The sequence below is a fragment of the Oryzisolibacter propanilivorax genome (assembly GCF_900103645.1).
GTDB lineage: Bacteria > Pseudomonadota > Gammaproteobacteria > Burkholderiales > Burkholderiaceae_C > Melaminivora > Melaminivora propanilivorax.
The window spans coordinates 1-225624 of sequence record NZ_FNHP01000002.1; the positions used below are offsets into that span (position 1 = coordinate 1).

Here is a 225624-nt window from a genome sequence, read left to right on the forward strand (position 1 = left end):
CTTGCCAGCACCTTTTAGCACCAGCGCTCCGTCAGAAGCGAAGCCTTGAACTATACAACAGAAATCTGCAGAAGATCAAGACAGAGAAGAAAAGTATTTAATTCAATCCACTTCACTTCCCGCTTGCTGCACCGTCCAGCCCCAAAGACTGTGTGATGCAGCAAGCCCGCTAGTATAGCTGGGAAATTAGAGTCTCAGCAAAGTTTTCAATTTTTTTAGTTCTTGCTCCAGCGCATCAACGAACAGTGTCGCCACGTCGCAGCCTGTCTGCTGCTGGATCTCCTGGAAGCAGGTGGGGCTGGTGACGTTGATTTCGGTGATGCATTCACCGATGACGTCGACCCCTGCCAGCAGCAGGCCGCGCTGCTGCAGGATGGGGCCTAGGGCCTCGCCGATTTCCTGATCTCGCGCGCTCAAGGGGCGCGCCACGCCCAGGCCACCGGCTGCCAAGTTGCCACGCACCTCGTTGCCCTGCGGGATGCGTGCCAGGCAGAACGGCACTGGCTTGCCGCCGATGATCAGCACGCGCTTGTCGCCTTCCGCAATCTGCGGCAGGAATTTCTGCACCATGACGCTTTGGTTGCCGCCCTGGTTCAGGGTTTCGATGATGCTGCCCAGGTTCATTCCATTCGGGCCGACACGGAAGATGCCCGTTCCGCCCATTCCGTCGAGCGGCTTGAGGATGATGTCCTGGTGCTCCTCGTGGAAACGGCGGATGTCCTGCGCCTCGCGCGTGATCAAAGTCGGGCCGATGAACTCGGGAAACTCCATGATGGCCAGTTTTTCCGGATGGTCACGCAGCGCCCGGGGCCGGTTGAACACGCGCCCACCTTCGCGCTCGGCCTGCTCCAGCAGATGCGTGGCGTAGAAGTATTCGCTGTCGAACGGCGGGTCCTTGCGCATCAGCACCGCATCGAAGTCGGCCAGCGCTGCATCGCGCGTGCCCCTCACAACGAACCAGTCCCGCTCGTTTCCGGTCAGGGCGATGTCCCGCACCTGCGCGGATACGCGGCCGCCGCGCTCCCAGCGCAGCTGGCGTGGCTCGCAGGCTGCCAAGTCATGGCCGCGGCGCGCGGCCTCGCGCATCATGGCGAAGGTGGTGTCCTTGTAGATCTTGAACTGTTCTAGGGGATCGGCGACGAAAAGCAGTTTCATGCGGCAGTGGGTCAGCAAAAGGTACGTGAATCACGCCAACGCATCAGCGCGGCGCGGCATTGGAAGAGGAAGGCGTGGAAGCCGAGGGGCCTGCAATCCGGCCCCGTCCCAGGTGCTGCACCAGCAGCGCCACGCTGCCGGCGACCACACCCCAGAAGGCTGAGCCGATGCCACCCAGGGTCACGCCGCTGAGCGTGACCAGAAAGGTGATCAATGCGGCCTCGCGATGCGCCTCGCCCTGCAATGCCGTGGCCAGTCCGCTGCCGATCGAGCCCAGCAGCGCCAGTCCGGCAATCGCCACCACCAGTTCGGGGGGGAATGCGGTCAGCAGCCCGGTAACGACAGCACCGAAGATGCCCACCAGCACATACAGCAGCCCGCAGGATGCGGCGGCGGTATAGCGGCGTTCGCGCTGCGGGTGCGCTTCGGGGCCCATGCAGATGGCGGCGGTGATGGCGCTGAAGTTCAGCGCATAGCCGCCAAACGGCGCCAGCACCAGGGTGGCCAGCCCGGTCATGGTGATCAGGCGCGACACCGGCAGCTGGTAGCCGGTGGCGCGCATGACCGCCACCCCGGGCAGGTTCTGCGACGCCATGGTGACAATGAACAGCGGCAGCGCCAGGCTCATGCAGGCCTGCCAGGTGAAGACCGGCGCGGTGAAGACCGGCCGCGCCAGCTCCAGCCGCACCGCCGACCAATGCATCTGCCCGCTGCCGGCCGCCCAGGCGACGCCGGCGGCCAGCGTCAAGACCACGGCATAGCGCGGCAGCAGGCGGCGCGCCAGCAGGTAGGCGCCCAGCATGACCAGCACCAGCGGCAGCGCCGTCTGCAGCGCCGAGAACGCCTGCATGCCGAAGCGCGCCAGCACGCCGGCCAGCAGCGCCGCGGCGATCTCCATGGGAATGCGGTTCATGGCGCGCTCGAACCAGCGCGTGGCCCCGGCCAGGGTGATGAGCAGCGCACAGGCCATGAACGCGCCCACCGCCTCGCCCATGCCAAAGGCGCCGCTGGCGCCCGCCGCTGCCAGCACCGCCGCGCCTGGCGTGGACCAAGCGACCATGACCGGCTGGCGCAGGATGAGCGAGGGCACCAGCGAGCACAGCCCCATGCCCAGTCCCAGTGCCCAGACCCACGACGTGACCTGCGCCGGCGTGGCGCCGAAGGCCTGCGCCGCCTGGAACACCAGCGCCACCGAGCTGGTGAAACCCACCAGCACAGCAACGAAGCCGGCGGTGGCGGCGGACAGACTCAGATCGCGGAAGAAGCGCATGGCGGGCCATTGTGGCACCAGCGGCCAATGCGCGCTGCCGCATTGGCTATCAAAAATGATAGCTACAGGCCCTTTGTCTATATAGGCTGGAGGCAAAAAATACTCAAATCTCGACCACGGAACCCAGTTCCACCACCGCATTGCTCGGCAGGTTCAGGAACTCGGCCGCCGCGGTAGCGCTGTGGTGCATGTGCGCGAACAGCTTTTCGCGCCACGGCGCCAAGCCCGAGCCCAGCGTGGGCGTGACGATGTCGCGCGACAGGAAATAGCTGGTGGTCATCCCGTCCAGCTCGACATTGCGTGCCTGCAGCAGCGACAGCGCTTTGGGCAGGTCCGGGTCATTCTTGAAGCCGTAGTGCACCACCACCTGCCAGCAGTCGCGACCCAGCGGTTCGATCTCCAGACGCCGGTCCATGCCGATCCACGGAACCTGGTGGTTGCGCACCGTGACGAACAGGTTTTGCTGGTGCAGCACCTTGTTGTGCTTGAGGTTGTGCATCAGCGCGTTGGGCACCAGGCCAGGCTGCGCGTTCAGAAACACCGCCGTGCCCTCGACGCGTGCCGGCGGGCTGACGAACACCCCGTCCAGGAACGACTTCAGGTCGATGGAGCCGTCGCGCAGGGACTGTGTGAGCAATTCACGCCCGTCCTTCCAAGTGATCATCAGCACGAACACCGCGCCGCCGATCAGCAGCGGGAACCAGCCGCCCTGGATCAGCTTGAGCAGGTTGGAACTGAAGAACGCCAGGTCGATGGCCAGGAAGAAGCCCGTGGCCGCCGCCGTCAGCGCCAGGGGGTAGCCCCAGCCGTAGCGCACCACGAAGAAAGTGAGCACGGTGGTGATGGTCATGTCCAGCGTCACCGCGATGCCGTAGGCTGCCGCCAGGTTGGACGAGGAGCGGAACAGCACCACCGCCAGCACGATCATGGCGAACAGGCTCCAGTTCACGAACGGCAGGTAGATCTGGCCGGTATCGCGCATGCTGGTGTGGCGGATCTGCAGGCGCGGCAGGTAGCCCAGCTGGATGACCTGCTTGGTCACGCTGAAGGCGCCGGAGATCAGCGCCTGCGAGGCGATCACCGCCGCCAGCGTGGCCATGCCGACCAGCGGCAGGGTCAACCACTCCGGCGCCATCATGAAGAACGGGTTCTTCACCGCCTCCGGGTTGGCCAGCAGCAGCGCGCCCTGGCCGAAGTAGTTCAGGGTGAGTGCCGGCATGACGATGGAGAACCAGGCGATGCGGATCGGCTGGCGCCCGAAGTGGCCCATGTCGGCGTACAGCGCCTCGCCGCCGGTCACGCACAGCACCACGGCCCCCAGGATGATGAAGGTGATGCCGGGGTGCTGCCAGATGAAGCGCAGCGCATGGTGCGGGCTTAAAGCGGCCAGGATCTCCGGGTGGCCGGCGATGTGGTGCACGCCCAGGGCGGCGATGGCGACGAACCACAGCACCATCGCCGGCCCGAAGAATTTGCCGATGCCCGCGGTGCCGTGCTTCTGCACCCAGAACAGTGTCAGCAGGATGAGCAGCGTCAACGGAATGACCGCGCGCCGGAAGCTGGGCGAGACCACGTCCAGCCCCTCCACCGCCGACAGCACCGTGATGGCCGGGGTGATGACGCCATCGCCATAGAACAGGCAGGTGCCGAAGATGCCGATCAGCAGCATCCACTTGCGCAGCTGGGGCGCCTTGTGCTTGACCGAGCGCGAGGCCAGCGCCAGCATCGCCACCAGCCCGCCCTCGCCCTCGTTGTCGGCGCGCAGCACCAGCGTGACGTACTTCAGCGAAACGATGATCGTGAGCGTCCAGAAGACGATGGACAGCACGCCATAGACATTGGCCGGCGTGAACGGCACGTGGCCCGAGCCGAAAACCTCTTTCAGCGTGTACAGCACGCTGGTGCCGATGTCGCCATAGACGACGCCGATGGCGCCCAGGGTCAGGGCCGGAAGGGACGATTTCTGGTGTTGCACGGTGCGTGCCGGTCATGCAGGGCGCGCCATTGTGCGCCGTATGCGCCGCATGTCCACGTCCCTGGGGACGGGGCTGTGGTTGCGGCGCCACCCGGCGGCATCAGTCGTAGACCTCGGCTTGTGGGTCGGTAGCCTCCAGCTCGTAGCTGGCAGCCAGCATCGCCAGGCGCGCCACCACGCCGTACATGTAGAAGCGGTTCGGCGCGCTGGCGCCGGGCCGCGCGCCTGGTTGCGGCAGGTGGTGGCTGCGCTCGAACGCCAGCGGCACGAAGGCGGCGCCGGGGGCGTTCAGGTTCTCGTCATCGCCGCGCTCGGCGTGCATGCGGTAGAAGCCCCCGACCACGTAGCGGTCCATCATATAGACCACCGGCTCGGCCACTGCCTGGTGCACGCGCTCGCGGGTCAGCACGCCTTCCTGCACGATCACGTCGTGGACCGCCTGCCCGTCCTGGGTCAGCGCCAGGCTGTGGCGCGCCTTGCGGCTCAGGCCATCCAGCTCCCTGACGTCGCGCACGGTCATGATGCCCAGGCCATGCGTGCCGTTGTCCGGCTTGACCAGCACGAACGGCTTTTCGTTGATGCCGTATTCCTTGTACTTGCGCCGCACCTTGGTCAGGGTGGCGTCCACCGCGGCGCGCAGGCCTTCCAGACCGGCGTCGGCCTCGAAGTCCACGCCCTCGGCGCGCGTGAACAGCGGGTTGATCAGCCAGGGATCGATGCCCAGCATCTTGCCGAAGCGCTTGGCCACGTCCTCGTAGCACTGGAAGTGGCGGCTCTTCCTGCGCACGCTCCAGCCGGCGTGCAGCGGCGGCAGCAGGTACTGCTCGTACAGCTCCTCCAGGATGCCCGGAGCGCCGGCCGACAGGTCGTTGTTCAGCAAGATGGTGCAGGGGTCGAAGTGCTTCAGCCCCAGACGATGGCGCGTGCGCACCACCGGCTCCAGCACCACCTTGTCGCCGCCGGGCAGCTCGGTGATGGTGGCCTTCTTCAGGTCCGGGCTGACCGAGCCCACCCGCACGTGCAGCCCGGCCATGTTGAAGATGCGCACCAGCTGCGCGATGTTGGCCAGGTGGAAGGTGTTGCCCGAGTGGTTCTCGGGAATGATCAGCAGGTTGCGCGCTTCGGGGCAGATCTTCTCGATGGCCGCCATCGCCGCCTGCACCGCCAGCGGCAGCATCTCGTCGGTCAGGTGATTCCAGCCGCCCGGGAACAGGTTGGTGTCTACCGGCGCCAGCTTGAAGCCGGCATTGCGGATGTCCACCGAGCTGTAGAACGGCGGAGTGTGCTCCATCCACTCCAGGCGGAACCAGCGCTCGATCGCCGGCATGGAGTCCAGGATGCGCTGCTCCAGTTCATTGATCGGCCCGGTGAGCGCGGTGATGAGATGCGGAACCATAAGAGCCCTGGGTTACGGTCGAGCGGGCCATTGTAGGGACGGGCTCCCGCCGCGCCTGTACGCACTATTCCTGTCCTGCGCGGTCTGGCAGCCGAGCCTGTCGGCCTTGTCAGCGACGCCAGAACGCCGGGGTCAGCAGCGCCATGAAGCTCAGGATCTCCAGCCGCCCCAGCAGCATGCCCAGGGTGCAGACCCACAGCTGGAAGTCGGTCAGCACGGCATAGTTGGAACTGGGGCCCAGCAGTCCCAGGCCCGGGCCCGTGCAGTGCACACTGGCCAGCACCGCCGAGAACGCCGTGACCATGTCCAGGTCGGTCAGCAGCAGCACCAGGCTCAGCACGATCACGGTGGCGCCGTATACCAGCATGAAGGCCAGCACCGAGAACACCATGCCGTCGGACACCACCCGCTCGCCCAGGCGCAGCGGCTGCATGGCGCGCGGATGCACGGTGCGCGTCAGCTCGCGCCGCGCCTGCTTGAACAGGATCAGCATGCGCACCATCTTGATGCCGCCGCCCGTGGAGCCGGCGCTGGTGGCGACTCCCGACATCAGCAGCATCAGCACCGGCGCCAGCACCGGCCAGGCCAGGTAATCGGTGGTAGCGAAACCGGTGGTGGTGGCCACCGACACCACGTGGAACAGCCCCATGCGCAATGCCTGCAGCGGCTCGTAGGTGCCCTTGGCCCACAGCAGCAGCGCCACCAACAGTCCGCCGCCGATCAGCGCCCCCAGCGTGGCGCGCATTTCCTCGTCGCGCCAGAAGCTGCGCCAGTGTCCCTTGCGCACCGCCACGAAATACAGCGCGAAGTTGCAGCTGGCCGCCAGCATGAAAACCAGACAGATACCCTCCAGCAACGGCGAGGCAAAGTAGCCGAAGCTGGCGTCGTGCGGCGACAGCCCGCCCAGGCTGACGGTGGCGAACATGTGCATGACCGCGTCCTCAGGCGTCATGCCGCCGGCCCAGAAGGCCAGCGCGCAGGCCAGCGAAAACACCACGTACACGCCCCACAGGCCCTTGGCGGTCTCGGTCATGCGCGGGGTCAGCTTGGTGTCCTTGACCGGGCCGGCGGCCTCGGCCTTGAACAGCTGCGCGCCGCCCATGCCCAGCACCGGCAGGATGGCCACCGCCAGGATCAGGATGCCCATGCCGCCCAGCCACTGCATGAAGGTGCGCCACATGTTCACCGACAGCGGCAGGCCGTCGAGCTGCGACAGCACTGTGGAGCCGGTGGTGGTCAGGCCCGACACCGCCTCGAAATACGCATGCGTGAACGACAGCGGCCGGCCGACGGCGTCCAGAACCAGCAGCAGCGGCAGAGCGGCGAAGAACGGCGTCACCGCCCACACCAGCGACACCAGCAGCACGCCGTGGCGCGGCAGCAGCTCGTCGCGGTGCTCGCGCAGGCCCCACCACAGCAACACGCCCGAGCCCAGGGTCAGGCACATGGCGAGGGCGTACTCGTGCCACAGCCCCTCTTCGGCCCACAGCGACGCGCCCAGCGGCACGCCCAGCGTCAGGGCGAACATCGCCAGCAGGGCACCCAGCACGCGCAGGACGGGCAGCAGGTCGGACATGGACGATCAGGCCGGCAAGGCGGTCAAAAGAAGGTGGCGCTGACGCGGAACAGCCGCTCGACATCGCGTACCAGGCGCTTGTGCGGCAGGAAGAAGACCACGTGGTCGTTGCTCTCGATGACGGTGTTGCTGCGCGGGATGATGACCTGCGGCTCGGCCACCGGCTCCGGCGCCTCGGCGGGCGTCTCGGCATTCGTTTCCGGCAGGCCGCGCACGATCAGGCCCATGTGCACCTCGGGCGGCAGGCGGATCTCCTCCACCCGCCGGCCCACCACGCGCGAGGTCTTGCGGTCGCCGCGCGCCACGATCTCCAGCGCCTCGGCCACGCCGCGGCGCAGGCTGTGCACCGCCTGCACGTCGCCGCGGCGCACGTAGGCCAGCAACTCGCCCAGCATGGCCTGCGCCGGCGACAGCGCGATATCGATCTGCGTGCCGTGCATCAGATCGGCGTAAGAGCGCCGGTTGATCAGCGCCAGCACCCGGCTAGCGCCCATCTTCTTGGCCAGCAGGCAGGCCATGATGTTGTCCTCGTCGTCGTCGGTGACGGCCAGGAACAGGTCCACCTCCTCGATGCCCTCGCCACTGAGCAGGTCCTCGTCGGTGGCGTCGCCCTGCAGCACCAGCACGTCGGGCGGCAGCTCGGCGGCCAGGTGCATGCAGCGCTCGACGTCACCCTCCAGCACCTTGACGTTGAAGCGCTCCTGCAGGCCCAGCTGGCGCGCCAGGCGCAGGCCCACGCGGCCGCCGCCGGCGATCATGATGCGCCGCACCGGCCGCGCCGGCTGCCCGCCGCGGCAGTGCAGCGCCGCCAGGATCTGTGCCACGCGCTCGCGCCCGGCCAGCACGAAGACCTCGTCCAGCGGCTCCACGCGCGTCGCGCCGTCGCAGGGCACGAAGCGGTCGGGCTCGTCCAGGAAGCGCCGGTAGATGGCGACGATGCGCATGGCCACGTCCGGCGCCTTCTCGCGGATGGCGGCGATCTGCAGCCCCACCAGCGGTGCGCCAGCGCGTGCGCGCACCGACACCAGGCAGGCCCGGCCGCCGGCGAACTCGCGCACCTGCAGTGCCTCCGGGTACTCGACCAGCTTGCCGATGTAGCGCGTCAGCGAGTCTTCGGGGCAGATGATGCGGTCCACGCCGAAGCCGTCCTTGCCCAGCAGCTCGGCCCCCTCGTGCTGCGCGAAGCCCGACGAGCGTACGCGCGCGATGCGCGTGGGGATGCTGAACACCACCTGCGCCACCTTGCAGCACACCAGGTTGGTCTCGTCCTGCGCGGCGCAGGCGATCAGCAGGTCGGTGTCGCGCGCGCCGGCCTCGGCCAGCACGGTCGGATCGATGCCGTTGCCGACCACGCCGCGCAGGTCCCAGCGGTCCTGCAGTTCGCGCAGCCGCCGCGCGTCGGTGTCGATGACGGTGATGTCGTTCTTCTCCGACACCAGGCTCTCGGCGACGCTCTGGCCGACACGGCCGGCGCCCAAAATGATGATCTTCATGGCCTGGCCGCGCGCGTCAGCCGCGCACGTCGCCCTCGCCCAGCACCACCCATTTGAGCGAGGTCAGCCCCTCGATGCCCACCGGTCCGCGCGCGTGGAACTTGTCCGTGCTGATGCCAATCTCCGCGCCCAGCCCATACTCGAAGCCGTCGGCGAAGCGCGTGCTGGCATTCACCATGCAGCTGGCCGAGTCCACATCGCGCAGGAACTGCTGCGCGTGCAGGTGGTCGCGCGTGACGATGGCGTCGGTGTGGTGGCTGCCCCAGCGGTTGATGTGCGCGATGGCTTCCTCCAGCCCCGCCACCACCTTCACGCTGATGATCGGCGCCAGGTATTCCTCGCCCCAGTCGGCCTCGGTGGCCTCGGCCAGGTCGGCCCCTGGCACGGCGCGCAGGATCGCCAGCGCCTGGGGGCAGGCGCGCATCTGCACGCCCTTGGCGGCGTAGACGGCGCCGATCTGCGGCAAAAAGGCCTGCGCCACGCCACGCGCCACCAGCAGGCTTTCGGTGGCGTTGCACGGGCTGTACTTGTGCGTCTTGGCGTTGTCGGCGATCTTCACCGCCATGGCGATGTCGCACGGGTCGTCCACATAGGTGTGGCAGTTGCCGTCCAGGTGCTTGATGACCGGCACCTTCGCCTCCACGCTGATGCGCTCGATCAGGCCCTTGCCGCCGCGCGGGATGATCACGTCCACGTACGCGGGCAGGGCGATCAGCTGGCCGACGGCGGCGCGGTCGGTGGTCTGCACCAACTGCACGGCATGTTCGGGCAGGCCGGCCTCGGCCAACGCCTGCGCCACCAGCAGCGCCAGCGCGCGGTTGGAGTCGATGGCCTCCGAGCCGCCGCGCAGGATGGCCGCGTTGCCGCTCTTGATCGACAGGCTGGCGGCCTCGATGGTCACGTTCGGCCGGCTCTCGTAAATCATGCAGAACACGCCGATGGGCACGCGCATGCGCCCGACGCGGATGCCGCTGGGTTGCTGCTGCATGCCCTGCAACTCGCCGATGATGTCCGGCATGGCCGCCAACTGCTCGCAACCCTGGGCGCAGGTCTCCAGCGCCTGGGGGCTGAGCTTCAGGCGATCGACCATCGGCTCGGGCAAACCGGCGGCGCGCGCGCGCTCCAGGTCCAGCGCATTGGCCGCAGCCAGCGCCGGACCGCTATCCCGCAGCAGCCGGGCCAGCGCCCGCAATGCTTTGTTTTTGATAGCTGCCGGCGTACGCGCCATCAGGGCTGAGGCCGCTTTTGCCTGCAATCCGAGGGTGTGGGTGTATTCGGCGATGTTCAGCGCATTCATGGGTGCGATTTTGACGCAATGGCCGGCCTCGCACACCTGTGCGGGCTTGCCGACAGCCATACCAGGGCATCCAGTCCCTGCACCAAGCCATCCACGCGGCGGTTGCGTACGTCCAGCCGCCCTCCGCAGGCGTGGGCCAGGTCGCGGCAGATGGCCAGCCCCAGCCCAGCGCCCCGGGTACGTGCGTCGCCGCTGACGAAGGGGACGAACAGGTCGCGTTCCATCTGTGGCGACAGCCCCGGACCGTCATCGTGCACGACGATGCAGACCTCCTGCACTCCCGGTACCAACCGCAGGCCCAGCGTACCGCCCTCGGCCGTGTAACGCAGGGCGTTGTGCAGCAGGTTCGTGGCGATCTCCCGCACCATCCAGGTGGGTCCCTCCCAGGGACAGGGCACAGCCTCGAATTGGAAGGCGTGGTGGCGCGCGGCCAGCAGGGGCGAGAGTTCCACCGCCACCTCTTCCAGCAGGTCGCGCAGGTCCACACGGTCGATCTGATCGCACGGTACGGCAGCGCGCGCGCGGCTCCAGGTCAGCAGTTGCTGCACCACGCGGCTGGTGCGCTCAATGGTGGCCGACACCTGCTCCAGCGCCTCTTGTTCTGGCACTTCGCGGGCGAGGCCGGCGTGGGCCTGCAGCTTCAGCACCGCCAATGGAGTGCGCAGCTGGTGCGAGGCATCGGCCACGAAACGCTGCTGCGCTGCCTGCGTCTCGCGCGCGCGCTCCAGCAGCCCGTTGAAGGCGCTCACCACGGGCAGCAGTTCCTGCGGCGTCTGCGGCTGCACGGCCACCGGCTCCAGGTCGGTTGCCGTCCGCGCCTCCAGCTGGCGCGCGAACCCGCGCAAGGGCCTCAGCGCCACGGTGGCCACGCACCAGATCAGCACCAACAGCACTGCCAGCAGCAGTGCCTGGCGCCCAAGCGTTTGCCACAGGATCCCACGCGCGATGCGATCGCGATAAGTCGAGGGTTCGCCCACCTGGACCACTACGTAGCGCAAGCCTTCGTGGGTTTCCACCGGCTGCCACAACGCAGCCATACGCACGGGCTCGTCGGCCAGCCGCGTGCCATACAGCGCCAGGCGCACGCCGTAGCGCGGATGCATCGGTGCCAGCCCTACGTAAGGCGCGACCGCGCGCTCGCCAGCGAGGTATTCGCCGTCCAGGTAGCTCACCCGGTAAATCATGCGGCTGCGGGTGTCAACATCGCCGCCGCGGCGTCCCGACAGGCCGGCTTCGTCGCCGTAGAGCTCCAGTGCAGCGTGAGGCAACGTGATCTGCAACGTGCCGCCCTCCAGCCGGATCAGATCGGCCAGCGCATGCGCCGAGGTGACCAGCAGCCGGTCGAAGGCGCGCTGTGCCGTGTCCAGTGCGGCACGGTATGAAGCCCAAGCGTCCACCAGAATGAACAGTGCCACCGGCAGCGCCAACCACAGCAGCAGCCGTTGGCGCACCGAGCGGCCACCGCACAGGTGCTCAGCCATCGCCGTCTGGGCGGGGCTGACGGCTTTCCTGGACCAGGTAGCCCAGGCCGCGCAGCGTGGTGATCTGCACTTGCGTATGCGCCAGCTTCTTGCGCAGGCGGTGGACCACTACCTCCACTGCGTCGGGTTGGCTTGGCGTGTCGGCGCCGAACGCCAGGGCCGTCAGCCGTGCCTTGGTGACGGCGCGCCCCGGCTGTTCCATCAGGCCAGCCAGCAAGGCGCTCTCGCGCGGTGTGAGCTCCAGCGCCTGCTCGCCCCAGTAGAACGCGCCCGCGCTGCGATCCAGCCGCAGCTTGCCGCAGCGCGGCTCGTCCTGCATGCCCGCACGGCGTGCCAGTGCGCGCAGACGTGCCTCCAGCTCGTCCGGATCGAAGGGCTTGGCCAAGTAGTCATCCGCGCCGGCATTGAGCCCGGCAACCCGGTCGCCGACGCCGCCGCGCGCCGTGAGCACCAGCACCGGCAGGGCGTGCCCACGCCCGCGCAAGCGCTGCAGCAGCTGCAATCCGTCCATACCGGGCAGACCCAGATCGAGCACTGCCATATCGAAAAGCTCGCGTTCGAGCAGCTGCAGAGCCGTGGCGCCATCGATGCAATGGGCCGCCTGGAAGCCCCGGCGCGTCAGCAGTCGGGTCAGCGCGCCGCCCAGGTCAAAGTCGTCTTCGACGACGAGCACCTTCATACGTGTGTTTGCGGATTGGGGTTTGTCCGGTCCATTTTTGCAAGGCGATTGAAAGGTGTCTGAAGGTCGCCCGAAAGGATAGCGCCACGGCACAGGTGCTGGCTTCCTATAGTCATCGCTATCTCTGCACCGCCCTCGAGGAACGCCATGCCCACCTTTTCGCTCACACATGCCACCCTGGCCTCGGCCTTGCTGCTGGCTGCTGCTGCCGTCCAGGCCCAGGACGCTTGCCCCCACCGCGGTGACCTGGACACGCAGTTCTGCGACGCCAACCGCGATCTGGTGGCCGACACGCCCACCGACCCCAAGCGCCTGAAGGACCCGGGCACGCTGGTCTTCGCCTTCACGCCGGTAGAAGACCCGGCCATCTACGAAAAGCTGTTCCGGCCGTTCATGGGCCACCTGTCGCAGTGCGTGGGCAAGAAGGTGGTGTTCTTCCCGGTGCAGTCCAACGCCGCGCAAATCGAGGCCATGCGCTCGGGCCGGCTGCACATCGCCGCGTTCTCGCCCGGACCGGTGAACTTCGCCGTGAACCTCTCGGGCGCCGTACCGTTCGCCATCCGCGGCAACGAGCAGGGCCCCGTGGGGATGCACCTGAAAATGATCGTGCGCAAGGACAGCGCCTACCAGAAGCTGGAAGACCTCAAGGGCAAGCGCGTCGCGCACACCTCGCCCTCGTCTAATTCCGGCAACCTGGCTCCGCGCGCCCTGTTCCCCAAGATCGGCCTGACGCCCGACACCGACTACAAGGTGGTCTATTCCGGCAAACACGACCAGTCCATACTGGGCGTGAAGACCGGCGACTACGACGCCGCGCCGGTGGCCAGCGATGTGCTGCAGCACATGACCGAGCGCGGCGTGGTCAAGCCCGATGACTTCCGCGTGCTCTACACCAGCGAGATGTTCCCGACGGACGCCTATGCGTACGCCTACAACCTGGTGCCCGAGCTGCAGTCCAAGATCAAGCAGTGCTTCTTTGACTACAAGGTGCCGCCGGAGATGGCCAAGGGCCTGGGCGGCGACCGCTTCCTGCCCATCACCTACCAGAAGGACTGGGAGCTGGTGCGCACGGTGGCCGCTTCAGCCGGCGAGCTGTTCACACGCGAGGCCTTCGACAAGGCCGCCGCTGGCAAGAAGTAAATTTTTTCCGTCACCGCTGCCACTGCCTGCGCGGGCCCGCGCCCTGGTGCGCTGGCCCGCGTGGCCTTTGGCGGGCACGATCAATTACAAGGAACGACCCCCGCATGCAAGCCACTGCTGCAACGCCGGGCGCGCTGCGCATCGAGCAACTGGTCAAGGAATACCGCCCCGGCGCGCCCGTGCTCCAGGGCATCGACCTGACCATCGACGGCACGGGGCTGACCGGCATCATCGGGCCCTCAGGCACCGGCAAGTCCACCCTGATCCGCTGTATCAACCGTCTGGTCACACCCAGTGCGGGTCGCATCCTGCTGCACCTGGCCGGCGAGGAGGTGGACATGGCGCAACTGCACGGCCGCGCGCTGCGGCGCGCGCGCCGGCATATCGGCATGGTGTTCCAGGAATACAACCTGGTGGAGCGCCTGACGGTGATGGAGAACGTGCTCACCGGCCGGCTGGGCTACCTGTCGGCCTGGCGCGCATGGCGCCGCCGGTTCGACGCGGCCGACATCGAGCGCGCCCTGGCGCTGCTGCAGACCGTGGGCCTGGCCGCCTTCGCCGGCCAGCGCGCCGACGCTCTGAGCGGTGGCCAGCGTCAGCGCGTGGGCATCGCCCGCGCGCTGATGCAGCAGCCCTCGGTGCTGCTGGCCGACGAGCCTACTTCTTCGCTGGATCCCAAGACCTCGGTAGAGATCGTCCAGCTGCTGCGCGAGCAAGGTGTGCAGCGCGGCATTCCGGTGATTGTGAATATCCATGACGTGGAGCTGGCACGGCGCTACTGCGACCGCATCATCGGCATGACTGGCGGCCGTGTGGTCTACGACGGCGCACCGGACGGACTGACCGACGGGCACTTGCAAACCATCTATGGCGGCCAGGGGTGGCTGCCATGAACCGGCAACCCACCCTTCGGCCGTTCGTCTGGAGCCCGGGGCACAAGGCGGTGCTCGCCGCCGCGCTGGCCTATGCCGCCTGGAGCTTGGCGAGCATGGACGTCTCGGCCGAGCGCCTAGCCGCTGGCTGGGAGCAGGGAGGCCGATTCCTGGCGAGCCTGTTCCCGCCCGAGCTGGGCAAGATGGACGAGTTGTGGCAGGGCATCAAGGAGACCCTGCAGATCGCCGTGCTGGCCACCGCGCTCGGCTTGGTGCTGAGCCTGCCCGTGGGCCTGCTGGCAGCAGCCAACCTGTCGCCCGCGCCGCTGCGCCTGGCCGGGCGCACGCTCATCGCCGCTTGCCGCGCTCTGCATCCGGTCATCAGCGCCATCCTGTTCGTGAAGGCCGTCGGCTTCGGTCCACTGGCGGGCGTCCTGGCACTGGTGGTGGCCACGGTGGGCTTCGTGGGCAAGCTGTTCGCCGACGCGATCGAGGAAATCTCGCCCAAGCCCATCGAGGCGATGCGTGCCACCGGTGCCTCGTTCGCCAATGTGGTGCTGTTCGGCGTGCTGCCACAGGTGAGCTCGCGCTTCGTAGGCTTTGCCACCTACCAGCTCGACTCAAACCTGCGCAACTCCACCATGGTCGGCATCGTGGGCGCGGGCGGTATCGGTGGTGCGCTGTTCGCCGCCTTCCTGCGCTACGAATACGGCTTCGTGTGCACGATCCTGGCCACCGTCATTGCCATCATCGTGGTGGGTGAACTAGCGGTGAACGCCATGCGAAAGGCCCTTGATGTCTGAGCAAGTTCTGCACTGGCAGCGCCATACTTCAGGCCAGCGCCTGCTGCGCTACGCGCTGTGGCTGTGCGCCGTGGCCGCCATCGTGCAGGCGGCGCGCACGGTGGAGGTCATCCCCGAGTTCCTGTACGACGCGCCCGAACAGATGGCCGACATGCTGGGCCGCATGTGGCCAGTGGACTGGGGCTACTACGCGGACTCCGTGCACACCGCGCTGCTGGAGACGCTGCACATGGCTACCCTGGGCACGCTGCTGGCCCTGGTGCTGGCGCTGCCGCTGGGGGTAATGGTGGCGCCCAACGTCACGCACAGCCGGTGGCTGAACTTCTCCGCGCGCGTGCTGCTGGTGGCCAGCCGCTCGGTCAATTCCCTGGTCTGGGCGCTGCTGTACGTCGCCATCTTCGGGCCCGGGCCGCTGGCGGGCATGCTGGCCATCGCGCTGCGCTCGGTGGGCTTCGTGGGCAAGCTCGTCGGCGAGGCGCTGGAGCAGTCGCCACGCGGCCCCATTGAGGCGCTGCAGGCCGCAGGCGCCTCGCGCTTCGCGCAGCTGTGGTACGGCCACTGGCCGCACATCAAGCCCGCGCTGTGGTCGGTGGCGCTGTTGCGCTGGGACATCAACGTACGCGAGTCGGGCGTGCTCGGTCTGGTGGGCGCAGGGGGCATCGGCGTGGTGCTGAACACAGCCATCGACCTGTTCTACTGGAACCGTGTGGCGCTGGTGCTGCTCACCATCTTCGCCGTGGTGGCGCTGGCCGAGGTGGTGGTGCTGCAAATCCGCAAGCGGGTGCTGTAGGCTGCAGTCCCATGACCGCCGCCCTTGCTTCGCACCAGCTTGATAACCTGCAGTCGGACCTGCACCAGCTGGCCGATCTGCGCATGACGAACCACGCTTTCAGCCAGGCCGCACGCGCCCACGGCGCGCTGCTCGCCGCCCTGCCCCCGCGCTACACCGAAGTGCTGCTGGGCCTGCTCGACCGGCTGGAAGCCGGCGCGCTGTTCACCGAGGAAAGCTGCTCGTTCAGCCACCAGGCGCTGGTGGACGCGCTGCGGCAGTGGGCCGACAAGGCCGGCGCGGTGCTGGATGCAGGGCCCGGGCCCGCCTGAGCCCAGGGGCGGCGGGCCAAGGCCGCGTGCAGCCCGCGCGCCGGCGGGTCAGCGCACCAGCAGCACCGGCACCTCGCACTTGGCCAGCACTTGCGTGCTGACCGAGCCCATGACCAGCTTGCCCAGGGCGCCGTGGCCGTGCGTGCCCATGACGACCAGGTCGAACTTGCCCGACTGCGCCACCTTGGCGATGACCTCGCCGGCGGCGCCGACCTTGACCATGGTGCGCGCATTCACGCCATGGCGCGTCAGGAACTTGCCCACCGAGGCCAGCACCTTCTCGCCTTCTTCCTGGTAGTACTGCTCGACCACGTCCTTGCCCAGCGCGGCCCGGGCGCGGGGCGGCAGCTGGGCCTGCACCGTCAGGGCGGTGTAGGTGTGGCTGGCGCCCAGCATCTCGTCGTGCGCGGCCAGGTAGGCCAGCATCTTCTTGGTGTAGGGGCTGCCGTCCACGGCGAGCAGGATGTTCATGGTGATCCTTTAAAAGGCACGGCAGCAACGCCGCCGCGCGGGGCCGAAAAAACGATCATACGGTGAGCACGCAGTGCGGCTGGAAGGTCCACTGCTCGTGCTTGGGGCCATAGCCCAGCGGATTCGCCACCACCCGGCAGCGCCCGGACGTGCCGTCCGGCCGCGGCCCGGTGGCGACGTAGTCGCTGGGTGCGTGCAAATGGCCGTGCAGCCACAGGTCGGCGGCGGGCAGCAGATCGTCGAGCGCGTTGCAAAAGCCCGCGGTGCCGGGCGTCAGGCCGTAGCGCGGGTCGGCGCTCCTCAGGCTGGGCGCGAAGTGGGTGACGGCCACGGTGGGGCCGGCGTGTGGCCGCGCCAGCGCGGCGCGCAGCCAGTCCTGGCAGGCCAGGGCCTGGGCGCGCACGGCCTCTGCCAGAAACGGCGCGCCGTGGCGCGTGCCGCCGGTCTTCTCCAGGTAGTAGTTGGCAGCGCGATACGCCTTGGCGCGCTGGCGCTTGCGCGCGTCGGCCAGTGCGTCGAAGTCGCTCCACAGCGTGGTGCCGACGAAGCGCACGCCGTCCAGCACCACGCTGTTCCGCTCCAGCCAGACGATGCCCAGCCGGTCGCAGGTGGCGCGCAGGCGCGCGTGCGCGGCGTCGAAGTCCAGCGCGTCGTACTCGTGGTTGCCGGGCACGTACAGCACCGGCACCGGCCAGCCGGCGTGCTGCGGCAGCGGCGAGAAACGCGCCAAGCCAAAGTTGCCATCCGCCAGCCGCGAGCCGCGCTGATACGAGCCGATGTCGCCGGCCAGCACCAGCACGTCGGCGTGCGCAGCCGGGCTGGCGGCGAATTGCGGCTGCGTTTCCAGGTGCAGGTCGGACAGGAGCTGGATGTTCATGCGGGACTCTGATGGATGGCGGCGGCCGTGGTGGCGCTGACGCGCGCGGCGCGCGCCAGGGTCTGCTGCAGCCAACGGTGGCCAGGCTCGGCCTGGCGCTGGCGCAGCCACAGCGCATCGACGTGGACGATGGGCACGGCCATCGGCAGCGGGCGCCAGACCAGCTCGCCGCCGAGGTTGGCCACGCCGACGAAATGCCGCGGCAGCACGGTGAGCAGGTCGCTGGCGGCGACCACGCGCCCGGCGGTGAAGAACTGGTTGACGGTGAGCACAATGCGCCGCTCGCGCCCGAGCGAGGCCAGCGCCTGGTCGATGAAGCCGAAAGGCTTGCCCGAGAAGCTGACCAGCAGGTGCCGCGCGGCGCAGTACGCATCCAGCGTCAGCGGCTGGCGCGCCAGCGGATGGCCGGCGCGCAGCACGCAGACGTATTCGCTGTCGTAGATGCGCATGCTCTGGAACGGCACCGGTTGGTCACCGTGCGCGCCGGCCGACAGGTCGGCCAGCGCCGCCGGAAAGTAACCCACCGCCATGTCGGCCTCGCCGGCCTCCAGCAGCCGGCGTGGGTCGCGCGTGGTCAGCGGCAGCACGCGCAGCGAGATGCCCGGCGCCTCGCGCTCCAGGATGTCCACCAGCGCCGGCATCAGCATGGTGCCGGTGGCGTCGGCCAGCGCCAGCACGAAGCTGGCGTGCGCGCTGGCCGGGTCGAACGCACCGGCCAGCGCGCCCTGCAGCTGCGCCAGCGCCTGGCGCACTGCCGGCCACAGGCTGAGCGCACGCGGCGTGGGTGCCACGCCAGCGCCACTGCGCACCACCAGCTCGTCGCCCAGCGCCTGGCGCAGGCGGCGCAGGGCGTTGCTCACCGCGGGCTGGGTCAATGCCAGCCGGTCGGCCGCGCGCGTCAGGTTGCGCTCGGACATGACCTCGTCGAAGACACGCAGCAGGTTCAGGTCGAGGGTGCGGAAGTTGACATCTGGCATGGCCAGTCATCATCGCTGTGAATGGTCGGGATTCAATCAATAAAGTAGACCATTTCTAGGGAAAACCCTAGGATAGCGCCAGGGTTCGAGATCACAAACGGAGTGATGAACCGGCCCTGATTGCTGGAGCAAGAAAATGACAAGCTTTGTACATGCCAATGATTCCACCGTGCACCTAGGCGTGCAGCGCGTGGAGCGCGCCGCGCAGGCAGCGCGCGAGCTGCAGGTAGGCGCCAAGGACATGCGCGGCGCTGCCTCTTTGTTGCTGGCCGCCGGCGTGGCGGCACTGGTGGTGGTGGCCAACCAGTTCGTCGACGCCTGGAGCGACGGCCACATGCTGGCCGGCTGGATGCTGCTGTGGGTGGTGGCCTTTGTTTCGCTGGCCTTGCTGGCACGCCCGGCCCGCCGCGTGGTGCAGCTGCTGCAGGCGTCCGGCGCTCGTGCCGACAGCCAGCTGCCCCTGTGGCACTCGGAGCTGCGCCGCTTGTATATCGACGGCGACCTGAGCCGCGCCGTGAATGGCATCGCCGTGGAGGACATCCGCCGCTATCGCCACTGGCCCGATACGGCCGGCCGCGTCTGAAAAACCATAGCTTCAGGCCCTTGCGATACAAGGGCCTGAAGGCTTTTTAGCCTGAAACCGGGCTGCGACACCAGTCGCCATCCACACCCGGCAGGCAGGCAACAAAAAACCGGCGCTCCTTTTCAGGAGCGCCGGTTTTTTTGCTGAGGGCCGGCACCGGGGGGCACCCGCCCCGCGTGCCGGCGCCGCTCAGGCGTGCTCGGCCAGGCGTTGCTGCAGGCGCTGCTGTGTCTGGCGCAGGGTTTCGGGCAGGCGCTCGCCCAGCTTATCGAAGTGCGCGGTGTGCGACTGCAGCTCGCCGTCCCAGGCGGCGCGGTCGATGCCGGTCACGCTGTCGAACTGGGCCGGCGTGAAGTCCAGGCCGCTCCAGTTGATCTCGGCGTATTGCGGCGCGATGCCGAACGGCGTCTCGCGGCCCGGCGCTTGGCCCTCGATGCGGTCGATCATCCACTTCAGCACGCGCATGTTCTCGCCGTAGCCGGGCCAGACAAACTTGCCGTCTTCACCCTTGCGGAACCAGTTGGTGGTGAAGATGCGCGGCAGCGTGGCGCCCTGCGCCTGCAGCTTGGCGCCCAGGTCCAGCCAGTGCTGGAAGTAGTCGCTCATGTGGTAGCCCATGAAGGGCAGCATGGCGAACGGGTCGCGGCGCACCACGCCCTGCTGGCCGAAGGCGGCCGCGGTGGTCTCGCTGCCCATGGTGGCGGCCATGTACACGCCCTCGGCCCAGTCGCGCGCCTCGGTCACCAGCGGCACGGTGGACGAGCGACGGCCACCGAAGATGAGGGCGTCGATCTTCACGCCGGCCGGGTCGTCCCAGGCCGGGTCCAGCGCCGGGTTGTGCGTGGCGGCCACCGTGAAGCGGGCATTCGGGTGCGCGGCCTTGGCGCCGGTCTCCTTGGCGATCTCGGGCGTCCAGTCGCGGCCCTGCCAGTCGATCAGGTGCGCGGGCAGCGCGCCGGTGTCAGCCTCCATGCCCTCCCACCACACGTCGCCGTCGTCGGTCAGCGCGACATTGGTGAAGATCACGTCGCGCTGCAGGCTGAGCATGCAGTTCGGGTTGGTCTTCAGGTTGGTGCCCGGGGCCACGCCGAAGTAGCCGGCTTCCGGGTTGATGGCGCGCAAGCTGCCGTCGGCCTGGGGCTTGATCCAGGCAATATCGTCGCCGATGGTGGTCACCTTCCAGCCGTCGAAGGCCGGCGGCGGCACCAGCATCGAGAAGTTGGTCTTGCCGCAGGCGCTGGGGAAGGCCGCGGCGACGTGGTACTTCTGGCCTTGCGGGTTCTGCACGCCCAGGATCAGCATGTGCTCGGCCAGCCAGCCTTGGTCGCGGCCCATGGTGGAGGCGATGCGCAGCGCCAGGCACTTCTTGCCCAGCAGCGCGTTGCCGCCGTAGCCCGAACCGTAGCTCCAGATCTCGCGCGTCTCGGGGTAGTGGACGATGTACTTGGTGGTCGGATTGCACGGCCAGCTGGTCTGGTCGGTCTGCCCTGCAGCCAGAGGCGCGCCGACGGTGTGCATGCAGGGCACGAACTCGCCCTCGGTGCCCAGCACGTCGTACACCGCGCGGCCCATGCGGGTCATGATCTTCATGTTCACCGCCACGTACGCGCTGTCGGACAGCTCGACGCCGATGTGCGCAATCGGGCTGCCCAGCGGACCCATCGAGAACGGCACCACGTACATGGTGCGCCCGCGCATGCAGCCGTCGAACAGCGGGCGCAGCGTGGCGCGCATCTCGCTCGGCTCCATCCAGTTGTTGGTCGGGCCGGCGTCATCCTTGTTTTTGGAGCAGATGAAGGTGCGGTCCTCGACACGCGCCACGTCGGACGGGTCGGACCAGGCCAGGTAGCTGTTCGGGCGCTTGGCCGGGTTCAGGCGCTTGAAGGTGCCCGCCTGCACCAATTGCTCGCACAGCTGGTCGTACTCCTGCTGGCTGCCGTCGCACCAGTGGATGCGCGCCGGCTTGCACAGCGCGGCCATCTCGGCCACCCAGGCGATGAGCCGGGCGTTCTTGACGTAGGAGGGGGCCTGGATGTCCAGGCCTTGCATGGTGGGTGCGTTCATGGAGCTACCTTGGAAGTGAAGAAACCGTCTTGTCCAAGGTGCCGGGGGATGCCGCCCGCGCGCGGCCTTGGAGAAAACGGCTTGCGGATTTCCGGGCCGCGGCAGCGTGCCGCACCAGGACCAAGCCTTCAACCGAACCGTCGATTCTAGGAAGGCACCTTGCACCTGTCTGTCGGACCAGGGACAAATCCATGCAAACAACGCATGGGTTTATGCGAACCACTGCCTTGAGTCGCCCATGAAAAAGCCCCGCAAACAGGCGGGGCCGAGGTGCTTGCAGGCCGGTTTTCAGGCCATGTACACGGCGATGAAGGCCAGCAGGAAGATCATCGCCGCACCCACCGCGGGCACGACGAACGGGATCACGTTCACCACCGCCTCGACCGGGTCGGTGGCCTGGGCCACCTCGACATCGGCGGCGTTGGGAGCGAGGGCGGGATCGTGCGTCATGGGGGTCTCCTGCTAGGTTGTCGGGTACCGGTCAGTGTACCCAGGCGCCGCGAGGCGTGCGCGGCCGCCGCCCGGGGCCGTCCGCCTTGCCGTACATCTTCGGCACAGCACTGGCCATCGCTGCGGCTTGCGACTTGCAGCCGACCCCGAGCCGTAGTGCGCTGGCCCCTTCGCGCCCGCATCGCCAATAGACCTCAGTGCTCCTCGGCCTGCATGTCGGCGGCGCGCAACGCGGCCAGCACCTGCTCGATGTGCGCACGCCCGCGCGTTTGCAGCACCAGCTCGATCTCCACGTTCTGCGCCGCCAGCATGGTGAAGGCGCGCTGGTGGTGCACCTCCTCGATGTTGGCACCGGCCTCGGCGACCGTGGCGGTGATGCGCGCCAGCGCCCCCGGCACGTCGCGCACGCTGACCAGCACGCGCGCCAGCCTCCCGGAGCGCACCATGCCGCGCTCGATGATGGCCGCCAGCAGCAGCGGGTCGATATTGCCGCCCGACAGCACCAGCCCCACTTTCTTGCCGGCAAAGCGCGCGCCGTGGCGGATCAGCGCCGCCAGACCGGCCGCGCCCGCGCCCTCGACCAGGGTTTTTTCGATTTCCAGCAGCATCAGCACCGCCTGTTCGATGTCACCCTCCTCGACCAGCAGCAGGTCGTCCACCAGCCGGCCGATTGTCTCGCGCGTGATCTCCCCCGGCTGCCCGACCGCGATGCCTTCGGCGATGGTGGACGCGCCCTGCGCGTGGTGCGTGCCCTGCACCGCGTTCACCATGGACGGAAAGCGCGCCGCCTGCACGCCGACGATCTCGATGCCGGGCTTGATGGCCCGCGCCGCCGTGGCCATGCCGGCCAGCAGCCCGCCGCCGCCCACCGAGACCACCAGCGCGTCCAGGTCCGGCTGCTGCGCCAGCATCTCCAGCGCCACCGTGCCCTGGCCGGCGGCGATCGCCGCGTCGTCGTACGGGTGGATGAAGGTCAGCTGCTGCTCGCGCGCCAGCCGGTCGGCGTGGGCACGGGCCTGCTCCAGGGTGTCGCCGTGCAGCACCACCTCGGCGCCGAAGCTGCGCGTGCGCTCGACTTTCACGCCGGGGGTGAAGCAGGGCATGACGATGACCGCGCGCAGCCCCAGGCGCTGCGCGTGGTAGGCCACGCCCTGGGCATGGTTGCCGGCGCTCATGGCCACCACGCCGCGCGTGCGCTCCTCGGGCGTGAGCTGGCTGAGCCGGTTGAACGCGCCACGCTCCTTGAACGAGGCGGTGAACTGCAGGTTCTCGAACTTCAGGAACACCTGCGCGCCGACGATCTGCGACAGCGTCTTCGATTCCACGCAGGGGGTTTCGAGCACCTGGCCGCGCAGGCGGTCGGCGGCGTCCTGGATGTCGTGCAGGGTCAGCATGCGGGGCATTGTCGCGCAGGCGCGAGGGCCCTCAGCGCGCTTCTTTTTCATAGCTAGAGGCGCTTTGTTCTTCAGGACATGGGCCGGTTTTGGCCCAAAACTCCGGTTTTTCCGGCGCATACATCCGGATCGGCCTTCACGTCGGCAGCGCACGTTGCAGGATGGCGTCCACGTCCAGCGCGCGCGTGTCGATGGCGCCCGCCACACGCGCGCCCATGCCGGCGTCCCCCAGGCGCGTGGCGATGAAAGCATCGGCCATGCACGCCGGCGCGTGCCGGCGCAGCAGGCAGGCCTGCGCCAGCAGCACCAGCTGCTGCACCAGCATCCGGCCCAGGGCTTCCAGGTCGCCCGGCGGCAGCGCCAGCAGCGCCTGCACCTGCGCCAGCGCGGTGGCCAGGCGCGGCTCCTGGCGCGCCACGGGGATCAGCTCCTCCAGCAGCGCCTGCGCGGCCTCGGGCTCGCGCGCGAAGGCGCGCAGCACGTCCAGGCACATGACGTTGCCCGAGCCTTCCCAGATGGAATTGACGGGCGACTCCAGGAACAGCCGCCCGACGTGCCCGTCCAGCACATAGCCGTTGCCGCCCAGCACCTCCATGGCCTCGCCGGTCAGCTCCACGCCGCGCTTGCAGACCCAGAACTTGGCGGCAGGCAGCATCAGCCGGCTCCAGGCGCGCGCGGCCGCGTCGCCGCCGGTCTCCGCCTCGAAGGCCTGCGCCAGGCGCACCAGCAGCGCCAGCGCGGCCTCGCTCTCCAGCGCCAAGTCGACCAGCACGGCGCGCATCAGGGGTTGATCGGCCAGCGCGCGGCCGAAGGCGTGGCGCCGGCGCGCGTAGTGGATCGCCTGCATGGTGGCCTGGCGCAGGATGGCGGCGCTGCCGGCGACGCAGTTGAGCCGCGTGTAGCCGGCCATCTCGATGATGGTCGGGATGCCGCGGCCCTCCTCACCGATCAGCAGGCCCCAGGCGTCCTGGAACTCGACCTCGCTGCTGGCGTTGCTGCGGTTGCCGACCTTGTCCTTCAGGCGCTGCACGTGCACCGCGTTGCGGCTGCCGTCCGGACGCCAGCGCGGCACGTAGAAGCACGCCAGCGGGCCGTCTGCGAAGCCAGTGCGCGCCACCACCAGGTGCGCGTCGCTGGTCGGCGCGGAGAAAAACCACTTGTGCCCGCGCAACAGGTATTCACCCCCGCGCCCGCCGCCGGCCAGCGGCGTGGCGACGGTGGTGTTGGCGCGCACGTCCGAGCCGCCCTGCTTTTCCGTCATGCCCATGCCGATCCAGACGCTAGTCTTCTGTAGCGCCGGCACGTCGCGCGGGTCGTAGGTGCGCGACAGCAGCCGCCCGCCCAGCTGCGCCCACAGCGCCGGTTCGCGGCGCAGCAGCGGAATGCTGGCCTGCGTCATGGTCGCCGGGCACAGCGTGCCCTGCTCGACCTGGCCGTGCAGATAGAAGCCCGCGGCCCAGGCCGTCCAGCGGCCGGCGCGCGCGTCCTCGAAGGGCAGCGCCACCAGGCCCTGGCGGCGGTACAGCGCCAGCAGTTCGTGCCACGCGGGGTGGAACTCGACTTGGTCGATGCGCCGCCCGCGGCTGTCGAAGCGGTGCAGCGCGGGCGTGTGGCGGTTGGCCTGCTGCGCCAGGGCGAAGGTGTCGGCGCGGCCCAGCTCGCGCGCGTAGGCGCCCAGGTCTTCGATCGCCCAGCCGGCGCTGACGCGCGCCAGCGCCTCGCGCAGCGCCGGGTCGGTGGCCAGCAGGTCGTAGTCGGTCAGCTCGGGGACCTGGTTGAAGACCTCGTGGGTGTGCCAGGACATAGCGTGTCTCCTGCGTGCATGCATGCGATGCGCCGCAGTCTAGACAGGCCGCAGCCGGCCGGGCGGCACGCGCGCGACAGGCCCGGCCGGCGCCAGCGGTTTCAGGTCAAAACCGGCTCTGGTCCTTTGGATACGTCGGCCTTCAGCTACATATTCAATAGCAACACAGGCAGGGCGCTGGGCTCACGCCACTTCCAGCTGGAACAGCTTGCGCGTGCCCACTGGCGCCACCGCGCGGGCGATCGCGCCGATGTGGTCCGGCGTGGTGCCGCAGCAGCCGCCGACAATGTTCACCAGCCCCTCGGCGGCGAACTCGTGCACCAGCCGGCTGGTGACCTCGGGCGTCTCGTCGAAACCGGTGTCGCTCATCGGGTTGGGCAGGCCGGCGTTGGGGTAGCAGCTGATGAAGGTGTCGGGCGCGGCGCGGTTCAGCTCCTGGATGTAGGGGCGCATCAGCGCCGCGCCCAGAGCGCAGTTCAGGCCGATGGACAGCGGCCGCGCGTGGCGCACGCTGTGCCAGAAGGCCGTCACCGTCTGGCCCGACAGGATGCGGCCCGAGGCGTCGGTCACCGTGCCGCTGATCATGATCGGCAGGCACTCGCCGGTTTCCTCGAACACCTCGTCGATGGCGAACAGCGCGGCCTTGGCGTTCAGCGTGTCGAAAATGGTCTCGACCAGGATCACGTCGGCGCCGCCCTCGATCAGCGCGCGCGTCTGCTCGTGGTAGGCGGCGCGCAGCTGTTCAAAGGTCACGTTACGCGCGCCGGGGTCGTTCACGTCGGGGCTGATGCTGGCGGTTTTCGGGGTCGGCCCGAGGGCGCCAGCGACGAAGCGCGGCTTGTCCGGCGTGGAGAATTTGTCGCACGCCGCGCGCGCCAGCCGCGCGCTCTCCAGATTCATCTCGTAGGCCAGCTGGCCCATGTGGTAGTCGTCCTGAGCGATGCTGGTGGCACCGAAGGTGTTGGTCTCGACCAGGTCGGCGCCGGCGGCGAGATACCCCTCGTGGATGTCGCGGATCACGTCCGGGCGGGTCAGCGACAGCAGCTCGTTGTTGCCCTTCACGTCGCGGGCGAAATCGGCGAAGCGCTCGCCGCGGTACTGCGCCTCGGTAAGCTTGAAGCGCTGGATCATGGTGCCCATGGCGCCATCGAGGATGGCGATGCGCTGCTCCAGGATGGCGGGCAGCTGCTGGGCACGGGTATAGGCGGGCAGGTTCATGGGCGCCGATTCTAGGAAGGCCGCCATGCCCGTGCCGGGCGCCGTGGTTACACCTGCGAACAGGCCTTACCCCATCCGCGCCGATAGAGTGGCCGCACCGGCCCGTCCGGGCCGGCCGCGGCTTCGCTTCTTCCCCACGACAAGGAGACAGCAATCATGGCGCATCCCATCCTCCCACTCTGGCCGGCGGCACCGCTGGCGGCCGCCCTGCTCGCCCTGGCGGGGTGCGGCAGCTCCGACAGCTCCGACGGCCCGCAGGCCGGCGCGGTGGTCGACACCAATCCCGACAGCTGCTCGGTGGTCTCCAGCAGCGGCCAGCCCATCGTCGTGGGCTCGGGCGTGGCTGGCGACCCGGCGGCGCCCGAGGCGGCCTCGGGCTACCGCCTGGGCTACAAGGCCAAGCATTCCAGCAAGTACATGGTGGTGGCCAACACCCCGCTGGCCACCAAGGCCGGCTGCGACGTCCTGCGCGCCGGCGGCAGCGCAGTGGACGCGGCGGTGGCCGTGCAGGCGGTGCTGGGGCTGGTGGAGCCGCAGTCCAGCACCATCGCCGGCAGCGCCTTCATGCTGCATTACGACGCGGCCAGCCGCAAGGTCGAGGCCTACGACGGGCGCGAGACGGCACCCGCCGCCGCCACCGGCTACTACCTGACGCGCCAGAACCAGGCCGATGCCGGCTCCCCCGCGCCGCTGCCCAGCGCACGGCGCAGCGGTCGCTCGATCGGCGTGCCGGGCGTGATGCGCATGCTGGAGCTGGCGCACCGCGAGCATGGCCGGCTGGCCTGGAGCCAGCTGTTCGGCGAGGGCATCCGCCTGTCCACCGATGGCTTTCGCGTGCCGCAGCGCCTGGCTGGGGCGATTGCCAGCAACGCCGCCAGCCTGGCGCTGGACGCCAACGCGGCGCAGACCTATTTCCTGCCCGACGGCACGCCGCGCCCGGCGCTGTCGACCATGACCAACGCACCCTACGCCGCCACGCTGCGCGCGCTGGCCGACCAAGGCGCCGGGGCGCTGTACAGCGGCCCGATCGCCGAGGCCATCGTCGCCAAGGCGCGCCAGTCGGTGGGCGACGACGACGCGCGCACGCCCATCACGCCCAGCCTGATGACGCTGCAGGACCTGGCCGCCTACCAGGCCAAGAAGCGCGAGCCGGTGTGCAGCAGCTACCGCGCCAGCTACTACGTGTGCTCGATGTCGCCGCCGTCCTCGGGCGGCATCGCCATCGTGCAGGCGCTGGGCATTCTGGAGAACTTCAACCTGGCGGCCTACCCGCCGTCGCCGCCGCTCGACGAAGGCGGCGTGCCCAGCGTCATGGGCGTGCACCTGGTGAGCGAGGCCGAGCGCCTGGCCTACGCCGACCGCGACAAGTACGTGGCCGACACCGACTTCGTGCCGCTGCCCGGGCGCGGCGTGGCCTCGCTGCTGGACAAAAACTACCTGAAGGCGCGCGCCGCGCTGATCGATCCCAACCGCAGCATGGGCACGGCGCAGGCTGGCGTGTTCGACGCCGCCAGCGCGCGCCAGGCGCTGGACCGCACGCTGGAATACGGCACCACGCACTTCTCCATCGTCGACGCCTACGGCAACGTGGTTTCCATGACCACCACGGTGGAGTCCAGCATGGGCTCGTTCCACATGGTCGGCGGCTTCTTGCTGACCAACCAGCTGACGGACTTTTCCGCCCAGCCGCAGGACAGTGCCGGCCAGCCGGTGGCCAACCGCGTCGAGGCCGGCAAGCGCCCGCGCAGCACCATGGCGCCGACGCTGGTGTTCCGCGGCACCGAACCCGGCGACTTCCTGATGGCCACCGGCTCGCCCGGCGGCGGCAACATCATCCAGTACGTGCTGAAAACCGTGGTCGGCGCGCTGGACTGGCGGCTGGACGCGCAGCAGGCCACATCGCTGGTCAACTTCGGCGCCAGCAACAGCCCGGTGACCAACGTCGATGGCTCCAACACCGCGCTGGACCTGACCGGGCTGGTCGAGGGCCTGAAGGCCAAGGGGCACCAGGTGTCCACGGCCGCGCAGTCCAGCGGCGTCTCGACCATCCTGCGCGTGCAGCGCGGCGGTCAGGCGCAGCTCGAAGGCGGCGTGGACCCGCGGCGCGAGGGCATCGTGCTGGGCGACGGCGCGCTGTAGCGCCCGGGCTGGCGGCAGCGGCGCAAGGCGCCGCCGCCAGCCTGTCACTCAGGCGCGCGCGGGGTCGTAGCGCGTGCGCGCCAAGCGGAAGGTGAGGTTCCAGCGCTCGGCGCCCAGCAGCGGGTGCCGGCCGTCGGCCAGCCGGTTCACGCCGTGGTAAGTCATGCGCGACGGGCCGCCCCAGACCAGCACGTCGCCGTGCTGCAGCAGCACGCGCCGCACCGGGTCCTGGCGGCGCAGGCCGCCCCACAGGAAGGTCGCCGGCAGGCCCAGCGAGACCGAGACGATGGGCGCGGACAGGTCTTGCTCGTCCTCGTCGCGGTGCAGCGTGAGCCGGTTGCCCGGCCGATAGCGGTTCATCAGGCAGGCGTCGGGCACGAAGCCGGGATGGCCCGCCGCGGCGGCTGCCGCGCTGGCCTGCGCGCGCAGCCATTCGGGCATCGCCGGCCAGGGCCGGCCCGAGGCCGGGTCCAGCGCGGCGTAGTGGTAGCGGCGCGCATCCGACACCCAGCCCCAGCCGCCGCAGTTGGTCATCTGCACCGACAGCGGCGCGCCGCCCGGGCGCACCATGGTGCGAAACGGCGCCTGCGCGGCGATGGCCGCCACCTGCGCCACCCACTCAGGCGCATGCGCGCGCGCCCAGCCGCGCAGCAGCACGGCGCCGTCGGCGAGGGGCTCGGCATGGGGCGCGGGCGGGTCGAACAGTTCAAGCGTCATGGCAGAGGGGGATTGTAGGAAGGGCCCGCGCCGGCCGGCCCCAGGCTCGCGGCACGGCAATGCCGCACCGCAGCGCGGCCTTACCGTGCAGCCGGGCGCCGCCGAGGCACGCCGGCGCGCACAATAAGCGGCTGCCGACCGCCTGCGCGCGTGCGGCGCGGCCGGCCCTGCGCCCGGCCGGATTTCAGCATTCAAATCGGCCTGCAGCCCTTATGTTTAAAGGGCCTGTAGCTATCAAAAAGAGAGTTTCTTCCTTTGTCCCCCGCGCTTTCCGTCCTACACGACGTTTTCGGCTACGAGCAATTCCGCGGCCCGCAGGAAGCCATCATCGAACACGTCTGTGACGGCGGCGACGCGCTGGTATTGATGCCCACCGGCGGCGGCAAGTCGCTGTGCTACCAGGTACCGGCGATCGTGCGGCGCGAAGCCGGCCACGGCGTGACGGTGGTGGTCTCGCCGCTGATCGCGCTGATGCACGACCAGGTCGGCGCGCTGCTGGAGGCGGGCGTCGAGGCGGCGTTTTTGAACTCCACGCTGGACTGGACGCAAACGCGCGAGGTCGAGCAGCGCCTGGCGCGCGGCGAGCTGACCCTGCTGTACGCCGCGCCCGAGCGCGTGACCACGGAGCGCTTCATCGCGCTGCTGGACGGCCTGCACGCGCGCGGCCAGCTGTCGCTGTTCGCCATCGACGAGGCGCACTGCGTGAGCCAGTGGGGACACGACTTCCGGCCCGACTACCGGCAGCTGGCGCTGCTGCACCAGCGCTTTCCCGGCGTGCCGCGCGTGGCGCTCACCGCCACCGCCGACGAGCTCACGCGCGCCGACATCCTGCAGGGGCTGGAGCTGGGCGACGCGCGCCTGTTCATCAGCAGCTTCGACCGGCCGAACATCCGCTACCGCATCGAGGAAAAGAAGGAGCCGCTGGCGCAGCTGATCCGCTTCATCGAGCGCGAGCACCTGGGCGAGGCTGGCGTGGTCTATTGCCAGAGCCGCAAGCGCGTCGAGGAGATGGCGCAGGCGCTGCAGGACGGCGGCATCAACGCCCTGCCCTACCACGCCGGGCTGCCGGCCGAGGTGCGCCAGCAGCACCAGGACCGCTTCCTGCGCGAGGACGGCATCGTCATGGTGGCCACCATCGCCTTTGGCATGGGCATCGACAAGCCGGACGTGCGCTTCGTGGCCCACGTGGACATGCCGAAGAACATCGAGGGCTACTACCAGGAGACCGGCCGCGCCGGGCGCGACGGCTTGGCCGCCGACGCCTGGATGGTCTATGGCCTGCAGGACGTGGTGAACCAGCGCCGCATGATCGACGACGGCGACGCGGGCGAGGAATTCAAGGCGGTATTGCGCGGCAAGCTGGACGCCCTGCTGGCGCTGGCCGAGGCGACCGACTGCCGGCGCGTGCGGCTGCTGCGCTATTTCGGCGAAGAATCACAGCCCTGCGGCAACTGCGACAACTGCCTGCAGCCGCCGGCCGTGTGGGACGGCACGGACGCGGCCAGGAAGCTGCTGTCCACCATCTACCGCGTGCACCAGGCCAGCGGCATCAGCTTCGGCACCGGGCACATCATGGACATCGTGCGCGGCAAGGACAGCGACAAGGTGCGCCAGTTCGGCCACGACCAGCTGTCCACCTTCGGCGTGGGCCGCGAGTATTCCGAGGCGCAGCTGCGCGGCGTGCTGCGCCAGCTGCTGGCCATCGGCGCGGTGGGCGTGCACCGCGTGCTGCTGGACAGCGGCCACAGCTTCGACACGCTGGTGCTGACCGAAGGCTCGCGCCCGGTGCTGCGCGGCGAGCAGCCGGTGGCGCTGCGCGAGGCCACCGCCCAGGCCGCCCCGCGGCGCACGCGCCGCGCCGCCGCGCCGCCGGTGGCCGCGGCCAACCTGGACCAGGAGGGGCAGGTGCGCTTCATCAACCTCAAAGCCTGGCGCGCCGAGGTGGCGCGCGAGCACAACCTGCCGGCCTACGTCATCTTCCAGGACAAGACCCTGGCGGCCATCGCCGAGCGCAACCCGACGAGCGTGCACGACCTGCAGGGCATCAACGGCATGGGCGCGACCAAGCTGGAGAAGTACGGCGCCGAAGTGCTGCGCGTGTGCCGCGCGGGCTGACGGCCGGCGCGGCGCCGCTGGCCGCTACAGCGCGAAGATCTTGCCGGGGTTCAGGATGCCCTGCGGGTCCAGCGCCTGCTTGATCGCGCGCATCATCGCCACCGCGGCCGCGCCGGCCTCGTCCAGCAGGAAGTCCATCTTGTGGATGCCCACGCCGTGCTCGCCGGTGCAGGTGCCACCCAGTGCCAGCGCGCGCGCCACCAGCTGGCGGTTCAGCTGCTCGGCGGTCTCGCGCTCGGCCGGCTGCCGCGGATCGATCAGGTAGCCGAAGTGGAAGTTGCCGTCGCCCACATGGCCGACCAGGAAGTACGGGATGCCGCTGGCGTCGGCCTCGGCCACCGAGTCCAGCAGACAGTCGGCCAGGCGCGAGATGGGCACGCAGGTGTCGGTGCTGATGGCCTTGCAGCCCGGGCGGCTTTGTACGGCGGCGAAATAGGCGTTGTGCCGCGCGGTCCACAGGCGCGTGCGCTCCTCTGGCGTGGTGGCCCATTCGAAGGCGTTGCCGCACCAGTCCTGGGCGATCTGCTGCACGGCTTCGGCCTGCTCCTGCACGCCGGCGGGCGAGCCGTGGAACTCCATCAGCAGCATGGGTTCTTCCCGCAGCGTCAGCTGCGAGTGCGCGTTCACCAGCCGCACGCTGTTGGCATCGATCAGCTCGACGCGGGCGATCGGCACGCCCAACTGGATGGTCTGGATCACCGTGCGCACCGCCGCCTCGATGCTGGGGAACGAGCACACCGCCGCGCTCACCGCCTCGGGCAGCGGGTACAGGCGCAACGTGACTTCGGTGAAGATGCCCAGCGTGCCCTCGCTGCCGACCATCAACCGCGTCAGGTCGTAGCCGGCGCTGCTTTTCCTGGCGCGGGTGCCGGTGCGGATAGTCTCGCCGCTGGCGGTGACGACCTGCAGCGCCAGCACGTTGTCGCGCATGGTGCCGTAGCGCACGGCGTTGGTGCCGCTGGCGCGCGTGGCGGCCATGCCGCCGATGCTGGCGTCGGCGCCGGGGTCGATGGGGAAAAACAGGCCGGTGTGCCGAACAGCCTCGTTGAGCTGCTTGCGCGTGATGCCCGGCTGCACCGTCACCGTCAGGTCGTCGGCGTCGATGGCCAACACCGCGTTCATGCGGCTCACGTCCAGACTGATGCCGCCGCGCACGGCCAGCAGGTGCCCTTCCAGCGACGAGCCGGCGCCGTAGGCGATGACTGGCACGCCGTGCCGCGCGGCCAGGCGCACCGTGTCCTGCACGTCCTGCGTGCTTTCGGCAAACACCACGGCCGCCGGCGGCGGCGCGCTGATCGAGCCCTCGTCACGGCCGTGCTGTTCGCGCACCGCCAGCGCGGTGCTGAGCTGGCGCGCATCGAAGCGCGCGGCCAGGGCGTCAAGCAGCGCCTGTGGTGCGCTGGCGAAGGAATAGGAGGACGGCAGGGCGTTCATGGCAATGGGCGGCAGGAAGGGAGCGGCCATTGTAGGAACCGCCTCCGAGCCATGAAAAAACCCGCCGGACCGGGGTCGGGCGGGTCTGCCGGCGGCGTCAAATGCCGCACAAGGCGCTCAGGCGCTCATCAACGGGCGCCGCTGGGCGACGGATCGGTCTTGGGAGCGCCCGGGGTGGAGTGCGGGGTGTTCGAGCGGTTCTGCACCTCGGCGCCCGGGGCGGCCTCGTGGTCACCCGTGTGCGCAGCGTTCTTCTTCATCTGCGCCTTGTGCGGCTTGTTCTTGCCGTCCTTGCCCGGCGTGGCGTGGGGCACGTTGGAGCGGTTCTGCACGTCGGCGGTCGCGCCGCCAGTGGCGGCAGCGGCATTGCCCATGCCGGCGAATGGCGACGAGCCCTTGGGAGCGTCCTGGCTCACGGCCGACTGGGTATTGGTGGTGTGCGGCGCGCTGGACTGGCTCATGCCGGCAAACGGGGACACGGGCTGGTTCTGCGCGTGCGCCAGGGTCGAGCCCAGGGCCACGGCGGCGAACAGCATCACGCTGCGAAACTCGAACGAGGAAGGGGACTGCATGGACATGATGGACTTTCGTTGTGAACGGAAAAGACCCGTGCATTGCACCCCAGGCCTGGCGTACAGGCCAGACTTTTTGCCACCTGTTGCCCGGCACGACAATTGACCGGGCATTTGTAACAAGCGCGCGCTTCCTGCCTGCGCATTCATCCGAAGGAAACCTACATGGGCAATCGACTCAGCCAGATCGCCACCCGCACCGGCGACGACGGCACCACCGGCCTGGGTGACAACACCCGCGTGTCCAAGGACAGCGCACGGCCGCACGCCATGGGCGACGTGGACGAGCTCAACAGCCATATCGGCCTGCTGCTGTGCGAGGACGTGCTGCCCGACGACGTGCGCGAGCTGCTGATCGACGTGCAGCACCAGCTGTTCAACCTGGGTGGCGAGCTGTCCATCCCCGGCTACGAACTACTCCAGGACGATGCGCTGCTGCAGCTGGACCAGGCGCTGGCGCACTACAACGCCACGCTGCCGCGCCTGCAAGAGTTCATCCTGCCGGCCGGCACACGCGCCGCATCGCAGGCGCATGTCTGCCGCACCGTGGCGCGCCGCGCCGAGCGCGCGGTGGTAGCGCTGCAGCGCAGCGAGGCCATGCGCCCCGCGCCGCGCCAGTACCTGAACCGGCTGTCGGACCTGCTGTTCGTGCTGGCGCGGGTGCTGAACCGGCACCGCGCCGACGGCAGCGAAGGCGCGGAGGTGTACTGGTCCAGCCAGCGGCTGGCGCGCGCGCAGGCGCCACAACCGCCCCAGGACGACTGAGCCGGGCCGGCCACCCTGCCGGCTCAGAGGCGGTTTACTACTTTTTTTATAGCTAACGCCCCTTGAAATAAAAGGGCCGAACGCCTTTTTGACCTGAAGCGGCCCGTCCGGCGCCGGGCGACCTTCAGCGCGGCGCCAGGATGGCCATGGTGATGCGCGAGACGCAGGTGGGTCGGCCCGCGTCGTCGGCCATCTCGATCTGCCAGACGTGGGTGGTGCTGCCGCCGTGCAGGCGCCGCGCGGTGCCGGTGACCCAGCCCGAGGTGGCAGCGCGCAGGTGGTTGGCGTTGATCTCCAGGCCCACGGCGCGGTGCCCTTCGGGGCACGAGCAGGCCGCGCCGACCGAGCCCAGGGTCTCGGCCAGCGCCACGCTGACGCCGCCGTGCAGCAGGCCGTAGGGCTGGCGCGTGCGCTCGTCCACCGGTACACGCGCGCGCAGCCAGTCGGGGCCGATCTCGGTGAATTCGATGCCCAGGTGCGACACGGCGGTGTTCGTGCCCAGCGCGTTCAGCGCCTCGAGGCTCATGGGGCGGGTCCAGAAGGTCATACGGGGCTTTCGGAAGGTTCAGGGAGACAAACGGCAGGCTCGGCGAAACCTTACCCGGACGGCACCGGCGCGCGCTGCTGCCTGGGCGACAGGCGCGGCACGGGCTGGGCGCCCCCTCACGGGCGCATGCTGCCGGTGTCCAGCCAGCGCTGGTGCCAGGTCAGCGCCTCGCCCAGCAGGTGCGGCGTGTGCTGCGCGCCGCCGCTGCGCCGGGCGCGGTCGAAGTAGTCCTGCAGCAGCGGGCGCCAGTCGGGGTGGGCGCAGCGGTCGATGACGACCTGTGCGCGCTGGCGCGGCGACAGGCCGCGCAGGTCGGCCAGGCCCTGCTCGGTGACGATGATCTGCGTGTCGTGCTCGGTGTGGTCCACGTGCGAGACCATGGGCACAATGCACGAGATGCTGCCGCCCTTGGCGGTGGACGGGGTGACGAAGAACGACAGGTAGCCGTTGCGCGCGAAGTCGCCCGAGCCGCCGATGCCGTTCATCATGGCGCTGCCCATCAGGTGGGTGGAATTCACGTTGCCGTAGATGTCGGCCTCGATCATGGCGTTCATGGCGATCACGCCCAGGCGCCGCACCAGCTCGGGGTGGTTGCTGATCTGCTGCGAGCGCAGCACGATGCGCTCGCGGTAGAAGTCGATGCGCTCGGTGAACTCGCGCATCGCCTCGGGACTGAGCGAGATCGCCGTGGCCGAGGCGGCGCGCATCTTGCCGGTGCGGATCAGCTCCAGCATGCCGTCCTGCAGCACCTCGGAAAACCCCAGCAGTTCCTCGAACGGCCCGTCCAGCAGCCCGGCCAGCACCGCGTTGGCCACATTGCCCACGCCGGACTGCAGCGGCAGCATGTTCTTCGGCAGGCGACCTTTTTGTACCTCGTGTGCCAGGAAGTCGATGATGTGCCCGGCGATGGCGCGCGAGTCGGCATCCGGTTTGGCGAACGCCGTGTGCCGGTCGGCATGGTGCGTGGGCACCACGGCGATGACCTTGGCCGGGTCCACGCGCAGGTAGGGCTCGCCGATGCGCTCGGTGGCGTGCTCCAGGTGGATCGGCTTGCGCCGCGGCGGGATGGCGGTGCCGTAGTAGATATCGTGCATGCCCTCCAGCTCGCGCGGCGGCAGGGTGTTGACTTCCAAGATCACGTGCTGGGCGATGTCCAGCCAAGTCTTGTTGTTGCCCACCGAGGCCGAGGGAATCAGGCGCCCGTCGGGCAGGATGCCCAGCACCTCGACCACCGCCACATCCAGCGGCCCCAGAAAGCCGAACCAGGCCTGCTGCGCGACGTGCGACAGGTGGATGTCCACGTAATCGATCTCGCCGGCATTGATGCGCTGGCGGCACAGCGGGTCCGACTGGAAGGGCAGGCGCTGGGCGATACCGCCCACCTTGGCCAGCGCGCCATCCAACTCGGGCGATGTAGAGGCGCCCGTCCAGACGTTGACCTTGAACGGCCGCCCGGCGGCGTGCTCGGCCTCGATGCGCGCGGCCAGTGCCTGCGGCACGGCCTTGGGGTGGCCGGAGCCGGTGAAGCCGCTCATGCCGACGGTGGCACCTGCGGGGATCAGCGCCGCCGCCTCGGCCGCGCCCATGACGCGGGCGGACAGCCCGGGGTGTTCGATGCGCGCGCGCGGGGCGCCGCTGGTGGGAGACGAAGTAGCAGCAGGGGAAACAGGGGACGAGGACAAGGCAGGCTCCGCAGGTCCGCTGGCGGACGCTGGCTCAGGAAAGAAAGGAAAAAACAAACCCGGCACCGCACACCGGCGCCTATGGCAGCAGCCGGGTCCAAGGCCGCCGGCCGCGCGTGGTGCCGATCTTATCCAGGGTTTACCCGAGTAGCCGCGCGCCTGCTTACGATCCGACACACGATGTCCAGCCACGCCCCCATCCCCTGCCCGTCCTGCCACGCCCCGATGGAACAGCATCGCCTGACGGCCAGCGACGGCGGCGCGCTGGTGCTGGATGCCTGCTTTGCCTGCCAGGGCCTGTGGTTCGACCCGTGGGAGAACACACGCCTGGCCCCGGCTGCCGTGCTGGGGCTGTTCGAGCTGCTGCACCAGCGCCGGCACGAGCAGCACCGGCCGGTCGGCCAGCGTCTGGACTGCCCGCGCTGCAGCGCTGCGCTGGAGCGCGGATATGACCTGGCGCAGAGCGGGCGCTACGTTGCCTGGCGCTGCCCGCAGCGCCACGGGCGCTTTTCCACCTTCGGCGCCTTCATGGTCGAGAAGGGCTTCGTGCGCCACCTGAGCCAGCTCGAAGTCGAGGCGCTGGCGCAGCGCGTCGGCACCATCGCCTGCACCGCCTGCGGCGGCAGCGTGGATCTGCGCCGCGACGCCGCCTGCCCGTGGTGCCGCTCGGCGCTGTCGCTGCTCGATCCGCAGGCCGTGGAGCGGGCGCTGCAGCGCTTCGGCGATGCGGCGCGGCATGCGCAGCAGCGCGGCGCTTCGCCCGATGCCCTGGCGGATGCGCTGATCGCGCTGGAGCGCCAGCGCGCCCGCGAGCAGCGCGAGGCCCAGCGCCAGCGCCTGAACGGCACGGACGAGCGCTTCGACCTGCTGGCTGCCGGCGTGGAGCTGGTCTGGTCGTGGTTCCGCCGTTGACTTGGCGCTCTTTATTCCATAGCTGCAGGCCCTTGCAACACATGGGCCTGCGGCCGATTTCCTTTCAAACCCGTGGGCGCGCGTCCAGCGCCCTGCCAGTCCGTCTGCCTACAGGCGCAGGGGAAGTTGCAGCACGCCGGCATGCCGGCCATCGGCGAACACTGCAGGCACTACTAGCGACAGCGTGAGGGGAAGATCCCGGAGCGCAGCCCGGCGCGGCAGGCAAGTCGTGCAGGGCGGCACCGGAGACAGCTCATCCACCATTCATTTGCAAGGAAGCCACTGCCATGTCGATCCACAACTCTCTGAAGACCATTTCGTTCGCCGCCGCTCTGGGCCTGGCTGCCGCCGGCGCCTGGGCACAGACTAGCGACACCACGCCGCCGGTCGCCCCTTCGCCCACCGGCAACTCGCCGGCCCCGCAGGTGAGCAACAGCCAGAATGCCCTGGGCAACACCGGCGGCACCACTACCGGCACCACCGGCACCATGTCCAACAACAATGCCGGCATGAACAACAACAACGCGGGCATGAACAACAACACCGGCATGACCGGCACTGACCGCAGCAACATGGGCACCAGGGCCAACAACCGCAGCACGCGCAACCGCGCGGCCCGTGCCGACCGCAACTGATGTCCTGCGCGGCGCGGGCGGTGGCGCGGGTAGCCCGGCCATTGCCAGCGTCCGGCGCTTGACGCTCGACGCAAGCCGGCACGCCATGGGGCGTGCCGGCTTTTTTATTTTCACGGGAGATTCCATGGCGCAACGTTCCCGGCGCACCCGATCCGGCCAGTCCGCGGCGTTGCTGGCGGCCCTGCTGGCTTGCTTGCCGGCCATGGCGATGGCCACGCAGGCCCGGCCATCTGCCGCCCAGACCGCTGACACGGCACAACGCCAGCCCCAGCCGCCCCGCCTGCCGCGCGAGGTGCAGGCAACGCTCGACTGGGTGCGCGCCAGCGGCAACAACGCCGGCCTGCCGTTCGCGCTGATCGACAAGCGCGGCGCGGCGGTGCATCTGTTCGACGCCGAGGGCAGTTGGCAGGCCTCGTCGCCGGTGCTGCTGGGCCTGGCCAAGGGCGATCACTCGGTGCCGGGCATTGGCGAGCGCCCCATCGCCCAGATCGCCCCGCACGAGCGCACCACCCCGGCCGGGCGCTTCGTCACCGAGCCGGGCGAGAACCTGCAGGGCACGGACATCGTGTGGGTGAGCTACGACGACGCGATCTCCATGCACCGCGTGCGCCCGACCAATCCGGCCGAGCGGCGGCTGCAGCGCTTGGCCAGCGCGACAGCGAAGGACAACCGCATCTCCTACGGCTGCATCAACGTGCCGGCGCGCTTTTACGACCGCTTCATTGCGCCGACGCTGGGGCGGGCGCCGGGCGTGGTCTATGTGCTGCCGGAGACGCAGTCGGCGGCAGCATTCTTCGGTTTCGACTGAGACGCTGTCAGTGCGCCGGCGTGGCCGGCGCGCCGTCCTGCTGGCCGCGCGACAGCAGCGCGTTCAGGATGATGGCGCCGAAGGTGGCGGTGCCGATGCCGCCCAGGGCGAAGTCGCCGAACTTCAGCGTGAACTCGCCCGTGCCCAGGATCAGCGTGATGGCGGCGACCAGCAGGTTGCTGCTGCGCGAGAAGTCCACCCGGTTGTCGACCCAGATCTTGGCGCCGGCAATCGCAATCAGGCCGAACACCACGATGGACACGCCGCCCATGACCGGCAGCGGAATTGCCTGGATCAGCGCCCCGAACTTCGGGGAAAAGCCCAGCAGCACGGCGATCAGCGCCGCCACCAGGAACACCGCCGTCGAGTAGATGCGCGTGGCAGCCATGACGCCGATGTTCTCGGCATAGGTCGTCACCCCCGTGCCGCCCACCGCGCCGCTGACCATGGTGGCCACGCCGTCGCCGATGAAGGCCCGGCCCATGTACTGGTCCAGATTGCGTCCGGTCATGGCCGTAACGGCCTTGATGTGGCCCAGGTTCTCGGCCACCAGGATGATGACCACCGGCACGATCAGCAGCATCGCCGGGCCGCTGAACACCGGCGCGTGGAACTGCGGCATGCCGACCCAGGCGGCAGCGGCCACGCCCGACAGGTCCACCGGCTTGCCCAGCCCCAGGCCGTTGGTCAGCAGCGCGTAGGCGATGCTGGCCACGATCAGCCCGACCAGGATCAGCAGGCGCTGCACCATGCCGCGCGTGAACACCGCCACCAGCGCCACGCAGACGAAAGTGAGCGCCTGCATCCAGGCCTCGAAGTTGTTCGCCGCCATGTTCTTGACCGGGACAGCCGCCAGGTTCAGCCCGATCACCGCCACCACCGCGCCGGTGACCACCGGCGGCATGAAGCGCTCGATCCAGCCGGTGCCGATCACGTGCACCAGCACGCCGACGAGCGCATACACCGCGCCGCAGGCGATGATGCCGCCCAGCGCCAGACCGATGGCCTCGTTCGGCCCCTTGCCGGCATAGCCGGTGGCGGCGATGACCACGCCGATGAAGGCGAACGACGAACCCAGATAGCTGGGCACCCGGCCGCCAGTGATCAAAAAGAAGATCAGCGTGCCGATGCCGCTCATGAACACCGCCAGGTTCGGGTCGAACCCCATCAGGATCGGTGCCAGCACCGTCGAGCCGAACATGGCGATGACGTGCTGCACGCCCATCAACCCGGTCTGCGGCCAGGGCAGGCGCTCCTCCGGGCCAATGACCCCGCCCGTGCGCAGCACGTCGGCGCTGCGCTCCCGCCATTGAAACCATCCTATTGCCATCGTGTGCTCCTGCGCGTCAGAAAAAAGGTGGCGCGATGGTAGAGACTTTGTGGAGCGCTGGCGCGTTTCACATGAAAAACGGCACCAGCCCTTTATTTGCAATGGCCTGCAGCTATCAAAACCAAAGCAAAACCGTCCATCAATGGCAGCGGCCCGCCTGCGCCGCGGCCTGGCCGGCGCCCGTCACCGCCTGGCTGGCCGTCAGCGCGCCCGCCAGCACGGCAGCGGCACCGCTGCTGGCGTCGGGACCGTCGAAGGTCGCCTCTCCGGCGGCGAACGGTCCGGTAGTGGCCTGTGGTGCTGCGCGCGGCAAAGGTCCAGGCGGCGCTGGCCGCCGCGTGTCACCGGCTACACGCCGGCTGCCGGCATGCGCGCCGGCCAGGCCGGGCGCCGCCCGGTCAGCTGGCTGACGATGGCCGCCTGCAGCGGCGGCAGGCGCAGCGCGCCGGCCAGCACCGCGCGACGCGCCAGGCGCGGCAGCGCGCGCGTGTCGGTGTACAGCCGCACGATGGCGTTGGTGCCCTGGAAGATCGGCCAGGCGTGCAGGTGCTGCTGGCGCGCATAGGGCTGCAGCACGCCGGGCGCGCCGATGTCCAGCCCGCGCGTGCGCGCATCGGCCAGCACCCGGCCCAGCGTCTCGACGCCGGCCAGCCCCAGGTTGTAGCCGTGCGCGGTGACCGGGTGCATGCCCACGGCGGCGTCGCCCAGCAGCGCGCAGCGCGGGCCGGTGAAGCGGTGCGCGTAAACGGCCACCAGCGGATAGGCGTGGCGCTCGCCCGTGAGTTGCATGGCGCCCAGGCGATGGTCGAACTGCTCGGCGACGCGGTCGGCGAAGTCCTGCGGCGCCAGCGCCAGCAGCGCCTGCGCCTGCGCGCTGTCGGCGGTGACCACGGCCGAGCACAGCGGCGCGCCGTCCACCACATCGTCCGGCAGCGGCAGTACCGCCAAGGTGCGGTCGTAGCCGAAGCATTCGTGCGCCACCTGGTCGTGCGGTCGCTCGCAGCGCATGCGGCAGACGATGACGGTGCGGCCGAAGTCGGTCATCGACGCGCCGATGCCCAGCTGGCGGCGCGTGGCCGAGTAGCGGCTGTCGGCGGCCACCACCAGCGGCGCGCGCAGGCGCTGCGTGGCGCCTTCGGGCGCGCCGGCCGGCAGGTACTCGACCTCGGCATGCGCGCTGGTGGTGCCCACGCGTTGCACGCGCGCGCCGGTCAGCAGGCGCACATCCGGCGCATGGCGAGCCACCTCCCAGGCGGTGCGCCGCAGCGCGTGGTTGGGCACGATCCAGCCCAGGTGCTCCACACCGCTGCCGCCGGCGTGCAGGTGCAGCGGTCGGCGCGCGCCGACCGGGCCGTCGTGCACCTCGGCGGCGCGCAGCAGGCCGACCTCGTGCGCGGCCAGGCGCTGCCAGCTGCCCAGGCGCTGCAGCAGTGCCACGCTGGGGTGCGTCAGCGCGATCTCGCGGCCGTCGGGCGCAGGGTCGGCCAGCCGCGCCTCATCCTGCAGCTCCAGCACCGTGGCGCTCAGGCCGGCTTGGCCCAGGCCGGCCGCCAGCGACAGCCCGGCCGGGCCGCCGCCGACGATGAGCACATCGCAATCGTGAGAGGAGGAAGGGCTTGGGTTCATGGCGATACGAAATAGGCGGGAAAACGGTCGCAGCCAGTATGGCAGGGCGAGGCCCTGACGAGCCGGGCGCGGGATTGTCGGCCGCCCGGCGCGGCCCACCTTGCCCTGCGTCAAGGACCGTCCAGCCATGCGGCGCGTTCCTACGGCGGCCGCCGAAGCGCCACCCTACAGTGACAGATCCCACCCACTCTCAGCAAAGGATCCGCCATGCGCGTGGACATCTACCGCCGCCCCGAAGCCCAAGGACGCTTTTCCCACCTGGTCGTGCCCGAGGGCAAGCCCATCCCGCAGGAGGCCATCAACACCGACTGGACCAGCGAGAAGCGCGGCGTGGAGATGGACGAGACGCAAGGCCACTGGGACGAGCTGGGCATCCCCGAGCCCGGCCGCCAGCTGCGCGACAAGGGCTATGCCATCACCAGCGTGAAAGAGCAGCCCCGGCAGTGACGCGGCGCGGCACTGTCGCCTGCGGCATCGCGCGCCGCCGGCGATGCCGCTAGGCTGCGCCGATGGAGACAACCCGCACCCCCGTCGCGGCGACCCTGCCGGTGCCGCGCATTCGCCGCTATCAGGAATGGCTGCAGGCCCGGCACGGGCTGGCATTCCAGGATTACGACGCGCTGTGGCGCTGGTCCACGACCGAGCTAGAGGCCTTCTGGCACAGCGTCTGGGAGTACTTTGCCATCCAGTCGCCCACGCCGTACACGGCGGTGCTGGAGCGCAACGTCATGCCGGGGGCGCGCTGGTTTCCCGGCGCGCAGGTCAATTACGCGCGCCAGGTGCTGCGCCATGTGGAGGCGGCGCACGCCGCCGGCCAGCCGGCGCTGATCGCCTGCAACGAACGCGGCCAGCGGCGCGACATCTCCTGGCCCGAACTGCGCCGCCAGTGCGCGGCCCTGGCGCTGCACCTGCGCGCGCAGGGCGTGCAGCCCGGCGACCGGGTTGCCGCCTACCTGCCCAACATCCCCGAGACCATCGTCGCCCTGCTGGCCTGCGCCAGCATCGGCGCCGTCTGGAGCGTGTGCGCCCCCGACATGGGCACGGCCGCGGTGCTGGACCGCTTCCGCCAGATCACGCCCAAGGTGCTGATCGCCATTGACGGCGTGACCTACGGCGGGCGCGAGCACGACCGCGGCGCCGTGCTGCAGGAGTTGCGCGCGCAGCTGCCCAGCGTGCAGCACGTGGTGCTGGTGAACGGCCTGGAGGCGCCGCGCGCCGCGCCGGACTGCCAGCCCTGGGCCGCTGCCGTCGCGCGCGACGACGCCGAGGTGGCGGCTTTCGAGCCGCTGTGGCTGGCCTTCGACCACCCGCTGTGGATCGTCTATTCCAGCGGCACCACCGGCCTGCCCAAGCCCATCGTGCACGGCCACGGCGGCATGCTGCTGGTCAAGCTGCAGCAGGCCACGCTGCACTGCGATATCGGCTGCAGCTACGCGCCCGAGACCCTGGGCGAGCGCTTCCACTGGTACAGCTCCACCGGCTGGGTGATGTGGAACGCCCAGGTCGGCGGGCTGCTGGGCGGCACCACCTGCGTGCTGTACGACGGCCACCCGGGCGGCAGCCGCGACAACCCTGACTGGAGCGTGCTGTGGCGCATGGCGGCCGAGACCGGCGTGACCTTCTTTGGCGCCGGCGCGGCCTTTTATGGCAGCTGCATGAAGGCCGGCCTGCAGCCGACGCAGTGCGGCGACCTGTCGGCCATCCGGGCGCTGGGCAGCACCGGCTCACCGCTGTCGGCCGAGGTGCAGCAGTGGGGCACCGACTTCTTCCGCCAGGCGCACGCCGCCGCGCCGGGCCACCCGGGTGCCGACATCTGGTGGTGCAACATCTCTGGCGGCACGGACTTCGCCGGCTCCTTCCTGGGCGGCAACCGCGAGCTGCCGCAGCACCTGGGCCGGCTGCAGTGCCGCATGCTGGGCGCGGCGGTGCAGGCCTGGGACGACGCCGCGCGCCCGGTGCTGGACGCGGTGGGGGAGCTGGTGTGCACCCAGCCCATCCCGTCCATGCCGTTGTACCTGTGGGGCGATGCGGACGGGGCGCGCCTGCACGCCAGCTACTTCGCCATGTACCCGCCGGGGCACGGGCGCCGGCCTGGCGGTGGCGACCTGGGGCCGGAAGCAGGAAGCGTCTGGCGCCATGGCGACTGGATCGAGATCGGCTCGGCCGCGCATCCGGGCTGCGTCATCTACGGGCGCAGCGACGCCACCATCAACCGCCACGGCCTGCGCATGGGCACCAGCGAGGTCTACGCCGCCGTCGAGGCCCTGCCCGAAGTGCTGGACAGCCTGGTGGTGGACCTGGAATACCTGGGCCGCGACAGCTTCATGCCGCTGTTCGTCGTGCTGCGCAGCGGCGCGGTGCTGGACGAGCCGCTGCGCGAGCGCGTCCGCGGCGCGATCCGCGCGGCGTTGAGCCCGCGCTTCGTGCCCGACGAGATCGTGCAGGTGGCCGAGGTGCCGCGCACCCTGAGCGGCAAGAAGCAGGAGCTGCCCATCAAGAAACTGCTGCTGGGCCAGCCCCTGGCGCAGGTGGTGAACCGCGACGCGATGGCCAATCCGGATTGCCTGGGCTGGTATGTGGCCTACGCCGAACAGCGCGGCCATGTTGCTGGCTCCTGATTGCGGGTCTCACGCCGCGCCACCCGCATCCCGGGGCGCCGCCGCGCCCCGTGCCCAGTGCAGCGCGTGCTCGGCGAAGCGCTCCACCACCCGGTTCGCGGTACCGGGCAACCGCGCCAGGGCGATGCCCAGGTGGAAGCCGGGCGGGTTGTCGGTGAGGGGCAGGCACTTCACGCCGGGCGGCGCCATGCGCCGCGCCACGCCGGCCACCAGCCCCACGCCCATGCCGGATGCCACCAGGCTCATGATGGTCTGCACCTGCATCGCCTCCTGCGCCACGCGCGGGGCGAAGCCTGAGAACTGGCAGCGCAGCATGGCCAGCGCGCACAGGCCGGGCACCTTGTCGCGCGGGTACATGATGAACGACTCGTGCGCGGCCTCGCACAGCGCCAGCGACTCGCACCGGGCCAGTGCGCTGCCCTGTGGCACGGCCAGCACGAAGTCGTCGCGGTCCAGCGGCAACAGGCTGAAGCCGCTGGGATCGAGCACCGGGTAGCGCAGCAGCCCGGCATCGAAGCGGCGCGACAGCAGTCCTTCCAGGATGTCGGAGGACGTGGCCTCGGTCAGCTCCAGCGCGATCTTGGGGTGGTGCTCGCGCAGCGAAGGGATCAGCTGCGGCAACAGCGCGTAGGTGGCCGAGCCGATGATGCCCAGGCGCACCCGCCCGCCTTCACCGCTGTGCGCGTCGGCCACTGCCTGGCGGCACTGCTCGGCATGCCGCAGCGCCAGTCGCGCGTCATGCAGCATGGCCTGACCGGCGTGGGTCAGCACCACGCCCGTGCTGGTGCGCTCGAAGAGCGCGCTGCCCAGCTCCTGCTCCAGCTTGCGGATCGAAACCGACAGCGGCGGCTGCGCCATGTGCAGCCGCTCGGCGGCACGGTGGAAATTGCCGGTGTCGGCCAGGGCGACGAACTGGCGCAGTTGTCTCAAGTTCATGCCGATATCCGAGAAGTATCGATTACGGTATTTTTAATATTAGACAGTAGTTTTCTTGCTGCTTAGAGTGTTTCCCAAGGCTGAAGCAGCCCGGCGACCCATCACCCGCATGCAGGAGACTTTCATGCAGCACCAGCGCAGAACCACCCTGGCCGCTTTCGCGGGCGCAGCCCTGTTGACCCTGGCCGGCAGCTTGGCGCCCGTGGCCGCGACGGCGCAGGACTTCCCTTCCCGGACCATCCGGTTCGTCGTGCCCTTCGGCCCGGGCAGCGGCACCGACACCTCGGCGCGCTACTTCGCCCGCAAGCTGCAGGACCTGACGGGCCAGCCGGTGGTGGTTGAGAACAAGCCCGGTGCCAATGGCTTCATCGCCGTCAAGCAGGTGCTGGCGGCTCCGGCCGACGGCTACACCGTCTTCATCGGCAGCAATTCGACGCTGGCGGTGAACGCCGCGCTGTTCCGCCAGCTGCCCTATGACCCGGTGCAGGACCTGGCGCCGCTGGCGATGATGATGCGCTCGCCCGCCATGCTGGCCGTGCGCCCGCAGGCGCCCTATGCCGATCTGCAGGGCCTGATCGCCTACGCCAAGGCACACCCTGGCGAGATCAACTTCGGCGCCGGCTCGGCCGGCTACCAGCTGATGGGCGAGCTGCTCAACGACAGCGCCGGCATCCGGACCGTACATGTGCCCTTCAAGGGCGCGGGCGAGGCCATGACGGCACTGGCCGCCGGCACGGTGGATTTCGGCTTTGCCGAAGTCACGGCGGTACAGGAGCTGGCCCGGGGCGGGCGCGTGAAGGTGCTGGCGGTGGCGGCGGACCGGCGCGTGCCGACGTCACCGGACATCCCCACGGCCAGCGAGGCCGGGCTGCCGGGCTTCGAGGCCTACACCTGGGTGGGCGCCATGGTCAGCGCCGCGACGCCCGCGGCGCTGACCACCAGGCTCGCCGAGCTGTTCACCGCCATCTCGCGCATGGACGAGACGCACGCGTTCTACGAGCGCCTGGGCGCTACGCCGATGACCGGCGGGCCGGCGCAGATGCATGCTTTCCAGAAACAGGAAATCGCCCTGTGGAAACGCATCGTCGTCCAGGCCAAGGTGCCGCTGCAATGACACCGGCAGTGGGGCAGGGCAGTGCACGCCCCGGACCGCTGGCAGGCGTGCGCGTGCTGGATTTGTCCAGCGTGGTGTTCGGCCCGCTCGCCAGCCAGGCACTGGCCGACTACGGCGCCGAGGTGGTGAAGATCGAACCGCCGGGCGGGGACTCGACGCGCCACACCGGCCCCGCGGTCGAGCCGGGTATGGCTGCCATGTTCATGGGCTGCAACCGCAGCAAGAAAAGCGTGGTGCTGGACCTGAAGCAACCCTTGGCACGGCAGGCGCTGCACGCACTGCTGGCTACGGCCGACGTGTTCATGCACAGCATGCGGCCCCAGAAGATTGCCCGGCTGGGGCTGGACGCGGACAGCCTGCGCGCCCGCTACCCCCACCTGGTCTATGCCGGGCTGCACGGCTTCGGCGAGGACGGTCCGTATGCCGGCCTGCCGGCCTACGACGACGTGATCCAGGGCATGAGCGGCCTGGCCGACCTGATGCAGCGCCAGACCGGCGAAGCACGCTACCTGCCGACCATCGCCGCCGACAAGACCTGCGCCTTGGTGGCGGCGCAGGCCATCCTGGCCGCGCTGTTCGCGCGCGAGCGCACCGGCCAGGGCAGTTTCGTCGAGATTCCCATGTTCGAGACCATGGTGGGTTTCAATCTGGTCGAGCACTTCTACGGCATGCACTTCACGCCGGCGCTGAGCGGCGCTGGCTACCCGCGGGTGATGGCGCCCTGGCGCAAACCGTATCGCACGCTGGATGGCCACGTCTGTCTGATGCCGTACACCGACGCCCACTGGCGCCGCTTCTTCGACGCCGTGGACCAGCCGCAGCTGGCGCAGGACGCACGCTTCGCCAGCCAGGACAGCCGCACCCAGCACATCGCCGCGCTGCTGGAGATCCTCAGCGCCCAAGTGGCGCAGCACGACACGCGGCACTGGCTGGATACCTGCCGGCGCCTGGAGATCCCCGCCGCGCCGGTGGCGCGCCTGGACGAGCTGCCGCAGGACCGGCACCTGCAGGCCACGGGCTTCTTCACCCACCTGCAGGACCGGGCCATGGGCGAAGTGCGCCTGGCCCGCTCGTCGGTGCGCTTCGACGGCGCGCCGCCGCCGGTGAGCATGCCCCCGCGCCTGGGTGAGCACACCCACGCGCTACTGCGCGACGCCGGCCTGGACGACGCCGACCTCGCCCAGCTGCAACCCCTGGAGCACTGCACATGACCGACAACATCCCGCGCATGGGCCAGGGCGCCTACTGGCAAGACCTGCAGGTGGGCCAGCGCTGGCGCACTTTCCGCCGCACCATCACCGAGGCCGACCTGGTGGCGTTTATCAACGCCACCGGCATGCTGGAGGCGATCTTCATCGAGGACGGCTACGCAGGCGGCGCGATCCGCGGCCGCCCGGTGCCAGGCGCATTGACCTACACCTTCATCGAAGGCTTCATCCTGCAAAGTCTGATCCAGGGTACGGGCCTGGCGATGCTGGAGCTGCACCAGAAGATCCTGGCGCCAGTGCTGGTGGGCGACAGCATCGACGCGGTGGTCGAGGTGACCGCGGTGCGCCCCACATCCAAGGGCAACCGCGCCGTCGTCAGCTCGCGCATCGAGGTCTTCAACCAGCGCGGCGAGGCGGTGATGGAGTACACCGCGACCCGCCTGCTGGCGGGCCGCAGCACTACATAAAAGATAGCTTCGGACCTTTTATCCATTAGGGTTTGAGGCACTTTTCACTACAAATCAAGGAGACACGACATGCATACACGACTCTCCCGGCGCCTGGCACTTCTGGCCGCCGCCGGCTGGCTGTCAGCCGCCACCCTGGCCCATGCCGCCTGGCCGGAGAAACCCATCACCCTGGTGGTGCCCTTCCCGCCCGGCGGCCCCACCGACATGGTGGCGCGCGTGCTGGCGCAGAACGTGGGAGAACAGCTGGGCCAGCCGGTGGTGGTGGACAACAAGCCCGGGGCCAACGGCAACATCGGCAACGCCTTCGTCGCCAAGGCCGCGCCCGACGGCCATACCGTGCTCTACAACACCTCGTCGGCCGCGCTCAGCCCGGCGCTGTACAAGAAGCTGAGCTACGACGTGCGCAAGGACCTGGCGCCGGTGGCGCTCACAGCGGTGGTGCCGCTGGGCCTGGTGGTGCACCCAGCGCTGCCCGTCAAGACCGTGGCCGAACTGGTGGCCTACGCCAAGAAGCATCCCGGAAAGCTGTCTTATGGTTCGGCCGGCAATGGCAACGTCACGCACTTGGCGGCGTTCCAGACGGTCCAGCACTACGGCATCGAGGCGGTGCACGTGCCCTACAAGGGCAGCGCGCCGGCCGACGTGGACCTGGTCGCCGGACAGATCCACTTCATGACCGACACCATCAACTCCGTGGCGCCGTTCATCCAGGACGGCAAGCTTCGGCTGCTGGCTGTCTCCACCGGCAAGCGCATCGCCAATTTTCCCGAAGCGCCCACGCTGGCCGAAAGCGGCATGGCCGGTTTCGAGGCCGGCGCTTGGCAGGGGGTGATGGTGCCGGCCGGCACGCCCCAGCCGGTGATCGCGCGGCTCAACCAGGCCTTCGTGCACGCGCTGCGCGACCCGGGCGTGCTGGAGAAGCTGCGCGTGCAGGGCACCGAGCCGCTGGGATCCACCCCCGAGGAATACGGCGCCTACCTGCACAAGGAGCTGGCGCGCTGGGCCTCGGTGGTCAAGAGCACCGGCATCTCGCTGGATTGACGGCGGCCTGCTGCCGAAGGAATGTCATGTCGGTTCTGGATTCACTCACCCTCACGCGCATCCCGCCCGAGGACGAAGCGCTGCGCGCCGAGGTGCGCGCCTTCCTCGCCGAGGCCGTGCGCGAGCTGCCGGCACACGTGCGCGCCCGCTCCTGGGGCGGCTACAGCACGCAGCTGAGCCGCCAGCTGGGCGCGCGCGGCTGGATCGGCGTGACGCTGCCGCGCGAATACGGCGGCGGCGGGCGCAGCGCCTTTGCGCGCTACGTGCTGGTGGAGGAGTTCCTGAACGCCGGCGCGCCCGTCGGTTCGCACTGGATCGCCGACCGCCAGAGCGCGCCGCTGATCCTCAAATACGGCACCGAGGCGCAAAAGCAGTTCTACCTCCCGCGCGTGTGCCGGGGCGAGGCGTTCTTCTGCATCGGCATGAGCGAGCCGGGCGCCGGCTCCGACCTGGCCAGCGTGCGCACGCGCGCCGTGCCAAGCGAACGCGGCTGGGTGCTCAACGGCCAGAAAATCTGGACCACCAACGCCCACCACTGCCAGTACATGATCGCGCTGGTGCGCACCTCGGGCAGCGCCGAGGACCGCCAGGGCGGGCTGTCGCAGCTCATCGTCGACCTGTCGCTGCCCGGCGTCACCGTGCGCCCGATCGAGGACCTGTCGGGCGACCGGCATTTCTGCGAAGTGTTCTTCGACGACGTGCAACTGGCGCCCGACGCGCTCATCGGCGCCGAGGGCCAGGGCTGGGGCCAGGTGACGGCCGAGCTGGCCTTCGAGCGCAGCGGGCCCGAGCGGTTGTTCTCCAGCATCGTGCTGTTCGACCAGTGGCTGGACTGGGTGCGCACGCCGGCAGGGCGCAGCGACGCGGCCACGCGCCTGGCCGGGCGCGTGCTGACCCAGCTGGCGCCGCTGCGCGCCATGTCGGTGGCGGTGCAGGAGCGGCTGGCGCGCGGTGACAGCCCCATCGTCGAGGCCGCGCTGGTCAAGGAGCTGGGCACAACGCTGGAGCAGCTGATCCCCGCGGCCATCGCCGACGACCTGTTCGCTCGCGCGGACGCGGGCACGGACGTGCCGGTGGAGCTGCTGCTGACGCTGAAGTACGTGACCGAGGCCGCGCCCTCGTTCTCGCTGCGCGGCGGCACGCGCGACATCCTGCGCGGCATGATCGCGCGCGGCCTGGGGCTGCGCTGAAAGGAGCGACCGACATGGACGACGACCTCTTCGCCGACGCCGCGCGCCAGGTGCTGGCGGATCACTGCACCCCGGCCGTGGTGCGCGCCATCGAATCCGGCGGGCGCGCCGCGCCGCCCGCCGCCGCGCTGTGGCGCCAGCTGCAGGCCAGCGGCCTGCCGGACGCGCTGGTGCCCGAGGCGCAGGGCGGCGCAGGCCTGGCACTGGCGCAGGCCTTCGGCGTGCTGGAGCAGTGCGGCGCGCATGCGCTGCCACTGCCACTGGCCGACACCCTGCTGGCGCGCGGGCTGCTGGCCGCCGCCGGCGCGCCCTGGCCCGATGGCGGCATCGCCCTGGCGCGCGCCGAGCCCCTGGCCGACGGCAGCCTGCGCTGCGCGCTGGTGCACGGCGGCGCGCTCGCCACGGCGGTGCTGGCGCAGACGCCGGACGGCTGGCGCCTGCTGGCCGTGGATGGCGCGCAACCCGGGCCGCAGGCGCTGGCGCTCGACGCCGCGCTCGCCTGGTCGCCGGCGCAGGCCCAGGCCGCGCCGCACATCGCGCTGCCGCCCGGCGCGCAGGCGCGCACGCTGCAGGCGGCAGTGCTGGCGGCGCAGATGGCGGGCGCGCTGCGCGCCGTGTTCCAGCGCACGCTGGACTACGCCAACGAACGCCGCCAGTTCGGCCGGCCCATCGGCAAGTTCCAGGCGATCCAGCACCAGCTGGCGGTGATGAGCGAGCAGGTGTTCGCGGCGCGCATGGCCGCGCAGATCGGTTGCGCCGGCGCGGCCGGCGGGCTGTGGCCGGACGCGCTGCGCGTGGCCACCGCCAAGGCGCGCTGCAGCGAGGCGGCGCTGGACGTGGCGCAGGCCGCGCACGCCATCCACGGCGCCATCGGCTTCACCGCCGAACACGACCTGCAGCTGTTCACCCGCCGGCTGCACGCCTGGCGCCAGGCGGGCGGCAGCGAGGGCTATTGGCACGCCGTCGCCGGGGCAGCGCTGCTGGCGGCCGAAGGCCCGACGCTGGACGTGGTGCGGCGCATCACGGACCTGGAAGAGCTATCCGATTGATAGCTGGCAGCCCTTTGTTCATAAGGGCTGGAGCCATTTTTCATTCAAAACCGCTTTTTTGACCGACTGGAAACCCGCCATGCCCTTCCTGACCCGCGAGCGCGACGGCGCCATCCTCACCGTGACCATGGACCAGCCCGCCACGCGCAACGCGCTGACCGGCAACACCGCAGTGGCGGAATTCGTGCAGCTGTGCGAGGACGTGCGCGCCGACGCCGGCGTCAAGGTGCTGATCCTGACCGGCGCCGGGCCGGTGTTCAGCTCGGGCGGCAACGTCAAGGACATGCGGCGCTTCTTCGACGAGGCGCTGACGCCCGAGCTGATCCGCGAGGAGTACCGCCAGGGCATCCAGCGCATTCCGCTGGCGCTGCAGCAGCTGGACGTGCCCGTCATCTGCGCGGTCAACGGCCCGGCCATTGGCGCCGGGCTGGACCTGGCGTGCATGTGCGACATCCGCATCGCCAGCGAGACCGCCACCTTCGCCGAGAGCTTCGTGCGCGTGGGCATCGTGCCGGGCGACGGCGGCGCCTGGCTGCTGCCGCGCGCTGTCGGCATGGCCCGCGCGGCGGAGATGGCCTTCACCGGCGAGGCCATCGACGCGCGCGAGGCGCTGGCGTGCGGGCTGGTCAGCCGCGTGGTCGCGCCGGACCAACTGCTGCCCACGGCGCGTGCGCTGGCCGGCAAGATCGCCGCCAACCCGGGCGCCGCCATGCGCATGACCAAGCGCCTGCTGCGCGAGGGCCAGCAGACCTCGCTGGCGACGCTGCTGGAGCTGTCGGCCGCCTGCCAGGCGGTGGCGCACAAGACCGCCGACCACCGCGAGGCGGTCACCGCCTTCATCGAAAAGCGCGCGCCGCGCTTCTCGTAAGCCGACGGCCGGGGGCGTTCAGAGCACCGGCGCCAGAAAGCTCGGCGCCAGCCCCGACAGCTGGCTGGCCGCCGCGCGCAGTGCCGGCAGCACCTCGCGTTCGGCGCGCGCCCGATCGTAGTCGGCCCCCAGCAGGCTGGCGCCCAGCGCCGCCACGACCTGGCGCTGCTCGTCGTGGATGGGCACCGACAGGCCGCTGACGTGCAGGTCGAACTCGCCCTCGACCCAGGCGTGGCCGCACGCCGCCACGGCCGCCAGCTCGCGCGCCAGCGCCTGGGGGTCGGTCAGCGTGCGCGGGGTGATGGCGCGCAGCGGCGTGTGCGCGAAGTACTGCGCCTGGAAGGCGGCGCTCTGGTAGGCCAGCAGCGCCCGCCCCGGCGCGGTGGCGTGCACCGGCAGGTGGCTGCCCATGCCCAGGCGCGACGACATGACCTTGGCCGACGGGATGCGCAGCACGAACACCACCTCGTTGCCCTGCAGCACCGCCACCGCGCACGACTCGCGCAGCTCCAGGCACACCGTCTCCAGGACGCGCTGGGCATGGCCCCAGAACGGCAGCGAGGTCAGGTAGGTGACGCCCAGGCCCAGCACCTTGGGCGTGAGCCGGAAGCCCCTGTCGCCGGCGGCGCTGGCGTAGCCCAGCTCGCCCAGGGTCAGCAGGATGCGCCGCGCCACGGTGCGCGGCAGGCCGGTGTGCTGGGCGATCGAGGCCACTGTGTGCGGGCCGGGCTGGCCCAGGGCCTCGATCACGCGCAGCCCGCGCGCGAATGACCGCACGAAGCCGTCGCTGTCCGGTTGCGCCATCTCGCCTCCTGTTCGCTGCCGCCTGCCGCAAGGGGGTTCACGAAAGCCGAACACCCCCTACCAATGAAACGAGGGAGCGCGTGTTGACACCCTCCACCGTTGGACTTGTAATGACCGTCAGGCGAACCAAGATGTCCGCCAGGCGGTCATTGTAATTCAACCAAGACCCCACACAGGAGACAAGCCATGTTCACTCGCATGCTGCACACCGGCGCCGCGGCTCTGGCCGCACTGGCCCTCGCGCTGCCCCTGGCGGCGCACAGCCAGGGCGCCGCACCCGCCGCACCCTTCAAAGCGTCCAAGCCGATGCACATCGTGGCGCCCAGCTCGCCTGGCGGCATCCTGGACCAGACCAGCCGGCTGGTGGCCAAGGCGCTCACGGACATCGTCGGGCAGCCGGTCATCGTGGACAACCACCCCGGCGCCGGCGGCACCATCGGCATCCAGACCATGCTGCGCGCCGATCCCGACGGGCACACGCTGGTCATGGGCAGCCTGGGGCCCAACGCCGCCAACTACACGCTACAGGACAAGCTGCCCTACGCCTATACGGATTTGACGCCGGTGATCAACGTGCTGGCCATGCCCGACGTGGTGGTGGTCAACCCGCAGCTGCCGGTGAAGAACGTGGCCGAGCTCAAGGCCTATGCCGACCGCAAGGAAGGCGGCGTGTCGATGGCGGTGTCCACCAGCGGCTCGTCCGGCCACCTGGCCGGCGCCATGCTGAACCAGCGCGCCGGCATCAAGGCGGTGGACGTGGTCTACCGCGGCGCGGCGCCGGCGCTGACCGACCTGATCGGCGGCCAGGTGGACTACATGGTGGACAACCTGATCACCGCGCTGCCGCAGATCCGCGCCGGCAAGCTGCGCGCCATCGCCGTCACCACCCGCGAGCGCAGCGCCGAGCTGCCGGACGTGCCCACGCTGATGGAGCTGGGCTACCGGGATTTCGACGTGTCGGTCTGGCTGGGCCTGTTCGTGTCCTCCAAGACCCCAGCGGCGACCGTGCAGGCGCTGAACGCGGCGCTGAACCAGGCCCTGGCCGACCCGCAGGTGCGCAAGACCATCGCCCAGCAGGGCGGCCGCGCCGTGGGCGGCTCGCAGCAGGACTTCGCCAGCTTCGTGCAGGCCGAGAAGACGCGCTGGGCCGAGGTGATCCGCGCCGGCAACATCAAGCCCTGACGGCCCCTCTTTCGCATTTCGCATCCACAGGAGACAACAACATGAGCGTGCAAACGCCTGCCATGCAGGACAAGGTCGTCGTCGTCACCGGCGCGGGCAACGGCATCGGACGCGCGGTGGCGCTGCTGCTGGGCCAGCAGGGGGCCCGCGTGGTGGTCAACGATCTGGGCTCCAGCGGCAGCGGCGAAGGCGCCGATGCCGGCCCGGCGCAGCGCGTGGCCGACGAGATCACCGCCGCCGGCGGCAGCGCCGTGGCCAACACCGACAGCGTGGCCACCCCGGAAGGCGCCAACGCCATCATCCAGACGGCCATCGAGCGCTTCGGGCGCATCGACGGCGTGGTGAACAACGCCGGCATCCTGCGCGACCGCATGTTCCACAAGATGAACCGCGAGGAGTGGCAGTCGGTCATCGACGTGCACCTGCACGGCAGCTACTTTGTCAGCCGCGCCGCCGCGCCCTATTTCAAGGACCAAGGCGGCGGCGCCTATGTGCACATGACCTCCACCTCGGGGCTGATCGGCAACTACGGCCAGGCCAACTACGCCGCCGCCAAACTGGGCATCGCCGCGCTGTCGCGCTCCATCGCGCTGGACATGTCGCGCTACCACGTGCGCTCCAACTGCATCGCGCCGTTCGCCTGGAGCCGCCTGATCGGGACGCTGCCCAGCGAGACCGAGGCGGAAAAGCAGCGCCTGGCGCGCATGCAGTCCATGAAGCCCGAGCAGGTGGCGCAGGTGGCGGCGTTCCTGCTGAGCGACGCCGCACGCGACGTGACCGGCCAGATCCTGGCGGTACGCGGCAACGAGGTCATGGTCATGAGCCAGCCGCGGCCTGTGGCCTCGGTGCACAGCGCCGGCGGCTGGGACGCGCAGTCGCTGTCCGAGCGCGCCCTGCCGGCGCTGCGGCGCGCCTTCACGCCGCTGGAGCGCTCGCCGGACGTGTTCAACTGGGACCCGGTCTGAAACGCCATGGCCATCGACTATGACCGCCTGCGCCGCTGGGCCATCCCCGACCAGCGCAACCGCTATGGCCAGGACGACTGCATCCGCTACGCCCTGAGCCTGGGCATGGGCGCCGACCCGCTGGACGCGCTCGACCTGCCCTTTGTGTACGAGGGCGCGCGCGCCGACGCCCCGATGCCGGTCATGCCGACGCTGCTCTCGGTGGTCGGCGCGCCGGGTGCCTGGGCCACCGACCCAGGCACCGGCATCGACTGGATGCAGATCCTGCACGGCGAGCACCGCATGCGCTTCCATGCGCCGCTGCCGCCCGCTGCCGAGGTGCTGAGCCGCACCCAGGTCTGCCGCGTGGTGGACAAGGGCGCCGGCCGCGGCGCGCTGGTGGTGACCGAGCGGCAGGTGAGCGACGCGGCCAGTGGCCGGCCGCTGGCGACCGTGGAGCATGTGTCGTTCTGCCGCGCTGACGGCGGCTTCGCCACCCCCGGCCAGCCCGGCGACGCGGCGCTGCCGGCGCTGCCGGCGCTGCCGCAGCGCCCAGCCGACCTGTCCTGGGACATGCCGACGCTGGCCAGCGCCGCGCTGCTGTACCGCCTGAACGGCGACCGCAACCCGATCCACGCCTCACCCGAGGCGGCGCGCAGCGCCGGCTTCGAGCGTCCCATCCTGCACGGCCTGTGCACCTTCGGCATGGCCGCACGCGCCCTGGTGCGGCTGGCCTGTGGCAACGACCCGGCGCGCCTGGCCAGCATCGCCGCGCGCTTTTCGGCGCCGGTGGTGCCGGGCGACACCCTGACCGCCCAGCTGTGGCACGAGGGCGGCGACGCCTGGCGCTTCGCCGTCTGGGCGCGCGAGCGCCAGTGCATGGTGCTCAGCCACGGCACGGCCGAGGTGCTGCCCGCCTGACCCGCGACCCCTACCCCAGACGCTTTCCCCCGATTCACCATGTCCACCCTGCCCGCCGATTCCCCTCCGCTGTCGCCGCTGGCGCGGCACGCCCGCCGCGACCCCGACGGCGTGGCCTACCGCCTGGAGCCTTCGGGCCGCTGCGTGACCTGGCGCGCACTGGAGCAGCGCTCGCGCCAGCTGGGCGCCGCCCTGCACGCCGCCGGCCTGCGTCCTGGCGACGGCATCGCGCTGATGCTGGAGAACCACCCGCGCTACTTCGAGATCCTGTGGGCGGCGCAGCGCAGCGGCTTGTACTACACCCCCGTCAGCCGGCACCTGAAGACGGACGAGCTGGCGCACATCGTGCGCGACTGCGGCGCGAAGATGCTGTTTTGCTCGGCGCAGACGCTGCATGACCTGGACGAGCCGGCCCTGCGCGCGCTGCCGGCGCAGTGCGTGCTGCTGGACGCGCCGCCACGCGCGGGCTTCCTCGACTACGAGTCGCTGCTGGCCGCGCAGGACGCCGACGTGGCGCTCGACGAGAGCATCGAGGGACTGGACTTTTGCTATTCCTCCGGGACCACCGGCCTGCCCAAGGGCATCAAGCGGCCGCTGGCCGAGGCCGGCAAGCATTTCGCCGGCAAGGGCGACGCGCGCACGCACTGGAAGGACTTCGACGAGCAGTCGGTCTACCTGTCCACCGCGCCCTTCTACCACACGGCCCCGGTGCGCTGGAACCTGGCGGTGATGCGCGCCGGCGGCCAGTGCGTGCTGCTGGAGAAATTCGACGCCGAGCTGGCGCTGCAGGCCATCGAGCGCTTTCGCGTCACGCATGGCCAATGGGTGCCGACCATGTTCATCCGCCTGCTGCGCCTGCCCGAAACGACGCGCGCGCGCTACGACCTGTCCAGCATGCGCTATGCCATCCACGCCGCCGCGCCCTGCCCCGCGGCCGTGAAGGAGCAGATGATCGACTGGTGGGGTCCGATCGTGTACGAGTACTACAGCGGCACCGAGCTGGTCGGGCGCACCTCGCTGGACTCGCACGAATGGCTGCGCCACCAGGGCTCGGTCGGGCGCGCCGAGATCGGGCAGGTGCACATCGTCGATGCCGACGGGCGCGAGCTGGGCCCGGGCGAGGACGGCGTGGTGTACTTTTCCGGCGGGCCGCGCTTCGCCTATCACCACGACCCGGAAAAGACCGCCCAGGCCTACAACGACCGCGGCTGGGCCACCTATGGCGACATCGGTCATCTGGACGCCGACGGCTACCTGTACCTGACCGACCGGCTGGCCAACACCATCGTCTCGGGCGGCGTGAACATCTACCCGCAGGAAGCCGAGAACGTGCTGCAGGGCCATCCGGCGGTGGCCGACGTGGCGGTGATCGGCGTGCCCAACGCCGAGTTCGGCGAGGAGGTCAAGGCGGTAGTGCAGCTGCAGCCCGGGCTCCATGGCGATGCGCAACTCGCCGCCGAACTGATCGCCTATTGCCGTGACCGCCTCTCAACCCTCAAGTGCCCGCGCAGCGTGGATTTTGTTGCGACGCTGCCGCGCGCCGAGTCCGGCAAGCTGCTCAAGCGCCTGGTCAAGGCGCAGTACTGGGATGGCGCCAGCCGCATCACGCACTGACATACAGGAACCGCCCATGACCACGACCACCCCTTCTCCGGCGCCCGCGCGCCCCCTGTTCGATGCCGACCACGAGCTGTACCGCTCCAGCGTCGCGCGCTTCATCGCCGAGCGCATCACGCCGTTCCATGCCGAGTGGGAGCGCGAAGGCCAGGTGCCGCGCCAGCTGTGGCGCGACGCCGGCAGCGCCGGACTGCTGCTGCCCGGCATTTCCGATGACTATGGCGGCGGTGGGGGCGACTTCCTGTTCAGCGCCATCGTGGTCGAGGAGATCGCCCGGGCGCTGGCCACCGGCGTCACCGGCTTCACCACCCATTCGGAGAATGTCGCGCCATATCTGGCGGAGTTCGGCACCGAGGCGCAAAAGCGCGAGTTCCTGCCCCTGATGGCCAGCGGCGAGGTGGTCGGTTCGCTGGGCATGACCGAGCCCGGCGCGGGCAGCGACCTGAAGGCCATCCGCACCAGCGCCAAGGCGGTGGACGGCGGCTTTGAGTTGAGCGGCCAGAAGACCTTCATCACCAACGGCCACCACGCCGACCGCGTGATCGTCTTTGCCAAGACCCGCCCCGAGGCCGGCGCGCGCGGCATCAGCCTGTTCTGGGTGGACACGCGCAGTCCGGGCTTCTCGCGCGGGCGCGTGCTGGACAAGATCGGCCAGCTGGCGCAGGACACGGCCGAACTGTTCCTGGACCGGGTCTTCGTGCCGGCCGACATGGTCATCGGCGAGCTCGACGCCGGCTTCGGTTACGCCATGAGCGGCCTGATCCGCGAGCGCCTGCTGATCGCGCTGCGCTGCGCCGTGGCGCTGGAGACGGCGCTGCAGTGGACGGTGGATTACGTCAAGCAGCGCCAGGCGTTCGGCAAGGCGCTAATCGACAACCAGTTCATCCGCTTCCGCCTAGCCGACATCAAGACCCAGGCCTGCGCCACGCGCGCCTTCGTCGATGCCTGCCTGGCGCAGTACCTGCAGGGCACGCTGACCGCAGACGGCGCCGCCATGGCCAAGCTGTGGGCCAGCGAGGCCACGCGCGCCATCGACGATCTGATGCAGTTCTTCGGCGGCTATGGCTACATGCGCGAATACCCCATCGCCCGCGCCTACGCCGATGTGCGGCCCAACCGCATCTACGGCGGCTCGTCGGAAATCATGCGCGAGGTCATCGCGCGCGGCCTGTGAGAGCCGGCACCCCTTCAGGAAAGGCAGTCCCATGAAATCTTCGCTTTCGCGCTCGGTGGCCATCGCCGGCGTGGCCGAGTCCGACCTGGGCAAGGTGCCCGGCCAGTCGGCGCTGGAGTTGCAGGCGCAGGCCGCCCGGCTGGCGCTGCACGACGCCGGCCTGGCGCTGCGCGACGTGGACGCGGTGTTCGCGCACACCGACGACCGCTTCGCCAGCCTGCAGCTCTCGGAGTTCCTGGGCATCCAGCCACGCTTCGTGGACTCGACCAACGTCGGCGGCATGTCCAACCTGCTGCACGTGCAGCGCGCCATGGCGGCGATCCACGCCGGCATGTGCGAGGTGGCGCTCATCACCTACGGCAGCACCCAGCTGTCCGATGGCTCGCGCAAGGGCGGGGCCATGGCCACCGAGGGCGCGCACACACCGCGCGGGCAGTTCATCCTGCCCTATGGACAGCTGAGCCCGATCGGCTACTACGCCATGGTGGCGCAGCTGCACATGCACCGCTATGGCACCACGCCGCGCGACCTGGCGGAGATCGCCGTCGCCGCCCGGCGCTGGGCACAGCTCAACCCCAAGGCCTACCGGCGCGAGGCCACCAGCATCGACGAGGTCATGGCCTCGCCGGTGATCGCCGCGCCGCTGCGCCAGCGCGACTGCTGCCTGGTCACCGACGGCGGCGGCGCGATGGTGGTGGTCGCGGCCGAGCGCGCGCGCGACCTGCGAGCCAAGCCGGTGTACGTGCTGGGCGCGGCCGAATCGCACGTGCACCACTACACGCCGTTCAACACCGACGACTGGCTGGACACCGGCGTGGCCGCGACCGCCGAGCAGGCGTTTCGCATGGCCGGCGTGCAGCGCCAGGACATCGACGTGGTGCAGATCTACGACCACTTCACCATCGGCGTGCTGCAGTCGCTGGAGGAGCTGGGCTTTTGCCAGCGCGGCGAGGGCGGCGCCTTTGTCGCCGACGGGGCGCTGGGCCCGAGCGGGCGCTTTCCCATCAACACCTCGGGCGGCGGCCTGTCGTACGGCCACCCGGGCATGTTCGGCATGTTCGTCGCCATCGAGGCGGTGCGCCAGCTGCGCGGCGAATGCGGCGAACGCCAGCTGCCGCGCGCCGAGCTGGCGCTGTGCCACGCGCCGGGCCTGGTCTTTTCCTGCAACACCACCATGATCCTGGGAGTCTGAGATGAGCGACGCCCCCCGCCCTCTGCCTCAACCCACCGACCTGACGCGGCCCTACTGGCAGGCCGCCGCGCGCGGCGAGCTGCTGCTGCAGCACTGTCCGGACTGCCAGCGCTGGCAGTTCTACCCGCGCCCTTTCTGCCTGCACTGCGAGTCTGGCGCGGTGCAGTGGCGCGCTGCCAGCGGCCTGGGGCGCATCTACACCTACACCGTTAACCACCGCGCGCCCAACGCCTTCATGAAGCAGCGCCTGCCCTATGTGGTGGCCATCGTCGAGCTGGACGAGGGCCCGCGCCTGATGGCCAACATCCAGGGCGACGCCGCGCTCGACGCGCGCATCGGCAGCCGCGTGCAGGTGCAGTTCGAGCCGGTATCCGAGGAGTTGGCCCTGCCGCAATTCACCTTGCTGGACTGAGCGCGCCGACGCTCACCTTTTCCTGCCCTGCGCTTACCCGCGGTTCATTCATGACAAAGGAGACGACGCTATGCCTGGAGCCTTGAAAACGATACTGCCGCGCCGCCGCGCCCTGCTGCTGGGAGCCGCCGCCGCGCTCGCGGCCAGCGCGCTGCCCGTGCCTGCCAGCGAAGTGGGCAAGCTGTATGTGGGATTCGCCGCCGGGGGAGCCACCGACACCCTGGCCCGCCTGATCGCCCCCGCACTGTCGAGCGAACTGGGGCAGACCTTCATCGTGGAAAACGTGCCCGGCGCTTCGGGCATGCTCGCCGCCAAGGCCGTGGAGCGCAGCACGCCCCGCCAGCCTGCCTATGTGCTGTACCCGACCATGACCATGCTGGGCAAAGTCCTGGCCGGGCAGCCCTCCGAGCTGGACAAGCTCACACCCATTTCGCTGCTCTACGAGCAGTTCACGCTGGTGGTGGTCAACCCGCAGGTGCCAGGGCTGGAGAACGTGCGCACGCTGCAGGACCTGCTGCAGGTCGCCAAGGCCAAGCCCGGCCTGACCTATGGCCCGATGGGCGTGGGCAGTACCGGGCACCTGACCATGGAATGGCTCAACAGCCTGGCTGGCGTGAAGATGCAAGCCGTGCCGTACAAGGGTGGCGCCCCGGCCATGGCGGACCTGCTGGGCGGCCACATCGGCGTGCTCATCGCCGACTCCACCGTGGTTGCCCCGCACCTGAACTCGGGCAAGGTGCGGGCCATCGCCGTGAACTACCCGCAGCGCATGGCCTCGCTGCCCGACGTGCCGACCATCCAGGAGCAGGGCTTCAAGGAGATTGCCGGCGTGCCCTGGGTGGTGCTGGCCGGCCCGCCCGGCATGCCGCAGCAGCAAGCCGCGGCGCTGGCCAAGGCCCTGGACAAGGTGCTGGCCCAGCCGGAACTGGTGCAGGCCATGCGCGCGCAGAACGTCGAGCCGCGCAGTTCCAGCCCCAAAGAGGCCACGCAGCTGATGCAGGGCGACCTGGCGCTGTGGTCGCGCATCATCAAGGACAACCACATCACCAACAACTGAGGCCGGGGCGCTGCACCGAAGGCGCAACGCGCCGGCGTCCGACACCGCCGCCGGCGCCGGCGCCTGGACAATCGCCGGCATGTCCAGCGCACCTCCACCCCGCCAACATTTCTCCATGATCCGCCAGTTCCACCTGGCGGACTGGTTCACCCTGGGCAACGCGGTGTGCGGCGTGGGCGCGCTGTTCTCCGCCATGACCTACCTGGAAACCGGCGATGAGCGCCATGTGCACTTCGCCGCCGCGCTGGTGCTGGCAGCGCTGGTGTTCGACGTGCTGGACGGGCGCGTGGCACGCTGGCGGCGCAAGTCCTCGGCCATGGGGCGCGAGCTGGATTCGCTGGCCGACGTGATCTCGTTCGGCGTGGCGCCCGCCGTGCTGGCGTACGCCTGCGGCATGCAGGGCCTGTACGACCGCATCGTGCTGGCCTACTTCGTGGCCTGCGGCGTTTCGCGCCTGGCGCGCTACAACGTCACCGCCGAGGCGCTGGCTGAAGGCTCGGCCTCCGGCAAAGTGAAGTATTTTGAGGGTACGCCCATCCCGACTTCCATCGTGCTGGTGGCGCTGCTGTCGCTGGCCGCTGCCCTGGGCGCGGTGCGCGATGGCCTGTGGCTGGGCAGCAGCGTGCTGGGCGGCTTCACGCTGCATCCGCTGGTGCTGCTGTTCGCGCTGTCAGGCTCGCTGATGATCAGCCGCATCCGCATCCCCAAGCTGTAGCTGGCGTTTCTGTTACCAAGAGGCGGCGCGCGTGCCGCGGCGCGGCCCTGGCTGGCAGGTACACTTTGCCGGTTTCAGCAGCAGCGCCCGCCCCGGGCCTTCCTCCCCCATGGCCGACGACCAGGCGGGCCGCGCCCGCAGCAGCATTGACTTCAAGAGCGCGCAGTTGCCGGTGGTGGCGGTGATGGTCAAGAGCACCGACACCGCCCGGCTCACCGCCGAGCTCGCCGAGCGACTGAACGACGCTCCCGACTTCTTCGACAACGACCCGGTCCTGCTCGACCTGAGCGCGGTGCAGCACGAAGAGTCGGCCATCGACTTCCCCGCCCTGGTGGCCGCACTGCGCCGCCACCATGCGCGCCCGGTGGCGGTGCGTGGCGGCAGCGAGGCGCAGATGCAGGCCGCGCACGAGCAGGGGCTGATCGCCGCGCCCGAGGCGGCGCCCGCCCGCCCGGCCACCGCCCCGGCACCCGAGCCCGAACCGGCTGCGCAACCTGAGCCCGACGCTGTCGCCCTGCCGCTGCCCGGCCCCGGCGCCATCGTGGTGGACAAGCCGCTGCGCTCGGGCCAGCAGGTCTATGCGCGCGGCGCCGACGTGGTGGTGCTGGCCATGGTCAGCTTCGGCGCCGAGGTCATCGCCGACGGCAACGTGCATGTCTATGCGCCGCTGCGCGGCCGGGCCATCGCCGGTGCGCGCGGTGACACCAGCGCGCGTATCTTCACCACCTGCCTGGAGGCACAGCTGGTCTCCATCGCCGGCATCTACCGCACCACCGAGACCGAGCTGCCCGAGACCGTGCGCGGCAAGGCCGCGCAGGTGCGGCTGGACGGCGAGAAGCTGCTGATCGACCCGTTGTGACGGCAACCCGCACTGCCCTGGTCCAACCGTTTTTTCACCATCCGCCCCAACGCACGTTTTCCAAGGAACCGCAATACACATGGCCAAGATCGTCGTCGTGACCTCCGGCAAGGGAGGAGTGGGCAAGACCACCACCAGCGCCGCCTTCGCCTCCGGCCTGGCGCTGGCCGGACACAAGACCGCCGTCATCGATTTCGACGTCGGGCTGCGCAACCTGGACCTGATCATGGGCTGCGAGCGCCGCGTGGTCTATGACTTCATCAACGTTATCCAGGGCGAGGCCAACCTGCACCAGGCGCTCATCAAGGACAAGCAGTGCGACAACCTGTTCATCCTGGCCGCCAGCCAGACGCGCGACAAGGATGCGCTGTCGCGCGAGGGCGTGCAGAAGGTGCTGGATGACCTGGCGGCGATGGACTTCGACTACATCGTCTGCGACTCGCCCGCCGGCATCGAGAGCGGCGCGCTGTACGCCATGCACTTCGCTGACGAGGCCATCCTGGTGACCAACCCGGAGGTGTCCTCGGTGCGCGACTCCGACCGCATCCTGGGCATGCTGGCCAGCAAGACGCGCCGCGCCATCGAGGGCAGCGAGCCGGTGCGCGAGCGCCTGCTCATCACGCGCTACAACCCGGCGCGCGTGCAGGATGGGCAGATGCTCAGCCTGGAGGACATCCAGGACATCCTGCGCATCCCGCTGATCGGCGTCATCCCCGAGTCCGAGTCGGTGCTGCAGGCGTCCAACCAGGGCCTGCCGGCGATCCACCTGGCGGGCAGCGACGCCGCCGAGGCCTACAAGGACGTGGTGGCGCGCTTTCTGGGCGAGGAGCGCCCGATGCGCTTCACCGAGGCGCAAAAGCCCGGTTTCTTCAAGCGCATCTTCGGCGGGAGGTAACCAGCATGTCGCTGCTATCGCTGTTTCTGGGCGAAAAGAAAAAGACCGCCAGCGTCGCCAAGGAGCGGCTGCAGATCATCCTGGCGCACGAGCGCAGCGGCCGCGGCGCCAGCCAGCCCGACTACCTGCCGGCGCTGCAGCGCGAGCTGCTGGCGGTGATTTCCAAGTACGTGCACATCGACTCCAGCGACCTGAAGGTGAACTTCGAACGCCAGGAAAACCTGGAGGTGCTGGAAGTCAAGATCGAGTTGCCCGAGCCGGGCAAGTAAGCCCGCGCATGGGGCGCCTCGCGCGGCTACTTGTGCAGTGGCCGCTCGGCCGTCGCCGCCAGGCTGCCCAGCGGGTGCTCGGTATAGAACATGCCGCCGTGGTAGAGCAGCGGCGAGGCGCCCGCCAGGTGCCGGCAGCGCTCGACCTGCCCGACCAGGATGGTGTGGTCGCCCTCGTCGTACTGGCTGCGGTTGAAGCACTCGAACACGGCGGCCGCTCCCTGCAGGATGGGCACGCCATCCGCACTCGGCTCCCAGGCCACGCCGGCGAAACGGTCGACGCCGCGCGTAGCGAAGCGCTCCGCCAGCTCGCGCTGTTCCACCGCCAGGATGTGGATGGCGTAGCGCGTGCCGCGCGCGAAGGCCGCGTGGGTGGTGGTGTGGTGCGCCACGCTCCACAGCACCAGCGGCGGCGTGAGCGCCACCGAGTTGAACGAGCTGGCCGTCAGCCCGACCGGCGTGCCGGCCGCGTCCAGCGCCGTCACGATGGTCACACCAGTGGCGAACATGCCCAGCGCGTCGCGGAACTGCAGGGCGGAGAAATCGGGCGGCCGCACGGCCGCTGCAGGGAAAGGGACTGGATTCACGGGGCGCGGCGCACGGCGCGGGCCGCGGCGGGCAGTACGGGAAAGCCCTGCATTATGGGCGCAGCGCCATTTGCATGCCGAGCATGGCCGGGTCCCATCAGCGCGCCAGCCGGCACAGCTGCAGCGCCAGCCGCTGCAGCGCCTGCCATGGGTCCTGCGGCCAGTCGGGCACTTTCAGCCCCTTGACGATGCCGTCCACCAGGTGCGCCGACTGCAGCAGCCGGGCCAGCTGCGCGCCGCTGGCGCGCTGCAGCAGCGGGCTGAACAGGCGCTCCTTCGGGCCCCAGACGCGGCTCTCGCGCAGCGCCATGGGCAGGGGCTTGCCGGCGTCCAGCGCGTCGCGGCAGCGTTTCAGGGCGCGGATGTCCTCGGCCAGCGTCCAGTGCACCAGCACCGCCGCCGCGCCCTCGGCCTGCAGGCCGTCGAGCATGCGCTGCACGCGCGCCACCTGGCCCGACAGCACCGCCTCCGACAGCTTGAACACGTCGTAGCGCGCCACGTTCAGCACCGCCGACTCGACAGCGCCTTCGGGCAGCTCGCCAGGCGGGTGCAGCAGCGCCAGCTTGGCGATCTCCTGGTGCGCGGCCAGCAGGTTGCCCTCGACCCGGTCGGCGAAGAACTGCAGCGTACGCTGGCCGGCCTCGCCCGGCGGCACGCGCTGGCCCTGCGCGGCCAGGCGCTGGGAGATCCAGGACGGCAGCTGGGCACGCTCGACCGGGTCGATCTGTACCGCTGCACCGGCGCCCTCCAAAGCCGTGAACCAGGCGCTGGTACGCGTGGCCTTGTCCAGGCGCGGCAGGCTGACGAGGGTCAGCACGCTGTCGTTGCCGCGCGCGCTGTCGGCGATCTGCTGCAGCGCCTGCGAGCCGTCCTTGCCGGGCTTGCCGGTGGGGATGCGGATCTCGACGATCTGCCGGTCGGCGAACAGCGACAGCGAGCCGCCCGCAGCCAGCACCGCGCTCCAGTCGAAGTGCGCGCCGGCCACCGTGAAGCTGCTGCGCTCGGTGTAGCCGGCGGCGCGCGCCGCCGCGCGGATGGCGTCCTGCGCCTCCTGCTGCAGCAGGGGCTCGTCGCCGTGCAGCACGTACAGCGGGCGCAGGCCTTTTTGCAGCTGGGCGCTCAGCTGGGACAGGGGCAGTTGCATGGCAGGACGCGCGGCCCCTGGCTATCGGTATTGGATGCCAAAACAGGCTCTATCCCTTGCAAAACAAGGGCATGCAGCTATCAAAAGCGTAGTCACATCGGACCCTTGGCGGCCGCCAGCCGGCGCATCAGCTGCTGCACCAGGTCGGTCTGCATGTTGCGAAACAGCAGCGCCTCCTCGCCTTCCTTGGACAGGGCGACGGTCTCGTTGTAGCTCACGTCGCGCTGCTGCACGAGTTCGGTCGGCGCGATCCATTCCTGCCCGTCCTGGCCGCGCAGGCGAAAGCGCAGGCGCAGGCGCAGCTGCAGCTCGCGCACCTGGCCGGCGGCGCTCTGGCCAACGACCACGCGCTCGGGCTGCTCGGCCAGGATCTCCAGCACCGCCTGCGCCTGCGGCAGCTGCGCCGGCTCGGTCAGCACCGCCACCGCGCCGCCGGCGCCCTGCAGCGTGCGGCGCAGCTCGCGTGCCAGGCCCGAGGTCTCGGGCGCTTGCACGTGCAGCGACGAAAAGGCGAACTTCGGCACGCCGCGCAGGCGGAAGCCGCAGGCGGCCAGGGGCAGCGTGGTGGCCGCGGCCAGCAGCAGGGTGCGTTTGCGCATGGGGCAATCTCCTTGCGGATTCAGACGACCACGTTGACCAGCCGGCCGGGCACGACGACGACCTTGCGCGCCGCGCGGCCTTCGGCGAACTTGTGGAACTCGTCGCTGGCCAGGGCCGCGGCCTCGATGGCGGCCTTGTCGGCGCTGGCCGGCACCCGGATGGCGCCGCGCAGCTTGCCGTTGATCTGCAGCACCAGTTCCAGCTCGTCCTGCACCAGCGCGGACGGGTCCACCTGCGGCCAGGGCGCATCCAGCAGGTCGCCCAGCACGCCGGCGTAGCCCAGCTGGCTCCACAGCGCGTGCGTGATGTGCGGCGTGGCCGGGTACAGCACGCGCAGCAGGATGCCAAAGCCCTCGATCAGCGCCACCTGCGCGCCGGGCTCGTCCAGCGCCTTGAAGTCCTCCAGCGCGTTGATCATCTTCATCGCGCCCGAGACCACGGTGTTGTACTGCATGCGCTGGTAGTCGTAGTGCACCTGCTTGAGCACCGTATGGATCTCCAGGCGCAGCGCGCGCGCGGCGCTGCCGAAGGCCACATCCTGCAGGCTGGCGGCGCCGGCGACGCTGGCCAGCGCGGTGCCGTGGTCCAGGGCCCCCAGGCGCACGCCGAAGTTCCACACCCGGCGCAGGAAGCGGTGGCTGCCCTCCACGCCCGCGTCGTTCCACTCCAGGGTCAGCTCGGGCGGCGAGGTGAACATGGTGTACAGGCGCGCGGTGTCAGCGCCGTACTTTTCGATCAGCTCCTGCGGGTCCACGCCGTTGTTCTTCGACTTGGACATGGTGCCCACGCCCTCGTAGTCGATCGGCGTGCCCACCGGCAGCAGGCCGTCGGCACTCTCCACCGCGTTCTTCAGGCGCGCGCCGGCGACCTTGCCGGCGTCATCCAGCACATGCTCGACGTCGTGCGGCCAGAAGTATTCCTTGCCGCCGCGCGCGGTGCGCCGGCTGTAGATGTGGTTCAGCACCATGCCCTGCGTCAGCAGGCGGGTGAAGGGCTCGTCCACCTGGACCAGCCCCAGGTCGCGCATGACCTTGGTCCAGAAGCGCGCGTACAGCAGGTGCAGGATGGCGTGCTCGATGCCGCCGATGTACTGGTCCATGCCGCTGCCGCCGCTGGCACGCTGCGCGTCGCGCATCCAGTAGTCGGTGCCGCCGTCGACCATGGCCTCGTGGTTGCCCGCGTCGCAGTAGCGCATGAAGTACCACGAGCTGTCCACGAAAGTGTCCATGGTGTCGGTCTCGCGCCGCGCCGCCTTGCCACAGCACGGGCAGGTCACGCCGGCGTGGAACTCCGCGCTCTTGACCAGCGGGTTCCCCGAACCGTCCGGCACCAGGCCCTCGGGCAGCACCACCGGCAGGTCTTTTTCGGGCACCGGCTGCGGGCCGCAGTCCACGCAGTGGATGATCGGGATCGGCGTGCCCCAGTAGCGCTGGCGCGAGATGCCCCAGTCGCGCAGGCGCCAGGTGGTCTTGAGTTCGCCCAGGCCCTTTTCCTGCAGCGCGTGCGCCACGGCGGCGACCGCCTCCTGGTGGCTCAGGCCGCTGAAGTTATCGGAGTTGATGGTGACGCCGCGCTCCTTGTCGCCGTACCAGTCCTGCCAGCGCTGGAAGTCGAACTCCTCGCCGTCGACCAGCACCACCTGCTCGATCGGCAGGCCGTACTTGAGCGCAAAGGCGAAGTCGCGCTCGTCGTGCCCCGGCACGCCCATGACGGCGCCGTCGCCGTAGCCCATCAGCACGTAGTTGCCGACCCACACCGGGATCTGCTCGTCGGTCAGCGGATGCGTGACGAACAGGCCGGTGGCCATGCCGACCTTTTCCTTGGCGGCCAGTTCGGCCTCGGTGGTGCCACCCTTCTTGCAGTCCTCGATGAACGCGGCCAGCAGCGGGTTGCCGGCGGCGGCATGCTGCGCCAGCGGATGCTCGGGCGCCACGGCGCAGAACGTCACGCCCATGATGGTGTCGGCGCGCGTGGTGAAGACGTACAGGCGCCCGTCCTGGATCAGCTGGCCGTCGGCGCCGCGGATGTCGTGCGGGAAGGCAAAGCGCACGCCGCTGGACTTGCCGATCCAGTTCTCCTGCATCAGCCGTACCTTGTCGGGCCAGCCGGTGAGCGTCGCCTTCTCGCCGCCCAGCTGCACGTGGTCGAGCAGCTCCTGCGCGTAGTCGGTGATCTTCAGGTAGTAGCCGGGGATCTCGCGCTTCTCGACCAAGGCGCCGGTGCGCCAGCCGCGCCCGTCGATGACCTGCTCGTTGGCCAGCACCGTCTGGTCCACCGGGTCCCAGTTCACCACCTGGGTCTTGCGGTAGGCGATGCCCTTTTCCAGCATCTTCAGGAACAGCCACTGGTTCCAGCGGTAGTACTGCGGGTCGCAGGTGGCGATCTCGCGGCTCCAGTCGATGGCCAGGCCCATGGCCTGCATCTGGCGCTTCATGTAGGCGATGTTGTCCCAGGTCCACTGCGCCGGCGGCACCTTGTTCTTCAGCGCCGCGTTCTCCGCCGGCAGGCCGAAGGCGTCCCAGCCCATGGGCATCAACACGTTGTAGCCCTGCATGCGCAGCTGGCGCGTGAGCATGTCGTTGATGGTGTAGTTGCGCACGTGCCCCATGTGCAGCTTGCCGCTGGGATACGGCAGCATGGAGCAGGCGTAGTACTTCGGGCGCGCGGCGTCCTCGGTCACACGGTAGGCGTCGCGGGCAGTCCAATGGGCGTGCGCGGCGCGCTCCACCTCGGCGGGGTTGTACTTGTCTTGCATGGCGGGAGGGAGGGAATAACGCGCGCCGGGCAGCGCCGGCGCGGGGTGGTTGGCGCCGATTCTAGGCGCTGGCCCGCCAGCGGTCCGGCGACGCCGGCGCAGGCCCGGTAGCAGCCGATGGCACGGAATATCGAGTCAAAACAGCCTCCAGCCCTTATATATCAAGGGCCGGCAGCTCCTGTTTTTGATGGCTCGGCAGCTGCCCTGACGGCCGGCTCGGTGACGAAGCCGATGCGTGTCAGGCCTGCGGCGTGCGCCGCGCCCATGACCTGCACCACCCGGCCGTAGGGCACGCCGGCGTCGGCGCGCAGGGCGATCTCGGCATCCGGCTGGCGCGCGGCCAGCTGGCGCAGGCGCTCGGCCAGGCCGGCCTCATCGGCGATCGGCTGGTCCTGCAGCCACACCTGGCCGGAGGCATCCAGCGCCAGCGCGATGCTGCCGGCCGCCGCGCCGGTCGCTGGCTGCGCACCCTCGGCGCGTGGCAGCTGCAGGCGGATGCTGCTGGCCAGCAGCGGCGCCGCCAGGATGAAAATCACCACCAGCACCAGCATCACGTCGACCAGCGGGGTGACGTTGATCTCGCCCATCGGCGCGCTGCGGCGTGTGCTGTCGAATCGCCCGAACGCCATGGCCGCCCGTCCCGTCAGCCGCGCGGGCCCGGCAGGGGGGCGTCGTCGCCCTCCAGCAGCAACGCGCGCAGGTCGTGCGCCAGGCCCTCCAGCTCGGCCTCGACGGCGCCGATGGCGCGCCCGAATCCGTTGTAGGCCAGCACCGCCGGCAGCGCCACCGCCAGGCCGGCGGCGGTCATGACCAGCGCCTCGCCCACCGGGCCGGCCAGGCGCTCGATGCTGATCTGCTGCGTGCCGGCCAGTGCCGCCAGCGCGTGGTGGATGCCCCAGACGGTGCCCAGCAGTCCGACGAAGGGCGCCGTGGCGCCGACGGTGGCCAGCAGCACCTGGCCCGCCTGCAGGCGGGCCAGCGCGCCGTGCAGCGCGCCGCGCAGCAGCCGCGTGGCGCGCAGTTCGCGCGCCGCGCCCTGCCCGTCCAGCGCCTCGCCCACTGCTGGCGTGCGCGCCTGCAGCGCCGCCTGCACCAGCGGCAGCACCAGCCGCGCATGGTCGAACGGGGCGACGCGCGCCGGCGCGTCCTGCAGCGCGCCGGCCTGCCACAGCGCGGCCGAGGCGCGCAGCACGCTGGTGCGCGCGCGCGCCAGCAGCGCCAGCTTGGCCAGGATGGCGACCCAACTGGCGACCGACATGGCCAGCAGCGCCAGCGCCGCGGCCTGCAACACCGCGTCGCTGGCACGCCACCACTGCAGGACGTCCGAGGCTTGCATTGCCGGCTGCGTGGGCGGGCCCGTCAGCCCTGCAGGCCGAGCACGTCGAACATGTCGAACAGGCCCGACGGCCGCCCGGCCAGGAAACGCACCGCGCGCAGGCTGCCCTCGGCGTAGCCGGCGCGGCTGCTGGACTTGTGCGTGATCTCCACGCGCTCGCCGGTGCCGGCGAACAGCACCGTGTGGTCGCCCACGATGTCGCCGCCGCGCACGGTGGCGAAACCGATGCTGTCCGCGCGGCGCTCGCCTGTGTGGCCGTAGCGCTCGTACACCGCGCGGTCGGCCAGGCGTGTGCCCTGGGCCTCGGCGATGACCTCGCCCATTTTCAGCGCCGTGCCCGAGGGCGCGTCCACCTTGTGCTTGTGGTGCGCCTCGACGATCTCGATGTCCCAGCCCTGCAGCGAGCGGGCGGCGAGTTGCAGCAGCTTCAGGGTGACGTTCACGCCCACGCCCATGTTGGGCGCCAGTACCATCGCCACGCGCTGCGACAGCGCTTGCAGCTGCGCCTTCTGCGCTTCGGAAAAGCCGGTGGTGCCGATGACCAGCTGCACGCCGGCGTCGGCGCAGACCGCGGCATGCGCCAGCGTGCCCTCCGGGCGGGTGAAGTCGATCAGCGCGTCGGCGCCCCCCAGGCCCGCGCGCAGGTCATCGGTGATGGCCACGCCGCTGGCGCGCCCCAGGAAGGCCATCGCGTCCTGGCCGAGGCCGGGGCTGCCGGGCAGGTCCAGCGCGCCGGCCAGTACCAGGTCGTCGCTGGCGGCGATGGCCTCGATCAGCATGCGGCCCATGCGGCCGGTGGCGCCGGCCACGGCGACGCGGCGGCGAGAAGTGGTCGAAGCGGGAGCGGCAGCAGCGGTCATGTCGGCGGAAATGAGGAACAGGCGTCGGGCAGAAAAAAGGCCGGGCCTTCGGGCGCCGGCCGGACAAAACGGGTGGGTTCAGCGCCGCGGGGATTCCAGCGGCGGGTAATGCGTCGCCGGCGGCGTGGCGGGCGGCTGCGCATCCAGCGGCGGCGCGGTATCAGGCTTGGCGGGAAAGCGCGCCAGCTGCGCCTCGGTGGCCTCCAGCGGAGGCACCTTGGGCTGGCTGACCTTGGAGCCCAGCGAGGCGACGAACTCGGCTTCGCTGGGCATCTCGTCGCCCTCGGTGTGGTCGAGCACGTTGTCCTTGAAGAACACCGTCAGGCGGCGCGACTGCACCTCCACGCCGGGGCGCTTCAGGGTGAAGACATATTCCCAGCGGTCGGCGTGGAACAGGCTGGTCACCAGGGGCGTGCCCAGGATCTCGCGCACCTGCTGGCGGCCCATGCCGGGCTTGAGCGCCGCGACCTGCTCGGCCGAGATGAAGTTGCCCTGCACCACCTCGATCTTGTAGGGCGTGACGGCATTCATCATGCGGCTGGTCGAGCCCGCGCAACCCGCCACCAGTGCGGCGGCGCCCAGCACGGCAGCGACTGCGCCACGGGGGGCGCTCCAGAGGGCGGCGAAGGTCATGGAATCAGGCATAGGGTCTATGATCCGGATCATTGTAGCGGGTGGATTTTGCTGCCCCGGGCGCAGGGCGCAGCCCGCATCGGCCAGGCTTTGGAAGGGGATTTTTGCCATGAAGAACATCGAGGAACTCAAGAGCACCGGCCTGAAGGCCACCCTGCCGCGCCTGAAAATTCTCGAGATCTTCCAGAGCGGCGCGCAGCGCCACATGACGGCCGAGGACGTGTTCCGCGTCCTGCTGGACGAGCGCTCGGACATCGGCCTGGCCACCGTCTACCGCGTGCTCACGCAGTTCGAGCAGGCCGGCATCCTGATCCGCAGCAACTTCGAGGGCGGCAAGGCGATCTACGAGCTCAACGAGGGCGAGCACCACGACCATTTCATCTGCACCGTGTGCGGCACCGTCGAGGAGTTCTACGACCCGGAGATCGAGAAGCGCCAGACGCTGATCGCCAAGCAAAAGGGTTGGGTGGTGCACGACCACGCGATGGCGCTGTACGGCCAGTGCGCGAAGTGCGCGGCCGGCAAGAACCGCGGCTGAGCTGCCTCCGGCCAGCCTATTCCCCGGCCTGCTCCATCGCCCGGCGGTGGCGCTGCACGAACTCCTGGTAGGTGTCGATGCCGCGCAGCTGCAGGATGGTGTTGCGCACGGCAGCCTCCACCAGCACGGCGATGTTGCGCCCGGCCACGACCTGGATGATGACTTTCAGCACCGGCACGCCCAGCACGCCCTGGGTCAGCGGCTCGTAGGGCAGGCGTTCGTACTCGCGCTCCATCGTCTCCTTGCGCACCAGGTGCACGATGAGCTTCAGGCGCATGCGCCGGCGCACCGCCGATTCGCCGAAGATGGCGCGGATGTCCAGCAGGCCGATGCCGCGCACCTCCAGCAGGTTCTGCAGCAGATCCGGGCACTTGCCCTCGATGGTGGTCTGGTTGATGCGGTACAGGTCGACCGCGTCGTCGGCCACCAGGCCGTTGCCGCGCGAGATCAGCTCCAGCCCCAGCTCGCTCTTGCCCAGGCCGGACTCGCCAGTGATCAGCACGCCCAGGCCCAGGATGTCCATGAACACGCCGTGCATGGTGGTGCGGTCGGCGAAGTGCTTGGACAGGTAGGTGCGCAGCACATCGATGACGAAGGCCGCCGAGTCGGGCGTGGAAAACAGGGGGATCTGCGCCCGCTCGCACATCGACAGCAGCTCCGGCAGCGGCGCCTGGCCGTCGGCCAGCACCAGCACCGGCGGCTCCAGCGTGACGATGCGGGCAATGCGCCGCTGGCAATCTTCCGGCGTCGAGTTGGACAGATAGGCGATCTCACGCTCGCCCAGGATCTGCGCGCGGTAGGGATGGATGTAGTTCAGGTAGCCGACCAGGTCGGCGCTGGAGCGCGCGGCGCGCACTGCCACCTCGGTGAAGCGCCGCTCGGAGGCACCCAGGCCGGCGATCCACTGCCACTTCAGCAGGCCGCGGAATTCCTCGAACAGGGCGTCGGCGCTGACGACGTTGGGTTTCACGGCGGCGCGGCCCGGCCGGGCATCAGGGCGTCACAGGTCCGGCGCCGGCTGCGGTGCCTGGGCCGAGCGCCAGCTGGAGATCATATGGTGCAGCTCGGCCGCGTCCTGGCAGGACTTCATGCGCTCGCGCAGCGCGCTGTCGCTGAGCAGCTCGGCGATCTCGGACAGGATCTCCAGGTGCTTTTGCGTCGCCGCCTCGGGCACCAGCAGGAAGATCAGCAGCGCCACGGGTTGCTCGTCGGGTGCATCGAAGCCGATCGGCTGGGCCAGCTGGAACACCGCCGCCATGGGCGACTTCAGGCCCTTGATGCGCCCGTGCGGAATGGCCACGCCATGGCCCAGGCCGGTCGAGCCCAGGCGTTCGCGCGCGAACAGGCTGTCGGTGATCAGAGCCCGGGACAGACCGTGCTGACTTTCAAACAGCAGCCCCGCCTCTTCGAACGCGCGTTTCTTGCTGGTGGCATCGACGCTCACGAGCACATGCGCGGCAGGCAATATGGAAGCAAGTCGGTTCATGGTGAATTGACGGGGATTATGCATCCCCTGGCGAAAACCCTTGGAGTGTATCCAGCAGCAACAAAAAACCGCCCGGGTGGGCGGTCTTCCGGCCTTGTGCGCCTGGATGGGCGCGGATCAGGCGATCAGGCGTTTCAGGCAGCGGCGTCGGCTGCCTGCTGCAAGGTGCTGCGCCGCACGTTGGCTTGGTGGTCCTGCACCTTGTCCTTGTAGCGCACCACCATGCGGTCCAGCTTGTCCATCAGCTCGTCGATGGCCGCGTACAGGTCGGCGTGCATGCTCTCGACGAACAGGTCGCTGCCCTTGACGCGCAACGTGCATTCGGCGCGCTGGCGCTTGTCCTTTTCCTTCTGGTTTTCCACCGAGAGCAGCACCTTGACATCAACCACCTGATCGAAATGGCGCAGGATGCGCTCCAGTTTCGAGGTCACGTAGTTGTGCAGCGCCGGGGTCACTTCGAGGTGATGTCCGCTGATCGTCAAGTTCATGAATGAAGCCTCCTGCGACTGAACTGAGGAAAGGGCCGTCCCGGCAAGACAACCAGCACCGGTGCGGCGGGGGAACTTGAATGCATCCAGATCTGGCAGCCACTATGCGCGCGGCACGCGGCCTTGGCAACGCGATTCCCAATGCCGCGCACGGGAAATGGCGCAAGGGCGCCAGAGCCGGCAGAATCGTCTGCTGGCGCTGCAACCGGCCTGCACCTGCCGCTCGCTAGAATCGCGCCGCCCCCAACGCCCTGCCGGCCACGGCGCGCGCCGCACCGCCGCCCTGCGGCAACATCCATCCCCTCTCCCTGCCCCTTGCGCCCGCCATGACCCAGCCCCGCCCCGCCGCCCTGCACACCTCGGCCCTGACCTCGCTGCCGCTGTTGGCGCGCGGCAAGGTGCGCGACAACTACGCCGTGGGCGAGGACCGCATCCTGATGGTGGCCAGCGACCGCCTGTCGGCCTTCGACGTGATCATGGGCGAGCCGATTCCCGGCAAGGGCGAGCTGCTGACGCAGATGGCGCTGTTCTGGTTCGACCGGCTCGGCCACATCGTGCCCAACCACCTGACCGGCGAGGCGCCCGAGAGCGCGGTCACCGCCGCGGAGGTCCCGCAGGTGCGGGGCCGCTCGATGCTGGTGCGCCGTCTGACGCCTCTGCCCGTGGAGGCGGTGGTGCGTGGCTACCTGGCCGGCAGCGGCTGGAAGGAGTATCAGGAATCGCGCTCGGTCTGCGGCGTGCCCCTGCCCGAAGGCCTCACCAACGCCGCGAAGTTGCCGCACCCCATCTACACCCCCGCGGCCAAGGCAGCGGTGGGCGAGCACGACGAGAACATCACTTTCGAGCGCACGGTGGAGATGATCGGGCTGGACCTGGCCACGCGCATCCGCGATATCTCCATCCAGCTGTACGAGGCAGCCGCCGCCATCGCGCTGGACAAGGGCCTGATCATCGCCGACACCAAGTTCGAGTTCGGCCTCGACGCGGCCGGCCAGCTGGTGCTGATGGACGAGGTGTTGACCCCCGACAGCTCGCGTTACTGGCCGCTGGAGGGCTACGCGGCCGCGCTGGCCGCCGGAGAGAATCCGCCCAGCTACGACAAGCAGTTCGTGCGCGACTGGCTGGAGCAGGCCCAGGTGGCCGGCAAGCCCTGGGACAAGACCGCGCCGGCGCCGCGCCTGCCGCAGGATGTGATCGAGCGCACTGCCGCCAAGTACCGCGAGGCACTGCAGCGCCTGACGGCCTGAGCCTGAACCAGTCGGCGGCGGTGGGCCTGGCCAGGCCTAAAGCGCAGGACTCAGGCCCGTTCAATTCAGCTCAGTACCACGCTGGACAGCCGGCGGCGGTAGCGTGCTACCACCGGGTCCTCGGGCGGCACCTGGCCTTCGGCGACCTTGGGCCGGGGCGGCTCGATGATCTCCAGCACCGCCACGTAGGCCTTGCGCGCGGCGCCATCGTTCCAGCCCTTGTCGCGCATCAGGATTTCCAGCAGCTCGTCCATGGCGTCGGTCCAGCGCTGGCGCGCGATCAGCCAGCGGGCGCGGCTGAAGCGCGCCTCGAAGTCGCGTGGGCTGGCGGCGATTTTTGTGTCAAATCCAGCCAGAGCCGAATCATCGCGCTGGCCTGCAGCTACGAAATCGAGAGCATCGAGCCAGACTTTCAGCGCGCCCAGGCGCTGCACGCCCTCGGCCTTGGCGATGACCGGCGCGAACGCCACCTTGGCGTCGTCCTCGCGGCCCAGCTGCAGCAGCAGGCGCACGTAGTCGTAGCGCGCCTCGTCGTTGGCCGGGTCGGTGGCCACGGCGTGCTGCAGCCGCTCCAGCGCGCCCTCGGTGTCGCCTTCGGCCAGCGCCTCGTGCGCGGCCTCCTCCTCGGCCTGGCCGGCCAGTTCCTCGACGCTGGGCAGGTGCTTGTCCAGGAAGGCGCGCAGCTGGCCCTCGGACTGCGCCCCCATGAAGCCGTCCACCGGCTGGCCGTTCATCAGCAGGATGCAGGTCGGGATGCTGCGGATGCCGAAGGCGGCGGCGAGTTGCTGCTCCTGGTCGGAGTCGATCTTGACCAGCTTAAAGCGGCCGTCGTACTCGGTCTCCAGTTTTTCCAGGATGGGGCCGAGCGTCTTGCACGGGCCGCACCACGGCGCCCAGAAATCGACCAGCACGGGCAGCTGCATCGACGCGGCGATGACCTCGGTTTCAAAATTCTCTACGGTGACGTCCATCATGTTCTTCAGGCCCTCGGGAAGTGAACGCGCGCGCGGCGCGCGGGTGGTCGGGGATCGTGGCGCCGATTGTCTGGCATCGCGGCTCGCCGCCTAAAATCGCGGGCTTCCCCCACACAACCCGGGACGCCGCCCGCGCGCCCCGCCCCACACATGAACCCCCTCCAGATCGGCGTGGTCATGGGCTCTTCCAGCGACTGGGAGACCATGCAGCACGCAGTCGCCATCCTCGAGCAGTTCGGCATTGCGCACGAGGCGCGCGTGGTCTCGGCGCACCGCATGCCCGACGACATGTTCGCCTACGCCGAAGGCGCGCAGGCGCGCGGCCTGAAGGCCATCATCGCCGGCGCCGGCGGTGCGGCGCACCTGCCCGGCATGCTGGCGGCCAAGACGCTGGTGCCGGTGCTGGGCGTGCCGGTGGCCAGCCGGCACCTGCAAGGCGTGGACTCGCTGCACTCCATCGTGCAGATGCCCAAGGGCGTGCCGGTGGCGACGTTCGCCATCGGCGCGGCCGGCGCGGCCAACGCGGCGCTGTTCGCCGTGGCGCTGCTGGCCGTGAATGACCCGGCGCTGCGCGCCCGGCTGCAGGACTTTCGCGACCAGCAGACCGCCGCCGCGCGCGCCATGGCGCTGCCACCGGTGCCGGCATGAGCGCGCACGCCATCCTGCCCGGCGCGACGCTGGGCGTGCTCGGCGGCGGGCAGCTGGGGCGCATGTTCGTGCACGCCGCGCAGGCCATGGGCTATGCCACTGCCGTGCTCGACCCGCAGGCGGTGAGCCCGGCCGGCCTGGCGAGCCACCGGCACATCCGCGCCGGCTACGAGGACCGCGAAGGCCTGGAGGCGCTGGCGCAGTCCTGCGCCGCCGTGACCACCGAGTTCGAGAACGTGCCCGCCGGTTCGCTGGCACAGCTGGCGCGCAGCGTGGTGGTGTCGCCGCCGGCGCAGGCGGTGGCCATCGCGCAGGACCGCGCGGCGGAAAAGGCCCACTTCGTGCGCTGCGGCGTGCCGGTGGCGCCGCACGCGCTGATCGACTCGCAGGCGGCGCTGGCCGCGCTGGACGCCGCGCCGCTGCTGCCCGGCATCCTGAAGACCGCACGGCTGGGCTACGACGGCAAGGGCCAGGTGCGGGTGACGACCAGCGCCGAGCTGGCCGACGCCTGGCAGCAGCTGGGCGGCGTGCCCTGCGTGCTGGAGAAGATGCTGCCGCTGGCGCAGGAGTGCTCGGTGATCGTCGCGCGCGGCGCCGACGGCGCCCTGGTGCACCTGCCGGTGCAGCGCAACCTGCACCGCGGCGGCATCCTGGCGGTGACCGAGGTTTTCGATGGGAATGTGCCTCCAGCCCTCGAAAATCAAGCGCTGGCAGCTGCGAAATCCATAGCAAACGGCCTGCAGTACGTGGGCGTGCTGTGCGTCGAGTTTTTCGTGCTGCAGGACGGCAGCCTGGTGGTCAACGAGATCGCCCCGCGCCCGCACAACAGCGGCCACTGGAGCCAGGACGGCGCCGATGTCTCGCAGTTCCAGCTACAGGTGCGCTGCATGGCCGGCCTGCCGCTCACCGCACCGCGCCAGCACAGCCCGACCATCATGCTGAACCTGCTGGGCGAGCTGTGGCGCACCGCCGTGGACGGCACCGCCCTGGCCCCGCCGTGGGCCGAGGTGCTACGCCTGCCCGGCTGCCACCTGCACCTGTACGGCAAGGACCAGCCGCAGCCAGGGCGCAAGATGGGCCATCTGAACATCACCGGCGCCGACGCGCGGACGGTGCGCGCCACCGCGCTGCGCGCCGCCGAGCTGCTGGGCATCGAAGCGTTCTGAAGGCATCCGCCATGATCCTGGACGCCAGCCTGCCCGCCTCGATCGACGCCGCCGCGCAGGCGCTGGCGCGCGGCGAACTGCTGGGCCTGCCCACCGAGACCGTCTACGGCCTGGCCGCCAACGCCGACGACGCGCAGGCCGTGGCGCGCATCTTCGCCGCCAAGGGCCGGCCGGCCGACCACCCGCTGATCGTGCACCTGGCCGACAGCACCCAGGTGCCGCACTACGCGCGCGAAGTGCCGCTGTTCGCCCAGCAGCTGATGGACGCCTTCTGGCCCGGCCCGCTCACCCTGATCCTGCCGCGCCTGCCGGCACGCGCCGCCGCCGCTGCCGCCGGCCAGGCCAGCGTCGGGCTGCGCTGCCCGGCGCACCCGGCGGCGCAGGCGGTGCTGGCGGCGTGTGCGCAGTTGTCCGCGCCGGTCCACGGCCTGGCCGCACCCAGCGCCAACCGCTTCGGCCGCGTCAGCCCGACCACGGCGGCGCACGTCGCGGCCGAGTTTGGGCCGGATCTGCTGGTGCTGGACGGCGGCGCCTGCCCGGTCGGCATCGAATCCACCATCGTCGACTGCACGCGCGGCGTGCCGGTGCTGCTGCGCCCGGGCGCGGTCTCGCGCGCCGACATCGAGCGCGCCTGCGGCCTGCGCCCGCTGTCGAAGGACGAGCTGCAGGCGGGCACCCCGCGCGCCTCGGGTACGCTGCTGGCCCACTATGCTCCGGCCGCGCGCGTGCGGCTGATGGACGCGCGCCAGCTGCAGGCCGGGCTGGAGCTGCTGGGCGCGGACGCCGCCCACCTGGCGGTGTATGCGCGCACGCCCCTGGCCAGCGCCGCGCGGCGGGTGTTGCTGCGCGCCATGCCGCAGGACGCCGCCGGTGCGGCGCGCGAGCTGTTCGCGGCGCTGCGCGACTTCGACGACGCCGGCGTGCGGCTGATCTGGATCGAGACGCCACCGGACACGCCCGACTGGGAAGGCGTGCGCGACCGGCTGGCGCGCGCCGCCGCGGCCGCCGACGCCTGAGCGCCCGGCGGCCAGACCGGCCTGCCTTACACTGCCAGCCACTTTTTCTTGGAGAAATTCATGGCAGCAAACTGGTTGCGCCGCACCTTCGTGGCCGCGGCATGCGCATCCGCCGCGCTCCTGGCCGCGTGCGGCTCCAGCTCCACCGAATCGGCGCTGACGCCCGATCGACTGATCGCCTTTGGCGACGGCTTCGCCGACGTTGGCCAGACCGGCTCGCGCTACACCATCAACGACGGCAGCGCGAACGTCTGGACGCTGCAGGTGGCTGAGCGCTACGAGCGCCCGCTGCAAAGCGCCTCTGCTGGCGGCCTGGGCTATGCCCAGGGCAACGCGCGTGTACAGGCCACGCCGGATGCCGCCGGCCAGGCCGCGACGCCGACCGTGACGGCGCAGATCGACCAATTCCTGGCCGGCCACGCCTTTGCTGCCAACGACCTGGTGATGCTGAGCGCCGGGGTTTCGGACATCATCGCCGGCATGGCCGCGGTGCGCGCCGGCACGCAGACCCCGGACCAGTACGTCGCCGGCGCGCGCCAGGCCGGCGAGGCGCTGGCCGCGCAGGTGCGCCGCCTGGTGGGCGCAGGGGCGCAGCACATCCTGCTGACCGGCACCTACGATCTGGGCCGCTCGCCCTGGGCCAAGGCCATCGGCCAGCAAGACCTGATCAGCCGCGCCAGCAGCGCCTTCAACCAGGGTCTGCTGGTGAGCATCGAGGACCTGGGCAAGAGCGTGCTGTACATCGACGCCGCCTACTACGTGAACGTGTTCGAGGGCTCGCCCGCCTCGTACGGTTTCGACAAGAGCGACACGCCGGTGTGCACCTCGGTCGATCCCGGCCCGGGCATCGGCATCGGCGCCGGCGAGGTCAACTCCGCGCTGTGCACCAGCGCCACGCTGCTGCCGGGCGCCAAGCCCGAGCGCTATGTCTTCGCCGACAAGGTCTACCTGACCCCTGCGGCGCAGCGCCAGTTCGGCGACTACGCCTACGACCGCCTGCGCACGCGCTGGTGACGCGGGCGCGGCGCCGGCAGTGGCGCCGCCCTGGTTTTTTATGAAATCGGCCTCTAGCCCATATAGAACAAGGACTGGTAGCTATCGAAACAGTAGCTTGAAGCCGTCTTGAAGAGCAAAAAAAGGCCGGCGCTCCTGACGGAGCGCCGGCCTTTTTCCTGGGCGCCGCACCAGTGGCGCCGCGCAGGTCAGAAGCGCCAGCCCACGCCGATCGCCACCACGTCCGGGTTCAGGCGCATGTCGATGCTCTGGCCGCTGGACAGGTGCGAGGTGGTCTTCAGGAAGCTTTTGTAATAGGCCACGTCCAGGAACATCCGCTCGGTGAAGTTCCAGACGAAGCCGACCTGCGGCGTCAGGCCGAACTTGTTGTCGATGCGCGCCGTGGTCGGGTTGGCGGGCGTGCCGCCGGTGACCGCGGTGAGCGCGGCGGTGCTGCGGTTCTTGAAGAACTTGCTGTAGGTCACGCCCAGGCCCACGTAGGGGCGGAAGGTGGCGTTGGCCTCGCCAAAGCGGTACTGGGCGAACAGCGTCGCCGGCACCACTTTGGTCTCGCCCAGCTTGCCCACGCCGTCGATGGCGCCGTCGCCATAGAAGGAATGCTTGAACGGCAGGCCGATGGGCAGGTCCAGCGCCCAGTGGTCGGTCAGCATGTAGGTGATGCCGCCGGTAAGCGCGGTGGCCGAGCCCACATCCACCTTGGTGTTGGGAAAGCTGGGCGCGGTCAGGTTGTCGCTCTTGGTCTGAGGCGCGATGTGGGTGGCGCCGGCGCGCAGGCTCCAGCTGCCCGCGGACTGGGCGTGGGCCAGCGCGCAGCCCGCCAGCAGCGCCAGGGCGCAGCCGGTGCGCAGAAGATGCTGTGTCATGGTGAAGGGTGTCCTCGTGGTTCGACGCAATGGGGGGCTCACAGCCAGCCGGCCTGCGACAGCGAGCGCGACACCAGCTGGCCCATCAGCTGGTGCGTGTAGGGCGTGGGATGGAAGCCGTCGGAGAACGAGTAGTGCTGCCACCAGTCGGGCCCGCTGGCCCCCGCCGGCGGGTGGGCCGACAGCGCCGCCGCGGTGCAGGTGGCGAAGGTGTAGGTCGGCAGGCCCTTGGCGTCCACGCCGGTGACCGGGCACACCGGGGTGGTCACGTTGGTATAGGCGAACTGGGCCGGGTCGTTGATCTGGTCGCGGAACGAGCCGTAGAAATCGGCGATCACCACCCGCGCGTCGCCGGCGAACTGCTCGTTCAGCTTGGCGTTGAAGGCGCGCACCCAGCCGTCGAACAGGCCTTCGGCCTGCGCCGCGGCAGCCGCGCCATTGGCCTGGGCGACGGCGCCCAGCACGGTGCGGAACTTCGGCGTCAGCGTCACCGGCGGCATGTTCAGGATGGCCACGCGCGGCGCGCCCTTGGCCAGCGCCTGAGTCTTGATGGTGGTGGCGAAGCGCACCGCCAGCGCCTGCATGTAGGCGCCGCCGGCCTGGGCCATGCCGGTGGGGCCGGCGGCCAGCAGCTGCTTCACGGTGGCTGCGTCCAGCACGCTGGACAGCAGCGCGGCGTAGCTGGCGCCGCCATCGCGTGGTGCGGCCAGGTAGGCGCTGATCAGGTCGGCGGCGTCGTTGCCGCCGCCATCGACCAGCAGCAGGTCGCCCGGCCCGTAGCCGGCAGCGCCGGCGTCGGCCAGTTGGCGCAGGATGGACTGCGGCCCGTTCGGGTTCTCGGTGAAATTGATCGCGCCCTTACCAACGGCATAGTTGGTGCAGTTGGCGCGCGTGGCCAGGGTGCCGCTGGTCAGGTCGTAGTGCGGGCACAGGCTCTGGCCGTAGCTGGTGGCCACGCGCTCGGGCCAGATGGGCGTGGAGCCGGCGCCAGTGGGTGCCGTGCCCTGCACGGTGAATTTCAGGCCAAAGGTGCCGCTGTCGGCCAGGCTGTCGCCGACCACCTTGACCGAGGTCACCGGCGCGGCCGGCGTGGTGTCGGCACCGCCGCCACCGCAGGCCGCAACCAGGCCCGCCGCCGCGGCCGCAGCCGCCCAATGCATGCGAAATTTCATCGAAGACTCCAGGGGGTTGGAAATAGTACGATCGTTCTTTTTTATATCCTAACCCTGGCGCAACGCCGGTTTCAGCGGGTAAACACCAGCAGACAAACCGGCGTCGGCCTATTCGCGCGGCACGCTGGCGCGCCGGTCGTCCTGCACCCAGTCCACCAGCGCATCCAGCGCCGGGCGCGCCGCCGGCGCCTGCGGGTGGTTGACGATGGCCACCACCACCCAGCGGCGCCCGCTGGCACCCAGCACATAGCCGGCCAGTGCCGTCACGTCGCGCAGTGTGCCGGTCTTCAGGTGCGCCGAGCCGGAGGCCTGGCCCGGGCGGCGGCGCAGCGTGCCGTCCACCCCGGTGATCGGCAGCGAGGACATCAGCTCGGGCATCACCGGCGAGGCCCAGGCGTGCTGCAGCATGCGCGCCAGGCCGCCCGCGCTCAGGCGCGCGTCGCGGCTCAGGCCGGCGCCGTTGTCCATCATCAGCGGACCGCCGGCTTTCACGCGCTCGTCCCACCAGCGCGTCAGCAGCGCGCGCGCGGCGTCGAAGCTGCCACGCCCCTGGCGCTGCAGCGCCAGCGTCAGGAACAGCTGCTGGGTCATGACGTTGTTGCTGTACTTGTTGATGTCGCGCACCACCTCGGCCAGCGGCGGCGAGGCCACGCTGAACGCCGGCACCAGCCCGGCCGGTACCTGTCCGTCGCGCACCCGCCCGGTCAGACTGCCGCCCAGCTCGCGCCACATGCCCTCGATGGCGCGCGCGGCAAAGCCTGGCGGGTCGGCCGGCGCGATCGGCCACTGGCGCTCGCCACAAGCCGCCGGGTAGCTTCCTTGCAGGGTGATGCGCGCCGCATCCTGCAGCTGCGCGCGCAGCCCGGCGCGCCAGTCGCCGCAGGCACTGCCGGCGGGCGCCAGCGGCACGCTGGCCGGCAGCTCGACGTGCGCCAGCGGCGGCTCGTGGCTGATGCGCGCCACGCCGGCGGTGGCATCCGGCAAGAAGGTCAGGGTCAGAGTCTTGTAGTTCACCAGCAACGCATCCGGCGCGGCGTTGTACGGGCGCCAGGGCTCGCCGTCGAACTGCGCGGCGTCGTGCGGCGCGCTGTCGAAGGCGCTGCGGTCCAGCACGATGTCGCCCAGGATCACCGACACCCCCTGTGCGCGCAGGCGGCGCAGCAGCAGCCACAGCCGCTCGACCACCAGCTGTGGGTCGCCCTGTCCCTGCACATAGACGTTGCCGCGCAGGGTGCCGCCCTGCGGCTGGGCGTCCAGGTAGACCGGCGTCTGCCAAGTGAAGGACGGGCCCAGCATGTCCAGCGCCGCGTAGGTGGTCACCAGCTTCATGACCGACGCCGGGTTCAGCGGCGCGTCCGGCTGCAGCGCCAGGCGCGGCGCGGCCCGGCCGTCGACCTCCATGACAACCGCCGACAGCGCCTCGCGCGGCACCTGGGCGCGGTTCAGCGCGGCCTCGACGGCTGGCGGCAGCAACGCCCCGGCGTGCGCCTTGTGCGGCACCGGCGCGGCAGCGCAGGCCGGCAGCACGGCACCTGTCGCCAGGCACAGCGCCAGCAGCGCCGGGCGCAGCCGGCGGATCGGGAAACGGACGGAGCAGGAAAAAACGGGCATGGAAGCGTCAGTCTAGGTGCGGAGCGCGGGCGCCGATAATCGCCGGTCCATGAATCTGCTTGCCTTCGACACCAGCACCGACACCCTGTCCATCGCCGTGCAGCACGGCGACCGGGTGCTGGAGCACAGCGGGCCGGGCGCGGCGCAGGCCTCGACCACGCTGCTGCCCGCCATCCGCGCGCTGCTGCGCGACGCCGGCCTGTCGCTGGCCGACCTGCAGGCGCTGGTCTTCGGGCGCGGCCCGGGCTCTTTCACCGGGCTGCGCACCGCCTGCGCGGTGGCCCAGGGGCTGGCGTTCGGCGCGCGCGCCGGGCAGGGCCTGCCGGTGCTGCCCGTGGACACCCTGCTGGCGGTGGCCGAGCAGGCGCGTGCGCAGCACGGCTGCACGCGCGTGCTGGCGACACTGGACGCGCGCATGGACGAGGTTTATTGGGCGCCGTTCGAGTGGCAGTCTGCCGAAGGCGGTGGGCGCTGGCAGGCGCCGCCGGATTTTTCGCTGACCGCGCCCGAGGCGGTGGCCGTGCCCGCCGGCTGGACCGTCGCCGGCAACGCCCGCGCCGCCTACGGCGAGCGCCTAGCGCCCGCCGCGCCGCAGGTGGCCGCGCTGCCCACCGGCGCGGCGCTGCTGCGCCTGGCGCCGCAGCTACTGGCGCAGGGCGCGGCGGTGCCGGCCGAGGCGGCGCTGCCGCGCTACGTGCGCGACAAGGTGGCGCAGACCACCGCCGAGCGCGCGGCGGCGCGCAGTGCGGCGCAGGCCGGCGGAACGCCATGAGCCCGGCGCAGCCCCTGGCCCCGCAGCCCGACGCGCCGGCGGTGACGCATGCGCGCTTCGCGCTGCTCGGCATGGGGCTGCTGGACGCGCTGATGCAGGTCGAGCAGGCCGCCTATGCCCATCCCTGGTCACGCGGCAATTTCGTCGACGCCATGGCCGCCGGCTACCAGTGCCAGCTGCTGCTGGCCGAGGGCGACGAAGTGCTGGGCTACTTCATCGCCATGCGCGGCGTGGACGAGGTGCATCTGCTCAACCTGACCGTCGCCCCCCGGCACCAGCGCCAGGGCTGGGCGCAGGTGCTGCTGGACGCGCTCGACCTGTGGGCGCGCAGCCAGGGCGCGCACTGGGTCTGGCTGGAGGTGCGCCAGAGCAACCAGCGCGCGCGCGCCATCTACGAGCGCCACGGCTACCGCTGCGTCGGCGAGCGCAAGCACTATTACCCGGCCGAGGACGGCCAGCGCGAGACCGCCATCGTGATGAGCCTGCCGCTATGACCCTGTCCCACCTGGACGCCCGCCAGCGCGCCATGCTGCAGGAAATGGGCATTGCCCTGCCGCTGCTGCAGCCGGCCCGCGCCGAGCGCGGCGCGCCGCCTGCAGCGGCCGGGCCGGCTGACGCCGCACCGGTTGCTGCCGCGCCACTGGCCGAAGAGGCCAGGGCCGGTGCGCGGCGCCCGGCCGGCACGCCGGTATCCGATGCACCGCCGCCCGCTCCGGCGCAGCAGCAGCCAGCCGCCCCTGCCGCGGCCCGCCCGGCAGACGCCGCCCCGGCGCCTGTCGGCGAAGTGCTGCTGGGCCCGCTGCTGGCGCCCTACGCGCAGCAGGACGTCCCGGCCCCGGCCACCGGCGGCTGGCTGGTGCTGCTGGAATGTGCCCAGCCGGGTGACCCGCTGGCGGGCGACGCCGGCCGGCTGTTGCACCACATGCTGCGCGCCATGGGCCTGCACCACCAGCCGTGCACGCAGCTGGCGGCCCTGCTGCCGTCGTCCGCCCCCGCCAGCGCGCCGGGCCGGCCGCTGGCGCAGGTGCTGGCCGAACGCCAGCCGTGCATGGTGCTGCTGCTGGGCCTGGGTGCGGCACGCGCGGTGCTGGGCAGCCCGCAACCCCTGGCGCGCCTGCGCGCACGGCCGCACCGGCTGGCGGACGGCACGCCGGCGGCGGTCAGCCACGACCCGGCCTACCTGCTGCTCGCGCCCCAGGCCAAGGCTGGCGCCTGGCTGGACCTGTGCCGCGCACTGGCGCGGGTGCGCCCCGACAGCACCGCCCCCGGCTGATCGCCCTTCGGCCCGCGCAGCCCGCCGCGCAGGCCGGCGGATGCCATAATTTCACGTTTGCCGCGCACGCCGTGCGCGGCACATTTTTTCGCACCCACACCTTCATCCGCCATGGAAAGCTGCCCGAGTCGGTAGCTTTCAGCCTCCCGAGCTGTCGCCGGTGCGGGCTGAAAGCGCCCCAGCCCCACCCGCACACGCCAAGAACACAGGGAGAGTGAGCCATGCTCAACATCTTTTCGCTCGCCAATGGGCGACTGGTCCAGGAAGAGATCGAATCGCTGGAGGAGCTCAAGCGCTTCCAGCCCATCTGGGTCGATCTGCAGTCGTCCACGCCCGAGGAAAAGCGCTGGGTCATGCAGCACTACGGCCTGTCCATCCCGGCCGACGTGATGGACGAGGACATCGAGGAATCGGCGCGTTTCTACGAAGAAGACAACGGCGAGCTGCATCTGCGCAGCGATTTCCTGGTCGATGACGACGAGGAGCCGCGCAGCGTGCGCGTAGCCTTCATCCTGAACCAGCACAACGCCGAGCTGGCCAGCTGCGGCGTGCTGTTCTCCATCCACGACGAGGACATTCCAGTGTTCCGCCTGCTGCGCATGCGCGCGCGCCGCGCCCCGGGCCTGATCGAGGACGCCAAGGACGTGCTGCTGGCGCTGTTCGACACCGACGTGGAATATTCCGCCGACACGCTGGAGGGCATCTATGACGACCTCAAACAGGTCAGCGAGCAGGTGCTGGAGGGCAGTGTCACCGACGACTACGCGCAGACCGTGCTGGCCGACATCGCCTGGCAGGAAGACCTGAACGGACGCATCCGGCGCAACATGCTGGACACGCGCCGCGCGGTGAGCTTCATGATGCGCAGCAAGATGCTCGGCGCCGAGCAGTTCGAGGACGCGCGCCAGATCCTGCGCGACATCGAGTCGCTGGACAGCCACACCCAGTTTCTGTTCGACAAGATCAACTTCCTGATGGACGCGCTGGTGGGTTTTTTGAACATCAACCAGAACAAGATCATCAAGATCTTCTCGGTGGCCAGCGTGGCGCTGCTGCCGCCCACCCTAATCGCCAGCGTCTACGGCATGAACTTCCGCGTCATGCCCGAGCTGGAGTGGAAGTACGGCTACGTCTACGTGCTGCTGCTGATGGTGGCCAGCGCCGTTGGGCCAATGCTGTATTTTCGCAAGCGCGGCTGGTTGAAGTAGAGAACAACCCCCTGCGCGGCTGCGCCGCTTTCCCCCTTCTCTGGCGCGCGCTGCGCGCGCTGGGAAAGGGGACGACGCTGGTGGACGGGCAAAGCCGGATCCACGGCGTCTGCTGGCATAGGACGGCACCTGAATTGGGGTCAGATTCCAATTAGCGCCTGAATGGGGCTCGGACTCCAATTGACTGCCTGTCTTGCCTGCAGCGGTCTGGCAGCCAAGATTTTGCTACTCAATCAATAGCTGGAAGCCGTTGAAAGGCAAGGGCTGGAGGCACTTTCATGCCTCACAGCCCTGGCTGCTCCACTCAGCGCTTGGTGCCCACGAACACCGTGTGCGCGCGCTGGCCCGAGACCTGCAGGCCGGCGGTCAGGATGCGCAGGCCCGACACGCGCCCTTCCTGGTCAAACAGCGCCGCCGCCGCGCCCGACTGCGACGGCCCGGTGGAGAGCTCGCAGCCGATGGTGTTGGACGGCACCAGGGTGCTGGCCAGGTAGCCAAAGGCTTCCACCCGGTACAGGTTCTGCGGCTTGCCGCTGTCGGTGGTGCCCAGCAGCGTGCCGACGATCTCGCAACCGTTGCTGGTGGTGCCGGTGATGGAGCCATCGGCCGCCACCGAGACGTTCACCGTATGCCCGCCGAAGCCGGTGCCGGCCATGGTGTAAGTGCCGACGATCATGTTGACGTTGGGCACCACCCCGGCAGGCAGGGCATACAGCGGGTCGGGCTGCATGATGAAGCCGGTCGGGTAGCCGCCCGGCTGGCTGACGTAGCTGTAGCTGCCGCTCATGCGCGTCGCGGCGCCGCTCTGGCCGGTGCTTTCCAGCACGGCATCGACCAGCACCCCGCCGACATAGCCGCCCTGGTAGTCGCCCGTGCCGCCGGCCAGGCGGTCGAAGAATACGCTGTCGTTGGCGCTGACGAAACGGTTCAGGCTGGCATCCTCATAGCGGATCAGCCGCCCATACAGCGCGTTGTGGTTGAAGCTGCTGTTGGTGTAGAAGAAGAAGCCCCCGTCGGGCAGCACCGAACCCCAGACGCTTTCGTCGCCGCGCACACCCGCGGGCAACTGCAGCGTGCCGGCCCAGTTGCCGGTGATGGACAGCGGCGTCGGCGACGGGATGACCGGCTGCTTGGGATCGGCCAGGCCGTTGAGCACATAGGTGTTGGGCGTACCGGTGGTGTTGCGCGTGAACATCCAGATGCCGTTCGGCGTCTGGCTGCCGGTGGCATAGCGCAGCACCGCGATGCCCGATTGCTGCGTGCCGGCGTAGGGCCCGCAGGTGGCCTCGTCGCCCACCAGGCTCATGCTGACCGAATACAGCGCCGAGTCGGGCGCGCGCGGCGTCGCCGTGCCCTGCACGCTGCAGTTGCCTACCCGGCCGGACACCGTTCCGCGCAGCGAGATGCTCAGCACCCACGATCCACCGAACAGGCCCGAGCCACGGTAGGTGCCGGCCAGCAGGTCGGCGCGCGCCGGGTAGTTGTTCAGCGCGCTGTAGCTCATCTTGAAGCTGGTCGGCGTGCCGGTGGCGGCCGCCGTCGCCGCCGGGCTGGTGTAGTTGCCGCTCAGAGTGGCGGGCTTGCCGGTGACCGGGTTGGACGAGGCCGTGCCGCGCAGCGTCAGGCCGTTGGCGAACTTGCCGTCCTGCACGGAGAAATAGGTGACGCCCGTGGCCTGCACGGTGGTCACGTCGGTGCGCAGCAGGCCGTACAGGCTGTCATAGCCGGCCGAACCGGCGGCGCCGCGCGCGAAATAGAACTCGCCGCCTTTGCCGTCCACGCCACCATCGACAAAACCGATCATGACGCGCTGCGCCGTGCCGGTGCCGGCCGTGCCCTCCCAGATGCCCGCCGGATATTGCTGCGTCCCGGGTGCCGGGCCGACTTCGGCGCCATCGTCCGAACCACCGCCACAGGCCGCCAGCGTGGCGACCATGGCGGTGCAAAGCAGTTGTCGGGCATGCAGGAGCAGGCGGGAAGAGCGCATGGGGAAAGGGCCTCGTGCAGGCAATCGAAGGGTGACGGAATGCGCGCCGCGAGCGGGCAGCGCTGGGGTTCGGCGCATTATGCGCGGCACCTGCACGCATGGCAGCGTCCGCCTGTGAACAATGCACAACCCGGACCGCGCCCGGCGGCGGCCCGAGAAAAAAGGCCCGGCCTCCCATGAAGGCCGGGCCTTGCAGCACGCAGGCGCGCCGCGCTCAGAACGGAATGTCGTCGTCCATGTCGTCGAACCCGGAAGCCGCACGCGGCGCCGGTGCCGGCGCCGGGCGCGCGACCGGCGCGGGCGCGGGCGCGGGCACGGGCGCGCGTGCCGGCGGCGCGGCGCGGCGCGGCGGCGCGTCGTAGCCGCCGCCGGCGTCGCCATAGCCGCCGTCGTCATACCCGGCACCGCCGCCCTGGCCGCCGCCCATGCCCTGGCGCCCGCCCAGCATCTGCATGGTGTCGGCGCGGATCTCGGTGGTGTAGCGCTCCTGGCCGCTCTGGTCGGTCCACTTGCGCGTGCGCAGCGCGCCCTCGACGTAGACCTGCGAGCCCTTCTTCAGGTACTGGCCGACGATCTCGGCCAGCCGGCCATTGAAGACCACGCTGTGCCACTCGGTGGCTTCCTTGTTCTCGCCGGTGTTCTTGTCGCGCCAGCGGTCGGTGGTGGCGATGCGCACGTTCGCCACCTGGTCGCCGCTGGGGAAGGTGCGCATTTCCGGGTCGCGGCCCAGGTTGCCGACGATGATGACTTTGTTCACGGATGCCATGGCTGTGATGTCCTGCTTGGGAGTTGATGACAGCCCGGATGACGAAAGGAAAAACCCGGGCCAGATAGGGAAACGGCGCCCCGCAGGTGGCAGCGCGGCGCCGGTGCGCAGCATAGCGGCGTGACGCCTCGCGTGCGCGCGCACCCGTGAAAAATGGGGTTCAGCAGCCGGAATACAAGGCCGCCGCGGGCCTCAATGCCCGGCGCCGCGTGCCACCGGCTTGAGTGGCCAGGTAATGGCCAGCCACAGCGCCGCCAGCAGCGCGGTGGCGGCGAACAGCCCCGGCGCGCCGGCCCACTTGACCAGCGCCCCGCCCAGCGCGCCGCCGGCGAACAGGCCCAGCGACTGCAGCGTGTTGTAGGCCCCCAGCGCCGCGCCGCGCAGGTTGTCCGGCGCCATGCGCGAGACCAGGCTGGGCTGCGTCGCCTCCAGCATGTTGAAGCCGCAGAAGAACAGGAACAGCAGCCCGCCCAGCAGCGCCACCGACGGCAGCGCGCCGCCGGCGGTCAGCAGCGCCAGGGCCAGCTGCACCAGCAGCACCAGCGCGATCGACAGCAGCAGCGCCGCGCGCAGGCGCCCGCGCCGCTCCATGGCGAACAGCCCGCCCATGGCGACGATGGACAGCACCAGCGCCGGCAGGTACAGCTGCCAGTGCGCGTCTTTTGGCAGCCCGGCGCGCACCAGCAGCGCCGGCACAGCCACCCACATCGCCATCTGCACCGTATGCAGCGCGAACACGCCGGCGTTCAGGCGCAGCAGGTCGGCATGGCGCCACACCGCCGACAGCGGCGCGCGCGGCGCGTCGTGGTGCCGCGCGGGCTCGGGCGGCACGCCCCAGACCACCAGCGCGATGCCGGCCAGCGCCAGCGCGCAGGTCAGGCCGAACAGCCCGGGCAGCCCGCCCCAGGCCGCCAGCGGTGGCGCCGCCACCAGCGCCACGGCGAACATCAGTCCGATGCTGATGCCCACCAGGGCCATGGCCTTGGTGCGCACCACCTCGCGCGTCTGGTCGGCCAGCAGCGCCGTCACCGCCGCCGACACCGCCCCCGCGCCCTGCAGCGCCCGGCCCACCAGCAGCCCGGTGATGCTGTCGGCCAGCGCCGCCACCAGGCTGCCGCCGGCGAACACCAGCAGGCCGATCACGATGACACGCTTGCGGCCCAGCCGGTCGGACGCCAGGCCCAGCGGCAGTTGCAGGAAGGCCTGCGTCAGCCCGTAGATGCCCATCGCCAGGCCGACCAGCGCCGGGTCATCGCCGCCCGGGTACTTGCGCGCCTCCAGCGCGAACACCGGCAGCACCAAGAACAGGCCCAGCATGCGCAGCGCGAAGATCAGCGCCAGGTTGATGCTGGCGCGGCGCTCGTGCGGCGTCATGGCGGTGGAGGGGCGGGATTCGGAGCGGCGTGGTGGCACGGGTGGGACAAACAGGTTCAGGGCCGAAGCAAGCCTGTGATTCTCGCGCATGAGGGCGCCCGACGCGGCGCCGGCGTGCGGCTGCAGGCCGTACCGCACCGCTACAGGGGTGCGCCCATCCCAGGGCGACGCAGCGCGCCGGCGGCCTTCATTTTCAGCAAAAAAGGCTTGCAGCCCTTATTACACAAGGGCCTGCAGCTATCAAATTCGATAGCGACGGTTCACAACCCCAGCATCAGCCGCAGGTTCTGCACCGCCGCGCCGCTGGCGCCCTTGCCCAGGTTGTCCAGGCGCGCCACCAGCACCGCGTGGCGGTGGTCCTCGTTCGGAAAGACGCGCAGCTCCAACTGGTTGGTGTCGTTCAGTGCCGTAGGCTCGAGCTTGCCGTCCTCGGTCGGCGGCAGCACGCGCACCCACTGCTCGGGGGTGTTGCTGGCCGCATAGTGCGCGGCCAGCGCATCGTGCAGGTCGGCCGCGCGCGGCTGGCCGGGCAGCAGGTCCAGGTGCAGCGCCAGCTGCACCAGCATGCCCTGGCGAAAGTTGCCCACGGAGGGCGTGAAAATCGGCCGGCGCACCATGCCGGTGTACTTCAGGATCTCGGGCAGGTGCTTGTGCGACAGGCCCAGCGCGTACAGCTCATAAGGCGCGGCGCTGCCGGCCTCGTAGGCCTCGATCATGGTGCGCCCGCCGCCCGAATAGCCGCTGACCGAGGGCAGCGCCAGCGGGTGGTCCGGCGGGATCAGCCCCGCATCCACCAGCGGGCGCAGCAGGGCAATGGCGCCGGTGGCGTAGCAGCCGGGGTTGGACACGCGCGCCGCCTGGCGCACCAACTGCGCCTGGCCGTGGCACAGCTCGGCGAAGCCATAGACCCAGCCGGCCGCCACGCGGTGCGCGGTCGAGGCGTCGATCACGCGGATGGTGCGCCCCACCTCGCGCTCCACGTCCTCGACCATGGCCACCGTCTCGCGCGCGGCGTCGTCGTGCAGGCACAGCACCACCAGGTCCACGCCGGCGATCAGCGCGCGCTTGGCGGCCGGGTCCTTGCGCTTGTCCGGGTCGATGCTCACCAGCTCCACCTGCGACAGCGTCTGCAGGCGCTCGCGGATCTGCAGGCCGGTGGTGCCGGCTTCGCCGTCGATGAAGACCTTGTGGGGCTGGGTCATGGGTGGTGCTCCTGTGCTGTGGGGGCGGGGCGTGGCGCCGCCCCGAAAGAGAAAGGCACTGCAATGGTGCAATGCAACATGATACAGTCGACCGCTGCCTGTCCCGAGTCTGCGGTTGGACTGCCTTCGGTTGTCGTCTTCTCATGCCGCGTGGCGCGCACGGGTGATAAAAAATCCCCTTCCCCTGAGAGACCCTACTCATGAAGATTCACGAATACCAAGGCAAGGAAATCTTGCGCAGCTTCGGTGTGCCCGTGCCCCGCGGCATTCCCGCATTCACCGTGCAGGAGGCGGTGGAAGCCGCCCAGAAGCTTGGCGGCCCGGTCTGGGTCGTCAAGGCCCAGATCCACGCGGGCGGCCGCGGCAAGGGCGGCGGCGTGAAGGTCGCCAAGACCATCGACGACGTCAAAGCGCGCGCCAGCGACATCCTGGGCATGCAGCTGGTCACGCACCAGACCGGTCCGGAAGGCCAGAAGGTGCGCCGCCTGTACATCGAGGACGGCGCCGACATCCAGAAGGAGTACTACCTGTCCGTCGTGACCGACCGCGGCACGCAGAAGGTGGCCTTCATCGCCTCCAGCGAAGGCGGCATGGACATCGAAGAAGTGGCGCACAGCACGCCCGAGAAGATCATCACCGTGTTCGTTGACCCGCTGAAGGGCCTGACTCAGGAACAGGGCGAAGAGCTGGCCCGCGGCGTCGGCATGCCCGATGACTCCAAGGCGCAGTTCATCGACGTCTGCCAGAAGCTCTACAAGTGCTACATGGAGACGGACGCCTCGCTGGTCGAGATCAACCCCCTGAACCGCGACAGCAAGGGCAACATCATCGCCCTGGACGCCAAGTTCAACTTCGACTCCAACGCCCTGTTCCGCCACCCCGACATCGTCGCGCTGCGCGACCTGGACGAAGAAGACCCGGCGGAAGTCGAGGCCAGCAAGTTCGACCTGGCCTACATCAGCCTGGACGGCAACATCGGCTGCCTGGTGAATGGCGCCGGCCTGGCCATGGCCACCATGGACACCATCAAGCTGTTCGGCGGCGAGCCGGCCAACTTCCTGGACGTGGGCGGCGGCGCCACCCCCGAAAAGGTGACCGAAGCCTTCAAGATCATGCTCCAGAACCCCAAGGTCAAGGGCATCCTTGTGAATATCTTCGGCGGCATCATGAAGTGCGACACCATCGCCACCGGCGTGATCACCGCCTGCAAGGCAGTGAACCTGCAGGTGCCGCTGGTCGTGCGCATGAAGGGCACGAACGAGGAACTGGGCAAGAAGATGCTGGCCGAATCCGGCCTGCCCATCATTAGCGCCGACACGATGGCCGAAGCCGCCACCAAGATCGTCGAAGCCGTCAAATAAGCCCAAGTCCTGGAAAGAAACCCCCATGTCGATCTACATCAACAAGGACACGCGCGTCATCACCCAGGGCATCACGGGCAAGACGGGCCAGTTCCACACCGAAAAGTGCATCGAGTACGCCAACGGCCGCAACTGCTTCGTCGCCGGCGTGAACCCCAAGAAGGCCGGCGAGAAGATCTTCGACGTGCCGATCTACGCCAGCGTGCGTGAGGCCGCGCAGGACACCGGTGCCACTGTCAGCGTGATCTACGTGCCGCCGGCCGGCGCCGCAGCCGCCATTTGGGAAGCGGTGGAGGCCGACCTGGACTTGGCCATCTGCATCACCGAAGGCATCCCCGTGCGCGACATGCTGGAAGTGCGCAACAAGATGCTGGCCAAGGAGGCCGCCGGCGGCAAGAAGACGCTGCTGCTCGGCCCCAACTGCCCGGGCCTGATCACGCCCGACGAGATCAAGATCGGCATCATGCCCGGCCACATCCACAAGAAGGGCCGCGTCGGCGTCGTCTCGCGCTCGGGCACGCTGACCTATGAGGCCGTGGCGCAGCTGACCGAGCTGGGCATCGGCCAGTCGTCTGCCGTCGGCATCGGCGGCGACCCGATCAACGGCCTGAAGCACATCGACGTGATGAAGGCCTTCAACGACGACCCCGACACCGACGCCGTCATCATGATCGGCGAGATCGGCGGCCCCGACGAGGCCGAGGCTGCCCGCTGGTGCAAGGACCACATGAAAAAACCCGTCGTCGGCTTCATCGCTGGCGTGACGGCCCCTCCGGGCAAGCGCATGGGCCACGCCGGCGCGCTGATCTCGGGCGGCGCCGACACGGCCGACGCCAAGCTGGCGATCATGGAAGAGTGCGGCTTCACCATCACGCGCAACCCCTCGGAGATGGGCCGCCTGCTCAAGGGCCTGCTCTGATCTGAGACCCGCGCCGCCTGACGCGCCCTGCGCGCCAGGCCCGCCCCTTCAGGCCAGCCGCCATCCGCGGCTGGCCTTTTTCTTGGCCCGGCGCGGCTGGGCGGCAACGTCCGGCGCACGGCCCTCCCCTATGATGCGCCATCCCGCCGCCGCGCGGCCCCATCGCCCGATCCGATGCGCCCCCCAACGCCCTATGCCTTCCATGCCCTGACCGACACCGGCCGGGTGCGCACCCAGAACGAGGACGCCTTCGCCGTGCACGCCGAGGCCGGGCTGGTGCTGCTGGCCGACGGCATGGGCGGCTACAACGCCGGCGAGGTGGCCGCGCATATGGCCGTCGAGCAGGTCGGCGCGCAGCTGCTGCCCTGGCTGGACAGCCCCGAAGGCCAGGGCGCCACCCCCGCCGCCATCGGCCAGGCGCTGGCCGACGCCATCCAGCAGGCCAACCACGCCATCCTGGGCACGGCCCTGTCCGACCGCGACTGCCACGGCATGGGCACCACCCTGGTCGCCGGGGTGTTCCGCGGTGCGCTGCTGGTGCTGGCGCATGTCGGCGACTCGCGCTGCTACCGCCTGCGCGCCGGGGTGCTGGAACAACTCACGCGCGACCATTCCTGGCTGCAGGAACAGCTGGACGCCGGCCTGATGAGCCCAGCCCAGGCCGCCGCCTCGGACCTGCGCAACCTGGTGACGCGCGCCCTGGGCGTCGAGGGCGTGGCCCAGCCCGACGTGGCCACGCACGCCGTGCGGCCCGGCGACCTGTATGTCTTCAGCTCCGACGGCCTGACCGACGTGATGCAGCCCGAGGAACTGGCCGCGCTGGCGCGCCAGGACGGCCTGCCACTGGCCGAGCGCGCCCAGCGCCTGGTGGCCCTGGCCAACGCCCTGGGCGGGCGCGACAACATCAGCGTGGTGCTGGCGCAGGCGCCGGCGGCGCTGCCGCCCGGCGCGCCGCCCGCCAGCCCGAAACGCCGCGCCGGCCTGGTGTCGCGCCTGCTGCGCGGCGGCGCCGGCGCCTGACGGCGGCGCGCCCGCGCCTCGCCGTGCCGGCCTCGGCCCCGGCCCCGGCTTTCGCTATCCTTGTCCACCACGCCTCTGCCGCGCCCGTTCTTGCCATGATGAACCACCCCCTGCCCCGACTGCTCGTCACGCTGGACGGCGCCATGCTCAAGGAAGTCCCGCTGGCCAAGGAGCGCACCACCATCGGCCGGCGCCCGTACAACGACATCGTCATCAACCACCTGGCAGTGAGCGGCGAGCATGCCGTGTTCACCCGCTCGCCCGAGGGCAGCGTCGAGGTCGAGGATGTGGGCAGCACCAACGGCACCTCGGTCAACGGCCAGCCCGTCAAGCGCCAGGCACTGCGCGTGGGCGATACGGTGGAGATCGGCAAGTACCAGCTACGCCTGCTGGCGCAAGGCGAAGTGCCCCCGCCGGCCGCGCCGGCGCCCACCCCGGCGGCGCCCACCCCGGTCGCCACCCCGGCGGCCGCAGCCAGCGCCCCGGGCGATTCACCCGCCACGCCTGCTCCGGGCGCCGCCATCCGCATCGTCTCCGGCACTGCCGCGGGGCGGCAGGCGGCGCTGACCAAGGTCGTCACCACCCTCGGCAAGCCCGGCGTGGCCGTCGCCTCCATCACCCGGCGCCCGCACGGCTTCGTGCTGGCGCACGTCGAGGGCGAGCAGGTGCCGCTGTTGAACGGCGCGCCGGTGGGCCCGGGCGCCCTGCCGCTCAAGGGTGGGGACCGGATCGTGCTGGCGGGGACGGAGATGGAGTTCGTGCAGGGCTGAGGCCCTGGCACGGCCCTGCGTGGCATGGGCAGGGCATGAGAATTTGATAGCTGCCAGCGCTTGCACTACAAGAGCTGGCAGCTGTTTTCATTAAAAACTGGCTCTGAAGCGGCTGTGCGCTACCCCCGCTGGGCCGTGGTGCCCCGGCTTCCCCAGCGGGGCCGGTCAGGCCACTGCGCCCTCGGTCGGCAGCGCGTGGAAAGTCTTGCTGGCGATCTTCCAGCCCTCGTCGGTCTGCACCAGCACGAAGTAATCCACGAAGGTCATCGCGCCGTGTACCAGCGTCACCTTGGCCATGGCGGCGGTGCCGGTCACGTCCAGCACGTCGATGGTGCGGCGGCGCTGGGCCTCGTCGGCAGCGGGCTGGTTCTGGAAGCGCTGGCAGTAGAAGTCCAGCGTCCACGAGGTCAGCGGGCCGTCGCGGCGCGAGTCCAGGCGCGCGGTGGGCAAAAAGGCGGCGCGCATGTGCTCGGCGTTGTCCTCGGCATGGCCGCGGATGTAGAGCTCCAGCGGCACGCGGGCGGCGGCAAGGACCTGCGGATCCTGGGTGGAGGGGACGGGGGAGGATGCGGGGGCGGTGTCGGTCATGGTGGTCTCGTGCATGCGCCTGGGGGCGGGTTGCGGGTGGATCGCAGGGGTGGCGAAGGGCCGCATGCTAGGGGCTGGCAGGACGCGGATTGGTGCGGTGCGGGTCAGGGGTGTTTCCGCAAGGCGGCGGACTGCGCAAGTTTTACTCCTGAATTGATAGCTGTAAGCCCTTTATTCTTATGGGTTTGAGACCGATTTTGCTGTGAATGGGCGTTGCGCTGCCTGCAGCACGGGGTACGAACGGGGACAGCCATGGTCACGCCCAAAAAGACAAAGTTGTCAGGGCCACCGACGGTCATCGTCAGGTGAGAAGAAGTTTCTGACGTAACCAAGAAGATGATGCCTAGGGACGAGTGGCACGGCGGGGCTGGCACGGAACCTGCAAGGCTGTGGGCAACCCGAGGCGCCTTTCTTCTGTTGCTTCTTGCGATGGCCACGGGGATTTTTGGATAGCCTTTCTTTTTGGTTTTCTTTCTTTTTCTCCGACGGAGGATTTATGAACATGAAACGTAGCGTTCAGCAAGGTTTTACCTTGATCGAACTGATGATCGTGGTGGCAATTATTGGTATTTTGGCGGCCGTGGCATTGCCAGCTTATCAGGACTATACAAAGAAAGCTAAAGTTTCTGAGCCAATTTTGGCTCTAAGTTCTTGCCGCACAACTATTACGGAAAAATATCAAACTGGCACTGAAGCGCCAGGAGCCGGAGGCTGGGGATGCGAGAGCAAGACAGATGCAAAACTTTCTAAATATGTCAAAAGCATTAAAACCAATGCAGATGGAGTTGTAGAGGTTATCGTACAAGGGATTGACAAAGACAATCTTGATGACAAAGCTATTTATCTAGAGCCGCGCGATGCAGATGGAAAGGCCATTGCTGTCGCAGATACTCTTAGTAAAGATCCTGCTGTAAACATTCAAGTGAACCAGTGGGCTTGTGGATACAGCGTTACCTCTGTAGCAAAATTTTTGCCTGGATCCTGCAACACCAAGTTCGCCACAGCACCTACTGGCTTCAAAGACGCAGATAACAAATAATTATCTTTAAAAATTAAAAAGGCGCTTTAAGCGCCTTTTTTTTGCGAAAAAATTGCGAAAATAAAGGACGCCCACTTATTTAACGGTACGCCCGCCGCCTCTTACCCTCCGCCACCATCACCCGCCCACGCTCCTGCCTCATCAGCCTGGCTGACACCCCCTGGTACCACTGCGTCTCACGCTGCGTGCGCCCGGCCTTTCTGTGCGGTCACGACCACCACAGCGGCCAAAACTTCGAGCACCGCCGCGCTTAGGAATCGCCACCCGCATCAAGGATGCTGGCGCACATCTTTGCCATCGACGTCGCCGCCTTCGCCGTCATGGGCAACCACTACCACGTCATGTTGCGCATCGACCACGAGCGCGCCGCGCGCTGGAGCGCTGACGAGGTGCTGCAACGCTGGACGCAGCTGTTCACCGGGCCGCTGCTGTGCTGGTGCAACGCCATCTGTCCGCAGCACGCGCGGCCATGGGCGAGAGCGAGCAGGACAAGGTGCGTGAGTTGGCAGAGATCTACCGCGCGCGGCTGTGTGACCTGTCGTGGCGTATAGCGCGTGCTCCATGAGTTGATAGCGCGCCAGGCCAATGCCGAGGACGGATGCATCGGGCGCTTCTGGGAGGGCCGCTTCAAGAGCCAGGCGCTGCTGGATGAGCGCGCCGTGCTGGCAGCGATGGTCTGTGTCGATCTGAATCCGGTACGCGCGGGCGTGGCGGACACGCCCGAGGAGTCGGATTACACCTCGATCCAGGAGCGGCTGCGGGGCGCGGCGACTGCCCCATGGGCGCCTGAGCCGCAGCCACGGCCGGCAGTGGCAACAGAGCCCCAACCAGCATCAGCGGAAGAAGCTGCCGTGCAGGCGTCCGAAACGGCGACTTCTCAGCCGCCCACCCACCTGCCGCAGGCGCCGCCCACGCGCGGGCGCTCTGCAGACTCTGGATCAGGCCACGTCCGCTTCGAGCAGCATCCGCACGTAACGGGTGTAGGGCACGCCCTTGGCGCGGGCTTTGGCCTTCAGCGCCTCCAGCAAGGAAGTGGGCAGCCGCATGTGCAAGGCGGAAGACTTGGGCTCGATCTCGAAGCGCATGGGTGCGAAGCCGGTCAGGTCGTATTGCGACAGATCCGCCTCGGCGACGAAGCGCTCCGCTGCCTCGTCATTGGGCAGGGGGGGCAGGGGTTGACGCTTGCTGTTCATAGTGTTCGATCTCCTTGCGATGCATGTAGCGCGCGCTGATGGGCCGCAGCAATGCTCTACCCGACAGCTGCCTTGGCATGAAGACCAAGAAAACATGGCGCCCCGCAGCCGTCGTGCCGATCGCCCGCATGCGCGGCTCATGGGGGTGGGGGTCCGGCAGGATGGCAGGCGTGCCCAACAGAACTTGCTCGATTTCCTCGCGTGATACGCCATGTTTGCCGCACTTGGGCCAATTGCCGTCGTCCCAGTCGAAACCGCTGATCTTCATGGCGAAATTCTACACGGATGTATATACAAACTTGGTTTTAAGTGAAGAGTGAAGGGGCAGATTCCAATGGATTAAGACACTGCAGGTGGTACGGGGTGGCATCCAACAAGAGGTGAATGCACTGCCGGTGAACGGCGTCCGCGGCGACCGGGCTCCCTACGGCAGCACCACCAGATGCCTCTGCTGTGCGCCCGGTACGGCGGACCGCTGCAACCGGGCTGTACCGCCGCCGAGCCTGCGTTGACGAAGGTGCAAGCGAGCCACGCAGAAGGCCCTGGGCAGCGGCGGTATCATCCACGGCCCTGCCGCTGCCCGTAGCTCAACCGGATAGAGCAATTGCCTTCTAAGCAATAGGTCGGGGGTTCGAGTCCCTCCGGGCAGGCCAGATCACCGCTTCACGTCGTCGCAAGACAGCGCAAAACCCGCGTGCTGCAAGGCATGGCGGGTTTTTCTTGGTCCTTGTCACAGGCGGCTTCGTGGTGCTCGGCACAGAATGCCAATTTGTTGGAGCAGAGAAATTGGGGGTCAGATTCCAATTTCAAGCCGAAAGGTGCAACGCTATGCCCGCCAAGCCTGAGACCATCCGCACACGTACTGGCCGCGAGGTCGAGTTGCCCGGCGTCGAGGAAGATGCACGCATCAATGCGGGCATCAATGCCGACGCGGACAACCCTGAACTGGATGCCGCCTGGTTCGCCCGGGCACGTCCGGCCCAGGATGTGCTGCCGCCCGAGACTTACGCCGGGCTGGTTGCCTTGCGGCGCAGCCGTGGTGAGCGTGGGCCGCAGAAAGCCCCGACCAAGGTGGCCACCACCATCCGCCTGTCGCCTGAGGTGTCAGCGGCTTTCCGTGCAACGGGGCCGGGCTGGCAGACACGGATCAATGAAGCACTGAAGGATTGGCTGCGCACGCACCGGCTGGTGTGATGGCCGCGTCTACGACCCCGCATCGATGCCAGATCCCCATGTCGATGTCCGGCTGACTGCCACCCGACTTTTCGCGCAGCGGCGCATCGTCATGGACTGACCGGCTGCGGCTGGCCTACTGCGCCGCCTTGTGCAGCGCCGGCAGCAACTCCATGTTCGTGCGCCGCACCAGCTCGGCATAGCTGATGGGCCGCCCCACCTGCGTCTGGGGCGCGTTTTCCTGCCAGTGCGCCCAGGCCCGGTTCCTGCGCGGGTCGTAGACCAGCTTGAACAAATGCGTCGGCACCGCCACCCGCCCGCCGATCAGGCGTTGCTGCCCCTGCACGAAGACCGCGCCGGTGATGACGTACACGTCGCCGGCGGCGCGCATGGCGTAGGCGCGGGTGTCGGCCTCGATGCTGGCCCAGGGGCCGGCGTTGTGCGTCTGGTCCTGCGGAACCATGTTGGCCAGCGAGAAGCTCTGCGCCATGGCCGCGGGGGTGGGCATGTCGCCGGCCGGCGCCAGGTGCCCGCGCGAGTAGCCCGAGCCGCGGTAGTCGTCCAGTTCGGCGCGCTCGAAGGACGGCACGCGCGCATCGGCGTAGAAGCGGTCGGAGCGCGCCAGCCCCTGGCCCTGCTGGAGCATGCGGCGGTTCAGGCGCTCGGCGACGATCAGCGGCGTGCGCGTCTGGCCCGAATGCAGCACGGCGAAGCTGTCGAAGCACAGCTCGCGCAGGCGTGGCGCGCTGGGCACGGCCGGCATGCCGCCCGGCGCGAAGAATTGCGGACAGTTGGCAAAGCGCGTCTGCACTTGCTGGCCGGTGGGCTTGAGCGCCGGCGCGGTGATGCTGAAGCCTTCCAGGTCCAGCCAGTCGGACAAAAAGTCCCAGCCGCCGCCCTGTAGCGCGGCGACAAGGGCGGCAAAGGCCAATACGACCAGGCGGCGCATGCCGGGGAGGCGGAACGAGGAGCGGGAGCGGGAACGGGCGGGCGCGCGGGGCTTTTTCTTCTGGGGCATGCGGCAGCGAAAACAGAATCCGGAAATGCAGGGAATCGCCTGGGATGGCGCCGATGCCGCGCTGCCCCGGCAGACCCGGAGGCATCAGGGTACGGGGGTGGTGGGTGGTCAGCGGCGCGAAGCTATGGGGCATGGCACGGGCAGCGCTGTCGAGCGCAAGGCGCGTGTCGGGACGGGCCGCTGGTGGAAAGCCGCGCACCTACTGCGACAGGCGACAGGAGGCAGGCGACAGGCGGCGCCCGCAACGCGGCACCAGCGGCGTCAGCCCGTTTCAGGCGACGAAGCTGCCCGACTTGCCGCCGTGCTTTTCCAGCACCCGCACCCCCGTCATGACCATGCGCTTGTCGGCCGCCTTGCACATGTCGTAGATGGTCAGCAGGCCGACCTGCACGGCCGTCAGCGCCTCCATCTCGACGCCGGTCTGGCCCAGAGTCTCGACGGTAGCGGTGCACTGCACGCCGCAGGCGCCGCCGTCGGGTGGCGCATCGAGCAGCTCGAACTCGACCGCCACGCGCGTCAGCGCCAGCGGGTGGCACAGCGGGATCAGCTCGCTGGTCTTCTTCGCGGCCATGATGGCGGCGATGCGCGCCACGCCCAGCACGTCGCCCTTCTTGGCGCTGCCCGAGGCGATGAGGGCCAGCGTGGCCGGCTGCATCTCGATGCGGCCTTGCGCGACGGCGGTGCGGTGCGTGGCGGCCTTGGCGCCCACGTCCACCATGTGGGCCTGGCCCTGGGTGTCGAAGTGGGTGAGCGGAGAGGAAGCAGAGTCGAAAGCAGGAGAGGCAGGCTGGGTCATGGAAGCGAAAACGAAAGCAAGGCGGCCGCAGGCGGCAAGGGGCAGGCAGGCAGGCAAAAACCGGGCGCGTGCAACCTTCACCCGGCTGCCCGCATCATACGGCCACGGTTTTGCACGCCCGGCCTGCGCCAGGCGCTTGAGGAGATGCGCGACTTGTTCAAGCCAAAATGGCGTTTTGCCCATATTCCATCACGACATGCAGCTATTTTTTCGATAGCGTCTGCAGTGCTGTTCACGGCCCTGCCCCCGGCCGTGCCGCCCGCGCACGCCCAGCCGCGCCTGCCCACGTTGGGCGACGGGCTGGAGTTGACGGCCGCCGCCGAGCGCAAGCTGGGCGACCGCATCATCCGCGAGCTGTACCGCGACCCGGACTACCTGGAAGACGCGGTGCTGCAGGAGTACGTGCAGGGCATTTTCCAGCCGCTTTTGTCGGCTGCGCGCGCGCGCGGCGAGGTGGCGCCGGACATCGACGAGCGCTTCGCCTGGGAGATCTTGCTCGGCCGCGACCGCTCGGTGAACGCCTTCGCCCTGCCCGGCGGCTATTTCGGCCTGCACCTGGGGCTGATCGGCGTGGTGGCCACGCCGGACGAGCTGGCCTCGGTGCTGGCGCACGAGCTCAGCCACGTCACGCAGCGGCACATCTCGCGCCTGATCGCGCAGCAGGGCAAGCAGACGCCGCTCATGATCGGCGCGCTGATCCTGGGCGCCCTGGCCGCCAGCAAGAGCCCGGACGCGGCGCAGGCGCTGATGGTCGGGGGGCAGGCGCTGGCGGTGCAGAACCAGCTGAACTTCTCGCGCGAGATGGAGCGTGAGGCCGACCGCGTCGGCTACGGCCTGATGCAGCCGGCGGGCTTCGCGCCGCAGGGCTTCGTGGCCATGTTCGACAAGCTGCAGCAGGCGAACCGCCTCAACGACAACGGCAGCTGGCCCTACCTGCGCAGCCACCCGCTGACCACCCAGCGCATCGCTGACATGCAAAGCCGCATCGCCCACGGCGCCGCCCCGGCCGCGCCGGCGCCGCTGCAGCACGCGCTGCTGGCCGCGCGCGCGCGGGTGCTGTCGCGCCCTGGAACCGATGCGCTGCGCCAGTGGCTGGCGCAGCCGCAGGACGCGGGCTTCGCCGCGCGTGGGCAGCGCGAACGCGCCGCCGCCTGGTACGCGGCGGCGCTGTCGGCCGTGCAGCTGTCGGACTGGCAGGCGGCGCGCGCGGCGGTGCGCGGGCTGCAGGATGCCGTGGCGGGCGACGCCAATGCCGCGCGCCAGGCGCGGCTGCTGGCCGCCGAGGTGGAACTGGCGGCCGGTGCGCCACAGGCGGCGTTGAAGCTGTTGCCTGAAAGTGCAGGCGGCGCGTCCACCCACCGGCCCGAACTGCTGCTGCGCGCGCAGGCGCTGGTGGCCGGCGCCGGCACGGCGGCGGATCGGCAGGCGCTGGCCGGCACGCTGCAGACCTGGGTCACGGCCCGCCCGCGCGACGCCGCCGCCTGGCAGGCGCTGGCGCAGCTGTGGCGCGCGCAGGGCCAGGGGCTGCGCGCCCTGCGCGCCGAGGCCGAGGCCCAGGTGGCGCGCCAGGACTACGCCGCCGCCGTGGACCGCTTCAAGGCCGGCCAGGACCTGGCGCGCAAAAGCGCCGGCGCGGCCGACTACATCGAGGCGTCGATCATCGACACGCGGCTGCGCGCGGTCGAATCACTGCTTCGCGAACAGGCCGCCGAGCGCTGACTCGATCAACAGCCCCAGCGCCGAATAGATCAGCGAGCCCAGCAGCGCCGCGCCGAAGCCGGCGACATGGAAGCCGCTGAGCAGCCCCGAGGCCGCCCAGAACATCAGCGCGTTGATGACGAACAGGAACAGGCCCAGGGTGAGGATGGTCACCGGCAGCGTCAGCAGCACCAGGATGGGCCGCAGGATGACGTTCAGCAGCCCGATGACGAAGGCCGCGCCCAGGGCAGCGCCGAAGCTGCGCACCTCGACGCCGCCGTACAGGTAGGCCACACACAGCAGCGCCACGGCGCTGAGGATCCATTTCAGGAGCAGTCGCATGATGGGCAGCTTAGCACCGGGCGCGCAGGCGCGTTGTCAGGCGTGCGGCTGCGCCGGCAGCGCCGCCTTGGCCTTCCCACGGCGCGCGGCCACCCACTTGCCCAGGGCCAGCACGACCAGGGCGCCGGCGATGTGCGCGGCCCAGTAGACGCTGGCCGGCAGCTCGGCATGGCCCGCGCCGTCCCAGGTGCCCCACTTGGGCGCCCACAGCCACTGCTCGTGGTTCACGAACAGCGGGTCGGTGGCCAGCATGCCGCCGGCGATCCAGCCCAGCAGCATGCCGCCCAGGGTGATGATCAGCGGGAAGCGCTCCATCAGGCGGATGACCAGCTGCGAGCCCCAGACGATGATCGGCACCGAGATCAGCAGGCCCAGGACGACCAGCAGCGTCTGGTGCGCGCCCGAACTCTGCGCCGCGCCGGCGATGGCGATCACGTTGTCCACGCTCATCACCAGGTCGGCGACGATGATGGTCTTGATGGCTGCCAGCAGCTTGTCGCTGCCCTGGATGTTGTCGTGGCCCTCTTCCTCCGGAGCGATCAGCTTCACTCCGATCCACACCAGCAGCAGCGCGCCGATCACTTTCAGCGCCGGCAGGTTCAGCAGCGTCATGGCGAAGACGATCAGCACCACGCGCAGCACGATGGCGCCAGCCGTGCCCCAGATGATCCCCTTGGTGCGCTGCGCCGGCGGCAGCTTGCGACAGGCCAGCGCGATGACCACTGCGTTGTCGCCGCCCAGCAGGATGTCGATGATGATGATCTGGCCGAGCGCGATCCAGAACGGGGTGTGGGTCAGAAAGTCCAAGTCCATGTGCGGGTACCTCGAAGGGCATTGTGGGTTTCACGATGCCTGGGCAGCACGGACAACGGCGTCAGCCTGGGAAGGACAGGAGCGACACCTTGGGCCGGCCGTGGCGACGCAATGCCGCCCAGGCGCCCAAAGGTCTTGCCCGGCGCCGGCAGCCCTGCACGGACCACCGGCCTGGCAGGCCGGAAGCGCCGCAGTTGCCTGCCACGCTTCGTCTTGACGACCTGCCATCCGCCGCCGGCCTGCGCGGAAGACGGCAGAACGGCGGCGGGGAGCTACTCCCCTTTGAAGGGCGCCATTGGAACACAACTCGCCCGCGCGCCCGGCGAAAAACCCGCCCGCCTATGATCGGTGGGTGCCTGCCGAAACCTTCCCCGCCGACGCCATCCACCTGACCGACCTCGAGGCCGCCCTCGACTTCTGGCGCGCGCGCGCGCCCTCGCCCGACGGCGTGCGACTGGCGCCCGAGGTGGCGGCGCTGGCCGAGGTCTACGCCCGCATGGCGCACGCGCGCCAGCGCCAGGTGCACGAAGCCGCGCTGCCGGCACCGACGCTGGCCGCGTGGCTCGCCTGGTACGACAGCACGCCCGACACGCCGTGCATCGCGATTTGCTCGACCAGCCAGGGCGATGCCATCTGCAAGGGCTGCGGGCGCAGCTTCGCCGAGGTGCAGCACTGGCTGGCCATGACGCCGGTGCACAAGCGCGCCGTCTGGCGGCGCATCACGCAAGAGGGCACGGCGCTGCGCTTCACTCGCTACGCCGAGCGCGCGGCGGCCACGACGGGCGTTTGACCGGCTTGCCGGCGCACGCCGTGCCGGCTACGCTGGCCCGCACCATGCTGCGCTTGATCCAGGCCCCGAACATCGCCATTGCCACGCTGTGGCGCGACCTGCTGTGCGAGGCCGGCCTGCCCGCCAGCGTGCAGCGCCAGCACTTGGGCGCGGCCGCCGGCCACCTGCCGCCGGGCGAGTGCCTGCCCGAGGTCTGGCTGACCCACCCCGAGCACCTGGAGCACGCCCGCGCCCTGCTGCAGGAACTGGAGCGCCTGCCGCAGCGCCAGTGGTTCTGCCGGGGCTGCAGCGAGCGCATCGAGGGCGGCTTCGAGCAGTGCTGGAACTGCGGCGCCTGGATGCCCGCCTAGTGTTCTGAGGACGCTGCCAGTATCTGGCGCCCTCACCCCCGCCCTCTCCCGCAAGCGGGAGAGGGGGCAAGAGAACGCGCGGCTGGCGATCTGCCTCCCGCCTTACCAGACCGGGCACGTCCCCGGACTTTGCGCCCTCTCCCCTCCAGGGAGAGGGCGAGGGGTGAGGGGCCAGCGCCCGCGCGGCGCGGTTTTCAAGCCACACATTCACCCTCCCCCGCCAGCGAAAGACGGAGCGTGTCAGCGCGTCATTTCCAGCGCAGCGGCTCCAGGTGCACGCTGCCCCGGTCGCTGCTGAGCGTGAGCGCGCCGTCCTGCACGGTGGCCTGCAGCTGCATGCTGCGCTCGGCCAATTGCGCCAGGGTCTGCGACTGTTCCGCCGGGATGCGCCAGGCCTGCAGCCGGTCCAGGCGCGAGAGCTTGTTCTCGATGCCCTTCCACCACACCTCGGCGGCGTGGGCGAAGGCATAGACCACCACCGCGTCGGCCTTGGAGCAGGCCTTGGCCAGCGGCTTGTCCTCGGGCTGGCCGACCTCGATCCACAGGCGCTTGCGGCCGGTGAAGTCGGTCAGCGAGACGTCCGGGTCGTCCGGGTCGGACAGGCCGGCGCCGAAGGCCAGCTGGCCGTCACCGCCGCAGGTGTCCTGCAGCTCGTGCGCCTGCAGCGCCAGGGCGGCCAGGCGCACCATCATGCGCTCGTCGGTCTCGCTGGGGTGGCGCGCCAGGGTCAACTGGTGGTCGGCGTAGTAGCCGTGGTCGATGTCGGCAATGGCCAAATGCGCCTTGAAGATGGTGGATTTGAGGGCCATGGGCGTGCTTTCAAAATGAGAGCTGCCCGCCCTTGTCCTGCAAGGGCAGGCAGCCGAAAAGAGGGAAAAAAGGAACCGGAACGGATCAGACGCGGCGCGCCAGCTCTGCGGCGCGGCCGATGTAGCTGGCGGGGGTCAGTGCCAGCAGGCGCTGGCGGTCGGCCTCGGGGATCTCCAGGCTCTGGATCAGCGCATGCAGCGCCTCGCGCGTCACCGCCTGACCGCGCGTGACTTCCTTGAGCTTTTCGTAGGCGCCCGGCACGCCGTGGCGGCGCATGACAGTCTGGATCGGCTCGGCCAGCACTTCCCAGCTGGCGTCCAGGTCGGCGTCCAGCTGTGCCTGGTTCAGCTCCAGCTTGTTCAGACCGGTCATCAGCGAGCTGCAGGCCAGCACGCTGTAGCCCAGCGCCACGCCGATGTTGCGCAGCACGGTGGAGTCCGTCAGGTCGCGCTGCCAGCGCGAGATCGGCAGCTTCTCGGCCAGGTGACGCAGCAGCGCGTTGGCCAGGCCCAGGTTGCCCTCGGCGTTCTCGAAGTCGATCGGGTTGACCTTGTGCGGCATGGTCGACGAGCCGATCTCGCCCGCTTTGAGCTTCTGCTTGAAGTAGCCCAGGCTGACGTAGCCCCAGATGTCACGCGACAGGTCGATCAGGATGGTATTGGCGCGCGCCACGGCGTCGAACAGCTCGGCCATGTAGTCGTGCGGCTCGATCTGGATGGAATATGGCTGGAAGGTGAGGCCCAGGCCCTCGGGCTCCGCGCTTTCCACCACGTGGCGCGCGAATGCCTCCCAGTCAAAGTCAGGCCAAGCCGCCAGGTGCGCGTTGTAATTGCCTACGGCGCCGTTCATCTTGGCCAGGATCTGCACGCCGGCAATCGCCCCGCGCGCACGCTCCAGGCGCGCCACCACGTTGGCCAGCTCCTTGCCGACGGTGGTCGGGCTGGCGGTCTGGCCGTGGGTGCGGCTGAGCATGGCCACGCCGGCGAACTGCTGCGCCATGGCGCGCAGCTTGTCCACCACGCCCCCCAGCACCGGCAGCAGCACCTGCGCGCGCGCGTCGCGCAGCTGCAGCGCGTGGCTGGTGTTGTTGATGTCCTCGCTGGTGCAGGCGAAGTGCACGAACTCGGTGGCGCGCTGCAGCGCCGCCCGGCCGTCGAACTTCGACTTGATCCAGTACTCCACCGCCTTCACGTCGTGGTTGGTGGTCTTCTCGATGTCCTTGATGGCCTGGGCGTCGGCCTCGCCGAACTGCTCGACCAGGCCGCGCAGGAAGGCACGGTCGGCCTCGGGCAGCGGCGGGAACTCGGCAAAACCCGCGTAGGACAGCGCGATGAACCAGGTCACCTCGACCTGCACGCGGCGGTGCATGTAGCCGTATTCGCTCAGCAGCGGGCGCAGGGGGGCAAGCTTGGCGGCGTAGCGGCCATCCAAGGGCGACAAGGCGGTGAGGGCAGACAGGCTCATGGGCGCGAATTGTAGGAGCAGGCCTACCACCGCCAGGATTTGCATCGGCGCAAAGACAGGCGCGTCGATAGAATCTCGCCGCCCTGCGCTGCCTGCGGCGCTTCCTCGCCTGATTACCCGCCTCGCCATGAAACTCATTGGTTCCCTGACCAGCCCCTACGTGCGCAAGGTGCGTGTGGTGCTGGCCGAGAAAAAGCTCGACTGCCCCCTGGTGCTGGAGGATGTGTGGTCGGCCGACACCAGCATCGCCCGCAGCAACCCGCTGGGCAAGGTGCCCTGCCTGGTGCTGGAGGGTGGCGAGGCGCTGTATGACTCGCGCGTCATCGTCGAATACCTGGACACTCTGTCGCCGGTGGGCCGCCTGATTCCGGTGCCGGGCCGCGAGCGCGCGCAGGTCAAGACCTGGGAGGCGCTGGCCGACGGCGCCATGGACGCCGGCGTGCTGGCGCGCCTGGAGGCCACCTGGCCGGGCCGCGCCGAGGGCGAGCGCAGCCCTGCCTGGGTGGAGCGCCAGCTCGGCAAGGCGCGCGCCGCGCTGGCCACCATGGAGCGCGGCCTGCAGCATGGCCAGCCGTGGCTGTGCGGCGCGCACCTGAGCCTGGCCGACATTGCCGCCGGCTGCGCCGTGGCCTGGCTGGAATTCCGCCTGCCCGAGCACGCCTGGCGCGACGGCCATCCGCACCTGGATGCGCTGATGCAGCGCCTGATGCAGCGCCCCGGCTTCGCCGAGACCCGCCCGCCGCAGTAGCTTCCGCTGCCCGCACACAGCAAAAAGCGCGCCGCCCGAATCGGGTGGCGCGCTTTTTTTCGCGGCATAAAAAAACGTTGCGAAGCGCCCTGAAACGAAGTCAGAGAGGGAGGGAGGAGAAGCGCCCCAGGGCTTTCAGTCGGCCAGTGGCCGCAGGCCTCGCAACGTGCAAATCAGGTGGCGATGGCGGAAAGAAGGGAAGCGAAGGCTTCTGATTCGTTTCCATCCACCAGCGTCTTCTTCAAGAGTGGGGATGCTGCAGCGAAGTTCCAGGGCGCGCTGGAAAAAATTTGTAGCCCGTACAGCGCGGCCGGCCTGGCGCGACCTAGACCAGCGCCAGCACCCGCGCCAGCGGCAGCTGCAGGCGCACCTGGTCGCGCGGCACGGCGGCGCTCACCTTCCACTGCGGCTGGGTGGTGTCGCGCGGGATCGGCTCGCCAGTGGGCATGCCCTCGCGGTTCAGCGTCACAGCGACGCGCGGCGTGGCGGCGCTGGCGCCGCGGCGCAGCACCAGCGCCACTTCCTGGCTGGCCAGGCGCACGAAGGTGCCGGGCGGGTACACGCCCAGGGTCTTGACCAGCGCCGCGCCGGCCTCGTCCACTTGGCGCTGCTCGTCGTAGTAGCTGGCCTGCATGGCGGCGGTGGCGCCCAGCGGGCTGCGCGTGGCGCGCGGCGCGATGCGCGCGCCGAACACGTCGGCACGCTGGATCAGCCGCGCCATCTGCTGGCCCTCGCTGCGGCTGGTCAGCGGGCCGGGCGTGCGCGCGTGGTGGTGGCGCACGGCCTCCAGCCACACCGGGTCGGACATGCCCATGCGGCGCAGCAGCGCCTCGGAATGCGCGGCATGGTCGGTGATGGCGTCGACCTGCGCGGCGCTCAAGGGGTCGGCCTGCTGCGCCAGTTGGTCCTGCAGCGCCGTCATGGCGATGTTCATGGACAGCGCCGCCTGGCCCAGCCGCGTCACCTGGCGCGGCTGCCAGCGCAGGGTCTCCCGCGCCACCAGCATGCACACGCAGGCCACCAGCATGGCGTGGGTGGCGCTGTACATGCCGGTTTCGTGCCCGGTCAGGTAGATCAGCGCCAGGAGCGTGGCGTCGGGCGCCTGCTCGCACAGCTGCTGCAGTTCCTCATGCAGGGCCAGCAGGCGCTGCGGGAAGTCGGGGCTGTCCGGCGTGCGCAGCAGCTGGGTGGCGCGCAGCTGCAGCGCCGCCCAGTCGGCGGCGCGGGCGTCGGGGCCGAGCGCGGTGTCCTGCGCTGCCGAGATCTTCATCGACGCGATCTGCCCCAGCGACGCCTGTGACAGCAGCATCTGCTGCATCTGCGCTAGGTAGGCGCGGTAGCTGTCGCCGGACTCGTCAGTGTCCACGCACAGGCGCAGGCCGCGCGCCAGCAGCACGTCCAGCTCCTGGCGGTTGCGGATGACGTAGCCCTTGTGCGCCAGCAGGGCGCCGCTGGCGCCGCGCAGCGCGAACGGCAGCGGCTGGCCCAGCTGAATCGAGTCGATGTCGAGGGAAACAAGCTTCATGGCGCCGCTGTAACAGAACGTGCTTCATGCCCGTCGCCCTTGCGGCGCAGCACCTTGCGCTTGACCCAGTGCTCAAAATCGTCGATCCAGGTGAACACCGCCGGCACCACCAGCAGGCTGAGCACGGTGGAGGTGATCAGCCCGCCGATCACCGCCACCGCCATCGGCGAGCGAAAGCTCATGTCCGCCTCGCCCAGCCCCAGGGCGATGGGCAGCATGCCCGCGCCCATGGCGAGGGTGGTCATGATGATGGGGCGGGCGCGCTTGTGGCAGGCGTCCAGCAGGGCTTCGAGCCGGCCCATGCCGCGCTCGCGCCGGGCAACGATGGCGTACTCGACCAGCAGAATCGAGTTCTTGGTGGCGATGCCCATGAGCATGATCAGCCCGATCAGCGACGGCATAGAAAAGCTCTGGCGCGCCAGCAGCAGCGCCACGAAGGCTCCGCCCAGCGACAGCGGCAGCGCCGCCAGGATGGTCACCGGCTGCAGGAAGTCCTTGAACAGCAGCACCAGCACGATGTAGATGCAGACCACGCCGGTCAGCATCGCCAAGCCGAAGCTGGCGAACAGCTCGCCCATCATCTCGGCGTCGCCCACGTCGATCAGGCGCACGCTGGCCGGCAGTGCCTTGACGGCCGGCAGCTGGTGCACCGCCTCGGTCACCTCGCCCAGGCCGCGCGCGCCCAGCTCGATCTCGAAGTTCACGTTGCGCGCGCGGTCGTAGCGGTTGATGACCGCCGGGCCGCCGGCCAGGGTCAGCTCGGCCACCTCGCCCAGGCGCACCGGGCCGCGGCTGCCGGGCACGGCCAGGTGCTCCAGCGTCTGCAGATCCTCGCGCGCGGCGTCCGCCAGGCGCACCACGATGGGCACCTGGCGCTGCGCCAGGTTGAGTTTCGGCAGGTACTGCTCGTAGTCGCCCACGGTGGCCACGCGCAGCGTCTCGGCGATGGCGCTGCTGGTGACGCCCAAGTCGGCGGCGCGGGCGAAGTCCGGGCGCACGGCGATCTCCGGGCGCACCAGGCTGGCGTTGGAACTCACCCCGCCGATGCCGGGAATGGCGCGCAGCTCGCGCTCCACGGCGCGGGCGCTGGCCAGCAGTGCCTGCGGGTCCTCGCTGGCCAGCGCCAGGATGTACTTGTCGTTGGAGCCGCCCAGGCCGATCTTCACGCGCACGCCGGGCAGGTCCTGCATGGCGTCGCGCAGGCGTTGCTCGATGACCTGCTTGCGCGGGCGCTCGCCGCGCGGGCTCATGCGCAGGGTGAGCGTGGCGCGGCGTGGGTCGGACGCGGCGGCGCTGCTCGAGGACGGGTCGGAGCCGGCCGAGCCGCCGCCGATGGTGGTGTAGATGCTCTCGATGTGCCCGACGCCCTTGGCGCGCTCGGCCGCCTGCAGCGCCAGCGCGCGCGTGTCGGCCAGCTTGGCTCCCGGCGGCAGCTCCAGTGTGACCTGCGTCTGCACGTTGTCGTCGGCCGGGATGAAGCCCGAGGGCAGCAGCGGGATCAGCGCGACCGAGCCGAAGAAGAACAGCGTAGCGCCCAGCAGCGTCAGGATGCGGTGGCGGATGCACCATGCCGACATGCGCATGTAGGCGGCCAGCCAGCGCGGCTCCTTTTCCTGGCCCACCAGGGGTTTCAGGATGTAGGCGGCCATCATCGGGGTGAGCAGCCGCGCCACGACCAGCGAGGCGAACACCGCCAGCGCCGCCGTCCAGCCGAACTGCTTGAAGAAGCGCCCGGCGATGCCGCTCATGAAGGCAGTGGGCAGGAACACCGCGATCAGCGTGAAGGTGGTGGCGATGACCGCCAGGCCGATCTCGTCGGCCGCCTCCATCGCCGCCTGGTACGGCGTCTTGCCCATGCGCAGGTGGCGCACGATGTTCTCCACCTCGACGATGGCGTCATCCACCAGGATGCCGATGACCAGCGACAGCGCCAGCAGCGTGATGATGTTGATGGAAAAGCCCAGCAGGTGCATGCCGATGAACGCCGGGATCACCGACAGCGGCAGCGCCACGGCCGAGACGATCGTGGCGCGCCAGTCGCGCAGGAACAGCCAGACCACCACCACCGCCAGGATCGCGCCCTCGTACAGCAGGCGCATCGAGCTGTCGTACTCCTCCTGCGCGATGTCCACGAAGTCCACCGTGCGCTCCAGGCGCAGGTCCGGGTGCTCGGCCTGCAGCGCATCCAGCGCCTTTTGGACGCCCGCGCCCACCTCGACCTCGCTGGCGCCGCGGCTTCGGCTGACCTCGAAGCCGATCACCGGCCGTCCGTCCAGCAGCGCCCCGGTGCGCGGCTCGGCCACGGTGTCGTCGATGCGGGCCACCTGGTCCAGGCGGATGTGCCGCCCGCCGGGCAGCGCGATGTCCAGCCGCGCCAGCTCGGCGGCGGTCTGCACCGTGGCCAGGGTGCGCAGCGGCTGCTCGGCGCCGCCGAGCTCGGCACGGCCGCCGGCGCTTTCCACCTGCACCTGGCGCAGCTGGCGCGAGACGTCGGCGGCGGTGGCGCCCAGCGCCTGCAGCTTGAGCGGGTCCAGCGCCACGCGCACCTCGCGCGTCGCGCCGCCCACGCGCGTGACCGCTCCCACGCCGGGCACGGCCAGCAGGCGCCGGCTCAAGGTGTCGTCGATGAACCACGACAGCGCCTCGTCGTCCATGCGGTCCGAGGCGATGGCGAACGCCAGGATGGGCTGGGCGGACAACTCCAGCTTGTTGATGATCGGGTCGCGCAGGTCCGCCGGCAGATCGGCGCGCACGCGCGAGACGGCCGAGCGCACGTCGTCCACCGCCTCCTGCACGGGTTTTTCCAGCTGGAACTCGGCGGCGATGCTGGCCGAGCCGTCCACCAGCGTGGTGGTGATGTGCTTCAGGCCCTGGGTGGTGGCGATGGCGTTCTCGATCTTGCGCGCCACGTCGGATTCGAGCTGCCCCGGCGCCGCGCCGGGCAGCGCCGCGGTGACGATGACGATGGGCAGGTCCATGTCGGGGAAGTTCTGCACCTTCATGGCGCGGAACGCCATCAGGCCGCCCAGGGTGAGCAGCACGAACAGCATCGCCGCCGGGATGGGGTTGCGGATCGACCAGGCCGAGAGGTTCATCACCGCTCCTTAATTCGTAGCTGCAGGCGCTTGTTTCGCCTGGGCTGGAGACGGATTCGACTCGGATTCAGCCGCCACCCGCACGACGTCGCCGTCGTTCAGGAAGGCACCGCCCGTGCGCACCACCTGCGCCGTCGGCGCCAGGCCGTCCAGGATCTCCACCTGCCCGTCCGTGCGCGCGCCGGTGCGCACCCGGCGCATGGCCACGCGCGTGCCCTCCAGCACCTCGAAGACGTGCGAGAAGCCGTCGCGCACCACGATGGCCGACTGCGGCAGCGTCAGGCCCTGGCGCTCGCCCAGCACGAAATCGCCCTGCGCGTACATGCCGGCGCGTATGTCCGGGTGTTGCGGCAGGTCGACATACACCAGCGCATTGCGCGTGGCCGGGTCCACCGTCGGCGCCAGCATGCGCACCGTGCCCTCGACCTGCGCGCCGCTGGCGGCGGTGACGTCGGCACGCATACCCGGACGCAGGCGCGGCAGGTCGGCGGCGCCGACCTCGGCGCGCCACTCCAGCCGGCCGCGGCGCACCAGGCGGAACAGCTCGGTGCCCGCGCCCACCACCGCGCCCACAGTGGCGCTGCGCGCCGAGATCACGCCGGCGTCGGGCGCCAGCACCTGGGTGTATTTGAGGCGCAGCTGCTGCGCGTTCAGCAGGGCCTGCGCCGCCTCGACGCGCGCCTGCGCGGTCTGCGCGCCGGTGGCGTACTGCTGGATCTGCTGCTGGCTCAAAGCGCCGGACTGGATCAGCGTCTGCGCACGCGCGGCGTTGGCCTGCGCGTCGGCGGCGGCAGCGCGCGCCTCGGCCAGGCTGGCGCGCGCCTGCGCGACCTCGGCCTGCAGCGTCTCGCTGGCAAACGTCGCCAGCACCTGGCCGGCGCGCACCCGGTCGCCGACGTTCACGCGCACCTCGGTCAGGCGCAGGCCGTTGGCCTCGGCGCCGACGCTGGCCTCCTGCCAGGCGGCGATGCTGCCGTTGGCCGACAGCCGCTCGGCCACGGCACGGCGCTGCGGCTGCACGGTGGCCACGGTGAGCGCCGGGCGCGGGGCGGCGGCGCTGGCGCTGGCGCCGGCCTGGCCGGCATCCGGCTGCGCCGGTGCCTCGGCGTCCTTGCGGCCGCAGGCGGGCAGCCACAGCGCGGTGGCGATCAGAAGGCAAAGAAGGCGAAGGCGCGGCATGGGCACAACCTGGGAAAGAGGGTTCGACAAACGTGGGGCGGTGGCGGCGAAGCGGCTCGGCCAAGTCAGCGCGGCACGGGCGTGGGCGGCAGCGCCGCGCGGCCAGCGGCTGACGCCGGAGCGGCAGCGGCGCCGGTCTGCAGGCCGACGACGGGCAGCGCATCACCCGGCACGCCGGGCGCGTCCAGCGCGCGGCTCCAGCCGCCGCCGGCGGCGCGATACAGCGCGATCCAGGCCAGCATGCGCTCCTGCTCCAGCGCCACCAGCGCGGTCTCGGAGGCCAGCTGCGTGCGCCGCGCGTCCTCCAGCTCGACCAGGCTGGCCAGGCCCGCCGACCAGCGCGCCTGCGTGGCCTCGAACGAGCGGCGGTAGCCGGCGGCGGCCCGCTCGGCGCTGGCGCGGCGCTCTTCGGTGCTGGCCAGGCGCGCCAGCGCCTGCTCGACCTCGGCCACCGCCTGGCGCGCCTGGGCGCGCAGGCGCAGCGCGGCGTCCTCGTAGCGCGCCTGCGCGGCATCCACCTGCGCGGCGCGGCGGCCGGCGTCGAACAGCGGCAGCGTCAGTGCCACCGGACCGATCGACCAGGTGTTGCTGGCCACGCTGCCGGCGTTGGACTTCACCCAGCCGCGCCCGATCGAGCCGGTGAGCTGCAGGCGCGGGTAGCGCTCGGCGCGCGCGGCGCCGACCTCGGCGCTGGCGGCGGCCACCTCCAGCTCGGCGGCGTAGATGTCCGGGCGCTGCGCCAGCAGCCGCGCCGGCAGGGTGTCGATGGCGAACAGCGTGGCGTCGGGGCGCAGCGCCGGCGCGGCGTCCAGCTGCGCGCGCAGCGCGGCCTCCTCGCGCCCGGTCAGCGCCACCAGGGTCTTCACGGCGATGTCGCATTGCAGGCGCTGCTGCGCGGCGCGTGCCTGCGCGTCGGCCTGGCTGGCGCTGGCCAGCGCGGCGGTGGCCGGCGCGGTGAAGCCGGCGCGCTCGCTCTCGGTCGACAGCCGCGCGGTCTCGCCGCGCGAGCGCGCATCGGATTCGGCCACCTGCAGCTGGCGCCGGCAGTAGTGCCAGCCGGCGTACTGCTGCGCCACCTCGGCGGCGACCGACACGCGTGCCTCGTGCCACTGCGCGCCGGCGGCCTGGGCGCGCGCGCGCGCGGCCTCCCACTGCGCGGCGTTGCCGCCGAACAGGTCGATCTCCCAGCCGGCCTGCAGGTTGGCCTGCGCGGTGCTGGCCACGCCGCCCACCTGCTGGTTGAAGCCGCGGCTGGCATTGCCCTGCCCGTCCAGCGCCGGCAGCAGCGTCGAGCGCGCCGCCACCTGCTGCGCGCGCGCCTGCGCCAGGCGCGACGCCGCTTGCGACACGTTCGGACTCATCGCCTGGGCGTCGGCGATCAGCCCGGCCAGCACCGGGTCGTGCAGGCTGCCCTGCCACCAGTCGTGCAGCTGCGCCAGGCTGCCGCCGTGCGGCAGCGGTGCCTGCCAGCCGGGCGGCAGCGGCGCGCTGACCTGCGCCGGCGGGCGCGGCACGGCGCAGGCGACCAGCAGCAGGGGCGCGAGGGCCGCCAGCGCGGCGGCGCGCAGCAGGCGGGACGGGGATGTGGGGACTGAGAAGGAAGGCAACACGGGCGGCGGCGAAGGGGGCGGCGCGCGGCGGCGCGGGGTGCCGCCCGGCAGCGCATGGCGGCCGGGCGCAGCCGCGCATTACAGCACGGCTGGATGAAAACCGTTCCCAATGCGCGCGGCGCGCGACACCGGTCAGGAAATATCAGTCAAAACCGGCTCAAACCCTTGTATTTCAACGGCAGATAGCTATGCAATCAGGAGCGATCAGGCGCCGAATACCGCGTGCCACAGCGCCAGCACGGCGGCGCGCTCCATGCCCAGCTGCGCCAATGGCACCCGCGTCGGCTCCTCGTTCAGCCGGGCGCGGTGCTGCACCTGGCGCAGCGTGCGGTAGGCATCGGCGGCGGCACGGCCGACGCCGGCGGGCAGCAGGCCGGCGTCCTCGGCACGCTGCAGCAGGGCGATGTTGCCCTTGTTCTCGCACAGGCCCGGGTGCTGGCCGGCATGCGCCAGCACCAAGTACTGCACGGCGAATTCCACGTCCAGCATGCCGCCGGCGCTGTGCTTGACCTCGAACCAGCCGGGCGCCACCGGGTGCGCGTCGCGCAGGCGCTGGCGCATGGCGGTGATCTCAGCGGCCAGGGCGGCGCAGTCGCGCGGCGCGGTGATGACCGCCTGGCGCACGGCGTCGAAGCGCGCGCGCAGGTCCTCGGCGCCCAGCACGAAGCGCGCGCGCGTCATGGCCTGGTGCTCCCAGGTCCAGGCGGTGTTGCTGCCGCGCCGTTCCTGGTAGTCGGCGTACGCGCGGAAGCTGGTCACCAGCAGGCCCGAGTTGCCGTTGGGCCGCAGCTCGGTGTCGATCTCGAACAGGTCGCCCTCGGCGGTCTTGACCGCCAGCCAGTTGATCAGCTTGCGCACGAAGGCCGTGTAGACCTCCAGGGCGTCGTCGTGCGCGTCGTCGAAGACAAAGACGATGTCCAGGTCGCTGCCGTAGCCCAGCTCCTTGCCGCCCAGCTTGCCGTAGCCAATGATGGCGAAGCGCGGCGCGTCCCGGTGGCGGCTCTTCAGACGCTGCCAGCACCACTGGCTGGTCACGCGCAGCACGCTGTCGGCCAGCAGCGACAGGTCGTCGGCCACCTGCTCGACGCTGATGCGCCCCTCCACGTCGCGCGCCAGGGTGCGGAAGACCTCGGCGTGGTGCGCGCGGCGCAGCAGGTCCAGCAGGGTCTCATCGTCGTCCTCGCCGGTCGACTGCAGGGCGGCCAGGCGCAGGCCCAGCTCGCGCTCGAAGTCCTCGGGCGAAAAGCGCTCGTTCAGGATGGCGCCGCCGGCCAGCTCGTCGATCACGCCGGGATGCTGCATCATGTAGCGCGCCGGCCAGCGCGCCGCGCCCAGGATGTGCAGCAGGTGTTCGTGCACCGCCGGGCGCTCCAGCAGCAGCGCCAGGTAGCTGTCGCGGCGCAAGAGCGGCTCCAGCCAGTCCAGCAGGCGCACGGCCGCCGGCTCGCCCACCCGGCCTTCGGCCAGCCACTGCGCGGTGCGCTGCACCACGCGCACCAGGCGCGTGCGCGGGCGCTCGGCCAGCGCCTGGATGCGCGCGTTGCGCTGCCAGTCGCGCACCCGCGCGGCCAGCGCCGCCGGCAGCTGCTCGGCCAGCGCCTCCAGGTCGGGCACCGGCGGTAGCGCGGCGCGCGGACCGGCGCAGGCGCCGCCGCTGCAGGTCTTCTTCTCAGGGCCGCCCAGCAGGCGGTCGAACTCCTGCGCCACCAGCTCGCGGTGGGTGTCCAGCGTGCACAGAAAGTCGCAGCAGGGCAGGCCCAGCGTGGCGGCGATCCAGGCCAGGTCGTCATCGCGCGTGGGCAGCACGTGCGTCTGCTGGTCGTCCAGGTACTGGATGCGGTGCTCGACGCGGCGCAGGAAGGTGTAGGCCGCGGCCAGCGCATCGCCGGTCTCCGGCGGCATCAGACCGGCACGCACCAGGCGCGCCAGCGCCTCCAGGGTCGGGCGGCAGCGCAGCTCGGGGAACTGCCCGCCGCGCACCACCTGCAGCAGCTGCACGATGAACTCGATCTCGCGGATGCCGCCGCGCGAGAGCTTGACGTCGTTGGCGCGCTCGGGCCGGCCGCTGGCGCGGCGCAGCGCGTGCTCGCGGATCTGGCGATGCAGCGCACGCAGCGCGTCGAACACGCCGTAGTCCAGGTAGCGGCGAAAGACGAAGGGCAGCACCACCTCGCGCAGGCCTTGCACCGCCGCGCTGGCCACCGCCGCGCGCGGTGCCACCACGCGGCTTTTCATCCAGGCCAGGCGCTCCCACTCGCGCCCGTGCACCAGCAGGTAGTCCTCCAGCGCGGACAGCGAGCACACCGGCGCGCCGGAGTTGCCGTTGGGCCGCAGCGCCAGGTCCATGCGGAAGACGAAGCCGTGCTCGGTGGTCTCGCCGATCAGCGCGTGCAGCGCGCGCGCCACGCGCGCGAAGTATTCATGGTGCGACAGCCGGCCGCGCCCGTCCGCACCGCCGGGGGTATCGCCGTCGCACGGGTAGACGTAGACCAGGTCGATGTCGCTGGAGACGTTCAGCTCGCGCGCGCCGAGCTTGCCCATGCCGACGATCCACAGCGGCACCGCCGCGCCGGTCTCGTCCCGCGGCGCGCCATGGCGCACATCCAGCTCGGCGCAGGCGTGCAGGCAGGCGCGCTCCAGCGCCATCTCGGCCAACTCGGTCATGGGCGTGGTGATGTCGGCCAGCGGCGCGCCCAGGTCGCAGTCCAGCACCAGCAGCCGCTGCAGCACCAGCTGGCGCAGGATGCGCAGCGCCGCGCCCAGCGCTTCGCCGCGCGCCAGCAGCGCGTCGCAGGCGGCCTGCATGGCCGCGCGCGTGGGCACGCCGGGCGCCAGCAGCGGCAGCTCGGCGGCGTAGCGCCGCTGCAGGCGCTGCGCCAGGCGGGAGTGTTGCGACAAGGGGGTGGGCAGCGCCACGGCGGTGGAGGACGGCATACGGGCACAAGGATGACGGGGCAGGGCCGCGCGCAGCCGGGATAATTCCTGCCACCCGTTGCGTCCCTCCATGCCCGAGCTGCCTCTGCATCCCTCCCGTCCCCTGAAGATCCTGTCGGTGTGCGCGCGCTGGGCGCTGGGCCTGACGGTGGCGGCCTGGCTCGTGCTGGCGGCCGCATGGGCGGTCCTGCATGGCTGGATTGTGCCGCGCGCCGACAGTCTGCGCCCGCACCTGGAGCGACAGGCCACACGCGCCCTGGGGGTGCCGGTGCGCATCGCCGCCATGACCGCGCACGGCGGCAGCGTGTTCCCGACCATCGAACTGACCGGCGTGGCGCTGCTGGACGCCGCGGGCCGCCCGGGGCTGCAGCTGCCGCGCGTGGTGGTGGCGCTGTCGCCGCGCTCGCTGCTGCGCTTCGGGTTCGAGCAGGTGTATATCGAGGCGCCCGAGCTGGACGTGCGCCGCGCGCGCGACGGGCGCGTGTTCGTCGCCGGCATGGCTTTCCGGAGCAGCGGCGAGGATGACAGCCGCGCCGCCGACTGGCTGTTTTCCCAGCCCGAGGTGGCGATCCGCGGCGGCACGCTGCGCTTTTCCGATGAGCTGCGCGACGCCCCACCGCTGGCGCTGACGCAAGTCGACCTGGTGCTGCGCAACCGCGGCTGGCGCCACGCCGTGCGCCTGGACGCCACGCCGCAACCCGAATGGGGCGAGCGCTTCACGCTGCGCGGGCAGTTCCGCCAGCCGCTGCTGAGCCGGCACGACGGGCGCTGGCAGCAGTGGAGCGGGCAGCTGTACGCGCATTTCCCGCGCGCCGATGTCTCGCGCCTGCACCGCCACGTCGACCTGGGCGCGTTGGCGGTGGCACGCGGCATGGGCGGCGTGCGCGCCTGGGGCGACGTGCGCCGCGGCCAGCTGATCGGCGGCACCGTCGACCTGGCGCTGGCCGAGGTCGATGCCACGCTGGGCGAAGGCCTGCAGCCGCTGGTGCTGCGCCAGGTGACCGGGCGCGCCGGCGGGCGCTGGCTGGAGGGCGGCTTCGAGTTCAGCGCCAACGACCTGCAGTTCACCGCCGCGGACGGCCTGCACTGGCCGGGTGGGCAGCTGCTGCTGCGGCTGGTGGACGGCGGCGCCCCGCAGGCCGAGGGCGAGCTGCGCGCCGACCGGCTGGACCTGGCGGCGCTGGCGCAGGTGGCCGCGCGCCTGCCGCTGGGGCCAGCGCTGCACCAGGCGCTGCACGACTACGCGCCGGCCGGGCGGGTCGAAGGCCTGGTGGCACAGTGGCGCGGCCCGCTGGCAGCGCCGCGCGAATACCAGGCGCGCGCCCGCGTGCACGGGCTGGAGCTGGCCGCGCGTGGCGCGGCCACGCGGATACCGGGCCTGGTAGGCGCCGACGTGCAGCTGGAGCTGACCCAGGTCGGAGGCCGCGCCGTGCTGGGCATGAAAAACGGCCAGCTGGTGCTGCCCGGGGTGTTCGAGGACCCGGTAGTGCCAGTGGCGCATTTGGCCACCACGGTGCACTGGCAGGTGGAGAAGAACGGGCGCATCGCCGTGCAGGCCCCCGAGGTGCGCTTCGGCAACGCCGACGCCGAAGGACAGGCGAAGATCGCCTGGAACACTGCCGATCCGGGCGCGGACGGCCAGGGCGCGCGCTTTCCCGGGGTGCTGGAGCTGTCGGGCAGCCTGGCGCGCGCCGACGGCACGCGCGTGCACCGCTACCTGCCCCTGGCCGTGCCCGAGAGCGCGCGCCACTACGTGCGCGATGCGGTCACCGCCGGCAGCGCCAGCGGTGTGAAATTCAGCGTCAAGGGCGACCTGCACCATTTCCCGTACGCGCACGGCGAGCCGGGCGAGTTCCGCATCACCGCGCCGGTCAAGGGGGTCGAGTACGCCTATGTGCCCCCTGCCCTGCTGCACCCCGGCGACAAGGCCTGGCCGGCGCTCTCCGGCCTGTCGGGCGAGCTGGTCTTCGACCGCGCCAGCATGACCGTGCGCAATGCCGCAGGCAGCCTGGCGGGCGCGCCACGCCTGCGCGTGCAGCGCACCGGCGCGCGCATCGCCGACCTGGAGCATCCGGTGGTCGAGGTGGACGGACAGATCGCCGGACCGCTGGCCGACATGCTGGCCGTGGTGCGTGACTCGCAGGTGGCGCAGCTGACGCATGGCGCGCTGGACGCCGCCAGCGCCAGCGGCGGCGCCGAGCTGCGCCTGGGCCTGAGACTGCCCATCGCCGATCTGGCGCACTCCGGCGTGCGCGGCAGCGTGCAGCTGGCGGGCAACGACGTGCGCTTCGTGCCCGAGGCGCCGCTGGTGGCCGGCGCGCGCGGTGCAGTGCAGTTCACCGAAGGCGGCTTCACCCTGGCCGGGGTGCAGGGCCGGGCGCTGGGCGGGCCGGTCAGCCTGGAGGGCGGCATGCGCAGCCTGCCCGGCGCCGAGCCGCAAGTGCGCGTGCAGGCGCGCGGCACGGCCAGTGCCGAGGGGCTGCGTGAGGCCGGCCCCTGGCAGGCGCTGACGCAACTGGCCGCGCATGCCAGCGGCAGCACGCCCTACGCCCTGGAGATCGGCGTGCGCCGCGGGCTGGCCGAGCTGCTGGTGACCAGCGACCTGGTCGGCCTGGCCCTGGCGGCGCCGCCACCGCTGGCCAAGGACGCGGCCACGCCGCTGCCGCTGCGTTTCGAGCGCCGGCTGACGGCGGCGTCGGCGGCCTCCGCCAGCGCCCCGCGCGAGGACGAGCTGCTGGTCGGCCTGGGCGAGCTGGCGCGGCTGCACTGGGTGCGTGCGCTGGACGAGGCCGGCCACGCGCGCGTGCTGCGCGGCGCCATCGGCGTGGGCGAGGCGGCGCGCGAGCCGCCCACATTGCCGGCCAGCGGCGTGGTGGCGAATGCGGTCTTCGGGCATTTCGACGCCGACGCCTGGCTGGCGCTGCTGGGCGGCGGCGACGCGCCGGCCTCCGGGGCCCCGGCGGGCGACGCCGTGCCGGCCTACCTGCCGGACAGCGTCGGCCTGCGCGCCGACACCCTGGAAGCCGGCGGGCGCGCCCTGCACCGTGTGGTCGCCGGTGCCTCGCGCCAGGGCCAGGTCTGGCGCGCCAACGTGGATGCGGCCGAGCTCAACGGCTATGTCGAGTACCGCCCCGGCGCAGGCAGCGACGCCGGCCTGGTGCACGCCCGGCTGGCACGCCTGACGCTGCCCGAGGCCGCGCAGGAGGAAGTGAACGAGTTGCTGCCCGAAAGCGCGCAGCCGCAGACCCTGCCGGCGCTGGACATCGCGGTGCAGGACTTCGTGCTGCGCGGGCGGCGCATGGGCCGGCTGGAGATCGAGGCGCGCAACCGCGTGGCCAGCGACGGCGAGCGCGAGTGGCAGCTGGCGCGCTTCAACCTGGCGGCGCCTGAGGCGCAACTGGCCTCCAGCGGCCGCTGGGCGCTGGCCGCCGGCGCGCGCGAGCGCCGCACGGCGCTGGACTTCCGGCTGGACGTGCGCGACTCGGGTGCGCTGCTGGCGCGCTTCGGCATGGACGGTGTGCTGCAGCGCGGCCAGGGCCGGCTGGACGGGCGGATCGGCTGGACCGGCTCGCCCATCGCGCCCGACTGGCGCAGCATGGACGGGCAGCTGCACCTGGACATGCAGTCCGGCCAGTTCCTCAAGGCCGACCCGGGGCTGGCCAAGCTGCTGTCGGTGCTCAGCCTGCAGTCGCTGCCGCGCCGGCTGACGCTGGATTTTCGCGATGTCTTCAGCCAGGGCTTCGCCTTCGACTTCGTGCGCGGCGATGTGCGCATCGAGCGCGGCATCGCCACCACCAACAACCTGCAGATGAAGGGCGTGAACGCCGCCGTGCTGATGGAGGGCAGCGCCGACATCGAGCGCGAGACGCAGGACCTGCGCGTGGTGGTGGTGCCCGAGATCAATGCCCTGACGGCCTCGCTGGTGGCCACCGCCATCAACCCGGTGATCGGCCTGAGCAGCTTTCTGGCGCAGGTCTTCCTGCGCGGGCCGCTGATGCAGGCGGCGACGCAGGAATTCCGCATCGACGGCACCTGGGCCGACCCGCAGGTGCAGCGCGTGGCGCGCCGGCGCAGCCCCGCCCCGGCCTCCACGGCCGACGCGGCCAAGCCCGCCACCGTTCCCCTTTCCAAGGAGCAACCATGAAAGTCGCCGCCCTGCAGATGGTTTCCGGCCCCGACATCGCCGCCAACCTGGCCTGCGCGCGCACGCTGCTGGAGCAGGCCGCGCAGGCCGGCGCCGAGCTGGCCGCGCTGCCCGAATACTTCAACGGCATGGGTCTGGACGAGCGGGACAAGCTGGCGCACGCCGAAGCCTTCGGCGACGGCCCGGTGCAGCAGTTCCTGGCGCGCGCGGCGCGCGAGCTCTCCCTGTGGATCGTCGGCGGCACGCTGCCGCTGGCCAGCCCCGAAGCGGACCGCGTGCACAACAGCTCGCTGGCCTTCGATCCCGACGGGCGCTGCGTGGCGCGCTACGACAAGATCCACCTGTTCCGCCTCGACAACGGCAGCGAGCAGTTCGACGAGGCGCGCACCGTGGCTGCCGGCCACCAGCCGGCGCACTTCGACCTGCGCGCGCGGGACGGCCACGCCTGGCGCGTCGGCCTGTCGGTGTGCTACGACCTGCGCTTTCCCGAGCTGTATCGGCAACACGCGCGCGCCGGCTGCGACCTGCTGCTGGTGCCCAGCGCCTTTACCCACACCACCGGCCAGGCGCACTGGGAGGTGCTGCTGCGCGCTCGTGCCATCGAGAACCTGGCCTGCGTGCTGGCACCGGCGCAGGGCGGGCTGCACGCCAACGGCCGGCGCACCTGGGGCCACAGCCTGGCCGTGGACGCCTGGGGCGAACTGCTGGCGCAGCGCGCCGAGGACGGGGCCGGCCTGGTGCTGGCGCAGCTGGACGCGGCGCGCGTGCAAAGCGCCCGCGCCCGGCTGCCGGCGCTGGCGCACCGCGTGCTGTGAGCCGCAGCGTTCTGCTCCTGCTGCCGCGCCTGCCGCCGCGCTGGGTCGGCCTGGCGCGGCGCGGCCTGGGCGCCTGGCGCCGCTGGTCGCTGTGGGTGCTGCTGGGGGCGCTGGTGGCCGGGGTGCTGGTCACGCTGGTGTGGCTGGCCGGGCGCTATGAGGCCAGCCAGGTGCAGGACCGGCTGGACCGCGACGCCGCCGAGGCCGTGGCCGACCTGCGCACCGCGCTGCTGCGCGACGTGCACGAGCTGCGCGCGCTGTCGTCTCCGACGGGCACACCGCTGGCCTGGGAGGGCGAGGCCAGCGAACTGCTCAGCCGGCGCCATGCGCTGGCGCGGCTGGAATGGCGCGACGCGCAGCTGCACGTCCGCCTGCAGGCGCTGTCGCCCTGGCATGGCATGCCGGCACGCGGCAAGGAGCGCGACGGCGCGCACTCCGAGACGGGGCTGGCGTGCAACAACGCGCGCCGGCTGATGGGCCCGTCGTACGCCAGCAGCTACTTCCAGCCGCTGCCGATCGGTGTCGGCGCCGAGATGATGGAGCTGTGCCTGCCGCTGATCGACGGCGGGCGCGTGCAGGGCTTCGTGGTGGCCACCTATGTGCTGCAGTCGCTGCTGACCGAGGTGGTGGCGCCGCAGCTGCGCCATGGCCAGGAGGTGTCGTTCACCGAGGCCGACGGCACGCGCCTCGCGCTGCTGGCCGGGCAGCGCCGCGGCTCGCGCGTGTTCACCGCGCGCCAGCTGTTCGATCTGCCAGGCAATGCCCTGGTGCTGCGCATGGACGGCTGGCACGCCGCGCCCAGTGTGTTCCCGAACGTGCTCACGGCGCTGGTCACCGCCATGTCGATCGCGCTGGTGTCGGTGGTGCTGGTGCTGGTGCGCGACATGCGCCGGCGCCTGCGCGCCGAGCGCGAGCTGGCCGAGGCGCTGGCGCTGCGCAAGGCGATGGAGAACTCGCTGGTCACCGGCCTGCGCGCGCGCGACCTGCAGGGCCAGGTGACCTATGTGAACCCGGCGTTCTGCGCCATGGTGGGCTTTGGCGCCGCCGAGCTGGTGGGCTGCAGCTTCCCGCCGCCCTACTGGCCCCCCGAGCGGCGCGAGGACTACAGCCGGCTGCAGCACGCGCGGCTGTCCCGCCAGGCCAGCCCGCCGGCACAGGGCTATGAGTCGCTGTTCATGCGCCGCGACGGCACGCGCTTTCCGGTCATGGTCTATGAGGCGCCGCTGATCGACGCCAAGGGCGCGCACACCGGCTGGATGGGCTCGATCCTGGACGTGAGCGAGCAGCGCCGCGCCGAGGAGCTGTCGCGTACCACGCACGAGCGGCTGCAGGCTACCGCGCGCCTGGCCACCGTGGGCGAGATGGCGTCGCTGCTGAGCCACGAGCTGAACCAGCCCCTGGCAGCCATCGCCAGCTACGCCAGCGGCTCGCTGAACCTGCTGCAAACACCGGACGGCGCGCCGCCCGCCGCGCAGGATCTGGCCGACGTGCAGGAGGCGCTGCAGCGCATTGCCGCCCAGGCCGGACGCGCCGGACGCGTCATCAAGAGCGTGCACGACTTCGTGCGCCGGCGCGCACGCACCCGCGAGGCGGTGGCGCCGCAGGAGCTGCTGGAGGCGGTGCTGCCCATCGTGCGCCTGCAGGCGCGCAAGCTGCAGGTCGAGGTCGAGGTCGAGGTCGAGGACGGCCTGCCGCCGGCGCTGTGCGACCGCACCATGGTCGAGCAGGTGCTGCTGAACCTGACGCGCAACGCCATGCAGGCCATGGAAGGCCAGGCGCAGGACGCCAGCGCTGCCTCGCCGCTGCTGCGCCTGCGCGTGCGCCGCGCTGCGGGCGGCGCGGCGCCGCGCTGGCTGGAGTTCGGCGTGGCGGACAACGGCAGCGGCATTCCCGCCGAAGTGGCGCAGCGGCTGTTCACGCCCTTCTTCACCACCCGCGCCGAGGGCATGGGGCTGGGCCTGAGCCTGTGCCGCACGGTGGTCGAGCAGCATGGGGGACATCTGGCCCACGCACCAGGCGCTGGCCGTGGTACGTTCTTCGTCTTCACGCTGCCGGCGGCGCCGGTGGCCGACGCCTCCTTTCCGACGACCTGACATGGACCCAGCCGCATCCGCCATTCCCGCCACGGTGTACATCGTGGACGACGACGCCGAGGTGCGCACCGCGCTGGCCTGGCTGCTGCGTTCGCGCCGCGTGCTCAGCGAGTCCTACGCCAGCGCCGAGGCCTTCGAGGCCATGCTGGCCGAACGCACCGCGCAGGGCCTGCAGCAGCGCCAGGCGGCGTGCCTGCTGCTGGATGTGCGCATGCCCGGCATGAGCGGCCTGGCGCTGTTCGAGCGCATGGCCGAGCGCGGCGAGATCGAGGCCATCCCCGTGATCTTCCTAACCGGCCATGCCGACGTGCCCACGGCGGTGGCCAGCGTCAAGAGCGGCGCCTTCGACTTTTGCGAGAAGCCGTTTTCCGACAACGCGCTGGTGGACCGCATCCAGGCGGCACTGCAGGCCTCCGGGCAGCACCTGCAGGCGCGCCACGCGCGCCGCCAACTGGGGCGCAGGCTCGACGAGCTGACCGAGCGCGAGCGCGAGGTGATGCGCCTGGTGGTGGACGGCATGCCCAACAAGCTCATCGCCGACCAGCTGAACATCAGCGTGCGCACGGTGGAGGTGCACCGTGCGCGCGTGTTCGAGAAGATGCAGGTCAAGTCGGCCGTGGAACTGGCCAACCTGCTGCGCCCGCCGTCATCGGCCTGATGGCCACGGGGCGGGCCGGGTGTTAGCCCTGGCCGCGCTCGCCCACGTAGATCTCGACGCGGCGGTTGCGCGCGCGGCCGTCGGCGGATTCGTTGCTGGCGATCGGCTCGCGCGAGCCGCGGCCCTCGACGTGGATGCGCGCGCCGTTCACGCCCAGGCTGGTCAGGTAGTTGCGCGTGCTGGTGGCGCGGTCCACCGACAGCGGGTTGTTGATGGCGTCGGTACCGGTGGAGTCGGTGTGGCCGACGATGCGCACCTCGGCCTGCGGGTTGTTGCGCAGGCCCTCGGCAAAGCGGTCCAGGATGGGCCGGAAGTTGGGCTGGATGTCGGCGCGGTTGGTGGCGAACGAGATGTCGCTGGGGATGTCCAGCTTCAGCTGGTTGTCGGCCGTCTGGCTGACCTGCACGCCCGTGCCCTGGGTGACGGCCTGCATGTCCTGGCGCTGGCGCTCCATGCGCTGCGACCAGATGTAGCTGCCCAGGGCTCCCACGCCAGCGCCGATCACCGCGCCCTTGCCGGCATGCCCGCCGGCCACGGCACCGATGGCGGCGCCGCCCAGGGCGCCCACGCCGGCGCCGGTGGCGGTGCGGCGCTGGGTGTCGGTCAGGTTCATGTCGGCGCAGCCGACGGCCAGCAGGGACAGCGAAAGGCCGGCGACGAGAAGGGGTTTACGCATGGTTCAGCTCCTGTGATGGTGGGATGAAACCGGCGGCGGCATGCCGCGGCCGGTGTGCCGGGCAGCGTAGCCGCGGCCCGGCGGGCGCCGCTGTAGGACCGCGGGCAGGCCGGCCGCAGGGCAGGTGCGTCAACAGGCTCTCAGTCGCTCCGCTGCGCGCCGGCGTCCTCCGGCCGCTTCTGCTGCGTCGGCAGCTCGCCGCGCTTCCTGCCGGAAAACATGGTCCACCAGACGATGGCCAGCAGCAGCACCAGCGCCATCAATGCTTCAAGCAAAATCAGCCCCATGGCCTGTCCCCTGCCCGCCCGGCGGGCACCGCGATCCCTGGCGCGGGCGCCCGCCGCCCGCCTTGTCGTCCCAGTCCCCGCGATTGTCCCTGCTCGGCGCGCCTTCCCTGCCTACCGGAGCTGCTCCTTGACCCTGTCCCGCCTGATGCCGCTGCTGGCCGCCACCGTGGCGGCCGTCTGGCTGGCCGCCTGTACCACGCGCGTACCGCTGCCCCCGACCGCCCCGCCCGGCCCCGTGGCCGTACCGGCGCCGCCCAGCGGCCCGCTGACCGGCCAGCCGCCGGTCAGCAAGAGCCGCTGGGTGCCGGTGCCGTGGAGCGAGCTGCCAGGCTTCGAGACCGACGCGCTGCACGAGGCCTGGAATGCCTGGCTGCGCAGCTGCGAGCGACCGGCGCCGGCCTTCGTGCCGCTGTGCGGCGATGTGCGCCGCCTGTCCATCGCCAGCGAGGCCGAGCAGCGCGCCTGGATGCTCGGGCGCCTGCAGCCCTACCGCATCGAGTCGCTGGACGGCGTGCCCGACGGCCTGCTGACCGCCTACTACGAGCCCTTCCTGGAGGCCTCGCGCACGCCCGGCAACGGTTTCGACGTGCCCCTGTACCGCCCCCCGGCCGACCTGGGCGCGCGCCGGCCCTGGTACACGCGCCAGCAGATCGACACCCTGCCCGAGGCGCGCATGCAGCTGGCCGACCGGGCCATCGCCTGGGTGCGCGACCCGGTGCAGGCATTGGTGCTGCACATCCAGGGCTCGGGCCGGCTGCAGCTGCGCGAGGCCGATGGCAGCACGCGCGTGGTGCGCGTGGCCTTCGCCGGCACCAACGACCACCCGTACAAGAGCGTCGGCCGCTGGCTGCTCGACCAGGGCCTGGTGCGCGACGCCACCTGGCCCGGCATCTGGGCCTGGGCGCAGGCCAACCCGCAGCGCGTGCAGGAGATGCTCTGGGCCAATCCGCGCTACGTGTTCTTCCGCGAAGAGCCCCTGTCCGGCCTGGACGCCGACTTCGGCCCGCGCGGCGCGCAGGGTGTGCCGCTGACGCCCGGGCGCTCCATCGCCGTGGACCGCGCCAGCATCCCCTACGGCACGCCGGTGTGGCTGGCCTCCAGCGGGCCGACGGCGCAGCTGTCGCGCCTGGTGCTGGCGCAGGACACCGGCAGCGCCATCGTCGGCGCGGTGCGCGCCGACTTCTTCACCGGCTGGGGCGAGCAGGCGGGCGAGCAGGCCGGCCGGCTGAAGCAGAACCTGCGCCTGTGGGCGTTGTGGCCCAAATAGCAGTCAAGATCGCCTCCAGCCCTTGATCCGCAAGCGCCTGCAGCTATGAAACCAAGAGCATCCGACGGCCGCCAGCTTCTTCTGCCCGAGGCCCAGGCGCGCAGCGTGCTGCTGGCCGAGGCGGTGCTGGAGGCTGACGCCGCGCACGAGCTGGTCGCCGGCGCCGAGCGCCAGGACGCGCTGCGCCAGGCCGTCGCCAGCGCCCGCGCGCGCGGCGTGGACTGGCCCGGCCCCGGCGACGTGCTGGTGCCGCGCGCCCAGGCCCTGCTGGCGCACGCCGGCGCGCGCGCACCGCGCATCGCCGCGCTGGACGCCGGCGACAACCGCTGGCGCTGGCTGGCGCGCGTGCTGCCGTTGGCGGTGCTGCTGGCCGGCGTGGCCGCCGACCGCATCGCCAACGCACACCGGGTGGACCTGCTGTCGCCGCCGCTGCTGGCGGTGCTGGGCTGGAACCTGCTGGCCTACCTGCTGCTGGCCGCGCGCGCGCTGCACCGCCGCCTGCGGCCACGGGCCACCGCGGACGGCACCACCGCCGCCGGCATCGGCCCTGCCCCCGGCAACGCCAGCGGCCCCGCCGCCGGCATCGCCAGCAGCCTGCTGGCCGCGCTGGCGCGCCTGGGGGCGCCGCGGCGCGGCCTGGCCGGGCGGGTGGCGGCGCAGTTCCACGCCCGCTGGCTGGCGCACACCGCGCCGCTGCAGGCCACGCGGCTGGCGCGCGTGCTGCACCTGTGCGCCGCCGCCGCCGGCGCCGGGCTGGCGCTGTCGCTGCTGCTGCGCGGACTGGTGGTGCGCTACCAGTTCGGCTGGGAGAGCACCTTCCTGAACGCCGAGCAGGTGCACGCCATCGCGCGCGTGCTGTTCCTGCCGCTGACCGCGCTGGCCGGGCTGGAGCCGTTCTCGCTGGCCGAGGTCGCCGCGGCGCAGGACTTCGCCGGCAGCGGCGCCGCCGGCGCGCGCTGGGTGTGGATGTACGTCGGCCTGCTGGCGCTGGTGGTGATGCTGCCGCGCCTGCTGCTGGCCGCCTGGTGCCGCTGGCGCGAGGCGCGGCTGGCCGCGCGCTGCGCCCTGAGCATGGGCGCAGCGGCGTGGACTGCACTGCGCGACACGCTGCCGGCGCGGGTGCGGCTGGGCGTGGTCGGCGCCGATGCGTCCGGGGCCGCAGGGCTGGCGCAGCTGCTGGCACTGCACGCCGACCCGGCCGCGTTCGACCAGCTGCATGCCGTGCCGGCAGCCGACGCCGGCGCGTCCGCGGAGCCGGTGGAAGCGGTGCTGCAGCCCTGGGAGCCGGTGCCCGAGGCGCAGTGGCCCGCCGCCTGGCGCGACGCGCCGCTGCTGACCCTGCCCTGGCGCGACTGGGGCGCCAGCTGGCCGCTGGAGCCGGCGTTGCCCGAGCGGCTGGCCCCCGTACTGCCCGAACGCGCGGCGGCACTGGCACGGCTGCGCGACGCCTGGCAGGCGGGCAACCAACAGCGCTTCGCCCATGCGCTGGAACTGCTGGCGCGGCACCTGCGCGCCTGCGCCGCGCCGCCGGTCGGCGCCGACGCGCAGGAATGGCGCCGGCGCCAACTGCTGCAGTTGGAGGCGGCGCTGCGCGCCCTGCACCGGCTGCCACGCGCGCATCCGGCGCCCGCTCCCGGGCGGGAGGAGGCGGGCCTGGACATGGCCGGCGGACCGGTCACGCCGACGCCCACGCCCGGGCCAGCCGCGGGCACGGCGCCGGCGCAGCCTCCGGCGTTGGCCGACGCACGCCCCGCCGCGCTGCCGCTGCGCTCGGTGCTCGGCACCTCGGCCGGCGCCGCCGCCGGCGCGGCCGCTGGCGCCAAGGCCGGCGCGCTGATCGACCTGGGCCTGGGCGGGCTGAGCCTGGGCGCCGGCACCGCCCTGGGCGCGCTGCTGGGCGGCGCCACCGCCTGGACGCTGCAGGGCCGCCAGCGGCGCGGCGCGGCGGCCGAGGCACCGCAGGAGGGCGCCGCGCCCGACCCGCTGCGTGCCAGCGTCCAAGCCGCGTGCCTGCTGTACCTGGTGCTGGCGCACCAGCTGCGCCTGCCGCCGGACGCCCTGCGCGAGCAGGCCGAGGGCTGGGCCGCGCAGCTGGCGCCCGGCATCGCCGCGCGCTGGCCGGTGCTGCAGGCCGGGCTGACACAGCCGGCACCGCCCGCCGACCCGCTGGCGGCGCTGCTGGGTGAGCTGCTGCAGCAGGTGCTGCCCGCCGGTACTACGGCCGCGCCGCCGGCGCCTGACGCTATGGCTTGAAGTCAAAACCGACCCCAGCCCTTATAGGCAAAGGGCATGTAGCTATTTTTTCAGGAGCAATTCAGCCCCCTGGTCGCGCTGCGCCCGCACGGCAGGGCATGCCGCTGGCGCAGCCCGGCACGGGCAGCCGCGCTGGCTGCGTGCACCGTCCACCAGTCGCAGCCATGCGGGACGACACCCTGGTTCCGGGGCTGCAACCTCCGCCTCCTCAGTCGCCCTCGACCACGTAGCGCGACACCACCGGCGGTGCCTCGCCGACGTGGAAGGCAAAGCGCCGGTCGCGCAGCGCGATATCCGAGGCGGTGATGCGCTCGAAGCGGCGCAGGTGCTCGGTCCAGGACTCGTCGACGATGCGCTCGACGTAGCGGCGTGGCTCCTCGATGTCGTGCTGCAGCTCCCACGACAGCGCGCCGGCGCGCAGCCGGGCGCGGCGGCTGTCGCGCATCACGGCGCGGAAGTCGGCGGCGCGCGCCGGCTGGATCAGGTATTCGATGCTGGTCACCAGCCGCAGCCCGGTGGCCGGCGGCACCTCGGCGTGCGGGCGGCGCAGGCTCGTCGCCAGCGCCGGGCTCAGGTCCTCGTCGCCGTGGCGCCCCGGCACCAGGCGCTGCACCAGCAGCATCAGCAGCACCCCCGAGAGCGCCGCCGCGCCCAGGCTGGCGCGCACGCTGGACCAGCCCGCCACTTGGCCCCACAGCGCCGCGCCGCTGGCGGTGGCGCCCATGATGGCCATCTGGTAGATGGACATGCCGCGCGCGCGCACCCAGTTGGGCAGCGCCAGCTGCGCCGAGACGGTGAGCGAGTTGGCGGTGGTCAGCCAGGCCGCGCCGCCCAGCACCATCGCCGCCGACGCCACGTAGACGTTGGGCGCAGCGGCGACCAGCGCCGTGGCCAGCGCCTGCACCGCCGTGCCGCGCGCCACCAGCGCGTCCATGGCCATCTTCTGGCGCAGCCGCGGCAGGAAGCCCGCCGAGGCGATGGCCCCCGCGCCCATGGACGCCAGCAGCAGCGTGAAGGTGCCCGCGCCGCCGCCCTGCAGCCCGCGCGCCACCAGCGGCAGCAGCGCCAGCAGCGCCGTGGCATGCAGGAAGAACACCGCGATGCGCGCCAGCACCGCGCGCATCGGTGGCGATTCGCGCACGAACGCGATGCCCACGCGCATGGCGCTGGCCAGGCGCTCACGCCCCAGCGGCTGCGGCGTGGGCGCGCGGCGCCAGCGCAGGATGGTCAGCCCGGCCACCACCGACAGCAGCGCGTTCAGCACGAACACCCAAGCGCTGCCGACGCTGGCGATGACGGCGCCGGCCACCAGCGGGCCGATGATGCGCGAGGCATTCATGGCCACGCCGTTGAGCGCCAGCGCCGCCGGCAGCTGCGCGCGCGGCACCAGCTCGGGCACGATGGCGGCGAACACCGGCCAGCGCATGGCCAGGCCGATGCCGTTGGCGAACGTCAGGGCCAGCAGCGTCCAGGCCGACAGCCCGCCGGCCAGGATGGCCACGCACAGCACCAGCGCCACCGCCGCCACCCAGAACTGCGTGGCCATGAAGTAGCGGCGCCGGTCCAGGATGTCGGCCAGCGCGCCGCTGGGCAGCCCGAGCAGGAACACCGGCAGCGTGGACGCGGTCTGCACTAGCGCCACCAGCACCGGCGAGCTGGTCAGCGTGGTCATCAGCCAGGCGCTGGCCACGTCGTTCATCCACATGCAGGTGTTGGCCGCCAGCCAGGTCAGCCAGAGCATGCGGAACACCGGCACCGACAGCGGCGCCAGCGCCGAGGGCGTGGCGGCGGGCGGCGCGTCGGCACGCTGGAACTCGGCGCGCGCCGCGGCTTCGGCGGCATCGGCCGTGGCGGAGATGGCGGCGGCGGGCGGCGTGGCCGGGGAAGTGTCGTGCGGGGGCTGGGGCGGCATGTGCCGGCATTGTGGCGAAGCGGGCGCGAACCTGCTGGCGGCCGCGCCTGCCCGCCCGGCGCGCGGTTTCAGGTCAATTCGCCCTCTGGCCCTTGTGTTTCAAAGACCTACAGCTATCAATCGAGGAGCAATCAGGCGCCGCCCAGGTGCGCCAGCGGCAGAGCGCCGCCGGCCTTGACCTCGCCCAGCGAGAAGCTGGTGTGCATGTCCTTCACGTTGGGCAGGTTCAGCAACACCGTGCGCGCGAACTGCGAAAAGCTATCCAGGTCGCGCGCCACCACTTGCAGCTCGAAGGTACCGGTGCCGCTGATGTAGTGGCACGACACCACCTCGGGAATCTGCGCAATGGCCTGCTCCATGGCGCGCGTCAGCTCGCCGGTGTTGCGCTCGGCGTCCAGGCGCACGAAGGCCAGCACGCCCAGGCCGATCCTGTGGCGGTCGATCTCGGCGTGGTAGCCACGGATGAATCCCGCTTCCTCCAGTGCCCGCACGCGGCGCCAGCACGGCGCGGCCGACAGGCCGACGCGCTGCGCCAGCTCGGCGTTGGTCAGGCGCGCTTCCTGCTGCAGCTGGCCCAGGATGGCGATATCGTAGCGATCCAATGTTTCCATTTTTCGATTGTTTCAAGAAAGGATCTTTCCTATATCAGGGTAAACACGGCAAAGAACGAAAAGACATACGCCCATCGCGCGCATACACTGCCCCGCATGGCCTACCGGCCGAGCAGACCTGTGCCCGCGCACCCTGCGGCACGCAGCAGCAGACCCACGGAGACACCACCATGAACGCCCCCCTGCCCGAGCACGTCCGCCGTGCGCTTGAAACGGTCACCCTGGAGGACAAATACACCCTGCAGGAGGGCCGCGCCTTCATGAGCGGCGTGCAGGCGCTGGTGCGCCTGCCGATGCTGCAGCGCCAGCGCGACGCCGCCGCCGGGCTGAACACCGCCGGCTTCATCAGCGGCTACCGCGGCTCGCCCCTGGGTGGCTACGACCAGGCGCTGTGGGCCGCGCGCAAGCACCTGGCGGCCGAGCACATCGTCTTCCAGCCGGGCGTGAACGAGGAGCTGGCCGCCACCGCCGTGTGGGGCACGCAGCAGCTGGATCTGTACCCCGAGTCGAAAAAGCACGACGGCGTGTTCGGCATCTGGTACGGCAAGGGCCCGGGCGTGGACCGCTGCTCGGACGTGTTCAAGCACGCCAACATGGCCGGCACCGCCCGGCATGGCGGCGTGATCGCCGTGGCCGGCGACGACCACATCAGCAAGAGCAGCACCGCCGCGCACCAGAGCGACCACATCTTCAAGGCCTGCGGCACGCCGGTGTTCTTCCCGAGCAGCGTGCAGGACATCCTGGACATGGGCCTGCACGCCTTCGCCATGAGCCGCTTCTCGGGCCTGTGGTCGGGGCTGAAGACGGTGCAGGAGGTGGTCGAGTCGTCGTCCAGCATCTCGGTCGACCCGGACCGGGTGCGCATCGTGCTGCCGGAGGACTTCGCCATGCCGCCCGGCGGCCTGCACATCCGCTGGCCCGACGCGCCCCTGGAGCAGGAGGCGCGGCTGATGGACTACAAGTGGTACGCCGCGCTGGCATACGTGCGCGCCAACAAGCTCAATTACAACGTGATCGACAGTGGTGCGCGCGACCGCTTCGGGCTGATCGCCAGCGGCAAGGCGTACAACGACATGCGCCAGGCGCTGGTCGACCTGGGGCTGGACGACGCCACCTGCCGCGAGCTGGGCATCCGCGTGCACAAGGTGAACGTGGTTTGGCCGCTGGAGGCGAACATCACGCGCCAGTTCGCCGAGGGCCTGCAGGAAATCCTGGTGGTCGAGGAAAAGCGCCAGGTCATCGAGTACCAGCTCAAGGAGCAGCTCTACAACTGGCGCGCCGACGTGCGCCCGGACGTGCTGGGCAAGTTCGACGAGGTCGAGGGCGACCACTCCGGCGGCGAGTGGGGCCTGCCCAACCCGAGCCAGAACTGGCTGCTGCGCCCGAAGGCCGACCTGACGCCGGCGCTCATCGCCCAAGCCATCGCCCGGCGGCTGAAAAAACTCGGCGTGCCGACACACATCGCCGCGCGCATGGACGAGCGCCTGGCGGTGGTGCGCGCACGCGAGCAGCAGCTGGCCGCGCAGACCCTGCAGACCGGCGAGCGCATGCCATGGTTCTGCAGCGGCTGCCCGCACAACACCAGCACCCGCGTGCCCGAGGGCAGCCGCGCCGTGGCCGGCATCGGCTGCCACTACATGGCCAACTGGATGCCCGACCGCGCCACCAGCACCTTCACACAGATGGGCGGCGAGGGCGTGACCTGGGTCGGCCAGGCGCCATTCACCCAGGACCGCCACGTCTTCGCCAACCTGGGCGACGGCACCTACTTCCACAGCGGGCTGCTGGCCATCCGCCAGGCGATTGCCTCGGGTGCCAACATCACCTACAAGATCCTCTACAACGACGCCGTGGCCATGACCGGCGGCCAGCAAGTGGGCGAGCGCCCGGAGGGCCACTCGGTGGCGCAGATCGCGCACAGCCTGCGCGCCGAGGGCATCGCCAAGTTGGTGGTGGTGACCGACGAGCCGGAGAAATACGCCGGCCGCACGCACCCGGCGAACGCCGCGCGCGACGGCCGGCCCGAGCTGCTAAACGACCTGCCGCCCGGCGTCGAGGTGTTCCACCGCGACGAGCTCGACCGCATCCAGCGCGAGCTGCGCGAGGTGCCCGGCTGCACGGCGCTGATCTACGACCAGACCTGCGCCACGGAAAAGCGCCGGCGCAGGAAGCGCGGCAAGCTGGCCACGCCTGCCAAGACGGTGCTCATCAACGAGCTGGTGTGCGAGGGCTGCGGCGACTGCTCGGTGCAGTCCAACTGCCTGTCGGTGGAGCCGGTGGAAACCGAGTTCGGCAGGAAGCGCCGCATCAACCAGAACACCTGCAACAAGGACTACTCCTGCGTCAAGGGCTTCTGCCCGAGCTTCGTCACTGTCGAGGGCGGCGAGCTGAAGAAGCCGAAGAAGGAAAAAAAGGGCGACCTGGCCAGCCTGCCGCCGATCCCTGAGCCGGTGCTGCCGGTGGCCCAGAGCGCCTGGGGCATCGTGGTCGCCGGCGTCGGCGGCACGGGCGTGATCACCATCGGCTCGCTGCTGGGCATGGCCGCGCATCTGGAGGGCAAGGGCGTCATCACCCAGGACGCGGCCGGCCTGGCGCAGAAGGGCGGCGCCACCTGGAGCCACGTGCAGATCGCCAACCGCCCCGAGGCCATCCACACCACCAAGGTGGACACGGCGCAGGCCGACCTGGTGATCGGCTGCGACCCCATCGTCGCCGCCAACAAGGCCACGCTGGCCGCCATGCGGCCCGGGCGCACCTTCGTCGCGCTGAACACCCACGGCACGCCGGCGGCGGCCTTCGTGCACGACCCCGACTGGCAGTTTCCGGCCGGCAGCTGCGAGGCCGCCATCGCCCAGACCGTGGGCAGCGAGCTGCTGGGCGTGCTGGACGCCAGCGACGCCGCCACCCAGCTGCTGGGCGACAGCATCTACACCAACCCGCTGATGCTGGGCTACGCCTGGCAGCAGGGCCGGGTGCCGCTGTCGCACGCCGCGCTGATGCGCGCCATGGAATTGAACGGCGTGCAGGTGGCGAACAACCAGGCGGCCTTCGAATGGGGCCGGCGCCTGGCGCACGACCCGGCCGGGGTGCGCGCGCTGCTGGCGATGGCGCAGGTCATCCAGTTCGTGAAAAAACCCGGCCTGGCCGAGATGCTGGAGCGGCGCGAACAATTCCTGACCGGCTACCAGAACGCTGCCTACGCCGCCGAGTACCGTACCTTCATCGAGCAGGTGCAGGCCGCCGAGGCGCGCGTGGCGCCGGGCAGCACGCGCTTGGCGCAGGCGGTGGCGCGCTACCTGTTCAAGCTGATGGCCTACAAGGACGAGTACGAGGTGGCGCGCCTGCACACCGATCCCGCCTTCACGGCGCGCATCGCGGGCATGTTCGAGGGCGATTACAAAATCGTGCACCACTTGGCGCCGCCAACGACCGCCGCCCGCAACGACCGGGGCGAGCTGGTCAAGAAAGCCTACGGGCCGTGGATGCGCCACGCCTTCACGCTGCTGGCGAAGATGAAAGGCCTGCGCGGCACGGCGCTGGATCCGTTCGGCCGCACCGAGGAGCGGCGCACCGAACGCGCGCTGATCCAGCAGTACCGCGCCTGCATCGAGGAGCTGCTGACCGGCTTGAGCCCGGAACGGCTGGCGCTGGCGGTGGAGATCGCCTCCATCCCCGAGGACATCCGCGGCTACGGCCACGTGAAGGAACGCCACCTGCAGGCGGCACGTGCCAGGTGGGATGCGCTGCTGGCGCGCTGGCGCGATCCGCAGCAGACCCGGCAGCCGGCATCGCGCCCGGCGCCCACCTCGGCCTGAGTCGCCTCCGTCTCCCTCTCCCGCACGGCGGAAGAGGGCAGGGTGAGGGACCATGCCAGAGGCGCCGCGCCCAAAACAGCCGCCCTCACCCTACCGTCTCCCAGAGGGAGAGGGAGCGAATACCGGCCTTACGCAGCAGGCAGTGCGCCGGTTTCGGCCTGGGCCGGCACGCCCTGCGCGTGGACGCCCGTCTGCCCGGAAGCCACCTGCACCCGGCTCACCGGCACCGCCAGCTGCACGTCCAGCACCTGCAGCCGCCCCAGCAGCTCCAGGTTGATGCGCTGCTGGATGTCCATGTACAGGTTGTAGCCCGGGTCCTCGACGATGTAGACCACCTCGTAGTCCAGCGAGCTGGCGCCGAAGCCCTTGAAGTGCGCGCGGTCGAAGCGCACCTGCGGCACGCCCTGGATGATCTCGGCCACGGCCTGCGACACGGCGGCGGCCTTCTCGGGCGGCGTGGACTGGGCGATGCTGAAGGCGAACACGATGCGCCGCTCGCGCATCACGCGGTAGTTGTTGATGGTCTGCTTGAGCAGGTCGGTGTTGCCCATGACCACCTGCTCGCCGCTCAGGGCCTTGATGCGCGTGGTCTTCACACCGACTTTTTGCACCGTGCCGGCGACACCGCCGACGACGATGAAGTCGCCCACCTCGAAGGGCTTGTCCACGGCAATCGCCATCGAGGCGAACAGGTCGGCCAGGATGTTCTGCACCGCCAGCGCCACCGCCACGCCGCCCACGCCCAGGCTGGCGATGAAGGCGGTGATGTTCACCCCCAGGTTGGCCAGGATGGACAGCAGCACCGTCACCCACAGCAGCGTGCGCAGCGCCCACGACATCAGCGTGCCCGAGGCGCTGACCTGGTTCGGCCCGGTGTTGCCGTGGTGCGCACGGTAGCGCTCGACCACCACCGCGATGGCGCGCGAGCCCCACAGCCCGATCTGCAGTGCCACGGCGATGAACCACAGCTGGCTGACGCGGTTGTGCCAGCGGTCCGGCAGGTCCAGGAAGCCGAGCCCGACCAGCAGCGCCGCCAGCAGGATCAGCAGCTGGCTGGTGCCGGCCAGCACCCGCGCCAGCAGCCGCGTCGCGCTGTGGCCGGGACGTTCCTGCAATTGGCGCGCGCGCCGCTGGCCCCAGCGCAGCGCCAGCGTCAGCAGCACATAGGTGACGAGCATGGCCGCCACGGCCACCAGAGCGCTGGCGGGCGAGATGCCCCACCAGCCCTCGGCATGCAACCAATCCCAATCCGGTAGCAACTCCATCACGCGCAAAATCCTTTCCTTTCTCTGCCGGCTGCCCACTGGCAGGCAGCCACAAAACCAAAAGCGCCACGGGAGTGAACCGGTGGCGCGAAAGTCGCATCCTAACGAGCGAGGCGGAACCGACGCGTAGGCCCAGGCCGACGATGGCTGGTGCGCCCGGCTGCCGGCCGGACATGACCCAACACCCGACCGGGGCTTTTGCTATTTTTTAATAGCTAAGAACCCTTTAAATACAAGGGCTGTAGCCTGTTTTTATTTGCAACACCTAGCCTGGGCGCGCGCGGGCGCTTGCCAGTACGGCGCAGGGGCCTTTCCCGGAGCGCCGCATACAATGCCCGGCTGTCCGCGCGCTGGCACAGCTGCTGGCGCGCCCCCCCGACTGTCCCGTCACCCTTCGCTTCCCGGAGCCAACCGCCGTGCTGATTTCCTCCGCTTTCGCCCAGACCGCCCCCGCAGCCGCCGCCGAGGGCGGCATCATGGGCTCGCTCACCGGCATGCTGCCGCTGGTGCTGATGTTCGTGGTGCTGTACTTCATCATGATCCGCCCGCAGATGAAGCGCCAGAAAGAGCACAAGGCCATGATCGAGGCGCTGGCCAAGGGCGACGAGGTGGCCACCGCCGGCGGCCTGCTGGGCCGCGTGACGCGCCTGTCCGAAGGCAGCATGTACATCGAGATCGCCAATGGCGTCGAGGTGCAGGTGCAGCGCAGCGCCGTCACCCAGGTGCTGCCCAAGGGCACGGTGCTGAAGTAAATTTTTTCCTGATGGTGTCCGCCATCGCGACGGGGCGCGCCGCACGGCTGCGCCCCGTCACCCGTTTGTGAGACGAAGAGCGCGATCATGAACCGTTACCCGGCCTGGAAGTACGCGATCCTTGTGATCGCCCTGCTCATCGGCTTTCTTTATACCCTGCCCAACTTCTTCGGCGAGGCGCCGGCGGTGCAGGTCTCCTCGGCCAAGGCCACCGTCAAGGTCGACTCCGGCGTGCTCGAGCGCGCCACCGAGGCGCTGCAGGCCGCCGGCCTGAAGCCCGACTCGGTGGCGCTGGAAGGCACCTCGGTGCGCGCGCGTTTCGACACGCCCGACGAGCAGCTGAAAGCCAAGGATGCGTTGGAGAAGGCGCTGATCCCTGACCCGGCCGACCCGATGTACATCGTGGCGCTGAACCTGGTCTCGCGCTCGCCCGACTGGCTGACCGCGCTGCACGCACGCCCGATGTACCTGGGCCTGGACCTGCGTGGCGGCGTGCACTTCATGCTGCAGGTGGACATGCAGGCGGCGCTGACCAAGAAGGCCGAGAGCTACGCCGGCGACATCCGCACCGCGCTGCGCGAGAAGAGCATCCGCCACGGCGGCGTGACCCGCGAGGGCCAGACGGTGCGCGTGCGCGTGCGCGACGAGGCCACGCTGACGGCCGCGCGCAACCTGATCGCCGACCAGTTCCAGGATTTGGTGACCACCAGCGCGCCGGACGGCGACGCTACCGTGCTCAGCGCCAGCATCAAGCCCGAGGCCCTGCGCCGCGTGCAGGAGCAGGCCATCAAGCAGAACATCACCACCCTGCACAACCGCATCAACGAGCTGGGCGTGGCCGAGCCGGTCATCCAGCAGCAGGGCCTGGACCGCATCGTCGTGCAGCTGCCCGGCGTGCAGGACACGGCCAAGGCCAAGGACATCCTGGGTCGCACCGCCACGCTGGAGGTGCGCATGGTCGACGAGGGCACCGAGGCGCGCGCGGCCGAGACGGGCAGCGGCCCGGTGCCGTTCGGCGACGAGAAATACCTGGACCGCAACGGCCAGCCGGTGATCGTCAAGAAGCAGGTGGTGCTCACCGGCGAGAACCTGACCGATGCCCAGCCCGGCTTCGACAGCCAGACGCAGGAGCCCACCGTCAACCTGACGCTGGATGCCAAGGGCGCGCGCATCTTCAAGGACATCACGCGCGAGAACGTCGGCAAGCGCATGGCCATCGTGCTGTTCGAGAAGGGCAAGGGCGAGGTCGTGACCGCGCCCGTGATCCGCAGCGAGATCGGCGGCGGCCGGGTGCAGATCTCCGGGCGCATGACGACCATGGAGGCCAACGACACGGCGCTGCTGCTGCGCGCCGGTTCGCTCGCCGCGCCCATGGAGATCATCGAGGAATACACCATCGGCCCGAGCCTGGGCGCGGACAACATCGCGCGCGGCGTGAACTCGGTGGTCTGGGGCATGCTGGCGATCGCCGCCTTCATGTGCGTGTACTACATGCTGTTCGGCGTGTTTTCCACCATCGCGCTGTCGGTGAACGTGCTGATGCTGATCGCCGTGCTGTCGATGCTGCAGGCGACGCTGACCCTGCCCGGCATCGCCGCCATGGCGCTGGCCCTGGGCGTGGCCATCGACTCCAACGTGCTGATCAACGAGCGCATCCGCGAGGAACTGCGCGCCGGCGTGGCGCCGCAGGCGGCGATCGCCACCGGCTACGACCGCGCCTGGGCGACCATCCTGGACTCCAACGTGACCACGCTGATCGCCGGCCTGGCGCTGCTGGCCTTTGGCACTGGCCCGGTGCGCGGCTTCGCCGTGGTGCACTGCATCGGCATCCTGACCAGCATGTTCTCGGCCGTGTTCTTCTCGCGCGGGCTGGTCAACCTCTGGTATGGCCGCAAAAAGAAGCTCAAGAGCGTGGCCATCGGCCAGGTCTGGAAGCCCGAGGACGCCTCGCAGCTGCGCTCCGTGGCGGGCCGCACTGGCACCGAATGAACGCGAAGGAATAAGTAGTCATGGAGTTCTTCCGGATCAAGCGGGACATCCCGTTCATGAAATACGCGTTGATCCTCAACGCGATTTCCTTCATCACGTTCGCGCTGGCGGTGTTCTTCCTGCTCACGCGCGGGCTGCACCTGTCGGTGGAGTTCACCGGCGGCACCGTCATGGAGGTCGCCTACACCCAGACCGCCGACATCGGCAAGGTGCGGGGCACGGTGGCCGGTCTGGGCTACCCGGATGTGGTGGTGCAGAACTTCGGCACCTCGCGCGACGTGATGATCCGCCTGCCGGTGCAAAAGGGCGTGACCTCGGCGCAGCAGAGCGAGCAGGTGCTGGCAGCGCTGAAAGCGCAGGACGCGGGCGTGGAGCTGCGCCGCACCGAATTCGTCGGCCCGCAGGTGGGCGAGGAATTGGTGCACGGCGGCCTGATGGCGCTGGGCATGGTGGTGCTGGGCATCGTGATCTACCTGGCGCTGCGCTTCGAGTGGAAGTTCGGCGTCGCGGCCATCATCGCCAACCTGCACGACGTGGTCATCATCCTGGGCTTCTTCGCCTTCTTCCAGTGGGAGTTCTCGCTGTCGGTGCTGGCCGGCGTGCTGGCGGTGCTGGGCTACTCGGTGAACGAGTCGGTGGTGATCTTCGACCGGATCCGCGAGACCTTCCGCAAATTCCGCAAGCTCAACACGCACGAGGTCATCGACCACGCCATCACCTCGACCATGAGCCGCACCATCATCACCCACGCCTCGACCGAGGCGATGGTGCTGTCCATGTTCTTCTTCGGCGGCCCCAGCCTGCACTACTTCGCGCTGGCGCTGACCATCGGCATCCTGTTCGGCATCTACTCGTCGGTGTTCGTGGCCGCGGCCATCGCCATGTGGCTCGGCGTCAAGCGCGAGGACCTGGTCAAGGCCGGCGCGAAGCGCGAGGGCGACCCGGACGATCCCAACGCCGGCGCCGTGGTCTGACGGCCCGCGCCGGCCGCACGGGCAGCGGCTAACATCGCATGCATGCACGCCCCGCCCCCCTTCACCGCGGCCCGCCGGATCGCCCAGCTGGCGCGCCAGCATTTCGTGGAGGGCATGGGCGCCGCCCTGCCGGCGCTGGCCGCGGCGCTGGACAAGTTCCTGACCGAGCTGATGGCCCAGACGGCCACGCAGCGCGACATGCAGCAGCGCCGTGACGCCTGGCTGGCCTTTCAGTCGCACCAGCGCAGCTGGACCGAGCGCACCGCGCAGTCCTGGCGGACGGCGCTCGGCACCCAGGGCAGTGCCGCGCCGAGCCGCCCCCTGCCACTGGCGCTGGACGGCCTGTCGCTGGTGGAAGACGACGTGGTCGAGAACCGCATCGCCGCATCGCGCATGGCGCTGCCGGTGCTGGAGCAGGCCGGCGCCAGCTTCGAGGCGGTGCGCCAGCGCACCCAGCGCCTGGATGGCATGGAGCTGGCGGCCAGTGACATCCTGCGCCCCGAATCCTGGTGCCTCGGGATCATCGACGCCTGGCTCGCGGCCGGCCTGGAGCGCGAGCATTTCGCGCTGGTGCTGGACCCGCTGCAGCGCGAGCTGGCCACCCTGGCATTGGCGCAGTACCAGGCGCTGGTGCAGTTCTACGATGCGCGCGGCGTGCCCAGTCCATCGGCCGACGACCTGCGCACCCGCGTGCGCCACCCCGCCGCGACGGCCGGCGCCGGGCGCATAGCGGCGGCCGCCGGCGCTGCGCCCAGCGGCCCCGGGTCACTGTCCGACCCGCTGTCGGGACCGATGTCGCGGCCCCTGCCGGCCAGCCCGCTGACGCAGCCGGCGGCCTACCCCCACCACCCTGGCCTGCGGCCGTCCACCGCGCACGGTGCCCTGGGCGCATGGCCGGGTGCGCTGCCGAGCCAGCCTGGCGCCTTCGTCGGCGCTGGCAGCTTCCTGCCGGCCACAGGGGCGCTGGCGGCGCCCCTGATGCGTGCGCGCCAGCGTGCGCAGGCAGTCGTCGCGCAGCTGCGGCGCATCCTGATGCAGCCGGCCACCGGCATGGTGCCGGGCCATGCCCCGCCGGCGTCGGCGGCGCTGGCGCAGGCCCTGGCCACCCAGTACCAGCTGGCCGAGAGCCACTACGGCGACCTGACGGTGCTGGCGCACCAGGCCCCGCCGGTGGCGCTGGTGCAGGTTGCGCAGGTGGCGCGCGAGCGCACCGAGGAGCTGAAGAAAAAGGCCGCGACGCCCGGCGAAAAGGCCATCATCGAGGTGGTGGCGCTGATGTTCCAGGCCATCTTGAGCGAGGAGCGCATCCCGCCGGCGGTGCGCGTGTGGTTCGCGCGGCTGCAGGTGCCGGTGCTGCGCGTGGCGCTGGCCGACCCGGATTTCTTCAGCAACCTGACGCATCCCGCGCGCCAGCTGATCGACCGCATGGGCGCCTGCGTGCTGGGCTTCGACGCCTCCAGCGTCGGCGCCGGCGCGCTGGAGGCCGAGATCCGGCGCATCGTGCAGGTCATCGAGCAGTACCCCGAGACCGGCCAGCGCGTGTTCGCCATCGCGCGCGACGAGTTCGAGGCATTCCTGGCGCGCTTCCTGACCGGGCGCCAGGACACCACCGCGCGCCTGGCCAGCGTCGCGCAGCAGGTCGAGCAGCGCGAGACCCTGGCCATCCAGTACACCATCGAGCTGCGCGCGCTGCTGCAGGACATGCCGGTGCGCGAGGAAATCCGCCAGTTCCTGTTCAAGACCTGGGCCGAGGTGCTGGCGGTCTCGGCCGTGCGCCACGGCGCGCAGCACGCCGTCACCGCCGAGTGCAAACGCGCCGCCGCCGACCTGGTCTGGGCCGCCAGTGCCAAACCGAACCGCGCCGACCGGGCGCTGGTCATCCAGAACCTGCCGGCGCTGCTGCAGTCGCTGCGCCGTGGGCTGGAGCTGCTGGGCGTGCTGGGGGCCGAGCAGGACGCGCAGATCAAGGCATTGACCGATACCTTGTCCGACGCCTTCCTGTCCAAGACCGCGGCCATCCCGCAGGCGCACATCGATGCCATGGCGCGGCGGCTGGCGAATCTGGAGGAGTATTTGAGCGACGAGGCGCTGGGCGAGATGCCGCTGTCGGCCGAGAACATCGAACTGCTGCTGGGCATCGACGCCTCGTCCATCCAGGTCGTCGCCGACAACGGCGCGCCGGTGGAGCCGGACATGCTGGCCTGGGCGCAGCAGCTGGCACCCGGCGCCTGGTTCACGCTGGAGCACAACGGCCGCCCGGCGCAGGTGCAGTACGTCTGGCACAGCCAGCGGCACCAGCTGCACCTGTTCGCCAGCGCCGGAGGCAGCAGCTACCTGCTGCAGCTGCGCCGGCTGGCGGCCTACCTGCAGGCACGGCTGCTGGTGCCGCAGGAGGAGGAGAGCCTGACCCTGCGCGCCACGCGCGAGGCGCTCACCAAGCTGGACGCCGACCCCGAGCGGCTGCTGGCTTGACAGCAATTTTGATAGCCAAAGGCCCATGATGGACATGGGCCTTTGGCTGTTTTGATGGAAATTACCGCTGTCAGCGGGCCATCACGCGCACCATTTCCAGGCACTTGTTGGAGTAGCCCCACTCGTTGTCATACCAGGACACCACCTTGACGAAGGTCTTGTCCAGGGCGATGCCGGCGTCGGCGTCGAACACCGAGGTGTGGGTCTCGCCGATGAAGTCGGTGGCCACCACCTTGTCCTCGGTATAGGCCAGCACGCCCTTGAGCGCGCCCTCGGATTGCGCCTTCATCTCGGCCTTGATCTCGTCGTACGAGGCTTCCTTTTCCAGCTCCACGGTCAGGTCGACCACCGACACGTCGGAGGTCGGCACGCGGAAGCTCATGCCTGTGAGCTTGCCCTTGAGCGCCGGCAGCACCACGCCCACCGCCTTGGCGGCGCCGGTGCTGCTGGGGATGATGTTCTCCAGGATGCCGCGGCCGCCGCGCCAGTCCTTGTTCGAAGGGCCGTCCACGGTCTTTTGCGTGGCGGTGGCAGCATGCACGGTGGTCATCAGGCCGCGCTTGATGCCCCACTTGTCGTGCAGCACCTTGGCCACCGGGGCGAGGCAGTTGGTGGTGCAGGATGCGTTGGAGATCACGGCCTGGCCGGCGTATTCCTGGTGGTTCACGCCGAAGACGAACATCGGCGTGTCGTCCTTGGAAGGGGCGGACAGCAGCACCTTCTTGGCGCCGGCGTCCAGGTGCTTTTGCGCGCTGGCCTTGTCCAGGAACAGGCCGGTGGACTCGATCACCACGTCGGCGCCGACCTCATTCCACTTCAGGTTGGCCGGATCGCGCTCCTGCGTCAGGCGGATCTTCTTGCCGTTGACGATGAGCGTGTGGCCCTCGACCGAGACCTCGCCCTGGAAGCGGCCGTGCACGCTGTCGTACTTCAGCATGTAGGCCAGGTAGTCCGGCTCCAGCAGGTCGTTGATGGCAACGATTTCGATGTCGGAGAAGTTCTGCACGGCAGAGCGCAGCACGTTGCGGCCGATGCGGCCGAAGCCGTTGATACCCACTTTGATCGTCATGGCGAAGAAGCTCCAGGAGGTTGCGAAAAAATCGAAGCGGGCGCGGACACCGGCGCCCGGGCGGTGTGGCTTCAGCGGCGGCGCAGCGCGGCGCGCACGGTGTCAGCGACGTTCTCGGGCGTGAAGCCGAAGTGCTGGAACAGCACCGGCGCCGGCGCCGATTCGCCGAAGGTGTCGATGCCGACCACGGCGGCACAGCCGTACTTCCACCAGAAGTCGGTCACGCCCATCTCGACGGCGATGCGCGGCAGGCCATCGGGCAGCACCAGGCGCTTGTAGCGCGCGTCCTCGCGGTCGAAGGTGGTGGTGCTGGGCATGGAGACCACGCGCACGGCGATTCTTTGCGCCGCCAGCAGCTTCTGCGCCTTGATGGCCAGGTGCACCTCGGAGCCGGTGGCGATGATCACCGCCTGGGGCTTTTTCTTCAGGCCGGCGTTCTCCGGCTCGGACAGGATGTAGGCGCCGCGCGAGATGTCGCCCAGGTCGCGCTTGGCCAAATGCGGCAGGTTCTGGCGCGAGAGCAGCAGCGCCGTGGGCCGGTCGCGGTTCGACAGCGCGACGCTCCAGGCCACCGCCGTCTCCACCGTGTCGGCCGGGCGCCAGACGTCCAGGCGCGGGATCAAGCGCAGGCTGGCGGCGTGCTCGATGCTCTGGTGCGTCGGGCCGTCCTCGCCCAGGCCGATCGAGTCGTGCGTGAAGACATGGACCACGCGCTGCTTCATCAGTGCGGCCATGCGGATGGCGTTGCGGCTGTAGTCGCTGAATGTCAGGAAAGTGCCGCCGTAAGGGATGAAGCCGCCGTGCAGCGCCAGGCCGTTCATCACCGCGGCCATGCCGAACTCGCGCACGCCGTAGTTGATGTGGCGCCCGCCGACGCACACCGTCCGGTCGCCCACCGCCACTTCGACCTGCAGCACCTCGCCGGTCTCCGGGTCCATGCGCAGCGCGGGCGTGCTCTTGGTGTTGGTCAGGTTGGAGCCCGTCAGGTCGGCGCTGCCGCCCAGCAGCTCGGGCAGCTGCGCGGTGAAGGCCTCCAGCGCCATCTGGCTGGCCTTGCGGCTGGCCACGGTCTGCGCGGCGGCCTGCGAGTTGACCACCAGGTCGACGGCCACCTGGGCGAAGTGCGCCGGCAGGTCGCCAGCCATGCGGCGGGTGAACTCGGCGGCCAGTTCCGGGTGGGCGGCGGCGTAGGCGTCGAAGCGCTGCTGCCAATCGGCCTCCAGCTGCGTGCCGGCGCGCTTGCCGTCCCAGTCGGCGTACACCTCGGCCGGGATTTCGAAGGGTGCGTGGTTCCAGCCGATGGCGTTGCGCGTCAGCGTGATCTCGTCCGCGCCCAGCGGCTCGCCGTGCGCCTTGGAAGTGTTGGCGCGGTTGGGCGAACCCTGGCCGATGGCGGTCTTGCAGACGATGAAGGTGGGCTTGTCGGTGCTGGCCTTGGCCAGCGCCACGGCGTCGGCCACGGCGTCGGCGTCATGCCCGTCCACCGGGCCGATGACGTTCCAGCCGCAGGCGCGCAGGCGTGCCGGGGTGTCGTCGATGAACCACGGCGCGACCTGGCCGTCGATGCTGATGCCGTTGTCGTCGTACAGCGCGATCAGCTTGTTCAGGCGCCAGGCGCCGGCCAGCGACAGCGCCTCCTGGCTGATGCCCTCCATCAGGCAGCCGTCGCCCAGAAAGACATAGGTGTGGTGGTCCACCACCGTGTGGCCATCGCGGTTGAACTCCTTGGCCAGCAGCTTTTCCGCCAGGGCGAAGCCCACGGCGTTGGTGATGCCCTGGCCTAGCGGGCCGGTGGTGGTCTCCACGCCCGGAGTGATGCCATGCTCGGGGTGGCCAGCAGTTTTGCTGTGCAGCTTGCGAAAGTTCTTCAGCTCCTCGATCGGCAGGTCGTAGCCGGTGAGGTGCAGCAGCGCGTACAGCAGCATCGAGGCGTGGCCGTTCGAGAGCACGAAACGGTCGCGGTCGGCCCACTGCGGGTTGGCCGGGTTGTGCCTGAGGTGCCGGCCCCACAGCGCGACGGCCATGTCGGCCATGCCCATGGGCGCGCCGGGATGGCCGGAGTTGGCCTGTTGAACGGCATCCATTGCGAGTGCGCGGATCGCATTCGCCATCTGTTGAGAATTGGCCATGTGGGCGGGCCCCGGACGGGCGTTGTGTTGGTGCAAACCCGCGATTTTACGGGGCGGTCGCCGCCGCCCCCATGGCAGGGCGGCGACTCTGCCTTGGCTACTTCAGGAAAACGGTCGTCGCCACGGCGCGCGAGGCAGCGTTGGTCTGCGTCACCGCCAGGCCGTCGCCCACGTCCGCCAGGAAGACATCGGCGCCTTCGGCAAACCCCGGGAAGGCGGGCGACAGGACCTTGCTGGTCCGGCCGTGATTGAACCCGGCCATGCCGGCCGTGTCGGCGTTCCAAGAGGCGCTGAACTTGTGCGCCGAGTCGTTCAGCGGCATCACGCTGCCTTCGTGGCCGTTGATGAACGAGACCTGGTAGGCATCGATGGCGAAGGTGCCGTAGGCGACGTTGCCGGAGTAGACGCCGCTGGCGCTGGCCGGGCAATTGGCGCGCGCCTGGGTCTGCGTCGCCGGGAAGCTGAAGGAGGCCTGTGCGCTGCCGCCCACCTGGCGCACCGTGAAGGCCCCGCCTGCCAGGTTGCCAACCACCTCCACCAGCATGCCGGTCTCGAAGCCGGGGTAGGCATCGGCCTGGACCGTGCCCATGACGCCATACGCCTTGACCGGGTCGAAATCAGGCACCAGCCGGTCCACCAGGTAAGGATTGGCCGCTGCGCTGGCCGTCTTGGCCCAGGTCACGGTGAATGCCGATGGGCCGTAGTGGGCCGCCGAGAGCGCGCCCACGGTCACGGCGCCGTCGGTGCGCTGGCGCAGCAGGTAGCCGTCCTTGTTGCGCTGGACATAGCCCACGTTGCCCGAGGCCCGGGCCCTCTCGCAGTACGAGCCGTTGCCCAGCAGCGAGGCCACGACCGGCACGAAGCTGATGCTGCCCGGGTCCCACTGGAAGTCCAGCCGGTAGCTGCCCAGGCCGGGCACTTGCAGGTTCTCCACGCGCAGGGTCTGGCTGCTTTCGAGGGTGAGCGTGGCCTGCGACAGATCGACCGGCACCTGGGCGCAGGCGAGCGAGGCGGTGAACGCGATGAGGGGGGCGACAAAGTGCTGCTTCATGGCAATCCTGATGGCAAAACGGAAGATGGGATGGGAATGGGACCGCAGAGCACAGACGCCGGGAGGCGGTGACTGCGGCGATAGGGCCCCGGTGTGCGCGGCGCGTTTCGGTGCCCCGACGCGGCCTCGGTGGGCCTGCGCCGATTGTTCGAAACGCGCGCGTCGCTGCCTATCGGCCACCTGACCGATGCAGGCGCCCGGAGCGCGCCGTCGCGCACGCCGGTATCCCGAGGGGGAATGGCCGGCGCCGCATCGTCCCGGAACAATCGCGTCCCTACCCACCAACGAGGAGCGGGCATTGCACCAGGCGCTGATGGAACTGTGGACCGCGGTGGCGGACGAGGCACGCTGGGCCGGCGCGCTGCACGCCTACGCCAACAGCCTGGGCGCCGACCAGGTGGGCTGGTTCGTGCTGGCCAACAGCCCGCAGCAGCTGGCGCAGCAGGCCGGCGAGTTCGCCACCCAGCCCGATCCGGGGTACTGGTTGCAGGTGCCGTCGGCCAGCGGCGCGCCGGCGCTGCTGGGCAGCGGCATCTCGGCCGAGGCCACGGCGCGCTACGCCGAGCACTTCCGCGCGCAGGATCCGCTGTGGGACGCTGCCATGGAGAGCTATGTCCAGGCCGGCCCGGACGGCACCTGGGTGGTGACGGATGCGGCCCTGGACCCGGCACGGCAGCGCCGCCGCGCCGCGCTCAGGAGCGATTTCCTGCAGCCGAACGGCATCGGCGCACGCATGTTCGGCGGCAGCCGGGGGGCGCACCACCCGGTGGGCAACCTGTTCGCCTCGGTCTACCGCGAGCGCGACGACGCGGGTTTTACCCCAGCGCAGGTGCAGCGCTTCCAGGCCGAGTTCGGCGCACTGCAGCAGGCCGCCTTCCTGCACCGCGAGACGCTGGCGCTGCGCGCGCGCACGCAAGGGCTGGAGGCGCTGATGGAGCGCCTGTCGGTGGGGCTGGTGTTCTTCGATACCGCCGGCAGGCTGCTACACGCCAACGCCAACGCCCACGCGCTGGCCGCGCGGCGCGAGCACGCGGACGTGCGCCGGCTGCTGGCCGGGCCGCTGCAGGCAGGCGCCGCGACGCAGGCGTTGTTCGCACAGTCACTGCGCGGCGCCAGCGGCTGCGTCCCGCTGGCCGGCGGCCTACTGCTGGTGGCGCTTTCGGCCGGCGACCTGGCCGGTCTGGGCATGCCCCACCATGCGCCCGGCGTGGCCTGGGCGCTGCTGGAGCGCACGCTGGATGCGGCCGGCGCCGTCGCGCTGGCGCGCCAGGCCTACCGGCTCAGCCCGGCCGAGGCGGCGCTGCTGCTGGCGCTGGCGCGCGGAAGCACGCCGCAGGCGTTCGCCGACGCGCGGGGCGTGCGCATCCGCACCGTGCGCACGCAGCTGAGCGCGCTGCTGCTCAAGACCAGCACCCAGCGCCAGCAGGAGCTGCAGGCACTGGTGGCGCGGCTGATGCTGCTCACGCCCGGCGACGCGCGCGCCGCGGCCGCCTGAGCCGCCCGCGCGTCCACGCCGGCCTCAGCGGCGCAGCTGGTCGGCCAGCGTTTCCCAGTCGTCGGCACCGGTGGCGGCGAAGATCGCCCGCAGGTGCTTCTTGAGCGCGGCCTCGCTCACGCCGGCCAGGCGGTGGCAGTCGGCGCGGGCGTGGCCCAAGCCGGCCAGCGCCGCGATGTCGCCCTGCAGCGGCGACAGTGGCAGCGCCAGCACCCGCCGCACCACCGCCACCTCCAGGGGGCGCTGCAGCTGCAGGGTCAGCAACTCCTGCACCGGCCCGCCCGACAGGGCCTGCAGATCGCGCCGATGCACCGCCAGCCAGCCCCCGGGCACAGCGCTGCGCGCCTGGCTGCCGGGCTGCGCCACGCCCAGGCGCCGGGCCAGGTCGGGCGGCGGCACGCTGGCTGCGCTTTGCAGCCCCAGGCCGGCCAGGTGCGCCTGGCGCAGCAGCTCGGTGGCCGCCTCGTCGGCATACAGCGGCCGGCCAGCGGCGTCCAGCACCACATGCCCCGGCGGGCCAGACGCCATGCCCGGCAGCTCGGCGGCGGCGCCCGGCGGCGGCCCGAACGCGCGCGCCAGCCAGCCGCCGGTGCGCTCCAGCGTAGCCTCGTCCGCCGCCGTGAAACCGGCGCCGGAGGCGCGAAACAGCATCGCCACGGCATGCGTGCGGCCGCTGCCCTCCACGCGCAGGTCGAGCGTGTGGCGGTGGCCGCTGGCACGCACCAGCAGGTTGTGGGAGTTCGAGCGCAGGTACGGCGTGCCCAGGCGCCTCAGCCGGCCGGCGCGCGGCCCATCGGCGCGTGCCAGGGTGTGCACGTTGGTCTCGCCGGGACCGCTGAACAGGCGCTCGAATTCGTTCAGGAACAGGTCCTGCACGGCCGCCGGCGAATCCTCGTGGAAGAAGCCGGCCGGCATGCCCTGCGCATCCAGCCAGAACAGCGCCGCCGCGTCGGCGCCCACCAGAGTGCGCAGCGCCGCGCAGACATCCGGCGCCACAGGCGCCAGGCCCAGTCCCAGGCCGCACAGCAGGCCCAGGGCACGCCACTGCTGCTGGCGCAGGGCGGCGGGCGGCGGCGAGGGTTCGGTCATGGCGGCGGGGCGGCGGGGCGGCCCGTCCATTATCGGGGCCCGCCCCTACACTGCGCGCCCATGCATCCGTCCCCGATTCCCGCCCTGCTGCTGGCCGCCGGCCGCGGCGAACGCATGCGGCCCCTGACCGACATCTGCCCGAAGCCGCTGCTGCCCGTGCGCGGGCAGCCGCTGCTGGCGTGGCACCTGCACGCGCTGGCGCGTGCGGGCGTGCGGCGCGCCGTCATCAATACGGCCTGGCTGGGCGCACGCATCCAGCAGCATTTTTCCGATAATTTCTTGTCCCAGCCTGCACCAAATAATGATCTTCAGCTATCGATTTCATACTCCGACGAGGCGCGCGACTTCGGCCATGCGCTGGAGACCGCGGGCGGCATCGCACGCGCGCTGCCGCTGCTGGACGCGCCCTTGTTTTGGCTGGCGGCAGGCGACGTGTTCGCGCCCTGTTTCGCCTTCGACAGGCAATGCGTGCAGCGCTTTGCCGCCAGCGACGCGCTGGCGCACCTGTGGCTGGTGCCCAATCCCGTGCAGCACCCGCGCGGCGACTTCGGGCTGACACCGGACGGGCGCGTGCTGAACCTGCCGGACGGCGATGCGCGCCCGCGCTTCACCTATAGCACCATCGCCCTGCTGCGCGCCGAGCTGTTCGCGCCGCCGTGGTGCGACATCGCACCCGGCAACCCGCAGGGGGTAGCCGCGCCGCTGGCGCCGCTGCTGCGCTGCGCCATGGACGCCGGGCGCGTGACGGGCACGCTGTACGACGGACTGTGGGTGGATGTGGGCACGCCCGAGCGGCTGGCAAGGCTGAACGGCACTTGAGCAGGCGGCGTGAAAACGCCGCGGCCCGCCAGCGCTGCCATCCGAAAGCGGGCAGACTGCCGTACTGGTCCCACAGCGCCGCCGTGCGCCGGCCTCCACCACAGGAAACGCGACGTGACCCCCCTGGACTACGCCCAGATGGCGATGCTGGCCGCCGTCGCCTCGTTCTGTCAGAACCTCACCGGCTTCGCCTTCGCGCTGATCTTCGTCGGCGCCGCCGGCGCGCTCTCGCTGCTGCCGATCCAGGACGCGGCCAACATCGCCAGCGTGCTGTCGGCCGTCAACGGCTTCATCTACCTGCGCAGCCACCCGTTCGAGCCGCGCTGGGAGCTACTGCGCCCGCTGTTGGCCAGCGGCGTGGCCGGCGTGGGCCTGGGCCTGGTGCTGCTGGCCTGGCTGAGCGGCAACACGCTGCACGGCCTGCGCCTGGTGCTGGGCGTGTCGGTGGTGGCCTGCGCGGTGCTGCTGCTGGCGCGCTCGGTGCCGCGCGCCACGCCGTCCAGCCCGCGCGTGCTGTGGGGCGTGGGGCTGGTCTCGGGCGTGCTGGGCGGGCTGTTTTCCACCGCTGGCCCGCCCATCGTCTACCACCTGTACCGCCAGCCGCTGCCGCCGTCGCTGATCCGCCAGTGCCTGGTGGCGCTGTTCCTGGCCTGCGCGCTGGTGCGGCTGGCCGCCGTGGGCATCGCCGGCGCCCTGCCCTGGCACACGCTGACCTCGGCCGCCGTGGCGCTGCCGGTGGTCACGGCGGTGACCTGGTGGCAGGCGCGCCATCCGCCCGACTGGCCACCGGCGCTGGTGCGCTGGATCGTCTGCACGCTGCTGCTGGCCGCCGGCGGCAGCCTGCTGGCCTCGGCGCTGTAGCGCAGTCCCGGCGCCGGACAGGGACGGGGCCGCCGCAGTACGATCCGCGCCCATGAGCAGCAGCATCCACGCAGACCGCCGCGCCCGCTTGGCCGCCCAGCTGGGCGCCGGCGGCATCGCCATTGTCCCGACCGCCCCGGAGCGCCCGCGCAACCGCGACAGCGACCACCTGTACCGGCACGACAGCTATTTCTACTACCTGACGGGCTTCACCGAGCCCGGCGCCTGCCTGGTGCTGGACGCCGAGGGCCGCAGCACGCTGCTGTGCCAGCCCAAGGACCTGGAGCGCGAGATCTGGGACGGCTACCGCCTCGGCCCCGAGGCCGCGGTGGCCGCGCTGGACATGAACGCCGCCCTGCCGATCGGGCAGCTGGATGCCGAGCTGCCGCGCCTGCTGGAAAACCGCCGGCGCGTGTGGTTCCCGTTCGCCACGCACGACGGCCTGGCCGCGCGCGTGGAAGGCTGGCTGAGCACCGTGCGCGCGCGCGCGCGCTTCGGCGTGCAATGCCCGGCCGAGCAGGCCGACCTGTGCCTGCTGCTCGACGAGATGCGCCTCATCAAGGACGCGCACGAGCAAGACGTGATGCGCCGCGCCGCGGCCATCAGCGCCGGCGCCCACATCCGCGCCATGCAGACCAGCGCCCGCATGCTGCGCGCCGGGCAGCAGGTGCGCGAGTACCACCTGGAGGCCGAGCTGCTGCACGAATTCCGCCGCCACGGCTCGCAGGCGCCGGCGTACGGCTCGATCGTCGCCGCCGGGGCCAACGCCTGCGTGCTGCACTATCGCGCCGACGCCGCGCCGGTGCGCGCCGGCGAGCTGGTGCTGATCGACGCCGGTTGCGAGCTGGACGGCTACGCCAGCGACATCACCCGCACCTTCCCGGCCGACGGGCGCTTCACCGGTCCGCAGCGCGCGCTGTACGAGCTGGTGCTGGACAGTCAGAAGGCGGCGATCGCCGCCACGCGCGCCGGTGCCCGCTTCAACGATCCGCACGACGCCACCGTGGCAGTGTTGGCGCAGGGCCTGCTGGACCTGAAACTGCTGGCTGCGGACAAGGTCGGAAACGCGCAGGACGTGATCGACAACCGGGCGTACTTCCCGTTCTACATGCACCGCACCGGCCATTGGCTGGGCATGGACGTGCACGATGTGGGCAGCTATGTCGAGCCGTCCGAGGTCGGCCAGACGAGCGAGCGACGCGACCCGCTGTCGGGCGAGACCATCACGAACCGCCCGAGCCGCATCCTGCGGCCCGGTATGGTGCTGACCATCGAGCCCGGCCTGTACGTGCGCCCGGCGCCGGGCGTGCCCGAGGCCTTCCACCACATCGGCATCCGCATCGAGGACGACGCCATCGTCACCGCGGACGGCTGCGAGCTGATCACGCGCGGCGTGCCGGTGGAGCCGGACGAGATTGAGGCGCTGATGCGCGCCGAGGCGTCCGCCGCTTGAGGTGGGTCAACCCTGCCGCCTGTCCGGTCGGCGGGCGGGGATGGCTTTTATTTTATAATCCTGATTGAGAATCCTTCTCATTAAATATCAGGAGAATACTGTGGTCCAGACTTGGAAATGGCAGGCCGCTGCGGGCGTGCTGCTGCTGGCGGGCGCCCTGGGCGGCGTGCAGGCGGCGGAAATCCCGATAGGCAAGCCGCACATCGCGGGCGGCATGGAAGTCGCCGCCGTGTACCTGCAGCCCATCGAGATGGAGCCGCCAGGCATGATGCGCGAAGCCAAGACCTCGGACATCCACCTGGAGGCCGACATCCGCGCCGTGCAGGGCAACACCAACGGCTTCGGCGAGGGCGATTGGGTACCGCACCTGGTGGTGCGCTACAAGCTGGCCAAGGCGGGCGATTCCAAGACACTGGAGGGCGAGCTGATGCCCATGGTGGCCAGCGACGGCCCTCACTATGGCGACAACGTCAAACTGATGGGCCCGGGCAAGTACACGCTGACCCTGTCAGTGCAGCCGCCGAGCGCCGCCAAGCACGGCCACTTCGGCCGCCACGTGGACAAGGAAACCGGCGTCGGCCCGTGGTTCAAGCCATTCGAGGCGAAGTACGAGTTCACCTACGCCGGCATCGGCAAGAAGGGCGGCTACTGACATGGCGGCGTCGGCACCGGGCTCTGGCAGCCGGCTGGCGAGTGCGCTGCAGCGACTGGGCGGGCGCGCCACGCCGCTGCTGGCGGCGCTGCTGCTAGCCGGCGGCGCCAGCGCGGCGCACGCGGCCGGTGATATCCCCACGTTCCGCGTGGTGCTGAACGACGGCCAGATCAGCACCCGGCGCATCGAGCTGCCGGCCAAGCAGCGCTTTCGCATCGAGGTAGTGAACGAGGGCAAGACCCCGGCCGAGTTCGAGAGCCTGCCGCTGGGCATCGAGCTGGTGGTGGCGCCGCACAGCACGCGCACCCGGGCGCTGCCGGGCAAGTCGCCGGGCACCTACCCGTTCTTCGACGAGTTCCACATGGACACGACGCGCGGCGAATTCGTCATCCAGTAACCGCGTCCGTCGAATTTCGCTTTTTTCTTTCCAAGCGCACAAGGACACGCCATGGGCCAGGTCGCCTTCATCATCTGGCGCGAAAGCGTCGAAGCCCTGCTGGTGGTGGGCATTCTGCACGCCTGGCTGGTGGCCACGCCGCAGGCCGCCGCCGGGCGGCGCTGGCTGTGGGGCGGCGTGGCGGCCGGCCTGGTGGCGGCAGGGCTGCTGGCGCTGAGCATCTACCGCGCGCAGGCGCTGCTGCTGGACTGGCAGGAGCAGTTCCAGGCGCTGATGGTGCTGGTGGCGGCGGTGCTGATCGTGCAGATGGTGATCTGGATGCGCGCGCACGGGCGCACCCTGAAGGCCGACCTGGAGCGCGGCCTGGCGCAGCAGGCGGCCAGGCGCAACTGGTGGGGCGTGGCGCTGTTGGCGGCGCTGGCGATCGCGCGCGAGGGCAGCGAGGCGGTGATCTTCCTGTACGGCACCCTGGCCGCCGCGCCGCGCGCCGAGCTGCCGCTGATGGGCCTGGCCGCGCTGGCCGGGCTGGCCGCGGCGCTGGCCACCTTCTGGCTGCTGCAGCTGGGCGGGCGGGTGCTGAACTGGCGCCAGTTCTTCCGCCTGACCGAAGTGCTGCTGCTGCTGCTGGCCGGCGCGCTGGTGGTGACCGGGCTGGAGAAGCTGCAGGCACTGGAGTGGCTGCCGCCGCTGGCCGACGGCCTGTGGGACAGCAGCTGGCTGCTGGACGACATGAGCCGTGTCGGCGGCGTGGTCGCGGCTTTGAGCGGCTACCGCGCCCAGCCGTCGCTGATGACGCTGCTCGGCCTGGCCGGCTACTGGGTGCTGGCGCTCGTGCTGCTGCGCGGCGCGAGCCGGCCGCGCAATTTGAATGAAATAGTCCCAAAGCCCTTGAATATCAAGGGCGAACAGCTAGCAAAAGAGTAGCAAGCATGCCCCCTTCCAGCCACGGACTGCCGCTGCAGGCCCAGCCACCGCACCCTGCCCCTGCCCGCCTGCCCGCCGCCGCAGGCCCGGGGCGGGCGCAGCGCGCGCTGGCGGCCGGGGGCGAATGGCTGCGCACCCACGCACGCCTGATCCGCGCGCTGCAGTGGGTGGTGGTGCTGGTGTATGCCGTGCTGCTCATCGTGCCGGCGGTGCTGCCGCTGCCTGACCGCACGGCGCACGTGTGGAACCACCTGACGGTAGCGGCCGAGTTCGCCTTCTGGGGCATCTGGTGGCCGTTCGTGCTCTTGAGCATGGTGCTGTTCGGCCGGCTGTGGTGCGGCGTGCTGTGCCCCGAGGGCACGCTGACCGAGTGGGCCGCCAAGCACGGCCGCGGCCTGGGCGTGCCGCGCTGGATGCGCTGGGGCGGCTGGCCGTTCGTGGCCTTCGTCTGCACCACGGTGTATGGGCAGATGGTCAGCGTCTACCAGTACCCGAAGGCGGCGCTGGTGGTGCTGGGCGGCAGCACCGTGGCGGCGCTGGTCGTGGGCTACTTCTACACGCGCGGCAAGCGCGCCTGGTGCCGCTACCTGTGCCCGGTCAACGGCGTGTTCGGCCTGCTGTCCAAGCTGGCGCCGATGCACTACCGCGTGGACGACGAGGCCTGGCGGCGCACGCTGGCGCGCGAACTGGACGCGGCGCCGGCGCGCGCAAGCGCAAGTGTTGGTGTGCCGACGGCGGCGCAGCCGGTGCGCATCGTGCGCCGCGCCGCGCCGGCGGTGGACTGCGCGCCCATGCAGCCGCTGCGCCACATGCAGGGCGGCAGCGGCTGCCACATGTGCGGGCGTTGCAGCGGGCACCAGGACGCCATCGCGCTGCAGTGGCGCTCGCCGGCGCACGAGGTGGTGCACGTCGCCGCCACCGAGGCCGACCACTGGCAGACCTGGCTGATCGTCTTCGGCCTGCTGGGCGTGGCCATCGGCGCCTTCCACTGGAGCGCCAGCCCGTGGTTCATCAGCGCCAGGCAGGCCATCGCCACCTGGCTGGTGGACCGCGACCTGTACTGGCCGCTGGCGGACAACGCGCCCTGGTGGCTGCTGACGCATTACCCGGACCAGAACGACGTCTTCACCTGGCTGGACGGCGCGCTGCTGCTGGGCTACATCGGCGCCACCGCACTGGTCTGGGGCGGGGTGGTGCTGGCGCTGCTGGCGCTGGCCGTGCGCCTGGCCGGGCCCTGGGCGCGCCAGCGGCTGCACCACCTGGCGCAGGCGCTGATCCCGCTGGCGGGTCTGGGCGTGTTCCTGGGCCTGAGCGCTATCACGCTGACGCTGCTGCGCGGCGAGGGCGTGTTCGTGCCCTGGGCCAACGCGGCGCGGCTGGGGCTGCTGGCGCTGGCCAATGCCTGGTCGCTGTGGCTGGGCTGGGCCATCGTGCGGCACTGGGGCGGGCTGGGGCTGGGGCTGGATGGCCGGCCGGCGAGGGCTGGGGCGGCCGCAGCGCCCACGGGCAGTGCGCGCACGCTGCTGGCGTTGGCCCCCTTCGTGCTGGCGCTGGCCTGGGTGGACAGCGCTTGGGGCTGGCTGTTCTGGTGGTGGTGAAGCGCCGGCTCGCCTGAAGGCGGTGCCGGCGCCCGGGCGCGCTGCGCGCATCCGCGCAGGCCCGACCGCCAGGGCAGCGCCGGGCCGGCGGCTTACCAGCGCACGGTGACGCCCGCGCCCACGGTGTGCGCCACCGGGCTGCCGCCGAAGCTGCGGCGCCAGCCGATGTCCAGGTCCAGGTCGTCGTTGACATGCCAGATCGCGCCCAGCAGGCCGTATTTCTCGTGCCGCTCGTCGGGTGCGGCGGCGCGGGCGATGCCCACGTCGGCGGCCAGGCTGAGCTGCGGTGTCACCGTGTACAGCACGGCGGTGGACAGCGCCCACAGATGCTTGCGGTCGCCCACGCGGTTGTCGTTGTACGCCAAGCCGGCGTTGCCCAGCCAGGTCCAGTCGCCCCATTGCTGGCTGGCGATCAGCGTCAACGCCGCGGTGGCGCGGCCGTTGCCCAGGCCCTTGGACTCGCTGCCGCTGGGCAGGGTGATCTCCGGGCGCAGCGCCAGGCTGAAGCCCTGCGCCTCGTTGTCATAGAAGCGCCACTTGGCCAGCACCGTGGTGTCGCCCACGCCGCTGACCTGCGGCTCGCCGGTGGCCGACTGGCGCGCCCAGGGCACGTTGACGGCGATGTCCAGGGTTTCGGTCAGGCCGTAGGTCAGCGCGGCGTTGACCTCGCGCTCCCAGGCGGTGAAGCCGGCGGCCCGGTCGCGCACGCGGGTGTGGTCGGTGTTGGCCTCGAACTGCCAGTGGCCGGTGCCCTAAGTGCCGCTGTCGTCTGTGACCAGCGGGTGAGCGGCATGGGCGGCGCTGGCAGCGGCGGCGGTCAGCAGGCCGGCGCCCAGCAGGCGGGCGGCAGAAAAGGAACGGGACAGCGTGGTGGCCATGGTGCGCAGGAAAGGAAAAAGAGAGAAAGGCAGCACCTGCGGCGGCAACGGCCGCCCGGTCAGGCCTGCGAGAACGCGTCGCAGGCACGGCGCGCTGGCGCCGCATTATTCTTGATAACGCGAATGATTGCCATTTGATACAACGCAAGAGTTCAGCCACGCCCATGCGTTCTTGTGGTCAAAATGGCCTCAAGTCCACACGAACAAATAGCCTGTAGCTGTTTTTTACGTAGCAAATAAAAAACTCGGTGCGCGGGCCGGCACAGGGTGGCTGACGCCTGCGCGACAGTCCAGCCAGCAATCGCGCCATATCACAAGGCACATGGTGGGCAAAGCATTCCGAACCGCGGCGTAACTGGTTCCATGCAAAAATCGAAACTCGATTACATCCACCATCGGAGACATTTCCATGCGAGTGCGCCGCGCCACCAAGATCGTTGCCACCCTCGGCCCATCCTCCAGCGACCCGCAGCTGCTCGAGCGCATGATCGCCGCCGGCGTGAACGTGGTCCGGCTGAACTTCAGCCACGGCAAGGCCGAGGACCACGTGCAGCGCGCCACCCTCGTGCGCGAGGCCGCCAAGCGCGCCGGCCGCGAGGTGGCCATCATGGCCGACCTGCAGGGCCCGAAGATCCGCGTGGGCAAGTTCGCCGAGGGCCGCGTGATGCTGGAGCCCGGCCAGTCCTTCGTGCTGGACGCCGAGCGCACCGAGCCGGGCGACGACTCCGGCGTGGGCCTGGACTACAAGGAGCTGCCGCGCGACGTCAAGCCCGGCGACGTGCTGCTGCTCAACGACGGCCTGATCGAGCTGACGGTGGATTCGGTGCGCGGCGAGCAGGTCTGCACCACGGTGCGCCTGGGTGGCGAGCTGTCCAACAACAAGGGCATCAACAAGCAGGGCGGCGGCTTGACGGCGCCGGCGCTGACCGCCAAGGACATGGAGGACATCCGCACCGCGATGAGCTTCCAGGCCGACTACGTGGCCGTGAGCTTCCCGAAGAACGCCACCGACATGGAGATGGCGCGCCAGCTGTGCAACGTGGCCGCCGCACCCTACCGCCACAAGCCGGGCCTGATCGCGAAGATCGAGCGCGCCGAGGCGGTGCCGCTGCTCGAAGAGATCCTGCGCGTGTCCGACGGCATCATGGTCGCGCGCGGTGACCTGGCCGTGGAGGTGGGCAACGCCGCCGTGCCGGCGCTGCAAAAGAAGATGATCAACATGGCGCGCGAGATGGACAAGGTCGTCATCACCGCCACGCAGATGATGGAGAGCATGATCACCAACCCGGTGCCCACCCGCGCCGAGGTCAGCGATGTGGCCAACGCGGTGCTGGACGGCACCGACGCGGTGATGCTGTCCGCCGAGACTGCCGCCGGCAAGTACCCGTTGGAGACGGTGCAGGAGATGGCCAAGATCTGCGCCGCGGCGGAAGCCGCCGAGGACCCGGTGCTGGACTCCGACCTCACCGGCCAGACCTTCGGGCGCATCGACCAGTCGATTGCCATGGGCGCGCTGTTCACCGCCCACCACCTGGGCGCCAAGGCCATCGTGGCCATGACCGACAGCGGCTCCACCGCCCTGTGGATGAGCCGCCACCGCACCCACATCCCGATCTACGCGCTGACCCCGAAGGTGGCCACGCAGCGCAAGATGGCGCTGTACCGCAACGTGCGCCCGCTGCTGATGGACACCAGCGCCGACCGCGACACGGCCCTGGAGCAGGCGGAAAACCACCTGAAGAACCGCGGCATCGTGCAGCAGGGCGACCTGTACGCCATCACCTGCGGCGAGCCGATGGGCCAGCCGGGCGGCACCAACATGCTGAAGATCTGCCGCGCGCACTGAGATCGTGAACCCGCGCCGAAGGCCTTGGCGGCGGGCCGGCGCGGCAGGTGAATTGCGGGGGGGCCGAGTAAACTCGGCGGTTACGACGCGGTTACCGCCGCTGCCTTTCCCCTTGCGATTCACTTGAACGGACTCGACCCATGCCCCTCGTCTCGATGCGCGAACTGCTCGACCACGCCGCCGACAACGGCTACGGCATCCCCGCCTTCAACGTCAACAACCTGGAGCAGGTGCAGGCCGTGATGAGCGCCGCCGACGAGGTCGGCGCGCCGGTCATCCTGCAGGCCAGCGCCGGCGCGCGCAAGTACGCGGGCGAGAGCTTCATCAAGCACCTGATCGCCGCCGCCGCCGAGGCCTATCCGCACATCCCGCTGGTCATGCACCAGGACCACGGCACGTCGCCAGCCATCTGCCAGGGCGCGCTGGAGCTGGGTTTCGGCTCGGTCATGATGGACGGCTCGCTGCGCGAGGATGGCAAGACCCCTTCGGACTTCGACTACAACGTGCGCGTCACCCAGGAAGTAGTGGCCATGGCGCACCGCATCGGCGCCACGGTCGAGGGCGAACTGGGCTGCCTGGGCTCGCTGGAGACGGGCGAGGCGGGCGAGGAGGACGGCGTGGGCGCCGTCGGCAAGCTCAGCCATGACCAGCTGCTGACCGACCCCGAGGAAGCCGCGCAGTTCGTGCGCGCCACGCAGCTGGACGCGCTGGCGATCGCCATCGGCACCAGCCATGGCGCCTACAAGTTCTCGCGCCCGCCCACGGGCGACGTGCTGTCGATCCAGCGCGTCAAGGAGATCCACGCGCGCATCCCCAACACGCACCTGGTCATGCACGGCAGCTCCAGCGTGCCGCAGGAGCTGCTGGCGCTCATCAACCAGTACGGCGGCAAGATGAAGGAAACCTACGGCGTGCCGGTCGCCGAGATCCAGGAGGCCATCAAGCACGGCGTGCGCAAGATCAACATCGACACCGACATCCGCCTGGCCATGACCGGCGCGGTGCGCAAGTTCCAGGCCGAGAACCCGGACAAGTTCGACATGCGCGAGTGGATGAAACCGGCGCGCGAGGCGGCCAAGGCCATCTGCCGCCAGCGCTATCTGGAGTTCGGCTGCGAGGGCCAGGCCGGCAAGATCAAGGGTGTCAGCCTGCAGCAGATGGCCGCGCGCTATGCTGCGGGCGAACTGGCCCAGGTGGTGCGCTGAGCCGCGTCGCCGCCCGCTTGGCCCGGCGGGCCCGGCCGGACTGCCACCCCTGACCTGCACGGGCGCTTGCCGGCCCTGGCAGGGTGACGACACACCAAGGCCAGGCCGCATGCGCGCGCCTGGCCTTTTCCATGGAACGCTGCCTTGACACATCCCGCTCTTTTCCGCCGTAGCGCCTTGAGAGCCACCGCCGTGCTGGCGGCGGCGCTGGCCACTACCGCCTGCGCGCCGCTGCCGCCCGGCGAGCCGCACGTGGGTCGCGCCCGGCTGCAGCTGTCGCCGGGCGAGTGGGTGCCGCTGGCGCAGGAGGACACGGTGTTCGACGTGCGGCCCGACGACCTGGCCCACGACCTGCCGATGCGCTCGCGCCTGCTGGGCCTGCGCGACGCCGACGGGCAGTTGGTGGCCAGCGTCTGGGTGCAGACCAACGCCACCAGCACCCCGCGCGATCCGGTCGTCCTGTGGCAGGAGGCCTGCCCGCCGCAGTCCGGCGTGCAGGTGCAGGACGCCGCCCAGGGCAGCCCGGTGCGCATCGACTGCCTGCGCTACCGGCGCCGCGCCGACGCCGACGGCTACCTGGCCGCCAGCCGGCCGCGGCTGGCGGTGCTGGCGGCCGAGCACCACGCGCTGCCGGCGCAGCCGTACTCGCACGTCAGCTACCGCTACTCCACGGCCGAGGGGGGCTTCATCTCCGTCGACGTGCTGGCCGACCGGCGCCTGCTGCGCGCGCCGCGCTACAACAACTTGGAGTTCCTGCGCGCGGCCCCGCCGGCGCAGGCCTGGATGGAGCAGCTGCGCACCGCCGCGCAGGCCAGCCCCGCCCTGCTGGACGGGCTGCTGGCGCTGCCGCCCTTCCCGTCCCAGCTGGTGCCCTAGCGCACGGGCACCGCGTGGCCGGCCCACGCGGGCGCTGCGGCCCGGGCGCGGCTCGCACGGTCCGTCATCTAGCCACTAGAACGGTAGCCAACGGAAAGCGAAATTTCTTCCTGTAAGCTTGCACTCAGTCAACCCGTGTAGTCGCGGAGCCTTCCCCCCTGGTGCCTGGATGCCTTGATGCCTTGCCAGCGCATGCAAGTCTTTGCGAGCCGGTCAAAGAATTTTCAACCTCCAGGAGCTAGTGCATGCAGACCCCTAACGCGCCCCAGGCGCAGCGCATCGGCGTGCCCAGGGAAATCTTCCCGGGCGAAAAACGCGTGGCCACCGTGCCCGACGTGGTCGAGAAACTCGCCAAGCTGGGTTTCACCGTCGCCATCGAGACGGGCGCCGGCGAGGCGGCGAACTTCGATGACGACAGCTACCGGGCCGCCGGCGCGCAGGTGCTGCCGGACGCCGACGCCCTCTGGGCCGCCTCAGACATCGTCCTCAAGGTGCGCCCGCCCACGCCCGAAGAAGTGGCGCGGCTGCGCCCGGGCAGCATTTTGATCGGCTTCGTCTGGCCGGCGCAGCACCCCGAGCTGATGCAGCAGCTCAGCCAGCGCGGCGCCACCGTGCTGGCCATCGACAGCCTGCCGCGCACCCTGTCGCGCGCGCAGAAGATGGATGCGCTGACCTCCACCGCCGGGGTCTCGGGCTACCGCGCGGTGATCGAGGCGGCGAACGCCTTCGGCCGTTACTTCAACGGCCAGATCACCGCCGCCGGCAAGGTGCCGCCGGCCAAGGTCTTCATCGCCGGCGCCGGCGTCGCCGGCTTGGCGGCCATCGGCACGGCGGCCAACCTGGGCGCCATCGTGCGCGCCAACGACACCCGCGCCGAGGTGGCGGACCAGGTCAAATCGCTCGGCGGCGAGTTCGTCAAGGTGGACTACGAGGAGGACGGCTCGGGCGGCGGCGGCTACGCGCGTGTCATGAGCGAGGGCTTCCAGGCTGCGCAGCGCCAGATGTACGCGCAGCAGGCCAGGGAAGCCGACATCATCATCACCACCGCGCTGATCCCAGGCAAGCCGGCCCCCAAACTCATCACCGCCGAGATGGTGCGCAGCATGAAGCCCGGCAGCGTGATCGTCGACATGGCCGCCGAGCAGGGCGGCAACTGCGAGCTCACCGTGCCCGGCGAGGCGGTGGTGCGCCACGGTGTGACGATCATCGGCTACACCGACCTGCCCTCGCGCCTGGCCAAGCAGTCCTCGACGCTGTACGCCACCAACCTGCTGCGCCTGGTCGAGGAGCTGTGCAAGGCCAAGGACGGCGTGGCCGTGGTGAACATGGAGGACGACGCCATCCGTGGCCTCACGGTGGTCAAGGACGGCGCCATCACCTGGCCCGCGCCGCCGCTGGCCGCCCCGCCCGCGCCGGCGCCCAAAGCCGCCGCCGCGCCGGTGGCCGAGAAAAAGTCCGCGCACGGCCCCGGCGCGCCGATGTCGGCGAAGACGCTGACCATCGTCTTCGCCGTGCTGGCGGTGCTGTTCTGGGCCATCGGCGCCTACGCGCCCGAGGCCTTCCTGGGGCACTTCACCGTGTTCGTGCTGGCCTGCTTCATCGGCTACATGGTGGTCTGGAACGTGACGCCAGCGCTGCACACGCCGCTCATGAGCGTGACCAACGCCATCTCCAGCATCATCGCCATCGGCGCGCTGGTGCAGATCGCGCCGCCCGAGGCGGGGCTGAACGGTCGCCCGGACGGGCTCATCACCTGGCTGGCGTTCGCCGCGCTGGTGCTCACCGCCGTCAACATGTTCGGCGGCTTCGCCGTCACGCGCCGCATGCTGGCCATGTTCCGCAAGTAAGCAAGCACCCATGCACCCGTACGCGGAACACGAAAGCCCACAGCCATGATGTCCCCAAGTCTCGCCACGGTGTCCTATCTGGGCGCCGCCATCCTCTTCATCCTCAGCCTGGGAGGATTGTCCAACCCTGAAACCTCGCGCCGGGGCAACCTGTTCGGCATCGTCGGCATGGCGCTGGCGGTGCTGGCCACAGTGCTGGGCCCGCGCGTGTCGCCCGCCGGCCTGGGCTGGATCGCCGGCGCGCTGGTCGTCGGCGGCGCCATCGGCCTGTACGCGGCACGCGTCGTCAAGATGACGCAGATGCCCGAACTGGTCGCGCTGATGCACAGCCTGGTCGGCCTGGCGGCCTGCCTGGTGGGTTTCGCCAGCTATGTCGATACGTCCATCGTGCTCACCGGGGCGGAGAAGACCATCCACGAGGTGGAGATCTACGTCGGCATCCTGATCGGCGCCATCACCTTCTCGGGCTCGCTCGTCGCCTTTGGCAAGCTCAACGGCAAGATCGGCGGCAAGCCGCTGCTGCTGCCCGCGCGCCACTGGCTGAACCTGGTAGCGCTGCTGGTGGTGATCTGGTTCGGCGGCCAGTTCCTGGCCGCGCCCACGGTGCAGGCCGGCATGCCGGCGCTGATCGTGATGACGGTGATCGCGCTGCTGTTCGGCGTGCACATGGTCATGGCGATCGGCGGCGCCGACATGCCGGTGGTGGTGTCCATGCTCAACAGCTATTCGGGCTGGGCGGCCGCGGCCACCGGCTTCATGCTGAGCAACGACCTGCTCATCGTCACCGGCGCGCTGGTCGGCTCCTCAGGTGCCATCCTGAGCTACATCATGTGCAACGCCATGAACCGCAACTTCATCAGCGTGATCGCCGGCGGCTTCGGCTCTGGCGCGCCAGCGAAGAAGGGCGACGCGGCCAGCGCCGAGCCCCAGGGCGAGGTGGTGCCGGTGAGCGCTGCCGAGACCGCCGAGCTGCTGCGCGAGGCCAAGAGCGTGGTCATCGTGCCCGGCTACGGCATGGCGGTGGCGCAGGCGCAGCACACGGTGAACGACATCGTGCGCACGCTGCGCGAGCGCGGTACAGAGGTGCGCTTCGCCATCCACCCGGTGGCCGGGCGCATGCCGGGCCACATGAACGTACTGCTGGCCGAGGCCAAGGTGCCGTACGACATCGTCATGGAGATGGACGAGATCAACGACGACTTCCCCAACACCGACGTGGCCATCGTCATCGGCGCCAACGACATCGTCAACCCGGCCGCGCAGGAAGACCCGACCAGCCCGATCGCCGGCATGCCGGTGCTGGAGGTCTGGAAGGCGCGCACCTCCATCGTCATGAAGCGCTCGATGGCGTCGGGCTACGCCGGCGTGGACAACCCGCTGTTCTACAAGGAGAACAACCGGATGCTGTTCGGCGACGCCAAGAAGATGCTCGACGAGGTATTGAGCGCACTCAAGGGCTGAAGCACCGCGACCCTGCCCGCCGCCCGTGTGACTGCCCCGGGCACGGACGGCGGGCATAATCGGAAAAAAGCACGATCGTGCACAAATAGTGGTGCGGCCCGCGCCCGCCGGGGTGGCAGGCGCCGCATCCGCCACCATCACCGCAGGAGACCCAGACCATGAACGACCGCCCGTGGCTGTCCGCCTATCCGCCGGCCGTGCCCGCCGACATCGACCCCGGCCAGTACCGCTCGCTGGTGCAGCTGATGGAGCAGGCCTTCCGGGACTACGCCGGTCGCACCGCCTACAGCTTCATGGGGCACGACACCAGCTACGGCGAGACGGACGCCTGCAGCCGGCAGTTCGCCGCCTACCTGCAGGGCCTGGGCCTGCAGCGCGGCGACCGGGTGGCGCTGATGATGCCCAACGTGCCGCAGTACCCGATCGCCGTCGCCGCCGTGCTGCGCGCCGGCTTCGTGGTGGTCAACGTCAATCCGCTCTACACCCCGCGCGAACTGGAGCACCAGCTGCAGGACTCGGGCGCCAAGGCGATCGTCATCATCGAGAACTTCGCCGCCACGCTGCAGGCGTGCATCGGCGCCACGCAGGTGCGGCATGTGGTGCTGTGCGCCATGGGCGACCGGCTGGGCTGGCTCAAGGGCACGCTGGTGAACTACGTGGTGCGCAACGTCAAGAAGCTGGTGCCGCCCTATGCGCTGCCGGGCGCGGTGCGCTTCAACGACGCGCTGGCCAAGGGCGCCAAGGCGCCGTTCGCCGCGCCCGAGCTGGGCCCGGACGACATCGCGCTGCTGCAGTACACCGGCGGCACCACCGGGGTGTCCAAGGGCGCCGTGCTGCTGCACCGCAACATCATCGCCAACGTGCTGCAGTCCGAGGCCTGGAACGCGCCGGTCATGAGCCAGGTGCCGGCCGGCGAGCAGCCTACCGCCGTGTGCGCGCTGCCGCTCTACCACATCTTCGCCTTCACGGTGAACATGATGCTGTCCATGCGCACCGGCGGCAACACCATCCTGATCCCCAACCCGCGCGATCTGGCTGGCACGCTCAAGGAGCTGTCCAAGCACACCTTCCACAGCTTCCCGGCCGTGAACACGCTGTTCAACGGCCTGGCCAACCACCCCGACTTCGGCACCGTCAACTGGAAGAACCTGAAAGTGTCGGTGGGCGGCGGCATGGCGGTGCAGGCCGCCGTAGCCAAGCTGTGGCTGGACAAGACCGGCTGCCCCATCGTCGAGGGCTACGGCCTGTCCGAGACCAGTCCCACGGTCAGCTGCAACCCGGTCACCTCGCGCGAGTTCACCGGCACCATCGGCGTGCCGCTGCCCAGCACGCGCATGCGCATCCTGGACGATGACGGCCAAGACATCACCGCCACCGGCCGGCCGGGCGAGATCGCCATCCAGGGCCCACAGGTCATGGCCAGCTACTGGCAGCGCCCAGACGAGACCGCCAAGGTCATGACCGAGGACGGCTACTTCAAGACCGGCGACATCGGCCTGGTCGACGAGCGCGGCTACTTCAAGATCGTGGACCGCAAGAAGGACATGGTGCTGGTCAGCGGCTTCAACGTCTATCCGAACGAGGTCGAAGACGTGGTGGCCCTGATGCCCGGCGTGCTGGAGTGCGCCGTGGTCGGCGTGCCCGACGAGAAGACCGGCGAGGCCGTCAAGCTGGTGATCGTCAAGAAGGACCCGCAGCTGACCGAGGCGCAGGTCAAGGAGTTCTGCCGCGCCAACCTCACCGGCTACAAGCAGCCGCGGGTGATCGAGTTCCGCACCGAGCTGCCCAAGACGCCGGTGGGCAAGATCCTGCGGCGCGAGTTGCGCCAGGCGCACACCGCCTGACGGCACGCCCGGCCCTGGGGCCGGGCCGCCCGCGCTGCACGGCCGGGATAATCCCGGCCTTGTCGTTGTTGCGTGCGCCGTGTGGCGCTTCTTTGCCGTCATGACCATTGCCATCCTGAGTGCCCTGCCCGAAGAGCAGGGCAGCCTTGTCTCCGCCCTGGAGTGCGCCGAGCGGGTGCGCCACGCCGGGCGCGACTTCTGGCGCGGGCGTCTGCACGGGCACGACCTGGTGCTGGTGCTGTCGGGCATCGGCAAGGTCGCCGCCGCCAGCACCGCCGCCAGCCTGGCCGAGCGTTTCGGCGCACGGCGCATGGTCTTCACCGGCGTCGCCGGTGGCCTGGGCGAGGGCGTGCGGGTGGGCGACGTGGTGGTCGCGCGGCACTACCTGCAGCACGACATGGACGCCTCACCCATCTTCCCGCGCTGGCAGGTGCCCGGGCACGATGCGGCCTGCATGGCCTGCGACGCGGCCTTGACCGCTACGCTTTTGGAAGCTGTTGGCCTATGTATCGAAAGGGCCGAGGGCGGATTTGGACCTGAAAGCGCCGCCACCGGCGCGGCGCGCCTGCACCACGGCCTGGTGGCCAGCGGCGACCGCTTCGTCAGCACCGCCGCCGAATCCTGCGCCCTGCGCGGCACGCTGCGCGCCGCCGGCCACGACGTGCTAGCGGTGGAGATGGAGGGCGCCGCCGTGGCCCAGGTGTGCCGCGAGCATGGGCTGCCATTCGCGGCCGTGCGCACCATCTCCGACCGCGCCGACGACGGCGCGCCGGGCGACTTCGCGCATTTCGTGCGCCATGTCGCCGGCCCGCGCGCCGACGCCCTCGTCCACCAGTTCCTGCGTCTGCTCTGAAAAAAAGAGCCTCCAGCCCTTGTTTTTCAAGGGCTGGAGGCTCTTTTCGTTACCAGGGCCGGACATGTTGCCGCCCGCCCGGGCGGCAGCCGTCAGAAGGCATAGGGCGACTTGAGCGGGCTGACCGGCAGCGCCTGGCGGCCGGTGTAGGGCTGCAGGGCATAGCGCACGTACAGGCCGCCGGTGAACTGGCGGTAGTTGCGCGCATTGTCCAGTGCCAGGTGGCTGCCGACGAACAGCTGCGGATGCAGCTGGTACTCCATGGCCACGCCCAGGCTGTAGCCCAGCCCGGTCTTGCTCTGGCCTGGATACACGGCCGTGGCGCTGGTGCCGACCTCGCCGAAGGCCTCGGCGTCGCTGGCGGCCTGGGCGGCGGCACTCTGGCGCGCGCGGCTGGTCGGAAAGTACGGCGCCGCGTCTTCCTTGAAGTACTGCACGCCCAGGGCGCCCTTGATCTGGTAGCTCAGGCGGCCGCTGCGCTGCGCCCAGTCGAAGGGCACGGCCATGGCCAAGAACTGCTGCGGGCTGAAGTAGCCGCCGTGGCCGTAGGTGAAGTAGCGCAGGTTCTTGTCGTAAGCCATGCCGGTCACGTTCAGGCCGGCGGTGAAGATGGAGTCGCTGGTGCGGTGCACGCGCCAGTACATGCCGCCGCCCAGCTCGACGCGCGAGTTGGACTGCACGTTCTGGCCCTCCAGCGCATGCAGGCTGCCCACGGCGTAGGCGCCGAAGTCGCCGTCGTCCCAGGTCAGGTCCAGGCGTGCGCCGTTGGAGGAGACCGCGCCCCACTTCTCGCCGGTGCGCGCATCGCGTGCGCCGGCGAACGACAGCACGCTGTCGGTGACCGGGCGGCGCGACAGGTCGCCGGTCAGGCTGATCTGCTCGGACAGGTCCATGCGGTAGCGTACGCCGCCCATGACGTCGTTCTGGCGAAAGCCCAGCGGCAGCGTGCCCACGTCCACCGCCAGCTTGGCGGTCTCGTAGGCGATGCCCACGCCCACGCCGCCGTCGTTCTGCGAGCCGGGCGAGCGCGTAGGCATGTCCAGCGCCGTCGCCGGGCCGGCGCCGAAACGGCTGAGCGTGCCGTAGTTGGTCTCGGGCGTGCCGGCGCCGACGCCGGTGGGGGTGACGCGCACGGCCATCATGCCGTCGCCGGCGGGAAACTTCATCTCCACCGGCGCCTGCAGGTCGGTCAGGCGACTCATGCCGCTCTCGCCCTGGCGCCCACGCCCGACCACCCCCACCGACAGCATGGAGGTGCGCCCTTCCTGCAGCTCGGCCAGGTCGTCCAGCGCGCTGCGCGGGCGTGCCGGCGTTCCTGGCGGCAGCAGCGGCGCACTGGCCCAGGGCGAGGCCGACGGCAGCGGCGCGGCGGTGCTGGTGACGGCGGCCAGCATCGGCGCCTGGCCGGCGGCGTAGGTCGACGGCATTGGCATGGCGCCGGCCGGCATCGGCACGTAGCCGGTGGCGACCGGGGCGACCGGCTGCGCCAGCGCGCGCGCGGCGTTCGGCGTCAGCAAGTTGCTGCTGGCTGCCGGCGCCACCGGCGCCGGGCTGGCCATCGCCGGGGCGGCGGTGCGCGCCGTGGCGCTGCGCCGGTTGCTGGCCGGATGGGCCGCGGTCGATGCACGCGCTGCCGCCCGCGCGGGCGCGGCGGCCGGCAGAGGCGCCGGCATCTCCGCGGCGCCGCTGCCGTAGTAGTTGCTGGGCGTGGGCGGCGGCGCCACCGGCGGCGCCGGAAAGCGCGCCACGCCGGCCGGCTGCGGGATGAAGGGCTGCGGCCCGGCGGGCAGGGCCACGGGTGTGGCGGCGGGCGCGCGCGCCTGCAGGTACGCCGGCACGGCCGCCACCGGCGCCTGGCTGGCGCCGCCCCACAGGGGCTGGGCGGTGGCCGTGCGGCGGAAGGGGTTGCCGCCCGGCGCGTTCGGGTTGGCGTAGGTGCCGCCGCCCTGGCCGGTGGCCGCCAACAGCTGCGCGCGCTGGCGGTTCTCCGCCTCGATCGCGGCCGCGAAGTACTGCCCGGCCTTGCTGGCCTGGCCCTTGGCGCGGTACACCCGGCCGGCGGTGGTCAGCACCTCCGGGTCCTGCGGCGCCAGCTGCAGCGCCACCTGCACGGCCGACTCGGCGTGGCCGAGCTCTTTGGCGCCGGTGGCGGTGTTGGCGGCGGCCAGCAACAGCTTGACGTTGCGCGGGTCGCGCTCGAGCAGGCGCTGGTACAGCGCCATGGCCTGGGCATGGTCGCCGTGGTCGGCGTACATGCGCGCCAGCGCGCCGATGACCTCGGTGTCCTGCGGCCGCTCGGCCAGCAGCGGGGCCAGCATGTCGTAGGCGCCGGCCAGGTCGCCGGCACTGCGCAGCGCGTCCGCCTGGCGCAGGATGTAGCCCACGCGGATGTCCTCGAAGCCCTTGCGGTCCTGCGCCGACATCGGCGTGTCCTGCAGCTGGCGCAGCACGCCGGCCAGCTCCACGTCCTGCTGCGTCTTGAGCAGCGCCGCGGCGTACTGCAGGCGCAGCCCGACGTCGGGCCGCGGGGTGCGCGCCAGCATGTCGCGCACCATGGCCAGGGCGCGGTTCGGGTCGCCCGCGTCGGCCCAGGCCAGTGCCACGGCGCCGAGCAGTTCCGGGTCCTGGCCGACGAAGGGCTCGGCCTGGGCCAGCATCTGCTGCGCCTGCACCAGCCGGCCCTCGCGCCCCAGCGCCGAGGCGGCCTGGGCCTGCACGTGCACCCACACGCGCTTTTGCAGCGCGGCGATGTCGCGCGTGCGGTTCTTCTCGGGGATGCGCTCGAGCGTGGCCAGCGCGCCGGCCCAGTCGCGCGACTCGGAGGCCAGCAGCGCCCTGGCGTACAGCGCCTCGGGCATGTTGGGATTGGATACCAGCAGGCCGTCCATCACGCCGCGCGCCTCGCTCATCGCGCCCATCTTCAGGTACAGCCGCGCCAGGTCCAGGCGCACCCAGGGGTTGGCCGGGTCGTTCAAGAGCGCGTCCTCGAGCGCCAGCCGGGCGCCGTTGTCGTCGCCGCGCGCCGCCGCCGCCTTGGCCAGGCCCATGGCCTGGGTGGCGCGCAGGCGGCCGAGCGCGCCCACCTTCTCCTGCTGGCTCGGCGTCAGGCGCTCGACCAGGGCCAGCGCCTCGCTGGCCTTGCCGGTCTGCGCCAGCACGCCGACCAGGCCGCGCAGCGCGTCCGGGTTGTCGGCCTGGCGCGCCAGCACGCGGCGGTAACCGGCCTCGGCCGCGTCCAGCTGGCCCAGCTCGGCCTGTACGTCGGCCAGGTCGTTCTGGGCAGTGATCTCCTGCGGGTCGGTGCGCACCGCCTGCTCCAGCAGCTGGCGCGCCGAGTCGGTCTGGCCGGCCTCGCGCGCGCGGCGCGCCTGTTCGACCAGTGTCCAGTAGGTGGCGCTGGCCAGGGCTTGCTTCCAGCGCGCGGCCGCGCCCTGGTGGCTGGCGCGCTCCAGGTAGTCGCGCGCCTGGGCGAACTCCTCCTGGCGCAGGCGCAGCACGCCCATGCCGCCGAGCGCGTCGCCGTCATTCGGGCGCGCCTGCAGCACGCTGCGGAACTCGGCCTCGGCGGCCTCCAGGTCGCCCTCGTCCAGGGCCTTGAAGCCCTCGCTGCTGCGCTCGCGCAGCGGATCGCGCGTAGCCACGGCCTGCGTGCGCACCGTACGCTGCGCGGCCTGCACCTCGCGCAGGCGCGCGGCCACCGCTTGGTCGTTCGGGTGCGCGCGCAGGAAGGCCTCGTACAGCGGGATGTCGGCGCTGCGCGTGCCGGTCCAGGCCAGGGCCTTGCGCCAGGCATCGGTGGCCGCCTTGCCCACTTCCGGGTCCTGGGAGAGGCGCGCCAGCTGGGCGATGCCCTCGCGCCGCGTGGCCTCGCGGTAGGTCAAGTGCTGGGCCAGGGCCAGCGAGATCTTGGCGTCGCCGGGCGACTCGCGCGCCAGCCGCTCCAGGCCGCGCCGCGCCGTGTCCCAGCCGCCGGAGGTGCCGCCCAGCGTCTGGTAATACTCCAGCGCCAGCGGCCCGGTCGGCTCGGCGTTGCCTAGCGCTTCGCGGTAGTTGCTCATGGCCTGCTCGGACTGGCCGGAGCTGGCCAGCGTGCGTGCCTGCTGCACCTGTGCGGCGTTGCGCTGCACGTTGATCTCCTGCTGCAGCCGGTCCACCAGGCGGTGGTCGGGGTGCGCCCGGCGCAGCTGCTCCAGGTAGCGCTGCGCCTCCTCGACGCGCTGCAGCTGCGCCAGGGCGCGCGCCATGCCATACAGCGCATCGGGCTGGTTCGGGCTGGCGCGCAGCAGCTTTTCCCAGGCGTCGATGGCGCGCGCCGAATCGCCGCGCGACTGCCAGTACTGGCCCTGCTCGATGAGCGCGCGCGTGGCGGCGTCGGTCTGTGCCAGCGCCAGGGGTGCGCCCAGGGCGGCCGCCAGGGCCAGGATCAGCGTGCGGTGGCGGGGGTGGCGCTTCGGCCTTGGTTCGGACATGCCTGTTCCCAACGAGGTTGCAGCCTGCCCAAGGGCAGGAATTGGTAGCGTTGTTCCAGGTATCCGGTGCCGAACAGCCCCAGAACCTGGTCGTAATAACGGGGCGGCGCATCCTGCGGCGCCTCCAGCAGCTCGCGGCGCACGCGCTCTTGCTGCGCTTTCAGCGCCGCCTGGGCGCCGCGCGCCTGCAGGTAGGGCAGCAGCGCCGCTGAAAAGCCCACCGGCCCCTGCCCTTCGGCATGGCCAATGGAAACATGCACGCGTTCGGGCGGCAGGGCAGCGCCGCCCTGCAACAGCGCCGCCATGCCGCCCAGGCGCTGCTGCTGCACGGCGGCCAGCGGGTCGGCGCGCGGCGTCATGCCGGCCCACAGGTAGGTGCGGATGGCGTCATAGCTGCCCACGTCGCCCTTTTGCGGATCGGTCAGGAAACTACCCTTGGTGCCGGACGGGGCATGCCAGGCCACCCAGTCGGCGATGAAACCCTTGGAGCTGGCCTCGCCCAGCAGCCGCGCATGGCTGGCCAGCACCGCCTTCCACGGCCCCTTCGGGTCGAGCTGCTGCAGCGCGCGCGCCAGGAACACGGGCAGATAGCTCGGATTGAGGCGCCAGGTGGCACTGCCCATGGTGAAGCCCTGCGCGGCCGGCAGCAGCGTCGGCCCCAGGCCGGGCAGGTCGGCCACTTCCTGCGCGGCCACCAGCGCCAGCAGACTGCGCGCCTGCTCGGTGTAGCGCGGCTCATTCCACAGCCGGCCAGCTTCGGCCAGCGCGTAGACGAACCACAAATTGCCGTCGGAGGCCGGATTGGGATCGACCACGCCCCAGCTGCCGTCCTCGCGTCGGCCCCACTGCCAGGCCGGCAGACGCTTGCCCATGTCGCCCTCGGCCAGGTTGGCGATGCTCCAGCTCCAGGCCTTGTCGAAGCGCTCGCGGTCGTTCGCCACCAGGGCGAAGAACATGGCGTAGGACTGGCCCTCGGAGGTCGAGTGCTGCTGCTTGACGCTGTGGTCGATGACGCGCCCGTCGGACTGCATGAAGCGCTGCGCGAACCGCTGCCACAGCGGCCAGTCGGCGGCGGCACAGCCCGCACCCTGGCCGTGCGCAGCGCCGCCAGCGGCCAACAATGCCGCCATCGCCAACGCCCTGCCGGGGCGCTTCCAGGCAGGGCGTGTTGCGTCGAAATGGCTGGCTGCGGTCATTCTTGTGCTACTGATTCAGGAGCTATATCCCGTTACGGCGCATGGGCCAGGGCCCGGAAACACCCAAAACCCATGCGCCGGGCGCTTGCAGCGCCCGTGTGCTCTTGATCCCCCTCGGCACACCCGGCTGCAGCCGGCTTACTGCTGGCGCAGGCGACTGCGGGCACGGGCGCGCAGCGCAATGTAAAGCATGAAACCGACGACCGCGGCCGCCAGCACACCCAGCAGCACCATCACCAGCGGGTGGCGCGACAGCCACCACTGCACGCGCGCCACCGGGCCCAGCTGGCCGACGTAGTAGCTCTGCTCGGCCACCAGGCTGTCCACCTGCTTGCCGCGGATCACGGCGGTGCTGCCCTGGATGCGCTTGAGCAGGTCCGGGTCGAGCAGCGCGTCCACGCCCTGCTGCAGGCCCGACGCCTGGTTGCTGATCAGGAGCACCACGCTGCGCCCGCTCTTGAGCGGCGACTCGAAGCCGGCATACACCGCGTCGCTGCTGGCACTGGTGTAGACGATCTCGCTGCGGCCCGGGCGGCTGCGGTCGCGCTGCTCGGGATCGAACCAGTTGAGCAGGTGCGAAGCGTAGTCGGACAGGCGGAAGCGCTTGGTGCCCTCCTTCAGGCTGAACGGCAGATGCTCGGCCCACTGGGCCACCAGCGGCGGGTTGTTGCCGCTGGCGATGACCAGCAGGTCCTTGTCGGCCACTTCCTCCATACGGTCGCCGCCCAGCACCACGGTGCTGGCGTGCGCCGGGTAGCCGGTGACCATGCCCATCAGGCCCATCAGCGACAGATAGGCGCTGTAGTCGCCGGCTTCGGGCCGGGCCGGCAGCACGATGGCGGTCTGCGACAGGTCGGCCATGCGCGTGAACGGGAAGCCGGTGTTGGCGAAGGCCGCCAGGTCCGGCATGGCGATGAAGTGCGAGAAGCCGCGGATGTCGATGGTCGAGTCCGGCTCGACGGTGCCGCGCACGTTGTCCAGCAGCACGTCCTTGCAGGCGCCTTCCTTCAGGATGTCGTGGTAGTAGTGGAACTGCAGCTGGCTGCGCGCGGGCAGCTTGAACAGCGGGATCTCGAACAGGTCTTCGGCCGGCAGCAGATCGCCCGCGGGCACGGCCTTGTTCAGCCAGCTCTCGATGCGGCTGGGCTTGTCGTGGTCCATGGCGCGCAGCGGCAGCGCGCGCAGGAACTGCTCGTTGACGCTCACGTTCAGCGTCGACTTGTCGGCCATCGGACGCGCCGTGTAGCGGTACTTCAGGTGCACCGGGATGTTCTGCTTGCGCCAGGCGAACAGGTCGGGCGGCACCTGGAAATTCACCCGGATCAGGTCAGGCGAATAGCCCGAGACCGTCAGCTGGCTCTGGTCGACCAGCTCGCCGAACTTCACAGGCCGGTCATTGGGCAGCCAGTTGGGCGCGTCGTAGGGCTTGCGCGGCGTGATTTCCTTGAGCTCGCCGATGGTGGCGGTGGCACCCGACAGCGAGGTGCCGCCCAGAGCCAGCGCGGTGGCCGCGCGCTTGAGCTCGGCCGCGTCGCGGCCGCTGACGATCAACAGCTTGGCCGTGGGGTCGCCGGGGTGCGTGGCGACCTGCAGTGTCGGCCCGGACGGCGCGGACAGACCCCCGCCGGCGATGGCATCGGCATTGTTGGCCAGGTTCAGCACCACTGCATTGCCGCGCGCCGGCAGCTGTCCGACCAGGGCCGGGAAGCTGGCGCCGCGGAAACCCGCCAGCCCACCGAACCACGAAGCGACGGTGCCGGCAGCCTCCAGCTGCCCCGGGTCCGGCGCACGGGCGAAGACGATGGGCAGGACCAGCTGGCGCGCGTCGCGCCGGTCGAAGAACGGCTCCGGCAGGAAGGCCAGGTCGTTGGGCGGGGTCAGCGGGTTGACCGACAGCTCCAGCGTGCTGTCATTGCCGACGTTGGCCCACAGGCTGGAGTGCGCAGGGTCTTCGCACTCCATGGTGTAGTGCCCGATCAGCTCCAGGTTCAGGCGGTTGAATTCGGTGATCAGCCGGGTCGGGATGTCGATGTCGCGCTGCAGGTTCACTCCGCCCTGCTCGCGCGGCACCGGGATGGTGGCCACCACCTGTTCGTTGACCAGCACGCGGATGTGCGAGATGTCGGGCAGCAGTGCTGGCGAATAGGCGTAGTTCAGGTGCAGCCGGGCGCCGGTCACGACCTCGTCGTTGCGGATGCCGAACTGCACGCCGCTGGAACCCTGCACGCCGCGCAGCTGCAACGGAAACACCGCCCCCAGCTCGCGCAGCGTGACCTTGTAGGTGCGCTTGCCGGCCAGCGGCGCCACCTCGGCCGGTGCAGTGGCCGTGGCGGGCGGCATGGCGGCCGGCGGCACCACCGCGGTGGCCGGGCGGGTGCTCTGCGCCGGCGCCAGGCTGGTACTTCCCAGTGCCGCCAGCAGTACCGCGACAGGCAGCAGCCGTGCCGCAGGGCCGCGACCGGGCAGGTGGCGGCTGGCCGCGGCAGGGCGGTTGCAGTGAGGGACTTCAGGAAACATGGGACAAGGCTCCGGCTGTGGTTGTTGTTCGTGGAAGGGGGGTCAGGCTGCAGGCCGCGGCGGCGGTCAGCTGGACGAGGAGCGTTCACCCAGCGCGACACGTCGCCCGCGCAGGATGTTCAGCAGGTTGCCCATGACCTGGCCGATGCCGCGCAGGCCGATGACCATCACGCTCTTGAGCGAGGTGAGCGGCCGGTCGTGCTGGCGATTGCCCCAGAACTCCAGCCATACGTCGGCGCGGGCAAAGGTCAGGCGCGACAGCGCCGCCTGCTGCTGCAGCGTCAGTTCCTCGAACTGCAAGCCCAGGCGCTCGGCGCCGCTGAAGGTGATGACCGCCGGGAAGGTGGCTTCCTCATCGGAGCGGAACAGCGCCACCTCGACCCGCGTGCCCGGCTCGACCGGCATCGGGGTCTGCACGCGCAGGCCGACGCCGTTCTGCGAGAAGTCGTCGGTCTCGCACATTAGCGTGCGGCCGTCGGCGAAGCGCAGCGCCGCCGGCAGGGCCACCGTCACCCGCGGCGTGCTGCGGATCTGGCGCGTCTCGCTGGCCACGGCCAGGCTGGCGCTGGTCAGGATGATGTTGTAGGCGGTCCAGACCATGTTGATGATGATGGTCGTGAGCACCACCGTGTCGACCGCCACCGTCAGGCGCCAGATGCCGACGAAGAAGCCCAGGGCGTTGACGATCAGCAGAATCAGGTAGGGCCGGGCGATGGACCAGTCGAAGTACGAATGCTCGACCACGCCGCCCTTGGCCGTCACGTTGAACTTGCCCAGCTTCGGGTTGATCACCGCCAGCAGCACCGGGCGCATGATGTACCAGGCCAGCACCGACTCGTAGACCTCGTTCCAGAACGAGTAGCGGAAACGCCCCTGGATGCGCGAGTTGGTGATGCTGGCGTGCGCCAGGTGGGGCAGCGCATAGGCGGTGATCATCGCCGCCGTTGCCTGGAACACATGCGCGCCGAAGAACAGGTAGGCCAGCGGCGCCGTCAGGAACACCAGCCGCGGCAATCCGTAGAAGAAGTGCAGCATGGCGTTGAAGTAGCACAGGCGCTGGCCCCACTTCAGCCCGGGCCCGAGAAGCGGGTTGTCGATGCGCATGATCTGCGCCATGCCGCGCGCCCAGCGGATGCGCTGGCCGACGTGTGCCGACAGGCTCTCGGTGGCCAGGCCGGCGGCCTGGGGCAGCTCCAGGTAGGCGGTGTTGTAGCCGCGCCGGCTGAGCTTGAGGGCGGTGTGCGCGTCCTCGGTCACGGTCTCGATGGCCACGCCGCCGATCTCCATCAGCGGCGCGCGCTTGATGACGGCGCATGAGCCGCAGAAGAAGGCCGCGTTCCACAGGTCGTTGCCGTCCTGCACGATGCCGTAGAACAGTTCGCCCTCGTTGGGCATGGCATGGAAGGTCTCCAGGTTCTTCTCGAACGGGTCGGGCGAGAAGAAGTGGTGCGGCGTCTGCAGCATCGCCAGCTTGTCGTCGCGCAGGAACCAGCCCATGCACACCTGCAGGAACGAGCGCGTCGGGATATGGTCGCAGTCGAAGATGGCGACGTAGTCAGAGTCGGTGACGGCCAGCGCGGCGTTGATGTTGCCGGCCTTGGCGTGCGCGTTGTCGCCCCGGCGCAGATAGCCCACCCCCAGCTCGGCGCAGAAGTCGCGGAAGTCGTCGCGCCGGCCATCGTCCAGCACGTAGACGTTCAGGCGGTCGGCCGGCCAGTCCATCTGCATGGCCGAGAACACCGTCTGCTTGACCACCTCCAGCGGCTCGTTGTAAGTGGGAATGAAGACATCCACGCTGGGCCAGACATCCAGATCGTCCGGCAGCGGCACCGGCCGGCGCTGCAGCGGCCAAGCGGTCTGGAAGTAGCCGATCAGCAGCACCAGGAAGGCGTACAGCTCCGCCAGCAGCAGCCCGAAGCCGAAGATGGCGTCCACCCAATTGTGGAAGTCCACGGTATCGGTCACGCGCCAGTACATATAGCGCGACGAGGCGGTGATCGACAGCACGATCATCGCCAGCGTGGTCAGCCGGCCGGGGGTGCGGTTCAGCAGCAAGGCTGCGGCAAAGCAGCCCGCGGCGAAGACCAGCTGGCCACCCAGGCTCAGCGGCACGCTGATGACCACCGCCAGCAGCAGCGCCGCGATGACCGTGGCCAGAACACGCGCTACCGGATGCCGCCACAGGGACAGATCGGCCAGGAAGCGCACCTGCTTGCGCCAGCGCGCCTCGAAGCTGCGGGGGTTCTGGTCGGCGATGGTGTCGGCAACGGTCCGGTGGTCGGTGGCCATCTGCGCTACTCCTGCCAGCGCGGCTGTGGCGCGGCCTGCATGCGCTGGGCGATGGCCGCGGCGCAGTTCATGATGTCGTTGCGCGCCAGGCTCTGCGGAGCATGGTCGAGCACGCTGGTGCCCAGTGCCAGGGCCTCGGCCACGGCTTCGTCGTTGTGCACCACGCCGATCAGGCTGTCACCCACGCCTTCGCGCAGCACGCGCAGGATGTCCTGCGACAGCTGGCGTGCCGAGTTGAACTGGTTGACCAGGTACAGCGCCTCGGCGAAGTCCGCCCGTGGCGTGCAATAGGTCTGTACCAGGCGCTGCATCAAGGGCAGCGTGGCATACGAGCCGGCGTCGGCCAGCATCACCACCAGCACCCAGTGCGCCACCTGCAGTGCCTGCTGACCATAGGCGGTCGGCCCGGGCGGCGTGTCCAGCAGCACCAGCGCATCCTCGGGCAGGTCCAGCGCGGCCAGGCGCTCGGCCAGCCAATGCGGCTGCTCGGTGATCTGCGCCTCCAGGGCGGTGCGGTCCTCTTCGGTGACAACGCCGAACGGCAGGACATACAGGCCCGGTCGGCACTCGAAGCACACATCGCGCCAATGGTTGCCGCCCAAGCTCGCGCGCGACAGTCCGCGCAGCTCCTGCGGGTCCAGTCCCAGGTGCAGCGCCAGGGCGTTCTGCGGGTCCAGATCGACGGCCAGCACCATCCTTCCAGTGTGCTGCGCCAGGGCCACGGCCAGGCTTTCGGTCACCGTGGTCTTGCCAACCCCTCCCTTGGCCGAGGCGATGGTCAGCACCCTCATGAATTTTCGCGCCCGAGGAAGCGGGCGAACAGGCTGTGCAGTCCGCCCTGGCGTGCGGCAGGGGCAGCCGCCGGGCGAGCCAGGCGCGACAGCGGCGACTCCGTGCCGGCGGCAACGGCCGGCTGCGCCGTGGGGCTGGCCGCGACAGGGCGATTCCAGGCAGGGGCGGCTGGTGCCGGTGCCGGTGCCGGTGCGGGGGCCGCAGCTGCGACCACTGCGGCCGCTGGCACTGGCGCGCTGGCCTGGCGGCCCAGGGAGGCGAACGCCTTCTGCAGCTCGTTGCCGGCAGCGGCTGGCACCGGCGCCAGCCACGCCGGGCCACCGGCAGCGGCGGGGCGCACGTTCGCTGGCGGCTCCGTGCGCGGGGACGCGGGCATGCCCGCCGCACCACCGCTCATGCCTCGCGTCTGCAGACCAGGCGCGTCGACTATCGGCCGGGCAGCAGGCTGCTGGCGCAGGCCGGCGAACAGCGGCGCCGTGGCAGGTGCCGCCGCCTGCTCCAGTGTTGGCTCGATCTGGGAGCCGGGGTATGCCTGCACCGGCACCCGCGCTGGCAACGACGCCTCGGGCTGGCGCAACCAGGGCAGCGGCATTGCGGCACGCGCGGCATCCGGGGCATGAGTGGCGGCTGGAGTGCTCGGCAATGGCTGCTGCTGAGGTGTGGCCGCCGCCGCAGGCGCGGCCACCACGCCCCAGCGCCGTGGCGCCTCATGCGAATCTTCACCGGCCTGCACCGGTGGCACCGCGGCGGCGGACGGCATGTCCTCCAGGCGCGAAATCAGCGGCCAGCGTTCGCGTGCCCGCTCGGCCTCGCGGGTGCGGTTGAGTTCACGGTAGCTCTGTGGCCTGCCGCCAAATTCGCGGTACAGCTGGGTGATGTCGTCTGGCGCCCTTGGCATGCCATGCTCCTTGCGTAGCGTTGGGTGGTGCTGCCGTCAGGCTGCTCCAAGTCGCAGCTGGGCACTGCCCAGGGAATCCAGCCCGGTGACGGGCTGCACCTTCAGGCCGCCTGCGCCGGCCGAATCGAACCATTGCTGGTAGGCTCCCTGCAGAAAACCCACGGCCCAATCCGCCTGCGACGTGCCGAAGGCCGCGGCCAGCGGGCAGAACCGGTGGCGGATATCCATGCCTGCCGGCGTCTGGGCAATGTCGACACGCCCCCAGTCCAGCGGACCCCAAACAGCATTCATGGCCGCCTGCAACCCTTCGATGGTGTCGGATGCCGCCAGCGGGTTCTGGCTGGCGAAACGCACACCGATGCGTGCCATCAACAGCGCCACGTCCTGCGCCGGCAGCGCTGCGGAGAATTCCTGGCCCAGCGCGTTGAGGAAACCACGCCACTGGCGCCCACACTGCAGCTGCTGCGCGTAGGCTGTATCCAGGACGGGAGCGGTGGGAGGATGGGCAGTGTTGGGCATGTCGATGCGGTTGTTGAGTGAGCGGCGTACGCTGCTTGTACCCAGTTGCAGTGCAAGATTGGCAATGACTTTAACTAAGGGAAACGCATTTTCAATCAATGCAATGCATTATTGACTTTTGTTGACAGGCTTTGCAAAGCACAACGGGCGCTCCAGGCGCCCGTTGTGCTTCAAGACTGAAGCGCCACGCTGCAATGGCGTGGCGCCGACGCGATGCTCAATGCACCACCATCAGGCTGAATGGCCAGACATAGGCCTGCAGCGTCACGTACAGGCCCACCAGGCAGGCCAGCGCGATCGAGTGGAAGAACACGTAGCGCAGGATGTCGCCTTCGTGGTCGAACCAGCGCGTGGCGGTCGATGCCACGACGATGGACTGGGCATCGATCATCTTGCCCATCACCCCGCCCGAGCTGTTGGCCGCGCCCATCAGGTTGGGCGACAGGCCGAGCTGCTCGGCCGCCACCTTCTGCATGCCACCGAACAACACGTTCGATGCCGTATCGGAGCCGGTCAGCGCCACGCCCAGCCAGCCCATCAGCGTACCGAAGAACGGGTACAGCACGCCGGTGTTGGCGAACGCCAGGCCGAGCGTGGTGTCGGTGCCCGAGTAGCGCGTCAGCGTACCCAGCGCCAGCATCAGCACGATGGTGAGCAGCGAATACTTCACCAGCCACAGCGTCTTGAAGAAGGTGCGCACGATGGCCACCACGTTGTACTTCATGACCAGCGCGCTGACGATGGCCGACAGCAGGATGCCGGTGCCGGTGGCCGACAGCAGGTTCAGCGTGTAAACCGCGCCCTCCTTGGTCGGCACGGGCACGACCGGCGGCACCTTCTCGATCATCTGGTGCAGGCCCTGCATCGGAAAGGCCGGCGCGAAGACGCCATTCAGCCAGGCCTTCACGGACGGCAGGCCCCAAATGAACACAAACACCGACAGGATGACCCAGGGTGTCCAGGCGGCGATCAATGCCTGCCTGCTGTGCTGGCGCACCGGCTGCGGTGGCTTGGCCTCGGCGGCGCTGGGGTCGTGCCCACGCAGCGAGGGCGACGTCCACACCGTCTTGGGCTGCCATACACGCAGGAAGGCCACCAGGCAGGCCATGGAGATGATGGCAGCGATGATGTCCACCAGTTCCGGCCCAATGAAGTTGGACACCAGGTACTGCGGAATGGCGAACGAAACACCCGTCACCAGGACGGCCGGCCAGATTTCCATCATTCCCTTGCGACCGGCGAAGGCCCAGATCAGCCAGAACGGCACCAGCAGCGAGAAAAATGGCAGTTGGCGGCCGATCATCGCGGTGACTTCCATCAGGTCATAGCCATGCACCTTGGCCAGCGTGATCACCGGCGTGCCCAGCGCACCGAAGGCCACCGGCGCGGTGTTGGCGATCAGCGACAGGCCCGAGGCGGCCAGCGGCGAGAAGCCCAGGCCGATCAGGATCGCCGCCGTCACCGCCACCGGCGTGCCGAAGCCGGCCGCTCCTTCGAAGAACGCGCCGAAGCAGAAGGCGATCAAGAGCAGCTGGATGCGCCGGTCCTCGGTGATGCCCGACAGTGAATCCTGCAGCACGGCGAAGCTGCCGTTCTGCTCGGTCAACTGGTGCAGGAAGATGATGTTCAGCACGATCCAGCCGATGGGCAACAGGCCCGTGAAGCCGCCGAACAGCGCCGCACGCCCGGCCATGTCGGCCGGCATCCCGTAGACCAGGATGGCCACGAGCAGCGCCGTCACCAGGCCCATGCCGGCGGCGATGTGCGCCTTGATGTGAAAGAAGCCCAGCGCCGCGAGCATCACCACCACTGGCAGCGACGCCAGAGCAGTGGAGATGACCATGTTGCCGAGCGGATCGTAGATTTGCTGCCAAACCATGAGCTTGTCCCCGTCGATGTAGAGATTGAGGGGACAGGGGCACATGCCCGCATCCCGCCGGTGCTGCAGACCCCTGCCTGCGCGCGGCTGAGACTGTAGAGGAGCCTCATGCGGGCACCATGTGAAAAAAACGATGCCGCGCGGTGAAGCATTTTCACGAACCGGAGCCCGGCGCAGCCTGCGGTTTCCACTAGCGCGGCGCGCCTCGGCTGTCGCTGCGGCGACAGCCGTTTCCCTCAGCGGCGAAAGTCAGGCCTGGGGATCGACCGCGGCGATGACGCCGCCGCCCAGGCAGATTTCACCGTCGTACAGCACCGCCGACTGCCCGGGCGTCACGGCCCATTGCGGCTCGGGAAAGCGCAGGCGGAAATCCGCGCCCGCGGCGCTCTCGACCTCGCATGCCGCGTCCTGCTGGCGGTAGCGCGTCTTGGCGGCGCAGCTGCCCGGTGCCGGCGGGCGGCCCGCCACCCAGCTGGCGTCCTGCGCCACCAGGCGCTGCGACAGCAGCCAGGGATGGTCGTGGCCCTGCACCACGCGCAGGATGTTGGTGTCGAGCTCCTTGCGCGCCACGAACCAGGGCGCATGCTCGCCGCCGCCGCGCGCCGCGCCCTTGTCCTTGACCCCGCCGATGCCCAGGCCCTGGCGCTGGCCCAGCGTATAGAAGCTCAGCCCCACATGCCGGCCCAGCCGGCGCCCGCGCTCGTCCAGGATGGGCCCCGGCGCATGCTGGATGTAACGGTTCAGGAACTCGCGGAAAGGCCGCTCGCCGATGAAGCAGATGCCGGTGGAGTCCTTCTTCTTCGCGTTCGGCAGGCCGATCTCGTCCGCGATGCGACGCACCTCGGTCTTCTTCAGCTCGCCCACCGGGAACAAGGTGCGCGCCAGCTGGGCCTGGTTCAGCCGGTGCAGGAAGTAGCTCTGGTCCTTGGCCGGGTCCAGCCCCTTGAGCAGTTCGTGCAGCCCGGTGGCGGCGTTGAAGCGCACGCGCGCGTAGTGCCCGGTGGCGATCTTCTCGGCGCCCAGGCGCATGGCATGGTCCAGAAACGCCTTGAATTTGATCTCGGCATTGCACAGGACATCCGGGTTGGGCGTGCGCCCGGCCTGGTACTCGCGCAGGAACTCGGCGAACACCCGGTCCTTGTACTCGGCGGCGAAGTTCACGTGCTCGATCTCGATGCCCAGCACGTCCGCCACGCTGGCGGCGTCCAGAAAGTCCTGGCGCGACGAGCAGTGCTCGCTGTCGTCGTCGTCCTCCCAGTTCTTCATGAAGATGCCGACCACTTCGTGGCCCTGCTGCTTCAGCAGATGGGCGGTGACGGCCGAATCCACACCGCCGGACAGGCCGACCACGACACGTTGCTTGGCTCTGGACATAGGCGCGCGATTATCCGGCGGCGCCAAAGCCCCCGCGCTCAAGGGGCGGCAGCAGCGATGCCCACGTTCTGCACCGACACATCGGTATGCACCAGCGACAAAGGGTGCCGCTGCCCCGCCAGGTAATCCTCCAGCGTGCGCAGCAGCAGCGGACTGCGATGGCGCTCGGGGCAGGCGCGGATCTCGTCGGCGGTCAGCCAGACAGTGCGCACGATGCCCGCGTCCAGCGCGCGCCAGGCATGGTGCGCACCCAGCCGGCCAGCGAAGGCAAAGCGCATGTAGGTCAGGTCGTCGCCGGTGCGCGTCTTGATGAAGCGGTTCAGGTACACGCCGATCAGCGCCTCGGGCACGAAGTCGTGCGCGGTTTCTTCCAGCACCTCGCGCGCGCAAGCATCCTGCGGCGACTCGCCCGGGTCGAGGTGCCCGGCCGGGTTGTTCAGCTTCAGGCCGTCGGTGGTGTTTTCCTCGACCAGCAGGAAGCGGCCTTCGCGTTCGATCACGGCGGCCACGGTGACGTTGGGTTTCCAGCGGTGGGGCATGGCGGCCGATTATCACCATCACGTGCCGCCACCTGCGCTGCATCAGGGGCGCCGGCGCTGGGCGGCCAGATAATGCACGCGACTTTTTTGTAATTCCATGCTGCAACGCCTTCGCCAACACCGCCCACTGCGCACCCTGGTGCCCGGTCTGGTGGCGCTGGCTTGGCTGGTGGCGCTGCTGGCCGGGGTGCCGACACGCCAGGCAGTGCAGCCACTGGCCGACAGCAGTACCGCGGCGCTGCACGAGGTCTGCCTGGGCGCCGTGCCGGGTGCCGACGCACCCGCCGCAGCACCCGACCATTCCGCAGGCCACCAGCACCATGCCGATCCGGGCTGTGTGCTGTGCCTAGCGCTGGGCGACGCGCCCGGCCTGGCGCTGGCGCCGCAGCGCCCGCCCGCGCCCGATACACAGCGGCCGGCGCAGGGGCGCAGCGCGGCCCATACCGCGTGGCGCGCCCTGGCACCGCTGCCCGCGCGCGGGCCGCCGCTGCGCGCCTGACCCGGCGCGGTCCTTTCGCTCCCCACATTCCTGCTGCGCACGCCGCGTGGTCTGGCCGATGACGGCCATGCCGCGCCGCGTGGCCGCAGCCCGCATTTTCGCGGGCGGCAGGTTCTCGGGCGGGGTGCCGCGCCACGCCTTGCAGGCGGCGCCCGGCCACGGCCGGCGCCCGCCAGCCGCGTTTTTTTGTTTTCCGTCCTGCGTCCGTACCCGGCCCGGCGCGCCTGAGCGCGCGGGCGGCACGGACGGGATGCACCCGCCTTTGCACCATGTCCATTGACCATTTCCCCGCAGCCATGGCTGCCGCGCGGCCTGCCGCCGCCCGTTCACGCTCCGCGCTGCTGACCCGCAGCGCCACCGCCCTCGCCTGCGCACTGACCTGCGCCGGGGCCATCGCCGCCGAGGCGGCCGACGCTCCCGGGGCCGATGGCCCCACCCTGCGCCCGGTGGTCGTCACCGCCGTGCACGACCACTCGTCCACCCAGGTGGTGGCCGACCCGAAGCAGCCGCGCCAGCCGATGCCGGCCAGCGACGCGGCCGACTACCTCAAGACCATTCCCGGCTTCTCGGCTATCCGCAGCGGCGGCTCCAACAGCGACCCGGTGCTGCGCGGGCAGTTCGGTTCGCGCCTGCCGCTGCTGACCGACGGCACGCAGCTGCTGGGCGCCTGCCCGGGCCGCATGGACGCGCCCAGCTCGTACATTTCGCCCGAGACCTTCGACACGCTGATCGTCACCAAGGGCCCGCAGACCGTGCTGTGGGGCCCGGGCGCGTCGGCCGGCGTGGTGCGCTTCGAGCGCGAGCGGCCCGACTTCACCGAAGCCGGCGTGCGCCTGAACGCCAGCGCCCTGGTGGCCAGCCACGGCCGCGCCGACCAGCGCGCCGACCTGGTCGCGGGCAACGAACGGCTGTATGTGCGCGCCGCGGCCAACCACTCGCGCAGCGATGACTATCGCGACGGCCACGGCCGGCGCGTGCCCTCGGCCTGGGACAAGTGGAACACCGATGTCGCCCTCGGCCTAACGCCCAGCGCCGATACGCTGCTGGAGCTGAGCGCCGGCGCCGGCGACGGCGAGGCACGCTATGGCGGGCGCGGCATGGACGGCACGCAGTTCCGCCGCGACAGCTGGGGACTCAAGTTCGACCAGCGCAACCTGACGCCCTGGTTCACGCGCCTGCAGGCGCAGGTCTATCGCAACGACGCCGACCACGTCATGGACAACTACACGCTGCGCCCGTTCACGCCCGGCGGCGGCATGTCCATGCCCATGGCCAGCAACGTGCGCCGCCTGACCAGCGGCGCGCGCGTCGCCGCCACGCTGCAGTGGCAGCCCGACTGGCAGCTGGATCTGGGCGTGGACGCGCTGCGCAGCCCGCACGAGCAGCGCAGCGGATCGCCCACCAGCCCCTACGCCAGCCAGCCCTGGCAGCGCAACGCGCGCCTGGACCAGCAGGGCGTGTTCGCCGAGCTGGCCTGGCAGCAGACCCCCGATACGCGCTGGGTCGGCGGCCTGCGCCTGGACCGCGCACGCGCCTGGCGCTACCCGCTCGCCAGCAGCGGCCACGGGCATATGGACATGAGCGCCGATGGCGGCATGCACGGCGCCATGGCACAGGCCATGGACATGGGCGGCCACGGCGCCATGCCCATGCCGATGCCCGCGGCGGGTGCCGAGCGCCGCACCGATGGCACGCTGCCCAGCGGCTTCCTGCGCTGGGAGCGCCAGCTGACCCCGCAAGGCGCGTCGGTGTATGCCGGCATCGGCCACGTGCAGCGCGCGCCCGACTACTGGGAGCTGATCTCGCCGAGCAACAGCGCCGCCGGCGCCGGCAACGCCTTCGCCACGCTGCGCCCGGAAAAGACCACGCAGTTGGACCTGGGCGCGCAGTGGCAGGACGCGCAGTGGCGCGTCTGGGGCGCGGCCTACGCCGGCTGGGTCCGCGACTACATCCTGTTCGATTACGCCGGCATGGCCTCGAACGTGCGCAACGTCGATGCCCGCACCGCCGGCTTCGAGCTGGGCGCCAGCCGCCAGTTGCCCGCCGGCTGGTCGGCGCAGGGTACGCTGGCCTACAGCTGGGGGCGCAACGCCAGCGACGGCGGGGCGCTGCCGCAGATGCCGCCGCTGGAGGCGCGCCTGGGCCTGGACTGGTCGCAGGGCGACTGGAGCGCCGGCGCGCTGTGGCGCCTGGTGGCCGCGCAAAAGCGCAGCGCCCCCGGCCAGGGCAACGTGGTCGGGCGCGACCTCGGGAACAGCGCCGGCTTCGGCGTGCTGTCGCTGCACGCCGGCGCGCGCGTGAACGGGCACCTGAAGCTGGTCGCCGGCGTGGACAACCTGCTGGACAAGGCCTACGCCGAGCACCTGAACCTGGCCGGCAACGCCGGCTTCGGCTACCCCGGCACGGCGCGCATCAACGAGCCCGGGCGCACCTTCTGGCTGCGCGCCGACGTGCAGTTCTGACCCGATGCCGCGGCGGCGCCTTGCCAAGCCGCCGCCATGGGCAGGGCCGTGGATTCAGGGTCAAATCGGCCTGCAGCCCATATATATCAATGGCCTCCAGCTATTATTATGATAGTGAAAACGCCATGTACCGCGCGTCCGCGCCATAGCCGTCCAGGTACCGGCGCTGGCGCGCATCGGCCACGCCCTGCACCGCATAGCCGCGCCGCGCCCACCAGTGCCGCGAGCCCTGCACCGACACCAGCGCCGTGTGCCGCAGCCCCTCGGCGCGTGCCCGGTCCAGGGCCGTGGCCAGCAGCGCCGCCGCCAGCCCCTGGCCGGCGCACGCAGGCAGCACCGCCAGGTCGTGCAGGTACAGCGTGTCGGGCTGCGCCGTGGCCGTGAAGTCGCCGTGCAGCGGCGTGATACAGCCCAGGCGCGAGGCATAGGCCGCCAGATAGGCCAGCACCGCGCCGTCCGCGCCACGCAGCACCAGCGAGCGCTGCGCCGGGCTGGCCAGGCGGCGCGCGAAGACCTCGGCGCCCTCGACGAACCGCGTGCCGTAGCAGGCCTGCTGCACCGCCAGCAGGCCGGGCAGGTCGGCCACGGTCAATGCGCGCGGCTGGCGCGCGGCAGCGCGGGCGGCCACGGCCAGCACAGGCGCCGGCGGGGCGCCGCTCACCGTGGCAGGTCGGGGCGCGGCAGGTAGTCGTCCAGCGACAGTCCCTTGTCCGCCAGCAGCCCGCGCAGCACCGGCTCCAGCGCGCCCAGACTGTCCTGCACCGCCTCGCGCACGGTGTCCACCACCACCTGGGTGCCGCGCTCGATCTCGACGTTCAGCAGGTCGCCCGCACGCAGGCCCTCGAACACCGTGGCGCGGCGCGTCTCGGGGATCAGCCAGACCTCGAACCAGCCGGCGCGCCGGTCCACCTCGGCCACCGTCAGGCTGGCGCCGTGCAGGGCGATGTAGCCCTTGGCGAAGATGTAGCGCCGGTGCGACTCGGGCACGGCCACGCGCCACACCAGGTTGTTTTCCAGCGTGCGCACGCTGTCCAGGCGCGCGGTGAAGTCGATGTGGCCCGACAGCGGGTGGCCGCCAATCTCGGCGCCGTCCTTGGCAGCGCGCTCGACGTTCACCAGCCCGCCCTGCGCGTAGCGGCCCAGCGTGGTCACAGCCAGGCTCTGCTGCATGACATCGAAGCGCGCCCGGGTGGGCGAATCGATGTCGGTCACCGTCAGGCACACGCCGTCGACGGCGACACTGGCGCCGATCGCCAGATCGGTGCAGAAACCCTCGGGGAAGTCGATGGTGAAAGTGCGCAGGCCGGCGCGATCCTCAATGGCGGCGATGGCCGCCGTGGCCTGGACGATGCCTGTGAACATGAGCAAAAAACCGCCGCGCGGGCCGGGCAAAAACCGGGGATTGTGCCAGCCGCCCCCCCGGCCCGTCCGGCGGCGCTTCACGCGTCCACGGCCACCGGCACGCGCGGCGCCAGCGCGCACATCAGCTCGTAGCCGATGGTGCCGGCCGCCTGCGCCACCTCGTCGATGGACAGCAGCGCGCCGCCCGCGTCGCGGCCCCACAAGGTGACGCGGCTGCCGATGTCGGCCTGCGGCACTGGTGTCAGGTCCACGGCCAGCATGTCCATGCTGACGCGCCCTACCAGCTGGGTGCGCACGCCATCCACCAGCACCGGCGTGCCGTCCGGCGCGTGGCGCGGGTAGCCGTCGGCGTAGCCGCAGGCGACCACGCCGATGCGCATCGCTGCCGGCGCGACAAAGCGCGAGCCGTAGCCCACGCTGTCGCCCGCGGCCAGCTGCTGCACCGCGATCAGGCGCGAGGCCAGCGTCATCGCCGGTTGCAGCTGCCAATCGGCGGCCGTGCGCTCGGGATGGTCCGGGGCGCTGCCGTACAGCGCGATGCCGGCGCGCACCCAGTCCAGGCGCACCTCGGCCTGCAGCCCGTGGCGCAGCAGCGCCGCGCTGTTGCAGATGCAGCGCTCGCCGTCCAAGTCGCGCGTGGCCTCCTGGAAGGCGGCCAGCTGGTGCGCGATGCCGCGCGCGCCGTCGGCGTCGGAAAAATGCGTCATCAGCGCGATCTCGTCCACCTGCGGCAGCGCCGACAGGCGCGCCCAGGCGGCGCGAAAGCGCTGCGGCGTGAAGCCCAGGCGGTTCATGCCCGAATTCATCTTCAGGAACACCCGGTGCGGCGCCTGCGTCTTGTGCGCCGACAGCCAGTCGATCTGCGCATCGCAGTGCACCACGTGCGCCAACTGCAAGCGCGAGCACAGCTCCAGGTCGCGCGCCTCGAAGGCGCCCTCCAGCAGCAGGATCGGACCGCGCCAGCCCAGCGCGCGCAAACGCCGGGCCTCGTCCAGGTCCAGCAGCGCGAAGCCGTCGGCCGCGCGCAGGGCATCGAACACGCGCTCGATGCCGTGGCCGTAGGCGTCGGCCTTGACCACCGCCCACACGCGCGCGTCCGGCGCGGCGCGGCGCGCGCGCTCCAGGTTGGCACGCACGGCGGCTGGGTGGATGGTGGCGTGGATAGGGCGCGGCATGGCAGGGGCGTACAGAGGGGAAACGCGCCCTATTCTGGCATCGGGCCCCGCAACCCGCGTGCTATAACCGCCCGTCGCTCCCCGGAGTGCTTGGAGTTTTCAATGGCCGCCAGCAGTGCCTGGCGGCGCATCGCCCCCCGATGAAGCGCGGTTTCTACACCATCATGTCGGCGCAGTTTTTCAGCTCGCTGGCCGACAACGCCTTGTTCGTGACCGCGGTGGAGCTGCTGCGCACCGGCGGCGCGCCCGAGTGGCAGCGCGCCGCGCTGGTGCCGATGTTCGCGCTGTTCTACGTGGTGCTGGCGCCCTTCGTCGGGGCGTTTGCCGACTCGCAGCCCAAGGGCCGCGTCATGTTCATCAGCAACGCCATCAAGATGGTCGGCTGCCTGATGATGCTCTATGGCTCGCACCCGCTGCTGGCCTACGCCGTGGTCGGCCTGGGCGCCGCCGCCTATTCGCCCGCCAAGTACGGCATCCTGACCGAGTTGCTGCCGGCCTCGCAGTTGGTGCAGGCCAACGGCTGGATCGAGGGGCTGACGATCGCCTCCATCATCCTGGGCGTGCTGCTGGGCGGGCAGCTGGTGGCGCCGCACCTGTCGGGCATCCTGCTGGGGCTGGACTTTCCGCTGCTGGATTTCGGCATCGAGCGCCCGGCCGAGGCGGCCATCATGGCGCTGGTGCCGATCTACGGCCTGGCGGCCTGGTTCAACCTGCGCATCCCGCACACCGGCGTGGAGATGCGCGCCATGCCGCGCAACCCGCTGGCGCTGCTGCCCGACTTCTGGACCTGCAACGGCCGCCTGTGGCGCGACCGGCTGGGGCAGATCTCGCTGTCCACCACCACGCTGTTCTGGGGCGTGTCAGGCAACCTGCGCTACATCGTGCTGGCCTGGAGCGCGGCGGCGCTGGGCTACGGCGTCACGCAGGCCTCGGCGCTGGTCGGCGTGGTGGCCATCGGCACCGCCGTGGGCGCGGTGCTGGCGTCCATGCGCATGCGCCTGGACACCGCCACGCGCGTCATTCCGCTGGGCATCGCCATGGGCGTGTTCGTGATGCTGATGAACGTCATCCACAGCATCTGGCTGGCGATTCCCTTCCTGATCATCCTGGGCGGGCTGGGCGGCTTCCTGGTGGTGCCGATGAACGCGCTCTTGCAGCACCGCGGGCACAACCTGATGGGCGCCGGGCGCTCGATCGCCGTGCAGAACTTCAATGAGCAGGCGGCCATCCTGGGCATGGGCGCGTTCTACAGCCTGTCCACCAAGTTCGGCCTGTCGGCCTTCGGCGCCATCACCGTCTTCGGGCTGCTGGTGGCGGTGGTGATGGCGCTGATCGGGCGCTGGCACGCGCGCAACGTGCGCTGCCACCCGGCGGAGATGGAACACCTGCTGAAGATCGCGCGCAGCGACCACCACTGACGCCACTCCTGTTTCGATAGCTTGACGCCCTTGTAAACAAAGGGCTGGAGCCACTTTTTGCATGAAAAGCCCGCTGCCTGTTCTGGCCCTGCTGTTCAACACCCTGATCTGGGGCCTGGCCTGGTGGCCGTTCAAGCACATGCTGGGCGCCGGGCTGCACCCGCTGTGGGCCACGGCGCTGATGTACGCGGCCATCGTGCTGGTGCTGACGGCACTGCGCCCGCAGGTCTGGCGCCAGGCGCTGGGCGTGCCGGCGCTGCTGCTGCTGGCGCTGAACGCCGGCATCAACAACGTCGCCTTCAACTGGGCCATCGGCATCGGCGACGTGGTGCGCGTGGTGCTGGTGTTCTACCTGATGCCGGCCTGGGCGGTGCTGCTGGCCTGGCGCATCCTGGGTGAGCGGCCCACGCCGGCCGCGCTGGCGCGCCTGGCCCTGGCGTTCGCCGGAGTGCTGCTGGTGCTGTGGCCGGCCGAGGGCGGCGTGCAGCGCCTGGCCGGCGCGCTGGGCCTGGCCGACGGCCTGGCGCTGCTGGGCGGCTTCACCTTCGCGCTGAACAACGTGCTGCTGCGGCGCATGTACCAGGTGCCGGGGCAGGCGCGCATGCTGGCGATGTTCGCCGGCTGCATGGCGATGGCGCTGCTGGCGGCGCTGGCCGGCCAGCCACTGGGGCTGGTGACGCCGCTGCCGGCGTTCGATCCGGCCTGGGCGCTGCCGGCGGCGGCGCTGGCACTGGCGCTGATGGCCGGCAACTGGGCGCTGCAGTACGGCGCGGCGCGGCTGGCCGCCGGCACCACGGCGCTGGTCATGCTGACCGAGGTGGTAATCGCCGCCGGCTCGTCGATGCTGGCCGGCGCCAGCCAGCCCAGCTGGCGCACGCTGGTCGGCGGCCTGCTGGTCATGAGCGCGGCGCTGGCCGCGGCGCGGCGCGACTGAGCGCGCCTACAGCCGCCGGCGCCAAGGCCTGACGCCGCAGGGGCATGCGGGCAGGGCAGACTGCGGCGACCTTCCCACTGATCGACAGGAGCCGCCATGAGCCCCACGACCCGCCACGCCACGCTAGCCCTGGCGCTGGCCTGCGCCGCCGTCCTGGCCGCCTGCGAGCGCAACGACCGCAGCCCGCCGGTGACCAACCAACCCGCCATGCCCCAGCTGACGCCGCCCGCCGCCGGCGCGGTGCCCGCCGCTGCCCCCACGCCGGTGCCCACGCCGCTGCCCGAGCGCCAGACCTCTGAAACGCCCGCGGCGACACCCGACGCCAATGTCCAGGCCCTGCCCTCCGACCCGTCCACGCCATCCGAGGGCAACCGCAGCCCGGCGCAGGGCGACCACGCGCCGGTGCCGGCCGCCACCCAGGGCGAGCGCGCCGCCGTGCAACCGGCCGGCACCAGCACCAGCGTCCCCAGCCCGATGGGGCCGGGCGCCGGTGACGGGGCCTCCAACGCGCCGGCCGGTAGCGGCGCCAGCAACGCCGGCACCACCACCGGCACCCCGGGCAACGAGGGGCGCGCCGCCGGCTCGCCTGGCACCTCGGGCGCGGCATCCGGCCAGCCGCAGACCGCCGTGCCCGGCGCGGCGCGCTGAGCCGGCAACGCGCACACGCTCTGGCGCTGCGCATTGCGCTGCGCGGCGTGCGCGCCGCAGACACAAAAAGGGGCCGGCACAGGCGTGCGGCCCCTTCTTTTTTCGCAGGTATTCACCGAAGCGGCGCACGCCGTCAAGCCCTGCCGCGCGCTCGGGCGCGCCAACCGGCGCCCCGCCGGGTCAGTCCTGCGGCGCAGCAGGCATGTCGGCGTTGGCGTAGGTGTCAGTGCCGGGAGTGGTGCCGGCGGTGGCCTGTGCGGCAGGCGCCTTGTCGGCAGCGGCGGCTTCGGCGGCCGGCTCGGCCGGAGCGCGCAGGCGGCGCGCGCGCGCCAGCTGCTGCGTGACCTGGCGCCGGTCCATGCCGTACATGTCGGCGAAATGCTCGGGCGTGGCGCCGCTGGCCTCGAAGGCTCGCAGCAGCGCCTCGGCGCGCGCATCGCGCTCGGCGACCTCGGCGAAGGCCTCGTCCAGCAGCGCGTTGGCGCGCTCGTCGCGCCCGCGCACCAGCAGGTCGTAGGCCTCGCGCGTCAAGCCGCTGGCCTCGTAGGCCTGGGCGATGCGCCGGCGCAGCTTCTCCTGCAGATCCTCGCCGTCGCGCGGACGGCGGCGGCGGAACACCTCCAGCAGGGCGTGGTGCACGTGCTCGGGCGCCATGGCTTCGACGCGCGCGCCGGCCAGGTCGTGGCGCGGCTGGCCGCTGGCCACCGCCGTCAGGTAGCGCGTGGAACGGGTGTGCAGCGCCAGCGCCGTTTTCAGCGCGTCCTTGTCGATCTCGGCGTGCGCCGCCAGCAGGTCATGGAAGATGCCGCGCTTGAGCGGCAGGGGCTGCGCGCCGAACAGCCGCGGGTGCCACTGCGCCAGCTGGTCCAGCAGCGGATGGTGACGGCGCGCCGCGCCGGGTACGCCAGACGCGGGAGCGCCGGCTGCCGGGACGGCGGTGCCTGCCGCATCCGGCCTGCCGCCACGGCCGCGGCCGCGTCGGTTGGGGCGGCGCGCGCCGCCAGCCGGCGCGGCAGCGCTCGCCTCGGCGGCAGCGGCGTCCGACGCGGCACCCTCGGCAGGCACAGCGCCTTCCGCCGCTGGCGCGCTGGCGCCGTCGGCCGCTGCCGGAGCGGGCACCGGGGCGGGCGCGGGAGCGGCAGGGGCCGCGTCACCGGCGGGCGGCAGGGGGGCGTTCACGGATTCGTCGTTCATGGCTGGCTTCGGACAAGGCGCGGCGCGCAGGCCGGCGCCGGTCGGTGCGGAAAACCCGCCATCATGCCACCAGCGCCTCGTCCAGCGCCTCAATCCAGTGCCGTACCGGCGTGGCGGTGCCGCTTTGCAGGTGCTGGATGCAGCCGACGTTGCCCGAGACAATGGCCGCCGGCGGCTGGTCGGCGAACACCTCGCCCAGGGCGCCCAGCTTGCGGTCGCGCAGCTGGTGCGACAGTTCCGGGTTCAATACCGAATACGTCCCGGCCGAGCCGCAGCACAGGTGCGACTCGGTGCGCGCCAGGCGCAGCGTGAAGCCCAGCGCCCCCAGCCCGCGCTCGACGCCACCGCGCAGTTTCTGCCCGTGCTGCAGCGTGCACGGCGGGTGGTAGGCCAGCGGCGCGGCGGGCGCGCGCACCTTGCCGTGCAGCTGCGCCACCAGGTCGGGCAGCAGCTCGGACACGTCGCGCGCCAGCTGGCTGATGCGCGCCGCGCGCTCGGCGTAGCGGGCATCGCCGCGCAGCAGGTGGCCGTATTCCTTGACGGTGACGCCACAGCCCGAGGCGTTGATGACCAGCGCCTCGACCTCGCCACGCTCGATGTACGGCCACCAGACGTCGATGTTGGCGCGCATCTGCGCCAGCCCGCCGTCCTGGTCGTTCAGGTGGAACTTGATGGCCCCACAGCAGCCCGCCTCGCGCGCGATGACGCACTCGATGCCGGCCGCGTCCAGCACGCGCGCGGTGGCGGCGTTGATGTTCGGTGCCATCGCCGGCTGCACGCAGCCGGCCAGCATCAGCACCTTGCGGGCGTGGCTGCGCGTGGGCCAGGGGCGCGCGCGCTGCTCGGGCGAATCCGGCGGCGGCACCTTGTCGCGCAGGCGCTCGGGCAGCAGGCCGCGCACCGCTTGGCCGGCCTTCAAGGCCGGGCCGAACAGCGGCGAGGGCAGCCCCTCCTTGAGCGCCCAGCGCACGGCGCGCTCGCCCATCGGCCGTGGCACCTGCTCGTCCACCAGCTTGCGGCCGATGTCCACCAGGTGGCCGTACTGCACGCCGCTGGGGCACGTGGTCTCGCAGTTGCGGCAGGTCAGGCAGCGGTCCAAGTGCAGTTGCGTCTTGCGCGTGGGCTGCTCGCCTTCCAGCACCTGCTTGATCAGGTAGATGCGTCCGCGCGGGCCGTCCAGCTCGTCGCCCAGCAGCTGGTAGGTCGGGCAGGTGGCGGTGCAAAAGCCGCAGTGCACGCACTTGCGCAGGATGGCCTCGGCTTCCTGCCCTTCGGGCGTGCCGGCGTATCGGGGGCTGAGCTGGGTCTGCATGGTGTCGTGCCTCGTGAGAAGGGGACCGGTGGGCCGGCCCGCAAGGGGGAAAAATTCTTGAATGTCTTCAGCGGCCTGTCAGCCGGAAAAAACCGCCAGCGCCGTGCCGTGCGTTCACGCGCCGTCGCCGCGCCGCGCGCGCCACCAGGCGGCCAGGCGCTGAGCGTCGGCCAGCAGCGGGGGCAGCGACAGCGCCAGCAGCAGCGCCGCCTGCGGCACCACCCAGACGAAGCCGAAGGTCTGGAAGCCCGCCGCGCCGACCACGCCGCCGCCGGTGAACAGCAGCAGCAAGCTGGCAAACAGGCGCACCCGCTGCCGGTTGGCGCGCACCCGGGCCGCGCGCGGCGTGCCGGCGCGGTTCCAGTACAGCATCTTGCCCAGCTCGATGCCGAGGTCGGTGACCACGCCGGTCATGTGCGTGGTGCGGATCTGCGCCGAGCTCATCTTGGTGACCACGGCGTTCTGCAGGCCCATCATGAAGGCCAGCAGCAGCACCGTCAGCGGCACGGCAAAGGGCGTTGGCCACTGCTGCAGCGCCGCGCCCAGCAGGCCGAACAGCAGCATCAGCACGGCTTCGAGCAGCAGCGGCAGCGCGTACGCCCCGCCCAGGTGCTGCTGGCGCGCCCAGTTCACCAAGATGGCGGTGGTGCCGGCGCCCGACATGAAGGCCCACAGCGCGCCGATGGCCGCCAGCACCAGCGCGAACTCGCCGATCACCAGGCTGTCGGCCAGCGTGGCCAGAAAGCCGGTCATGTGCGAGGTGTACATGTGCACCGCCATGAAGCCGCCGGCGTTCATCGCGCCGGCGTTGAAGGCCAGCATCAGCCCCAGCGTGTGGTTGGTGGCGCGCGTGCGGTGGCGTGCCGCCAGGTGGCGCAGCACGCGCAGCGTCATGGCGCGGCGCTGAAGACCCCGGCCGGATCGAAGGCATGGCGCAGCCGCTGGTGGATCGCGGCCAGCGCCGGATCGTTCAGGTCAAAAAGGCCCGAAGCCCTTTTAGAACAAGGGTACTCAGCTATGAAAATATGAGCACTTCCGCCCACGGCACGGGCCAGCTCGGCCAGCTGCGCGCCGTGTTCGGGCGCGGCCTGCACCCAGCGCAGCCCGCCCTGCCACTCGATGAGCGGCGCGGCCACGCCAGCGGGCAGCTGCAGCACCGGCGCCGTCTGCGGCAGCGACAGGCGCCACAGCGCCAGATCCGGTGCGCGGTCAGCGAACCAGGGCAGGCGCTGGTCGCGGCAGGCGTCCCAGTCGGCGCGCACGCCGTCGCTGTCCAGGCGCTCGCCGCCCATGCTGCGGCACGCTGCCTCGACGGCCGCGCGCGCGCCGCGCAGGCGCACGTACAGCTGGCCACGACCCTCGTCATGCACCCAGCAGCTGGCGTTCAGTGGCAGCGGCTGGCCGCCCCAGGCGTGCAGGCGCGCCAAGGCGTCGTCCTGCGCGCATTCAAAGCGCAGCGTGGCCTCGGCCGGGGCGAAGGGCAGCACCTTCAGGCTGACCTCGGTGATCGCGCCCAGGCGGCCCCAGCTGCCGGCCATCAGGCGCGACACGTCGTAGCCGGCGACGTTCTTCATGACCTGGCCGCCAAAGCGCAGCAGCTCGCCGCGGCCGTTGACGATCTCGGCGCCGAGCACGAAGTCGCGCACCGCGCCAACGCTGGCGCGCGCCGGGCCCGACAGGCCGGCCGCGACCATGCCGCCCACGGTGCCGCCGGCGGCATAGCGCGGCGGCTCGAAGGCCAGGCACTGGCCGCGCTCGGCCAGCAACTCCTCGACCTCGGCCAGCGGCGTGCCGGCGCGGGCGGTGACCACCAGCTCGCTGGGCTCGTAGCTGACCACGCCCGACCAGGCGCGCATGTCCAGCCGTTCCGCGCCATCGGTGGCGCCGCTGTCGGGGTGAAAGGCCTTGGTGCCGCCACCGGCGATATGCAAACGGGTGCGGGTCGCGGCGGCGGCGCACACGCGCTGCGAGATCTGGCTGAGGGCTGCGTCCATGGCGGGCGATGGTACGCCCGCACCCCGGTACGGGGCCTGTGCGGGTTGTTGATTTTTTTGAACGCGCGGCGTGAATCGGGGCGGACTGTGCACGGGCTGCTGCCGGCACGCTGCCGCCAGCCAAACGACTGGCGCGCGCTCAGCCCAGCTCGCACCAGGCCACAGGCAGGCCGGCCACCGGTGCACGCGCCTGCAGCACTTGGCCCGACAGCGGGTGCTGCGCCCGTTCGGCGTCGTCCGCGCCGCCGCGCGCGCTGGTCACCAGCAGCGTGCGCCCGTCGGCGCCGCCCAGGCAGGGCATGGTCGGAAAGCGCACCGGCAACGCCCGCTCGTCCAGCACCTGGCCGTCCGGCGCCAGGCGCAGCACCCGGCCGCCCTCGAACAGCGCGCACCAGTAGCCGCCCTCGGCGTCCACGCAGGCGCCGTCGGGCCGCCCGCCATAGGGCTGGCCGGCGGCCTCGCACTCGGCGCGCGTGGCGAAGCGGCGCAGCACGCGCGCGGCGCCCACCGGGTCGCCGTGGGCGTCGCAGTTCCAGGCGCGCACGGCGTGCGTCGGCGTGTCGGTGAAGTACAGCGTGCGACCGTCCGGCGACCAGCCCAAGCCGTTGGCCGTGGTCACGCCGTCGAAGATGCGCGCCACCCGCGGGCCACCCGGCGCGCGCAGGTCCACCCGGTACAGCGCGCCCACCGGCTGGCGCGGGCCGCTGGCCGGCTCGTGGATGCTGCCGACCCACAGACGCCCCTGCGCGTCGCACTTGCCATCGTTGGCGCGCTGGGTGGCGGCGTCGAACGGCAGGCGCGCCAGCTCGGTCAACGAGCCGCCCCATGCGGGTGCGTGGCAGATGCGCTCGCGCAGCGCCAGCACCAGGCCGGCCGGCTGGCCGCCGCGGCGCGCCGGGGCAACGCAGCCGGGCTCGGCCGGCAGGGCCCAGCGCTCGGGCGCACTGCCGTCCAGGAGCGCGCGCAGCACGGCACGGCCGGCAATGTCCACCCAGTACAGGCGCTGCTCCTGCGGGTGCCAGAAGGGCGACTCGCCCAACTGCGCCGGGTGGTCGGGGAAGGGGGCGGTCCAGGCGGCGGTCATCGGGGCATTGTCCGGCACGCGCCGCCTGGGGCCGCCTTCAGTGGTGGTAGGCGCGCTCGCCGTGGCTGCTGATGTCCAGGCCCTGGCGCTCGCAGTCGGCGTCCACGCGCAAGCCCACCAGCAGGCGCGCCACCTGGAAGGCCAGCAGCGCGGCCACGCCCGACCAGGCGATGGTCAGCAGCACGCTTTTCGTCTGCACCCACAGCTGCTGCCCGATGGCGAAGTCCGGCCCCTGCACGCCGCCCAGCGCCGGCGCGGCGAATACCCCGGTCAGCAGCGCGCCGACGATGCCGCCCACGCCGTGCACGCCGAACACGTCGAAGGCATCGTCCGCGCCCAGCAGGCGTTTGAGCCCGGACACGCCCCAGACGCACGCCGGGCCGGCCAGCGCGCCGATGGCGATGGCGCCCATCGGCCCGACGAAGCCCGCCGCCGGGGTAATGGCCACCAGCCCGCCCACGGCGCCCGAGGCCGCGCCCAGCATCGAGCCCTTGCCCTTGGTGAGCGCCTCCACCGCGATCCAGCCCAGCGTGGCCGCTGCCGCCGCCAGCACGGTGTTGACGAAGGCCAGCCCGGCGGCGGGCCCGGCGGTGCCGGCCGAACCGGCGTTGAAGCCGAACCAGCCCACCCACAGCAGCGACGCGCCGACCATGGTCAGCGTCAGCGAGTGCGGGGTGAAGGCCTCGCGGCCGAAGCCGATGCGCGGGCCCACCAGCCAGGCGCCCACCAGCCCGGCGACGCCGGCGTTGATGTGCACCACCGTGCCGCCGGCGAAGTCCAGCGCGCCGTCGCGCGCCAGCAGCCCGCCGCCCCAGACCATGTGCGCCAGCGGCACGTAGCTGATGGTGAACCACAGCAGCGCGAACAGCAGCACCGCCGCGAAACGCATGCGCTCGGCGAACGAGCCCACCACCAGCGCCACGGCGATGGCGGCGAAGGTGCCCTGGAAGGCGATGAACACGTACTCGGGGATGGTGGCCAGCGCGCCGACCGACTCCAGTCCCACGCCGCGCAGGAACAGCTTGGCGCCGTTGCCGATGAAGCGCCCTTCGCCCGAGAACGCCAGGCTGTAGCCGTACAGGCACCACAGCAGCGTCACCAGCGAGAACACGCAGAACACCTGCATCAGCACCGACAGCATGTTCTTGGCGCGGCCCAGGCCGCCGTAAAACAGCGCCAGTCCCGGGATGGTCATCAGGATGACCAGCAGCGTCGAGGTCAGCATCCAGGCGGTGTCGCCGGCGCTGATGGCTGGCGCGGCCGGGGCCTGCGCCAGCGCCGGCGCGCCGGCGGCCAGCAGCAGCAGGGCCACGCCGACGCGGCCCGGAGAAACAACAAGGGTACGCATGGTGGAGTCCTTTCGTTTCACAGGGCCTGCTCGCCGGTCTCGCCGGTGCGGATGCGCACCACGTCCAGCAGCTCGGTCACGAAAATCTTGCCGTCGCCGATGCGCCCGGTGCGCGCGGCCGCCTCGATGGCCTCGATGGCGCGCTCGACCAGGGCATCGGGCATGGCTGCCTCCAGCTTGACCTTGGGCAGGAAGTCGACGACGTATTCGGCGCCCCGGTACAGCTCGGTATGGCCCTTTTGCCGGCCGAAGCCGCGGGCCTCGGTGACGGTGATGCCCTGCACGCCGGCCTCGGCCAGCGCCTGGCGCACCTCGTCGAGCTTGAAGGGTTTGATGATGGCGGTGAGCAGCTTCATGGCAGCGTCCTCCTCACAGGGTCTGGGTCAGGGACAGGATCAGCCGGGTGTCGTTCACCGGCCCAAAGAACGCCTTGCGGCTGGCGCCGGTCACGCTGGCGCCCAGCGACAGGCCACGCCTCAGCTCGTGCGCCGCGCCCAGCTGCCAGTCCACGTAGTGCGGCACGCCCTGGGCGCGGATGTCGCTGGCGAAGTGCGTGTAGCCCAGCGCGGCCTTGAGCGTGGTGCCGGGCAGCACTTCGTGCGCCAGGCCCAGCAGCAGGTAGCCGGTGCCGCGCCCGCTCAGGCCCGAGCCGCCGTGCGCGCCGGCCCAGCCGAAATAGTCGCGCGAGACGGTGTGCGAATACCTGGCCGACAGCGGCCCCCGGCTGACGCCGGCGTACAGCTCGGTGGTGTTGCCGCTGGTGTTGCCGGGATAGACATAGGTCAGCGCGCCCAGGTCCCAGGCCAGGCTGGCGGCCTGGAATTTGTAGCCGCCGTAGACATCCATCTCCAGCGAGTTGCCCGCCAGCCAGTGGACGCTGGAGTTCCAGTTGCCCAGGTACCAGCCGGAATCGCCGAAGGCGTAGTCGAAACCGCCCTGCAGCGCCGGCTTGACGGCGCGCGTGCGGCTGCTGTCCTGGTCCTGGCCGCGGAACTTGTAGTTGCTGGTCAAGGACAGGTTGGCGCTCCACTGCGCGCCCGCCAGTACCGGGGCGGTGGCCAGCAAGCTCAGGCACAGGCCCCGGAGGGATGCGGAAATCATGGTCACTCCTCGTCAAGTCATGCCAAACCAGGCGTTGGCCCCTGGGTCTCAGCACGGACCGTGCCAGGCGCCGCGCGCGCCCGGGCAGCCCCGCCTGGCGTGGCGGCGGCGCCCTGCGCACAATGCGGGGCATCCCCGGGCCGCGTGCCGAAGCACGCCCCACCCGCACCGCTTTGGTGCACAGCCACGGAAAACACTGCCCATGAGCCTTGCTTTGGTGCAAAGCCGCGCCCTGCTGGGGCTGGCGGCGCCGCCGGTCACCGTCGAGGTGCACCTGGCCAATGGGCTGCCCAGCTTCACGCTGGTCGGCCTGGCCGACGTGGAGGTCAAGGAGGCGCGCGAGCGCGTGCGCTCGGCGCTGACCAACGCCGGGCTGGAGTTCCCGCACAACAAGCGCATCACGGTGAACCTGGCGCCGGCCGACCTGCCCAAGGACTCGGGCCGTTTCGACCTGCCGATCGCGCTGGGCATCCTGGCCGCCAGCGGGCAGATCGACGGCGCGCGGCTGGACGGCTGGGAGTTCGCCGGCGAACTGTCGCTGTCGGGCCAGCTGCGCCCGGTGCGCGGCGCCCTGGCCACGGCGCTGGCGCTGGCCACCCAGGGCGCGGCCGGCGCCACCCCGCAGATGGTGCTGCCGCCGGGCAGCGCCGAGGAGGCGGCGCTGGTGCCCGGCGCGCGTGTCCACCGCGCCCGCCACCTGCTGGACGTGGTGCGCCAGTTCCTGCCCCAGGCCGCCGACGCCGCGCCGCAGCCGGACGACGACGGCTGGGCGCTGCTGCAGCCGGCCGCCGCCGGCACTGCCGCGCCCTCCGGCCCCGACCTGGCCGACGTGAAAGGCCAGGCCGGCGCGCGCCGGGCGCTGGAGATCGCCGCGGCCGGATCGCATGGGCTGCTGCTGGTCGGCCCGCCAGGCTCGGGCAAGTCGATGCTGGCGCAGCGCTTCGCCGGCCTGCTGCCGCCCATGAGCGTGGAACAGGCACTGGAGAGCGCGGCCGTGGCCAGCCTGGCCGGTCGGTTCGAGCCGGCACGCTGGATGCAGCGCCCCACCGCCGCCCCGCACCACAGCGCCAGCGCGGTGGCGCTGGTCGGCGGCGGCTCGCCGCCGCGCCCGGGCGAGATTTCGCTGGCGCACCACGGCGTGCTGTTCCTGGACGAGTTCCCCGAGTTCGCGCGCAGCGCGCTCGAAGCCCTGCGCGAGCCGCTGGAGAGCGGCCACATCACCATCGCCCGCGCGGCGCGGCGCGCCGAGTTCCCGGCGCGCTTCCAGCTGGTGGCGGCCATGAACCCCTGCCCCTGCGGCTTCTTCGGTGCGCGCCAGCGCGCCTGCCGCTGCAGTCCCGACCAGGTCACGCGCTACCAGGCACGGCTGTCCGGCCCCCTGCTGGACCGCATCGACCTGCACGTCGAGGTGCCGGCGCTGCCGCCCGACGAGCTGCTGGCCGCCCCGCCCGGCGAGGCCAGCGGCGCCGTGCGCGAGCGCGTGGCCGCCGCGCATGGGCGCGCGCTGGCGCGCCAGGGCAAGGCCAACCAGGCGCTGGCGGGCCAGGAGATCGACCGGGCCGCGCAGCTGGACGAGGCCGCGCGCACGCTGTTGCAGGCCGCCGCCACGCGCCTGGGCTGGTCGGCGCGCAGCACGCACCGCGCACTGAAGGTGGCGCGCACCATCGCCGACCTGGCCTGCAGCGGCCCGGTGCAGGCGGCGCATGTCGCCGAGGCGGTGCAGTACCGGCGCGTGCTGCGCGAGGCACACGCCTGAACACCAGCCGCCCCGGCGCCTTCCCCCATACCCCATCCGCACGGGAGCCACCGCATGACCAAGACCATCGCCGCCAGCCTCCTGCTCGCCTGCCTGGCCCTGCCCGCCCACGCGGACCAGCCGGCCTACAGCCCGCGCTACCAGTCGTGCATGGACCGCGCCGGCGGCGTGACGGTGTCCATGCTGGACTGCATCGGCGACGAGCACGGGCGGCAGGACCAGCGGCTGAACCAGGCCTACCGCACGCTCACCGGCCAGCTGGCGCCCAGCCGCAGGAAGGGCCTGGTCGCCGCGCAGCGGCTGTGGCTGCAGTACCGCGACGCCAACTGCGGCTTCTATGCCGACCCCGACGGCGGCACGCTGGCCGGGGTGAGCGCGGCGCTGTGCCGGCTGCAGATGACCACGCAGCGCGCGCAGGAGCTGCAAGACCTGGCGCCCTGACCGCCCTCCTGCTGGACGCCTGTCGATGCCGCGGGTCGGACCACGGCCCCCGGCGGTCATGGACGCCGGCCGACAGACGCCGCCCCTGGCGCACTCCTACGATGGCCACAACAGCCGTCGCGCACGGCGCAGGAGTACCCCCGATGTCCGCCGCCCACCCCTCTCCGCCAGCCGCCACGGCGCGCCTGGTGCTGCATGCCCCCACCCGCGCCGCACTGGAACGCGCGCGCCGCAACGCCGGCAACGCCGCGCGTGTGCTCGGCCAGGACGCCGTGCGCATCGTAGTCAATGGCGACGCGGTCGCGACCACGCTGGACGAGCCGCAGCCCGCCACCGACGCGCTGACGCTGGTCTGCGGCAATACGCTGAAGCAGCTGGAGCGCCAAGCGGACGCACCCTTGCGGGTGCTGCCCGAAGGCGCGGTAGTGGCCCTGGCCACCATGCAGGACGAAGGCTGGCGCTATGTCCGTGCTTGACCCCCTCACCTGCCGCGGCACCGCGGCACTGTTGACCGGCCTGCTGATGGCGGCCGCGGCGCAGGTCCATGCCCAGGCACCGGCAACACCGCCGCCCGGCTCGCCGGCCATCGCCCTGCCGGGCCAGCCCACGCCACCACCCGAGGCAGCGCCGCAAGCCAGTGCCGAGGCCGGCCGGCAGATCGCCGCCAAGGGCTCGGCACAGGGCGCGGCGGCGTGCATCAGCTGCCATGGCGAGCGCGGCGAGGGCGGGGCCAGCTTCCCGCGCCTGGCCGGCACCGGCGCCGCCTACCTGCGCGCGCAGCTGGACGCCTTTGCCGACGGCAGCCGCGCCAATCCCATCATGCAGCCCATCGCCAAGGCGCTGAACGCGCAGGAGCGAGCCTCGCTGGCGCTGTATTACAGCCGCCTGCCGGCCCCGGCGGCGGTGCAGCCGGCGCGCGCCGACGCCAGCCCGGATGACACCGGCGCCTGGCTGGCCGCGCGCGGGCGCTGGAGCGACGGGCTGCCGGCTTGCGCGCAGTGCCATGGTCCGGGTGGGCAGGGCGTGGGCGAGCACTTTCCGCCGCTGGCCGGCCAGCCGGCGGCCTACATCGTCGAGCAGCTCAAGGCCTGGCGCGGCAATGCGCGCCCGCCCGGCCCGCTGAAGCTGATGGTGGCGGTGGCCGCCAAGCTGAGCGACGCCGACATCGCCGCCGTCGCCAACCACTACGCCGGCCTGGGGCAGCAAAGCAGCAGCGTGCCCGCGGTCGCCGCGCCGGCCGTGCCGGCTGCCACGGCACACAACGGGGGCAAGCCATGACCGACCACCGCGTTCCACGCATCCGCGGGCTGGCGCTGTTCGCCGCCATCATCGTCGCCATCGTGCTGGGTGTGGTCATCGCCAGCAACCTTTGGTTCAAGCGCGAGCTGGACAAGCCCTGGCCGCAGGACACCCCTGCCGCCGCCGCGCCGGCCGCCCCTGCGGCCAGCAGTGCACCCGCCAACGCCGCCGCGCCTGCCCGCACGGACACCGAGGATGCCCAGCCCGCACCACCGCTACCCGCGTCCGTTGCCTCGGCCACCGCCCGGGTGGTGCAGCGCACCGCCTTCGCGCCGCCGCCCGAGGCCGAGCTGCCGAATGACGACTTCGGCAAGATGGTGCGCCTGGGCGAGCGCATCTTCATGCAGACCGGCACCTATGCGCGCGCCTACGTCGGCAACCAGCTGAACTGCGTGAATTGCCACCTGGACGCCGGCCGCCAGGCCGATTCAGCCCCGCTGTGGGCGGCCTTCGTGCACTACCCGGCCTACCGCAAGAAGACCGGTGAGGTGGACACGCTGGCCTCGCGCCTGCAGGGCTGCTTTCAGTACAGCATGAACGGCAAGGCGCCGCCAGCCGACAGCGAGGTCATCACCGCGCTGCAGACCTATGCCTTCTGGCTGGCCAAGGGCGCACCGGTAGGCACGCCCATGCCCGGCAGCGGCTATCCGAAACTGAAGAAACCCCCGCAGGCGCCCGACTACGCGCGCGGCGAGCAGGTCTATGCGCAGAACTGCGCGCTGTGCCACGGCGCGGATGGCCAGGGCCAGCGCGTGGGCGACACGCAGGTCTTCCCACCGCTGTGGGGTCCGCAGTCGTTCAACTGGGGCGCCGGCATGCACCAGCTGGGCAATGCCTCGGCCTTCATCCACGCCAACATGCCGCTGGGCCGCGGTGGCTCGCTGACCGAGCAGCAGGCCTGGGACGTGGCCGCGTTCATGAACAGCCACGAGCGCCCGCAGGACCCGCGCTTCACCGGCTCGGTGGCCGAGACGCGCAAGAAATACCACGACAGCGACGACTCGCTGTACGGCACCACCGTGAACGGCCACCTGCTGGGCAGCGGGGGCACCGGCGGCGGCCGCAAGAACGGCGGCGCCTGATGCCGGCGCGGCGTCAGGCGGCTGCCAGCGCCTGGCGCCGGCGCGCCGCCACGCCGATGCCGACGAAGCCGGCCGAGACCACGCTGAGCACCAGCGCCCCCGCCGAACCGAAGAAGATGCCGCGGTTCAGCCCGGCGTCCAGCATCGCGCCGAACACCGGCGCCGCCAGGCTGAAGCCCAGGTCCAGCCCCGAATACACCGTGCCATAGACCCGGCCGGTGGCGCCCGGCGGCGCGGCGCGCTTGATCAGCATGTCGCGCGACGGCCCGGCGATGCCCACCCCGGCGCCCGACACCGCCACCACCACCAGCGCCCACGTCCCCGGCAGCAGCCCGGCGCCCACCAGCGCCAGCAGCGCGGCGGCGGCCAGCAGGCAGATGCTGATGGTCTTCTCCAGCCGCTGCACCCGGCTGGCCAGGAAGCCGCCCAGCACCATGCCGGCGGCGCTGCACAGCATGTAGCCGGTGACCACCAGCGCCGTAGCGGTCAGCGGAAGGCCGTACAGGTTCTGCAGCGCCGGGCTGGCGAAGCTCTGGATAGCCGACAGCGAGCAGGTGCTCCAGAAAAAGAACGAAAAGCACAGCCATACCGCCGGCAGGCGCAGGAAGGCCAGCGGGTGCTCGGCCTGGAAAGCGGCCGCCGCCGCGGCGCTGGCGGGGCTGTGCGCGGCCAGTGGCTGGCGGTCGTCCAGCGCGTCGCGCTGCCACACCATGACGGCCAGCACCGCGAACGCCAGCAGCGCCCCGCACAGGCAGGCCACGCGCCACGAACCGGCGGCGCTGGCGATGCCGGCCATGAACACCGGCGCCGCGCCCCAGCCCAGGTTGCCCGAGATGCCGTGCACCGCGAAGCCGTGGCCCAGCCGCTCGGACGATACGCGCTTGTTCAGGATGGTGAAGTCCACCGGATGGAACGGCGCGTTGCCCACGCCGGCCAGCGCCGCCGCCGCCACCAGCCCGGCGTAGCCCGAGGCGCTGGCCGCCAGCAGCCCGGCGCAGCCGAAGCAGGCCAGCGCGAAGAACAGGATCGGCCGCGCGCCCACGCGGTCAACCACGAAGCCCGACAGCGCCTGGCCCACGCCCGAGACCACGAAGAACACCGACAGCAGCAGCCCCAGCTCGGAGTACGTGAAACCGAAGTCCGCGATCAGGAACGGAAACAGCGGCGGCAGCAGCATGTGGAAGAAGTGCGACGAGCCGTGCGCCAGGCCGATCAGGCCGATGGTGCGGGCGTCCTGGCGCAGCGGGGCGCCGGGCGGGGAAGTGAGGGAAGCGGACATGCGCCGATGGTAGGCAGCCGGCGTTCGGCGCGATTACGATAGCCGGCCAACTTCTGTCGCGATCATGCCAAGACCCTCCACCACGCCCACGCCGCCCGCCACCGCCCCGGCCACGCGCCCGGCGCGCGTGCTGTCGTACGTCGAATCGCTCACCCCGCACCTGTTCGTGCCGAACCGGGCCCGCCCTGTGCGCGCCAAGTTCCGCGCGCTGCGCGCCGACACCCAGGTGCGTCCGCACCAGCATCCCTGGGCGCAGGTGGCGGTGTCCACCACCGGCGTGCTGCGCCTGGCGGTGGCCGGCGGCAGCTTCATCGTGCCGCCGTCGCGCGCGCTGTGGATTCCGCCGGGCGTCGAGCACGCCGTGACCATGGTCGAGGACGCCGACCTGCGCACCCTGTACATCCACCAGCCGGCGGGGCTCTGCGGTCCCGGCGTGCCCGCCGCCCAGCAGGCGCCGTGGCAGCAGTGCCGGGTGCTGGAGGTTTCGCCGCTGCTGCGCGCCTTGGTGCGCGAGATGCCCACCGCGCCCGACGGCGCCCCGCTGGCGTCCGAGCTGGCGCGGCGCGAGCGCCACTTGAGCGCGCTGATCCTGGACGAGCTGCGCCACGCCGCCAGCGTGCGCCTGGGCGTGGACCTGCCGCGCGACAAGCGCCTGCGCCAGCTGTGCGAGGCGGTGCTGGCCGACCCGACGCGCCACGACACCCTGGCCGACTGGGCGCGCGGCACCGGCGCCAGCCCGCGCACCGTGGCGCGCCTGTTCCGCCAGGAGCTGGCCAGCAGCTTCACCCAGTGGCGCCAGCAGGTGCTGCTGGCGCAGGCAGCGGCGCTGGCGGCGCGGCGCCTGCCGATCAACCAGATCGCCGCCGAGCTGGGCTACGCCAGCCCCAGCGCCTTCAGCGCCATGGTGCGCCGCGCCGTGGGCATGGCGCCGGGCAAATTCCTGGGATTGGCATGAAAAAGGCCGCAAGCCCTTTGGATGTATGGGCTTGCAGCTATCAAATTCGATGATTCACTGGCGCATGGCAAGCACGACGGGCGTCAGAAATCCAGCACCACCGACACATGCCCGCTGCGCCCCGGCTGCGTCCAGGCGTCGTTGGTGCCCGACTGCGCCGGCAGGCCATAGACGTCGCTCCACAGCCAGTACCTGCGGTTGGTCAGGTTGTGCAGCGCCAGGTTCACCCGCACGTCCGGGCGCGGGCGCCACTGCACCGAGGCGTCCAGCACCGTCGCTGACGGAATGGTGAACTGCGTGTTCGGCGCCTTCACCGCGCTGGCGCTGTCGATGTCGGCGGCGCGCTTGGCGGCGTGGTGGCGCGCGTCCAGCGCCCAGCCCCAGGTGGCGTGCTCGTGGCGCAGGCCCAGCGCCAGCTGCGCCGGATCGACCGAGTTCAGCGGCTGGCCGGTGGCCTGGTTGCGCCCGCGCGCCTGGCCATAGGCGAAGCTGGTGGCCAGGCGTCCGCCGGCCACCAGGCCCCAGTCGTAGCTGCCCTTGACCTCGAAGCCGGAGATGCGCGCCCGCTCCAGGTTGATGGCCTGGAACACGCGCGGATCGGCGGCCGTGCCGCTGCCCCCGATCAGCGCCGCGTCCTGGATCAGGTCGCGGTAGCGGTTGTGGAACACCGAGGCGTCCAGCCGCAGCCGCTGCAGCCGCCCGCGCACGCCGAACTCGGCGCCCCGGCTCTTTTCCGGGCGCAGGCCGGCGTTGGGCAGGATCACGACCTGCTCGGCCAGGTTCTCGAAGTAGCCGTTGACCTGGCCCGCCTCGGGCGCGCGAAAGCCGCTGGCGTACTGGCCGAACAGGCTCCACTGCGGCGTCGCGCGCCACAGCGCGCCGAACTTGGGCGACAGCGCCGAGCCCGACAGCGACTGCCCGGGCTGCCTGGCCGGCGGGTGAAACAGGGCCTGGCTGGTCACGTCCAGCGCGAAATGGTCGAAGCGCAGTCCGGGCGTGAAGCTCCAGTCGCCGACGATGGCCTCGTCCTGCGCGAACAGCGCGCTGGCCGTCTCGCGCGTGTCCGGGAAGCGCTTGAGCGGAAAGACCTCGGGCGGCGCCGGGTTCAGCCCGTCGTACAGGTTGCCGATGCGGCTGCTGACGTGGTCCACGCCGTAGGTCAGCTGGTGCGCCCAGCCGCCGGCGCGCAGCAGCCGGCCGGCCTGCAGCGCGGCCTGCCAGGTCGTCTCCTGGTAGCGGTTGTCGCGGATGCGCGGCGGCAGCGCCTGGCGCAGGTTGGTGCCAATCTGGCGCGAGTCGGACTGCTGCCAGGCCAGCGTGGCCTGCAGCCGGTCGGCCCAGGCGGTGCCCAACTCGAAGCGCCCGCTCCAGGCCAGGCGGTCGCGCTGCATGCTGCGCTCGGACGCCTCGCCGACCACGGCGGCGGCGACCTGCGCCGGCGTGCCGGCCAGCGGCAGCGGCGCGCGGCTGGACAGCAGCTCGATGTCCTGGCGGCGTTCGATGTGCTCCAGCGTGAACACATGGCGCTGGCCGGCGCCGGGCGTCAGCACCACCTTGCCGAGCACGGCGCGGTCGTCGTCGGTCTGCGGGTTCGGGCGGGTGCGTCGGCTGTCGGGCGTGCCCACGCTGCCGCGGTTGTCCAGCGCGTGCGCGCGCCGGGCACTGGCCGTGAGCAGCCACTGCACGCCCTCGCCGGCCTGCGCCGCCACCGTGCCGGCGGCCATGCGGCCGTGGTCGTCGCCGCTCCAGCCGGCGGCCAAGCGCCCGCCCACCGCCTTGGCCGGCTGGCCGTCCGTGCCGCCGAGGAAGTCCGCCGGCTCGGGCGTGATGAACTGCACCAGGCCGGCCATGCCGTCCGAGCCGTACAGCGCCGAGGCCGGGCCGCGCACCACCTCGATGCGCTTGACCAGTTCCAGCGACAGGTATTCGCGGTCGAACACCGTGGTGCGGAACGCGTAGCTGCGCGGCAGGCGCACGCCGTCGACCAGCAGCAGCACCCGGTTGCCGCCCAGGCCGCGGATGTTGATGCCGGCATTGCCGTCGCGCCCGGTGGCCGAGCTGACGCCGGTGACGGAAAAGCGCGACGGCAGCAGCCGCACCGAGGTGTTGGGCAGCTCCTGCAGCGCCTCGCGCACGCTGCGCACCTGGCCGTCGGACAGCGCGCGCGCGTCGATCACGTCGTAGGACAGCGGCAGCTCGTCGCCCGACTGCTCGTGGCGCGAGCCGCTGACCACCACCTCGGGCAGCTGCGCCGTGGCCACAGGTGCCGGGGCCGGCTGGGCCAGCGCCGCCCCGTGCAGGCAGGCCAGGGCCACGCCCCAGGCCAGCCGCGCGGGCCGGGTGTTGCAGGAGGGGATAGGGCTCGCCTGTCGCATGGAACAGCACTCCGTTCGGGAAAACCAGATGGCGCGGCCATTATTGGCCCCTTGACATCCGTCATGGAATGGTGTGCGTTGCAAAAAATGCATATCGCATGGGCCTTTGATGTGCCTCAACCGCCGGCTGCGGGTTGGCACGGAACATGCCGGCAACACCTCTGGGGGCACGCCTGCCGCAGCCCACCGCAGAGGGCCTGTTGCAGTCGCAGGCAGTGCGTTCCCGGGCCGCGGCACACACGACAAGGAGTCGCCTCATGAAACCCCGCACGCTGGCACGCCTGACGGCGCTGGCACTGTCCACCCTGGCCCTGGGCGCGATGGCTCAGCACGAGAAGGACGTCACCAAGACGGAGCTGAACTACCAGGCCGGCTCCTCGCCGCTGGCCGAGGTGCCGATGTACCAGAGCTCCAACCCCAAGGCGCCGAAAATGACGCAGGCGGAGTTCGACCGCGCGCGCCAGATCTACTTCGAGCGCTGCGCCGGCTGCCACGGCGTGCTGAGAAAGGGCGCCACCGGCAAGCCGCTGACCCCGGACGTGACGCTGCCCAAGGGCACGGATTACCTGAAGGTGTTCATCGCCTACGGCTCGCCGGCGGGCATGCCCAACTGGCAGACCTCGGGCGACTTCGACGAGGCCACGGTGGACCTGATGGCGCGCTACGTACAGCAGGACCCTCCCACACCGCCCGAGTGGAGCCTGGCGGATGCCAAGAACACCTGGAAGGTGATCGTGCCGCCCGAGGCGCGCCCGAAGAAGAAGATGAACCGCTACAACCTGGAGAACATCTTCTCGACCACGCTGCGCGACACCGGCGAGGTGGCGCTGATCGACGGCGACACCAAGGAGATCATCAACATCGTCAAGACCGGCTACGCGGTGCACATCTCGCGCATGTCGGCCTCGGGGCGCTACCTGTTCGTGATCGGGCGCGACGCCAAGATCAACATGATCGACCTGTGGATGGAGAAACCCGACAACGTGGCCGAGATCCGCGTCGGCCTGGAGGCGCGCTCGGTCGAGACCAGCAAGTTCAAGGGTTACCAGGACAAGCTGGCGATCGCCGGCTCGTACTGGCCGCCGCAGTTCACCATCATGAACGGCGACACGCTGGAGCCTTTGAAAATCGTCTCCACGCGCGGCATGGTGGTCGGCACGCAGGAGTACCACCCCGAGCCGCGCGTGGCCTCGATCCTGGCCTCGCACTACAAGCCCGAGTTCATCGTGAACGTGAAGGAGACCGGCAAGACGCTGATGGTCGACTACTCCAACCTGGAGGCCATCAAGATGACCGAGATCGGCTCGGCGCCGTTCCTGCATGACGGCGGGCTGGACGCGTCCAAGCGCTACTTCATGGTCGCCGCCAACAACAGCAACAAGATCGCCGCCATCGACACCAAGGACGGCAAGCTGGCCGGGCTGACCGAGGTCGGCAAGATCCCGCACCCGGGCCGCGGCGCCAACTTCACCCACCCGCAGTACGGCCCGGTGTGGGCCACCGGCCACCTGGGCGACGAGAGCATCTCGCTGATCGGCACCGACCCCAAGAAGCACGGCCAGTACGCCTTCAAGGAGGTTGCCAAGCTCACCGGGCCGGGCGGCGGCGCGCTGTTCGTCAAGACACACCCCAAATCCAGCCACCTGTGGTCGGACGCGCCGCTCAACCCCGATCCGAAGATCTCGCAGGCGGTGGTGGTGTTCGACATCCAGAACCTGGACAAGGGCTACCAGACGCTGCCGATCGCCGAGTGGGCCGGCCTGCCCAACGACGGCGGCGCCAAGCGCGTGACCCAGCCCGAGTACAACAAGGCGGGCGACGAGGTCTGGTTCGCCGTCTGGTCGGCCAAGGACAAGCAAAGCGCCCTGGTGGTGGTGGACGACAAGACGCTGAAGCTGAAGAAGGTGATCAAGGACCCGCGCCTGATCACCCCGACCGGCCACTTCAACGTCTACAACACCCAGCACGACGTGTATTGACGGCCCGCGGCGGGCGCCACCCGGCGCCCGCCCAGGCCCCCAGCCAGCCGCCGGCGCCACCGCGCCGGCGGCTTTTTGCTATTCAAAGCATAGCTGCAGGCCCTTGTTTCATGGGGGACAGAGGCCTAAAACACTCAAATCCCGGCTTTCACGGCCGGCGCCGGTGACGGCCACAGCACCGAGGCGATGGCCACCACCATCAGCAGCACCGCCGTCCAGTCCTGCCAGCGCAGCACCTCGCCCAGCCACAGCGCGCCGCTGAACACGCCGATCACCGGGATCAGCATGACGCTGAGCGTCGAGGCCACCGGCGGCAGCGTGCGCGCCAGGAAGAACCAGGCCACCTGCGCGAAGGCCAGCGCCAGCACGCCGTTGTAGACCACCGCGCCCCAGGCGGCGGCGCCCGGCGCGTGCCAGCGCTGGTGCTCGAACGCCAGCGCCAGCACGGTGAGCACCGCGCAGGTCAGCGCCACCATCCAGAACGACAGCGTCAGCAGCGGCACCGGCACCTGCAGCCGGCGCAGCAGCTGCGTGCCCAGCGCCCACGAGGCGGCCGACACCAGCATCAGCCCCACGCCCCAGCCGCTGGCACCCAGGGCGCCCATCTCGTTCCACAGCAGCAGCAGCACGCCCACGGCGGCGGCCAGCACCCCCAGCCAGCCGCGCCCAGCCAGCCGGTCGCCAAAGAACACGCTGCCGATCACCGCCGAGAAGATCGGCATGGTGTAGCCCAGGATGGCCGCCCGGCCGCTGGACAGCAGCGGGATCGCCAGGATCATCAGCGCGTGCCAGACGACCATGTTCACCAGCGTCAGCAGCAGCAGGCGCGGCCACCAGGCGCGCGGGATGGCGAACGGCTCGCCGCGCTGCAGCAGGATCAGCGCCAGGAACGGCAGTCCCACCCAGAACGACAGCATGCGGAAGGTGAGCGGCGCGATGTCGGCCACGCCCAGCTTCATCATCGGCCAGTTCAGCCCCCAGATCAGGGTGAGCAGAGGCAGGACGACGAGCTGGCGAGAGGTCAGTTGGGGCATGCGCCGATTGTGCGGCGCGCGCGGCGCGGGCGCAGGCGGTGCCTAAAATCGCGCCCCATGAATTTCCTCGACATGCTGCAGGGCGCGACGGCGCGCAACGGCTCGCTCCTGTGCGTGGGGCTGGACCCCGAGCCCCAGCGCTTTCCCGGCGCGCTGCAGGGCGACGCCCGGCGCATCTACGACTTCTGCGCCGCCATCGTCGACGCCACCTGCGACCTGGTGTGTGCCTTCAAGCCGCAGATCGCCTACTTCGCCGCGCACGGGGCCGAGGACCAGCTGGAGCGCCTGATGCAGCACATGCGCGCCAACGCCCCGCACGTGCCGGTGATCCTGGACGCCAAGCGTGGCGACATCGGCGCCACCGCCGAGCAATACGCGCGCGAGGCCTTCGAGCGCTACGGCGCCGACGCGGTGACGCTGTCGCCCTTCATGGGCTTCGACTCGATCGAGCCCTACCTGCGCTACCACGGCAAGGGCGCCTTCCTGCTGTGCCGCACCTCCAACCCCGGCGGCGACGACCTGCAGGCGCAGCGCCTGGCCAGCGTGGACGGCCAGCCGCTGTTGTACGAGCACATCGCCGCCCAGGCACAAGGCCCGTGGAACCGCAACGGCCAGCTGGGCCTGGTGGTGGGCGCCACCTACCCCGAGGAAATCGCCCGCGTGCGCGCGCTGGCGCCGACGCTGCCGCTGCTCATCCCCGGCGTGGGCGCGCAGGGCGGCGACGCCGCCGCCACGGTGCGCGCCGGGCTGACACAGGACGGCCCGATCGTCGTCAACTCCTCGCGTGCGGTGCTGTATGCCTCCGGCGAGGGCGACTGGAAGGACGCCGCCCGCACCGCCGCCTGGGCCACGCGCCAGGCGCTGGACGAAGCGCGCGGCTGACACCCGCAGCGCCAACGGCCCGCCGCGTCCCGCCATGCAGCTCAAATGGCTGGACGACTTCATCGCCCTGGCGCGCGAGCGCAGCTTCACCCGCGCGGCCGAGCTGCGGCACGTGACCCACCCCGCCTTCGGCCGGCGCATCCGCGCGCTGGAGGCCTGGGCCGGCACGCCGCTGGTCGAGCCCGGCAGCGCCCCACTGCGCCTGACCGCGGCCGGCCAGGCCTTCCTGGAAACCGCCGAGCAGACCGCGCGCGAGTTGGCCGCGTCGCAGCACGAGCTGCGCGCCCTGGCCGGCCGCCACGCCCGCACCGTCACCCTGGCCACCGGCCGCACGCTGGCGCGCACCCTGGTCGCCGACTGGCTGCCGCGCCTGGCGCCGCTGCTGGGCGACGCCGGCACGCTGCGCATTCACACCGGCTCGCTGGCCGAGACCGTGCAATGGCTGCAGGACGGCGCAGCGGATTTCGCGCTGCTGTACCACCACCCGGCGCTGACCATCCCGCTGGACGCACGCCAGTTCAGCCACCGCACGCTGGCGCAGGATCGGCTGGTGCCAGTCTCGCGCGCCGATGCGAACGGGGCGCCGCTGCACGCCCTGCGCATGTGCGCCGCGCCGGTGCCGCACGTGGCCCATGCGCGCACGCTGGCGCTGGGGCGGCTGCTGGAAGACCACCTGACCCGCCACCCGGCCGCGCCGCCGCTGCGCCGGCTACTGGAATGCGATTCGCCGGATGCGACGCATGAATATGTGCTGCGTGGGTTGGGGGTGGCGTGGCTACCGTGGTCGCTGGTGCAGGGGGATTGCCAGGGTGGGCGGCTGGCGCGAGCGGGGGATGCGGCGCTGGATGTGGTGTTTGATGTGCGGCTGTATCGACCGAAAAGGCGGTTGGGGCCGTTAGCTGAGATTCTATGGACGGCGATGACGAGTGACTAAATGCTGTTTATGCCTGCAAAGAAATTTTTTATGTAAAGCATGTCATGCATGATAAATTAAATTGCCGGCATGGAAAAATCAAAGAATAATGATTTTCACGAATAGACAACCCCCAAAAAATCCTATAGAAACGATTCAATTATTTTGATAGGAGCAACGGTAACCTAGACGTTTGAAAATTCGATGGCTTTGAAAGCGTTGATTGATTTGACACTTTACTGCGATCGAAGTCACTGTCTTGACTACAATCATGATGCTTTGATTGATGTTCAGTAGAAATAAATCTCCATGAAATCCCAAGCCCTAAGCCACGAGAGATTCTTCAACGGGAAAGCGGAACCAATAATTGAAGAAATGAGCTAGAGGCCAATCAACAGGAGAGAGAAATATTCGAATGGCCAATAAATTTATATTTTTGGATTAACATCATGAAAAATAGTGAAGATTTATATATATACATAACTGCTGTCAACTGGGTGTTGGCCATTTTATTTTTATTATCTTTGCTCGTCTTTGCTTATCAAATGCGAATGGCAAAGTACCCCGAGGCTGTTTCCTCTCTACAAGCAGTTATTCCGATTGCGGCAGCATGGCTTATTCTTTTTATTGCTGACAGACAGATTTTAATAGATATTAAAGAGAAGAAGTACAGAGCGAAACTGGACGCAATAAAATCCCTCCATTACCTAATTGTTATTGCAAGCGACTTGCAATCACAAGCCTCTCACCTTTCCTTTATGATGGAAAAGGAGGATTATTATGTTCGACCCCATTACTTGGAGACGCTAGCAAGAGGGATAGAGCAGAGGTATGAAGAAATTATTCAAGAGAAAGAATCTTATCGTCATCTTTCTGGAGAAGTAATCAATAAAATTATTGGATTGTCAGGGAGCATATTCGGCATGACAAACCTGCTCCGATCAATAGCTTATCAGGCAAATAAAACCGAGAAAGAAGTAAGAGATATTTTTAATTCGATGAACAAGTCTGCTTTAATTAAAAATATCAAATCTACTGACTTGGAAATAAATTCAATTGTTGAGTATTTTTATAAAGCAAGGCGCGCACTTGATAGCGATATTCATTGAAAATTAAACAAAACGCTTTTGCTTCTTGTGAAATCGCTTCTATTTAAAAATGTGCCCTGAAGCGCATGGCGCATAAAGTTTTATGCCAGTTTGTCTTTAGCACGCCTACGTGCCAATTCGGCACCATGCTGCCTCTCCTCGCTTTCCACAATGCCACACACCACAACGACATTGCCGAGGAGACACCCATGACCACCTTCAACCACCCCACCCCGCCCACGCGCCGCTGTACCCTGGCCGCCACGCTGCTCGCCGCCACCGCCGCCCTGCTCCCCACCCTCCCCGCCACCGCCCAGGACTACCCCACCAAGCCCATCACCCTCGTCGTCGGCTACCCGCCCGGCGGCAGCACCGACCTGACGGGCCGCCTCGTCGGCGCCGAGCTGTCCACGCGCCTGGGCCAGCCGGTGGTGGTCGAGAACCTAGGCGGCGCCGGCGGCACCATCGGCGCGCAGAAGGTCGCCGCCGCCGCGCCGGACGGCTACACGCTGCTGGTCGGCTCCAGCAACGAGCTGGCGATCGCCAAGCTGGTCACGCCGCGCACCGTCAAATACGGGCCGGCCAGCTTCACGCCCATCGGGCGCATCGGCTCGCAGCCGCTGGTGCTGGTGGCGTCCACCGGCGCGGGCGTGAAGAACGCGCAGGACTTCGTCGCGCTGGTCAAGAAGAACCCGGGCAAGTTCAGCTACGGCAGCTCCGGCGTAGGCACGGCGCTGCACTTGGCCGGCGAGATGGTCAAGGAGCAGGGCGGGCTGTTCATGACGCACATCCCCTACCGCGGCGTGGCGCCGCTGACCAACGACCTGGTGGGCAATAACCTGGAGTTCGGCGTGTTCGTGCTCTCCAGCGGGCTGCCGCACATCAAGGCCGGCAAGGTGGTGGCGCTGGGCACCACGGCGGCGCAGCGCGCGCCGGCCACGCCCGACATTCCGGCGCTGGCCGAGCTGCCGCAGTTCAAGAACGTGGACATCGAGAGCTGGTTCGCGCTGATGGGCCCGGCCGGGCTGCCGCAGCCGGTGGTCGCGCGCCTGAAGAAAGCCTTGGACGAGACGCTGCAGTCTCCCGCCTTCCGCCAGAAGATGGCCGCCGCCGGCTCTGCCGTGGCCGCGCCGGGCGGCGACCTGCAGAAGTTCTGGGACCAGGAGATCGCCAAGTACACGCAGATCGTGCGCTACGCGAAGATCGAGGAATGAGGCCCATGCAGACAGCCATGACGACACACGGCGAACCAATCGACGCCCCCTTCGCGCTGCCTGCGCCCGACCTGGGCGCCTGGCGCGCCGGCAACACCGGCACCGAGGGCGTGTGGCGCTTCGACTCGGGCGCGCCAGGGCGGCAGGTGATGATCAGCGCGCTGGTGCACGGCAACGAGCTGTGCGGCGCCTGGGCCCTGCTGGGCCTGCTGCAGGCCGGCGTGCGCCCGCGGCAGGGTACGCTGACGCTGGCGTTCGCCAACCTGGCGGCGTTCGACCGCTTCGACGCCGCCCGGCCCGACGCCGCGCGCTTCGTCGAGCAAGATCTGAACCGCCAGTGGATCGACGCGCGCATGCAGGCCGGCGACACGCTGGAGCGCCGCCGCGCCGCCGCGCTACAGCCCTTCGTGCGCCAAGCCGACTGGCTGCTGGACCTGCATTCCATGCACGAGCCCTCGGCGCCGCTGCTGCTGACCGGCGTGCAGCCGCGCAACCTGTCGCTGGCGCGGGCGATGGGCGCGCCCGAGCACATCGTCATCGACGCCGGCCACCAGGATGGCGTGCGCCTGCGCGACTACGGGCGCTTCGGGCTGCCCGATGACGCGGCGGGCGACAGCCGCTCGCTGCTGGTCGAGTGCGGCTGGCACGGCGACTTGGCCAGCCGCGCCGTGGCGCGGGACCAGTGCCTGCGCTTCCTGCAGGCGTCGGGCTGCGTGGATGCGGCGGACCTGGCGCAGCGCCTGCCCGGCTGGCGCCTGCCCGATGCGCCGCGCCAGTGGGCGCTGGAGGTGACGGGCGGCGTGGTCGCGGCCAGCGAGCGCTTCGCCTTCACCCAGCCGTTCACCGGCCTGGAGGTGATTGAGCGCGCCGGCACGGTGATCGGCGACAACAACGGCCAGCCGGTGACCACGCCCTACGACGACTGCGTGCTGGTCATGCCCAGCACGCGCCAGGCGCGCGCCGGGGTGACGGTGGTGCGCTTCGCGCGGCGCAGGCCGCTGTAGCCGCGCTGGTCGGCTGCCCGGGCTTGGGACGCGACAAGTCCTGGGAGGTGCGTGGATACTGCGCCATGGCGGCATGCGTGCCGCCTTCGACCCGCAGGGCCTGACGAATCTCGAACAAGCTGACCCACCGCCATGGCTGACCCCTCCTGTCTCGTGCTCGGCGTCATTGCCGACGATTTCACCGGCGCCACCGATGTGGCCAGCATGCTGGTGCGCGCCGGCATGCGCACCGTGCAGGTCATCGGCGTTCCCGAAGGGCCGGTGCCCGAGGCCGACGCCGTGGTGGTGGCCCTGAAGTCGCGCACCGTGCCAGCGCAACAGGCAGTGGCCGAGTCGCTGGCCGCCTTGCGCTGGCTGCAGGCAGGCGGCGCGCGGCAGTTCTACTTCAAGTACTGCTCCACCTTCGACTCCACGGCGCAGGGCAACATCGGCCCGGTGGCCGAGGCGCTGCTGGACGCGCTGGACAGCGACTTCACCATCGCCTGCCCCGCCTTCTCGGAAAACGGCCGCACCGTGTTCCGCGGCCACCTGTTCGTGGGCGACGAACTGCTGTCCGATTCCGGCATGCGCAACCACCCGCTCACCCCCATGCGGGACGCGAACCTGGTGCGCGTGCTGCAGGCGCAGTCGCGCTCGCCGGTGGGACTGGTGCGGCACGACACGGTGGCGCAGGGCGCGGCCGCCACGCAGGCCCGCTTCGCCCAGCTGCGCGCCCAGGGCGTGCGGCTGGCGGTGGCGGACGCGATCGACGACGCGGCGCTGCGCACCCTGGCCGCAGCCTGCGCCGATCTGCCGCTGATCACCGCGGGCTCCGGCGTGGCGCTGGGCCTGCCGGCGGTCTATGCGGCGCGCGGCTGGACCCGACCGGACGCCCAGGCCACGGCGCTGCCGCGTGTGGGCGGCGCCGCGGCGGTGGTGTCCGGCTCGTGCTCCAGCGCCACCAATGCCCAGGTGCAGCACTGGATCGCGGCTGGCCGTGCGGCGTTCCAGATCGATCCGATGGCCCTGGCCGACGGCCAGCCGCTGGCGCGGCAGGCGCTGGACTGGGCCGCGCCGCAGCTGGCACGCGGTCCGGTGCTGGTCTACGCCACCGCGCAGCCCGAGCGGGTGAAGCAGGTGCAGGACGCGGTGGGCGTCGAGCGCGCCGGGCAGCTGGTCGAGGAGTGCTTGGCACGGGTTGCCGCAGGGCTGGTCGAGCGTGGTGTGCAGCGCCTGGTCGTCGCCGGGGGCGAGACGTCCGGCGCCGTGGTGCAGGCCCTGGGCGTGCGCCAGCTGCGCATCGGCGCCACCATCGACCCGGGCGTTCCCTGGACCCAGGCCGAGGGGCGGCCGCTGCTGCTGGCGCTGAAGTCGGGCAACTTTGGCGGCACCGACTTCTTTTCCAAGGCTTTGGCGCAGGTGGACTGATCTGATGGACATGCAGGAACTGCGGCAGGAGATCTGCCGCGTCGGGCGCTCGCTGTTCGAACGCGGCTACGTGCATGCGACAGCCGGCAACATCAGCGTGCGCCTGGACGAGGCGCAGGGCGGCGGTTTCCTCATCACGCCCACCGATGCCTGCCTGGGCTTTCTGCAGCCCGAGGCGCTGGCCTGGGTGGATGATGCGGGCACCCAGCGCGGCGGCGAGCGCGCCAGCAAGGCCCTAGCGCTGCACCAGCGCATCTATGCCGCCGACGCGGCAGCGCGCTGCATATTGCACACCCATTCCACGCACCTGGTGGCGCTCAGCCTGCAGGGTGTGTGGCAGCCGCAAGCGGTGCTGCCGCCGATCACGCCCTACTACGTGATGAAGGTCGGAAAGGTGCCGCACATCCCGTATCACCGGCCCGGCGACCCACAGGCGGCGCAGGCGGTGGAGCAGGCCATGGAACAGGCGGCATCGCGCCAGGCGCCGATTCGCGGCGTGCTGCTGGAACGGCTGGGACCGACCGTCTGGCACACCAGCCTCGCCGCCGCGATGGCGGTGCTGGAGGAGCTGGAAGAGACCGCGCGCCTGTGGCTCACCGTCCAGCCGCGCCCCGAGCCGCTGTCCGACGCGCAGATCGACGAGCTGCGCCAGCAGTTCGGCGCTACCTGGTAGGCGTTCTACCCACGCCATGCGCCAACCGCTGGCTGATGCACGAGGCGGATGCCTGGTCCACGCCAGGCATGACTGCTGTAAGTACCGGCCGCACGGCGCCACCTCCGCCGGCCCCGGATGGTTCCAACCCTACAAGGATGCACAGGCATGAAGATCATCATCACCGGCGGCGCCGGTTTCCTCGGCTCGCTGCTGGCCCGCACGCTGCTCGAACAGGGCAGCCTGTGCGGCCAGCCCATCCATCGGCTGGTGCTGGCCGACCTGGTGGAAAGCCGCGACGCGGCGCTGCGCGCGGATGCGCGTGTCAACTGTCTGGCCGGCGACCTGCTGGGCCAGCTGCCCACGCTGATGGCCGAGCCGGTGGATGCAGTGTTCCACCTCGCCTCGGCCGTGTCGGCCGAATGCGAGCTTGATTTCGACCTGGGCCTGCACTCCAACCTGGACACCACGCGCGCCCTGCTCGACGCCTGCCGGGCACAGGCCGAGCGCGGCGGGCAGGCGCCGCTGTTTTTCTTCTCCAGCTCGGTGGCGGTGTACGGCTCCGATCTGGCGCTGCCGCTGCCGGCCGTGGTGGACGACCGGACTTTGCCCACGCCACAGTCCAGCTATGGCATCCACAAGTTCGTCTGCGAGCAGCTGGTGGCCGACTACACCCGCAAGGGCTATATCGACGGGCGCTGCGCGCGGCTGATGACCGTGAGCGTGCGCCCCGGGCGGCCGAACGGCGCGGCGTCCAGCTTCCTTTCGGGCATCGTGCGCGAGCCCCTGGCCGGTCTCGAGGCCGTCTGTCCGGTGTGCCCGGACACCGCCGTCGCCCTGGCCTCGCCCGTCACCACCATTGCCGGCATCCTGGCCGTGGCGCAGGCCGACCGCGAACACTTCGGTGGCCGCACCGCGCTGAACCTGCCGGCGATGACGCTGACCGTGGCCCAGATGCTGGCAGCACTGCAGGCCGTGGCGGGCAGCGACGTGGCACGGCGCGTACGCTTCGAACGCGATCCCGCCATCGAGCGCATCGTAGGCGGCTGGCCGGCGCGCTTCACCAGCGAGCGGGCTGCGCGGCTGGGGCTGCAGGCCGACCCGGACTTCGCCAGCGTCATCCGGCAGTACATGCGCCAGCATCTTCGTGCCTGACCTGCGGCCACCGGTGCACATAGGCTCAGCCATGCGCCGGCGCACCATGTCCCGCCGGCAACCGCCCCGGGCGCTGGCCGCGGCGATGATCGGCGCATGACTGCTTCCTTTTCCATCGACGCGCCGCCCGCCGATCCCCGCTTCGCCCAGGAGCCGCCCGGCGTGCTCTTCGGCCTGCCGATGCCCATGGCGCAGGCGCTGGCGCTGCATGGCGAGGGCATCGGCGACGACCGCGCCCAGGTGCGCATGGCCTTCCAGCCGATGTTCGCCAACAGCCGCCAGCAGGCCCACGGCGGCGCCATCGCCGCGCTGCTGGACTGCGCCCTGGCCGCTGCAGTGCGCGCGCACGACCCGGCCGCGCATGGCGTGGCGACCATCGACCTGACCCTGCACTTCGTCGCCGCCACCAGTGGCGACCTGGTGGCGCGCGCGCTGTGTGAGCGGCGCGGCCGCTCCATCAGCTTCGCGCGCGGCGAAGTGCGGGGTGGTGACGGCACGCTGGTGGCGCTGGCCACCGGCACCTTCAAGCTGGTGCCGCGCACGCCTGGTCAATGACCGGCGTCGCCTTGGACGCGTTCAGGTGGGCTCGATTCCGGCGCGCTGGAACATCCGTTGCCATACCGGGCCTTCCTGCGCCCAGAGGCGCGCAGTGCCCTCGGGTGTGTCGGTATTCAGCGGAATGAAGCCGGCCGCGATGATGCGCGCCGTCACTTGGCGACTGGCCACGGCCCGGTTGATGATTTCGGCCCAGCGCTTGGCCGTGGCGTCCGGTAAATCCTTGGGACCAGCGATGCCCAGCCAGCCGCCGATGTTCAGCGCGTCGCCCTGGTAGCCGGCCTGCTCGAACGTCGGCATATCGGGCAGCAGCGGCATGCGCAGCAGCCCGGTCACGGCCAGGGGGCGCAGCTTGCCGCTGTCGATGTGCGGCTTGATCGACAGGACGCTGCCGGTGGACACCTGGATCTCTCCGGTCAGCATGCCCTGCACCATGGGAGCTTCACCGCGATAGGCCACGTGCACCATGTCCGCGCCCGCCATGTCGCTGAGCATGGCGCCTACCAACTGCGCCTGCGAGCCGATGCCATAGGACCCGTAAGAAAACTTGCTCTTGCGCTCCTTGATCCAGGCCATGAACTCCTGCATGTTGCGCACTGGCGCGGCGCTGTGGACCACCATGACGATGGAGGCGGCGCACACGCGTGTCAGGGGCTTGAGATCGACCAGCGGATCGTAGGCAGCCTTCTTGTACAGGTACTTGTTAGACAGCATCGACGACGTGCTGCCCAGCAACAACGTGGTGCCGTCCGGCACCGAGCGCACCACTGCCTCGCCGGCCAGCAGGCCTGCAGCTCCGGTCTTGTTCTCCACGAGGACCGGTTGGCTGAAATCCTGCGCCATGCGCTCGCCGAGCACACGGGCAATGACGTCTGTGGCGCCGCCTGGCGCAAACGGCACCACCACCCGCACCGGCCGGTTGGCGGAGCCGGCCTGCAACTGTGCATGGAGCGGTCCGGTGGCCACGGCACTGGCGACCATGGTCAGCAGCTGGCGGCGGCTGCAGCGTGCAAAAGGGGCGTCGTATGCCATGGCTGTCTCCTGGATCGAGGACGGCTGCGGGTAAATCAATCCATCGAGATCCTGGCCGACTCGGCCACGCTTTTCCAGTGGGCGGCGTCCTTGTCGACTTGGGCCTTGAAGTCTTCCGGCAGCGAGCCCACGGCAATCAGTCCCATGTCCGTTAGGCGCTTGTTGAGCTCGGGCGACTTGACAATGGCAGCCACCTCAGCGCCCAGTCTGTCCACGATGGTCTTGGGCGTGCTGGCTGGCGCAAACATGCCGAACCAGCCGTTGGCCTCCAGTCCTGGATAGCCTGCTTCGGTCATGGTGGGCACCTGTGGCAGTGCGGGATGTCGCTGTGCCCCGGTGAT

Annotated in this window: 198 protein-coding genes and 1 tRNA gene (1 of these 199 only partly in view); 102 read left to right on the forward strand and 97 right to left on the reverse strand. The window is 70.6% G+C overall.

Features of this window, described 5'->3' with window-relative positions; translation table 11 throughout:
- Positions 1-186: 186 nt before the first annotated feature.
- From gshB to BLQ61_RS02845, 9 genes are all read right to left on the reverse strand, one after another.
- Positions 187-1155: a glutathione synthase gene (gshB, locus tag BLQ61_RS02805; protein WP_091566511.1), complete on the reverse strand. Its 969-nt coding sequence runs from the start codon at positions 1153-1155 to the stop codon at positions 187-189.
- Between the two features lie 43 nt (positions 1156-1198).
- The gene (locus tag BLQ61_RS02810) at positions 1199-2425 is read right to left on the reverse strand and encodes a benzoate/H(+) symporter BenE family transporter (RefSeq protein ID WP_091566513.1); all 1227 of its coding nucleotides are present in this window, start codon (positions 2423-2425) and stop codon (positions 1199-1201) included.
- Positions 2426-2528: 103 nt separating this feature from the next.
- On the reverse strand, positions 2529-4400 hold the full coding sequence (locus tag BLQ61_RS02815; RefSeq protein ID WP_091566515.1) for a potassium transporter Kup: 1872 nt from the start codon (positions 4398-4400) through the stop codon (positions 2529-2531).
- Between the two features lie 100 nt (positions 4401-4500).
- On the reverse strand, positions 4501-5796 hold the full coding sequence (gene gshA, locus BLQ61_RS02820) for a glutamate--cysteine ligase (protein WP_091566517.1): 1296 nt from the start codon (positions 5794-5796) through the stop codon (positions 4501-4503).
- A gap of 109 nt (positions 5797-5905) precedes the next feature.
- The gene (locus BLQ61_RS02825) at positions 5906-7372 is read right to left on the reverse strand and encodes a TrkH family potassium uptake protein (protein WP_091566519.1); all 1467 of its coding nucleotides are present in this window, start codon (positions 7370-7372) and stop codon (positions 5906-5908) included.
- Positions 7373-7395: 23 nt separating this feature from the next.
- On the reverse strand, positions 7396-8865 hold the full coding sequence (trkA, locus tag BLQ61_RS02830) for a Trk system potassium transporter TrkA (protein ID WP_091566521.1): 1470 nt from the start codon (positions 8863-8865) through the stop codon (positions 7396-7398).
- Positions 8866-8881: 16 nt separating this feature from the next.
- Positions 8882-10162, reverse strand: coding sequence for a glutamate-5-semialdehyde dehydrogenase (locus BLQ61_RS02835; RefSeq protein WP_091566523.1), 1281 nt, complete (start codon positions 10160-10162; stop codon positions 8882-8884).
- Positions 10159-11643: a sensor histidine kinase gene (locus BLQ61_RS02840; RefSeq protein WP_091566525.1), complete on the reverse strand. Its 1485-nt coding sequence runs from the start codon at positions 11641-11643 to the stop codon at positions 10159-10161. The genes BLQ61_RS02835 and BLQ61_RS02840 overlap by 4 nt, the downstream gene beginning before the upstream one ends.
- Positions 11636-12322 carry a response regulator transcription factor gene (locus BLQ61_RS02845; protein ID WP_091566527.1) on the reverse strand — a complete coding sequence of 229 codons (687 nt, stop codon included), beginning with the start codon at positions 12320-12322 and terminating at the stop codon, positions 11636-11638. Before BLQ61_RS02845 ends, BLQ61_RS02840 begins: the two co-directional genes overlap by 8 nt.
- Before the next feature lie 147 nt (positions 12323-12469).
- Here BLQ61_RS02845 and phnD point away from each other — a divergent pair, with 147 nt between their 5' ends.
- From phnD to BLQ61_RS02870, 5 genes are all read left to right on the forward strand, one after another.
- On the forward strand, positions 12470-13462 hold the full coding sequence (phnD, locus tag BLQ61_RS02850; RefSeq protein WP_091566529.1) for a phosphate/phosphite/phosphonate ABC transporter substrate-binding protein: 993 nt from the start codon (positions 12470-12472) through the stop codon (positions 13460-13462).
- Positions 13463-13566: 104 nt separating this feature from the next.
- A complete protein-coding gene (phnC, locus tag BLQ61_RS02855; RefSeq protein WP_091566531.1) occupies positions 13567-14355 on the forward strand; it encodes a phosphonate ABC transporter ATP-binding protein in 789 nt (262 codons plus the stop codon).
- Positions 14352-15137 (forward strand): phosphonate ABC transporter, permease protein PhnE, encoded by a 786-nt coding sequence (phnE, locus tag BLQ61_RS02860; RefSeq protein ID WP_091566533.1) that lies wholly within the window; start codon positions 14352-14354, stop codon positions 15135-15137. The genes phnC and phnE (BLQ61_RS02860) overlap by 4 nt, the downstream gene beginning before the upstream one ends.
- On the forward strand, positions 15130-15927 hold the full coding sequence (phnE, locus tag BLQ61_RS02865) for a phosphonate ABC transporter, permease protein PhnE (RefSeq protein WP_091566535.1): 798 nt from the start codon (positions 15130-15132) through the stop codon (positions 15925-15927). Before phnE (BLQ61_RS02860) ends, phnE (BLQ61_RS02865) begins: the two co-directional genes overlap by 8 nt.
- Before the next feature lie 11 nt (positions 15928-15938).
- Positions 15939-16238: a hypothetical protein gene (locus BLQ61_RS02870; RefSeq protein WP_091566537.1), complete on the forward strand. Its 300-nt coding sequence runs from the start codon at positions 15939-15941 to the stop codon at positions 16236-16238.
- A 48-nt stretch (positions 16239-16286) separates the two neighbouring features.
- Here BLQ61_RS02870 and BLQ61_RS02875 read toward each other — a convergent pair whose 3' ends face one another.
- The 3 genes from BLQ61_RS02875 to BLQ61_RS02885 are packed head-to-tail and all read right to left on the reverse strand — an operon-like array spanning position 16287 to position 18563.
- On the reverse strand, positions 16287-16709 hold the full coding sequence (locus BLQ61_RS02875; RefSeq protein ID WP_091566539.1) for a universal stress protein: 423 nt from the start codon (positions 16707-16709) through the stop codon (positions 16287-16289).
- Between the two features lie 55 nt (positions 16710-16764).
- A complete protein-coding gene (locus tag BLQ61_RS02880; RefSeq protein WP_091566541.1) occupies positions 16765-17586 on the reverse strand; it encodes a metallophosphoesterase in 822 nt (273 codons plus the stop codon).
- Positions 17583-18563, reverse strand: coding sequence for a LysR family transcriptional regulator (locus BLQ61_RS02885; RefSeq protein WP_091566543.1), 981 nt, complete (start codon positions 18561-18563; stop codon positions 17583-17585). The genes BLQ61_RS02880 and BLQ61_RS02885 overlap by 4 nt, the downstream gene beginning before the upstream one ends.
- A 136-nt stretch (positions 18564-18699) precedes the next feature.
- Here BLQ61_RS02885 and BLQ61_RS02890 point away from each other — a divergent pair, with 136 nt between their 5' ends.
- A complete protein-coding gene (locus tag BLQ61_RS02890) occupies positions 18700-19146 on the forward strand; it encodes a hypothetical protein (RefSeq protein WP_091566545.1) in 447 nt (148 codons plus the stop codon).
- Positions 19147-19335: 189 nt separating this feature from the next.
- On the opposite strand, the gene BLQ61_RS02895 is transcribed toward BLQ61_RS02890, so the two are convergent.
- The 5 genes from BLQ61_RS02895 to BLQ61_RS02910 form a co-directional block, all read right to left on the reverse strand.
- Positions 19336-21210 carry a phosphoenolpyruvate carboxykinase (GTP) gene (locus BLQ61_RS02895; RefSeq protein WP_091566547.1) on the reverse strand — a complete coding sequence of 625 codons (1875 nt, stop codon included), beginning with the start codon at positions 21208-21210 and terminating at the stop codon, positions 19336-19338.
- Positions 21211-21498: 288 nt separating this feature from the next.
- Positions 21499-21660, reverse strand: coding sequence for a hypothetical protein (locus BLQ61_RS17305; protein ID WP_175488202.1), 162 nt, complete (start codon positions 21658-21660; stop codon positions 21499-21501).
- A 194-nt stretch (positions 21661-21854) separates the two neighbouring features.
- A complete protein-coding gene (locus BLQ61_RS02900; RefSeq protein ID WP_091566549.1) occupies positions 21855-23054 on the reverse strand; it encodes a threonine ammonia-lyase in 1200 nt (399 codons plus the stop codon).
- A gap of 136 nt (positions 23055-23190) precedes the next feature.
- Positions 23191-24858 carry an isovaleryl-CoA dehydrogenase gene (locus BLQ61_RS02905; protein ID WP_091566552.1) on the reverse strand — a complete coding sequence of 556 codons (1668 nt, stop codon included), beginning with the start codon at positions 24856-24858 and terminating at the stop codon, positions 23191-23193.
- A gap of 183 nt (positions 24859-25041) precedes the next feature.
- A complete protein-coding gene (locus tag BLQ61_RS02910) occupies positions 25042-26076 on the reverse strand; it encodes a homocysteine S-methyltransferase family protein (protein WP_091566554.1) in 1035 nt (344 codons plus the stop codon).
- 156 nt (positions 26077-26232) lie between these two features.
- On the opposite strand from BLQ61_RS02910, the gene BLQ61_RS02915 reads away from it, so the two are divergent.
- Entirely contained in the window at positions 26233-28215 is a 1983-nt protein-coding gene (locus tag BLQ61_RS02915) for a gamma-glutamyltransferase family protein (RefSeq protein ID WP_091566556.1), read from the forward strand.
- A gap of 48 nt (positions 28216-28263) precedes the next feature.
- Here the strand turns inward: BLQ61_RS02915 and alkB are convergent, their stop codons facing one another.
- Positions 28264-28932, reverse strand: coding sequence for a DNA oxidative demethylase AlkB (gene alkB, locus BLQ61_RS02920; protein ID WP_091566558.1), 669 nt, complete (start codon positions 28930-28932; stop codon positions 28264-28266).
- A gap of 255 nt (positions 28933-29187) precedes the next feature.
- Here alkB and recQ point away from each other — a divergent pair, with 255 nt between their 5' ends.
- Positions 29188-31047 carry a DNA helicase RecQ gene (gene recQ / locus BLQ61_RS02925; RefSeq protein ID WP_091566561.1) on the forward strand — a complete coding sequence of 620 codons (1860 nt, stop codon included), beginning with the start codon at positions 29188-29190 and terminating at the stop codon, positions 31045-31047.
- Between the two features lie 24 nt (positions 31048-31071).
- Here recQ and BLQ61_RS02930 read toward each other — a convergent pair whose 3' ends face one another.
- Positions 31072-32481: an FAD-binding oxidoreductase gene (locus BLQ61_RS02930; RefSeq protein WP_091567445.1), complete on the reverse strand. Its 1410-nt coding sequence runs from the start codon at positions 32479-32481 to the stop codon at positions 31072-31074.
- A gap of 128 nt (positions 32482-32609) precedes the next feature.
- Positions 32610-33059, reverse strand: coding sequence for a hypothetical protein (locus BLQ61_RS02935; protein WP_091566563.1), 450 nt, complete (start codon positions 33057-33059; stop codon positions 32610-32612).
- 159 nt (positions 33060-33218) lie between these two features.
- Between BLQ61_RS02935 and BLQ61_RS02940 the strand changes: the two genes are divergently transcribed.
- Complete coding sequence (locus BLQ61_RS02940) at positions 33219-33818, forward strand: cob(I)yrinic acid a,c-diamide adenosyltransferase (RefSeq protein WP_091566565.1); 600 nt, start codon at positions 33219-33221, stop codon at positions 33816-33818.
- Positions 33819-33942: 124 nt separating this feature from the next.
- Here the strand turns inward: BLQ61_RS02940 and BLQ61_RS02945 are convergent, their stop codons facing one another.
- Both BLQ61_RS02945 and scpC read right to left on the reverse strand, forming a co-directional pair.
- Positions 33943-34365 (reverse strand): hotdog fold thioesterase, encoded by a 423-nt coding sequence (locus BLQ61_RS02945; RefSeq protein WP_091566567.1) that lies wholly within the window; start codon positions 34363-34365, stop codon positions 33943-33945.
- Positions 34366-34481: 116 nt separating this feature from the next.
- Complete coding sequence (scpC, locus tag BLQ61_RS02950) at positions 34482-36284, reverse strand: succinyl-CoA:acetate CoA-transferase ScpC (RefSeq protein WP_483823608.1); 1803 nt, start codon at positions 36282-36284, stop codon at positions 34482-34484.
- On the opposite strand from scpC, the gene BLQ61_RS02955 reads away from it, so the two are divergent.
- The 3 genes from BLQ61_RS02955 to BLQ61_RS02965 all read left to right on the forward strand — a co-directional run bounded on the left by BLQ61_RS02955 (position 36228) and on the right by BLQ61_RS02965 (position 38402).
- The gene (locus tag BLQ61_RS02955) at positions 36228-36959 is read left to right on the forward strand and encodes a zf-TFIIB domain-containing protein (RefSeq protein WP_091566571.1); all 732 of its coding nucleotides are present in this window, start codon (positions 36228-36230) and stop codon (positions 36957-36959) included. The genes scpC and BLQ61_RS02955 overlap by 57 nt on opposite strands.
- Before the next feature lie 287 nt (positions 36960-37246).
- On the forward strand, positions 37247-37594 hold the full coding sequence (locus BLQ61_RS02960) for a hypothetical protein (RefSeq protein ID WP_091566573.1): 348 nt from the start codon (positions 37247-37249) through the stop codon (positions 37592-37594).
- Positions 37595-37718: 124 nt separating this feature from the next.
- Positions 37719-38402 carry a hypothetical protein gene (locus BLQ61_RS02965; RefSeq protein ID WP_091566576.1) on the forward strand — a complete coding sequence of 228 codons (684 nt, stop codon included), beginning with the start codon at positions 37719-37721 and terminating at the stop codon, positions 38400-38402.
- A 7-nt stretch (positions 38403-38409) separates the two neighbouring features.
- On the opposite strand, the gene BLQ61_RS02970 is transcribed toward BLQ61_RS02965, so the two are convergent.
- The 3 genes from BLQ61_RS02970 to ubiM form a co-directional block, all read right to left on the reverse strand.
- Positions 38410-39726: a solute carrier family 23 protein gene (locus tag BLQ61_RS02970; protein ID WP_091567447.1), complete on the reverse strand. Its 1317-nt coding sequence runs from the start codon at positions 39724-39726 to the stop codon at positions 38410-38412.
- 145 nt (positions 39727-39871) lie between these two features.
- Positions 39872-40045: a hypothetical protein gene (locus BLQ61_RS17310; protein ID WP_175488203.1), complete on the reverse strand. Its 174-nt coding sequence runs from the start codon at positions 40043-40045 to the stop codon at positions 39872-39874.
- Positions 40046-40080: 35 nt separating this feature from the next.
- Entirely contained in the window at positions 40081-41358 is a 1278-nt protein-coding gene (ubiM, locus tag BLQ61_RS02975) for a 5-demethoxyubiquinol-8 5-hydroxylase UbiM (protein WP_091566578.1), read from the reverse strand.
- Positions 41359-41565: 207 nt separating this feature from the next.
- Between ubiM and BLQ61_RS02980 the strand changes: the two genes are divergently transcribed.
- Positions 41566-41805: a DUF6139 family protein gene (locus BLQ61_RS02980; protein ID WP_091566580.1), complete on the forward strand. Its 240-nt coding sequence runs from the start codon at positions 41566-41568 to the stop codon at positions 41803-41805.
- A gap of 62 nt (positions 41806-41867) precedes the next feature.
- Positions 41868-43976 carry an acetoacetate--CoA ligase gene (locus tag BLQ61_RS02985; RefSeq protein ID WP_091566582.1) on the forward strand — a complete coding sequence of 703 codons (2109 nt, stop codon included), beginning with the start codon at positions 41868-41870 and terminating at the stop codon, positions 43974-43976.
- Positions 43977-43985: 9 nt separating this feature from the next.
- Here the strand turns inward: BLQ61_RS02985 and BLQ61_RS02990 are convergent, their stop codons facing one another.
- A complete protein-coding gene (locus BLQ61_RS02990; RefSeq protein WP_091566583.1) occupies positions 43986-44912 on the reverse strand; it encodes a LysR substrate-binding domain-containing protein in 927 nt (308 codons plus the stop codon).
- A gap of 124 nt (positions 44913-45036) precedes the next feature.
- Here BLQ61_RS02990 and BLQ61_RS02995 point away from each other — a divergent pair, with 124 nt between their 5' ends.
- The 7 genes from BLQ61_RS02995 (at position 45037) to BLQ61_RS03025 (ending at position 51852) form a co-directional block, all read left to right on the forward strand.
- Complete coding sequence (locus tag BLQ61_RS02995; RefSeq protein ID WP_091567449.1) at positions 45037-46026, forward strand: Bug family tripartite tricarboxylate transporter substrate binding protein; 990 nt, start codon at positions 45037-45039, stop codon at positions 46024-46026.
- Positions 46023-47237 carry a CaiB/BaiF CoA transferase family protein gene (locus BLQ61_RS03000; RefSeq protein WP_091566585.1) on the forward strand — a complete coding sequence of 405 codons (1215 nt, stop codon included), beginning with the start codon at positions 46023-46025 and terminating at the stop codon, positions 47235-47237. The genes BLQ61_RS02995 and BLQ61_RS03000 overlap by 4 nt, the downstream gene beginning before the upstream one ends.
- A complete protein-coding gene (locus tag BLQ61_RS03005; RefSeq protein WP_091566587.1) occupies positions 47234-47701 on the forward strand; it encodes a MaoC family dehydratase in 468 nt (155 codons plus the stop codon). Before BLQ61_RS03000 ends, BLQ61_RS03005 begins: the two co-directional genes overlap by 4 nt.
- A gap of 69 nt (positions 47702-47770) precedes the next feature.
- The gene (locus BLQ61_RS03010) at positions 47771-48745 is read left to right on the forward strand and encodes a Bug family tripartite tricarboxylate transporter substrate binding protein (protein ID WP_091566589.1); all 975 of its coding nucleotides are present in this window, start codon (positions 47771-47773) and stop codon (positions 48743-48745) included.
- 26 nt (positions 48746-48771) lie between these two features.
- The gene (locus BLQ61_RS03015; protein ID WP_091566591.1) at positions 48772-49935 is read left to right on the forward strand and encodes an acyl-CoA dehydrogenase family protein; all 1164 of its coding nucleotides are present in this window, start codon (positions 48772-48774) and stop codon (positions 49933-49935) included.
- Positions 49936-49949: 14 nt separating this feature from the next.
- Positions 49950-50984, forward strand: coding sequence for an acyl-CoA dehydrogenase family protein (locus BLQ61_RS03020; protein WP_091566593.1), 1035 nt, complete (start codon positions 49950-49952; stop codon positions 50982-50984).
- 79 nt (positions 50985-51063) lie between these two features.
- A complete protein-coding gene (locus BLQ61_RS03025; RefSeq protein ID WP_091566596.1) occupies positions 51064-51852 on the forward strand; it encodes a crotonase/enoyl-CoA hydratase family protein in 789 nt (262 codons plus the stop codon).
- An 18-nt stretch (positions 51853-51870) separates the two neighbouring features.
- Here the strand turns inward: BLQ61_RS03025 and BLQ61_RS03030 are convergent, their stop codons facing one another.
- A complete protein-coding gene (locus BLQ61_RS03030) occupies positions 51871-52656 on the reverse strand; it encodes an IclR family transcriptional regulator domain-containing protein (RefSeq protein ID WP_091566598.1) in 786 nt (261 codons plus the stop codon).
- A 186-nt stretch (positions 52657-52842) separates the two neighbouring features.
- On the opposite strand from BLQ61_RS03030, the gene BLQ61_RS03035 reads away from it, so the two are divergent.
- The 12 genes from BLQ61_RS03035 (at position 52843) to minE (ending at position 63893) form a co-directional block, all read left to right on the forward strand.
- Positions 52843-53838 (forward strand): Bug family tripartite tricarboxylate transporter substrate binding protein, encoded by a 996-nt coding sequence (locus BLQ61_RS03035; RefSeq protein ID WP_091566600.1) that lies wholly within the window; start codon positions 52843-52845, stop codon positions 53836-53838.
- 41 nt (positions 53839-53879) lie between these two features.
- Complete coding sequence (locus BLQ61_RS03040; RefSeq protein ID WP_245703810.1) at positions 53880-54803, forward strand: SDR family oxidoreductase; 924 nt, start codon at positions 53880-53882, stop codon at positions 54801-54803.
- 6 nt (positions 54804-54809) lie between these two features.
- Positions 54810-55703: a MaoC/PaaZ C-terminal domain-containing protein gene (locus BLQ61_RS03045; RefSeq protein ID WP_091566602.1), complete on the forward strand. Its 894-nt coding sequence runs from the start codon at positions 54810-54812 to the stop codon at positions 55701-55703.
- 39 nt (positions 55704-55742) lie between these two features.
- Positions 55743-57317, forward strand: a complete 1575-nt coding sequence (locus BLQ61_RS03050; protein ID WP_245703812.1) for an acyl-CoA synthetase — start codon at positions 55743-55745, stop codon at positions 57315-57317.
- 16 nt (positions 57318-57333) lie between these two features.
- On the forward strand, positions 57334-58494 hold the full coding sequence (locus BLQ61_RS03055; protein WP_175488204.1) for an acyl-CoA dehydrogenase family protein: 1161 nt from the start codon (positions 57334-57336) through the stop codon (positions 58492-58494).
- A gap of 31 nt (positions 58495-58525) precedes the next feature.
- Positions 58526-59686 (forward strand): acetyl-CoA acetyltransferase, encoded by a 1161-nt coding sequence (locus BLQ61_RS03060; protein WP_091566607.1) that lies wholly within the window; start codon positions 58526-58528, stop codon positions 59684-59686.
- A gap of 1 nt (position 59687) precedes the next feature.
- A complete protein-coding gene (locus tag BLQ61_RS03065; protein WP_091566609.1) occupies positions 59688-60098 on the forward strand; it encodes a Zn-ribbon domain-containing OB-fold protein in 411 nt (136 codons plus the stop codon).
- Between the two features lie 70 nt (positions 60099-60168).
- Positions 60169-61155 carry a tripartite tricarboxylate transporter substrate binding protein gene (locus tag BLQ61_RS03070; protein WP_091566611.1) on the forward strand — a complete coding sequence of 329 codons (987 nt, stop codon included), beginning with the start codon at positions 60169-60171 and terminating at the stop codon, positions 61153-61155.
- 115 nt (positions 61156-61270) lie between these two features.
- Positions 61271-61870, forward strand: a complete 600-nt coding sequence (pssA, locus tag BLQ61_RS03075; protein ID WP_175488217.1) for a CDP-diacylglycerol--serine O-phosphatidyltransferase — start codon at positions 61271-61273, stop codon at positions 61868-61870.
- 109 nt (positions 61871-61979) lie between these two features.
- Positions 61980-62729, forward strand: a complete 750-nt coding sequence (gene minC / locus BLQ61_RS03080) for a septum site-determining protein MinC (RefSeq protein ID WP_091566615.1) — start codon at positions 61980-61982, stop codon at positions 62727-62729.
- Positions 62730-62808: 79 nt separating this feature from the next.
- The gene (minD, locus tag BLQ61_RS03085) at positions 62809-63624 is read left to right on the forward strand and encodes a septum site-determining protein MinD (RefSeq protein ID WP_091566617.1); all 816 of its coding nucleotides are present in this window, start codon (positions 62809-62811) and stop codon (positions 63622-63624) included.
- A gap of 5 nt (positions 63625-63629) precedes the next feature.
- Positions 63630-63893, forward strand: a complete 264-nt coding sequence (gene minE / locus BLQ61_RS03090; RefSeq protein WP_091566619.1) for a cell division topological specificity factor MinE — start codon at positions 63630-63632, stop codon at positions 63891-63893.
- Positions 63894-63919: 26 nt separating this feature from the next.
- On the opposite strand, the gene BLQ61_RS03095 is transcribed toward minE, so the two are convergent.
- The 8 genes from BLQ61_RS03095 to BLQ61_RS03130 all read right to left on the reverse strand — a co-directional run bounded on the left by BLQ61_RS03095 (position 63920) and on the right by BLQ61_RS03130 (position 71808).
- Positions 63920-64480, reverse strand: coding sequence for a flavin reductase family protein (locus BLQ61_RS03095; RefSeq protein ID WP_245703813.1), 561 nt, complete (start codon positions 64478-64480; stop codon positions 63920-63922).
- Positions 64481-64577: 97 nt separating this feature from the next.
- Positions 64578-65624, reverse strand: coding sequence for a DNA polymerase III subunit delta (holA, locus tag BLQ61_RS03100; protein WP_091566621.1), 1047 nt, complete (start codon positions 65622-65624; stop codon positions 64578-64580).
- Between the two features lie 92 nt (positions 65625-65716).
- The gene (locus tag BLQ61_RS03105) at positions 65717-66223 is read right to left on the reverse strand and encodes an LPS-assembly lipoprotein LptE (protein ID WP_091566623.1); all 507 of its coding nucleotides are present in this window, start codon (positions 66221-66223) and stop codon (positions 65717-65719) included.
- A 20-nt stretch (positions 66224-66243) separates the two neighbouring features.
- Positions 66244-68979 carry a leucine--tRNA ligase gene (gene leuS / locus BLQ61_RS03110; RefSeq protein WP_091566625.1) on the reverse strand — a complete coding sequence of 912 codons (2736 nt, stop codon included), beginning with the start codon at positions 68977-68979 and terminating at the stop codon, positions 66244-66246.
- Between the two features lie 161 nt (positions 68980-69140).
- Positions 69141-69608, reverse strand: a complete 468-nt coding sequence (locus BLQ61_RS03115) for an ExbD/TolR family protein (RefSeq protein ID WP_091566627.1) — start codon at positions 69606-69608, stop codon at positions 69141-69143.
- 14 nt (positions 69609-69622) lie between these two features.
- Complete coding sequence (locus BLQ61_RS03120) at positions 69623-70315, reverse strand: MotA/TolQ/ExbB proton channel family protein (protein WP_091566628.1); 693 nt, start codon at positions 70313-70315, stop codon at positions 69623-69625.
- A gap of 23 nt (positions 70316-70338) precedes the next feature.
- The gene (dapB, locus tag BLQ61_RS03125) at positions 70339-71175 is read right to left on the reverse strand and encodes a 4-hydroxy-tetrahydrodipicolinate reductase (protein ID WP_091566632.1); all 837 of its coding nucleotides are present in this window, start codon (positions 71173-71175) and stop codon (positions 70339-70341) included.
- Between the two features lie 78 nt (positions 71176-71253).
- Complete coding sequence (locus tag BLQ61_RS03130) at positions 71254-71808, reverse strand: outer membrane protein assembly factor BamE (RefSeq protein WP_091566634.1); 555 nt, start codon at positions 71806-71808, stop codon at positions 71254-71256.
- Between the two features lie 109 nt (positions 71809-71917).
- Between BLQ61_RS03130 and fur the strand changes: the two genes are divergently transcribed.
- The gene (gene fur, locus BLQ61_RS03135) at positions 71918-72346 is read left to right on the forward strand and encodes a ferric iron uptake transcriptional regulator (protein WP_091566636.1); all 429 of its coding nucleotides are present in this window, start codon (positions 71918-71920) and stop codon (positions 72344-72346) included.
- Positions 72347-72362: 16 nt separating this feature from the next.
- Here fur and hprK read toward each other — a convergent pair whose 3' ends face one another.
- From hprK to hpf, 3 genes are all read right to left on the reverse strand, one after another.
- Complete coding sequence (gene hprK, locus BLQ61_RS03140; RefSeq protein ID WP_091566638.1) at positions 72363-73316, reverse strand: HPr(Ser) kinase/phosphatase; 954 nt, start codon at positions 73314-73316, stop codon at positions 72363-72365.
- A 30-nt stretch (positions 73317-73346) separates the two neighbouring features.
- On the reverse strand, positions 73347-73832 hold the full coding sequence (locus BLQ61_RS03145) for a PTS sugar transporter subunit IIA (protein WP_091566640.1): 486 nt from the start codon (positions 73830-73832) through the stop codon (positions 73347-73349).
- 134 nt (positions 73833-73966) lie between these two features.
- Entirely contained in the window at positions 73967-74320 is a 354-nt protein-coding gene (gene hpf / locus BLQ61_RS03150) for a ribosome hibernation-promoting factor, HPF/YfiA family (protein ID WP_091566642.1), read from the reverse strand.
- A 326-nt stretch (positions 74321-74646) separates the two neighbouring features.
- Between hpf and BLQ61_RS03155 the strand changes: the two genes are divergently transcribed.
- Positions 74647-75567, forward strand: coding sequence for a phosphoribosylaminoimidazolesuccinocarboxamide synthase (locus tag BLQ61_RS03155; RefSeq protein WP_091566644.1), 921 nt, complete (start codon positions 74647-74649; stop codon positions 75565-75567).
- A gap of 65 nt (positions 75568-75632) precedes the next feature.
- Here BLQ61_RS03155 and trxA read toward each other — a convergent pair whose 3' ends face one another.
- Positions 75633-76541, reverse strand: coding sequence for a thioredoxin (gene trxA, locus BLQ61_RS03160; protein WP_091566646.1), 909 nt, complete (start codon positions 76539-76541; stop codon positions 75633-75635).
- A 150-nt stretch (positions 76542-76691) separates the two neighbouring features.
- Here trxA and purE point away from each other — a divergent pair, with 150 nt between their 5' ends.
- From purE to BLQ61_RS03180, 4 genes are read left to right on the forward strand one after another with little or no spacing between them, the layout of a single operon-like run.
- Positions 76692-77189, forward strand: coding sequence for a 5-(carboxyamino)imidazole ribonucleotide mutase (gene purE, locus BLQ61_RS03165; RefSeq protein ID WP_091566647.1), 498 nt, complete (start codon positions 76692-76694; stop codon positions 77187-77189).
- A complete protein-coding gene (locus BLQ61_RS03170; RefSeq protein ID WP_091566649.1) occupies positions 77186-78355 on the forward strand; it encodes a 5-(carboxyamino)imidazole ribonucleotide synthase in 1170 nt (389 codons plus the stop codon). Before purE ends, BLQ61_RS03170 begins: the two co-directional genes overlap by 4 nt.
- Before the next feature lie 11 nt (positions 78356-78366).
- Complete coding sequence (locus tag BLQ61_RS03175; RefSeq protein ID WP_091566651.1) at positions 78367-79371, forward strand: L-threonylcarbamoyladenylate synthase; 1005 nt, start codon at positions 78367-78369, stop codon at positions 79369-79371.
- A 60-nt stretch (positions 79372-79431) separates the two neighbouring features.
- On the forward strand, positions 79432-80385 hold the full coding sequence (locus BLQ61_RS03180) for an SGNH/GDSL hydrolase family protein (RefSeq protein ID WP_091567456.1): 954 nt from the start codon (positions 79432-79434) through the stop codon (positions 80383-80385).
- A 188-nt stretch (positions 80386-80573) separates the two neighbouring features.
- Here the strand turns inward: BLQ61_RS03180 and BLQ61_RS03185 are convergent, their stop codons facing one another.
- The 3 genes from BLQ61_RS03185 to dacB form a co-directional block, all read right to left on the reverse strand.
- Positions 80574-81248, reverse strand: a complete 675-nt coding sequence (locus tag BLQ61_RS03185) for an OmpW/AlkL family protein (protein ID WP_091566653.1) — start codon at positions 81246-81248, stop codon at positions 80574-80576.
- A 38-nt stretch (positions 81249-81286) separates the two neighbouring features.
- Positions 81287-82420, reverse strand: coding sequence for an SGNH/GDSL hydrolase family protein (locus BLQ61_RS03190; RefSeq protein WP_091566655.1), 1134 nt, complete (start codon positions 82418-82420; stop codon positions 81287-81289).
- A 108-nt stretch (positions 82421-82528) separates the two neighbouring features.
- Entirely contained in the window at positions 82529-84031 is a 1503-nt protein-coding gene (gene dacB, locus BLQ61_RS03195) for a D-alanyl-D-alanine carboxypeptidase/D-alanyl-D-alanine endopeptidase (protein WP_091566657.1), read from the reverse strand.
- A gap of 49 nt (positions 84032-84080) precedes the next feature.
- Here dacB and tsaB point away from each other — a divergent pair, with 49 nt between their 5' ends.
- From tsaB to corA, 4 genes are all read left to right on the forward strand, one after another.
- A complete protein-coding gene (gene tsaB, locus BLQ61_RS03200; RefSeq protein WP_091566659.1) occupies positions 84081-84803 on the forward strand; it encodes a tRNA (adenosine(37)-N6)-threonylcarbamoyltransferase complex dimerization subunit type 1 TsaB in 723 nt (240 codons plus the stop codon).
- Positions 84800-85297: a ribosomal protein S18-alanine N-acetyltransferase gene (gene rimI, locus BLQ61_RS03205; protein ID WP_175488205.1), complete on the forward strand. Its 498-nt coding sequence runs from the start codon at positions 84800-84802 to the stop codon at positions 85295-85297. The genes tsaB and rimI overlap by 4 nt, the downstream gene beginning before the upstream one ends.
- The gene (locus tag BLQ61_RS03210) at positions 85294-86076 is read left to right on the forward strand and encodes a uracil-DNA glycosylase family protein (RefSeq protein ID WP_091566661.1); all 783 of its coding nucleotides are present in this window, start codon (positions 85294-85296) and stop codon (positions 86074-86076) included. Before rimI ends, BLQ61_RS03210 begins: the two co-directional genes overlap by 4 nt.
- 221 nt (positions 86077-86297) lie before the next feature.
- The gene (corA, locus tag BLQ61_RS03215; protein ID WP_091566663.1) at positions 86298-87284 is read left to right on the forward strand and encodes a magnesium/cobalt transporter CorA; all 987 of its coding nucleotides are present in this window, start codon (positions 86298-86300) and stop codon (positions 87282-87284) included.
- A 304-nt stretch (positions 87285-87588) separates the two neighbouring features.
- Here the strand turns inward: corA and BLQ61_RS03220 are convergent, their stop codons facing one another.
- The 4 genes from BLQ61_RS03220 to argC form a co-directional block, all read right to left on the reverse strand.
- The gene (locus BLQ61_RS03220; RefSeq protein ID WP_245703815.1) at positions 87589-89271 is read right to left on the reverse strand and encodes a hypothetical protein; all 1683 of its coding nucleotides are present in this window, start codon (positions 89269-89271) and stop codon (positions 87589-87591) included.
- A gap of 214 nt (positions 89272-89485) precedes the next feature.
- Entirely contained in the window at positions 89486-90037 is a 552-nt protein-coding gene (ssb, locus tag BLQ61_RS03225) for a single-stranded DNA-binding protein (protein ID WP_091566667.1), read from the reverse strand.
- Between the two features lie 192 nt (positions 90038-90229).
- Positions 90230-91411: an MFS transporter gene (locus BLQ61_RS03230; protein ID WP_091566669.1), complete on the reverse strand. Its 1182-nt coding sequence runs from the start codon at positions 91409-91411 to the stop codon at positions 90230-90232.
- A 260-nt stretch (positions 91412-91671) separates the two neighbouring features.
- Entirely contained in the window at positions 91672-92613 is a 942-nt protein-coding gene (argC, locus tag BLQ61_RS03235; protein ID WP_091566671.1) for an N-acetyl-gamma-glutamyl-phosphate reductase, read from the reverse strand.
- Between the two features lie 200 nt (positions 92614-92813).
- On the opposite strand from argC, the gene sucC reads away from it, so the two are divergent.
- The 4 genes from sucC to BLQ61_RS03255 all read left to right on the forward strand — a co-directional run bounded on the left by sucC (position 92814) and on the right by BLQ61_RS03255 (position 96683).
- Positions 92814-93974, forward strand: coding sequence for an ADP-forming succinate--CoA ligase subunit beta (sucC, locus tag BLQ61_RS03240; RefSeq protein WP_091566673.1), 1161 nt, complete (start codon positions 92814-92816; stop codon positions 93972-93974).
- A 25-nt stretch (positions 93975-93999) separates the two neighbouring features.
- Positions 94000-94893, forward strand: coding sequence for a succinate--CoA ligase subunit alpha (gene sucD / locus BLQ61_RS03245; RefSeq protein ID WP_091566675.1), 894 nt, complete (start codon positions 94000-94002; stop codon positions 94891-94893).
- 174 nt (positions 94894-95067) lie between these two features.
- The gene (locus tag BLQ61_RS03250) at positions 95068-95913 is read left to right on the forward strand and encodes a PP2C family protein-serine/threonine phosphatase (protein ID WP_091566677.1); all 846 of its coding nucleotides are present in this window, start codon (positions 95068-95070) and stop codon (positions 95911-95913) included.
- Positions 95914-96023: 110 nt separating this feature from the next.
- Complete coding sequence (locus tag BLQ61_RS03255; protein WP_091567460.1) at positions 96024-96683, forward strand: FHA domain-containing protein; 660 nt, start codon at positions 96024-96026, stop codon at positions 96681-96683.
- 165 nt (positions 96684-96848) lie between these two features.
- On the opposite strand, the gene BLQ61_RS03260 is transcribed toward BLQ61_RS03255, so the two are convergent.
- Complete coding sequence (locus tag BLQ61_RS03260) at positions 96849-97271, reverse strand: nuclear transport factor 2 family protein (RefSeq protein ID WP_091567462.1); 423 nt, start codon at positions 97269-97271, stop codon at positions 96849-96851.
- 502 nt (positions 97272-97773) lie between these two features.
- Between BLQ61_RS03260 and BLQ61_RS03265 the strand changes: the two genes are divergently transcribed.
- Entirely contained in the window at positions 97774-98310 is a 537-nt protein-coding gene (locus BLQ61_RS03265) for a pilin (protein WP_091567464.1), read from the forward strand.
- Between the two features lie 275 nt (positions 98311-98585).
- Positions 98586-98861: a hypothetical protein gene (locus BLQ61_RS17315; RefSeq protein WP_175488206.1), complete on the forward strand. Its 276-nt coding sequence runs from the start codon at positions 98586-98588 to the stop codon at positions 98859-98861.
- 387 nt (positions 98862-99248) lie between these two features.
- On the opposite strand, the gene BLQ61_RS03275 is transcribed toward BLQ61_RS17315, so the two are convergent.
- Positions 99249-99503 (reverse strand): BrnA antitoxin family protein, encoded by a 255-nt coding sequence (locus BLQ61_RS03275; protein ID WP_091566679.1) that lies wholly within the window; start codon positions 99501-99503, stop codon positions 99249-99251.
- Positions 99463-99771 (reverse strand): BrnT family toxin, encoded by a 309-nt coding sequence (locus tag BLQ61_RS03280; RefSeq protein WP_091566681.1) that lies wholly within the window; start codon positions 99769-99771, stop codon positions 99463-99465. Before BLQ61_RS03280 ends, BLQ61_RS03275 begins: the two co-directional genes overlap by 41 nt.
- A 308-nt stretch (positions 99772-100079) precedes the next feature.
- On the opposite strand from BLQ61_RS03280, the gene BLQ61_RS03285 reads away from it, so the two are divergent.
- Positions 100080-100156: transfer RNA gene (locus BLQ61_RS03285), tRNA-Arg, on the forward strand.
- Between the two features lie 175 nt (positions 100157-100331).
- Positions 100332-100697, forward strand: coding sequence for a BrnA antitoxin family protein (locus tag BLQ61_RS03290; protein ID WP_091566683.1), 366 nt, complete (start codon positions 100332-100334; stop codon positions 100695-100697).
- 115 nt (positions 100698-100812) lie between these two features.
- Here BLQ61_RS03290 and BLQ61_RS03295 read toward each other — a convergent pair whose 3' ends face one another.
- Both BLQ61_RS03295 and moaC read right to left on the reverse strand, forming a co-directional pair.
- On the reverse strand, positions 100813-101625 hold the full coding sequence (locus BLQ61_RS03295; protein WP_245703817.1) for a DNA/RNA non-specific endonuclease: 813 nt from the start codon (positions 101623-101625) through the stop codon (positions 100813-100815).
- A gap of 340 nt (positions 101626-101965) precedes the next feature.
- Complete coding sequence (gene moaC / locus BLQ61_RS03300) at positions 101966-102490, reverse strand: cyclic pyranopterin monophosphate synthase MoaC (RefSeq protein ID WP_091566686.1); 525 nt, start codon at positions 102488-102490, stop codon at positions 101966-101968.
- Between the two features lie 144 nt (positions 102491-102634).
- Here moaC and BLQ61_RS03305 point away from each other — a divergent pair, with 144 nt between their 5' ends.
- Complete coding sequence (locus BLQ61_RS03305; protein ID WP_091566688.1) at positions 102635-104209, forward strand: M48 family metalloprotease; 1575 nt, start codon at positions 102635-102637, stop codon at positions 104207-104209.
- Here the strand turns inward: BLQ61_RS03305 and BLQ61_RS03310 are convergent.
- Together BLQ61_RS03310 and BLQ61_RS03315 are read right to left on the reverse strand one after the other, a co-directional pair.
- Positions 104177-104530, reverse strand: a complete 354-nt coding sequence (locus BLQ61_RS03310; RefSeq protein ID WP_091566690.1) for a phage holin family protein — start codon at positions 104528-104530, stop codon at positions 104177-104179. The genes BLQ61_RS03305 and BLQ61_RS03310 overlap by 33 nt on opposite strands.
- Positions 104531-104566: 36 nt before the next feature.
- Complete coding sequence (locus BLQ61_RS03315; protein WP_091566692.1) at positions 104567-105343, reverse strand: TerC family protein; 777 nt, start codon at positions 105341-105343, stop codon at positions 104567-104569.
- Positions 105344-105695: 352 nt separating this feature from the next.
- On the opposite strand from BLQ61_RS03315, the gene BLQ61_RS03320 reads away from it, so the two are divergent.
- Together BLQ61_RS03320 and BLQ61_RS03325 are read left to right on the forward strand one after the other, a co-directional pair.
- Positions 105696-106133 (forward strand): DUF3717 domain-containing protein, encoded by a 438-nt coding sequence (locus BLQ61_RS03320; RefSeq protein WP_091567466.1) that lies wholly within the window; start codon positions 105696-105698, stop codon positions 106131-106133.
- A 44-nt stretch (positions 106134-106177) separates the two neighbouring features.
- Positions 106178-106483 carry a putative signal transducing protein gene (locus BLQ61_RS03325; RefSeq protein WP_091567468.1) on the forward strand — a complete coding sequence of 102 codons (306 nt, stop codon included), beginning with the start codon at positions 106178-106180 and terminating at the stop codon, positions 106481-106483.
- 248 nt (positions 106484-106731) lie between these two features.
- On the opposite strand, the gene BLQ61_RS03330 is transcribed toward BLQ61_RS03325, so the two are convergent.
- Positions 106732-107292: a YaeQ family protein gene (locus BLQ61_RS03330; protein WP_091566694.1), complete on the reverse strand. Its 561-nt coding sequence runs from the start codon at positions 107290-107292 to the stop codon at positions 106732-106734.
- 85 nt (positions 107293-107377) lie between these two features.
- Positions 107378-108757 carry an adenylosuccinate lyase gene (gene purB, locus BLQ61_RS03335; protein WP_091567470.1) on the reverse strand — a complete coding sequence of 460 codons (1380 nt, stop codon included), beginning with the start codon at positions 108755-108757 and terminating at the stop codon, positions 107378-107380.
- Between the two features lie 127 nt (positions 108758-108884).
- Here purB and BLQ61_RS03340 point away from each other — a divergent pair, with 127 nt between their 5' ends.
- Positions 108885-109505, forward strand: a complete 621-nt coding sequence (locus tag BLQ61_RS03340; RefSeq protein WP_091566695.1) for a glutathione S-transferase C-terminal domain-containing protein — start codon at positions 108885-108887, stop codon at positions 109503-109505.
- A gap of 325 nt (positions 109506-109830) precedes the next feature.
- On the opposite strand, the gene BLQ61_RS03345 is transcribed toward BLQ61_RS03340, so the two are convergent.
- The 5 genes from BLQ61_RS03345 to glnE all read right to left on the reverse strand — a co-directional run bounded on the left by BLQ61_RS03345 (position 109831) and on the right by glnE (position 119848).
- Positions 109831-111030: an HD-GYP domain-containing protein gene (locus BLQ61_RS03345; protein ID WP_091566697.1), complete on the reverse strand. Its 1200-nt coding sequence runs from the start codon at positions 111028-111030 to the stop codon at positions 109831-109833.
- Positions 111027-114125 carry an efflux RND transporter permease subunit gene (locus tag BLQ61_RS03350; RefSeq protein WP_091566699.1) on the reverse strand — a complete coding sequence of 1033 codons (3099 nt, stop codon included), beginning with the start codon at positions 114123-114125 and terminating at the stop codon, positions 111027-111029. The genes BLQ61_RS03345 and BLQ61_RS03350 overlap by 4 nt, the downstream gene beginning before the upstream one ends.
- Before the next feature lie 9 nt (positions 114126-114134).
- A complete protein-coding gene (locus tag BLQ61_RS03355) occupies positions 114135-115304 on the reverse strand; it encodes an efflux RND transporter periplasmic adaptor subunit (RefSeq protein ID WP_091566701.1) in 1170 nt (389 codons plus the stop codon).
- Positions 115305-115369: 65 nt separating this feature from the next.
- Positions 115370-116914 (reverse strand): efflux transporter outer membrane subunit, encoded by a 1545-nt coding sequence (locus BLQ61_RS03360; RefSeq protein WP_245703819.1) that lies wholly within the window; start codon positions 116912-116914, stop codon positions 115370-115372.
- 204 nt (positions 116915-117118) lie between these two features.
- Complete coding sequence (gene glnE / locus BLQ61_RS03365) at positions 117119-119848, reverse strand: bifunctional [glutamate--ammonia ligase]-adenylyl-L-tyrosine phosphorylase/[glutamate--ammonia-ligase] adenylyltransferase (protein WP_091566705.1); 2730 nt, start codon at positions 119846-119848, stop codon at positions 117119-117121.
- Between the two features lie 70 nt (positions 119849-119918).
- Between glnE and BLQ61_RS03370 the strand changes: the two genes are divergently transcribed.
- Genes BLQ61_RS03370 through BLQ61_RS03385 form a run of 4 tightly spaced genes read left to right on the forward strand, consistent with a single transcriptional unit; the run spans position 119919 to position 127558 of the window.
- On the forward strand, positions 119919-123992 hold the full coding sequence (locus BLQ61_RS03370) for a YhdP family protein (protein WP_091566707.1): 4074 nt from the start codon (positions 119919-119921) through the stop codon (positions 123990-123992).
- Positions 123989-124807, forward strand: coding sequence for a carbon-nitrogen hydrolase family protein (locus BLQ61_RS03375; protein WP_091566709.1), 819 nt, complete (start codon positions 123989-123991; stop codon positions 124805-124807). Before BLQ61_RS03370 ends, BLQ61_RS03375 begins: the two co-directional genes overlap by 4 nt.
- Positions 124804-126900, forward strand: a complete 2097-nt coding sequence (locus BLQ61_RS03380; RefSeq protein WP_091566711.1) for a two-component system sensor histidine kinase NtrB — start codon at positions 124804-124806, stop codon at positions 126898-126900. Before BLQ61_RS03375 ends, BLQ61_RS03380 begins: the two co-directional genes overlap by 4 nt.
- 1 nt (position 126901) lies before the next feature.
- Positions 126902-127558, forward strand: coding sequence for a response regulator transcription factor (locus tag BLQ61_RS03385; protein ID WP_091566713.1), 657 nt, complete (start codon positions 126902-126904; stop codon positions 127556-127558).
- Between the two features lie 22 nt (positions 127559-127580).
- Here BLQ61_RS03385 and BLQ61_RS03390 read toward each other — a convergent pair whose 3' ends face one another.
- Together BLQ61_RS03390 and BLQ61_RS17695 are read right to left on the reverse strand one after the other, a co-directional pair.
- Positions 127581-128234 carry a YiaD family glycine zipper/OmpA-like lipoprotein gene (locus BLQ61_RS03390; RefSeq protein ID WP_091566716.1) on the reverse strand — a complete coding sequence of 218 codons (654 nt, stop codon included), beginning with the start codon at positions 128232-128234 and terminating at the stop codon, positions 127581-127583.
- Positions 128235-128374: 140 nt separating this feature from the next.
- Positions 128375-128521 (reverse strand): hypothetical protein, encoded by a 147-nt coding sequence (locus BLQ61_RS17695; protein ID WP_175488207.1) that lies wholly within the window; start codon positions 128519-128521, stop codon positions 128375-128377.
- On the opposite strand from BLQ61_RS17695, the gene mltA reads away from it, so the two are divergent.
- Both mltA and BLQ61_RS03400 read left to right on the forward strand, forming a co-directional pair.
- Positions 128454-129788 (forward strand): murein transglycosylase A, encoded by a 1335-nt coding sequence (gene mltA / locus BLQ61_RS03395; RefSeq protein WP_425415598.1) that lies wholly within the window; start codon positions 128454-128456, stop codon positions 129786-129788. The two genes, BLQ61_RS17695 and mltA, sit on opposite strands and share 68 nt — an antisense overlap.
- Positions 129789-129833: 45 nt before the next feature.
- Positions 129834-132041, forward strand: a complete 2208-nt coding sequence (locus BLQ61_RS03400; protein ID WP_091566720.1) for a DUF2868 domain-containing protein — start codon at positions 129834-129836, stop codon at positions 132039-132041.
- Between the two features lie 208 nt (positions 132042-132249).
- Here the strand turns inward: BLQ61_RS03400 and BLQ61_RS03405 are convergent, their stop codons facing one another.
- Both BLQ61_RS03405 and BLQ61_RS03410 read right to left on the reverse strand, forming a co-directional pair.
- Complete coding sequence (locus tag BLQ61_RS03405) at positions 132250-133953, reverse strand: MFS transporter (protein ID WP_091566722.1); 1704 nt, start codon at positions 133951-133953, stop codon at positions 132250-132252.
- 131 nt (positions 133954-134084) lie between these two features.
- Entirely contained in the window at positions 134085-134564 is a 480-nt protein-coding gene (locus BLQ61_RS03410; protein WP_091566724.1) for an Lrp/AsnC family transcriptional regulator, read from the reverse strand.
- A 170-nt stretch (positions 134565-134734) separates the two neighbouring features.
- Between BLQ61_RS03410 and BLQ61_RS03415 the strand changes: the two genes are divergently transcribed.
- Positions 134735-138379 (forward strand): indolepyruvate ferredoxin oxidoreductase family protein, encoded by a 3645-nt coding sequence (locus BLQ61_RS03415; RefSeq protein WP_091566726.1) that lies wholly within the window; start codon positions 134735-134737, stop codon positions 138377-138379.
- A gap of 128 nt (positions 138380-138507) precedes the next feature.
- Here the strand turns inward: BLQ61_RS03415 and BLQ61_RS03420 are convergent, their stop codons facing one another.
- Positions 138508-139644, reverse strand: a complete 1137-nt coding sequence (locus BLQ61_RS03420) for a mechanosensitive ion channel family protein (RefSeq protein WP_091566728.1) — start codon at positions 139642-139644, stop codon at positions 138508-138510.
- Between the two features lie 416 nt (positions 139645-140060).
- Between BLQ61_RS03420 and yajC the strand changes: the two genes are divergently transcribed.
- The 4 genes from yajC (at position 140061) to BLQ61_RS03440 (ending at position 145831) form a co-directional block, all read left to right on the forward strand.
- Positions 140061-140396 carry a preprotein translocase subunit YajC gene (gene yajC, locus BLQ61_RS03425; RefSeq protein WP_091566730.1) on the forward strand — a complete coding sequence of 112 codons (336 nt, stop codon included), beginning with the start codon at positions 140061-140063 and terminating at the stop codon, positions 140394-140396.
- Positions 140397-140483: 87 nt separating this feature from the next.
- On the forward strand, positions 140484-142385 hold the full coding sequence (gene secD / locus BLQ61_RS03430) for a protein translocase subunit SecD (protein ID WP_091566731.1): 1902 nt from the start codon (positions 140484-140486) through the stop codon (positions 142383-142385).
- A gap of 20 nt (positions 142386-142405) precedes the next feature.
- Entirely contained in the window at positions 142406-143359 is a 954-nt protein-coding gene (secF, locus tag BLQ61_RS03435) for a protein translocase subunit SecF (protein ID WP_091566733.1), read from the forward strand.
- 42 nt (positions 143360-143401) lie between these two features.
- The gene (locus tag BLQ61_RS03440) at positions 143402-145831 is read left to right on the forward strand and encodes a DUF1631 family protein (RefSeq protein ID WP_091566736.1); all 2430 of its coding nucleotides are present in this window, start codon (positions 143402-143404) and stop codon (positions 145829-145831) included.
- Positions 145832-145901: 70 nt separating this feature from the next.
- Here the strand turns inward: BLQ61_RS03440 and gap are convergent, their stop codons facing one another.
- The 3 genes from gap to BLQ61_RS03455 all read right to left on the reverse strand — a co-directional run bounded on the left by gap (position 145902) and on the right by BLQ61_RS03455 (position 150080).
- Positions 145902-146900: a type I glyceraldehyde-3-phosphate dehydrogenase gene (gene gap / locus BLQ61_RS03445; RefSeq protein WP_091566738.1), complete on the reverse strand. Its 999-nt coding sequence runs from the start codon at positions 146898-146900 to the stop codon at positions 145902-145904.
- A 71-nt stretch (positions 146901-146971) separates the two neighbouring features.
- Positions 146972-149029 (reverse strand): transketolase, encoded by a 2058-nt coding sequence (tkt, locus tag BLQ61_RS03450; RefSeq protein WP_091566740.1) that lies wholly within the window; start codon positions 149027-149029, stop codon positions 146972-146974.
- A gap of 97 nt (positions 149030-149126) precedes the next feature.
- A complete protein-coding gene (locus BLQ61_RS03455; protein ID WP_091566742.1) occupies positions 149127-150080 on the reverse strand; it encodes a hypothetical protein in 954 nt (317 codons plus the stop codon).
- Positions 150081-150393: 313 nt separating this feature from the next.
- Between BLQ61_RS03455 and BLQ61_RS03460 the strand changes: the two genes are divergently transcribed.
- Entirely contained in the window at positions 150394-151575 is a 1182-nt protein-coding gene (locus BLQ61_RS03460; RefSeq protein ID WP_245703820.1) for a helix-turn-helix transcriptional regulator, read from the forward strand.
- A 24-nt stretch (positions 151576-151599) separates the two neighbouring features.
- On the opposite strand, the gene BLQ61_RS03465 is transcribed toward BLQ61_RS03460, so the two are convergent.
- On the reverse strand, positions 151600-152664 hold the full coding sequence (locus BLQ61_RS03465) for a hypothetical protein (RefSeq protein ID WP_245703821.1): 1065 nt from the start codon (positions 152662-152664) through the stop codon (positions 151600-151602).
- A gap of 60 nt (positions 152665-152724) precedes the next feature.
- On the opposite strand from BLQ61_RS03465, the gene BLQ61_RS03470 reads away from it, so the two are divergent.
- From BLQ61_RS03470 to BLQ61_RS03500, 7 genes are all read left to right on the forward strand, one after another.
- Positions 152725-153483, forward strand: a complete 759-nt coding sequence (locus BLQ61_RS03470; RefSeq protein ID WP_091566746.1) for a nucleotidyltransferase family protein — start codon at positions 152725-152727, stop codon at positions 153481-153483.
- Positions 153484-153597: 114 nt separating this feature from the next.
- On the forward strand, positions 153598-154344 hold the full coding sequence (locus BLQ61_RS03475; protein WP_091566748.1) for a sulfite exporter TauE/SafE family protein: 747 nt from the start codon (positions 153598-153600) through the stop codon (positions 154342-154344).
- Positions 154345-154396: 52 nt separating this feature from the next.
- Positions 154397-155797 (forward strand): aminopeptidase P N-terminal domain-containing protein, encoded by a 1401-nt coding sequence (locus BLQ61_RS03480; RefSeq protein ID WP_091566750.1) that lies wholly within the window; start codon positions 154397-154399, stop codon positions 155795-155797.
- A 100-nt stretch (positions 155798-155897) separates the two neighbouring features.
- The gene (locus BLQ61_RS03485; protein WP_091566751.1) at positions 155898-156449 is read left to right on the forward strand and encodes an iron transporter; all 552 of its coding nucleotides are present in this window, start codon (positions 155898-155900) and stop codon (positions 156447-156449) included.
- 1 nt (position 156450) lies between these two features.
- Complete coding sequence (locus tag BLQ61_RS03490; RefSeq protein ID WP_091566753.1) at positions 156451-156846, forward strand: cupredoxin domain-containing protein; 396 nt, start codon at positions 156451-156453, stop codon at positions 156844-156846.
- Positions 156847-156897: 51 nt separating this feature from the next.
- A complete protein-coding gene (locus BLQ61_RS03495; protein WP_091566755.1) occupies positions 156898-157770 on the forward strand; it encodes an FTR1 family iron permease in 873 nt (290 codons plus the stop codon).
- Positions 157771-157775: 5 nt separating this feature from the next.
- Complete coding sequence (locus tag BLQ61_RS03500; RefSeq protein WP_091566757.1) at positions 157776-159368, forward strand: 4Fe-4S binding protein; 1593 nt, start codon at positions 157776-157778, stop codon at positions 159366-159368.
- A 92-nt stretch (positions 159369-159460) separates the two neighbouring features.
- Here the strand turns inward: BLQ61_RS03500 and BLQ61_RS03505 are convergent, their stop codons facing one another.
- Positions 159461-160075: a transporter gene (locus BLQ61_RS03505; protein ID WP_091566759.1), complete on the reverse strand. Its 615-nt coding sequence runs from the start codon at positions 160073-160075 to the stop codon at positions 159461-159463.
- A gap of 45 nt (positions 160076-160120) precedes the next feature.
- A complete protein-coding gene (locus BLQ61_RS17700; RefSeq protein WP_281218494.1) occupies positions 160121-160246 on the reverse strand; it encodes a hypothetical protein in 126 nt (41 codons plus the stop codon).
- 409 nt (positions 160247-160655) lie between these two features.
- On the opposite strand from BLQ61_RS17700, the gene pyk reads away from it, so the two are divergent.
- The 7 genes from pyk to BLQ61_RS03540 all read left to right on the forward strand — a co-directional run bounded on the left by pyk (position 160656) and on the right by BLQ61_RS03540 (position 170178).
- Positions 160656-162092, forward strand: coding sequence for a pyruvate kinase (pyk, locus tag BLQ61_RS03510; RefSeq protein WP_091566762.1), 1437 nt, complete (start codon positions 160656-160658; stop codon positions 162090-162092).
- Between the two features lie 140 nt (positions 162093-162232).
- Positions 162233-163297: a class II fructose-bisphosphate aldolase gene (gene fba / locus BLQ61_RS03515; protein ID WP_091566763.1), complete on the forward strand. Its 1065-nt coding sequence runs from the start codon at positions 162233-162235 to the stop codon at positions 163295-163297.
- 177 nt (positions 163298-163474) lie between these two features.
- The gene (locus BLQ61_RS03520) at positions 163475-164173 is read left to right on the forward strand and encodes a hypothetical protein (RefSeq protein ID WP_091566765.1); all 699 of its coding nucleotides are present in this window, start codon (positions 163475-163477) and stop codon (positions 164171-164173) included.
- Between the two features lie 245 nt (positions 164174-164418).
- Positions 164419-166020, forward strand: coding sequence for a Re/Si-specific NAD(P)(+) transhydrogenase subunit alpha (locus BLQ61_RS03525; RefSeq protein ID WP_091566766.1), 1602 nt, complete (start codon positions 164419-164421; stop codon positions 166018-166020).
- Positions 166021-166068: 48 nt separating this feature from the next.
- Positions 166069-167481 carry a Re/Si-specific NAD(P)(+) transhydrogenase subunit beta gene (gene pntB, locus BLQ61_RS03530; protein WP_091567474.1) on the forward strand — a complete coding sequence of 471 codons (1413 nt, stop codon included), beginning with the start codon at positions 166069-166071 and terminating at the stop codon, positions 167479-167481.
- A gap of 158 nt (positions 167482-167639) precedes the next feature.
- Complete coding sequence (locus BLQ61_RS03535) at positions 167640-169325, forward strand: long-chain-fatty-acid--CoA ligase (protein WP_091566767.1); 1686 nt, start codon at positions 167640-167642, stop codon at positions 169323-169325.
- A 100-nt stretch (positions 169326-169425) separates the two neighbouring features.
- Positions 169426-170178, forward strand: coding sequence for a 5'-methylthioadenosine/adenosylhomocysteine nucleosidase (locus BLQ61_RS03540; protein ID WP_091567476.1), 753 nt, complete (start codon positions 169426-169428; stop codon positions 170176-170178).
- Between the two features lie 92 nt (positions 170179-170270).
- Here the strand turns inward: BLQ61_RS03540 and BLQ61_RS03545 are convergent, their stop codons facing one another.
- The 10 genes from BLQ61_RS03545 to BLQ61_RS03590 form a co-directional block, all read right to left on the reverse strand.
- Positions 170271-174647: a cellulose biosynthesis protein BcsC gene (locus BLQ61_RS03545; RefSeq protein ID WP_091566768.1), complete on the reverse strand. Its 4377-nt coding sequence runs from the start codon at positions 174645-174647 to the stop codon at positions 170271-170273.
- Positions 174602-175843 (reverse strand): cellulose synthase complex periplasmic endoglucanase BcsZ, encoded by a 1242-nt coding sequence (gene bcsZ, locus BLQ61_RS03550; RefSeq protein ID WP_245703822.1) that lies wholly within the window; start codon positions 175841-175843, stop codon positions 174602-174604. The genes BLQ61_RS03545 and bcsZ overlap by 46 nt, the downstream gene beginning before the upstream one ends.
- A gap of 138 nt (positions 175844-175981) precedes the next feature.
- Positions 175982-178360, reverse strand: a complete 2379-nt coding sequence (bcsB, locus tag BLQ61_RS03555; protein ID WP_091566772.1) for a cellulose biosynthesis cyclic di-GMP-binding regulatory protein BcsB — start codon at positions 178358-178360, stop codon at positions 175982-175984.
- A 66-nt stretch (positions 178361-178426) separates the two neighbouring features.
- Positions 178427-180649, reverse strand: a complete 2223-nt coding sequence (gene bcsA / locus BLQ61_RS03560; protein ID WP_091566774.1) for a UDP-forming cellulose synthase catalytic subunit — start codon at positions 180647-180649, stop codon at positions 178427-178429.
- Between the two features lie 5 nt (positions 180650-180654).
- Entirely contained in the window at positions 180655-181440 is a 786-nt protein-coding gene (gene bcsQ, locus BLQ61_RS03565; RefSeq protein WP_091566776.1) for a cellulose biosynthesis protein BcsQ, read from the reverse strand.
- Positions 181437-182339, reverse strand: coding sequence for a cellulose biosynthesis protein BcsP (bcsP, locus tag BLQ61_RS03570; protein ID WP_091566778.1), 903 nt, complete (start codon positions 182337-182339; stop codon positions 181437-181439). The genes bcsQ and bcsP overlap by 4 nt, the downstream gene beginning before the upstream one ends.
- Positions 182340-182375: 36 nt before the next feature.
- A complete protein-coding gene (bcsD, locus tag BLQ61_RS03575) occupies positions 182376-182858 on the reverse strand; it encodes a cellulose biosynthesis protein BcsD (RefSeq protein WP_091566780.1) in 483 nt (160 codons plus the stop codon).
- A 217-nt stretch (positions 182859-183075) separates the two neighbouring features.
- Positions 183076-184737: an L-lactate permease gene (locus tag BLQ61_RS03580; protein WP_091566782.1), complete on the reverse strand. Its 1662-nt coding sequence runs from the start codon at positions 184735-184737 to the stop codon at positions 183076-183078.
- A 249-nt stretch (positions 184738-184986) separates the two neighbouring features.
- On the reverse strand, positions 184987-186111 hold the full coding sequence (gene mnmA, locus BLQ61_RS03585) for a tRNA 2-thiouridine(34) synthase MnmA (protein ID WP_091566784.1): 1125 nt from the start codon (positions 186109-186111) through the stop codon (positions 184987-184989).
- A 38-nt stretch (positions 186112-186149) separates the two neighbouring features.
- Positions 186150-186650, reverse strand: a complete 501-nt coding sequence (locus BLQ61_RS03590; RefSeq protein ID WP_091566786.1) for an NUDIX hydrolase — start codon at positions 186648-186650, stop codon at positions 186150-186152.
- Positions 186651-186747: 97 nt separating this feature from the next.
- Here BLQ61_RS03590 and BLQ61_RS03595 point away from each other — a divergent pair, with 97 nt between their 5' ends.
- Both BLQ61_RS03595 and BLQ61_RS03600 read left to right on the forward strand, forming a co-directional pair.
- Positions 186748-187149 (forward strand): hypothetical protein, encoded by a 402-nt coding sequence (locus BLQ61_RS03595; RefSeq protein WP_091566788.1) that lies wholly within the window; start codon positions 186748-186750, stop codon positions 187147-187149.
- Between the two features lie 269 nt (positions 187150-187418).
- Positions 187419-189611 carry a TonB-dependent copper receptor gene (locus BLQ61_RS03600; protein WP_091566790.1) on the forward strand — a complete coding sequence of 731 codons (2193 nt, stop codon included), beginning with the start codon at positions 187419-187421 and terminating at the stop codon, positions 189609-189611.
- Between the two features lie 106 nt (positions 189612-189717).
- Here BLQ61_RS03600 and BLQ61_RS03605 read toward each other — a convergent pair whose 3' ends face one another.
- From BLQ61_RS03605 to alr, 3 genes are all read right to left on the reverse strand, one after another.
- Positions 189718-190248 (reverse strand): GNAT family N-acetyltransferase, encoded by a 531-nt coding sequence (locus BLQ61_RS03605; RefSeq protein ID WP_175488220.1) that lies wholly within the window; start codon positions 190246-190248, stop codon positions 189718-189720.
- 20 nt (positions 190249-190268) lie between these two features.
- Positions 190269-190973 carry a riboflavin synthase subunit alpha gene (locus tag BLQ61_RS03610; RefSeq protein ID WP_091566791.1) on the reverse strand — a complete coding sequence of 235 codons (705 nt, stop codon included), beginning with the start codon at positions 190971-190973 and terminating at the stop codon, positions 190269-190271.
- A 77-nt stretch (positions 190974-191050) separates the two neighbouring features.
- On the reverse strand, positions 191051-192148 hold the full coding sequence (gene alr / locus BLQ61_RS03615; protein ID WP_091566793.1) for an alanine racemase: 1098 nt from the start codon (positions 192146-192148) through the stop codon (positions 191051-191053).
- 140 nt (positions 192149-192288) lie between these two features.
- Here alr and lplT point away from each other — a divergent pair, with 140 nt between their 5' ends.
- The 3 genes from lplT (at position 192289) to BLQ61_RS03630 (ending at position 195148) form a co-directional block, all read left to right on the forward strand.
- On the forward strand, positions 192289-193566 hold the full coding sequence (gene lplT, locus BLQ61_RS03620; RefSeq protein ID WP_091566795.1) for a lysophospholipid transporter LplT: 1278 nt from the start codon (positions 192289-192291) through the stop codon (positions 193564-193566).
- 61 nt (positions 193567-193627) lie between these two features.
- Positions 193628-194500, forward strand: a complete 873-nt coding sequence (locus BLQ61_RS03625; RefSeq protein WP_091566798.1) for a DMT family transporter — start codon at positions 193628-193630, stop codon at positions 194498-194500.
- A gap of 96 nt (positions 194501-194596) precedes the next feature.
- Complete coding sequence (locus BLQ61_RS03630; RefSeq protein ID WP_091566799.1) at positions 194597-195148, forward strand: hypothetical protein; 552 nt, start codon at positions 194597-194599, stop codon at positions 195146-195148.
- A gap of 180 nt (positions 195149-195328) precedes the next feature.
- On the opposite strand, the gene BLQ61_RS03635 is transcribed toward BLQ61_RS03630, so the two are convergent.
- The 8 genes from BLQ61_RS03635 to BLQ61_RS03670 all read right to left on the reverse strand — a co-directional run bounded on the left by BLQ61_RS03635 (position 195329) and on the right by BLQ61_RS03670 (position 203181).
- Entirely contained in the window at positions 195329-196342 is a 1014-nt protein-coding gene (locus BLQ61_RS03635) for a ProQ/FINO family protein (protein ID WP_091566801.1), read from the reverse strand.
- 61 nt (positions 196343-196403) lie between these two features.
- The gene (glcF, locus tag BLQ61_RS03640; RefSeq protein ID WP_091566803.1) at positions 196404-197654 is read right to left on the reverse strand and encodes a glycolate oxidase subunit GlcF; all 1251 of its coding nucleotides are present in this window, start codon (positions 197652-197654) and stop codon (positions 196404-196406) included.
- 114 nt (positions 197655-197768) lie between these two features.
- Complete coding sequence (locus BLQ61_RS03645; RefSeq protein ID WP_245703855.1) at positions 197769-198542, reverse strand: YoaK family protein; 774 nt, start codon at positions 198540-198542, stop codon at positions 197769-197771.
- A 2-nt stretch (positions 198543-198544) separates the two neighbouring features.
- On the reverse strand, positions 198545-199648 hold the full coding sequence (gene glcE, locus BLQ61_RS03650; RefSeq protein ID WP_091566807.1) for a glycolate oxidase subunit GlcE: 1104 nt from the start codon (positions 199646-199648) through the stop codon (positions 198545-198547).
- 139 nt (positions 199649-199787) lie between these two features.
- A complete protein-coding gene (locus tag BLQ61_RS03655; protein WP_091566809.1) occupies positions 199788-200732 on the reverse strand; it encodes an SMP-30/gluconolactonase/LRE family protein in 945 nt (314 codons plus the stop codon).
- 37 nt (positions 200733-200769) lie between these two features.
- Positions 200770-202080: an ammonium transporter gene (locus BLQ61_RS03660; protein WP_091566811.1), complete on the reverse strand. Its 1311-nt coding sequence runs from the start codon at positions 202078-202080 to the stop codon at positions 200770-200772.
- A 17-nt stretch (positions 202081-202097) separates the two neighbouring features.
- Positions 202098-202436, reverse strand: a complete 339-nt coding sequence (locus BLQ61_RS03665; protein WP_091566813.1) for a P-II family nitrogen regulator — start codon at positions 202434-202436, stop codon at positions 202098-202100.
- A gap of 13 nt (positions 202437-202449) precedes the next feature.
- Positions 202450-203181: a TorF family putative porin gene (locus BLQ61_RS03670; protein WP_091566815.1), complete on the reverse strand. Its 732-nt coding sequence runs from the start codon at positions 203179-203181 to the stop codon at positions 202450-202452.
- A 202-nt stretch (positions 203182-203383) separates the two neighbouring features.
- Between BLQ61_RS03670 and BLQ61_RS03675 the strand changes: the two genes are divergently transcribed.
- The 5 genes from BLQ61_RS03675 to BLQ61_RS03695 all read left to right on the forward strand — a co-directional run bounded on the left by BLQ61_RS03675 (position 203384) and on the right by BLQ61_RS03695 (position 207759).
- Positions 203384-204937: a YifB family Mg chelatase-like AAA ATPase gene (locus tag BLQ61_RS03675; protein WP_091566817.1), complete on the forward strand. Its 1554-nt coding sequence runs from the start codon at positions 203384-203386 to the stop codon at positions 204935-204937.
- Between the two features lie 54 nt (positions 204938-204991).
- The gene (locus BLQ61_RS03680; RefSeq protein WP_091566819.1) at positions 204992-205378 is read left to right on the forward strand and encodes a lysozyme inhibitor LprI family protein; all 387 of its coding nucleotides are present in this window, start codon (positions 204992-204994) and stop codon (positions 205376-205378) included.
- A 143-nt stretch (positions 205379-205521) separates the two neighbouring features.
- Complete coding sequence (locus tag BLQ61_RS03685; protein ID WP_091566821.1) at positions 205522-205854, forward strand: DsrE family protein; 333 nt, start codon at positions 205522-205524, stop codon at positions 205852-205854.
- 46 nt (positions 205855-205900) lie between these two features.
- Entirely contained in the window at positions 205901-206656 is a 756-nt protein-coding gene (locus BLQ61_RS03690; protein WP_175488221.1) for a c-type cytochrome, read from the forward strand.
- Positions 206653-207759, forward strand: a complete 1107-nt coding sequence (locus BLQ61_RS03695) for a c-type cytochrome (RefSeq protein ID WP_091566825.1) — start codon at positions 206653-206655, stop codon at positions 207757-207759. Before BLQ61_RS03690 ends, BLQ61_RS03695 begins: the two co-directional genes overlap by 4 nt.
- Positions 207760-207772: 13 nt before the next feature.
- Here the strand turns inward: BLQ61_RS03695 and BLQ61_RS03700 are convergent, their stop codons facing one another.
- Positions 207773-209038, reverse strand: coding sequence for an MFS transporter (locus BLQ61_RS03700; RefSeq protein ID WP_091566827.1), 1266 nt, complete (start codon positions 209036-209038; stop codon positions 207773-207775).
- 64 nt (positions 209039-209102) lie between these two features.
- Between BLQ61_RS03700 and BLQ61_RS03705 the strand changes: the two genes are divergently transcribed.
- A complete protein-coding gene (locus tag BLQ61_RS03705) occupies positions 209103-209993 on the forward strand; it encodes an AraC family transcriptional regulator (protein ID WP_091566829.1) in 891 nt (296 codons plus the stop codon).
- Positions 209994-210076: 83 nt separating this feature from the next.
- Here BLQ61_RS03705 and BLQ61_RS03710 read toward each other — a convergent pair whose 3' ends face one another.
- The gene (locus tag BLQ61_RS03710; protein WP_245703823.1) at positions 210077-212368 is read right to left on the reverse strand and encodes a TonB-dependent hemoglobin/transferrin/lactoferrin family receptor; all 2292 of its coding nucleotides are present in this window, start codon (positions 212366-212368) and stop codon (positions 210077-210079) included.
- A gap of 257 nt (positions 212369-212625) precedes the next feature.
- Here BLQ61_RS03710 and BLQ61_RS03715 point away from each other — a divergent pair, with 257 nt between their 5' ends.
- Positions 212626-214347, forward strand: a complete 1722-nt coding sequence (locus tag BLQ61_RS03715) for a nitrite reductase (RefSeq protein ID WP_091566831.1) — start codon at positions 212626-212628, stop codon at positions 214345-214347.
- A gap of 134 nt (positions 214348-214481) precedes the next feature.
- On the opposite strand, the gene BLQ61_RS03720 is transcribed toward BLQ61_RS03715, so the two are convergent.
- A complete protein-coding gene (locus BLQ61_RS03720; protein ID WP_091566833.1) occupies positions 214482-215381 on the reverse strand; it encodes a DMT family transporter in 900 nt (299 codons plus the stop codon).
- 57 nt (positions 215382-215438) lie between these two features.
- Between BLQ61_RS03720 and pyrF the strand changes: the two genes are divergently transcribed.
- The 9 genes from pyrF (at position 215439) to BLQ61_RS03760 (ending at position 224251) form a co-directional block, all read left to right on the forward strand.
- Positions 215439-216263 carry an orotidine-5'-phosphate decarboxylase gene (pyrF, locus tag BLQ61_RS03725; RefSeq protein ID WP_091566835.1) on the forward strand — a complete coding sequence of 275 codons (825 nt, stop codon included), beginning with the start codon at positions 215439-215441 and terminating at the stop codon, positions 216261-216263.
- A 34-nt stretch (positions 216264-216297) separates the two neighbouring features.
- A complete protein-coding gene (locus tag BLQ61_RS03730) occupies positions 216298-217197 on the forward strand; it encodes a LysR family transcriptional regulator (RefSeq protein ID WP_091566837.1) in 900 nt (299 codons plus the stop codon).
- A 428-nt stretch (positions 217198-217625) separates the two neighbouring features.
- On the forward strand, positions 217626-218285 hold the full coding sequence (locus tag BLQ61_RS17175) for a hypothetical protein (protein WP_139182709.1): 660 nt from the start codon (positions 217626-217628) through the stop codon (positions 218283-218285).
- Positions 218286-218473: 188 nt separating this feature from the next.
- Positions 218474-219478 carry a Bug family tripartite tricarboxylate transporter substrate binding protein gene (locus tag BLQ61_RS03735; RefSeq protein ID WP_091567482.1) on the forward strand — a complete coding sequence of 335 codons (1005 nt, stop codon included), beginning with the start codon at positions 218474-218476 and terminating at the stop codon, positions 219476-219478.
- 5 nt (positions 219479-219483) lie between these two features.
- Entirely contained in the window at positions 219484-220482 is a 999-nt protein-coding gene (locus BLQ61_RS03740; protein ID WP_245703824.1) for a M14 family metallopeptidase, read from the forward strand.
- 132 nt (positions 220483-220614) lie between these two features.
- On the forward strand, positions 220615-221889 hold the full coding sequence (otnK, locus tag BLQ61_RS03745) for a 3-oxo-tetronate kinase (RefSeq protein WP_091566841.1): 1275 nt from the start codon (positions 220615-220617) through the stop codon (positions 221887-221889).
- A 4-nt stretch (positions 221890-221893) separates the two neighbouring features.
- Positions 221894-222562 carry a class II aldolase/adducin family protein gene (locus tag BLQ61_RS03750; RefSeq protein ID WP_091566843.1) on the forward strand — a complete coding sequence of 223 codons (669 nt, stop codon included), beginning with the start codon at positions 221894-221896 and terminating at the stop codon, positions 222560-222562.
- Positions 222563-222709: 147 nt separating this feature from the next.
- On the forward strand, positions 222710-223696 hold the full coding sequence (denD, locus tag BLQ61_RS03755) for a D-erythronate dehydrogenase (RefSeq protein ID WP_091566846.1): 987 nt from the start codon (positions 222710-222712) through the stop codon (positions 223694-223696).
- Positions 223697-223792: 96 nt separating this feature from the next.
- Positions 223793-224251, forward strand: a complete 459-nt coding sequence (locus BLQ61_RS03760) for a PaaI family thioesterase (protein ID WP_091566848.1) — start codon at positions 223793-223795, stop codon at positions 224249-224251.
- Between the two features lie 21 nt (positions 224252-224272).
- Here BLQ61_RS03760 and BLQ61_RS03765 read toward each other — a convergent pair whose 3' ends face one another.
- On the reverse strand, positions 224273-225283 hold the full coding sequence (locus BLQ61_RS03765; RefSeq protein WP_091566850.1) for a Bug family tripartite tricarboxylate transporter substrate binding protein: 1011 nt from the start codon (positions 225281-225283) through the stop codon (positions 224273-224275).
- A 35-nt stretch (positions 225284-225318) separates the two neighbouring features.
- On the reverse strand, positions 225319-225624 hold the 3' portion of the coding sequence (locus BLQ61_RS03770) for a Bug family tripartite tricarboxylate transporter substrate binding protein (RefSeq protein WP_091566852.1). The gene runs 681 nt beyond the window's last position; the window shows 306 of its 987 coding nt (coding positions 682-987); the start codon falls outside the window, past its right edge; the stop codon is at positions 225319-225321.

Coding starts and splice junctions, on each gene's coding strand:
- gshB (WP_091566511.1), bottom strand. CDS start 1,155: ATGAAACTGCTTTTCGTCGCCGATCCCCTAGAACAGTTCAAGATCTAC.
- BLQ61_RS02810 (WP_091566513.1), bottom strand. CDS start 2,425: ATGCGCTTCTTCCGCGATCTGAGTCTGTCCGCCGCCACCGCCGGCTTC.
- gshA (WP_091566517.1), bottom strand. CDS start 5,796: ATGGTTCCGCATCTCATCACCGCGCTCACCGGGCCGATCAATGAACTG.
- BLQ61_RS02825 (WP_091566519.1), bottom strand. CDS start 7,372: ATGTCCGACCTGCTGCCCGTCCTGCGCGTGCTGGGTGCCCTGCTGGCG.
- trkA (WP_091566521.1), bottom strand. CDS start 8,865: ATGAAGATCATCATTTTGGGCGCCGGCCGTGTCGGCCAGAGCGTCGCC.
- BLQ61_RS02835 (WP_091566523.1), bottom strand. CDS start 10,162: ATGAATGCGCTGAACATCGCCGAATACACCCACACCCTCGGATTGCAG.
- BLQ61_RS02840 (WP_091566525.1), bottom strand. CDS start 11,643: ATGGCTGAGCACCTGTGCGGTGGCCGCTCGGTGCGCCAACGGCTGCTG.
- BLQ61_RS02845 (WP_091566527.1), bottom strand. CDS start 12,322: ATGAAGGTGCTCGTCGTCGAAGACGACTTTGACCTGGGCGGCGCGCTG.
- phnD (WP_091566529.1), top strand. CDS start 12,470: ATGCCCACCTTTTCGCTCACACATGCCACCCTGGCCTCGGCCTTGCTG.
- phnC (WP_091566531.1), top strand. CDS start 13,567: ATGCAAGCCACTGCTGCAACGCCGGGCGCGCTGCGCATCGAGCAACTG.
- phnE (WP_091566533.1), top strand. CDS start 14,352: ATGAACCGGCAACCCACCCTTCGGCCGTTCGTCTGGAGCCCGGGGCAC.
- phnE (WP_091566535.1), top strand. CDS start 15,130: ATGTCTGAGCAAGTTCTGCACTGGCAGCGCCATACTTCAGGCCAGCGC.
- BLQ61_RS02870 (WP_091566537.1), top strand. CDS start 15,939: ATGACCGCCGCCCTTGCTTCGCACCAGCTTGATAACCTGCAGTCGGAC.
- BLQ61_RS02875 (WP_091566539.1), bottom strand. CDS start 16,709: ATGAACATCCTGCTCGCCGTGGACGGCAGCCCCTACACCAAGAAGATG.
- BLQ61_RS02880 (WP_091566541.1), bottom strand. CDS start 17,586: ATGAACATCCAGCTCCTGTCCGACCTGCACCTGGAAACGCAGCCGCAA.
- BLQ61_RS02885 (WP_091566543.1), bottom strand. CDS start 18,563: ATGCCAGATGTCAACTTCCGCACCCTCGACCTGAACCTGCTGCGTGTC.
- BLQ61_RS02890 (WP_091566545.1), top strand. CDS start 18,700: ATGACAAGCTTTGTACATGCCAATGATTCCACCGTGCACCTAGGCGTG.
- BLQ61_RS02895 (WP_091566547.1), bottom strand. CDS start 21,210: ATGAACGCACCCACCATGCAAGGCCTGGACATCCAGGCCCCCTCCTAC.
- BLQ61_RS17305 (WP_175488202.1), bottom strand. CDS start 21,660: ATGACGCACGATCCCGCCCTCGCTCCCAACGCCGCCGATGTCGAGGTG.
- BLQ61_RS02900 (WP_091566549.1), bottom strand. CDS start 23,054: ATGCTGACCCTGCACGACATCCAGGACGCCGCCGACCGCCTGCGCGGC.
- BLQ61_RS02905 (WP_091566552.1), bottom strand. CDS start 24,858: ATGTCCTGGCACACCCACGAGGTCTTCAACCAGGTCCCCGAGCTGACC.
- BLQ61_RS02910 (WP_091566554.1), bottom strand. CDS start 26,076: ATGAACCTGCCCGCCTATACCCGTGCCCAGCAGCTGCCCGCCATCCTG.
- BLQ61_RS02915 (WP_091566556.1), top strand. CDS start 26,233: ATGGCGCATCCCATCCTCCCACTCTGGCCGGCGGCACCGCTGGCGGCC.
- alkB (WP_091566558.1), bottom strand. CDS start 28,932: ATGACGCTTGAACTGTTCGACCCGCCCGCGCCCCATGCCGAGCCCCTC.
- BLQ61_RS02930 (WP_091567445.1), bottom strand. CDS start 32,481: ATGAACGCCCTGCCGTCCTCCTATTCCTTCGCCAGCGCACCACAGGCG.
- BLQ61_RS02935 (WP_091566563.1), bottom strand. CDS start 33,059: ATGTCCATGCAGTCCCCTTCCTCGTTCGAGTTTCGCAGCGTGATGCTG.
- BLQ61_RS02940 (WP_091566565.1), top strand. CDS start 33,219: ATGGGCAATCGACTCAGCCAGATCGCCACCCGCACCGGCGACGACGGC.
- BLQ61_RS02945 (WP_091566567.1), bottom strand. CDS start 34,365: ATGACCTTCTGGACCCGCCCCATGAGCCTCGAGGCGCTGAACGCGCTG.
- BLQ61_RS02955 (WP_091566571.1), top strand. CDS start 36,228: ATGTCCAGCCACGCCCCCATCCCCTGCCCGTCCTGCCACGCCCCGATG.
- scpC (WP_483823608.1), bottom strand. CDS start 36,284: ATGCTGTTCCATCGGGGCGTGGCAGGACGGGCAGGGGATGGGGGCGTG.
- BLQ61_RS02960 (WP_091566573.1), top strand. CDS start 37,247: ATGTCGATCCACAACTCTCTGAAGACCATTTCGTTCGCCGCCGCTCTG.
- BLQ61_RS02965 (WP_091566576.1), top strand. CDS start 37,719: ATGGCGCAACGTTCCCGGCGCACCCGATCCGGCCAGTCCGCGGCGTTG.
- ubiM (WP_091566578.1), bottom strand. CDS start 41,358: ATGAACCCAAGCCCTTCCTCCTCTCACGATTGCGATGTGCTCATCGTC.
- BLQ61_RS02980 (WP_091566580.1), top strand. CDS start 41,566: ATGCGCGTGGACATCTACCGCCGCCCCGAAGCCCAAGGACGCTTTTCC.
- BLQ61_RS02985 (WP_091566582.1), top strand. CDS start 41,868: ATGGAGACAACCCGCACCCCCGTCGCGGCGACCCTGCCGGTGCCGCGC.
- BLQ61_RS02990 (WP_091566583.1), bottom strand. CDS start 44,912: ATGAACTTGAGACAACTGCGCCAGTTCGTCGCCCTGGCCGACACCGGC.
- BLQ61_RS02995 (WP_091567449.1), top strand. CDS start 45,037: ATGCAGCACCAGCGCAGAACCACCCTGGCCGCTTTCGCGGGCGCAGCC.
- BLQ61_RS03000 (WP_091566585.1), top strand. CDS start 46,023: ATGACACCGGCAGTGGGGCAGGGCAGTGCACGCCCCGGACCGCTGGCA.
- BLQ61_RS03005 (WP_091566587.1), top strand. CDS start 47,234: ATGACCGACAACATCCCGCGCATGGGCCAGGGCGCCTACTGGCAAGAC.
- BLQ61_RS03010 (WP_091566589.1), top strand. CDS start 47,771: ATGCATACACGACTCTCCCGGCGCCTGGCACTTCTGGCCGCCGCCGGC.
- BLQ61_RS03015 (WP_091566591.1), top strand. CDS start 48,772: ATGTCGGTTCTGGATTCACTCACCCTCACGCGCATCCCGCCCGAGGAC.
- BLQ61_RS03020 (WP_091566593.1), top strand. CDS start 49,950: ATGGACGACGACCTCTTCGCCGACGCCGCGCGCCAGGTGCTGGCGGAT.
- BLQ61_RS03025 (WP_091566596.1), top strand. CDS start 51,064: ATGCCCTTCCTGACCCGCGAGCGCGACGGCGCCATCCTCACCGTGACC.
- BLQ61_RS03030 (WP_091566598.1), bottom strand. CDS start 52,656: ATGGCGCAACCGGACAGCGACGGCTTCGTGCGGTCATTCGCGCGCGGG.
- BLQ61_RS03035 (WP_091566600.1), top strand. CDS start 52,843: ATGTTCACTCGCATGCTGCACACCGGCGCCGCGGCTCTGGCCGCACTG.
- BLQ61_RS03040 (WP_245703810.1), top strand. CDS start 53,880: ATGAGCGTGCAAACGCCTGCCATGCAGGACAAGGTCGTCGTCGTCACC.
- BLQ61_RS03045 (WP_091566602.1), top strand. CDS start 54,810: ATGGCCATCGACTATGACCGCCTGCGCCGCTGGGCCATCCCCGACCAG.
- BLQ61_RS03050 (WP_245703812.1), top strand. CDS start 55,743: ATGTCCACCCTGCCCGCCGATTCCCCTCCGCTGTCGCCGCTGGCGCGG.
- BLQ61_RS03055 (WP_175488204.1), top strand. CDS start 57,334: ATGACCACGACCACCCCTTCTCCGGCGCCCGCGCGCCCCCTGTTCGAT.
- BLQ61_RS03060 (WP_091566607.1), top strand. CDS start 58,526: ATGAAATCTTCGCTTTCGCGCTCGGTGGCCATCGCCGGCGTGGCCGAG.
- BLQ61_RS03065 (WP_091566609.1), top strand. CDS start 59,688: ATGAGCGACGCCCCCCGCCCTCTGCCTCAACCCACCGACCTGACGCGG.
- BLQ61_RS03070 (WP_091566611.1), top strand. CDS start 60,169: ATGCCTGGAGCCTTGAAAACGATACTGCCGCGCCGCCGCGCCCTGCTG.
- pssA (WP_175488217.1), top strand. CDS start 61,271: ATGATCCGCCAGTTCCACCTGGCGGACTGGTTCACCCTGGGCAACGCG.
- minC (WP_091566615.1), top strand. CDS start 61,980: ATGGCCGACGACCAGGCGGGCCGCGCCCGCAGCAGCATTGACTTCAAG.
- minD (WP_091566617.1), top strand. CDS start 62,809: ATGGCCAAGATCGTCGTCGTGACCTCCGGCAAGGGAGGAGTGGGCAAG.
- minE (WP_091566619.1), top strand. CDS start 63,630: ATGTCGCTGCTATCGCTGTTTCTGGGCGAAAAGAAAAAGACCGCCAGC.
- holA (WP_091566621.1), bottom strand. CDS start 65,624: ATGCAACTGCCCCTGTCCCAGCTGAGCGCCCAGCTGCAAAAAGGCCTG.
- BLQ61_RS03105 (WP_091566623.1), bottom strand. CDS start 66,223: ATGCGCAAACGCACCCTGCTGCTGGCCGCGGCCACCACGCTGCCCCTG.
- leuS (WP_091566625.1), bottom strand. CDS start 68,979: ATGCAAGACAAGTACAACCCCGCCGAGGTGGAGCGCGCCGCGCACGCC.
- BLQ61_RS03115 (WP_091566627.1), bottom strand. CDS start 69,608: ATGGCGTTCGGGCGATTCGACAGCACACGCCGCAGCGCGCCGATGGGC.
- BLQ61_RS03120 (WP_091566628.1), bottom strand. CDS start 70,315: ATGCAAGCCTCGGACGTCCTGCAGTGGTGGCGTGCCAGCGACGCGGTG.
- dapB (WP_091566632.1), bottom strand. CDS start 71,175: ATGACCGCTGCTGCCGCTCCCGCTTCGACCACTTCTCGCCGCCGCGTC.
- BLQ61_RS03130 (WP_091566634.1), bottom strand. CDS start 71,808: ATGACCTTCGCCGCCCTCTGGAGCGCCCCCCGTGGCGCAGTCGCTGCC.
- fur (WP_091566636.1), top strand. CDS start 71,918: ATGAAGAACATCGAGGAACTCAAGAGCACCGGCCTGAAGGCCACCCTG.
- BLQ61_RS03145 (WP_091566640.1), bottom strand. CDS start 73,832: ATGAACCGACTTGCTTCCATATTGCCTGCCGCGCATGTGCTCGTGAGC.
- hpf (WP_091566642.1), bottom strand. CDS start 74,320: ATGAACTTGACGATCAGCGGACATCACCTCGAAGTGACCCCGGCGCTG.
- BLQ61_RS03155 (WP_091566644.1), top strand. CDS start 74,647: ATGACCCAGCCCCGCCCCGCCGCCCTGCACACCTCGGCCCTGACCTCG.
- trxA (WP_091566646.1), bottom strand. CDS start 76,541: ATGATGGACGTCACCGTAGAGAATTTTGAAACCGAGGTCATCGCCGCG.
- purE (WP_091566647.1), top strand. CDS start 76,692: ATGAACCCCCTCCAGATCGGCGTGGTCATGGGCTCTTCCAGCGACTGG.
- BLQ61_RS03170 (WP_091566649.1), top strand. CDS start 77,186: ATGAGCGCGCACGCCATCCTGCCCGGCGCGACGCTGGGCGTGCTCGGC.
- BLQ61_RS03175 (WP_091566651.1), top strand. CDS start 78,367: ATGATCCTGGACGCCAGCCTGCCCGCCTCGATCGACGCCGCCGCGCAG.
- BLQ61_RS03180 (WP_091567456.1), top strand. CDS start 79,432: ATGGCAGCAAACTGGTTGCGCCGCACCTTCGTGGCCGCGGCATGCGCA.
- BLQ61_RS03185 (WP_091566653.1), bottom strand. CDS start 81,248: ATGACACAGCATCTTCTGCGCACCGGCTGCGCCCTGGCGCTGCTGGCG.
- BLQ61_RS03190 (WP_091566655.1), bottom strand. CDS start 82,420: ATGAAATTTCGCATGCATTGGGCGGCTGCGGCCGCGGCGGCGGGCCTG.
- dacB (WP_091566657.1), bottom strand. CDS start 84,031: ATGCCCGTTTTTTCCTGCTCCGTCCGTTTCCCGATCCGCCGGCTGCGC.
- tsaB (WP_091566659.1), top strand. CDS start 84,081: ATGAATCTGCTTGCCTTCGACACCAGCACCGACACCCTGTCCATCGCC.
- rimI (WP_175488205.1), top strand. CDS start 84,800: ATGAGCCCGGCGCAGCCCCTGGCCCCGCAGCCCGACGCGCCGGCGGTG.
- BLQ61_RS03210 (WP_091566661.1), top strand. CDS start 85,294: ATGACCCTGTCCCACCTGGACGCCCGCCAGCGCGCCATGCTGCAGGAA.
- corA (WP_091566663.1), top strand. CDS start 86,298: ATGCTCAACATCTTTTCGCTCGCCAATGGGCGACTGGTCCAGGAAGAG.
- BLQ61_RS03220 (WP_245703815.1), bottom strand. CDS start 89,271: ATGCGCTCTTCCCGCCTGCTCCTGCATGCCCGACAACTGCTTTGCACC.
- ssb (WP_091566667.1), bottom strand. CDS start 90,037: ATGGCATCCGTGAACAAAGTCATCATCGTCGGCAACCTGGGCCGCGAC.
- BLQ61_RS03230 (WP_091566669.1), bottom strand. CDS start 91,411: ATGACGCCGCACGAGCGCCGCGCCAGCATCAACCTGGCGCTGATCTTC.
- argC (WP_091566671.1), bottom strand. CDS start 92,613: ATGACCCAGCCCCACAAGGTCTTCATCGACGGCGAAGCCGGCACCACC.
- sucC (WP_091566673.1), top strand. CDS start 92,814: ATGAAGATTCACGAATACCAAGGCAAGGAAATCTTGCGCAGCTTCGGT.
- sucD (WP_091566675.1), top strand. CDS start 94,000: ATGTCGATCTACATCAACAAGGACACGCGCGTCATCACCCAGGGCATC.
- BLQ61_RS03250 (WP_091566677.1), top strand. CDS start 95,068: ATGCGCCCCCCAACGCCCTATGCCTTCCATGCCCTGACCGACACCGGC.
- BLQ61_RS03260 (WP_091567462.1), bottom strand. CDS start 97,271: ATGACCGACACCGCCCCCGCATCCTCCCCCGTCCCCTCCACCCAGGAT.
- BLQ61_RS03265 (WP_091567464.1), top strand. CDS start 97,774: ATGAAACGTAGCGTTCAGCAAGGTTTTACCTTGATCGAACTGATGATC.
- BLQ61_RS17315 (WP_175488206.1), top strand. CDS start 98,586: ATGCTGGCGCACATCTTTGCCATCGACGTCGCCGCCTTCGCCGTCATG.
- BLQ61_RS03275 (WP_091566679.1), bottom strand. CDS start 99,503: ATGAACAGCAAGCGTCAACCCCTGCCCCCCCTGCCCAATGACGAGGCA.
- BLQ61_RS03280 (WP_091566681.1), bottom strand. CDS start 99,771: ATGAAGATCAGCGGTTTCGACTGGGACGACGGCAATTGGCCCAAGTGC.
- BLQ61_RS03290 (WP_091566683.1), top strand. CDS start 100,332: ATGCCCGCCAAGCCTGAGACCATCCGCACACGTACTGGCCGCGAGGTC.
- BLQ61_RS03295 (WP_245703817.1), bottom strand. CDS start 101,625: ATGCGCCGCCTGGTCGTATTGGCCTTTGCCGCCCTTGTCGCCGCGCTA.
- moaC (WP_091566686.1), bottom strand. CDS start 102,490: ATGACCCAGCCTGCCTCTCCTGCTTTCGACTCTGCTTCCTCTCCGCTC.
- BLQ61_RS03305 (WP_091566688.1), top strand. CDS start 102,635: ATGCGCGACTTGTTCAAGCCAAAATGGCGTTTTGCCCATATTCCATCA.
- BLQ61_RS03310 (WP_091566690.1), bottom strand. CDS start 104,530: ATGCGACTGCTCCTGAAATGGATCCTCAGCGCCGTGGCGCTGCTGTGT.
- BLQ61_RS03315 (WP_091566692.1), bottom strand. CDS start 105,343: ATGGACTTGGACTTTCTGACCCACACCCCGTTCTGGATCGCGCTCGGC.
- BLQ61_RS03325 (WP_091567468.1), top strand. CDS start 106,178: ATGCTGCGCTTGATCCAGGCCCCGAACATCGCCATTGCCACGCTGTGG.
- BLQ61_RS03330 (WP_091566694.1), bottom strand. CDS start 107,292: ATGGCCCTCAAATCCACCATCTTCAAGGCGCATTTGGCCATTGCCGAC.
- purB (WP_091567470.1), bottom strand. CDS start 108,757: ATGAGCCTGTCTGCCCTCACCGCCTTGTCGCCCTTGGATGGCCGCTAC.
- BLQ61_RS03340 (WP_091566695.1), top strand. CDS start 108,885: ATGAAACTCATTGGTTCCCTGACCAGCCCCTACGTGCGCAAGGTGCGT.
- BLQ61_RS03345 (WP_091566697.1), bottom strand. CDS start 111,030: ATGAAGCTTGTTTCCCTCGACATCGACTCGATTCAGCTGGGCCAGCCG.
- BLQ61_RS03350 (WP_091566699.1), bottom strand. CDS start 114,125: ATGAACCTCTCGGCCTGGTCGATCCGCAACCCCATCCCGGCGGCGATG.
- BLQ61_RS03355 (WP_091566701.1), bottom strand. CDS start 115,304: ATGCCGCGCCTTCGCCTTCTTTGCCTTCTGATCGCCACCGCGCTGTGG.
- glnE (WP_091566705.1), bottom strand. CDS start 119,848: ATGCCGTCCTCCACCGCCGTGGCGCTGCCCACCCCCTTGTCGCAACAC.
- BLQ61_RS03370 (WP_091566707.1), top strand. CDS start 119,919: ATGCCCGAGCTGCCTCTGCATCCCTCCCGTCCCCTGAAGATCCTGTCG.
- BLQ61_RS03375 (WP_091566709.1), top strand. CDS start 123,989: ATGAAAGTCGCCGCCCTGCAGATGGTTTCCGGCCCCGACATCGCCGCC.
- BLQ61_RS03385 (WP_091566713.1), top strand. CDS start 126,902: ATGGACCCAGCCGCATCCGCCATTCCCGCCACGGTGTACATCGTGGAC.
- BLQ61_RS03390 (WP_091566716.1), bottom strand. CDS start 128,234: ATGCGTAAACCCCTTCTCGTCGCCGGCCTTTCGCTGTCCCTGCTGGCC.
- mltA (WP_425415598.1), top strand. CDS start 128,454: ATGGTCCACCAGACGATGGCCAGCAGCAGCACCAGCGCCATCAATGCT.
- BLQ61_RS17695 (WP_175488207.1), bottom strand. CDS start 128,521: ATGGGGCTGATTTTGCTTGAAGCATTGATGGCGCTGGTGCTGCTGCTG.
- BLQ61_RS03400 (WP_091566720.1), top strand. CDS start 129,834: ATGAAACCAAGAGCATCCGACGGCCGCCAGCTTCTTCTGCCCGAGGCC.
- BLQ61_RS03405 (WP_091566722.1), bottom strand. CDS start 133,953: ATGCCGCCCCAGCCCCCGCACGACACTTCCCCGGCCACGCCGCCCGCC.
- BLQ61_RS03410 (WP_091566724.1), bottom strand. CDS start 134,564: ATGGAAACATTGGATCGCTACGATATCGCCATCCTGGGCCAGCTGCAG.
- BLQ61_RS03415 (WP_091566726.1), top strand. CDS start 134,735: ATGAACGCCCCCCTGCCCGAGCACGTCCGCCGTGCGCTTGAAACGGTC.
- BLQ61_RS03420 (WP_091566728.1), bottom strand. CDS start 139,644: ATGGAGTTGCTACCGGATTGGGATTGGTTGCATGCCGAGGGCTGGTGG.
- secD (WP_091566731.1), top strand. CDS start 140,484: ATGAACCGTTACCCGGCCTGGAAGTACGCGATCCTTGTGATCGCCCTG.
- secF (WP_091566733.1), top strand. CDS start 142,406: ATGGAGTTCTTCCGGATCAAGCGGGACATCCCGTTCATGAAATACGCG.
- BLQ61_RS03440 (WP_091566736.1), top strand. CDS start 143,402: ATGCACGCCCCGCCCCCCTTCACCGCGGCCCGCCGGATCGCCCAGCTG.
- gap (WP_091566738.1), bottom strand. CDS start 146,900: ATGACGATCAAAGTGGGTATCAACGGCTTCGGCCGCATCGGCCGCAAC.
- tkt (WP_091566740.1), bottom strand. CDS start 149,029: ATGGCCAATTCTCAACAGATGGCGAATGCGATCCGCGCACTCGCAATG.
- BLQ61_RS03455 (WP_091566742.1), bottom strand. CDS start 150,080: ATGAAGCAGCACTTTGTCGCCCCCCTCATCGCGTTCACCGCCTCGCTC.
- BLQ61_RS03460 (WP_245703820.1), top strand. CDS start 150,394: ATGGAACTGTGGACCGCGGTGGCGGACGAGGCACGCTGGGCCGGCGCG.
- BLQ61_RS03465 (WP_245703821.1), bottom strand. CDS start 152,664: ATGACCGAACCCTCGCCGCCGCCCGCCGCCCTGCGCCAGCAGCAGTGG.
- BLQ61_RS03470 (WP_091566746.1), top strand. CDS start 152,725: ATGCATCCGTCCCCGATTCCCGCCCTGCTGCTGGCCGCCGGCCGCGGC.
- BLQ61_RS03480 (WP_091566750.1), top strand. CDS start 154,397: ATGAGCAGCAGCATCCACGCAGACCGCCGCGCCCGCTTGGCCGCCCAG.
- BLQ61_RS03490 (WP_091566753.1), top strand. CDS start 156,451: ATGGCGGCGTCGGCACCGGGCTCTGGCAGCCGGCTGGCGAGTGCGCTG.
- BLQ61_RS03495 (WP_091566755.1), top strand. CDS start 156,898: ATGGGCCAGGTCGCCTTCATCATCTGGCGCGAAAGCGTCGAAGCCCTG.
- BLQ61_RS03500 (WP_091566757.1), top strand. CDS start 157,776: ATGCCCCCTTCCAGCCACGGACTGCCGCTGCAGGCCCAGCCACCGCAC.
- BLQ61_RS17700 (WP_281218494.1), bottom strand. CDS start 160,246: ATGGCCACCACGCTGTCCCGTTCCTTTTCTGCCGCCCGCCTGCTGGGC.
- pyk (WP_091566762.1), top strand. CDS start 160,656: ATGCGAGTGCGCCGCGCCACCAAGATCGTTGCCACCCTCGGCCCATCC.
- fba (WP_091566763.1), top strand. CDS start 162,233: ATGCCCCTCGTCTCGATGCGCGAACTGCTCGACCACGCCGCCGACAAC.
- BLQ61_RS03525 (WP_091566766.1), top strand. CDS start 164,419: ATGCAGACCCCTAACGCGCCCCAGGCGCAGCGCATCGGCGTGCCCAGG.
- pntB (WP_091567474.1), top strand. CDS start 166,069: ATGTCCCCAAGTCTCGCCACGGTGTCCTATCTGGGCGCCGCCATCCTC.
- BLQ61_RS03535 (WP_091566767.1), top strand. CDS start 167,640: ATGAACGACCGCCCGTGGCTGTCCGCCTATCCGCCGGCCGTGCCCGCC.
- BLQ61_RS03540 (WP_091567476.1), top strand. CDS start 169,426: ATGACCATTGCCATCCTGAGTGCCCTGCCCGAAGAGCAGGGCAGCCTT.
- BLQ61_RS03545 (WP_091566768.1), bottom strand. CDS start 174,647: ATGTCCGAACCAAGGCCGAAGCGCCACCCCCGCCACCGCACGCTGATC.
- bcsZ (WP_245703822.1), bottom strand. CDS start 175,843: ATGACCGCAGCCAGCCATTTCGACGCAACACGCCCTGCCTGGAAGCGC.
- bcsB (WP_091566772.1), bottom strand. CDS start 178,360: ATGTTTCCTGAAGTCCCTCACTGCAACCGCCCTGCCGCGGCCAGCCGC.
- bcsA (WP_091566774.1), bottom strand. CDS start 180,649: ATGGCCACCGACCACCGGACCGTTGCCGACACCATCGCCGACCAGAAC.
- bcsQ (WP_091566776.1), bottom strand. CDS start 181,440: ATGAGGGTGCTGACCATCGCCTCGGCCAAGGGAGGGGTTGGCAAGACC.
- bcsP (WP_091566778.1), bottom strand. CDS start 182,339: ATGCCAAGGGCGCCAGACGACATCACCCAGCTGTACCGCGAATTTGGC.
- bcsD (WP_091566780.1), bottom strand. CDS start 182,858: ATGCCCAACACTGCCCATCCTCCCACCGCTCCCGTCCTGGATACAGCC.
- BLQ61_RS03580 (WP_091566782.1), bottom strand. CDS start 184,737: ATGGTTTGGCAGCAAATCTACGATCCGCTCGGCAACATGGTCATCTCC.
- mnmA (WP_091566784.1), bottom strand. CDS start 186,111: ATGTCCAGAGCCAAGCAACGTGTCGTGGTCGGCCTGTCCGGCGGTGTG.
- BLQ61_RS03590 (WP_091566786.1), bottom strand. CDS start 186,650: ATGCCCCACCGCTGGAAACCCAACGTCACCGTGGCCGCCGTGATCGAA.
- BLQ61_RS03595 (WP_091566788.1), top strand. CDS start 186,748: ATGCTGCAACGCCTTCGCCAACACCGCCCACTGCGCACCCTGGTGCCC.
- BLQ61_RS03600 (WP_091566790.1), top strand. CDS start 187,419: ATGTCCATTGACCATTTCCCCGCAGCCATGGCTGCCGCGCGGCCTGCC.
- BLQ61_RS03610 (WP_091566791.1), bottom strand. CDS start 190,973: ATGTTCACAGGCATCGTCCAGGCCACGGCGGCCATCGCCGCCATTGAG.
- alr (WP_091566793.1), bottom strand. CDS start 192,148: ATGCCGCGCCCTATCCACGCCACCATCCACCCAGCCGCCGTGCGTGCC.
- lplT (WP_091566795.1), top strand. CDS start 192,289: ATGAAGCGCGGTTTCTACACCATCATGTCGGCGCAGTTTTTCAGCTCG.
- BLQ61_RS03625 (WP_091566798.1), top strand. CDS start 193,628: ATGAAAAGCCCGCTGCCTGTTCTGGCCCTGCTGTTCAACACCCTGATC.
- BLQ61_RS03630 (WP_091566799.1), top strand. CDS start 194,597: ATGAGCCCCACGACCCGCCACGCCACGCTAGCCCTGGCGCTGGCCTGC.
- BLQ61_RS03635 (WP_091566801.1), bottom strand. CDS start 196,342: ATGAACGACGAATCCGTGAACGCCCCCCTGCCGCCCGCCGGTGACGCG.
- glcF (WP_091566803.1), bottom strand. CDS start 197,654: ATGCAGACCCAGCTCAGCCCCCGATACGCCGGCACGCCCGAAGGGCAG.
- glcE (WP_091566807.1), bottom strand. CDS start 199,648: ATGGACGCAGCCCTCAGCCAGATCTCGCAGCGCGTGTGCGCCGCCGCC.
- BLQ61_RS03655 (WP_091566809.1), bottom strand. CDS start 200,732: ATGACCGCCGCCTGGACCGCCCCCTTCCCCGACCACCCGGCGCAGTTG.
- BLQ61_RS03660 (WP_091566811.1), bottom strand. CDS start 202,080: ATGCGTACCCTTGTTGTTTCTCCGGGCCGCGTCGGCGTGGCCCTGCTG.
- BLQ61_RS03665 (WP_091566813.1), bottom strand. CDS start 202,436: ATGAAGCTGCTCACCGCCATCATCAAACCCTTCAAGCTCGACGAGGTG.
- BLQ61_RS03670 (WP_091566815.1), bottom strand. CDS start 203,181: ATGATTTCCGCATCCCTCCGGGGCCTGTGCCTGAGCTTGCTGGCCACC.
- BLQ61_RS03675 (WP_091566817.1), top strand. CDS start 203,384: ATGAGCCTTGCTTTGGTGCAAAGCCGCGCCCTGCTGGGGCTGGCGGCG.
- BLQ61_RS03680 (WP_091566819.1), top strand. CDS start 204,992: ATGACCAAGACCATCGCCGCCAGCCTCCTGCTCGCCTGCCTGGCCCTG.
- BLQ61_RS03685 (WP_091566821.1), top strand. CDS start 205,522: ATGTCCGCCGCCCACCCCTCTCCGCCAGCCGCCACGGCGCGCCTGGTG.
- BLQ61_RS03690 (WP_175488221.1), top strand. CDS start 205,901: ATGGCGGCCGCGGCGCAGGTCCATGCCCAGGCACCGGCAACACCGCCG.
- BLQ61_RS03695 (WP_091566825.1), top strand. CDS start 206,653: ATGACCGACCACCGCGTTCCACGCATCCGCGGGCTGGCGCTGTTCGCC.
- BLQ61_RS03700 (WP_091566827.1), bottom strand. CDS start 209,038: ATGTCCGCTTCCCTCACTTCCCCGCCCGGCGCCCCGCTGCGCCAGGAC.
- BLQ61_RS03705 (WP_091566829.1), top strand. CDS start 209,103: ATGCCAAGACCCTCCACCACGCCCACGCCGCCCGCCACCGCCCCGGCC.
- BLQ61_RS03710 (WP_245703823.1), bottom strand. CDS start 212,368: ATGCGACAGGCGAGCCCTATCCCCTCCTGCAACACCCGGCCCGCGCGG.
- BLQ61_RS03715 (WP_091566831.1), top strand. CDS start 212,626: ATGAAACCCCGCACGCTGGCACGCCTGACGGCGCTGGCACTGTCCACC.
- BLQ61_RS03720 (WP_091566833.1), bottom strand. CDS start 215,381: ATGCCCCAACTGACCTCTCGCCAGCTCGTCGTCCTGCCTCTGCTCACC.
- pyrF (WP_091566835.1), top strand. CDS start 215,439: ATGAATTTCCTCGACATGCTGCAGGGCGCGACGGCGCGCAACGGCTCG.
- BLQ61_RS03730 (WP_091566837.1), top strand. CDS start 216,298: ATGCAGCTCAAATGGCTGGACGACTTCATCGCCCTGGCGCGCGAGCGC.
- BLQ61_RS17175 (WP_139182709.1), top strand. CDS start 217,626: ATGAAAAATAGTGAAGATTTATATATATACATAACTGCTGTCAACTGG.
- BLQ61_RS03735 (WP_091567482.1), top strand. CDS start 218,474: ATGACCACCTTCAACCACCCCACCCCGCCCACGCGCCGCTGTACCCTG.
- BLQ61_RS03740 (WP_245703824.1), top strand. CDS start 219,484: ATGCAGACAGCCATGACGACACACGGCGAACCAATCGACGCCCCCTTC.
- otnK (WP_091566841.1), top strand. CDS start 220,615: ATGGCTGACCCCTCCTGTCTCGTGCTCGGCGTCATTGCCGACGATTTC.
- BLQ61_RS03750 (WP_091566843.1), top strand. CDS start 221,894: ATGGACATGCAGGAACTGCGGCAGGAGATCTGCCGCGTCGGGCGCTCG.
- denD (WP_091566846.1), top strand. CDS start 222,710: ATGAAGATCATCATCACCGGCGGCGCCGGTTTCCTCGGCTCGCTGCTG.
- BLQ61_RS03760 (WP_091566848.1), top strand. CDS start 223,793: ATGACTGCTTCCTTTTCCATCGACGCGCCGCCCGCCGATCCCCGCTTC.
- BLQ61_RS03765 (WP_091566850.1), bottom strand. CDS start 225,283: ATGGCATACGACGCCCCTTTTGCACGCTGCAGCCGCCGCCAGCTGCTG.